The organism is Fusicatenibacter saccharivorans (assembly GCF_027667425.1).
Taxonomy (GTDB): Bacteria; Bacillota; Clostridia; order Lachnospirales; family Lachnospiraceae; genus Fusicatenibacter; species Fusicatenibacter saccharivorans.
The window spans coordinates 1-230,686 of sequence record NZ_JAQEGR010000002.1 but is presented as its reverse complement, the minus strand read 5'-3'; the positions used below and the strand labels follow the sequence as shown (position 1 = coordinate 230,686).

184 protein-coding genes, 1 tRNA gene, 5 pseudogenes, 1 riboswitch and 1 other annotated feature (1 of these 192 cut by a window edge) are annotated in these 230,686 nt (G+C 46.1%); of the genes and pseudogenes, 33 read left to right on the top strand and 157 right to left on the bottom strand.

What is annotated here, in order from left to right:
• From PGS38_RS03115 to PGS38_RS17745, 12 genes are all read right to left on the bottom strand, one after another.
• Window positions 1-662 carry the start of a carboxylesterase/lipase family protein gene (locus PGS38_RS03115; protein WP_117761434.1) on the bottom strand. It extends 889 nt beyond the left edge of the window, so 662 of the gene's 1,551 nt are visible here — the first part of the coding sequence; it begins with the start codon at window positions 660-662; its stop codon lies beyond the left edge, outside the window.
• A gap of 165 nt (window positions 663-827) precedes the next feature.
• Window positions 828-3,326 (bottom strand): GH39 family glycosyl hydrolase, encoded by a 2,499-nt coding sequence (locus PGS38_RS03110; protein WP_158568555.1) that lies wholly within the window; start codon window positions 3,324-3,326, stop codon window positions 828-830.
• A gap of 100 nt (window positions 3,327-3,426) precedes the next feature.
• The gene (locus PGS38_RS03105) at window positions 3,427-4,821 is read right to left on the bottom strand and encodes an MFS transporter (RefSeq protein ID WP_119197886.1); all 1,395 of its coding nucleotides are present in this window, start codon (window positions 4,819-4,821) and stop codon (window positions 3,427-3,429) included.
• 368 nt (window positions 4,822-5,189) lie between these two features.
• Window positions 5,190-6,032, bottom strand: coding sequence for a helix-turn-helix transcriptional regulator (locus PGS38_RS03100; protein WP_119197884.1), 843 nt, complete (start codon window positions 6,030-6,032; stop codon window positions 5,190-5,192).
• Window positions 6,033-6,268: 236 nt separating this feature from the next.
• On the bottom strand, window positions 6,269-7,942 hold the full coding sequence (locus PGS38_RS03095; RefSeq protein WP_119197883.1) for an alpha-glucosidase: 1,674 nt from the start codon (window positions 7,940-7,942) through the stop codon (window positions 6,269-6,271).
• A 149-nt stretch (window positions 7,943-8,091) separates the two neighbouring features.
• On the bottom strand, window positions 8,092-9,783 hold the full coding sequence (locus PGS38_RS03090; RefSeq protein WP_119197882.1) for a CocE/NonD family hydrolase: 1,692 nt from the start codon (window positions 9,781-9,783) through the stop codon (window positions 8,092-8,094).
• 3 nt (window positions 9,784-9,786) lie between these two features.
• Window positions 9,787-10,086, bottom strand: coding sequence for an AtuA-related protein (locus PGS38_RS03085; RefSeq protein ID WP_119197923.1), 300 nt, complete (start codon window positions 10,084-10,086; stop codon window positions 9,787-9,789).
• A 133-nt stretch (window positions 10,087-10,219) separates the two neighbouring features.
• A complete protein-coding gene (locus PGS38_RS03080) occupies window positions 10,220-11,572 on the bottom strand; it encodes an acyclic terpene utilization AtuA family protein (protein WP_119197881.1) in 1,353 nt (450 codons plus the stop codon).
• Between the two features lie 190 nt (window positions 11,573-11,762).
• Complete coding sequence (locus tag PGS38_RS03075; protein ID WP_119197880.1) at window positions 11,763-12,245, bottom strand: helix-turn-helix domain-containing protein; 483 nt, start codon at window positions 12,243-12,245, stop codon at window positions 11,763-11,765.
• Between the two features lie 92 nt (window positions 12,246-12,337).
• The gene (gene rplL, locus PGS38_RS03070) at window positions 12,338-12,712 is read right to left on the bottom strand and encodes a 50S ribosomal protein L7/L12 (RefSeq protein ID WP_055266931.1); all 375 of its coding nucleotides are present in this window, start codon (window positions 12,710-12,712) and stop codon (window positions 12,338-12,340) included.
• Between the two features lie 71 nt (window positions 12,713-12,783).
• Window positions 12,784-13,293, bottom strand: coding sequence for a 50S ribosomal protein L10 (gene rplJ / locus PGS38_RS03065; RefSeq protein WP_055227784.1), 510 nt, complete (start codon window positions 13,291-13,293; stop codon window positions 12,784-12,786).
• Between the two features lie 37 nt (window positions 13,294-13,330).
• Window positions 13,331-13,475 (bottom strand) — a sequence feature (ribosomal protein L10 leader region).
• Between the two features lie 415 nt (window positions 13,476-13,890).
• Window positions 13,891-13,986 (bottom strand): DUF5605 domain-containing protein, encoded by a 96-nt coding sequence (locus PGS38_RS17745; protein ID WP_158565852.1) that lies wholly within the window; start codon window positions 13,984-13,986, stop codon window positions 13,891-13,893.
• Between PGS38_RS17745 and PGS38_RS03060 the strand changes: the two genes are divergently transcribed.
• Window positions 13,976-14,341: a hypothetical protein gene (locus PGS38_RS03060; RefSeq protein ID WP_172704695.1), complete on the top strand. Its 366-nt coding sequence runs from the start codon at window positions 13,976-13,978 to the stop codon at window positions 14,339-14,341. The genes PGS38_RS17745 and PGS38_RS03060 overlap by 11 nt on opposite strands.
• A gap of 185 nt (window positions 14,342-14,526) precedes the next feature.
• On the opposite strand, the gene PGS38_RS03055 is transcribed toward PGS38_RS03060, so the two are convergent.
• The 7 genes from PGS38_RS03055 to trkA form a co-directional block, all read right to left on the bottom strand.
• Window positions 14,527-16,314: a glycoside hydrolase family 2 protein gene (locus tag PGS38_RS03055; protein WP_270475902.1), complete on the bottom strand. Its 1,788-nt coding sequence runs from the start codon at window positions 16,312-16,314 to the stop codon at window positions 14,527-14,529.
• A 195-nt stretch (window positions 16,315-16,509) separates the two neighbouring features.
• Window positions 16,510-16,722 (bottom strand): small, acid-soluble spore protein, alpha/beta type, encoded by a 213-nt coding sequence (locus tag PGS38_RS03050; protein WP_055220834.1) that lies wholly within the window; start codon window positions 16,720-16,722, stop codon window positions 16,510-16,512.
• Between the two features lie 301 nt (window positions 16,723-17,023).
• Window positions 17,024-17,308 (bottom strand): HPr family phosphocarrier protein, encoded by a 285-nt coding sequence (locus tag PGS38_RS03045; protein ID WP_270475901.1) that lies wholly within the window; start codon window positions 17,306-17,308, stop codon window positions 17,024-17,026.
• Window positions 17,309-17,483: 175 nt separating this feature from the next.
• Window positions 17,484-18,860 (bottom strand): MATE family efflux transporter, encoded by a 1,377-nt coding sequence (locus PGS38_RS03040; protein ID WP_117801313.1) that lies wholly within the window; start codon window positions 18,858-18,860, stop codon window positions 17,484-17,486.
• A 160-nt stretch (window positions 18,861-19,020) separates the two neighbouring features.
• Window positions 19,021-20,100 (bottom strand): histidinol-phosphate transaminase, encoded by a 1,080-nt coding sequence (hisC, locus tag PGS38_RS03035; protein ID WP_118699795.1) that lies wholly within the window; start codon window positions 20,098-20,100, stop codon window positions 19,021-19,023.
• A 160-nt stretch (window positions 20,101-20,260) separates the two neighbouring features.
• Window positions 20,261-21,703, bottom strand: a complete 1,443-nt coding sequence (locus tag PGS38_RS03030; protein WP_118699794.1) for a TrkH family potassium uptake protein — start codon at window positions 21,701-21,703, stop codon at window positions 20,261-20,263.
• A 15-nt stretch (window positions 21,704-21,718) separates the two neighbouring features.
• Window positions 21,719-23,092: a Trk system potassium transporter TrkA gene (gene trkA / locus PGS38_RS03025; protein ID WP_334304477.1), complete on the bottom strand. Its 1,374-nt coding sequence runs from the start codon at window positions 23,090-23,092 to the stop codon at window positions 21,719-21,721.
• A gap of 171 nt (window positions 23,093-23,263) precedes the next feature.
• Between trkA and PGS38_RS03020 the strand changes: the two genes are divergently transcribed.
• The gene (locus PGS38_RS03020) at window positions 23,264-25,087 is read left to right on the top strand and encodes a S8 family peptidase (protein WP_270475899.1); all 1,824 of its coding nucleotides are present in this window, start codon (window positions 23,264-23,266) and stop codon (window positions 25,085-25,087) included.
• 209 nt (window positions 25,088-25,296) lie between these two features.
• Here PGS38_RS03020 and PGS38_RS03015 read toward each other — a convergent pair whose 3' ends face one another.
• From PGS38_RS03015 to PGS38_RS17635, 3 genes are all read right to left on the bottom strand, one after another.
• The gene (locus PGS38_RS03015; protein ID WP_055227801.1) at window positions 25,297-26,436 is read right to left on the bottom strand and encodes a type II toxin-antitoxin system HipA family toxin; all 1,140 of its coding nucleotides are present in this window, start codon (window positions 26,434-26,436) and stop codon (window positions 25,297-25,299) included.
• Window positions 26,423-26,701, bottom strand: a complete 279-nt coding sequence (locus PGS38_RS03010; protein ID WP_055227803.1) for a helix-turn-helix domain-containing protein — start codon at window positions 26,699-26,701, stop codon at window positions 26,423-26,425. Before PGS38_RS03010 ends, PGS38_RS03015 begins: the two co-directional genes overlap by 14 nt.
• A gap of 486 nt (window positions 26,702-27,187) precedes the next feature.
• A complete protein-coding gene (locus PGS38_RS17635; RefSeq protein ID WP_334294909.1) occupies window positions 27,188-27,280 on the bottom strand; it encodes a DUF6783 domain-containing protein in 93 nt (30 codons plus the stop codon).
• On the opposite strand from PGS38_RS17635, the pseudogene PGS38_RS17630 reads away from it, so the two are divergent.
• A pseudogene (locus PGS38_RS17630) lies at window positions 27,251-27,412 on the top strand (DUF6783 domain-containing protein); the annotation flags it as partial. The gene PGS38_RS17635 and the pseudogene PGS38_RS17630 sit on opposite strands and share 30 nt — an antisense overlap.
• A gap of 39 nt (window positions 27,413-27,451) precedes the next feature.
• On the opposite strand, the gene PGS38_RS03000 reads toward PGS38_RS17630, so the two are convergent.
• The 4 genes from PGS38_RS03000 to PGS38_RS02985 all read right to left on the bottom strand — a co-directional run bounded on the left by PGS38_RS03000 (window position 27,452) and on the right by PGS38_RS02985 (window position 34,090).
• Window positions 27,452-30,472 carry a YfhO family protein gene (locus PGS38_RS03000; RefSeq protein WP_270475897.1) on the bottom strand — a complete coding sequence of 1,007 codons (3,021 nt, stop codon included), beginning with the start codon at window positions 30,470-30,472 and terminating at the stop codon, window positions 27,452-27,454.
• A complete protein-coding gene (locus PGS38_RS02995) occupies window positions 30,469-31,560 on the bottom strand; it encodes a glycosyltransferase family 2 protein (protein ID WP_119188696.1) in 1,092 nt (363 codons plus the stop codon). Before PGS38_RS02995 ends, PGS38_RS03000 begins: the two co-directional genes overlap by 4 nt.
• A gap of 90 nt (window positions 31,561-31,650) precedes the next feature.
• Window positions 31,651-33,411: a sensor histidine kinase gene (locus PGS38_RS02990; protein WP_118699790.1), complete on the bottom strand. Its 1,761-nt coding sequence runs from the start codon at window positions 33,409-33,411 to the stop codon at window positions 31,651-31,653.
• A complete protein-coding gene (locus PGS38_RS02985) occupies window positions 33,377-34,090 on the bottom strand; it encodes a response regulator transcription factor (RefSeq protein ID WP_118640573.1) in 714 nt (237 codons plus the stop codon). The genes PGS38_RS02990 and PGS38_RS02985 overlap by 35 nt, the downstream gene beginning before the upstream one ends.
• A gap of 363 nt (window positions 34,091-34,453) precedes the next feature.
• Between PGS38_RS02985 and PGS38_RS02980 the strand changes: the two genes are divergently transcribed.
• The 5 genes from PGS38_RS02980 (at window position 34,454) to PGS38_RS02960 (ending at window position 42,306) form a co-directional block, all read left to right on the top strand.
• The gene (locus PGS38_RS02980; protein WP_226906422.1) at window positions 34,454-35,389 is read left to right on the top strand and encodes an ABC transporter permease; all 936 of its coding nucleotides are present in this window, start codon (window positions 34,454-34,456) and stop codon (window positions 35,387-35,389) included.
• A 12-nt stretch (window positions 35,390-35,401) separates the two neighbouring features.
• Entirely contained in the window at window positions 35,402-36,265 is an 864-nt protein-coding gene (locus PGS38_RS02975) for a carbohydrate ABC transporter permease (protein ID WP_117812981.1), read from the top strand.
• 102 nt (window positions 36,266-36,367) lie between these two features.
• Window positions 36,368-38,086 (top strand): extracellular solute-binding protein, encoded by a 1,719-nt coding sequence (locus PGS38_RS02970; RefSeq protein ID WP_117812980.1) that lies wholly within the window; start codon window positions 36,368-36,370, stop codon window positions 38,084-38,086.
• A gap of 195 nt (window positions 38,087-38,281) precedes the next feature.
• Complete coding sequence (locus PGS38_RS02965; protein WP_119188697.1) at window positions 38,282-41,245, top strand: beta-glucosidase; 2,964 nt, start codon at window positions 38,282-38,284, stop codon at window positions 41,243-41,245.
• A gap of 78 nt (window positions 41,246-41,323) precedes the next feature.
• Window positions 41,324-41,452: riboswitch (FMN riboswitch) on the top strand.
• A gap of 212 nt (window positions 41,453-41,664) precedes the next feature.
• Entirely contained in the window at window positions 41,665-42,306 is a 642-nt protein-coding gene (locus PGS38_RS02960; protein ID WP_022461231.1) for an ECF transporter S component, read from the top strand.
• A gap of 288 nt (window positions 42,307-42,594) precedes the next feature.
• Here PGS38_RS02960 and PGS38_RS02955 read toward each other — a convergent pair whose 3' ends face one another.
• The 15 genes from PGS38_RS02955 to PGS38_RS02880 form a co-directional block, all read right to left on the bottom strand.
• Window positions 42,595-44,316, bottom strand: coding sequence for a putative ABC transporter permease subunit (locus PGS38_RS02955; protein ID WP_270475894.1), 1,722 nt, complete (start codon window positions 44,314-44,316; stop codon window positions 42,595-42,597).
• Entirely contained in the window at window positions 44,309-45,034 is a 726-nt protein-coding gene (locus PGS38_RS02950; RefSeq protein ID WP_055221955.1) for an ABC transporter ATP-binding protein, read from the bottom strand. The genes PGS38_RS02955 and PGS38_RS02950 overlap by 8 nt, the downstream gene beginning before the upstream one ends.
• 379 nt (window positions 45,035-45,413) lie before the next feature.
• Window positions 45,414-46,721 (bottom strand): alpha-L-fucosidase, encoded by a 1,308-nt coding sequence (locus PGS38_RS02945; RefSeq protein ID WP_117801282.1) that lies wholly within the window; start codon window positions 46,719-46,721, stop codon window positions 45,414-45,416.
• A 121-nt stretch (window positions 46,722-46,842) separates the two neighbouring features.
• The gene (locus PGS38_RS02940) at window positions 46,843-48,213 is read right to left on the bottom strand and encodes an MATE family efflux transporter (RefSeq protein WP_117804651.1); all 1,371 of its coding nucleotides are present in this window, start codon (window positions 48,211-48,213) and stop codon (window positions 46,843-46,845) included.
• Between the two features lie 200 nt (window positions 48,214-48,413).
• The gene (gene bglX / locus PGS38_RS02935; RefSeq protein ID WP_118666710.1) at window positions 48,414-50,633 is read right to left on the bottom strand and encodes a beta-glucosidase BglX; all 2,220 of its coding nucleotides are present in this window, start codon (window positions 50,631-50,633) and stop codon (window positions 48,414-48,416) included.
• Window positions 50,634-50,880: 247 nt separating this feature from the next.
• On the bottom strand, window positions 50,881-52,476 hold the full coding sequence (locus PGS38_RS02930; protein WP_119188699.1) for a response regulator transcription factor: 1,596 nt from the start codon (window positions 52,474-52,476) through the stop codon (window positions 50,881-50,883).
• Window positions 52,454-54,196 carry a sensor histidine kinase gene (locus PGS38_RS02925; RefSeq protein ID WP_119188707.1) on the bottom strand — a complete coding sequence of 581 codons (1,743 nt, stop codon included), beginning with the start codon at window positions 54,194-54,196 and terminating at the stop codon, window positions 52,454-52,456. Before PGS38_RS02925 ends, PGS38_RS02930 begins: the two co-directional genes overlap by 23 nt.
• A 191-nt stretch (window positions 54,197-54,387) precedes the next feature.
• Entirely contained in the window at window positions 54,388-55,290 is a 903-nt protein-coding gene (locus tag PGS38_RS02920; protein ID WP_117804654.1) for a carbohydrate ABC transporter permease, read from the bottom strand.
• Between the two features lie 12 nt (window positions 55,291-55,302).
• The gene (locus PGS38_RS02915) at window positions 55,303-56,241 is read right to left on the bottom strand and encodes an ABC transporter permease (protein WP_117804655.1); all 939 of its coding nucleotides are present in this window, start codon (window positions 56,239-56,241) and stop codon (window positions 55,303-55,305) included.
• Between the two features lie 151 nt (window positions 56,242-56,392).
• Window positions 56,393-57,916 (bottom strand): ABC transporter substrate-binding protein, encoded by a 1,524-nt coding sequence (locus tag PGS38_RS02910; RefSeq protein WP_117804656.1) that lies wholly within the window; start codon window positions 57,914-57,916, stop codon window positions 56,393-56,395.
• Window positions 57,917-58,058: 142 nt separating this feature from the next.
• Complete coding sequence (locus PGS38_RS02905; protein ID WP_118640575.1) at window positions 58,059-59,849, bottom strand: ABC transporter ATP-binding protein; 1,791 nt, start codon at window positions 59,847-59,849, stop codon at window positions 58,059-58,061.
• On the bottom strand, window positions 59,821-61,137 hold the full coding sequence (locus PGS38_RS02900) for a nucleotidyltransferase domain-containing protein (protein ID WP_118640576.1): 1,317 nt from the start codon (window positions 61,135-61,137) through the stop codon (window positions 59,821-59,823). The genes PGS38_RS02905 and PGS38_RS02900 overlap by 29 nt, the downstream gene beginning before the upstream one ends.
• A complete protein-coding gene (locus tag PGS38_RS02895; protein ID WP_118640577.1) occupies window positions 61,134-61,625 on the bottom strand; it encodes a S24/S26 family peptidase in 492 nt (163 codons plus the stop codon). Before PGS38_RS02895 ends, PGS38_RS02900 begins: the two co-directional genes overlap by 4 nt.
• A complete protein-coding gene (locus PGS38_RS02890; protein WP_118640578.1) occupies window positions 61,622-62,545 on the bottom strand; it encodes a hypothetical protein in 924 nt (307 codons plus the stop codon). The genes PGS38_RS02895 and PGS38_RS02890 overlap by 4 nt, the downstream gene beginning before the upstream one ends.
• 277 nt (window positions 62,546-62,822) lie before the next feature.
• Window positions 62,823-63,317 (bottom strand): AAA family ATPase, encoded by a 495-nt coding sequence (locus tag PGS38_RS02880; protein WP_256372477.1) that lies wholly within the window; start codon window positions 63,315-63,317, stop codon window positions 62,823-62,825.
• Between the two features lie 205 nt (window positions 63,318-63,522).
• Here PGS38_RS02880 and PGS38_RS02875 point away from each other — a divergent pair, with 205 nt between their 5' ends.
• From PGS38_RS02875 to PGS38_RS02865, 3 genes are all read left to right on the top strand, one after another.
• Complete coding sequence (locus tag PGS38_RS02875; protein ID WP_022462364.1) at window positions 63,523-63,861, top strand: PqqD family protein; 339 nt, start codon at window positions 63,523-63,525, stop codon at window positions 63,859-63,861.
• Window positions 63,858-64,265 carry a hypothetical protein gene (locus PGS38_RS02870; protein ID WP_118640580.1) on the top strand — a complete coding sequence of 136 codons (408 nt, stop codon included), beginning with the start codon at window positions 63,858-63,860 and terminating at the stop codon, window positions 64,263-64,265. The genes PGS38_RS02875 and PGS38_RS02870 overlap by 4 nt, the downstream gene beginning before the upstream one ends.
• 120 nt (window positions 64,266-64,385) lie before the next feature.
• Window positions 64,386-65,507 carry a radical SAM protein gene (locus PGS38_RS02865; RefSeq protein ID WP_118640581.1) on the top strand — a complete coding sequence of 374 codons (1,122 nt, stop codon included), beginning with the start codon at window positions 64,386-64,388 and terminating at the stop codon, window positions 65,505-65,507.
• A gap of 63 nt (window positions 65,508-65,570) precedes the next feature.
• On the opposite strand, the gene PGS38_RS02860 is transcribed toward PGS38_RS02865, so the two are convergent.
• From PGS38_RS02860 to PGS38_RS02745, 24 genes and pseudogenes are all read right to left on the bottom strand, one after another.
• On the bottom strand, window positions 65,571-66,122 hold the full coding sequence (locus PGS38_RS02860) for a glycoside hydrolase family 95-like protein (protein ID WP_270475924.1): 552 nt from the start codon (window positions 66,120-66,122) through the stop codon (window positions 65,571-65,573).
• 97 nt (window positions 66,123-66,219) lie between these two features.
• A complete protein-coding gene (locus PGS38_RS02855) occupies window positions 66,220-68,397 on the bottom strand; it encodes a glycoside hydrolase family 3 C-terminal domain-containing protein (RefSeq protein WP_305764453.1) in 2,178 nt (725 codons plus the stop codon).
• Window positions 68,398-68,596: 199 nt separating this feature from the next.
• Window positions 68,597-69,202 (bottom strand): type IV toxin-antitoxin system AbiEi family antitoxin domain-containing protein, encoded by a 606-nt coding sequence (locus PGS38_RS02850; protein WP_022462444.1) that lies wholly within the window; start codon window positions 69,200-69,202, stop codon window positions 68,597-68,599.
• 316 nt (window positions 69,203-69,518) lie between these two features.
• On the bottom strand, window positions 69,519-70,598 hold the full coding sequence (gene hisC, locus PGS38_RS02845) for a histidinol-phosphate transaminase (RefSeq protein WP_158579800.1): 1,080 nt from the start codon (window positions 70,596-70,598) through the stop codon (window positions 69,519-69,521).
• 122 nt (window positions 70,599-70,720) lie between these two features.
• Complete coding sequence (locus tag PGS38_RS02840) at window positions 70,721-72,385, bottom strand: peptide ABC transporter substrate-binding protein (RefSeq protein ID WP_118640583.1); 1,665 nt, start codon at window positions 72,383-72,385, stop codon at window positions 70,721-70,723.
• Between the two features lie 92 nt (window positions 72,386-72,477).
• Complete coding sequence (locus PGS38_RS02835; protein WP_118640584.1) at window positions 72,478-73,503, bottom strand: ABC transporter ATP-binding protein; 1,026 nt, start codon at window positions 73,501-73,503, stop codon at window positions 72,478-72,480.
• Window positions 73,496-74,539, bottom strand: a complete 1,044-nt coding sequence (locus tag PGS38_RS02830) for an ABC transporter ATP-binding protein (RefSeq protein ID WP_118640585.1) — start codon at window positions 74,537-74,539, stop codon at window positions 73,496-73,498. Before PGS38_RS02830 ends, PGS38_RS02835 begins: the two co-directional genes overlap by 8 nt.
• A gap of 5 nt (window positions 74,540-74,544) precedes the next feature.
• On the bottom strand, window positions 74,545-75,450 hold the full coding sequence (locus PGS38_RS02825; RefSeq protein ID WP_118601125.1) for an ABC transporter permease: 906 nt from the start codon (window positions 75,448-75,450) through the stop codon (window positions 74,545-74,547).
• Between the two features lie 12 nt (window positions 75,451-75,462).
• Complete coding sequence (locus PGS38_RS02820) at window positions 75,463-76,377, bottom strand: ABC transporter permease (RefSeq protein ID WP_199695853.1); 915 nt, start codon at window positions 76,375-76,377, stop codon at window positions 75,463-75,465.
• 96 nt (window positions 76,378-76,473) lie between these two features.
• A complete protein-coding gene (locus tag PGS38_RS02815; RefSeq protein WP_118640586.1) occupies window positions 76,474-76,812 on the bottom strand; it encodes a P-II family nitrogen regulator in 339 nt (112 codons plus the stop codon).
• A 30-nt stretch (window positions 76,813-76,842) separates the two neighbouring features.
• A complete protein-coding gene (locus PGS38_RS02810; protein WP_055227847.1) occupies window positions 76,843-78,057 on the bottom strand; it encodes an ammonium transporter in 1,215 nt (404 codons plus the stop codon).
• An 87-nt stretch (window positions 78,058-78,144) separates the two neighbouring features.
• Window positions 78,145-78,483, bottom strand: coding sequence for a P-II family nitrogen regulator (locus PGS38_RS02805; protein ID WP_055221847.1), 339 nt, complete (start codon window positions 78,481-78,483; stop codon window positions 78,145-78,147).
• Window positions 78,484-78,709: 226 nt separating this feature from the next.
• On the bottom strand, window positions 78,710-79,744 hold the full coding sequence (locus PGS38_RS02800) for a 2-hydroxyacid dehydrogenase (protein WP_118640587.1): 1,035 nt from the start codon (window positions 79,742-79,744) through the stop codon (window positions 78,710-78,712).
• An 88-nt stretch (window positions 79,745-79,832) separates the two neighbouring features.
• Window positions 79,833-81,206, bottom strand: a complete 1,374-nt coding sequence (locus PGS38_RS02795; protein ID WP_118640592.1) for an MATE family efflux transporter — start codon at window positions 81,204-81,206, stop codon at window positions 79,833-79,835.
• A gap of 689 nt (window positions 81,207-81,895) precedes the next feature.
• Entirely contained in the window at window positions 81,896-82,165 is a 270-nt protein-coding gene (locus PGS38_RS02790) for an FmdB family zinc ribbon protein (RefSeq protein WP_118640588.1), read from the bottom strand.
• Window positions 82,166-83,084: 919 nt separating this feature from the next.
• A pseudogene (locus PGS38_RS02785) lies at window positions 83,085-84,239 on the bottom strand (FprA family A-type flavoprotein); the annotation flags it as partial.
• 344 nt (window positions 84,240-84,583) lie between these two features.
• Window positions 84,584-85,639, bottom strand: coding sequence for a helix-turn-helix domain-containing protein (locus tag PGS38_RS02780; protein ID WP_270475879.1), 1,056 nt, complete (start codon window positions 85,637-85,639; stop codon window positions 84,584-84,586).
• 372 nt (window positions 85,640-86,011) lie between these two features.
• Complete coding sequence (locus PGS38_RS02775) at window positions 86,012-87,283, bottom strand: hypothetical protein (protein ID WP_118640589.1); 1,272 nt, start codon at window positions 87,281-87,283, stop codon at window positions 86,012-86,014.
• Complete coding sequence (locus tag PGS38_RS02770; RefSeq protein WP_025580143.1) at window positions 87,249-88,004, bottom strand: ABC transporter ATP-binding protein; 756 nt, start codon at window positions 88,002-88,004, stop codon at window positions 87,249-87,251. Before PGS38_RS02770 ends, PGS38_RS02775 begins: the two co-directional genes overlap by 35 nt.
• Window positions 88,005-88,117: 113 nt before the next feature.
• A complete protein-coding gene (locus PGS38_RS02765) occupies window positions 88,118-88,729 on the bottom strand; it encodes a MerR family transcriptional regulator (protein ID WP_118640722.1) in 612 nt (203 codons plus the stop codon).
• 429 nt (window positions 88,730-89,158) lie between these two features.
• Complete coding sequence (locus tag PGS38_RS02760) at window positions 89,159-91,063, bottom strand: P-loop NTPase fold protein (protein ID WP_118640720.1); 1,905 nt, start codon at window positions 91,061-91,063, stop codon at window positions 89,159-89,161.
• A gap of 245 nt (window positions 91,064-91,308) precedes the next feature.
• Window positions 91,309-91,683 carry a TnpV protein gene (locus PGS38_RS02755; RefSeq protein ID WP_055201005.1) on the bottom strand — a complete coding sequence of 125 codons (375 nt, stop codon included), beginning with the start codon at window positions 91,681-91,683 and terminating at the stop codon, window positions 91,309-91,311.
• 3 nt (window positions 91,684-91,686) lie between these two features.
• Complete coding sequence (locus PGS38_RS02750) at window positions 91,687-93,129, bottom strand: plasmid recombination protein (protein ID WP_118640718.1); 1,443 nt, start codon at window positions 93,127-93,129, stop codon at window positions 91,687-91,689.
• A 14-nt stretch (window positions 93,130-93,143) separates the two neighbouring features.
• Window positions 93,144-93,320 (bottom strand): helix-turn-helix domain-containing protein, encoded by a 177-nt coding sequence (locus tag PGS38_RS02745; protein WP_118640716.1) that lies wholly within the window; start codon window positions 93,318-93,320, stop codon window positions 93,144-93,146.
• 177 nt (window positions 93,321-93,497) lie between these two features.
• On the opposite strand from PGS38_RS02745, the gene PGS38_RS02740 reads away from it, so the two are divergent.
• Entirely contained in the window at window positions 93,498-94,112 is a 615-nt protein-coding gene (locus PGS38_RS02740) for a helix-turn-helix domain-containing protein (RefSeq protein WP_243008134.1), read from the top strand.
• Between the two features lie 368 nt (window positions 94,113-94,480).
• Here PGS38_RS02740 and PGS38_RS02735 read toward each other — a convergent pair whose 3' ends face one another.
• The 7 genes from PGS38_RS02735 to PGS38_RS02705 all read right to left on the bottom strand — a co-directional run bounded on the left by PGS38_RS02735 (window position 94,481) and on the right by PGS38_RS02705 (window position 103,269).
• Window positions 94,481-96,088: a glycoside hydrolase family 43 protein gene (locus PGS38_RS02735; RefSeq protein WP_118595819.1), complete on the bottom strand. Its 1,608-nt coding sequence runs from the start codon at window positions 96,086-96,088 to the stop codon at window positions 94,481-94,483.
• A 70-nt stretch (window positions 96,089-96,158) separates the two neighbouring features.
• Window positions 96,159-97,052, bottom strand: coding sequence for a carbohydrate ABC transporter permease (locus tag PGS38_RS02730; protein WP_118595818.1), 894 nt, complete (start codon window positions 97,050-97,052; stop codon window positions 96,159-96,161).
• An 11-nt stretch (window positions 97,053-97,063) separates the two neighbouring features.
• Window positions 97,064-98,014: an ABC transporter permease gene (locus PGS38_RS02725; RefSeq protein WP_118595817.1), complete on the bottom strand. Its 951-nt coding sequence runs from the start codon at window positions 98,012-98,014 to the stop codon at window positions 97,064-97,066.
• Window positions 98,015-98,081: 67 nt separating this feature from the next.
• Window positions 98,082-99,752, bottom strand: a complete 1,671-nt coding sequence (locus PGS38_RS02720; RefSeq protein WP_118595816.1) for an extracellular solute-binding protein — start codon at window positions 99,750-99,752, stop codon at window positions 98,082-98,084.
• 142 nt (window positions 99,753-99,894) lie between these two features.
• A complete protein-coding gene (locus PGS38_RS02715; protein ID WP_270475870.1) occupies window positions 99,895-100,494 on the bottom strand; it encodes a helix-turn-helix domain-containing protein in 600 nt (199 codons plus the stop codon).
• 30 nt (window positions 100,495-100,524) lie between these two features.
• On the bottom strand, window positions 100,525-101,490 hold the full coding sequence (locus PGS38_RS02710) for a response regulator (protein WP_270475869.1): 966 nt from the start codon (window positions 101,488-101,490) through the stop codon (window positions 100,525-100,527).
• A 21-nt stretch (window positions 101,491-101,511) separates the two neighbouring features.
• Entirely contained in the window at window positions 101,512-103,269 is a 1,758-nt protein-coding gene (locus PGS38_RS02705; protein ID WP_118595814.1) for a sensor histidine kinase, read from the bottom strand.
• A 211-nt stretch (window positions 103,270-103,480) separates the two neighbouring features.
• Between PGS38_RS02705 and PGS38_RS02700 the strand changes: the two genes are divergently transcribed.
• Window positions 103,481-104,362, top strand: coding sequence for a helix-turn-helix transcriptional regulator (locus PGS38_RS02700; protein ID WP_118595813.1), 882 nt, complete (start codon window positions 103,481-103,483; stop codon window positions 104,360-104,362).
• On the opposite strand, the gene PGS38_RS02695 is transcribed toward PGS38_RS02700, so the two are convergent.
• The 10 genes from PGS38_RS02695 to thrH form a co-directional block, all read right to left on the bottom strand.
• Complete coding sequence (locus PGS38_RS02695) at window positions 104,359-105,924, bottom strand: glycoside hydrolase family 43 protein (protein WP_118595812.1); 1,566 nt, start codon at window positions 105,922-105,924, stop codon at window positions 104,359-104,361. The two genes, PGS38_RS02700 and PGS38_RS02695, sit on opposite strands and share 4 nt — an antisense overlap.
• 11 nt (window positions 105,925-105,935) lie before the next feature.
• Window positions 105,936-107,672: an SGNH/GDSL hydrolase family protein gene (locus PGS38_RS02690; protein WP_118595811.1), complete on the bottom strand. Its 1,737-nt coding sequence runs from the start codon at window positions 107,670-107,672 to the stop codon at window positions 105,936-105,938.
• Window positions 107,673-107,791: 119 nt separating this feature from the next.
• Window positions 107,792-108,937, bottom strand: a complete 1,146-nt coding sequence (locus PGS38_RS02685) for a glycosyl hydrolase family 8 (protein WP_118595810.1) — start codon at window positions 108,935-108,937, stop codon at window positions 107,792-107,794.
• A gap of 3 nt (window positions 108,938-108,940) precedes the next feature.
• Entirely contained in the window at window positions 108,941-111,838 is a 2,898-nt protein-coding gene (locus PGS38_RS02680; RefSeq protein ID WP_118595809.1) for a glycosyl hydrolase 115 family protein, read from the bottom strand.
• An 84-nt stretch (window positions 111,839-111,922) separates the two neighbouring features.
• Window positions 111,923-113,596, bottom strand: a complete 1,674-nt coding sequence (locus tag PGS38_RS02675; RefSeq protein WP_118595808.1) for a type 2 periplasmic-binding domain-containing protein — start codon at window positions 113,594-113,596, stop codon at window positions 111,923-111,925.
• Between the two features lie 547 nt (window positions 113,597-114,143).
• A complete protein-coding gene (locus tag PGS38_RS02670) occupies window positions 114,144-115,013 on the bottom strand; it encodes an aldo/keto reductase (RefSeq protein WP_118640714.1) in 870 nt (289 codons plus the stop codon).
• Window positions 115,014-115,087: 74 nt separating this feature from the next.
• Window positions 115,088-115,930, bottom strand: coding sequence for an aldo/keto reductase (locus PGS38_RS02665; RefSeq protein WP_243104903.1), 843 nt, complete (start codon window positions 115,928-115,930; stop codon window positions 115,088-115,090).
• A 229-nt stretch (window positions 115,931-116,159) separates the two neighbouring features.
• Window positions 116,160-117,746: an AAA family ATPase gene (locus PGS38_RS02660; protein ID WP_119189003.1), complete on the bottom strand. Its 1,587-nt coding sequence runs from the start codon at window positions 117,744-117,746 to the stop codon at window positions 116,160-116,162.
• Between the two features lie 168 nt (window positions 117,747-117,914).
• On the bottom strand, window positions 117,915-118,757 hold the full coding sequence (locus tag PGS38_RS02655) for an alpha/beta hydrolase (RefSeq protein ID WP_055221185.1): 843 nt from the start codon (window positions 118,755-118,757) through the stop codon (window positions 117,915-117,917).
• 72 nt (window positions 118,758-118,829) lie between these two features.
• On the bottom strand, window positions 118,830-119,438 hold the full coding sequence (gene thrH, locus PGS38_RS02650) for a bifunctional phosphoserine phosphatase/homoserine phosphotransferase ThrH (protein WP_117805025.1): 609 nt from the start codon (window positions 119,436-119,438) through the stop codon (window positions 118,830-118,832).
• 389 nt (window positions 119,439-119,827) lie between these two features.
• On the opposite strand from thrH, the gene PGS38_RS02645 reads away from it, so the two are divergent.
• The gene (locus PGS38_RS02645; protein WP_022462533.1) at window positions 119,828-120,568 is read left to right on the top strand and encodes a hypothetical protein; all 741 of its coding nucleotides are present in this window, start codon (window positions 119,828-119,830) and stop codon (window positions 120,566-120,568) included.
• 282 nt (window positions 120,569-120,850) lie between these two features.
• The gene (locus PGS38_RS02640) at window positions 120,851-121,579 is read left to right on the top strand and encodes a hypothetical protein (protein ID WP_022462534.1); all 729 of its coding nucleotides are present in this window, start codon (window positions 120,851-120,853) and stop codon (window positions 121,577-121,579) included.
• Window positions 121,580-121,655: 76 nt separating this feature from the next.
• On the opposite strand, the gene PGS38_RS02635 is transcribed toward PGS38_RS02640, so the two are convergent.
• From PGS38_RS02635 to PGS38_RS02585, 11 genes are all read right to left on the bottom strand, one after another.
• Window positions 121,656-122,840, bottom strand: coding sequence for a MalY/PatB family protein (locus PGS38_RS02635; RefSeq protein ID WP_117510972.1), 1,185 nt, complete (start codon window positions 122,838-122,840; stop codon window positions 121,656-121,658).
• Complete coding sequence (locus PGS38_RS02630; RefSeq protein WP_117510969.1) at window positions 122,821-123,999, bottom strand: trans-sulfuration enzyme family protein; 1,179 nt, start codon at window positions 123,997-123,999, stop codon at window positions 122,821-122,823. The genes PGS38_RS02635 and PGS38_RS02630 overlap by 20 nt, the downstream gene beginning before the upstream one ends.
• Before the next feature lie 200 nt (window positions 124,000-124,199).
• On the bottom strand, window positions 124,200-124,961 hold the full coding sequence (locus tag PGS38_RS02625) for an endonuclease/exonuclease/phosphatase family protein (protein WP_117762218.1): 762 nt from the start codon (window positions 124,959-124,961) through the stop codon (window positions 124,200-124,202).
• Window positions 124,962-124,996: 35 nt separating this feature from the next.
• Window positions 124,997-125,575: a hypothetical protein gene (locus PGS38_RS02620; RefSeq protein WP_147326136.1), complete on the bottom strand. Its 579-nt coding sequence runs from the start codon at window positions 125,573-125,575 to the stop codon at window positions 124,997-124,999.
• Between the two features lie 174 nt (window positions 125,576-125,749).
• Complete coding sequence (ilvD, locus tag PGS38_RS02615; RefSeq protein ID WP_117510966.1) at window positions 125,750-127,492, bottom strand: dihydroxy-acid dehydratase; 1,743 nt, start codon at window positions 127,490-127,492, stop codon at window positions 125,750-125,752.
• Between the two features lie 137 nt (window positions 127,493-127,629).
• On the bottom strand, window positions 127,630-128,523 hold the full coding sequence (locus PGS38_RS02610; RefSeq protein ID WP_117510964.1) for an ABC transporter permease: 894 nt from the start codon (window positions 128,521-128,523) through the stop codon (window positions 127,630-127,632).
• The gene (locus tag PGS38_RS02605; protein ID WP_117805026.1) at window positions 128,520-129,527 is read right to left on the bottom strand and encodes an ABC transporter permease; all 1,008 of its coding nucleotides are present in this window, start codon (window positions 129,525-129,527) and stop codon (window positions 128,520-128,522) included. The genes PGS38_RS02610 and PGS38_RS02605 overlap by 4 nt, the downstream gene beginning before the upstream one ends.
• Window positions 129,524-130,429, bottom strand: a complete 906-nt coding sequence (locus PGS38_RS02600; protein WP_119188790.1) for an ATP-binding cassette domain-containing protein — start codon at window positions 130,427-130,429, stop codon at window positions 129,524-129,526. Before PGS38_RS02600 ends, PGS38_RS02605 begins: the two co-directional genes overlap by 4 nt.
• Entirely contained in the window at window positions 130,419-131,435 is a 1,017-nt protein-coding gene (locus PGS38_RS02595) for an ABC transporter ATP-binding protein (protein ID WP_055227871.1), read from the bottom strand. The genes PGS38_RS02600 and PGS38_RS02595 overlap by 11 nt, the downstream gene beginning before the upstream one ends.
• Before the next feature lie 64 nt (window positions 131,436-131,499).
• A complete protein-coding gene (locus PGS38_RS02590; protein WP_199695873.1) occupies window positions 131,500-133,101 on the bottom strand; it encodes an ABC transporter substrate-binding protein in 1,602 nt (533 codons plus the stop codon).
• 219 nt (window positions 133,102-133,320) lie between these two features.
• The gene (locus PGS38_RS02585; protein WP_117510953.1) at window positions 133,321-133,794 is read right to left on the bottom strand and encodes a hypothetical protein; all 474 of its coding nucleotides are present in this window, start codon (window positions 133,792-133,794) and stop codon (window positions 133,321-133,323) included.
• A 226-nt stretch (window positions 133,795-134,020) separates the two neighbouring features.
• On the opposite strand from PGS38_RS02585, the gene PGS38_RS02580 reads away from it, so the two are divergent.
• The 3 genes from PGS38_RS02580 (at window position 134,021) to PGS38_RS02570 (ending at window position 135,250) form a co-directional block, all read left to right on the top strand.
• On the top strand, window positions 134,021-134,203 hold the full coding sequence (locus PGS38_RS02580; protein WP_117801888.1) for a FeoA family protein: 183 nt from the start codon (window positions 134,021-134,023) through the stop codon (window positions 134,201-134,203).
• A complete protein-coding gene (locus PGS38_RS02575) occupies window positions 134,203-134,745 on the top strand; it encodes an EAL domain-containing protein (protein WP_117801887.1) in 543 nt (180 codons plus the stop codon). Before PGS38_RS02580 ends, PGS38_RS02575 begins: the two co-directional genes overlap by 1 nt.
• A gap of 85 nt (window positions 134,746-134,830) precedes the next feature.
• Window positions 134,831-135,250 carry a MerR family transcriptional regulator gene (locus tag PGS38_RS02570; protein WP_330421837.1) on the top strand — a complete coding sequence of 140 codons (420 nt, stop codon included), beginning with the start codon at window positions 134,831-134,833 and terminating at the stop codon, window positions 135,248-135,250.
• 44 nt (window positions 135,251-135,294) lie between these two features.
• On the opposite strand, the gene PGS38_RS02565 is transcribed toward PGS38_RS02570, so the two are convergent.
• The 5 genes from PGS38_RS02565 to PGS38_RS02545 form a co-directional block, all read right to left on the bottom strand.
• Entirely contained in the window at window positions 135,295-135,558 is a 264-nt protein-coding gene (locus PGS38_RS02565) for a hypothetical protein (protein ID WP_118697306.1), read from the bottom strand.
• A 62-nt stretch (window positions 135,559-135,620) separates the two neighbouring features.
• Window positions 135,621-136,526: an SIR2 family NAD-dependent protein deacylase gene (locus tag PGS38_RS02560; RefSeq protein ID WP_243110772.1), complete on the bottom strand. Its 906-nt coding sequence runs from the start codon at window positions 136,524-136,526 to the stop codon at window positions 135,621-135,623.
• A 52-nt stretch (window positions 136,527-136,578) separates the two neighbouring features.
• Window positions 136,579-137,361 carry a protein-ADP-ribose hydrolase gene (locus PGS38_RS02555; protein ID WP_118601282.1) on the bottom strand — a complete coding sequence of 261 codons (783 nt, stop codon included), beginning with the start codon at window positions 137,359-137,361 and terminating at the stop codon, window positions 136,579-136,581.
• A gap of 79 nt (window positions 137,362-137,440) precedes the next feature.
• The gene (locus PGS38_RS02550; protein ID WP_117801883.1) at window positions 137,441-138,052 is read right to left on the bottom strand and encodes a pyridoxamine 5'-phosphate oxidase family protein; all 612 of its coding nucleotides are present in this window, start codon (window positions 138,050-138,052) and stop codon (window positions 137,441-137,443) included.
• A gap of 46 nt (window positions 138,053-138,098) precedes the next feature.
• Window positions 138,099-138,494, bottom strand: a complete 396-nt coding sequence (locus PGS38_RS02545) for a pyridoxamine 5'-phosphate oxidase family protein (protein WP_117801882.1) — start codon at window positions 138,492-138,494, stop codon at window positions 138,099-138,101.
• Between the two features lie 265 nt (window positions 138,495-138,759).
• Between PGS38_RS02545 and PGS38_RS02540 the strand changes: the two genes are divergently transcribed.
• Window positions 138,760-139,128, top strand: coding sequence for a winged helix-turn-helix transcriptional regulator (locus tag PGS38_RS02540; RefSeq protein ID WP_117801881.1), 369 nt, complete (start codon window positions 138,760-138,762; stop codon window positions 139,126-139,128).
• 67 nt (window positions 139,129-139,195) lie between these two features.
• On the opposite strand, the gene PGS38_RS02535 is transcribed toward PGS38_RS02540, so the two are convergent.
• From PGS38_RS02535 to PGS38_RS02460, 16 genes are all read right to left on the bottom strand, one after another.
• Window positions 139,196-141,241 (bottom strand): beta-galactosidase, encoded by a 2,046-nt coding sequence (locus PGS38_RS02535; protein ID WP_118595793.1) that lies wholly within the window; start codon window positions 141,239-141,241, stop codon window positions 139,196-139,198.
• A gap of 18 nt (window positions 141,242-141,259) precedes the next feature.
• The gene (gene lacZ / locus PGS38_RS02530) at window positions 141,260-144,298 is read right to left on the bottom strand and encodes a beta-galactosidase, LacZ type (protein ID WP_119188789.1); all 3,039 of its coding nucleotides are present in this window, start codon (window positions 144,296-144,298) and stop codon (window positions 141,260-141,262) included.
• A gap of 178 nt (window positions 144,299-144,476) precedes the next feature.
• On the bottom strand, window positions 144,477-145,283 hold the full coding sequence (locus PGS38_RS02525) for a carbohydrate ABC transporter permease (protein WP_243110768.1): 807 nt from the start codon (window positions 145,281-145,283) through the stop codon (window positions 144,477-144,479).
• Window positions 145,283-146,170, bottom strand: a complete 888-nt coding sequence (locus PGS38_RS02520) for a carbohydrate ABC transporter permease (RefSeq protein WP_022461293.1) — start codon at window positions 146,168-146,170, stop codon at window positions 145,283-145,285. Before PGS38_RS02520 ends, PGS38_RS02525 begins: the two co-directional genes overlap by 1 nt.
• A gap of 187 nt (window positions 146,171-146,357) precedes the next feature.
• On the bottom strand, window positions 146,358-147,734 hold the full coding sequence (locus tag PGS38_RS02515; protein WP_117801878.1) for an ABC transporter substrate-binding protein: 1,377 nt from the start codon (window positions 147,732-147,734) through the stop codon (window positions 146,358-146,360).
• Between the two features lie 203 nt (window positions 147,735-147,937).
• Window positions 147,938-148,879 carry an AraC family transcriptional regulator gene (locus tag PGS38_RS02510; protein ID WP_022461295.1) on the bottom strand — a complete coding sequence of 314 codons (942 nt, stop codon included), beginning with the start codon at window positions 148,877-148,879 and terminating at the stop codon, window positions 147,938-147,940.
• A 12-nt stretch (window positions 148,880-148,891) separates the two neighbouring features.
• The gene (locus PGS38_RS02505) at window positions 148,892-149,191 is read right to left on the bottom strand and encodes a cupin domain-containing protein (protein ID WP_022461296.1); all 300 of its coding nucleotides are present in this window, start codon (window positions 149,189-149,191) and stop codon (window positions 148,892-148,894) included.
• A gap of 153 nt (window positions 149,192-149,344) precedes the next feature.
• On the bottom strand, window positions 149,345-149,980 hold the full coding sequence (locus PGS38_RS02500; protein ID WP_173813290.1) for an ABC transporter ATP-binding protein: 636 nt from the start codon (window positions 149,978-149,980) through the stop codon (window positions 149,345-149,347).
• 4 nt (window positions 149,981-149,984) lie between these two features.
• A complete protein-coding gene (locus tag PGS38_RS02495) occupies window positions 149,985-150,839 on the bottom strand; it encodes a hypothetical protein (RefSeq protein WP_119188788.1) in 855 nt (284 codons plus the stop codon).
• Complete coding sequence (locus tag PGS38_RS02490) at window positions 150,832-151,602, bottom strand: hypothetical protein (protein ID WP_118699737.1); 771 nt, start codon at window positions 151,600-151,602, stop codon at window positions 150,832-150,834. Before PGS38_RS02490 ends, PGS38_RS02495 begins: the two co-directional genes overlap by 8 nt.
• Window positions 151,603-151,774: 172 nt before the next feature.
• Window positions 151,775-152,977: a hypothetical protein gene (locus PGS38_RS02485; protein WP_147399740.1), complete on the bottom strand. Its 1,203-nt coding sequence runs from the start codon at window positions 152,975-152,977 to the stop codon at window positions 151,775-151,777.
• A gap of 206 nt (window positions 152,978-153,183) precedes the next feature.
• Entirely contained in the window at window positions 153,184-154,500 is a 1,317-nt protein-coding gene (locus PGS38_RS02480; protein ID WP_119188784.1) for an ATP-binding protein, read from the bottom strand.
• Complete coding sequence (locus PGS38_RS02475) at window positions 154,497-155,213, bottom strand: LytR/AlgR family response regulator transcription factor (protein ID WP_118660557.1); 717 nt, start codon at window positions 155,211-155,213, stop codon at window positions 154,497-154,499. Before PGS38_RS02475 ends, PGS38_RS02480 begins: the two co-directional genes overlap by 4 nt.
• Before the next feature lie 180 nt (window positions 155,214-155,393).
• Window positions 155,394-157,247, bottom strand: coding sequence for an ABC transporter ATP-binding protein (locus tag PGS38_RS02470; protein ID WP_118697295.1), 1,854 nt, complete (start codon window positions 157,245-157,247; stop codon window positions 155,394-155,396).
• On the bottom strand, window positions 157,240-159,558 hold the full coding sequence (locus PGS38_RS02465) for an ABC transporter ATP-binding protein (RefSeq protein WP_118697294.1): 2,319 nt from the start codon (window positions 159,556-159,558) through the stop codon (window positions 157,240-157,242). Before PGS38_RS02465 ends, PGS38_RS02470 begins: the two co-directional genes overlap by 8 nt.
• A 44-nt stretch (window positions 159,559-159,602) precedes the next feature.
• The gene (locus PGS38_RS02460) at window positions 159,603-160,049 is read right to left on the bottom strand and encodes a MarR family winged helix-turn-helix transcriptional regulator (protein ID WP_117804436.1); all 447 of its coding nucleotides are present in this window, start codon (window positions 160,047-160,049) and stop codon (window positions 159,603-159,605) included.
• A gap of 201 nt (window positions 160,050-160,250) precedes the next feature.
• Between PGS38_RS02460 and PGS38_RS02455 the strand changes: the two genes are divergently transcribed.
• On the top strand, window positions 160,251-160,946 hold the full coding sequence (locus PGS38_RS02455) for a hypothetical protein (RefSeq protein ID WP_270475848.1): 696 nt from the start codon (window positions 160,251-160,253) through the stop codon (window positions 160,944-160,946).
• A 74-nt stretch (window positions 160,947-161,020) separates the two neighbouring features.
• On the opposite strand, the gene PGS38_RS02450 is transcribed toward PGS38_RS02455, so the two are convergent.
• A complete protein-coding gene (locus tag PGS38_RS02450) occupies window positions 161,021-161,959 on the bottom strand; it encodes an AraC family transcriptional regulator (protein ID WP_118699729.1) in 939 nt (312 codons plus the stop codon).
• A 207-nt stretch (window positions 161,960-162,166) separates the two neighbouring features.
• On the opposite strand from PGS38_RS02450, the gene PGS38_RS02445 reads away from it, so the two are divergent.
• The gene (locus PGS38_RS02445; RefSeq protein WP_270475847.1) at window positions 162,167-163,345 is read left to right on the top strand and encodes an MFS transporter; all 1,179 of its coding nucleotides are present in this window, start codon (window positions 162,167-162,169) and stop codon (window positions 163,343-163,345) included.
• Window positions 163,346-163,413: 68 nt separating this feature from the next.
• On the opposite strand, the gene PGS38_RS02440 is transcribed toward PGS38_RS02445, so the two are convergent.
• The 9 genes from PGS38_RS02440 to PGS38_RS02400 form a co-directional block, all read right to left on the bottom strand.
• Window positions 163,414-164,868: a serpin family protein gene (locus tag PGS38_RS02440; protein ID WP_270475846.1), complete on the bottom strand. Its 1,455-nt coding sequence runs from the start codon at window positions 164,866-164,868 to the stop codon at window positions 163,414-163,416.
• The gene (locus PGS38_RS02435) at window positions 164,865-165,425 is read right to left on the bottom strand and encodes an RNA polymerase sigma factor (RefSeq protein WP_173841072.1); all 561 of its coding nucleotides are present in this window, start codon (window positions 165,423-165,425) and stop codon (window positions 164,865-164,867) included. Before PGS38_RS02435 ends, PGS38_RS02440 begins: the two co-directional genes overlap by 4 nt.
• A gap of 122 nt (window positions 165,426-165,547) precedes the next feature.
• Window positions 165,548-167,230 carry a phospho-sugar mutase gene (locus PGS38_RS02430; protein WP_118666665.1) on the bottom strand — a complete coding sequence of 561 codons (1,683 nt, stop codon included), beginning with the start codon at window positions 167,228-167,230 and terminating at the stop codon, window positions 165,548-165,550.
• Between the two features lie 569 nt (window positions 167,231-167,799).
• Window positions 167,800-168,468 (bottom strand): SGNH/GDSL hydrolase family protein, encoded by a 669-nt coding sequence (locus PGS38_RS02425; protein WP_173830065.1) that lies wholly within the window; start codon window positions 168,466-168,468, stop codon window positions 167,800-167,802.
• Between the two features lie 254 nt (window positions 168,469-168,722).
• The gene (locus PGS38_RS02420) at window positions 168,723-169,754 is read right to left on the bottom strand and encodes a TRAP transporter substrate-binding protein (protein ID WP_270475843.1); all 1,032 of its coding nucleotides are present in this window, start codon (window positions 169,752-169,754) and stop codon (window positions 168,723-168,725) included.
• A 16-nt stretch (window positions 169,755-169,770) separates the two neighbouring features.
• Complete coding sequence (locus PGS38_RS02415) at window positions 169,771-171,060, bottom strand: TRAP transporter large permease (protein ID WP_270475841.1); 1,290 nt, start codon at window positions 171,058-171,060, stop codon at window positions 169,771-169,773.
• Window positions 171,060-171,692, bottom strand: coding sequence for a TRAP transporter small permease (locus tag PGS38_RS02410; RefSeq protein WP_117510066.1), 633 nt, complete (start codon window positions 171,690-171,692; stop codon window positions 171,060-171,062). Before PGS38_RS02410 ends, PGS38_RS02415 begins: the two co-directional genes overlap by 1 nt.
• 104 nt (window positions 171,693-171,796) lie before the next feature.
• Entirely contained in the window at window positions 171,797-172,558 is a 762-nt protein-coding gene (gene aroD / locus PGS38_RS02405) for a type I 3-dehydroquinate dehydratase (RefSeq protein ID WP_117801863.1), read from the bottom strand.
• Window positions 172,559-172,668: 110 nt separating this feature from the next.
• On the bottom strand, window positions 172,669-173,883 hold the full coding sequence (locus tag PGS38_RS02400) for an MFS transporter (RefSeq protein ID WP_055226273.1): 1,215 nt from the start codon (window positions 173,881-173,883) through the stop codon (window positions 172,669-172,671).
• Between the two features lie 279 nt (window positions 173,884-174,162).
• Here PGS38_RS02400 and PGS38_RS02395 point away from each other — a divergent pair, with 279 nt between their 5' ends.
• The 4 genes from PGS38_RS02395 to aroE all read left to right on the top strand — a co-directional run bounded on the left by PGS38_RS02395 (window position 174,163) and on the right by aroE (window position 179,218).
• On the top strand, window positions 174,163-175,110 hold the full coding sequence (locus PGS38_RS02395; protein WP_270475839.1) for a LysR family transcriptional regulator: 948 nt from the start codon (window positions 174,163-174,165) through the stop codon (window positions 175,108-175,110).
• Window positions 175,111-175,181: 71 nt separating this feature from the next.
• On the top strand, window positions 175,182-177,203 hold the full coding sequence (locus tag PGS38_RS02390) for an oxidoreductase (protein ID WP_117801861.1): 2,022 nt from the start codon (window positions 175,182-175,184) through the stop codon (window positions 177,201-177,203).
• A gap of 50 nt (window positions 177,204-177,253) precedes the next feature.
• A complete protein-coding gene (locus PGS38_RS02385) occupies window positions 177,254-178,144 on the top strand; it encodes a quinate/shikimate dehydrogenase (RefSeq protein ID WP_334294737.1) in 891 nt (296 codons plus the stop codon).
• A gap of 201 nt (window positions 178,145-178,345) precedes the next feature.
• Window positions 178,346-179,218 (top strand): shikimate dehydrogenase, encoded by an 873-nt coding sequence (gene aroE, locus PGS38_RS02380; RefSeq protein WP_055218962.1) that lies wholly within the window; start codon window positions 178,346-178,348, stop codon window positions 179,216-179,218.
• A gap of 158 nt (window positions 179,219-179,376) precedes the next feature.
• Here the strand turns inward: aroE and PGS38_RS02375 are convergent, their stop codons facing one another.
• Window positions 179,377-181,164 carry an ABC transporter ATP-binding protein gene (locus PGS38_RS02375; RefSeq protein WP_055267792.1) on the bottom strand — a complete coding sequence of 596 codons (1,788 nt, stop codon included), beginning with the start codon at window positions 181,162-181,164 and terminating at the stop codon, window positions 179,377-179,379.
• 11 nt (window positions 181,165-181,175) lie between these two features.
• Complete coding sequence (locus PGS38_RS02370; protein ID WP_055267790.1) at window positions 181,176-182,963, bottom strand: ABC transporter ATP-binding protein; 1,788 nt, start codon at window positions 182,961-182,963, stop codon at window positions 181,176-181,178.
• Window positions 182,964-183,164: 201 nt separating this feature from the next.
• Here PGS38_RS02370 and PGS38_RS02365 point away from each other — a divergent pair, with 201 nt between their 5' ends.
• Both PGS38_RS02365 and PGS38_RS02360 read left to right on the top strand, forming a co-directional pair.
• Window positions 183,165-184,070 (top strand): AraC family transcriptional regulator, encoded by a 906-nt coding sequence (locus tag PGS38_RS02365; protein ID WP_055267788.1) that lies wholly within the window; start codon window positions 183,165-183,167, stop codon window positions 184,068-184,070.
• A gap of 273 nt (window positions 184,071-184,343) precedes the next feature.
• Window positions 184,344-184,847, top strand: a pseudogene (locus PGS38_RS02360) (DUF6017 domain-containing protein); the annotation flags it as partial.
• A 70-nt stretch (window positions 184,848-184,917) separates the two neighbouring features.
• Here PGS38_RS02360 and PGS38_RS17735 read toward each other — a convergent pair.
• The gene (locus PGS38_RS17735; protein ID WP_242998350.1) at window positions 184,918-185,235 is read right to left on the bottom strand and encodes a helix-turn-helix domain-containing protein; all 318 of its coding nucleotides are present in this window, start codon (window positions 185,233-185,235) and stop codon (window positions 184,918-184,920) included.
• A gap of 259 nt (window positions 185,236-185,494) precedes the next feature.
• On the opposite strand from PGS38_RS17735, the gene PGS38_RS02350 reads away from it, so the two are divergent.
• From PGS38_RS02350 to PGS38_RS02325, 6 genes are all read left to right on the top strand, one after another.
• On the top strand, window positions 185,495-186,178 hold the full coding sequence (locus PGS38_RS02350; protein ID WP_055267786.1) for a response regulator transcription factor: 684 nt from the start codon (window positions 185,495-185,497) through the stop codon (window positions 186,176-186,178).
• Between the two features lie 96 nt (window positions 186,179-186,274).
• The gene (locus tag PGS38_RS02345) at window positions 186,275-187,213 is read left to right on the top strand and encodes an ABC transporter ATP-binding protein (protein ID WP_055267784.1); all 939 of its coding nucleotides are present in this window, start codon (window positions 186,275-186,277) and stop codon (window positions 187,211-187,213) included.
• Window positions 187,191-187,877: an ABC transporter permease gene (locus PGS38_RS02340; protein WP_117510060.1), complete on the top strand. Its 687-nt coding sequence runs from the start codon at window positions 187,191-187,193 to the stop codon at window positions 187,875-187,877. Before PGS38_RS02345 ends, PGS38_RS02340 begins: the two co-directional genes overlap by 23 nt.
• A gap of 15 nt (window positions 187,878-187,892) precedes the next feature.
• Entirely contained in the window at window positions 187,893-188,630 is a 738-nt protein-coding gene (locus PGS38_RS02335) for an ABC transporter permease (protein ID WP_055267780.1), read from the top strand.
• An 11-nt stretch (window positions 188,631-188,641) separates the two neighbouring features.
• Window positions 188,642-189,544 carry a sensor histidine kinase gene (locus PGS38_RS02330; RefSeq protein WP_119188776.1) on the top strand — a complete coding sequence of 301 codons (903 nt, stop codon included), beginning with the start codon at window positions 188,642-188,644 and terminating at the stop codon, window positions 189,542-189,544.
• A 6-nt stretch (window positions 189,545-189,550) separates the two neighbouring features.
• Window positions 189,551-190,051: a DUF4368 domain-containing protein gene (locus PGS38_RS02325; protein WP_117510059.1), complete on the top strand. Its 501-nt coding sequence runs from the start codon at window positions 189,551-189,553 to the stop codon at window positions 190,049-190,051.
• Window positions 190,052-190,190: 139 nt separating this feature from the next.
• Here the strand turns inward: PGS38_RS02325 and PGS38_RS02320 are convergent, their stop codons facing one another.
• From PGS38_RS02320 to PGS38_RS02175, 30 genes and pseudogenes are all read right to left on the bottom strand, one after another.
• Window positions 190,191-191,771: a glucose-6-phosphate isomerase gene (locus PGS38_RS02320; RefSeq protein WP_022462042.1), complete on the bottom strand. Its 1,581-nt coding sequence runs from the start codon at window positions 191,769-191,771 to the stop codon at window positions 190,191-190,193.
• A 123-nt stretch (window positions 191,772-191,894) separates the two neighbouring features.
• Window positions 191,895-192,887, bottom strand: coding sequence for a 6-phosphofructokinase (pfkA, locus tag PGS38_RS02315; protein ID WP_055226266.1), 993 nt, complete (start codon window positions 192,885-192,887; stop codon window positions 191,895-191,897).
• Window positions 192,888-192,968: 81 nt separating this feature from the next.
• Window positions 192,969-196,442 carry a DNA polymerase III subunit alpha gene (locus tag PGS38_RS02310; protein WP_270475838.1) on the bottom strand — a complete coding sequence of 1,158 codons (3,474 nt, stop codon included), beginning with the start codon at window positions 196,440-196,442 and terminating at the stop codon, window positions 192,969-192,971.
• Window positions 196,443-196,453: 11 nt separating this feature from the next.
• Window positions 196,454-199,630 carry an ATP-binding protein gene (locus tag PGS38_RS02305; protein WP_270475836.1) on the bottom strand — a complete coding sequence of 1,059 codons (3,177 nt, stop codon included), beginning with the start codon at window positions 199,628-199,630 and terminating at the stop codon, window positions 196,454-196,456.
• Window positions 199,631-199,807: 177 nt separating this feature from the next.
• The gene (locus tag PGS38_RS02300) at window positions 199,808-200,659 is read right to left on the bottom strand and encodes a CvfB family protein (RefSeq protein WP_022462037.1); all 852 of its coding nucleotides are present in this window, start codon (window positions 200,657-200,659) and stop codon (window positions 199,808-199,810) included.
• Window positions 200,660-200,672: 13 nt separating this feature from the next.
• Window positions 200,673-202,142, bottom strand: a complete 1,470-nt coding sequence (locus PGS38_RS02295; protein WP_055218976.1) for a nicotinate phosphoribosyltransferase — start codon at window positions 202,140-202,142, stop codon at window positions 200,673-200,675.
• Window positions 202,143-202,208: 66 nt separating this feature from the next.
• Window positions 202,209-202,913: an acyl-[acyl-carrier-protein] thioesterase gene (locus PGS38_RS02290; RefSeq protein WP_117510057.1), complete on the bottom strand. Its 705-nt coding sequence runs from the start codon at window positions 202,911-202,913 to the stop codon at window positions 202,209-202,211.
• A 78-nt stretch (window positions 202,914-202,991) separates the two neighbouring features.
• Window positions 202,992-203,063 (bottom strand) — tRNA-Gln (locus PGS38_RS02285).
• 135 nt (window positions 203,064-203,198) lie between these two features.
• Complete coding sequence (locus PGS38_RS02280) at window positions 203,199-204,377, bottom strand: cation diffusion facilitator family transporter (protein WP_118595772.1); 1,179 nt, start codon at window positions 204,375-204,377, stop codon at window positions 203,199-203,201.
• A 219-nt stretch (window positions 204,378-204,596) separates the two neighbouring features.
• Window positions 204,597-206,186, bottom strand: a complete 1,590-nt coding sequence (locus PGS38_RS02275) for an ABC transporter substrate-binding protein (protein ID WP_118595773.1) — start codon at window positions 206,184-206,186, stop codon at window positions 204,597-204,599.
• A 237-nt stretch (window positions 206,187-206,423) separates the two neighbouring features.
• The gene (locus PGS38_RS02270; protein WP_117510053.1) at window positions 206,424-206,891 is read right to left on the bottom strand and encodes an Hsp20/alpha crystallin family protein; all 468 of its coding nucleotides are present in this window, start codon (window positions 206,889-206,891) and stop codon (window positions 206,424-206,426) included.
• 471 nt (window positions 206,892-207,362) lie between these two features.
• A complete protein-coding gene (locus tag PGS38_RS02265; RefSeq protein WP_242857239.1) occupies window positions 207,363-207,896 on the bottom strand; it encodes a tyrosine-type recombinase/integrase in 534 nt (177 codons plus the stop codon).
• A 115-nt stretch (window positions 207,897-208,011) separates the two neighbouring features.
• Window positions 208,012-209,100, bottom strand: coding sequence for a UvrD-helicase domain-containing protein (locus tag PGS38_RS02260; protein ID WP_055268227.1), 1,089 nt, complete (start codon window positions 209,098-209,100; stop codon window positions 208,012-208,014).
• On the bottom strand, window positions 209,093-210,733 hold the full coding sequence (locus PGS38_RS02255; protein WP_055268225.1) for an ATP-dependent nuclease: 1,641 nt from the start codon (window positions 210,731-210,733) through the stop codon (window positions 209,093-209,095). The genes PGS38_RS02260 and PGS38_RS02255 overlap by 8 nt, the downstream gene beginning before the upstream one ends.
• A gap of 22 nt (window positions 210,734-210,755) precedes the next feature.
• Complete coding sequence (gene brxL, locus PGS38_RS02250) at window positions 210,756-212,873, bottom strand: protease Lon-related BREX system protein BrxL (RefSeq protein WP_118601700.1); 2,118 nt, start codon at window positions 212,871-212,873, stop codon at window positions 210,756-210,758.
• A 20-nt stretch (window positions 212,874-212,893) separates the two neighbouring features.
• Window positions 212,894-215,536: a BREX-1 system phosphatase PglZ type A gene (gene pglZ, locus PGS38_RS02245; RefSeq protein WP_270475831.1), complete on the bottom strand. Its 2,643-nt coding sequence runs from the start codon at window positions 215,534-215,536 to the stop codon at window positions 212,894-212,896.
• Between the two features lie 6 nt (window positions 215,537-215,542).
• Window positions 215,543-217,048: an RNA-binding domain-containing protein gene (locus PGS38_RS02240; protein WP_118595776.1), complete on the bottom strand. Its 1,506-nt coding sequence runs from the start codon at window positions 217,046-217,048 to the stop codon at window positions 215,543-215,545.
• Window positions 217,049-217,091: 43 nt separating this feature from the next.
• Window positions 217,092-218,093, bottom strand: a complete 1,002-nt coding sequence (locus tag PGS38_RS02235) for a hypothetical protein (protein WP_118595777.1) — start codon at window positions 218,091-218,093, stop codon at window positions 217,092-217,094.
• A gap of 13 nt (window positions 218,094-218,106) precedes the next feature.
• Entirely contained in the window at window positions 218,107-218,433 is a 327-nt protein-coding gene (locus PGS38_RS02230) for a DUF4357 domain-containing protein (RefSeq protein ID WP_118595778.1), read from the bottom strand.
• A gap of 17 nt (window positions 218,434-218,450) precedes the next feature.
• A complete protein-coding gene (gene pglX, locus PGS38_RS02225; RefSeq protein WP_118595779.1) occupies window positions 218,451-221,921 on the bottom strand; it encodes a BREX-1 system adenine-specific DNA-methyltransferase PglX in 3,471 nt (1,156 codons plus the stop codon).
• A gap of 15 nt (window positions 221,922-221,936) precedes the next feature.
• Window positions 221,937-225,485, bottom strand: coding sequence for a BREX system P-loop protein BrxC (gene brxC / locus PGS38_RS02220; RefSeq protein ID WP_055219000.1), 3,549 nt, complete (start codon window positions 225,483-225,485; stop codon window positions 221,937-221,939).
• A 13-nt stretch (window positions 225,486-225,498) separates the two neighbouring features.
• Window positions 225,499-226,059: a DUF1788 domain-containing protein gene (locus tag PGS38_RS02215; protein WP_055219002.1), complete on the bottom strand. Its 561-nt coding sequence runs from the start codon at window positions 226,057-226,059 to the stop codon at window positions 225,499-225,501.
• 10 nt (window positions 226,060-226,069) lie between these two features.
• Entirely contained in the window at window positions 226,070-226,675 is a 606-nt protein-coding gene (locus tag PGS38_RS02210) for a DUF1819 family protein (protein ID WP_055219004.1), read from the bottom strand.
• Between the two features lie 14 nt (window positions 226,676-226,689).
• Window positions 226,690-226,908 (bottom strand): helix-turn-helix domain-containing protein, encoded by a 219-nt coding sequence (locus PGS38_RS02205; protein ID WP_002578407.1) that lies wholly within the window; start codon window positions 226,906-226,908, stop codon window positions 226,690-226,692.
• A 301-nt stretch (window positions 226,909-227,209) separates the two neighbouring features.
• Window positions 227,210-227,329, bottom strand: a pseudogene (locus PGS38_RS02200) (helix-turn-helix domain-containing protein); the annotation flags it as partial.
• A gap of 123 nt (window positions 227,330-227,452) precedes the next feature.
• Window positions 227,453-227,821 (bottom strand): TnpV protein, encoded by a 369-nt coding sequence (locus PGS38_RS02195; RefSeq protein WP_118595780.1) that lies wholly within the window; start codon window positions 227,819-227,821, stop codon window positions 227,453-227,455.
• Window positions 227,779-227,973: a hypothetical protein gene (locus tag PGS38_RS02190; protein WP_118247149.1), complete on the bottom strand. Its 195-nt coding sequence runs from the start codon at window positions 227,971-227,973 to the stop codon at window positions 227,779-227,781. The genes PGS38_RS02195 and PGS38_RS02190 overlap by 43 nt, the downstream gene beginning before the upstream one ends.
• 16 nt (window positions 227,974-227,989) lie before the next feature.
• On the bottom strand, window positions 227,990-228,472 hold the full coding sequence (locus PGS38_RS02185) for a cobaltochelatase CobT-related protein (RefSeq protein WP_243037621.1): 483 nt from the start codon (window positions 228,470-228,472) through the stop codon (window positions 227,990-227,992).
• A gap of 219 nt (window positions 228,473-228,691) precedes the next feature.
• A pseudogene (locus PGS38_RS17625) lies at window positions 228,692-229,623 on the bottom strand (AAA family ATPase).
• A 229-nt stretch (window positions 229,624-229,852) separates the two neighbouring features.
• Window positions 229,853-230,686 (bottom strand): hypothetical protein (locus PGS38_RS02175; protein ID WP_330670612.1); only part of this gene is annotated, 834 nt, incomplete at its 5' end.

The window sequence follows — 230,686 nt, the reverse complement described above, 5'->3', positions numbered from 1 at the left end:
CCTTTCTGGAACAGGCCGTCTGCTGATGGAATCTGCATCAGGTCAATCACCTTCATTCCGCCGCCGGACTGGCCGAAAATGGTTACATTCTCCGGATCGCCGCCGAACAGGGCAATATTGTCATGTACCCACTGCAGGGCTGCCACCATATCGGCGTGGCCTGCGTTTGCGGAGTTTTTGTATTTTTCCCCAAACGGAGACAGATCCAGATATCCTAAAATATTCAGTCTGTGGTTGACAGAAACAAGAATCGAATCACCTTTCTTTGCGATGCTGACGCCGTCATACGCAACCTGCTCGATGGAAGATCCCGCTGCGTATCCACCGCCGTGGAACCATACGAGAACCGGTTTTTTGGCTTCCGGATCAAGTTTGTTTGTCCAGATATTTAAGGACTGGCAGTGCTCATCCTGCGGCCAGTAGCGGTGCGGAACCATAAGCTCGCCGTTCGGTGTATCTTGGTTCTGAAGCGGGCATACAAAGCCGTAGTTTGTCGCATCCTTCACGCCATCCCATTTGGACGGAACCGGCATCTGGAAACGGTCTGCGTATGCATACGGAATTCCTTTGTAAATGTAAACACCGTCATAAAAATAACCTTTTAAATCGCCGGATGTGGTATGCAGCACCGGCACGCCATCGTAATCAAATATTTTCCCCATTTTGAAATACCTCTTTTCTGTAGAATTTAGCATTTATGTTGTTTTCAGTATAAACAATATTTTCGTCCTTTTCTACTCGAATTGTCGCAAGATCTTCTTATATTGTTGCTTTTTTTCCACTCTTTCTCTGTATTCTCCCACCGCGAGTGCAATTTTTTGAAGATTTTACAGAATCTGCTCCACCTCAATCAGCGCCGTCTCGTGCGGCTCCAGGCGTTCCTGCACCGTGAGGCTGCCTTCCGGGTCGGTTTCCTGCTCCCAGACACGGTATTCCGGGTCCGCACTGTGGCACAGCATCGCGCGCTCCATCCGGTTCATCCGCTCCGGAGCTCCCATCCGCACCCACGCATCGTAGCTGCTGCCGTGCTCTTTTGTCACTTTATACAGCCGCAGGCAATATTTTCCCGGTTCCAGTCCGGTCAGTTTCACTGAAAAGGTCCGGATTTCCCCCATATTGAATACGCGGTAACGGTCCGTGCGGGAAATATTCACGGCATGGCGGTAGCGGTACAGCATATCGTAGTGAACATAGTTGTACAGGTAAATCTGGCTTTGGTTTTTCTCCGGCTCCGTGCTGATAAAATAGCCGTCCCCACGCTTCACCAGACGAGATCCCATTCTGCCGAGCAGCCGCAGCGCAGTGCAGACCGCCTTTGGAATGCCGTTCATCGTGAACAGCCCAAAACCTCCATGATACGTTTCCCGCGCCGGAAATACTTCATCCAAACGGTCATTGACCGAGAAATACGCAATTCCCTGCAGCGCCTCTTCATTTTCCAGAAGATTTTTAAACAGCCATGCCGCTTTATAACAGGTATCGTTGCACAGATCCCTCTGCCAGATGTTGCTGCTGCACTCATCCACCAGAACCGGCAGTGCACCAAGCCCAGCCTTCTGCAGCAGACCTTTTACCTTCTCCCCGCGGTTCCGCAGAAAATCCGGGTCGCGGCTCACAATCATATTGACGCTCTCGTTGTTCTGGATCAGATTCATTTTCTCCTCTTCCTCTCCATAGATCACCGTGCCAAACGAGCGGAATGCAAAAATTTCCGGCACACATTCCTTTTCCTTCATAGTTTCGATAAAGGCTTTGAGATGTTCCTCCGGTCCAAGACCAAAGGAAAGACATGTTACAAGATCCGGGCTCACACGTTTCATCTCCTCGTACGATGCTTTCCACGTCTCAAAGAACTCATCTCCTCCATCAATCGTGATCACGTCTCCGCTGATCCACGGGTTGAAAATCCAGCGCCGCATCTGGTTGATTCCATACCGTTCCCTTAGATGTTCCATCAGGTTTTTGATCAGCATGCGCCACTCAGCCAGATCTCGCGGAGAGCTGCTTAGCGCCGGACGCATCGTTCTTCCCGGGTCTGTTTTTGCCAGCAGCAACGGCATATGGCCGAATTCCAGCAACGGCTTCGCTCCCGTGGAAAGGATGAAATCGATCACCTCATCAATATAGTTCCAGCAGAACTGAATCTCGCCCCACATATTCCGCCGAAGTACGCACATATCATCATCAAGAATTCCTTTTACGCGGATCAGCTCATAGCCGAGCTCCTGCACCAGCTGTTCCAGCTCATCCTGCACCTCGCGGTTCAGCACACTTGCCGCATAGCCAGCATTGATCACGCGCTTCCAGTGGCCTGCCACTCTTGGTTTCCGTCCGTTTACTGCCGCTGTCACGGAAACGGCACTCTCATTTATCGTCTCAATCTCCTGCTCCGTGACCGCTGCATACTGCAGGAGACTCTGGAAAATATCATGGTCTCCCGCCGCCTCTTCCCGCTCTTTTCCTTTCTTTTCACGCTGTTTTACTGTATATTCCATCTGCTTCCGGTATTCGCTCGGTGTCATACCGCGGTATTTGCGGAATGCGCGGATCATCGCCGTCTCATTGACAAATCCATTGTGATAGGCAATCTCCGTCAGCGTTGCGCCGCTGTGCATTTCCTGTACGGCATGCGCCAGGCGCACCTGCGTCACGTACTCCCGAAATGATACACCGAAATACTGCGGAAAGCTCCGTGAAATATAGGCACGGCTCAGATAAAGATGATCCGCCAGATCCTCCAGCGTAATCTCTTCCCGGCAATGCTGCAGAATATAGTCTGATGCCCGCTGAATGCGTTCCCTTCCGCCCCGGCCCTGTTCCACCTTTTCCCCGGATGTAAAGTAAAAAAGCAGATCCTCCAGAAGCGCCGTCACACGGCTTTTCATATAGATCGGTTGTTCCTCATTATTCTTGTACATCTCAAGAAAGATCCGTGCCATATCCCGCCGGATCAAATCAAATTTTTCCTGCTGATCTTCCATATAAAAAAACGACTGACATTTGACTTCACATTTCAGCAGCTTAATGTGAAATGAATCAATCGTCTCCGCTGAAACGCAGAGCGACAGAGCAAGTCCGTCTTCGTCCAGATCCAGGTCACAGATCTGAAACCGGTTGATCGCAAAGATAGATCCCATCGGGAGATTGTGAACTTCCCCGTCCTCGTAGCTGACTCTTCCGCTCCCACGAAGCAGAAATAAAAGTTCAAAATCCGGATTCCACAGTTCCCGTTTCTTCTCCGGCCGGAGTAGCCGAAAACGAAATCCCGGCATTTCCTGTTTTGTTCCTTTCAGCATCATGTCTTCGTCTCTGTTGTCTCTTTCCATTTCACACCTCATGATAGATTTTTTTTGTTGTATTGTACCACAAAAAAGGTCCCGCAAAAAGATCTTCTCCTTTTGTGGGACCAATTTTTCGGTTTTTGTTTTAGTATTTTTCTTTTGCTGCCTCTCTTGCCTTCAGTTCTTCCATTACCTGCGGATAAATCTTGTCAAGTTTGTAAAATACATAGAAGAGAATCATAATTGCATAAAACGGAATCGGAACCCACAGATACAGGGTTTTGATTGCAGAAAGTGCACTTGCGGTCTGAGTTGCAGCAAGTCCGTCATAGCCTGCTGCTGAGATAATCCACAGTGCAACGGCGCTCGCAAGTCCGCTTCCCACTTTTGCGCCGAAGGTTGTGGTCGAATACAGCATACCTTCCACACGAGTTCCTGTTTTCCACTCGCCATACTCAATGGTATCGGCTACCATGGCGAAGATGGTTCCTGTCAGAGTTGCAGATCCGACACCTTTGATCAAAGAGCATACCAGAAGCCATGTTCCGTTGGTCGGATTGATAACCATCAGAATCTGTCCTGCAATGCTGAAGAATGTTCCAGCCAGAGCTACATTTCGTTTTCCGTATTTCAGACTGAGCGGTACACAGAACGGCATCAGAATCAACACCGGAATAATGGAAACAGATGAGATAAATCCTGCCATGTTCTCATTCATCAGGATATATTTTGCATAGTAGGTTCCAACCGCACCGCTGGCACCCATGCCAAGGCACATGGTAATCCAGATGCCGCAGAGCAGCAGCCACTGGCTGTTTTTGAAGATCAGTTTCAGAGACTGCACAAAGTTGACTCCTTCTTTCTGCTCGGAAGATACGGTAACACGCTCTTTGGTGTTTTTGAAGCAGACCAGGAACAGAATTGCTGCAACGACTGCGTAAATAGCAGATACGATAATCCAGCTCTTCTGGTGGCTGCTTCCGCCCATTTTGTTGACCAGTGGAAGGGTAGAAGCATTGATGATAAGGGAACCAAACTGTGCCATGAACATACGGAAAACGTTGATGACCGTTCTCTGTCCCTGATCACGGCTCATCAAGGATGTCAGTGCGCCGTAAGGAATGTTGATCATCGTGTAAAGGAAAGTGGTAACGAGGTTATATGTAATCGTTACGTAAATATACTTTCCGACGGTTCCGGTGTTTGGAACGAGAAATACAAGCACACATGCTACGGCAATCGGTATTGCCAGCCATAACAGCCATGGTCTTGCCTTTCCGTATTTCGTTTTGACGCGGTCCATGACATATCCCATGAGCATGTCGGTGACACCGTCTGCAAAACGGGAAAACATCATGATGCTTCCGATGATTGCTGCGTTTAATCCCAGTGCGTCGGTGTAGAAATACGCTACAAATGTGGATGTCAGCACGAGAATCAGGTTACTGGCCAGATCTCCGCATCCGTAGCTGATCTTTTCTTTCGTGCTGATTTTTTCGGTCAGGCTCTGCCTGGCTGAAGTTTGTTCTTTTGCTGCCATTGTTTTGTCCTCCCATACCTTTTTGAGGCTACGGATGAATCTCCTTCTCTCTTCCGCCCTCTTTGCGGCCGTACCATGCGCCTACGACCTTTGTTCTGTTTCTCAGTATAGGGATTTTTGGGGCAATTTTCTACTCACTTTCCACACGCTGTTTCTCATTTTCTTGTCTTTTTCTGTTTTATTATCATGTTTTCATATTTTTTAGTGCAATTATCGATGATGATTCAGGCAAATTATCTCTATACATGCAACCTCATGTACCTTCAAATGTTCCTGAACAGAAAGAACCTGTTCCTCTCCCACCGTTTCCCGCCAGACACGGTACTCCGGATCTGCACTGTGACATATCATTTCCTTCTCTTCCGATGTCATTGCCTCCGGCGCACCCATTGCCGCCCAGCAGTCATATGGGCTGCCCTGTTCGCGCGTAATCTTATAGCATTGGAAAATCCGTTATTGTACGCGATCTCCGTGAGCGTCGCATCTCCATGCATATCAAGAATTGCATGCGCCAGACGTACCTGCGTTATGTATTCCAGAAACGAAACACCAAAATACCGCGGGAAGCTCCGCGAAATATATGTCCGAATCAGATAAATATGGTCCGCCAAATCCTCTAGCGTGACTGCTTCTTTATAATGCTGCAGAATATAATCCGACGCCATCTGAATCCGTTCACGACCGCTCCTGGAATGTTTCACCCGTTCACCGGCAGCAAAATACCTCGAAAGATCCTCAAGAAGCGCCGTTATCCGACTGCGCGCATTAACAGGCTGCATCATATCGTTTTTGTATGCTTCCTGAAAAACCCGCGCCAGATCACTGCGGATTATATCAAACACTTCCTGTTGCTCCTCCGTGAACAAAAAGGATCTGCATTCAATCTCATATTTTAAAAACTCAATATGAACGGACGCAATCGCATCTGCACTCATTTTCAGCGACAGCAGAATCCCCTGCTCATTCAGATCAATCGAACAAATCTGAAATCCATTCACAACAAAAAGATCTTTCTCCCTAATCTGATACACAACACCATCTTCGTAGCTGACTCTTCCGTCACCTTTCAGCAGAAAGAGAAGCTCAAAATCCGCATTCCATAGTGATCTTTTTTCTTCTGCCCGATAGATCTGAAACCGAAATCCCGGCAGCGTCTCCTGACCCCCTTTCAGGAATTCTTCCAGACCTGTTTTTTTCTCCTGTTTTTTCATACTCTTTTCCTTTTGCTCTCCCACACATTTTAATTCTATTTTTACGTTTTCCAGGGAGTATGTCAAGGGGAGATTTTAATTCACTATCTGTGAAAAAACTGCGGTTCCGCAAAGCATATGCTCCCGCAGAACCGCAGTTTTTGTTTTATAGCAATCCCCGAAAATAATGCAAAAAATTCAGCTCTGCAGCACTGCCTTTTTTGCATTATTTTCGGGTCTTGCTATAGTTTTTGCAACTATTCCTTCACCTTCAGCACCAGACACTGATACGGCTGCAGACGGATCGTTCCCTCGCCCGCCTCGCAGGTGTCATAGTTATTCAGAAGTACTTCTTCGATTGTATCTGCAAATGGCAGTGCCATGCCATCTGCGAGAGAAGTGGTCAGAATCAGAATGTGATTCTTCTCATCCTTTCTACGGTACGCCAGAACGCCGCTTACTGTCTCGTATTCCGGAATCAGCGTTCCATAGAGGAAGGTTTCTTCCAGATCTTCACGTCGTCTTACTGCCACCATTTTGCGGTAGAACCACAGCAGGGAATCAGGATCTTTTTCCTCGGCCTCATAGTTCAGTTCCGTATAGTTTTTATTCACCGGGAACCACGGCGTACCTGTTGTGAATCCCGCTTCGGCAGATGCATCCCACTGCATCGGAGTTCTGCTGTGCTCGCGGCTCTCACGATTGATCTGCTCGAGCGCTTGCGCATCCGTTTTTCCTTCGGCAATCAGACGGTCATAAATAGCAAACGTCGGTTTGTCGACGAATCCATGAATGGACTGTTTCGGGTCGTCGCGCATGCCGATCTCCTGTCCCTGATACAGAAATACAATACCCGGCAGGAAGAAATTGGTGACCGGAAGCATTTTTTCACTGTAACGGTTCTGGTCTTCCGGCATCAGGAACCGGTCAATACTGCGCGGTTTGTCATGATTTTCGAGGAAGTTACAGAGCATACCGCGGCCATCCACGATTTTCTGCGCCGCAAAAAGCTGATCACGATAATCGTCAAACAATGCCACGGTATTGCCCCATTTCGGGTTGCGCACATTGTCGAAGGTGTGGCAGAAATCGAAAACAGACGAAAAACTGCCGTTTTCCCCAATCACATCCTCCACATCCTCCGGTGCCATGTGATCGTACTCTCCGATCGTCAGCGCATCGGTCGGCGCAAAGGTGCGCTCCTTCATTTCACGCAAAATGTCGGCAAGACCGTCTACATTGTTGAAATACTCGAACGCCATATTGTACTCGTCCGGTCCATCCGGCGGAAGGTTGGTGTACTGATAATTCTTTTTCAGATGGCTGATCGCATCAAGACGGAATCCGCCAAGTCCCAGATCCATCCAATTTAAAATCATCTCATAAATTTCTTCCCGAAGTTCCGGATTCTCCCAATTGAGATCCGGCTGCTCTTTCGTGAAAATGTGGAGATAATACAGGTTATCATATCCCGGTACTTTCTCCCATGCGCTGCCACCGAAAATCGACCGCCAGTTGTTCGGCTCTTTGCCGTCTTTTCCTTCCCGGAACACATAATACTTTCCGTATTTTCCAAACGGATCTTTGAGTGCCGCCCGGAACCATGCGTGCTGATCCGAGGAATGGTTCACGACAAGATCCATCAGGATGCGGATGCCATGTTTTTTTGCCTCTGCGATCAGTTCCTTCATGTCCTCCATCGTTCCAAACGACGGGTCAATGTCCATGTAATCGGAAATGTCGTATCCGTTGTCCACCATCGGGGATGCAAACACCGGACAGAGCCAGATGACATTGGCTCCCAGTTTTTCTATTTTGTCAAGATGACGGATCACACCTTTCAGATCTCCGATTCCATCTCCGTTGGTATCCTGAAAACTCTTCGGATAAATCTGATATCCGACTGTTTTATGCCACCACTTTTTCTCCATAGCTTTTCTCCTGTTCTTTTGATTTCATGACGCGGTCCGCTGGTTAGGTTTACCGCAAAACCTATAGTATTTTCACTATACCACAAAAGAATGGATTGTGCTACTTTTTTCTTTTTGATTTTCCCCTATGTCCGTCTTACCGTTACAGTTCACTGTTTTTTCATCAGTGGCAGAATCACACAGGATGCGTGCACTCCGCCCGTGTGGATCGTCTGATGTGCAATTTTATTCTCTGTTTTTTCCGACCACAGCCCTTTCTGATTGCTGTGAACATGATACTGTGGAAAATCGGAAGAAGAAACATCTACACGAATGCGGGAACCCTTTAGAATCGTGTATACAATATTCCACATAGTAATCTGTACCTCTGCCACGCTGCCCGGTTCATAGGTCCCGGCCTCTGTTTTTCCCTGCTCCAGCGTTGCAATCGAGGAACGGATGTTGTAAGCTTTTCCTTCCGGCGTTACCTCCATGATTTTCGCTGTGAATGCAGTATCCTCGCAGTCACTTTCCACGAACAGGCGGACGGAGGCTTTTCCGTTCAGCGTGAAAGTTTCTTCCAGCGGTTCTGATACAAAGCTCAGGACATCCTCACGATAGTCCGGTTCCGGCTGGAGATGGCTGCCGATCTGCGGCATCGTATGCAGAAGGGCTTCTCCTCCGATGCTCTCGACGGGAGTGGCCGGGTCAAACGTGTAGTTCCTCGTTTTTTCCTGTTCCGGCGTGTCTGTCCGCAGTGTTTTCTCATCCAGATACAACGTCATGCTTCCCGCAGTTCCTTTTTCTCCCAGTCCGTCGGACACGGTATCCATCCACCGGTCTGCGCCGATTTCATAGGCACGGATCCGCTGCGTCGGGATTTCTTTTTGTTTCAGCGTCAGCTCAAACCATTCCAGCATCTTCGGAATTTCTTCATTCTGCGGGTGCATCACCTCTTTGCCCTCGAGGCAGATCTGGAAAAAGTGGTTCCAGGCGCCGATTTCGAGCCAGCTGTGCTGTTTTGTCTCCTCGTTCAGCCGCTCCCACGTTTTCATACTGCTGCCGTGGTGATGATCGTACCAACCGCTTAAAAGATAAATCGGAACCTTCGTTTTTGATGGAATTTCCCGCAACTGTTTCCACCAGCCCGTCTGCCAGAGCGCCGCATCCGGGTTCGGGCTTGTGATGTATTCGCGGTAGGACGGAACACGCTGTCCCCACAGCGCCTCGTCCACTTCAATCTGCGGCAGATAACGGCAGCTTTCGCGATAGTCAGCATTCACTGGTTTTTCCGCATTTTCCATCGACCAGGCGGTTAAGATATCGTGGCGGAAGCAGCCCTTCTCGTAGGCTGATGTAAAACGATCCGTTCCATAGTCCTCCAGAAACATTGCGGCAACTTTCCCCTCCGCAGCATCGGCGAAAGCCCAGCCGGTCATACTTGTGTAGGAATGGCCCCAGTAGCCCAAAATCTCGCACCATGGCTGTTCTACAAGGTAGTTCATGGTGTCAATGCCATCCTTCCGCTCATTGATGTTCGGTTCCCATTTTCCTTCTGAATTCTCCCGGCCGCGGCAGTACTGGTACACATATACGTAGCCTCTGCGTGCCAGTCCTTCTCCGTAGGCACGGTGAATGCGGTCATTGCCCGGATAGCAGGTACGGGTCAGAATGACAGGATATGTTTTTTCTTCTGCCGTGTCTTCTTTTGGAAAATAATAGATCGTGTGAAGCTTCACGCCGTCACGCATCTCGATCTGGTTTTCTTTTCTTTCAAATGCTGCACAGTTTTCGGAAACGCCGCTTTTTTCAAACTGTGCTTCTACGCGTTTTACCGCAGCCGTCATAAAATCTTCTGCCATTGCCTACACCTCCATCTCCAGCAGTGCCATACCGAGTGTCTTTCCATGTTTGTCCAGTGCCAGCGATCTTGTGACACCGCCACCTAACGTTTTGTCAAGCACAAAATTCAGCGCATGGATGCCGTCCAGTTCGTAGCGGGTTACCTTACCGTGACAGATTTCATGAAAATATTCTGCCACGCGCGCTTCTGTTACTTTTTCTTTCAGCATTTCATAATCATTTTCATCATACGGGATCACCGAAATATTGGAGATCTCTCCTTTGTCACCTGTTCTCGCATGTGCAATTTCTTTTAATTTCATACTGTTTCCTTTCCTGCCCTTCGTTACTCTCTGCTGATTGCGGAAAATGGTTTTCCAGACACGTTCCGGCAATCTCTTCGTTTTATAACAATCCCAGCTCTTCTGCTGCTGACCGTAATATCAGAGGCATCGATCAAACTTCAAAATACCGAATCTTCTGTGTTACGTCATCACGCGGTACAAAAATCGAGCAGACCGAGACAACCTCGGACACCCGTTTCACCGCTCCGCCGCCTCCTGCGGGGCCGTTGGTGTAGAGAGCCTCCACCTCATTTGCCAGCAGAACAGCATTTTTCCGGTCTTTCGTTCTGCCTGCGGCGCGGAGACGCACTTCACACGGAGTTCCGCTGCTGATCTCTTTGGAAATCGCGTCGCGGTACAGGGAATTGCAGCCAATGAAATCGGTGCGGTACTCCTCCAGCTCGATGCCGGTCAGCGCAATCCGTTTTTCGAGAATCTCCGCCGCCAGCTCGGCGCGTGCCATACAGTTGCTTCCGCCGTAGGAAATTTCACACTCACCGATGAAGCAGTCCTTGTAGCCGACGCTAACCTTCAAAGTTTCCGGTCTTCCATGCGTTGTCGCATGCTCGGCACGAACCTGATTTTCCCCGATCTGACGGAACGTCACCTGCGAAAAGTCTGCCGTCGCATCCGGGGTCAGATAAGCCTTTGGGTTGTGGATTTCGTAGATCATCTGCTCTTTACAGGTATCCACGCTCACCAGTCCGCCACTTCCCTCAACCTTTGTCACGGTAAATGCGCCTGTCTCGTCGATCTCAATGAGCGGGAATCCGAGTTTCCACAGCTCCGGCACATCCTTGTAACCGGGGTCAGCGAAATAGCCACCCGTCACCTGTCCCGCGCACTCCAGCAGATGGCCTGCCAGAACCGCCTGTCCCATCTGATCCGGGTTGTCGGTAATGTTCCATCCGAACTCATGCACCAGCGGTCCGATCGTCAGCGCCGGGTCGGAAACACGGCCGGTGATGACAAGATCAGCGCCTTCCTCCAGCGCTTTCGTGATGCCCTCCGCACCCATGTAGACATTCGCGGAAATCAGAACATCTTTTTTCTCTTTTAACAGCGTGCCGTCCTCCAGCACTGTTTCATTTTCATACTTATCCAGTTCGTCTGTAATATCATCGCCGGTCACACAGGCAATTTTCAATCCACCGACACCCAGTTTTCTGGCAATTTCACACGTCCGTTCTGCAGCAGATACCGGGTTTGCAGCTCCCATATTGGTAATGACTTTTACTTTGTTTTTCGCCATCAGCGGAAGAATTTTTTCCATTCGGTAGTCGAGCAGCTGGTTGTAACCCTTCGACGGATCTTTCTCTTTGTCCTGCTGTCCGATCGCAACGGTACGCTCCGCCAGACACTCGAAAATAATGTAGTCCAGGTCTCCTTTTTCCATCAGCTCCACTGCCGGCTCAATGCGGTCTCCTGCGTAGCCCGCGCCGCTTCCGATTCTGATTTTTTTCATATCCAATGGCCTCTCTTTCTTTGATCTGAGGTCATTGTAACGCAGAGCCATGGCAGGTACCACAAAAGGGAACCGAATTTCTAAAATTTTAGAAATTTGGTTCCCTTTTTATATCAACCGCTTTTCAGCCGGGTCGGAAAACATTATAGAAAGATCCAACGCAATAGAATTTCCGGCTTTCCGCTATTTTTTATTCTTTCATTTTATTGTATAACGTTGCCAGCGAAATTCCGAGTTCCTTTGCTGCTTTTCGCTTACCCTCCATATCCTGTCCATACAGCAACAGCGTATTTTGGATCTCCTGCCGTTCGAACCGCCGCACCCGCTCTTCCAGCGTCATGTGGGCTTTCGTCTCGCGCTGCTCAAACTGCACGAGACTCGTCACGATCGAGATGCTCCCGCGGATATGGTTCTCCTCCCAGATTGGATAAACACTTGCAAAATATTCCTGCGCCCCTTCTCTCCGCACCATTCCCTCGACCGGAATGCCGCTCTCAATGACCTCCGGAGCGATGGCAGATTTGCGGTACTCCGTAATTTTATGACCTTTCGCGGTTTCGAGCGGAACACCGATGAAATCGCCGTAGACCTGATTGAAAAACACAATCCGGCTATGCTGGTCGCAGATCAGGATGCCCTGCTGTAAGGATTCCAGAACGGAATGTACCTGCATTTTTCATCTCTCCCATTTTCATCATTTACGCAAAAGAAAACGCACGGCAGGAAATCCCGCCGTGCGTCCAAAGATTCTGATTTACGCTTAAATTATTTAAGAGTAACTTTAGCGCCTTCAGCCTCAAGTTTAGTTTTGAGCTCTTCAGCTTCTGCTTTGGAAGCAGCCTCTTTGAGGACTTTCGGAGCACCGTCAACTACTTCTTTAGCTTCTTTCAGGCCAAGTCCTGTAGCTTCACGTACAACTTTGATAACTTTAACTTTGTTCGGGCCAACCTCTGTCAGCTCTACGTCGAACTCGTCTTTCTCCTCAGCTGCTGCTGCATCGCCTGCTGCTGCTGCAACTACAACGCCTGCTGCTGCGGATACGCCGAACTCTTCCTCACATGCTTTTACAAGATCGTTTAACTCTAATACAGATAACTCTTTGATAGCGTCAATAAACTCTGCGGTTGTTAACTTTGCCATTTTATTTTCCTCCTTGGATATTTTCTGAATAATGTTCTCAGGCTGCGTATTTCACGCTGCCCGCTTGAGGCTTAGGCCTCTGCTGCGCCACCTTTGGACTCTGCGATCTGGTTGAGGACGCGAGCCAGGTTTGCGATCGGGGACTGGATGCTTCCAAGCAGTTTGCCAAGAAGTTCTTCTCTTGACGGAACGTTTGCCAGTGCTTCCATTCCAGCTTTGTCGTAGTAGTTTCCTTCTACAACACCAGAAACCATCTCCAGCTTCGGAGCGGTTTTTGCAAATTTAGCGATGATTCTTGCCGGAGCTGTTGCATCGTCCTTGCTGATTGCGATAGCGTTTGTGCCATCCAGGTCTTTGGTAAGAGACTCGAAAGCAGTACCAGCGAATGCACGTTTCATCATTGTATTTTTGTATACTTTGTAATGAACGCCTGCTTCTCTTAACTCTTTACGCAGCTGAGTATCCTGAGCAACGGTTAATCCGCTGTAGTTTACCAGCAGCACGCACTGTGCGCCTTCTACCTGTGCGCTGATCTCTTCCAGGACCGGCTTCTTCAGATCGATTTTTGCATTGATTGCCATGATTGCACCTCCTTGTAGTATTTCGTACCTACGCTTTGGAAGTATAAAAAAAGCTCTTCGCGAAGATTGGCGAAGAGATCTCAAAATTCCATAACATGAACCTTGTGTAACTTCTCCTCGGCAGGCGTTTGAAACTTACGCCTTGCGGCACCTGCTGTCTTCGGCGTGATACAGGTGGTATGATATCATATGTGAGGAGGGTTGTCAAGATCAAAATAGACTTTTTTCATATTTGTGCAACTTCATCAAAATATGCGTTCTATTTTTTCAAATCGTTTCTTCCTATACCATGTTATACTTACGTTGTTGTCGCCTCCCAAACTGGCAACAGGAAGGGGGTGAGCGCATGTCTATACTTATTTCTCTTATCGTTTCCGTTGTAGCAGGTGTAATCAGCTACTATATCTGCAAGTGGCTAGACGGAAAACATGGTGACAATTAGCCCAGGCGGATGCCCTTCCGTAAAATAGGGAAGAACCCCCAGCAGTTGCCGCTGCTGGGGGTTCGCTTTGTGAACACATGTCACTTATTTCTCTTATCAGCTACATATACTATATCATATGCAGAACCGAATTTCAAGATTCCTCTCCCACATTTTTATTTCACTTTCACCAGTCGCACAGCCATATACGGTCTTGACGGCATGTCGATCGTAAATTCTCCGCTGTGGCGGCCTGCCGGGGTGATGGTCATGTTCCAGGTGTCGATGATTTCCGATGAAGATATTCTGAAGCTCAAAGATCTGCCGATCTGGTTTACACACGCAAAAACCGACCCGGTTGTCGTTCCGGATGACTTTGTCGTTCCGACCTATGAGCGTCTGGCAAAGGTCAATCCGAATGCACACTTCACCTACTGGGACAAGGTACTCGATCACACCGGAACACAGAAAAATGCAGACGGCACCCCATTCGAATACATCGGCCACTGGTCCTGGATCCCGATGCTGAACGATGAGTGTGTCCTCGATTATGACGGCAAACCGGTTATGACGGACGGAAAAGAGACTCCGATTCTGGAGTGGATGGCCGCACAGAAAAAAGCATAACACAGCACTTGCCGGATTCTCCGCCTACGGCGGATTGTTGCAGTGAAAAAAACAGATGGTATGAAATCGGACTTCAAAGCTGATTTCATACCATCTGTTTTTGTCTGTTCTTGTCTTTTTTTCTCTGTTCCGTTTGATATCATCAACCGTGCAAGTCGGCTGATCTTTTTGAAAAGCTCTTGCCCCTACTGTTCTTTTCTTTTCAGCTCTTCATAAAATTTCTGCAACACATAAAATGCCGGTTTGCGGTACTTTTTGTCCTCAGAGAGCAGCCCCTTCCGGTTATAATATTTCTGGATCAGGCTTGTTCTGCGCGGGCAGCGGAAATCGTAGAGAATCCAGGGGGTCATGCCCTTGATGTAGTCAATGTTCCGCAGCGTTGCAATCTGTTTTTCGTACACATCCGCCTGGCACTCCTCGGTTCCTTTGTCCGAGATGGTTCCATGGTGATGCGGCAGCGCGTCTGCGCCGAACTCCGTTACGATAACCGGCTTGTCCGGCTGGCTGTTTTCCATCAGTGCCGGCAGCATCGCAAAATCCGGGGTGTACCAGCCGCAGTACTCGTTGATGCCGATGATGTCAAGGTATTCCATCAGACGGTCCTCAATCTTATTTTTCGCAGCATTAACCAGGCAGGCCGCAGACACCATTCGCGTCTCATCTTCCCGATGCGCGCATTCTGCCAGTGCGCTCATGAATTTCAGCCGTTCATCCGTATCGGCATTCTCATTTCCGACAGACCAGATGATCACGCTCGCGCGGTTCCAGTCACGGTTGATGAGTTCGCGGAGCTGATTCTGGGCATCCTCATATGTTTTTTCACGTTCAAAACGAATTGCCCAGTAAACCGGAATTTCCTCCCACAAAAGAAGCCCAAGCTCGTCGGCGAGTTTTGCCATTTCTTCGTTATGCGGGTAATGTGCAAGGCGCATGAAGTTGCATCCCAGTTCTTTCGCAATGCGGATATTTTCGATCCGTTCCTCTCTTGTCAGGCCTTTTCCGTTTTCCACGCTGTCTTCGTGGCAACTGATACCACGCAGGAAAACGGGCTCTCCGTTCAGCAGAATGTCTCTGCCGTTCACGCGAATTTCACGAAAGCCGACCCGGTCGCTGACGGTATCGGTTCCACAGGTTACTTTTACATCATACAGCTTCGGTTTTTCCGGTGTCCAAAGCTCCGGTTTTGCATCAAAAACAACTTCTCCGGCTCCGTTTTCCAGCTGGATTTTCCGGCTCACGCCAAGCTCCTCGATGACAAGCTCTGCCTTGGCTGTGATTTTTTCCGACAGTGTCACTTTCGCCATAACATGTCCAAATGTTCCGTCCGGCACAAGCGCAATTTTAAAAGTTTTGATATGGCATTTCGGAACACGGATCAGTGCGATATCGCGGTATACGCCGCAGTAGTTGAACCAGTCGGTATTCTCGGTCGGCACCTGCTCCGGCCGTCTCGTTCCGTCAACAGCAAGCACGATGCGGTTCTCCGCTTTCAGGTATTCTGTGATATTCCAGAACGCCGGTGTCGATCCGCCGCGATGCATACCGACGTATTTTCCGTTTAAGAAAACGCGGCACAGATAATTGGCTGCGCCCACCTTCAGAAAGACTGTTTCCTCTCTTTCTGCGATATAGGAAAATTTTCTCGTAAAGACCATGCTTCCCTCATACAGGAGATACATCGGATCGATGGTATTCCAGCTGCACGGAAGCTGCATCACCGGCCACTCGTCAAAGGAATAGTCGATTGGCACAGTGAAGCCTTTTTCGTCGCGGTATCTCTCTTTGTACCATTTCTGGCGCAGACAGGTATCGTACTGATCGACTGCATAATGCCAGCCGCCGTTCAGCAGCTCCTCTCTTCTTCCCCCTTCAAATATCATCGTGTCCACTGTGGCAAATCCCATTTCGTACTGTTCGGTATAATCCTCGAGATGGATATCCGACATATACTTTTTCTCTTTTTTTGCTTCCATAAACTTTTCCCTCACTTCTCCAAACGATCCGAAACACGCTCTGCGAGTTTCTCAGGGTATCGCGGCAGTCGCCGGGTCTCGTGCAGACACGGACTTTGGCGCGGCACCACCCATTCCTTGTTTTTATTATAACGCTTTCACAGGAAAAATCTATGGTCAAAACTGTTGAGGATATTGCAAAAATTGCGGTACCGCTTATTTTTCTTCGTTTTCGTTCTTTCCTTCCGCCGCCATCTGCCGCTTCCTCCGTGTCACAAGGCCACCGATCCGTCCCGTTTCTTTTGCCGTGAGTGATCGCCAGCCGTCATTCAGCACGCGTTCTAAAAGCCCCAGCTCACCTGCGATTTCGTATTTCATTTTCTCCTTCTCCGTCATATGTTCCAGATCAATTTTCTTCTGCCTTGCCATTTTTTCTACACTCCTTTTCTCTGCATTTTTGCTTTATCCAGAGTGTAGACACTTTTTTCCGGCCTTATACCTCCTGTTGTCAAACGGATATTCGCAATCCGCTTCGCTGCTTGCTCATAGCCGAAGAGCTGCTTCGCAGCTTATCTTTTCATCCCTGCTTTCGAAATCCCCCCCGAAGGCAGGAATCTTTTATCTGCCGCCACACAAAAACCTCGCTTTTTGAAATACGGTCCGGTTTCCCATTCCGTTTTTTCAAAAAGCGAGGTCCTTTTCTTTATTTCTATTCTATGTTCCTATCTCCTCACTCCGGCGTCTCTCCGAGCCCGCTTTTAATTGCGGCAATGGCCGCCCGAAGTGCTTCCTCTTCATCCTCTCCTCTGCTGCAGATCTCAATAGTGTCTCCCTGCCTGATTCCTGCGGCAACGATACTCAAAATACTCTTTAAATTAACCGTTCCCTGCATCCCGTTGTTTTCATAGGTAAACGACATGGAAGATTTGTACCGGCTTACACTGTTTGACAAATTTACCGCGTTTAAAAGATGCAGACCTGACGGATTGACAATCGTTACTTTTTCACTTACCATCTTACGTTCCACCTGTCTTTCCTTTGTAATCCGCTCATTTTTCTTTGAAAAATGGCTACTTACTCATTTTTTGCCGTGTCCCGAGTTCAAAAATTCTCCTGCATCGGTTTTTTGACCTTTTGACACTGATATTTTCATGATAGCACAGTTTTGTTAATACAGTTTGAACATTCTGTTAGATACTCCTCAATTCTTTCCTCTTACTCAGCTGACTGAAGAACAGGTAATAAATAAAGTATGCAATCGTTGTGATTACCCACGACAGCGGATAGCAGAAGGCAGCTCCTTTTAAGGAGTGGAAATGCGGCAGAACCGCCGTCATCCACACGATACGTACTCCACAGATTCCTATTCCGGTGATAAACATCGGAATCCATGCATCTCCGACACCACGGAGTGCACCGGAAAGGATTTCGATGGAAATGTAGGTAAAGAAGGTCGGAACCAGGAAATGGATCAGTCCGTGACAGATTTCACGCACCGCCGTATCTGTGGTAAACAGAGAAATCAGTGTATCACCGATAAGCCACATAAACACAACCATCAGACCCGTCATCAGGAATGCCATGATCATGCTGGTGCGCACACCGCGGTGTACACGATCCATCTTTTTCGCACCGTAGTTCTGACCGACAAATGTTGTCGCCGCAATACCGAGCGCATTGATCATCATCCAGAAAAGACCGTCCACCTTTCCGTAAGCCGCCCACGCAGCCACATTGTTGGTTCCCAGCGAATTGACAGCAGACTGAATGATCACGTTCGATACCGAGTACAGAATTGACTGTACGCCTGCCGGAAAACCAATGCGGACAATTCGTTTCAGCATAATCCAGTCAATGCTGATTTTCCGCAGATGAAGCCGGTAAATGTCTCTGGTCCGCATCAGAGAGCCCATAACAAGAACCGCACTGATGATCTGAGACAGAATGGTCGCAAGCGCCGCGCCCATAACACCCATCTGCAAACCGACAACAAATAAAAAGTCAAGCGCGATATTGGTCATACAGCAGATGATCAGATACAGCAGCGGACGTTTCGAATCGCCGACCGCACGCAGAATACCGGAACCCATGTTGTAAATCAGGTTTCCGATGGTTCCAAGGAAATAAACACGCATATAAATCAGCGCATGATTTACAACATCATCCGGCGTGTTCATCAGATCGAGCATCCATCTCGAACAGCCAATGCCGACTACTGTCAGCACAATACCTCCGAGAATGGAAAAGGCAATGGACGTGTGCACTGCCCACTGCACCTTGTCCTCTTTATTGGCTCCGTAATGCTGTGAAATAACAACCGTCGCACCACTCGAAAGGCCGACGAAAAATCCGACCAGCAGATTGATCAGCGTACCTGTCGTTCCGCCGACCGCCGCAAGTGCCTGTTTTCCAAGAAAGTGTCCGACAATCATGGCATCCGCCGTGTTGTAGAGCTGTTGGAAAAACGTTCCGAACAGAATCGGCAGGAAAAAGATCAGAATCTGCTGCCAGATAACACCTTCCGTAATCTGATTTACCTTTACTACTTCTTTCTTCTCTTTGTTCATACCCAAATACCTTCTAAAACTGCCGCCGGATCTCATGGCTGATTCCGACGGCAGTCCCCCTTTAAAATTTTCTTCTGCTCCTCTGCAGATACTCTTCTTCTGTTTTATATTTTCAGCTGCTTCATCCCTCTTGGCAAGCGGATATTTGCAATCCGCTTCGCTACTTGCTTGATTCGGTTAAGTAATCTTTCAAAAAATCAAACAGCGTCTGCATTTCTTCCCGCGTACCAATCGTAATACGCAGATAATTGTCAATGCGGGGTTTCTCAAAATACCGCACATAAATATGGCGTTCCCGGAGTGCCTGAAAAATCTTCCCGGCCGGTACGCTTTTGTGCGTTGCGAAAATAAAGTTCGATTTCGAATCTTCGAAAGAAAATCCCAGCTTTTTCAGCTCCTCCTTCGACCACTCTCTCGTTTCCATCACTTTTTTCACCGTCTTGCGGAAATATTCCACATCGCGGATCGCTGCGGCTCCGGCTGCGATCGTGGTCTGATTCATGGTATACGAATTGAAGGAATATTTCACATCGTTCAGATACGAAATCATCTTCTCATTTCCGATTGCATAGCCGATGCGCATGCCGGCAAGCGAACGGGATTTTGATGTTGTCTGCACAACCAGCAGATTTTCATATTTTTCCAGCAGCGGCTGCGCAGTGGCTGCTCCGAAATCGACATATGCCTCATCTACGATCACAACCACATCCGGGTTATGCTGCAATATCGATTCGATCGCAGAAAGCGAAAGCTCCACACCCGTCGGTGCATTCGGGTTCGGGAACACGATTCCGCCATTTGGATGATTCTCTGCAAAATACTGCTCCGGCACAATGCAGAAATTTTCATCGAGCGGGATCTGCTCGTACGGAATGCGGAATTCCTCCGCCCAGACATCGTAGAAGGAATACGTAATGTCCGGGAAAAGAATCGGTTTATCAGAGTTAAAATACGTCATAAAAGCCATTGCCAGAACGTCATCCGAACCGACGCCGACAAAAATCTGTTTCGGACTTACATGGTAGACATCCGCGATCGCCTGCACCAGTTCTGCCGCGGTCGGATCCGGATAGAGACGGAGAGTATCCTCTTCTGCTACCCGTTTGATCGCCTCTGCGGCTTTTGGTGACGGCGGATACGGATTCTCATTCGTATTCAGCTTAATCATGTCAGCCTCATGCGGCTGTTCACCCGGTACATACGGCACAACTTTTCTTACATTCTTTTCCCAGTTACTCATAAGTTCCTTCCTTTCTGCCTGTGATCAGGAAATGCACCCTGACTTTATTCCGTCTTTCTGTTTTTTTGGAAACCCTGTGAATCGTAACCATTTTTTCTTTTCCTTCTGCCCCGGCAGTTCCCCGCCAATGCGAAGTCCCTTTTCTTCCCGGTGAACCGCTTTATCCTCTCTTCTTCCAAGTAGACGGATAGAAAAGGATCAGCATCGGAAACAGTTCCAGACGGCCTGCCAGCATATCGAAAATCAGAATCAGCTTGGAAACCGGACTGTATCCGAAAAAGTTACTGGTCGGTCCTACCTGGTCAAGACCAGGTCCGATGTTGTTCAGTGTTGCGGCAACTGCCGTGAAGTTTGTCTCGAAGGAAAATCCATCAATACTGATGATCAGCATGGAAAAGCTGTAGATCACCAGATAAACAATCAAAAATACGTTGATCGCCCGCAGAACCTCATGCTCTACCGGGTGATCGTCGAAACGGATGCGTTTGATACTGCGCGGATGTACGATCGAACCAAGCTCTTTTTTCACGGTTTTTAAGAGGATCAGGATTCGCGAAACCTTGATTCCGCCTCCCGTTGAACCGGCACAGGCTCCGATGAACATCAGCATCACCAGAATACATTTTGACAGCTCCGGCCAGAGGTCAAAGTCCGTCGTGGAATAACCCGTTGTCGTGATAATCGATCCGACCTGGAAAAAGGCAGTCCGCACCGCTTCACCGATGGAATGGTACATCGGATAGGTATTCCAGGAAATCACGCCTCCTGCCAGAAGGATAATCAGGAAATACGCTCTTACCTCCTGGGACGAAATGGCGGCCTTTCCCTTTTTGCAAAGCATCAGATAATAAAAGTTAAAATTCACACCGAACGCAATCATGGCGATTGTCAGAATCCACTGCTGCAGTGGTGTGTACACTGCACAACCGCTGTTCAACACGGCAAAACCTCCTGTTCCGGCAGCTCCCATGGCGAGTGTGACAGAATCAAATGTCTTCATGCCGGAAAGCAGCAGGGCAGCAATGGTAAAAAGTGTCATGCCAAGATAAATCTGATACAGAATTTTAGCAGTTCCGCGCACTCTCGGAACAAATTTGGAAACGGTCGGTCCCGGGCTCTCTGCCTTCATCAGGTTCATGACGGAACCGCCCTTCATCGGAAGCAATGCAAGAATGAACACAAGAACGCCCATACCGCCAATCCAGTGGGAAAAGCTTCTCCAGAACAGGCTGGCGTGTGAAAGGGCTTCCACATCACTCAAAATGCTGGCTCCTGTCGTTGTAAAACCGGAAACGATCTCAAACAGCGCATTGATATAAAACGGAATTTCCCCCGTAATTACAAACGGCACCGCTCCGAAAACACCAAGGACAACCCAGCTTAACGAAACGCAGACAAATCCGTCGCGGGAATAGATTTCCATATTGGACGGTTTTCTGAAGCAGAGGATCAGACCGGCCGCAATGCAGAGCAGTCCCCAGATAAGATACGCAAAGCCTGTCTTTTCCTGATACATGGCTCCGACCAGCGCCGGAAACAGCATCAGCATACCTTCCACTTTCAGCACCCAGCTGATGACAAAACGAATCATTTTATAGTTCATAATCCGCTTCCCCCGTTACTCTGCCAGAATCTCATGGATATCCTGAAGACCGGTTTCCGTTGTTACGATAATGACGGAATCTCCTGCCTCAAAGGAATCCTGTCCACCCGGAATGATGACCTTTCCCTGTCTGTTAATCGCTGCTACCAGAAGGTTTGGCCGTGTTTTCATATCCTGCAGACGGATGCCGATCATACGGCAATTCTGGTTCACGATAAACTCAAGAGCCTCCACACGGTCTTCCATCAGCTTATACAGCGTCTCAACGTTGCTTCCGATGGAGTTTTTCATTGCCCGGACATACTGCAGAATGTACTCTGCGGTGATGTGTTTCGGGTAGATCAGGCTGTCCAGGTTCAGGCTGTGGATAACATCATTAAATTCCAGATGGTTGATTTTCGTTACAACCTTTGAGGATACCTTCTCTTTCGCATACAGCGACAGAATGATGTTTTCCTCATCCATATCGGTGCAGGCCACAAAGGAATCCATATTCTGGATGCGCTCCTCTTTTAAGAGCTCCTGGTCACTTCCGTCACCGTAAATAACGGTTGCATCCGGCAGTGCTTCGCTTAAAACCTCACAGCGATCCTTATTTTTCTCGATAATCTTGACTTCGACGTTCATATTTGCCAGTGATTTTGCGAGATAATACGTAATTTCACCGCCGCCGACAATCATCGTATTGTGTACCTTGTTTGTATGAACACCAATTTTCTTAAACAGGCTCTCTGCGTTCTGCGGTGTGGTAATGATGGAAAGGCTGTCTTTTGCCTGGATCACAAAATTTCCATCCGGTATGTAAACCTCGCCGTTTCGCTCAACAGCACAGACCAGCAGACTGTACTGAAGCGCTCCGGCCAGCTCACGCAGCGACATATGGACAATTTTCGATGTTTCCGGCACTTTAAAGCGCAGCATTTCGATTCTTCCGCGGGAAAAGCTGTCGATCTCAATCGCAGATGGGAACCGCAGCAGTCTTGCCATTTCCATGGCGGCCGCGTGCTCCGGGTTGATGATCATGGACAGACCCAGCTTTTTACGGATAAATTCTCTCTCCTCCCGATACATCGGATTTCGGACTCTGGCGATGGTGTGACAGTCTGCTGCCTGTTTGGCGATGACACAGCAAAGCAGGTTCATTTCATCACTTTTGGTTACGGCAATCATCAGATCCGCATGCTCAATATCCGCCTCCTGAAGCACCTGATAGCTTGCTCCGTTTCCTACAATTCCCATAACGTCGTAGGTGTTGGAGACGTTGCGGACGACAATACTGTCTGTGTCGATGACCGTCACAAGGTTGTCCTCGCGGCTCAGCTGGGCGGTCAGTGCGGCTCCGACTTTTCCGCAGCCCACAATGATAATTTTCATGTTCTCTCCCTTCAATGCAAAAGCATTTCGCGTAAAATAGTAAAGACCCGCCAGGCGGCATCGTAAAACCATTTTTCGATGCACTCCAAAAAGCAGATCTGTACCCCTATTGTACGATGGCGATTATATCATATTTCCAGGAAAAGCGGAATAGATTTTAACAACATTTTGGACGGAGTTTTTGTAATGATTGATCAAAAAAGGGAAAACCTGTTGAACCTTGCGCTGGCCGCAACGGAAGTCGAACGGCGGCGTGTGCCGGAGCTTTCGGCAGGTTATAACTCTTACAGCAAAACATGGGAAGTAATTGTACAGTATCAGGGAGACCTGGCTTTTCTGGAGGAGCAGGGAGTTCGTGTGACGCTGCTGCTGTTTTCGTATGCCATTCTTCTGGTTCCGGAGTCCCTGATGGATTACGTGACAGGACTGCCGCAGATTACCTATCTGGAGAAACCGAAATTACTTTATTTCGCAGATGCATTTGTGCGGAGCATATCCTGTATTACGCCTGTGCAGGAGGGGGTTATGGGTCTGTCTGGGAATGGGGTGCTGCTTGCATGCATTGATTCAGGCGTGGACTATGCGCATCCTGATTTCTGCGCACCGGACGGGACAAGCCGAATTGCAATTTTATGGGATCAGACGATTCCGGGGAATCCTCCGATGGGGTATGCTCTTGGGTCGGTATATACACGGCAGCAGATCAATGAGGCACTTGCATCTTCTACGCCGGAAGAACGGTTTGCCCTCGTGCCGTCCCGCGATGTAACGGGGCATGGGACAGCGGTGCTCGGAATCGCAGCGGGAAATGGGAGATCCTCGGCATATGCGGCCATGCGGGGCGTGGCACCGGAAGCAACACTCGTGGTCGTAAAGCTTGGGAATCCTGATCCGGCGGATCTGCCGCGGACATCGCAATTGCTGCAGGCGGTGGATTTCTGCGTAAGATATGCACTTCTGGTGGAGCGGCCGCTTGTGATTAATTTGAGCTTCGGGAATAATTACGGTTCGCACAGCGGGGATTCCTTACTTGAAACGTATTTGAATGCAGTGTCAAATTTAGGGCAGAACGTGATCTGTATCGGGGCAGGAAATGAAGGGGATACCGGACGCCATTATGCCGGGAACCTAAAGTCGGATCGCAAGTCGTCCGGTCAGACGCAAACAGTCCGTGCGACATCTGATCCGGCTGCGACGTCTGCGGTCTCGGCAACGGCTGACCGCGCTGTCTCCGTCGAATTTCAGGTCGGTGCTTATGAATCCTCGTTCAGTCTCCAGATCTGGAAGGTTTATGGGGATGAAATCTCGATCGAACTGATTTCCCCCGGCGGCATCCGCTCCGGCACGCTCTCTCCTGTCCTCGGCACGGCGCGTCTGACGCTTGGTCCGACAGAACTTCTCCTGTTTTATGGCATGCCATCCCCCTACAGCCAGGCGCAGGAAATTTACCTGACCTTTCAGGGCACAGGAAACCATCTGTCCGTCGAAAACGGCATCTGGACCTTGCGTCTCACCCCCGGCCGCCTGATCTCTGGTTCCTTTGACCTCTGGCTTCCCGGCGGAAATGCCATCGGTCTACAGACCCGCTTCTTCTCTCCCACTGCCGACACCACACTCACCATCCCTTCCACCGCCCGCTCCGCTATCACGGTCGGTGCCTATGATCCCCGCCTCTCCTCCTATGCCAGCTTCTCCGGCCGCGGCTATACCCGTATTCTCCACGAAATCAAACCTGATCTCGCCGCCCCGGGTGTCAATATCCCAGCTCCCCGTTCCGGCGGCGGCTATGCTTCCTTCACCGGCACCTCGTTTGCCACGCCTTTTGTATCGGGAAGCGCCGCGCTTATGATGGAATGGGGCATTCTGCGCGGAAATGACCCGTTTTTATATGGTGAAAAACTGAAAGCTTATCTCATTGCAGGTGCAAAACCCATCGCATCCGAGAGCGAATACCCGAACAGGCGGGTGGGATGGGGACGACTTTGTTTAGAAAGTAGCCTGCCAGATTAAAGTTATTGAAGGATTCGATAGAAGAAATAAAAGCGCAATGTAAAGAGTTAAACGACAAATGAGACATATTTTTATCTCTGTACTATCTTGTACTTTGCTACGAAAATAAAACTCGTAGCAAGGTACTTATAGTGTTCATTTGTCGGGCAACTCTTTTTTATTTAACTGTTAATAACTTGCTGTTTAAAATTTTTTGAATGCAAAGAGAATCACTTACCCAAAAGATATTCTTCCAACATTTCCTTTACTTTTTTCTCAATTTCGTCTATGATCTCTTCACACCTTGTCTTTTTCATCCCTGCACCAGTTCCTACCGCCAGTAACTCTTTTCTGCCTGGATTTCTTCCATTTCCATCTACTGACGTAGTATGTTCGCCATAATACGTATTACTGTAAGTAAGATCATATGCCGGACTTAAATGCCATTTATCTTCGTCTGCTTCGTACAAATACGTGAAGTTCTTCGAATGATCATCTCTGTTATGTGCAAAAACATTGAAACACATTCGGCGGAACATATTTTCAACATCTTCATCGCAATTGCGTGTCATGATTTTTGTCAGTTTCATTAATCCATGATAGTCCAGACTTGGCTGCTCAAAATCCAATTCCAGAATTGCAGCTGTCGTCAACATGTGCACTTTCTTTTTCCCTTTCAAACAGTTTCTCCTGTCAAACCTTTTAGTTCCAAAATATCCTTTACATTTTTCTGATGGAAACAATCTCGTTTCACTCATCATAATTCCGCAGGCCTTGGCACAGCAGGAATAGTCATATTCCATTTTTCCTGCATCTTTTCCGTCCACATGCGCTGGAAATTTGATAATCCATTCTTCATTATCAATGGTTGTCATGATTTTAGGTCTTGCTCCGCCGCTGGTACCTCCCAGCAGATACAATTCGTCCAGTTTATCCGAATACTCTGTATTCAGTATCTTTTGACACTCTTCCGCCAGTTTGTCCAGATCTGCACTGCTCTGCTCCTCTGGAAAATTCTTTTCCGGGTGATATGTCAACGCTCCCATCCCCGATGTGCCCACAATCGCCAGACGATCCAGTACGGTCAGTTCATCCGGATTTTGTTTATGTGCCCGTAACAGGCGATCCAACAGTAATCTGCCCCAATGATCTGGAAGACTGTCCGCAAAAACCCCAAATAATCCTTCAAAATGATCCTTAACTGGAACAAATACCTGTTTTTGCAAAGGCAATGAAAATGGGTTGATCGAAAATCCGGTTTCCAGCCATTCATCACTGTACTGAAATGCCACTTTGTGGTCTGCCGTCATAGCTAATGTTCCCACCGTTTGATCCTCATAACACACCTGCAGTACTTTATCTTGTTTCATTGATAACCTCCTGAATATCTTTATACGGTACCTGCGTGAAAATATTTCTGAGCTCATCTGCAAGATCCAGTGCGATTGCAATTTTCGTTAAAGATAACAGGGAAATTTGTCCTGTCGTTTCGAATCTTTTGATTGAGCCGTAACTCACTCCGCTTATAGATGCTAATTTTTCCTGCGTAATTGAACGTCTCTTTCTGATTTTTCTCACTCGCTGCGCAAGTTTTTGATCCAGTTCTTCCGGAGTTTCCCATATAAATTGTTCCATTTTTTCCCCTTCTTGTTACAGATTATATGTTATCTAAAATATCCTGTTTTTATTCAAAACAGATTATATATTATCTATTCTATTTTACCACTCACGTGCAGAAAGCACAATGATTTCCTGCCCTGTTTCCATAAAAACTCCACCCCGTTTTTGTAACTGCAGATAAATTTTGCATCTCCTTTACTCTATAGGGATAATTTGCGCTTTTTTGACTATCCGGTAGTATTTGTTTCAGAGTAAGTAAAAAAGCCTCTGCCGGGCAAAAATTTTGCTTTCCGGCAGAGGCTTTGCTGGTCAAACGGATATTCATGCAAGCATGATTCGCGATTTTTCTTCCATTTCGCATGGCTTGGAATCGTTACAAATACTGGCTGAATTCCACTTTTTCTTTATTTGGTCCTTCGATCGTGAAGAAACGGACGCCATTTTCCCAGAACGGAAGGAAATGTACTTCATCCTGCGTCGTATTCAGACCGGCCCCGGTAATCATTTCGTGAACTGCGAGTCCCAGTTCGTGGGAGATTTTATCCGAATAAGGGCGGCGTAGCGGGCTACGGCAACCGAATGAGGGTAAAATATACCGCAAAGTGGGGCTTGCAGATTGCGGAAATGATTTTTCAGACACGCTCTAGCACCTTTTTTCTCCACACAAAGGCTTGCAACGGCGTTTCCAAAACGGGCAAACGCTGCCAGTTCTTCCTGCGGCTGTAAAGATATGCTCCATTCCACCAAGCGTCACTACAACTATTTTTACACTCTGATGATATAATATTTCCGCTGTTTTTGCAACATTTTGCTCTCTCCTGCCCGTTCGCTGCCGTTTTGCTGTTTCTTTTTTTCACAGATCACAAGGATGAGTGCCAGCATTCCTCCCATCAGGCTGCACCAACTGCCAGCCGTCCGTCCGGGCGCATGGTACACAAGAACAATTTTGTGCTCGCCTGATGGGATTTTTGCGCCGAGAAATGCCGTGTTTGCGCGGAACAGCAGTGTTTCTTTCCCATCCACTTTCAGCACAAAATTTTCATCGTATGGAATGCTGGTGATGAGGTATCCGTCTCTTTCCGCGGAAACCACGCCTGTGATGCCGTCGCCGCCGTATGTTGCTGTTGTTCCGCCAATCAGGGTAACCGCCTGACTGTACAGCTGCTCCGTTTTTTCCAACGGCTGTGCCATACCAGTCCATGTCTCAAAATTTTTCAGGATATAATGGCCTTTTCCCATCCGAATGAATACGGTTCCATCTTCTTTCATCGTTACAAGATAGTTAAACTGTGTATTCCCATTGGCATACGTATGGTTGATGCCGGTCAGGCGGTTGGTCTGGCCGTTGATGCGGATAAACATATCATGACTCGCTTTCTGATTCTCCACCTCGAAAGAAACGGCGAGCAGCGTTGCTCCCTCTGCGGCACCCGGCAGCGTTGCTGAGACGGTCACGGATTTTTTCGTCTCAATCTCATATCCGTCCGCTGTCTTCTGAATGCGCAGATCTTCCTGATCGGTCTCTGGAATTTCAAGGTTTACTTTCTGAAAACAACTGTGAAACAGGGGTCCTACAGAACCATTCTTTGTATCTGAATCTGCAGCGGCTCTGAAATTATCCACAGATTCCGCCGATTTTTCCTGATCCGTGATTGCCGCTGTTGTCTTCCGCATTTCCTGATCCGGGATCACGGCTGCCGTCTCCAGTATTTCCTGGTTCTGCGGATAAGGTAACGATTTGTATTCCGTCTCGGAAACCACCTGGTCTGTCACGTAGGCAACCGGCGCTGCGGATATGGCACGATAAACCTGAAAGTCCCCGTAATCCCGGTACAGTTCATACCCTTCCGGCCGTGTTTCTGCCAGAATGTACTTCACGCCCATGAGCTGCCAGAACAGCGGATCATCGGAAACCGTCTGCATCATGCGGTTGCGGAAGGCTTCATTAATCCCATACGTCTCGTCCCGGAATTTCTTATATTCTGCATTGTATGCCGAGGAATAAATCGTCGAAACATTCTGCCCAATATCCCATATCCGGTTGACGTTCGCAAGGTTCTGTCCGCCGTCTCCATACTGCTCCATACGGTACCAGCCGGGATCCTCCGCACGGATCTCGCGGATTGCCGCTGCAATCTTGCTGTCCGTCAGAGCTTCATACGTTTTACGCGGGATCATCACATGCTTTTCCTGATTGATTGCTTTTCCGGCAAATGCAAGAATCACAGCACTAAAGACGAGCGGCAGAAACGGAAGCTCTCTGCCCCGCAGCCGTTTTTTTGCCGGAAACCACCGCCATGCCAGATAGCACGCAGTCACACAAATCACATCCAGTATGCCGAGATGCCAGTATGGTTCAAAGTATGTCTCTTGCTTTGCATTCCACATCAGAATCAGAACTATGAGGTACGGAAACAATTCTCGCAGCTCTGTCATGACTTTGCGCTTAAAATTCCCGGTGCTTCGATTTTTTCCACACTCCCGCTTCCGGACAAGCTGGTTTTCCACATAAAGCCCGACTTCTGCACAGAGGACCGGAAGAAACGGGATGAATACTTTATCTTTGCTGTACAGGCCACCGTTCAGCAGATAGCCGAACAGGGGAATACAAAAGAATACCAGCAAAAGGAAGGACAACAGTTTCTCACGCAACCGGCTCTTTCCGATCACTCTGCCCAAAAGCGCCACCCCCGCAAATGCGGAGAGGCCAATGCCATACGGCGTGTAGCAGAGACGCAGGATCAGAAACTGCGGTTTCCACATCGCCGGATCGGTAAAAAGTCCTGCGATGCCGCCCGCTGCGGTGCCGCGTCCGCCCTCGCCGCTGCCGCCGAACAAGGCGGCAGCCGATGGGATCAGCAGAATACCGGAAAGAAGGATTCCTGCGAGGACCGGAAGCGCAAAGCGGATTGCTGCGCCAAAAAAGCTCCGCAAACCCGCCAAAGCTTCAACTGTTCCTGAAGATTTTTCACCTGCCCTCTGCTTTTTCTCTGCCCCGGCCTTTTGATTCCGCGACACTTTTCGATTCTCCTGTTCCGCTTCATACGCAGCATTTTCTGTACCGCATTTCAAATACTCCGTCACCGCATACGCCGTGAGCGCAAGCAGCCCGCCGACCGAAAAATAAAAGCTGGTCAGAATCATCCCAAGAACGGAAAGAATCAGCAGACCGCTCTTTCTCTTCTGAAAATGGCGATCCACGCCCAGCAGAGCCAGCAGCAGAAACGGCATATAATTGACAAACATAAGCTGATTATAGGAATGATATAGAAGTGCGGTAGAACACGTAAAGAAAAGTGATGTAAAAAGACAGTTGCCGTAATGCAGACCCTTTTTGCTGATCCATCGATAAAAAAGCACTGCATCCGCCGCATACAGCAGCGCGGAGGAACCCATCACCCACAGGTCCATCGGGATGAACGGGAAAAGGTAGGATAACAGCATGGTCGGACTCAGCAGTCCGTAGTAGGCAAAATGGTAAATATTCTGACCTCCTCCCAGATTCCATGCGAAATCCGGGAAGAGGTTTCCGGTCGCGTAAAACCGCTTCCGGAAGTAATCGGCAAGGGTGCTGTGCTGGCTGATCCAGTCAATCGAGGAGCCGAATACGCCGTATTGCAGGACGAACAGCCGGCACAAAAGCAAAGAAAAGAAAAACAGACCAGCCGCCGTAAAATCCTTTCCGGTAAGACCTTCCAAGAAGCCGTTCCGCCGTCCTTTCGGCTGGCCTTTCTTTTTCCGTGATTTTCCCGGCTCTCTTATTTCCTTTAAGATTTCCTTTTTCATGCCCGGATTTCTCCTCTTTCAGACGCATGGCGTTTGTCGGCATACTCTGGAAAATACACGTTTTTCTTTTCTGCCGTATGGGTATCTTTTCTTCTCTTTGCAGCACTCTCCTGCTTCTTCACCGGCTGCACACTGTGCATCTTGACCGTCTCTTCACTCGTCTCCTTTAAGAGATAGATCGGACGGTGCTTTGTTTCAAGATATGTCTTGGAAAGATAAATGCCTACAATGCCCGTGCAGAAAAGCTGTACACCGCTCACCAGAAAAAGGATGCATGCCATCGACGGCCAGCCCGCAACGGGATCGCCAAACAGCAGCGTTCTTCCGATGATGAACACGATCAGAATTATAGAAATCAGGAAAAAAAGCACGCCCATGACAGATGCAAATGACAGCGGAGCTACGGAAAAACCTGTGATGCCGTCGATTGAGTACGCGAGGAGCTTTCGAAGCGGCCACTTCGACGTTCCGGCGCAGCGGTCCTCGTGCTCAAATTCCAGCCATTCTGTGTGAAAGCCGACCCATCCGAAAATCCCCTTGGAAAAGCGGTTGTACTCACTCATTTCCAGCACGGCATCCACCATTTTGCGGCTCATCAGACGGTAGTCCCGTGCACCGCTTACAATCTCTGTTCTGGAAAGGCGGTTGATCACACCGTAGAAGGCATTTGATAAGAAGGATTTGATTTTTCCCTCGCCCTCCCGCGAGCTCCGGCGTGCCGCCACACAGTCACAGGTACCGCTCTGCAGCATCGCGTACATTTTCGGAAGAAGGAACGGCGGATCCTGAAGGTCGACATCCATCACTGTTACGTAATCGCCTTTGGCCGCCTGCAGTCCGGCGTACATGGCTGCCTCTTTTCCGAAATTTCTCGAAAACGAGAGGTAACGGCAGCGCATATCCTTCTGCGCAAGCCGGCGCATCTCAAACAGACTGTGATCCCTTGAGCCGTCGTCAACAAAGATCAGCTCGAACTGAACCTTCTGCTGTTCTTCCATCTCATTCATCTGACGTACCATCGTCTCGTAGTAAACCGGAATTGCTTCCTCTTCGTTGTAGCATGGTATGATAATACTGATTGTCTCCATTTTTTTCCTCCTGGGGATTACATACTCTCTCAGAATCCTTCTTCAGATCCTTCCTGCTGCAATCCCGCTTCTGTCTCATTCTTATGCAAGTCAGGTTTTTGTGGCTGTTTCTCCCGCTGCAGAATCCTCGCCTGCCTCCGGGAAACGCAGGATGACTTTAAACAGATCGCCGTCTGCCGCAAGCTCCATGCGGCCGCCCATGTTGGCCGTGTAGCTTGATGCAATCGCAAGGCCAAGGCCGTGCCCCTCGCTCGTCCGTGATTCGTCGCCGCGCACAAAGCGTTCCATCATTTCCTCCGCTTCAAAATTCATCTCATAGGCGGAAATGTTTTTCATCGTCACGAAAATCTCCCCGTTTTCCTTCCCTGCGTCAATGTAAACTCTCGTTCCGCCCAGGCTGTATTTCAGGATATTTTCCACGAGATTCTGTATCACGCGGTACATTTTCCCATTATCCCCAAGGAACGGAAGCGGCTCATCTCCGAGCGCCGTGCGAAACGACAGATTGCTCTGCGCAATCGCATCGTCCATATCGGCGAGGGTCTGCTCGATCAACCGTTTCATATCCATTTTTTCCATCTGGAATTTTTCGGTTCCGCTTGTCGATTTGGAGAGCTCGAAGAGGCTTTGGATCATCTCCTTTAGCTGTTCCTGTTTCACAGAAATCACTTCGACGTAATCCTGTGCCGCCGGTGTCAGATCCTCTTTTTTCAGAAGATCTGTATAGCCGACCATCGAGGTGAGCGGTGTTTTCAGATCGTGCGATACATTGGTAATCAGGTCAATTTTGAGACGCTCCGCCTGCATCTGTTTTTCTACGCTCTTCTGCATAGCGCTCTCAATATTTTCCAGCTCTGCAAATGCCGGATACAGCAGAGATTTTTCGGATATTTCATGGATCCGGCTTTCCATGCTGCCTTCTGCCATCGTATGGATCTGTTCCATCAAAAGGCCCATCTCCCGGTTCAGGCGACTGCGGTATGTTTTCCAGGCAAACAGAATTAAAATCAGCGTGGTCAGCCCAAGAAGAATGACAAACAGTACCTCGCCATCCATTCCGTTTATCAGTCCGGTGATCATGGTAATCACGATTAGAAGTTCCGCAATCAGTGCCACACGGAACGGCCATTTACTCTGACCGGCAAGCTGCCGTTCCAGGCTGGTCCGATCTCTGTAACGCTTCCTTTCTCTGCAAAAAAAGGACATTTCTCTCAGTTGTTTCTTTTCATAGCGACAGACAAGAATGCCGGCACTGAGAAGGAAAACGCCACAGATTCCAAAAAACAGAAGACCTGTCTGCACACACTCTATTACAGTACCCCATTCGGCAACAATGCGGTATCTGGCATAGCTGTGCCGGAGCGGCTGAAGCCATCTGAAAAAAGCAAATCCTCCGACAAGAACCAGAAGCTCATTTGGCACCTTTTCGGATTTTTTCAGAAACAGCTGCTCTTTCTCTGCTTCCGCAGCGGCTCTTGCCTCAAACTGCATCTGCCGGGATTTTTCTATTTCATCTGTCTCGGACTTATCTGCGGCTGCCCCTTCGCTGCTTTTTGCTGTTTTTCCCGCTTTTTCCGGTTCGCTGCCGGCAAAAGCAGTCATTTTCGAGTTCCCGGTATTTTTTCGGAATTTCCATACCAGATACAAGGCTGCGGCTATGCCCAAAACGCCGACTACCGTCACTCCAATGCCGATACCCCATTCGATGCTGCGCCACATTCCCCATTCGAATTCACTGGCCCATTTCCGCAGAAGCTTTCCGCACAAAATCAGTACCATAGAAAGATCGAGAAGCATCCACAGCAGGATGCGTTTTTCAGTCTCCGTTAATTTTTTCAATTTTGTATCCAATTCCCCACACCACCTTTAAATATTTCGGATTTTTCGGCGTAATCTCAATTTTCTCACGAATGCGCCGGATATGAACCATGACGGTATTTTCTACACTGTAAGCATCCTCCTGCCAGACCTGACTGTAGATTTCTTCGGCCGAGAACACGTAGCCGGGATGCTCCATCAAAAGCTCCATAATTTTGTACTCGGTTGCGGTCAGGCGGACAGGTTCGCCGTCCACCAGGAGTTCTTTGGTGTTTCGGTTCAGCAGCAGACCGCCGTTTTTCAGGATATCCTGGTCTGGCATGGTTCCGTTTGCGGCGCCTAAGGAAAAGTAACGGCGGAGCTGGGATTTGACACGTGCCATGAGTTCGGCGGTATTATACGGCTTTGTCACGTAATCATCGGCGCCCATCGAAAGTCCGATGACTTTATCGCTCTCTTCGGTTTTCGCGGAAAGCATGATAATCGGGATGTTGTTTTTTTCTCTTATTTTCATCAGGGCGGAAAGGCCGTTCATTTTGGGCATCATGACATCGAGCAGGATCAGATGGATCTGTTCGGTCATGAGGATGTCGAGTGCCTCCATGCCGTTGTAGGCTTTTTTTACCCTGTAGCCTTCCAGTTCTAATAGTTTGCCGAGAGATCTTACGATTTCCCGGTCGTCGTCTACGACTAATATGTTGTATTGGCTCATCTCGTTTTTCCCCTCTTGGTTCTATGGTGTTTATCATAGCAGAGAAAACGGAGATTATTTGGATAAAAAACTGACATTTTTCTTAAAATGTAATCCCCCATTACGTTTTCCTGCTTTTTTTACAAAAAAAACACTGATTGGTAGAGTTGTAAGCTGGTGTAAAAAATAAAAACAAACGCATATAAATTAGTAAAAATGCCTGCCATAGCACCTGAAAATGTGGAAAAAGATAAAAAAAGTCAATATAAGTGGACAAAATACACAATATCAAACGGGGATTTTATTTGATATGATGTAAATATCACAAATAATCAAAGAAAATGCGTAATAAAAACGCACAAAACAACGGAAAGGATGGGGAGTATGGCGAAGGAAAAAATGAAAAAGAAAAAAGGAGAGAAAATTACCCCTGCAATCTTGTGGAAACAGCGTTGGCTGCTTGTGATGTCAGTACCATTTGTAATCTGGCTGATTATCTTCAAGTACATTCCGCTGTGGGGATGGACCATGGCATTTCAGGAGGTAAAACCTGCGACATTTGCACTTCCGATCTGGGAGAGAACCTGGGTTGGATTTCAAAATTTTACAGATGCATTCAAAGACCGTCTGTTCACACAGACATTAATCAACACATTGGGAGTAAGCTTCCTTGACATCGCGGTTGGAACGATCGCAGCAATCGCATTTGCGGTTCTTCTGAACGAGATGTTCTTTATGAAGTTCAAAAAAGTAACGCAGACCATTTCTTATCTGCCGCACTTTGTATCCTGGGTTATCATTGCAAGTATTGCAAAGAATATTTTCAACGACGGCGGTGTTGTTGACAGTATCTTCGGCAAGAACCTGCACCTGATGAGTTCCAACTCACCGCTTATCTGGGTAACCATTATCCTGATTAACTGCTGGAAAGAGGTTGGCTGGAACGCAATTATTTATCTGTCCGCCATGGCAGGTATTGATCCTGGTCTTTACGAGGCCGCTGATATGGACGGTGCAAGCCGTCTGCAGAAGATCTGGCACATCACTCTGCCGGGTATCCGACCGACCATCATTGTACTGCTGATTATGAGCATCGGTGGCGCCCTGAACGTAGGTATGGAGCGTCAGATGCTTCTTAGTAACCCGCTGGTTGAGGATCACACGATGGTACTTTCCTGGTTCTCTTATAAGAGAGGTATCGGAAACAGCAACTACGGTCTTGGTACCGCAATCGGTGTATTCCAGTCTGCAGTCAGCGTTACCCTGCTGCTGATCGCCAATAAGATTGCCGGTCTGGTAGGCGAAGATAAACTTATGTAGGAGGACGCGAATATGAACAAGAAAGCAAAAAAATTTGACTACGTACTGGCGGTAATCTTCGTATTCCTCGTCATCATCACCATTTATCCGTTCCTGAACGTACTGGCGATTTCGTTCAACGATTCTACGGATACCATTAAGAATGTAAACTTCATCATTCCGAGAAAGTTTACATTAAGCAACTATAAATATGTATTTAAAGACGGCGGCATTGCAATGCCGGCTGTGATTTCTGTAGCAAGAACCATCATCGGAACAATCGTAGGTATTGTATGTACCTCGATGGTTGCTTACACATTAAGCCGCAGAGACTTCGTACTCCGCAAACCATTTCAGCTTCTGTTCGTTGTTACCATGTATGTCGGTGGCGGAATGATTCCGGAATACCTTCTGATTATCCGTACCTTAAAGCTGGGCAATAACTTCATGGTATACATTCTGCCTGGTCTGATGTGGGTTTATAATATGATTCTGGTCCGCTCTTATATCGACGGACTGCCGATGGCTCTGCAGGAGGCAGCAAAGCTCGACGGAGCAAACGATTTTCAGATCTGGTATAAAGTCGTTATGCCGCTTTGCAAACCGGTTATCGCAACCGTAGGTCTGTACTATGCAGTAGGACAGTGGAACTCCTTCATGGATACTTACCTGTATGCGAAAAAACTCCCGACTCTGCAGTACAAACTGTATGAGATTATGAACCAGGCGACCATGAAAATGGACGTTCATGCAGGAACCAATGTACAGACGGCCGTAACACCAATGTCCGTACGTATGGCCGTAACGATTGTAGCAACTGTGCCGATCGTTATTGTATATCCGTTCCTTCAGAAATACTTTATCGGCGGTATGACACTTGGTTCTGTTAAAGACTGATAAAAAGCAGTATTAAAAAATTTTCAGAAAAAGATGATGTTTATTCCTGCCAGGCGAAAGAAAGAGTGCAGGATGACATAAACCATTTTAAGGAGGGCTTTTATGAAAAGAAAAGTAGTATCACTCATGTTAGTATCTGCTATGGTGGCCGGAATGCTCGCAGGATGCGGTTCCGACAGTGGCAGCAGCAAGGGAGGGTCCAGCACAGAGACTGGATCAGCGGCAGAGGCAAGTTCTTCAGGCGAGACAGCAGATGATGCAGATGACAAATCTCCGATTACCTTTGAGTATTTTAACGCTGATGGTAAAAACGGCAACTGGGATAACCCGGTAGCAAAAGCAATCACAGAGGCAACAGGCGTTACACTTGATGTTTCCTATCCGGTAGCATCCCAGGGTGATGCAAAAGAAGATGTTGCGCTGATGATCGCAAATGATGAGTATCCGGACATGATTTATGCAAAAGGCTCAGCAACGGATTTGTATCAGGCAGGCGCGCTGATTGATATGACAGACCTGATTGAAAAATATGGTCCAAACATCAAAAAAATGTACGGAGCAGAGATGGAAAAACTGAAATGGAGCCAGGATGATCCTGGAATCTATCAGCTTTCCTACGCAGGTGTAAACCAGAAAACCCTGACAACAGGCGGAAGCTGCCAGATTCAGTGGGCTGCATTAAAAGAGAACGATTATAAATATCCGAAGACACTGGATGAGTATGAAAAAATGATCAAGAGCTATCTTGCAGCACATCCAAAAACAGAAGATGGTCTGGATATGATCGGTATCACCATGAGTGCTTCTGACTGGCACTGGATGATTACCCTTGGAAACCCGGCAGGACTGATCGCTGATGCATCCCCGGATAATGGACAGTGGATCATTGACGACGAGTACAACGTACATTACAAACATGTAACAGATGAAGAGAAAGAATACTTCAAATGGCTGTGCCGTATGTACAACGAAGGTATCCTGGATCCGAACTTTGCAACGCAGACAGATGATGACTATATTGCAAAAGTTGCCAGCGGCCGTGTTGTTGCCATCACCGATGCTGAGTGGCATTACAGCCAGTGCGAAGCTACTCTGGTAGCAGACGGAAAAGTAGATCAGACTTATGTTGGACTTCCTGTAACCTTAAGAGAAGATCAGGTAGAAAAAGCCCTTCTGTATCAGGGAACTACCGTTGGCTGGGGTATTGGAATTACCAAGAGCTGTGAAGATCCGGTTCGTGCCATCAAATTCCTTGACTATCTGTGCTCCGATGAAGGACAGATCCTGTATCACTGGGGTATCGAAGGCGAGAACTACTTCCTTGATGATGATGGACAGCCATATCGTACTGATGAAGAAGTTGCAAAAGCTCAGTCTGATCCGGATTATGCAAAGAACACCGGTATTGACAACTACACTGGATTCCCGATCTACGGAACAGGTTCCTACTCTGAAGACGGATTCCCATACACTCCAACTACCAAAGAGTCTGTTATTGCAAACTACAATACAGCAGAAAAAGAAGGATGCGAAGCGATGGGATTTGAGATGCTGACCGACATGTTTGCACAGCCGGAAGAGTTCGATCTTCTTCCATACTCTGCACTGTGGGCATATCAGCAGCCACAGGAACTTGCTGAGAAACAGACAATTCTGGACGAAATTGCTTGGCCGGGACTTGTTAAATGCGTAACTGGTACCGAAGATGAGTTTGATGGAAACTGGGAGACCATGGTACAGGAGCTGACAGACAATGGTCTGGCAGATGCAGAAGAAGCTATGACAGAGTTCCTTGCTACCAAACTTGTTGATGTAGAGTAAGTAAAGCAAAAACATAAGGTTTTGCCGTTGAACGGAAGGCGGCATAAAAACATGGTCTGATATTATTAAATATCAGGCCATGTTTTAAAATACAGCGACAGTAATGGGAAATGTGAAACATTGTAAAAAGATAACAGTATATGGAAAATCTGCAAACAATTTCATGAGACAAAATCATAGGGAGGTTTTTGGAAAATGACAGAAAAGAAGGAGTTTCAGGTAAACAAAAACACACCGTTCTGGGATGCATCACTGACGGATCAGGAAAGAATCGACTGGCTGTTAAAAGAAATGACGGTCGAAGAAAAACTGGGATACCTCGCCAGCTCTTCCCCGGATCTGCCGCGCCTTGGCATTCCGGGCGTCTCTGTGGGCGGTGAGGCGGCACACGGCGTTGAGGGCAGAAACGATCAGAACGGTCTTGGAAAACCGGATGTGACAACATCCTTCCCACAGCCGATCGGTATGAGTGCATCCTGGGACCCGGAGCTGATCAGACAGGCCGGTGAAATAACAGGAACCGAGGCGCGCGTCGTATGGCACCGCCATCAGGGCCATGGACTCAGCAGATGGGCTCCGACCGTTGATCTTGAGCGCGATCCGAGATGGGGAAGAAACGAAGAAGGTTACGGAGAGGATCCTGTGCTGACCGGAAAAATGGCCGGTGCTTATATCCGGGGAATGCAGGGCGATGATCCGAAGTATCTGCGCTGTGCAGCGACCTTAAAGCATTTCTATGGAAACAACACGGAGGTCGGCCGCGGATGGAAAAATTCTTCCATTGACCCGCGGAACAAATATGAGCTGTATCTAGAGCCATTCCGCAGATGTATTGAGGATGGCGGCGCAGAGGGCATCATGACGGCATATAACAAGATCAACGGAACGATCGGTATCCTGAATCCGGAAGTGACCGATATTCTGAAAAAACAGTACGGTCTCCGTCACGTTGTCAGCGACGGCGGTGCGATGGGACTTGTCGTGAATCTGCATCACTATTTCGGACAGCATGCGGAGACGATCGCAACGGCGCTGAAAGCCGGTGTGGATGCCATGTCTGACGATCCGCGTATGGTAGAGCAGGCGGCACGCGAGGCATATGAGCTTGGCATTCTGAAAGAAGAGGATATGGACCGCTCTATTCGCTGTATGATGGAGACGAAGCTTCGTCTCGGCGTTTATGATCGGGAAAATCTGAATCCGTATGACCGTGTGACCGAGGACGATATCGATTCCCCGAAGGCACGTGAAATCTGTAAAGAGCTGAGCCGCGAATCGATCGTACTTCTGAAAAATGAGAACGGAGCGCTGCCACTTGACAAAGCCCTGAAAGCAGAAGATATTGCCATTGTCGGACCGCTTGGTGATACATGGTATCAGGACTGGTACGGCGGAACGGCACCATACCGCACAACCTTCCTGCAGGGGATGGAAGTACTGAAGCAGGAGAACATTACATTCGCGGATGGTCTGGATCGCGTTGTTTTCCGCTGTGATGGAAAAGGTCTTGCCGTAGCAGAAGACGGAACACTTCAGATGGCAGATGAGCCAGATGTGTTTATCAAGGAATACTGGGGTGCGGGAAGCTATACGTTCAAGAGTGTCCGTACCGGAAAATACCTCGGCGCAAGACTCTCAGAGTCGCAGGGAGAAAAGCCGAAAATGGGACAGATTGCGGCAGACCGGGAGGAAGCCTTCGACTGGTTTGTGATGGAGATTTTCCACGTGGAGCCGCAGGACGATGGCAGCGTTGTGCTGACCAACCGTTTCCATTACCCGGTTTATAAGGATGCAGAGGGATTTTTCTCCTTCGAGCAGACGGAGGGAATTCCGATTACGATGGAGGTTGTCGAAAACGGAATTGAAAAAGCAGTTGCTGCAGTCCGGGGCAAAAAGCAGGTTTTACTTGCGCTCGGCTGTAACTCCGTGATCAATGCGAAAGAGGAGATCGACCGCAACACACTGGAGCTGCCAGAGGAGCAGGAGATGCTGCTTGACCGGATCGCAGAGGTCAATCCGAATACCGTTCTGGTGCTGTTTACGAATTATCCGTACACACTTCAGAAAGCGATGGAAAAACTGCCGGCGATCATCATGTCTGCAACGGGAAGCCAGGATATGGGAAGCGCAATGGCAGAGGCTGTGCTTGGAATCTATGCACCGGCCGGCCGTCTGAATATGACCTGGTATGAGAGTATCGATCAGCTGCCGGACATTGACGATTACGACATCATCAAAGGAAAAAGAACGTACCGCTATTTCGACGGGAAGGAATTGTATCCATTCGGCTATGGCCTGACGTATACCACATTTGCGTATGAGAACTATGAGGTTTCCTTAAAAGACGACCGTCTGCTGCAGATCTCTCTCGATGTGAGAAATACGGGCGATACCGCAAGCGACGAGGTCGTCCAGATCTACGGTTCCGCTTTGGAATCCTGCGTGAAGAAACCAATCTGCCAGCTGCTTGATTTTGTCCGTGTGAAAAACATTGCCCCGGGCGAGACGAGACACATCGCACTGGAAATCCCGGTGGAGGAGCTTCGCTTCTACGATGTCATCAGCCGCAGACTGATGGTAGAAGAAGGAACGTATGAAATCTATGCGGGCGCATCCTGCAAGGATAAAGCCGTTTCCGCAGAAATCTTTATTCCGGGCGGAAAAAGGGGAGTACGCGATCTGAGTGCATTTACCGCGGCAGACCACTACGATGATTACGAGAACATGTATCTGACGGAAGGCCACTTCAATTTCAAGGCAGTCCGCGTGCAGGATGAGACGAAAGAAGGTGTTCTCGTTTACCGTGACTGTGATCTTTCCGATGCTGCTGTTCTGGCGCTTCATGTGAAGAGTGAACGCGGCGGCAGTGTGGAAGCCTTTGTGGACGGTGTTTCGATGGGAAGCTTTACCGGTGACACAAGAACCTGTGAGTTCCGCAGCGCCCCGAAACTGGACCGCTATGCGGAGGAAGAAGTAAAAGAGCGCAACCGGTACCGCGAGCCGATTTATGAGGATGTTGAAATTTCCCTCGCAGACAGACCGCAGACGGACGGCGTATCTGAGATCCGTCTTGTCCTGAAGGGAGATATGCGGATCTGCTATCTGCGTGTGCTGAAAAATAAGAGCACAGGAAAAATTCAGATGGGCGTAGCAAACTAACCAGATCATGTATTGTCTGAAAAAAGTATTGACAAATTGTGTGAATATGAATAAAATATTCCTGTAAAAACAAAATACGGAGATCTTCAGGGCAGGGTGTGATTCCCTACTGGCGGTATAGTCCGCGACCCGCTGCGATATCAAACAGCGGCTGACTCGGTGCAACTCCGGGACCAACAGTTAAAGTCTGGATGAAAGAAGACAAAATAAAGTTTATTTGCATGGAAATATTTTTGGTGCCCTGAATTCAAGAAAAGGAATTCAGGGCACTTTTTTTCGCGGGCAACGAGCCAAAGTCCGTGCTTGCACGAGACCTTGGCGACTGCCGCGAAAACGAGTTCAAATTCGTGGAGCGTATTTGGACTCGTTACTTCCGGCAGAACCGGTCAAGATCTCCAGAAAAAAGGAGAAATGCAGTTATGAATGCACAGACAACAGCAAAACAGACATCAAAGATGTCGCAAATCGGAAAAACCCGTTACATGGTACAGGTGGCAATGCTCGGCGCCGCCGCAGTCGTATTGATGTTTTTTGACATCCCGCTTCCGTTTGCCCCGAGTTTCTACAAGATTGATTTAAGCGAAGTTCCGGTGCTGATCGGAGCCTTTGCGATGGGACCTCTTGCCGGAGCTGCGATTGAGCTGATTAAGATTCTGCTGAACCTTGTCATGAAAGGAAGTACCACCGCAGGTGTTGGCGAGGTAGCAAACTTCCTGATCGGCTGCGCGTATGTTATGCCGGCCGCATGGATCTACAAAACACAGAAAACCAAGAAAAATGCCATGATCGGTATGGCAGTCGGAACCGTATTTCTGGCAGCAGCCGGCGGTCTTCTGAACGCTTTTGTACTGCTTCCGGCTTATGCAGCAGCCTTTGGAATGCCGATGGATGCCCTTGTGGGAATGGGATCTGCAGTCAACAAAGCAATTACAAGCCTTCCGACCTTTGTTCTGTTTGCCGTTGTACCGTTTAATATCATCAAAGGTGTTGTGGTATCACTGGTAACCATGCTTCTGTACAAGCACATCAGCAGACTGCTGAAGGGTGAGGCGATGAATTAGTTCATCATTTCCGAAATCATTTCCGTAAACGGAGAATCCAATAAATACGTTGTAGCGAGACGGACAAAATGCAGAGAGAAATCCTCTGTTTTTTGTCCGTCTTTTAAAATTTTCGGGGAATGGCGGCAATGGATTGCCCACACAGGTCTTTTAGTAGTACAATGAAGCATAATCGATAAAAGAAAATACGCAGCGAAATTGGAATGGAGCGCAAAAAAAAGAGATCCGCACATTGGCTGAAATCTCTTTTCTATCACATTTTAATATTGTTATTATGTCTCGAAACTGTTAAGCGCTTTCCAGATGTTCCATCACTTGAACGCCCCATTTAAAAAGGGCGGTTCGCATGGCAAAGGTCAGGACTGCGGTAAGCAGAATCATCACGCTCGTGGTGATGTGGATGTTGAGGTGAAGTTTTCCGTACAGCAGGTAGCCGGCTCCGATCAGGATTGCGCCGACGGTGAGGTCGATGAGGACGGAGATCAGGGAGCGGTTGTTGGATTTTATGGCGGCGGTTTCGTTTTCCCAGTTTAATTTCGGAAATGCAAGGTCAAAAAGGAGCTGTTCATAGTTTACGAACAGGGTAAATAAAACCGTGATCGCCGTGGTGTAAAGAAAGGTCGCCGGGTGCAGACCGAAAACGACCGCGATGATGTTGAAGACCAGAGCGTACGGCAAGGTGCCAAGGAGACTGATCAGGATGCCGCTTACCAGCATGGCACGGATCTGGTCGTGATAGCTCATCGGAATGCATTTCATATAGATGTATTCGCTGCCCTTTCGGGACATCGCTGTGGCGGAGATCACGCAGAACATGGACATCATGACGGCAATTCCGGCGGCGGTAAGGACGGCAACTGCGACAGGCAGTTCCCCTTTCAGGAGGCGGAATATGGTGCCATCGGCGACAAGCCGGGTCCAAAGGCCGGTGGTTTTAGCCATGCCAAGGCTGGAAATGACGGAAACGAGGGCAATGCCAAGCATGAAGACCGGCCAGATGAGAGGCATCAGAACACAATTCATAAACCAGGCCGGGGTTCGGTACAGTTTTTTCCATTCGATCATCGCGTAGGTGCGGACCGGATTTTTGCTTTTGACGGTTCGGGTCACTTCTTCTTTGGATAAAATGCGTTTTTCGCTGGTGGTCTCGCTCATGCCGAGGACAGCCGGGAGGTAGATTTTCCAGGCGAGGGCGAAAAAGACAGCAAGGATGACGGCTGTTGTAGCGATGTAGAGTATCATTTTGAGAAAGGATGCATCTGCAAGGCTTCCGGTCATCAGGGGCAGGTTCGGAAAAATGGTCCGGAAGGCGCGCAGAGTGCCCTTCTGGCTTTCCATCAGGTTCATGATATCCTGCATTTCAAAATTTCCGATACTGCGCGAAAATACGTTGATGCCGATCGCAAAAATCAGGGATGCGGCGAATCCGAGGTAGCTTAAGAAATCCTTGTTTCGGATATTTTTGAAAAGACGCATCACGAGCATCGTCAAAACTGCGGCGTAAACGAGCGGCACAACCGGGAAAATAAGGCAGGCGAGGATCATATTGATCCAGTAAAAAATGCCCATTTTGGCGCTGATCCCGTACCCTAACAGAAACGGAAAGAACAGCAGTACAATAAGATAGTATTCGTTCAGCAGACAGCAGAAGCCTTTCGCACCGACAATCTGCGCCGGGGTAAACGGCAGCGGCAAAAGCTTTACGAGGTCAGAGTCCATGTAATACTCGCTCAGAAACAGCGGCAGGCCATAGAAGAAAATGACCATCATGCCAATGGCACAGACGAACTCGATCAGCAGGGTTTCCAGCCCGAGCGGCTGCAGGAAGGTATAGCCGGAATATCCCAGAAGAAACAGTAAGACCGACACGGGAAGGAGGCAGACACCAAGCAGAAGGTATACAACGATACGTCCTCCGTCCGAAAATGCTTTCTTTTTTCCGCTCTTCTGATTGCTTTTTCCTGGTCCGCTTTTCAGAAGGAAACGGGTGAGAATCCATAAGTTACGCATGTTCGGTGATCTCCAGAAAGATATTTTCAAGTGTCTGATCCGGATAGGCCGCTTTTAATTCTTCCAGAGTACCCAGGTATACCTGGCGGCCGTGATGGATGATGGCGATGCGGTCGCAGAGTTTTTCCGCTACTTCCAGCACATGGGTGGAAAACAGCACGGCGTTTCCGGCATCGGCGTGTTCACGCATCATCTGTTTGAGCTCGTGCGCGGAGCGCGGGTCAAGGCCGGTCAGCGGCTCATCGAGAATCCAGACCGGCGGCTTGTGGATCAGTGCGCCCATCACCATGATTTTCTGACGCATGCCATGCGAGTAGCTCATGATACGGCTCGAAAGGTTCTCTTCCATCTCAAAGCGTTTTGCGGTTTCTTCGATAAAACGCTGACGCTCTTCCGTTCCGACACCGTAGATATCTGCCATAAAATTCAGATATTCAATTCCCCTGACGCGAAGAAACGCATCCGGGTCGTCGGGCACAAAACCGAACTGGCGCTTGGCTTCGAGCGGATCCTTCTGGATATCTTTTCCATTGATTTCAATCGTTCCCTCGGACGGTGCCAGGATGCCGGTGATCATTTTTAATGTTGTCGTTTTCCCGGCTCCGTTTGGGCCGATAAATCCGGTGATCTTTCCATCTTCGATATCCCAGGAAAGATCATCGACGGCTTTTTTGCTTCCATCGCCGTAAATTTTGCTGACGTGGTTCAGACGAATCATGTTTTATTCCCCCTCTTTTTTTCTTGTAAAACGAAACTGTGATTCTCTTGCTTCGTTTCTAAAAACAGACTGCCCTTTTCTCACTCCGAAAGCTCTTATCCTTCCCTGCGCAGGAAAAGGAGTCAGGCAGATCTTCGCAATCCGCTTCGCTACTTGCTTGATTCGGTTAAATTTCGAAGCACGGGCTGTGATCTTGTGTTTTTTTCAGTATGCATTCTTCTGCCAGAACTGTCAATCAGCGGAACGAAAAATACAGAATTTTGTAAGAACTTGTAAGACTTTTAGAGCGTGTCTGAAAAAAAGATACCGCAAAGTGAAGCCTGCAGATTGCGGAAATGCTTTTTCAGACACGCTCCAGAATCAAATCCGATTTTACCCTCTACTTTTTCAGAATCACATCGATGACTGTATCGACTCCATCCGGCAATACCGGGTCTTCGCCGAGATCGGCGAATGCCATGGTCGGATAATCGCTGTGTACCCAGCTTGTGGAAACCGGGATTTCCGCGCCGGTTGCGACGTAGCGGATCGCCTGGATTTCTTCTTTTTTCACGCCGGGCAGCGGCAGCGGCCCAACGGTATTTTCATAGACATGAAAATACAGATGGTTTCCGTGGCGCGTCACACGGCCAAAGTCCGGTTTCTCAATACCGGCTTTTCCGCAGCCGTAAATGCTCTCTCCGTTTTTCTTCATCCACTTTCCAATCTCAGCCAACCGTTCGATCGACTCCTCCGGGATATTTCCCCTGGCGTCCGGGCCGACGTTCAAAAGCAGGTTTCCACCCTTCGATACGCACTCGACCAGCTTTTTGATCAGCATCGGTGCCGGTTTGAAGAAGTGGTCGTTGGCACAATAACCCCAGTGATTGTTCATCGTGACGCAGGATTCCCAGGCGATATCGTTTCCATTTACATCCTGGATGCCATTCGGCGGAATCATCTGCTCCGGGCTCACAAAGTCGCCGTGGTACGGGGTCGGATTTCCGGCCGCCAGAGAACCGTAGCCCTCTCCGCTCACCTCGAGACGGTTGTCGATGATGACATCCGGCTGGAGCTTCCGCACCATATTGATCAGCTCCGTCGCTTTCCATGCTTCGCCGCGCAACGTATCGTAGGAAAAGTCAAACCACAGCACATCGAGCTTTCCGTAGTTTGTGCAGATCTCGCGTACCTGATTGTGCATGTAGGTCAGGTAGCGGTCGAAATCGCGGTCATCGTTTTTGTATGCCGGGTTGTTCCGCATCGGGTGGTTCCGGTCGCCGTAATGTGGGAAATCGTCGTGGAACCAGTCGAGCAGAGAGAAATACAAACCAACCTTCAGTCCTTCTGCGCGGACGGCATCAACATACTCTGCAACGAGGTCGCGGCCGCATTTCGTGTTGGTGGATTTGAAATCGGTATACTGGCTGTCGAAGAGGCAGAAACCGTCGTGATGCTTGGCAGTCAGAACCATGTATTTCATGCCGGCCTCTTTCGCCGCTTTTGCCCATTTCCGCGGCTCGAAATCAACGGGGTTGAACTCCTCGAAATATTTCATGTAATCTTCTTTTGGAATCTGCTCGGTACTCCGCACCCATTCTCCGCGCGCCGGGATGGCATAAAGTCCCCAGTGGATAAACATGCCGAAACGGGCGTCGCGGTACCACTCCATCCGCCTGTCATAAGCTTCTCTGTCAAATTTGTACATCGTTTTGCTTCCTCCTGTTTTAGTTTTATATTGGTAATGATTCAGAGTACCATTTCGCATGGCTCTGAATCGTTACGTCAAGCGGATATTCGCAATCTGCTTCGCTACTTGCTTGATTCGGTTAAATCTTAATTTTCACCCATTTTCCCTGTTTGAATCGGATCGTCGCAAAGATAAACCGTGACATCTGATCCGCCAGCACGCCGAACCAGATTCCGACGATGCCAAGCCCCAGCGTGTAACCGCCAAGATACGAAACGATCGTACGAATAAATGTAACGCTGATCATAGATGCAACTGCCGTATAGAGCGTATCTCCCGCACCGCGCAGGCATCCCATGTAAATAACCTGACAGATCTGGAAAATGACGACGAAGATAATGACATGGATGATGCTGACACCGATTTCAATGATATGCTGTTCTTCGAAAAACAGGCTGTACAGCCATCTTCCGCCGAAGAGATAAATCGCAACGAGGCATACTGCGATGCCCGCGCCGATCAGACGGCACGTTCTGCCGTACTCTTTCGCAAGATCCGGCTTTTTTGCGCCGAGGCTCCGGCCGATCAGTGCAACCGCTGCGGACTGGAGGCCATCGCCGAACGCAAACGAAAGCGACATAATATTCATGCCGACCTGGTGTGCCGCCATCGCATCGGTTCCCTGCTTGGCCGCCATGATCGCCGTCATCATAAAGCCGATCCGCATGAAAACCTGCTCGAAAAACACACTGTACCCGACCCTGACCAGGCTGATGAACGCTGCAATCGTCGGTTTAATTTTGTTCTTCAGAATATAGCCAAGATTCAGGAATCCGTCTTGCTTTGTGATGGAAAGGATGCTCATCACACATCCGACAACCGTTCCTGTGACGGTTGCCAGTGCCGCACCCTGAATGCCGAGTGCCGGGAACCCGAAATGGCCGTTGATCAGAAGATAATTCAGGATAATATTAATCGTATTTGATGTTACATTTGTGCGCATCGTGATTTTTGTATTGCCCGCACCGCGCTGTGCCGAGTTGATCCCCATCTGGATACAGTTAAAAATCATACCGCCCATGATGATACGGAAATATGTTACTGCGCCGTTATGCGTCTCCGCCGTTGAGCCGCACAGATGGATGATCGGACTTGCAAACGCCACAAATCCAACACTGAATGCAGCTGCCGCAAGGATAATAAATACAAGCGCAGTTACCAGAGTCTCATTCGCCGCACCCTGTCTTTGTTCCCCTCGCCGCCGCGCAACAAGGGCGGAAATCGACACATTCAGCGCAAAGAAAAACGCCAGGCCAAGCAGCTTCGGCTGTGTCGTCAGACCGACCGCGGCAACTGCGTAGGAGCCAAGCGAACTTACCATCAGCGAATCTACAAGACCCGCAAATGCAATGAAAAACGACTCCACGATCGCCGGCCACGCCATGTTGACGGCGGTCTGGAATGTGTCTTTGTGGTATTTCCCCTTTAACTTGTTTCCTAAGTACCCCATTTCTTTTCCTCTCTTTCGTCCCAATACCAATTTCTATTTTACTTTGTTTTAACAGAAGGGTCAATACGGTACCGGCAGAAAAAAGCCAGCCGCAAAAGCAAAATTCTTTTCGCTTTTTGTGGCTGGCTTTTCTTTTATCTTTCCGTAGCGATTCAGACCCCCATCTTGATTCCGCTTACGCTACATCCCAGTATTGCTTCTTATTTTTTCAGCACAAATTCTGCCTTATTCTCTGTCGTGCTGTCGCTTCCGATGAAGACTTCGAAAGCACCGTTTTCACTTTCTACACGCTCATTTTCTGTCAGGAAGCGAAGCTCTTCTTCTGTGATTTTGAAGATGACTTCGGTTTCTTCTCCCGGCTGAAGGGTTACCTTGCAGAAATCTTTCAGCTCTTTCACCGGGCGTACCACGGATGCGGCTACGTCGTGGATGTAAAGCTGTACGGTCTCGGTTCCCTTTGTATCGCCGGTGTTTTTCACGGTTACGGAGGCTTTAATCTCATCTTCCATGCCAAGCTCTGCCTTGTCCAGTTTCACATCTGAAATTGCAAAGCTGGTGTAGCCAAGGCCATATCCGAACGGGAACAGTGGTGCGTTCGGGATGTCGAGGTATTTGGAGCGGAAGCGGTCTTTGTCCTTGCCCGGCACATGCGGTCTTCCGGTGGAATACTCGTTGTAGTGAACCGGCACCTGGCCTACAGAGTATGGGAAGCTCATGGTCAGCTTGCCGCTTGGAGCGTATGCACCAAAAACAACGTCTGCGATTGCATTGGCACCTTCGGTACCCGGCATCCATACTTCAAGAACGGCTTTTGCTTTCGATACGACATCGCGCAGGTCGAGCGGACGACCGTTGAAGAGGACAACGACAACGTTTTCATTGACTTTTGAAACGCGCTCAAGCAGTCTCTGCTGGATTTCCGGGATGCGGATGTTCGCGTTGCTGGTTGCCTCGCCGGACTGCAGACGATCCTCGCCGATCGCAAGAACGACAACCTCGGCCTCCTTTGCTGCGTTTACAGCCTCAAGAAGCATTGCCTCCTCTTCCTCCGGTGTATGGGACTGCTCCATCGCCTCGCCGAAGCCCTCTAGGCGGATGTCGGAGCCAAGCATCGGAGAGCCTGCATGGAAGCTCATGTTTGTCGTATCTGCCTGCGCTTTTACGGCCTCTTCCAGATTTGTCACATCCTTTGCATCTCCGATAAAGGACCAGGCGCCCATCAGGTTTCTGCTGTGGACATACGGTCCGACCCAGGCAATTTTTTTCTCCTTGCCAAGCGGCAGGATTTTCTCTTCGTTTTTCAGCAGTACAAACGATTTTCTTGCGGCTTCTCTTGCCAGGGCGCGGTGCTCTTTGCAGAGAATGACCTCTTTTTCTTTCGTCTCGTCTGCGTCTTTATACGGGTTTTCAAACAGTCCCAGTTTGTTTTTCAGTTCCAAGATACGCATGCAGGACTCATCGATCAGATCCTCGGAAATCTTGCCCTCTCTTACAAGGCGGCAGAGGTTCTCGCAGTAAATACCTGTCATCATATCGATATCGACGCCTGCCTCGGCGGAGCGGACAGCTGCCTCCTCACGGTCTGCGCAGTAGCCGTGGTAAATAATCTCCTCGATTGCCGCCCAGTCGGAAATCAGAACTCCGTCAAATCCCATCTCGTCACGCAGGATGCCGCGCATCAGTTTCTTGTTTCCGGTTGCCGGAACACCGTTTACCGTATTGAAGGAAGTCATTACCATCGCTGCGCCTGCATCGATGCCGGCTTTATAGGATGGCAGATAGAAGTCACGGAAGGTATGCTCGGAAAGCTCTACGGTGTTGTAGTCTCTTCCCGCTGTCGGAGCGCCATAGCCTGCAAAATGTTTCACGCAGGAAGCAATTTTGTACGGCTCCTTCAGATCGTCTCCCTGGAATCCGCGTACCATTCCGGCACAGAACAGGCCGTTCAGATACGGATCCTCACCGGTAGACTCCATGACACGGCCCCATCTTGCATCGCGGACCAGGTCGGTCATCGGTGCGAAGGTTACGTGAAGGCCGGAAACGGCTGCCTCTTTTGCAGCAACTGCCGCACACTTTTCGGAGAGCTCCGGTTCAAACGTTGCGCCCTGTCCCAGCGGAATCGGGAAAATAGTCTTGAAGCCGTTGATGACATCCAGCATGAACAGCATCGGGATGTGATGCGGGTGCTGCTCCACAAAATCCTTCTGGATTTTCTTTAACGTTTCTGCGCCCATGCTGCCCAGGATGGAACCGGAAAGCGCTACATTTTCCGGCGTAAAGCCCTTATCTGCCATCGGTCCCATGGCTGTGATGTCCATATCTTTATTGAAGAAGGCGCCCACCACCTGGCTCATCTGGTTCACTTTTTCTTCCAGCGTCATGTCGGCCAGAAGCTCTTTTAATTTCTGCTCGGTCATTTTTTCTCCTCCATATCTCGTTTTTGCTGTATCTGCTTCTTCAGAAACCCCTAAAATGTCAGAAAAATATCGCTTTTCCGTTTTTTCTGAATCTTATACTGAAATTTTACCACATCTGACCTGAAAAAAATATCCCCTGATCCGACCTTTTTCTTTCACTATTCCGACCTGTTTTCTGCTGTTCCGGTGCGTAAGAAAGTGATAAAATCCTCTGTTATTTCCCGGACATGTGAAGGGTGGCTTTCCGCTATTTTTCACTAAAGCTTCTTCGGTATTCCAGCGGTGCGTATCCCGTATTGTCCTTAAACATCTTCGTAAAGTACGAGAAATTGCTGTACCCCACATACAGCGACACCGTATTAATTGGCAGCGAACTCTGTGTCAGAAGCTTTTTCGCCTCCTCCACCCGCTTTTGAATAATATAATTGCTGATCGAAATACCCTTTTCTTTTTTAAAAATCCGGGACAGATAATCGGTATTCAAAAAGACAAGCTCTCCAAGCTCCTCCCGGTGAATCTCCTCCCGGTAATGTGCATCGATATAAGCGCATACCTGACTCGTAACCGAATCTGATTTGTTGATGTACTGTCTGTACTGAACTGCTTTCCGAACCAGTACCCCGGCATATTCCATCATCTCTTCTCTGCCATAAAGGGAATTCCGATGCAGGTTTTCCATATCCGCATCTGCAAACAGTGCATACGCCTTGATCTCCCGTTCCGAAAGCCATGCATACACCACCTGCGTCAGATCGGTACGGAGTGCTACCAGAAGCTCCCTGGTAATCATTCCTTCCCGCTCCGTCCGGTCAAGGTATTTCTGCAGCCGCTCCAGCAGCTCCTCCGGTTTTTCCTCCGAAAGCAGAGCTTTCCATACATCCAGCTCCTTATTTTCGTAGCTGGTCTGCGGAGCCTGAAATTCGTTCAGAAACAGCACCTCGTTCCGCACGGAAAGGCTTCCCTCCCGCATTTTCTGAAGATTCTGGCTCTGCTTTTGCATCCCCAGTACAGCTTCCCACTGTCCGGCACCGCACCACAGCTCCGGATAGATTTTTTCATTCATCCACGCAACAAACTGCCGCAGAATTTCACAATCCCGCCCACCGTCCTGCGGGAATGCTTTTTCCTTTGACTGTGTAACAATCCAGTAGCTGCCCGGTTCCTGGTAAAAAACAGTATCTACCGCAATATCCGTTTTCTCATACAGTTCCGACAGCACATTTTCGATCACAAATTCCATGGTCGCGGTATCCCACATCTCCCGCTTATTGCTCTTTATTTCCGGCATCAGACAAATCAGCCGGAAATAGTGTCCCGGTCCGTATGGCAACTGGCGCTGTGCTGCCGTTTCGCAGAATTTTTTCTCGGAGAAGCCGTCTTTCAGCACATTTTTCCAGATATCCTGCTGCAGAATTTTTCTATTCTGATTCCACTTGATGCTTTCCTGCCTGAGATCCTGTATTTTCTTTTCTTTCGCAACGGATTCCGCCGCACGCTGTACGGCCTCCTTCAGCTTGCCAAAATCGATGGGCTTTAGCAGATAATCGACACTGTTCAGCTGAATCGCTCTTCTGGCATAGTCAAACTCCGCATAGCTTGTCAGGAATATGACCTGGACCTTCAGCTCCTCTTTCCTGACCCACTCCACAAAGTCGAATCCCGTTCCGCCCGGCATCACGATATCGCTGATCACGATATCAATGTCCACCATTCCCATGATGTTCTTCGCCTGCTGTACGGAAAACGCGGTATACACCTCGTTCACCCCGGTCTCTGTAAGATCGAGGTTTCTTTTGATACTTTCAATCACGTACTCTTCATCATCCACGAGCAATAGTTTCATGTTCTTCTCCCCCTGTCCTGTATGGAATATGGATATCTACAATCGCTCCGCCGAGCGGACTGTTATCGAAATGAATCTCTCCGGAATCGCCATAATAATAGCGGAATCGTTTCAGGCAGTTTTCAATCCCGATATGCTTTCCATGCTCGGAAATATCTTCCCCTGCTTTCAGCCTTTGCAGCGTCTCCTCCGGAAAGCCGTTTCCGGTGTCCGAAATATAAATGTTGACATACTTTTCGTCTCCGCGGTCCTCCGGGTAAACCGTCACGGAAATCAGCGGAACCGTCTCCAGCGTCAGGGCATGTTTTGCCGCATTCTCTACAAACACTTGAATCAGGAACGGGAAGATTACTGCGTTTTCCACCTCTTCATGAACCTCAAAATAATAGGTGAATTTTTCCGGATAGCGCAGCAGCAGAATTTTGAGGTAATTTTCACAGTGGTTCGTCTCCGCCGTTACCGGCACCATCTCGCTTGTATTCCGGAAAATATACGCAAGATAATCGGACGTAATACGGCTCATCGACTTTGCATGGTCGTACTGACCGAAGTCGATCATGCTGTAGATAAAGTTCAGACAGTTCATATAAAAATGCGGGCGAATCTGGATTTTCAGGTAGTCCATCTCGATTTTCTGTTTTTCCAGCTCCTGCTCATACAGCGTGATTTTCAGCCGGCGGATCTGGTGAATCATGTTCCGAAATTTATCGTCAATCCGCTCCAGCTCTACCAGGTTTCCTTCCGACATCTGATAGGTGAGGTCCCCATTGTCATATTTCTGAAGATTTTCCGTAAACATACCGACCGGCTTCAGGATTTTTGTTTCCAGGTGGAACAACAGCACGGAACCGGCAATCACCATCAGAAAAGCAACGCCAAGAAGGGCAAACACACTTCCCGTCATCAGATTTAAGACTCCCGTCCAAGAGATTTTAATCCGGATTTCAAACGGCGCCTGCGAAAGTTCCTGCCGGAAGGTGTAATTGTCGGTATTAATTTTCGAATTGTCCGTTACAATTCCTTTTTCCGTCAGTGTTCCGATGCTTTTCCCGTTGTGGTCAACGAGACTGACATAGCCGCTCTTTCCAAGAGACAGTTCAGAGAACGGTTCCAGAATTGTCTTCAGATTGACGTAGCAGCCGAGTCCGACGCCCTGACTCTGCGCTACCTTGAGCATATAAATATCGTCTCCCTGGCACATCACGGTCCATTTTTTCTTGACTGCATACGCCTGCTGCGACAGGCTTTTGATCCGGCGCTTCAGTGCCTCCTGCAGATACGGGTCAACGGCGTAAAGCCCGTCGGAGGAAATGCTCAGCTGATATAAGCTGTCATCCTTCTTCGTATAGAGAAAAACATTGTAATCCGTTCCAAAATCCCACGCCGCAGATACATAGTTCCTTCGCAGCTGTGTAATGACATATTCCTCATACTGATCCTTCTCCATCAGATCCATATATTTCCAGAACGCGGAATCCGGGTTGGAGCTGTCCATTACGGTCGAGAACAAGTTTCGGCTGATTCGAAAAAAACGGTTATCCAGCTCATCCGTATACAGCTTTGAAATCTCTTCCAGCTGCTCATATACCTGCCGCTGCGTCCGGTTCAGAATAAGCACGCTCCCAGCCAGAAAAAGCAGCAGCATACTCAGCAGGCAGATCAAAAGATAACGCCCCTGCTGCGCCAGTGTTGTTTTTTTCGTCTGTTTTGAAATACGCATGAAGTTTCCTCCTTTTTTCTGTTCCGGTACACTCGAAATTTTTCCGTGTTTGATTTTACGAACTGATCTTTTTTTCTGAATATAATACAGCAGAAAAACAGTACACCTCATGTTTCCATGAGTCTGTACTGTTTTTCTGATTTATGTCGGAAACACCGAAATGTTTCTCTTTTTTATTCCTGCATGGAAAATCATCCCTTTACCGCGCCAAGTGTGATACCTTCTGCGAAGTATTTCTGAAGGAACGGATAGATGATAAACAACGGCAGCATGGCGATAAATGCGATTGCCATACGGATCGAGGTTGTCGGCAGCTTTGCCACCTCGGCACCGATATTTCCGGTTACTTTTCCACTTGCCAGGTACTGAATATCGGTGATCATCTGGTTCAGCAGGTTCTGGATACTGTAAAGCTTCTGGCCTTCATTTCCTGATAAATAGTATAAACCATTTGTCCAGTCATTCCAATAGCCAAGTGCGGAAAACAGTCCCATGGTTACCAGAATCGGTTTTCCAAGCGGCAGTGTGATGCTGGTGAAAATCTTCATGTGTCCTGCGCCATCGATTTTGGCCGCCTCGAACAGCGCGTCCGGGATACTGGTGTTAAAGTAGCTTCGGATCATCAGCACGTTGTTTGCACTTAACAGGAAGCCCGGAACAATCAATGCCCAGATCGTGTTTTTGATGTGAAAATACTTTACATACATCAAGTAGGTCGGCACCAGTCCGCCGTTGAACAGCATCGTGAAGAATACGAAAAAGGTAATTGCTCTGCGGTACGGCAGCTTTTTAATCGAAAGCGGATATGCCAACAGAGCGGACATCGCAAGGTTTGCAGCGGTACCGACGATGGTTACAAAAATGGTAATTCCGTATGCTCTCAGGATTTTCTCGCCCTGGCGGATGATATAGGAGTAAGCATAGAAGCTGAATTTCTCCGGGAAGAACGAATATCCGTTGCGGATCAGTGTGTTTTCATCGGTCAGTGAGGAAATAAATACGAGTACAAACGGCAGTATAATGGATAACGTAATCAGAATGAGTACTACATTAATCCAGAACTGGAAACGTTTTGCTTTTTTTGAATTTGTCATACTTCCATCCTCCTAGAATAATGCCTGGTCTTTGTCTACTTTGCGGACAATCCAGTTGCTCAACATTACGACACAGAAGCCTACCAGAGACTGGTATACACCGGCTGCAGATGACATACTGATATTTCCTTGTTCAATCAGGGCACGGTATACGTAGGTATCGATAACGTTTGTGGTCGGGAACAGAACACCGGAGTTCATCGGCACCTGATAGAACAGACCGAAATCGGAATAGAAAATTCTTCCGATGCTGAGGAGCAGCAGGGTGATGATGGTCGGAACGAGGCTCGGCAGTGTGATTTTCGTAATCTCCTGCCATTTGCTTGCACCGTCCAGTCTTGCAGCCTCATAGAAGGAAGGATCGATACCGATCAGGGATGCGATGTAAATCAGGCATCCGTATCCTACGCCCTTCCAGCAGTTCGCGATAATCAGGATCGCCGGCCAGTATTTCGGTTTCTGGTACCACTGAATCGGGTCAATGTGGAACAACGGAAGGATGGAGTTGTTGACAAGACCATTTTCTGCACTCAGAAGCGCATATACGATGTAGCTTAAGATAACCATGGACATCAGGAACGGAAGAAGAATCGCACTCTGATATATCTTTTTGAGCTTTGTGTTTCTTATCTCCGTAATCAGAATCGCAATGGCAATTCCGACTACCATGTTTACAAGAATAAATGCAATGTTATACAACAGCGTATTTCTTGTAATAATCCATGCATCCTTGGAAGCAAACAGGAATTTGAAATTTTTAAGTCCTGCCCACGGGCTTGCCCAGATACCTTTTGCAAAGTTCAGTTTTTTAAACGCAATCACCATACCTGCCATTGGGATATAGTTGTTAATCAGCAGATACAGAAGTGCCGGAAGCATCATCAGATAAAGCGGCCAGTATTCCTTCAGCGCGTTTTTCTTTTTTCCTTTTTTAACCTCTGCTTTTTTCATAAAGCGTCTCTCCTTTTATGAGGGCTGTTTTTTTCAGGTTCTTTCACAGAGAAAGCTCCACATCTTTTCTGGTAAGAGTGGAGCCTTCGGTTACTGTATCACACCGGATTTTTTTCCGCCCCGGTCGTGCTCTTTTTACAAATTATGGTGCCTATTTCTCTGCAAGAAATGCATCCAGCTGCTCCTGCTTTGCAGCAATGACATCGTCGATTCCCGCATCGTCCAGCGCCTCAAGGAACTGTGGAAGCAGTTCTTCCGGATCTCCGGAGCCGCTGCTAAGTGCGCCGTTGTACTGGCTGATTACGTTGTTCAGGGCTGATACCTGATCCGCATATTCGCTGTTATCAAAGACAAATCCCAGTGCTTTCGACTCGATACCGGAAGCGTTGAACTCCTGCATTTTGTCCCAGAGCTGCGGGTCAGATCCATCCCATTTGTATGCGATGAACTGGTTCGGAAGCTCCCATCCACAGTTAAAGCTGTAGCCTGCATTGTCTGCTGTTACACCGTCCGGGTAGTTGATGATTCCGTTTTCTTCATCTTCTACTACATAGTCGGTTCCCTCTTCGCCCCAGTTCAGAAGGTTCATGACCTCCGGGCTGCCATAGATATAATCGAGAACCTGCATTGCTTTTTCCGGATTTTCGGAGTTCTGTGCTACAGAGAAGATAATTCCGCCGTAAGAGGATGAGTTGATGATCGGCTGATCATAGAACGGTACGATTTCAAACTCATATCCTGTGGAGCTCTGGAACTCAACCGGGGTACCTGGATGATAAGCAAAGAACAAGGAGAAGAGATTTCCTGCTTTGCATACGGTTCTCCAGTTTTCTGTGTTTGTTCCGGCATCCTTGCTGATGTAGCCTTTCTGATACCAGTCATGCAGCATAGTTGCAGTCTCCTTGTACCAGTCGCTTGCAAAGTAGTTTTCTACGGTTGTGCTGTTGGTCTGATCCATCAGAGCGCCCGTGTTGGCATCGCCAAGTCCATCAGCGCGGGACAGACGGCTCAGAGGCGTATCACTGTTGTTGCTGGAGAACAGCATTGTCATATCAGGCTCGCCTGCCTGTACGGTCTCAAATACTTTCTCCATATCCTTCGGCTCTTTGATTTCATCGGTATTGATATTATACTTTTCTACCAGGTCTTTTCTCATGAAGATGGCTGGAATGCTGCCTCGTTCGATCTGGTTCGGAACGCCATAGACAAACCCATCAATCTGATTTGTTTTTGCAATATCCTCGCCATAGATATCTTTCAGGTTTGTGCCGTATTTGTCAATCAGTTCAGACATATCCATGATCTGGCCGGAATGCATATACTGTACAGCTGTTGTTGCATTTGTGTACAGAAGATCGATTTTCTCATCGCCGGAAAGCATCAGCTGTAACTGCTGAGATGCGCTTGCCCACGGAAGAACAACGATATCGAGCTTTGCATTCAGCTCCGGCTCCAGAATCTCGTTGATTTTTTCTTCGATTCTCTCTTCATCCTGCTGCTGGCTGCCCTGCAGTACCATAGTTACAGTGTACGGCTCGCCTTTTTCCTCTGTCTTTGCTGTGCTTCCGGAAGCTGCGGAGGAACCGGAATCAGAACTGGATCCTGTGCTTCCGCATGCTGCCATGGAAAATGCCATGGTTGCCGCAAGAATGCCTGCTAACACTTTTTTCTTCATACTTTTTCTCCTTTTCACGTATCGTGTTGTGTGACCTTTGATGGTTGTATTATAGCAGGATTTTGACTTGCAACTCTATAACTGATTTGACTTTGAAGTATCACTCTTCCGACCTTTGTGTCTTTTTTGTGTCTTTTTTCTGTCAAAAATCTTCCACCATCTTTGCCCCTTCTGCCCCATCGAGTTCGGTCACGGTTCCATTCATGACACGGTAAACTCTCTGGCAGAGGCTGAGGACACTCGGACGGTGCGTCGTAACGATACAGGTTTTGTTGGGACGCTGACGGATGATGTTTCGGAGGACGTTTCGTTCCGTCGTGACATCCAGTGCCGAGGTGGCTTCATCGAGAAGCAGCACCGGGGCATCGCGGAGGACGGCACGGGCGATGGCAAGCCGCTGGGACTGGCCTTCGGAGAAACCGCGGCCACGTTCCCCGACGCGGCTGTTGATGGTATCCGGCAGATGCTGGACGAAATCCCAGGCGCAGGAGATTTTGAGTGCCTCAATGATCTCCTCGTCGGTCGCATCCTCTTTTACCATACGCATATTTTCGGCGATTGTGCCGGAAAGGATCGTATTTCCCTGCGGAACATACGCGAAGAGATGACGCGTTTCAGCGTTCATGGGAACCGTCTTTCCGTTTGAGACAATGATCACGGTTTCCCCCTCCTGCGGGCGGATGAGACCGAGAATCAGGCGGATCATCGTTGTTTTTCCCTCGCCGGACGGGCCGACCAGCGCTACGATCTCGCCGGGAGCGGCCTGAAACTCCGATTTGGTGATTACTTTATTTCCTTCTATATAAGAAAATTCTACCCCGTGCATCTGTACCCGGAAGCCATCCTTTGCCAGCGGATCAAGCGCGGCACTCTCCGGGATATGGATTTCTTTTGGCAGCTCCACGAGCTCACGGATCCGGTGCGCCGAGACGGAGCTGTTGAGGAAGGACGGAATAATCGAAATCACGTTTCCAAACGCGCCGGAAAGGTTGCTCCGCTGCTGCAGGAACAACGTCATGGTTCCATAGGTAATGTCGTGCGTCCACAGACGGAACAGACAGTATCCGAATGCCGTAAACTCCACCGCACTCCCGAGAATGGACATTACAATATTGGTTTTAATCGTAAACAGATTATATTTCAGGCTGATGTCTTTGAAAAGTCCCTGCCACCAGCGCATCTTTTTGCTGTAATACGGCGCAATGCCAAACGATTTGATGGTATCAAAATTGTAGAATGCTTCTACCTCAAAGCTCATCAGGTTGCTGCTCATCTCGCGCACTTTTTTGCTGTATTCCCGCTGACGGCGGATCATAAACCGGGACATCAGAAGCAGGAACGGTGCGCTTAAAAAAGCAATCAGTGCCATGACCCAGTCATAATGCAGGATTACGAAAAAGGTGGCAATAAACCGATACACGGCAATGATAATCGTCGGGAGCCAGCTGATTGCGTTGCCGCTGACCGTTCCAATGTCGCCGTTGAAACGGTTGAGTACGTCACCGTTTGCGTATTTGCTGATTTCCAGCCAGTCCGCATCAACGATTTTGTCAAAAATATCCGCCTGGATGTCGTTGTTGATGGCGATACCAAGCTTCGTTGAAATGCGGTTGATGACACTCTCAAACCCAAGGCTGAACACGGTGCTTCCGATCATGATGCAAAGCAGCAGCGGGAGCTTCTGTATCTGGTATCCGGTGATGATATCGATCAGGTATTTTCCTGCCACGCTGCTGACAAGGCCAAGAGAAGTGCTTAAGATGCCGAGAATCGTGTAAAAAACGATCGCACCTTTATAGCGCGCACTGTAGCCAAAAATCCATTTCCAGTCATCGATGATTTCAGAGAACGTTCCATTTTTCCATCGCTCCGACAGGATGCGGATAGACTCAAAGGGAGCGTCTTTACTTTTCTCTTTGGATTCTTCCTGCATGCGCGCCTCCTCTCTTTTTCCCGTCTGCGGTGCGGATCATATCGTATTTCTTCAACAATTCGACACGTCCCGCACCCACTTCAATGCTCAATTTCTGTCCTTTTTCTCCCTGCCCCAGCCATTTCAGGATTCGCTCCACGTATGCAGCCGGGAGCAAAAACGGATACCTCGCCGCATAGGGATACTTGTTTTTCATATAGGAAGCTTCCGGAACCAGCGATTTCCAGATTCCCCCGGCTGTGTGCTTTTCCATTCCGGTTTCTGCCGCATACAGGGTAATGTTTGCACTGTGGATCCGTCCCGCGCTCGATTTTCCGAACGAACCGGCATCGAGAATATCGATCAGAAGCGCTTCGGAATCCGAGTGAAGCTTCTTTGCGGCACGGACTGCCCCACTTGCTTCATAGGAAAAGCCCAGATACCGCTCGCCGATATCCAGCAGATTGATACAGAAGCACGTCATATGATACTCTTCGCACAGCTGCCAGAACATTTCCCAGTCTATTTTTCTTCCATATATACGAATCATCTGTACCATATCACAGATCTGACGGATCCCGACGCCGCCGTGAAGAAAGTGCTTGAAGCTGTGACAGAGAAGATAGAAAAGATGATGCGTTTCTTCTAAGGTAAAGATACTCTGACCCTGCACTTCCACCCTGGATGGATGCGCAAAAACATCGGAAAATGCACGGTTCAGATAACCATAGGCAGAGGATTCTGTGCTGAACAGCCTGGTATGTATTTCATAGAAGACCCCTGTTTTCGGATGAATGTAGCCCATCTCTTCCGGGGCATCACCGTCTTTGGCACCATTTGGCATTGCGGTTTCTTTGTCCCGCACAAAGCCCTTCCTCATAAAACAGGCATCTACTGTTGCAAAATCCTTTGCCGAAATCAGAAGATCCTCATCCCCGGACGGGCGCAGATCCGGCTTCGGATAGAGACTTCTGCACACAATTCCTTTCATCACCAGCGGCTGCACGCCCAGATGCTCCAGCTCCTTTTCATCGGAAAGAAACAGCGCTGTACGCGAAACCTGCTGCAAAACACTCTGCATTGCCTGCGTTTTTACCTGTCTGCGAAGCTCGTCCGGAAGTTCTGCAAATTCCGGTGTTTTGCCCACAACATCGTAGACCGCTGACAGCAGCGAATGCTGTGCCGCTAGGACAAACAGATGATTCCATTGTTTTTCTGTCAGCGCCTGAATTTCCGCCGGCGATGCTTTTTCTTCTGTCAAAAACGCACAAATCACCGCAAGGAATGCGGTTTCTGTTTCTGTAATCATCTTCTTTTCCTTTCATTTTCTGTGCACGCATCATTTTTCTTTTTATCCACACCGAATAACCGGGCATATCCATGCATCAGAATCGGGCGAAGCGGGATGATGCGAATCCAGACCTGTGCAAAAAACTCCCACCAGAACGTTCCCGGTACAAGTATTTTTCCTTTTCGTTCCACTTTTGTCACCCGTGCAAAGATCTGCTTCCGTTGCACATGATGCTCGATTTCCGTCTGTGCATCCCCGATTATGTCATAACCGTCTGCATGAACGCGGCAGATCCGATGCACGACAAACTGTCCGCCCGGCCGCTCATAAAATACGATATCACCTCTCCGAAGTTCCCGCTCCGGCGCTCGGAAGAAAATACTGTCGCGTCCATGAATCAGAAACGGCGCCATGCTGCTCCCGGAAATCACCATACGCATTTCTCTGCCCTGCTCTACAAGTTCTTTCAGCATTCCGACATAGGCACGTGTATCCATCATTTTCATGCATGTTTCTCCCTTTTCTGAATCATGTTTTTGTGCAGTGCAGCTGCATATGTTTCACTTTCGAACGAACCGGCCCCGATCTCCTGCTCCAGCGTTTTCACCGCATCTTCTGAAATGTCGCACGCCAGATGATACACCGGAACTTTTCCAGCAAGCTGTTCGAGAAGGTCGAGACTGTGCACCATTCCCTCCCTGTCCCAGCGGTTCATGGTGATCTGTCCGTACAGACTCGTAAATGCCTCTGCCGGACGCAGCCGCCACGCCTGATTCGTCTTTGCCTGGCTCAGCATTACAATGCATCCGACCGGGAGCTTTTTGTTTTCGCAGACTCCTGATGTTCCGCAGACCGGCCAGCCGTTTGCTGTCCACGCTGTGCCATCATATTCCAGCAATGCCTTATCCCCATTTACGGTACGGCTTCCCCGGTACTGTTCCCAGAGTTCCGCCTGCGTGGTTTTGCCCGTTCCCGATGGTGCAGAAAAGAGCATTGCTTTCCCCTGATACTCCGTGTATGCACAGTGCAGAATCAGGCACGGCTGCTCTGCCAGACGGCGCTCCAAGGCAAGGAGGGAAAGAAAAACAACTTCATACTTTTCAACTTCTGCCAGATACCACCTGCCGACGAAAACCTCCGCACGATTTTGCGCAGTCTCACGGTAGAATGCATAAGGACGCGCTTCTCCTTTCACACCGATCCGGCGGCTCTCCAATCCTTCTTTTGTATGAAACACCTGCAGATCGACCCGATCCACAATCAGCTCTCCCTCCGCTTCCGGCAATATGTCGACGGCCGTAATGATATATGTATAATCTGCAGAATCCGTTTCCACCAAAAATTTTTCCATATCCACCGGAAGTACCAGCTCTTCCGGAAACTTCAGCCGGAAGGAAAAACTCCCTGTCTGAAATGTTTTTTCCATCAAAAACTCCTCTTTCTCCCCATGATCTTCCCTTCTCTCCGCCACGTATCACGATCCCTTTTTCCGCATTTATGATAACAAAAAAAAGAGTCTCCGTCAATCTTTGTGGCTTTTTTGTAATTAAATACGTAATTTTATTTTTGACTGATCTGCAGCGTTTTATAGTCATGCCGGAAATACAGGATCTCCGCCGCACTGGTAATTCTCCACGAAAAGATATACAGCAGATACAGTGACGTAATGGTATGGAAATACGCGAAAATCGTGTACACCCAGATCACACGGAACACACAGGAACCGAGAATAATGATAAAAATATTCTTCCACAGCGAGTTTTCATCGTTGTATTGCAGAATGGAAATCTGCTGATTGCGTTGATATACTCCTGGGATACTTCGCGGTTTGGAATGGATACGTTTTCTTTTTCGTTATCGTATGTCAGATCTTTCATTACCTGTACCAGATTCTTTTCATCACGGAAGCGCACCTGACTGTACTGCTCTCTGAGATCAAAAATCAGATAGTCGTTCAGCATGCGCAGCATTTCGTCAATGCCGCTTGTTGCGCTTAAAAATTCCTGCATATTGGTTTTTATTACATCATACTGATTCCGATGTTTTTTATATGTTTCACTTCTGCCGATTTTTAAATTCTGAAATAGTGCATCGGTGTCTGTGCTTCTGTCATAATAAGCCGCCAGCATATCCGCTGCCATAGATTTTCCAAATCGTCTCGGACGGCTCACGCACAGATACCGCTGGAGTGTCCGCACACAGCGATTTGTTTTTCGTTTTTGAGCAGATTACATTCCCATCTTTTTCCAGTTTTTACTTGACTTTTCCTAGTTCTTCTTCTATAATCTTTTTGTAATGATAAATGTAATTTATTTCTGCGAACATTCTACATATTTTTCTTGCTGACTGCAGAAATACTTTCTGCCTGAAAAGGCACAGCATTTTGCAAGAGGGGAGTTTGTGATGGAACCGATTGCTTCTCCGACCCGGTCGGATTTGTTACAAAAGATAAATGAAAAAAAATATCGTGTCAATTCCGATTATCTGCTGCGTGAAATTGCAGGGGAATATGCGATTATTCCCGTTGGGACTGCCTGTCAGATTTCGAATGCAGTGATGGTTCCAAACGATACCGCTGCATTTCTCTGGAATGCTTTTCAGCAGCCACGTACCATTTCGGAAGTCGTTGCACAGGCGTTAGAGGAATATGAGGCTGCGGAAGATACGATTCAAAATTCTGCTTTAAATTTTGTGCATGATACTTTAAGGTATGCATTATTAGAGGAGGTTATATCGTTATGAAGAAAGAGTGGATGGAACCTGTTGTTGAGGTTCAGGAATTTGCTGCAAATGAATATGTGGCGGCCTGCGGGGATAGCGGGAAAGTTTATAAATTTGTCTGCGATGCTGGACAATACGGTCATAATTATAATGTTTATTATTATGATGGATCTGGGCAAAAAAAATATATCGCAAAAGAAGACTCATGGGGAGGCTGGGGCTCTCAAGCTCAATTTTCTGGATATCATCCTTGTAACAAGACTCATGAAGCGGAATCTGACAGTGGATTTATCAGTGGTTTTATAGATGACCAGTCTACCCGCAATGATGAAGCAACCCCCGTTGTCATCTGGACCGAAAATGGTACAAACGTTCATTGTACTACCAGACTAGACATCAATACTTGGGAAACCGCCAAATCCTGATTTTTCCACTAAATAATAATTTTTCAAACCACAGCAAAAGGATCGAACCCACTCGTTTCGATCCTTTACTATACCTATTAATAATTGGTTCATCAAACCACTTTTTTCGGAGGAACCTTTATGAACTACATGGACGACGCTTCCACCTTCGAGCGTTCTTTTCTCCAGAAAGCGCGCCAGCAGCACATTCCTATTACCGGCGCGCTTGAACTTCTGCCACTCTGCAATATGAACTGCGACATGTGTTATGTCCGTCTGTCCCGTTCAGAAATGGAATGTCAGGGACAACTCCGCACAGTTGATGAATGGATTCTGCTTGCACAGCAGATGCAAAAAGCCGGTACACTTTTTCTTCTTCTGACCGGCGGTGAACCACTTCTCTTTCCTGATTTCAAAACACTATATCTTGAGCTTCGAAACATGGGTATGATTCTTACCATCAACACCAATGGAACCCTGCTGGGCGAATCCTGGGCTGATTTTTTTGCTGAGTACAGGCCGCGCCGCATTAACATCACGCTCTACGGTGCCGATGCCGCTTCCTATAACCGTCTCTGCCATTACCCCCAGGGCTTTGATCAGACCGTCCGCGCCATCCGTCTGCTCCGCGAACGAAACGTTGATGTCAAAATCAGCTGTAGCGTCACTAAAAAGAACGCGCATGATTTTCCAAAAATCTTTGTTCTCGGAGAAAAGCTTGAAGTCCCCGTTCATGCCGATCACTATATGATGCCCGCCGTCCGGGAACGCTCCCTTCCTTTTGATGCTCAGGTCCGCCTGAACCCGGAAGACGCCGCTGCGCTTGCCCTGCAGACACTGAAACTGCAGCTGACCAGCGATATTTTCCGGCAGTACGTTCATGAATCCATCCACCGCGTCAACAATCCGTCTTTTCCACGGGACAATGGTCATATCTCCTGTCTTGCCGGAAACTGCTCCTTCTTCATCAACTGGCAGGGCTTTCTTTTCCCCTGTGTGATGTTATCCGAAATCTCCGCCCCTGTTTTTGATCTTGGATTTATTTCCGCCTGGGAAAAAGTTTCCGCCGCTGCACAGAAGATTTCCCTAAGTTCCCAATGCTGTCAATGCCGTTTGCAACCGATATGCCGCACCTGCGTCGCAGCCGCGTTTTTAGAAACCAGTTCTTATCGGGGAATGCCTGGTTATCTCTGCCGCTATTCCGAGCATTACTATCACCTGCTGCTGGCAGAAGAAGCTTCTTTTTCCTCCATCGCCTTATAGTCTTTACATATGCTGAAAACGCCGGACAGATTTTTCTCTGCCCGGCATTTTCTATCTTCATGTTTATGATTCAAGCAGCTGCAATACCGCATCCAGCATAACTGTCTCACCTTTTTCCAGTTTTACCGCTTGACGCATCTCTCCATACACAACTTCCCCTTCATACGCCTGATCCGCCGTAACCGCACACCGTGTCAGTTTTCCATTCTCCCACGCAAGTGCAATCGATGCATTTCCAACCAGCCGCAGGCCTTTCACTTCTCCATGATCCCACGCCTTCGGCAGCGCCGGAAGGAGAATGATTTTGTGTTCTCTGCTCTGCGCCATCGCGCGCTCCAGCTTTTCGGTAATCTTCTCTGCCTCTTCGATCACCAGAGTATGACCCATGGTATACACACGGCCGCCCGTTGCTTTTGCCGACAGGCACATGGCCAATTCCAGGGCATTTTTTCCTAGGTTTCCGCTCAGATAAATCGTGTGATCGTTGACCTTTCCTGTACGGTCAAAATATTTTGCACGGTTCAGCATCACCTCAACCGACACTTTTCCCTTCGGTGCACGAAGATGCAGCACCATACAGTCCGCCGGTCTGGAAATGAAGCAGGTTCGGCAGATTTCCAGCGATCATCGCACCAAGCCGTCCATTCTGTCACCAAAAGAGGGAGGCAGACGATTCCACCTCCCTCTTCGTTTTTCAATTTCTATCTAATACTTAATACTCGACGTTCTCTTCATTTCCTTCTTTTCTGACCGTCAGAATCTCTGTCTCACGTCCTGTCAGCGCGCGGCTTCTTTCGCCCGGCTGCTGTCCGCCGATGGAGATTTCATACTCGCCCGGCCGTACGACACATCCGCCGTCCTCTGTGATAACAGCAAAATCTCTTGCATGCAGTGTCACGGAAACCTCTTTTTCTTCTCCTGCCTGCAGTTCCACGCACGCGATGCCTTTTAACTGGAAACCTGGCTCACCCGGCTGTGCGTTTTTGTATTTCACATAAACCTCTACGCTCTCATGCAGCGGATATGCACTCTCATTCTTCACCTTCGTGCACACGGTCACATCGTCGAGCACCGCGCTCGTCTCCTGCTCCGTTTTTGCGCCGCTGTAGGAAATTGTTCCATACGTCAGTCCATATCCAAATGGATACAGAATATTTTTATCAGTATAGCGGTAGGTTCGTCCTGCCATGCTGTAATCGGTGAACTCCGGCAGATTTTCTGTTCCCTGATAGAAAGTCACCGGCAGTTTTCCGTTCGGTGCATAATCGCCGAACAGCGCCTCGGCCACGGCTTTTCCGCCGCGCGCACCCGGATACCAGCTGTCAAGGATAGCCGGTACATGCTCCTCGGCCCAGGACAGGTCGATGGCACTTCCTGCCGAGAGAACGAGGACTACCGGTTTTCCAACCGCTGTGATTGTCTCAAGCAGTTCCTCCTGTAAGCCCGGCAGATTGAGGCCCAGCTTATCGCCGCTCGCGTATTCGTTTCCGGCATCGCCTTCCTCGCCCTCAACAGTTGCATCAAGTCCAAGGCACAGAACGACAACGTCTGCGTGCTCAGCGGCAATGACAGCCTCTTTGAAACGGTCTTTGTCCTCGCCGAGTCCTTCGACTTTATTTTTATACAGATGGCAGCCCTCTGCGTATGTCACTCTCACATCATCACCGACATACTGCTGAATTCCTTCCAGCGGTGTGATGTATCTGGACGATGTTCCCTGATAGTTTCCAACCAGCGCTGCTCTCGAGTTCGCGTTCGGTCCGATCACGGCGATACTGCGGATCTTCTTCACATCGAGCGGCAGCATGTTGTTTTCATTTTTCAGCAGAACCATACTTCTTCTCGCTGCCTCGACGGACAGATCAACATGCTCTTTGCACTCGACTAGATCGTAGGACAGATCTTCGTACGGTGACGGATAGTCTTTCATCATACCGAGGCGGATGCGGATTTCCATCAGGCGCTCAACTGCCGCGGTGATTGCCTCTTCGGATACCAGGCCATCCTCGTATGCTTTCGGCAGATGCAGGAAAGCAACGCCGCAGTTCAGGTCACAGCCGTTGTTGACGGCACGCGCTGCGGACTCCTCTACATTTTTGGTCACTCTGTGGTGCTCATGGAAATCTATGATTGCCCAGCAGTCGGAGACAACATGGCCTTCAAAGCCGAACTCATCGCGCAGGATGTCCTTTAACAATGTCTTGCTTCCGCATGCCGGTTCACCGTTGACACGGTTATACGCGCCCATGACTGCCTCGACTTTTGCATCCTTGACACAGCGTTTGAAGGCATACAGATAGGTGTCATACAGATCATGTTTGCTGACTCTTGCGTCAAACTCATGGCGGATCGCCTCTGGGCCGCTGTGGACGGCGAAATGTTTGGCACACGCCGCTGCCTTCGGGTGATCCGGGTCCGGTCCCTGTAATCCGCGGATGTAGGCGCATCCGAGCTCACCAGTCAGATACGGGTCCTCACCATATGTCTCATGGCCACGGCCCCATCTCGGATCACGGAAAATGTTGACGTTCGGTGCCCAGAAGGTCAGGCCTTTGTAGATGCCGCGGTCGCCTTTTCTCGAAAACTCGTTGAATTTTGCACGTCCCTCGGTAGAAACAACATCACCGATCTCCTGCAGCAGCTCTTTATCAAACGTTGCTGCAAGGCCAATAGCCTGCGGAAATACCGTTGCCACACCAGCTCTTGCCACGCCGTGCAGCGCTTCATTCCACCAGTTGTATGCCGGAATGCCAAGACGCTCGATCGCCGGTGACTGATAGACCATCTGGCTCATTTTTTCTTCCAGCGTCATCTGGGAAACCAGCTGTTTTGCATACTCTCTCGTCTCTTTACTCATAGGTAAAATCCTCCCGAAATTTGTTGCCTCTATTATATCGCCGCGTTTCCCGTTCGGCTAGTCAAGTATTGCTCTTTGCTTCTCATTTTATGCGATTTTTGCGAACAACACAGGGGAACATACGAGGAAATCGTGTATGCGTAACCATCTGATATACACGCAGAAACTCCCGGCAGAATTTCTCGTATAAGATCTTCCGTCGGGAGTTTCCCTTATCTATTCCTGTGAAATTTTATTTCTGATACTCTTCCTCGATATTTTTTACCGCACGGAGCTTGTTCGCGTATTCCAGAATCTCTTCTTTGGAATATTTCTGTTTCCGGCACCAGGTGAGGATTTCTTCTTTTACTTCCTCCGGCATCTTGTTGTTCATGCGCAGACAGTCACAGAAGGTTCTCTTCGGAGAATAATATTTGTAGGAACCAAACTCTGTCTTTTTCTCACAGATTTCACCCGGGACATCGGCATTCTGGAAATAAAAACGTCTGATTTCAAAATTTTCCAGATCCATTTTTTTTCGGTCTGTCCGTGCTGTTGCAACTGCAATCGTAGCCGGCTCTTCTTTCAGCATTCCGGCAAGCCATGCAGCACTGTCCATGCAGATGACTGCGCGTGGGTTTACTTTCGCAATTTCAATATATTGATAGTCTTCCGGTTTTTCATAACCACAGTCCTTGCACCAGTACCAGCCGCGTGCAAATCGTTCCAGACTTCCTTCCTCTTCCATTTCTGCCAGCTGCAGTACAGTCACCTGATGATCTCTGAGGTCTGCGAAGCTCATATATCCATGATGTTCTTTAAATAACGTCGTGATCTTCTGGTATGTTTTAAAAAGCATATTTTCTTTCCCCTTTCAGGATGTGATACATGTTTTTTCATCTATAGGCGTTTGCACATATAATATTCCAATTTTCATGGAATGGCAAGCACTAATTTGCAAAAACCATGTTTTTTCTCTGTTTTTTTCTTATTAGCTGCTGCTAACATATTTCTCTTTTTATCACTTATAAGTATACCTTTTTTACCTGAAATATGCAACCTGCTGATCCGCTTTTTCTGTTCTCATACCAGCAGAAAAAGACCGGATTTTTTACTTCTCATCCGGTCTTTTTCTCTTTCATTCTATCTTTTAACGTTTACCGTAAAACCTTTTTTCACTCTGCCGCTTCCAGAATTTCTTTTAATGCTTTGATATAAAGTTTACACTCCTCCATCGTTCCCACGCTCACACGGCTCATCTCAAAAGCGCCGATACGGATGCCCTTTTCCATCAGCTGTTCCTGAATCCAGGCAGGATCTTTTCCGGTATCGAAGTAGATGAAATTCGACTGGGACGGATAAACCCTGCAGCCAAGCGCTGCCATCTCTTTTTCCAGATATTCTCTTCCCTCCACGATTTTTGCTTTCTGCTCCTGATAATATTCCTGGTCTGCCAGGCCTGCCACTGCCGCTTTCTGGGCACAGACATTCAGGTTCCAGGAAGCGGAACATTTCCGCATGATTCCAATCAGCTCTTCGGAGCCCAGCGCATAGCCGACACGAAGGCCTGCCATCGCATAATATTTGGAAAAGGTACGGAGAACCAGAATCGGTTTTTCCGGATGCGCTTTCATATAATCAACCATACTGCAGCAGTCCGGCTCGGTGGCAAACTCCATGTATGCCTCATCCATCACCAGCAGCACGTCCTCCGGAAGAGTATCTGCGAATGCTTCCAGCTCCCCGATCGGCACATACGTTCCGGTCGGGTTATTCGGATTGCAGATCACCACGATTTTTGTTTTTTCACCGATTTTTTCTTTCATGGCAGGGAGATTAAATTTCTGCTCCTCGGTTACCGGTACGGAGACCGGCACACCGCCATTTAAATACGCCATGTCGGCAAATGCCCCGTAGGTCGGCGCGGAAAACAGCACCTCATCTCCCTCGTCCAGAAAGGTCAGTCCGATCATATCGATCATCGCACTCGATCCGGCGCCTGTCAGTACATTTTCTGCTTTTAATCCGTACTGCTCCGCTACCTTCTGTTTCAGCAGTACTGCCGCAAAATCAGGATAAAAATGGCTTCCCGCCATAGAGTCCTCCAGTGCCGCCACTGCCTTCGGTGACATTCCGTAATTGTTTTCGTTTAATCCCATATGGATCAGTTTTGAGGTGTCCTTCGCAAATGCCTTCTGACGTTTGCTCGGCGGCATGCTCTGTAATGCGTGGCTGATGATTTTATTTACTTCCATATTCATTTCCTCCTGTTTTCACGGCTTCTATTGTTTTTTTTCCGGAAAATTACCGTTTTACGGCTCCCCTCGAAACAGCTGCTAAGCCATCTGCAGAGCCTTCCCGTTTTCCGATTTTTTGCTTAAGACTCAGAAGAGCTGTCTCCCAATACCAGATATTTGGTACGGATCATGTTTCTGGACGGGTCGATCTCAAAGTTTGTGATATCGGTGCTTACCAGATAAATATTGGAAGAATTCAGTACCGGTACGCCGAAGCAGTAGTCGTTTACCAGTACGCTCTCAGCCTGGTGCAGCAGCTCAAATCTGGCGGTCGGATCGCTTTCCTCATTCGACTGTGCCATCAGTTCGTCATACTCCGGGCAGTTGGTCTTGTTATCGTTGTAGCTGTCGTTGGAACGGTACATGGAAAGGAAGGTGAACGGATCTGTAAAGTCTGCAGTCCATCTCATGCGGGCAAGCTGGAAATCACCGGATCTTCTCTCTGCTACCTGTACCTGCTGCTCCTCTGCCTGAAGCTCCACCTCGATGCCAAGGTTTGTTTTCCACTGTGCCTGCAGGGCCTGTGCCATATCGCTGTCGAGCTGGAGGTTCGGGTATTTGTAGGTGATGGCCGGGAAGCCTTCTCCATCCGGGTAACCGGCCTCTGCCAGAAGCTCTTTTGCCTTGTCCGGATCAAAGCCGATCGGATCTTCCTCTACTTCCTCTGCCCAGTCCTTGCCGCTTGCGGAGGATTTCAGATGTTTTGCTACGAAGAAATCACTTGCCTCATAAGAGGAACCGCACGCGGAAGCTACCTCATCGCGGTTGACTGCCATAGAGAACGCCTGGCGGACACGGACATCGTCAAACGGTGCTTCATTTACATTAAACAATACGTAGTAGCTTGTCATGGCCGGAGAAGTAATCAGCTCATCGCTGTCTTTATACTCGTCCATAACGGTATAATCTGCTGAGATAAAGTTCAGCTCACCGGATTTATACGCATTGATGATGGACTGTGTATCGTCCATAACCATCTTTTTGATCGTATCGGTTTTGATCCGGTCTGCCTGAACGTAATTTTCATTTTTCTTATAAACGCTGTACTGGTTCGGTACATACTCTGCGAGGTAGTACGGTCCGCAGCTTACCAGCGCATCCATGTCATTTCCCATTGCCCAGTCGCCGTTGGTTTCTGTCTGAAGCTCGCGATGCGTCGGCATATAAACCGGAAGTACAAAGAGCTGTTCGAAGTAAGCGCACGGCTCCTTTAAGTTGAATACGATGGTCTTATCATCGCTGGTGTCTACGCCAAGACCGCTCTCATCGCCGGTTCCGTTGTACATCTCCTCAGCTCCCACAATCGGGTAAAGCATTGAGGAATAACCACTCTTGCAGTTCGGATCCAGTGCGCGGACAATGGTATTTTTGAAATCGGCACTTGTCACATCGTCTCCGTTGCTCCATTTTGCATCGCTGCGGAGGTGAACGGTGTACTGTGTCATATCCTCATTGACATCAACGCTTTCTGCCAGAATGTAATCCCAGGAACCGTCCTCTTTCATTTCCATGATCGGCGCCATACACACATCATCGTAGGACCACCACCATAAACCGCTCTCTCCTGCACTGTCCAGGCTTCCGGCCTCGGTATACATCGTTGTCACAATCATATCGGAAGTACTGCCGCTTTTGCCTCCTCCGGAAGAGCTGCTGCTTCCTCCGCTGCTTCCGCATCCGGCAAGGGATCCTGCCAGAAGAACAGCCGCTGCCAGTGTCGCTGTTGCTTTCCATAATTTTCTCATAATGTTCTCCTCCTTTTGCTGCTGATGCTTTTTTGAAACACAACTCCGGTCCCCGGAACCTCTGTTCCCAAACCTGCCGCACCGGAATGGTTCTATTTTGCTCCGGCCAGCAGCGGTTCGATTGCCAGACCCTCCCTCTGTCTCAAATACCGCGGGGAATATAAGAAGCAAGCCACTTTCCTGCCCTCAATATCATACGTTGCCGGGCGGGCCTGGCTGCATTCTTCCATAGCGTAGGGGCACCTCGTGTGGAACGGGCATCCTTTCGGCGGATGGATCGGACTTGGGATTTCGCCTTCCAGCAGGATTCGTTTTCTGCTTCTTGCGGTCTTCGGATCCGGGATCGGCTCTGCAGAAAGCAGTGCCTTCGAATATGGGTGAAGCGGACGGCGGTAAACATCATTGGATTCTCCGATCTCTACCATGTGTCCCAGATACATGACACCGATCCGGTGGCTGATATGCTTTACCATGCCAAGATCGTGTGCGATAAAGAGATAGCTGATGCCCTCTTTTTTCTGAATATCCTCCAAAAGGTTGATGACCTGTGCCTGGATGGAAACGTCGAGCGCCGAAATCGGTTCGTCGCAGACGATAAAGTCTGGTTCGAGTGCCAGCGTTCTCGCAATTCCGATTCGCTGTCTCTGGCCGCCGGAAAATTCATGCGGATATCTCCGGATGTGGTCCGGTTTCAATCCAACCGTTTCCAGCAGCTCCTGCACGCGTTCTTTTCGCTTTTTTTCATCGTACATGTGATGAATCACCATCGGCTCCTCAATAATCTCACCGACGGTAAAACGGGGATTTAAGGATGCATACGGATCCTGGAAGATCATTTGCAGCTTCTGCCGGTAGGGAAGCATCTTTTTCCGGGAAAGCCTGGAGATATCTTCTCCCTCGAAAACGATTTCGCCCTTTGTCGGCTCATAGATCCGTAAAATCGTGCGGCCAAGTGTACTTTTTCCACAGCCGGATTCTCCGACCAGTCCGAAGGTTTCCCCTTTTTTTACCTCGAAGGAAATACCATCTACGGCGATGACCTTCTGTGCTCCCTTCATTCCTCTGTTCACATCAAAGTATTTACACAGGTTTTTTACTTCCAGTACATTTTTACTCATTGGCAGCCGCCTCCTCCCCGGAAACTGTAATCTTTGTTTCATCCATACATTCCAGCCAGCATCTGCAGCAGTGCGTCTCGCTGTAGGTTGTCACCGGAGAAGCCTGTACCTCACAGATCTTCATAGTGTAAGGACAGCGGCTCATAAATGCGCAGCCCTTCGGAAGCTTTAAGAGGTCCGGCGGTGTTCCCGGAATCGGAACGAGCGGTTCGTCGTTATCCTTTGCCGAATTGTTGATACTGTTCAGAAGACCTTTCGTGTACGGATGATGCGGTTCGTAGAAAATCTCATCGACGGTTCCCTCTTCTACGATCTGTCCTGCGTACATAATGGCGATCCGGTCGCACATAGAAGCGACAACGCCGAGGTCGTGGGTAATCATAATAACGGAGGTTCCTTTTTCCTTTGTCAGCTTTTTCAAAAGCTCCAGAATCTGTGCCTGTACAGTCACATCCAGTGCGGTTGTCGGCTCATCTGCGATAATCAGCTTCGGGTCACACGCCAGAGCCGTCGCAATGATGATTCTCTGCCGCATACCGCCGGAAAATTCAAATGGATACTGATCGAGCCGTTTTTCCGGACTTGGAATTCCGACCTGCCGCATCAGCTCAATGGCTTTCGCTTCCGCCTCTTTTTGGGAGCAATTCTGATGCTTTCGAATTCCCTCTGTCATCTGAATTCCGATTTTCAGGATCGGATTCAGAAATGTCATCGGATCCTGGAAAATCATGCCGATGCGGTTTCCGCGGATCTGCTGCATTTTCTTTTCATAAGCCCGTTTTTCTTTCCGGTCCTTCGTGTGCGGCGGAGAAATGTTTTCTCCGTCGAAAAGGATCTCTCCTTCTTCCACTCTGCCGTTCGATGCCAGAAGCCCCATCAGGGTCAGCATGCCGACACTTTTTCCGGAACCGGACTCGCCGACGATACCAAGTACCTCGCCCTCTTCCAGATGGTAGGAAACATCGCGGACTGCGCTGACGGTTCCCTGCTGCGTTTCAAATTTTGTTGTGAGATGGCTGATTTCGAGTAAACTCATACGCTTCACCCCCTGGTTTTCTTTGGATTAAAGGCATCGCCGATTCCCTCGCCGAGGAAGTTCAGGGAGAAAATGGTGATACAGATGCAGATGGTCGGCAAAAGCAGCTGTCCCGGGTGCATGGTAAGCACCTGACGGGCATCCTGTGCCATGGAACCCCAGCTTGCCATCGGAGCGGAAATGCCGATTCCGATGAAGCTTAAGAAGGCTTCGGTGAAAATGGCGTTCGGAACAAGGAAAGTAATCTGTACGATGATCGGCCCGATGGCATTGATCAGCAGATGGCGGAACAGAATTCTCGCATCGCTTGCTCCGATGACGAGTGCTGCCATGGAAAATTCCTGCTCCTTTAAGGCGATCAGCTGGCCTCTTACCTGACGCGCCATGCCGATCCAGCCCGGAATGCAGATACCGATCAAAATGCTTCGTACATTCGATCCGAGAACCATCATGATCAGAATAACGTAGATCATAGATGGCATTGCGTAGATGATATCCACAATACGCATCACAAAGTTATCAAATTTTCCACCAATGTAGCCGCACAGTCCACCGATCACCACACCGAGTACGGTGTTGATGACGGCTGCTCCAAAACCGATCGCCAGGCTGATACGGCCTCCGTAGCAGAGTCTTGTAAATACGTCACGGCCGAATTTGTCGGTTCCGAAAATATGCTGTGCCGAAAAGCCTGCGTACTGATTGGCTGCGTCCTGTGCATCGTATGCGTAGGGGCTGATCATCGGCCCGAAAATGGAAATCACCGCCAGAAGGAGGATGACGACCAGTCCGAGAACTGCCATTGGATTTTTCTTAAATCTTCCCCATGCCGCTTTCCAGAAGCTTTTGCTCTCCACGGCAATAAACTCGCTGTTCTTTTTGGATGGATCAATCGGTGAAAACCAGTCCATAACAGTCACCTCCTAGTTTGTCAGTTTGATTCTCGGGTCAATGAGGGAACAAATGATATCCACCGCCAGGTTTGCAACGGTGATAATCACACCGATGAAAACACTGAAGCTAAGGACTACGGTGTAATCACGGTTCGTGATCGCATTCGTAAATTCACGTCCGATTCCGGGAATGGAAAAAATAGATTCTACGACGAAGCTTCCTGTGATCAGAAATGCGATGGCCGGTCCGAAATAGGTGACAACCGGGATCAGTGCATTTTTAAGGACGTGACGCGCGGTGATGTACAGATTGCTAAGTCCCTTCGCTCTTGCCATCGTTACGTAATCCATCTGGATCGCCTCGGAATACGTACTCTTGGTCAGTCTGGCAATCGAAGCGATCTGTCCGAATGACTGTGCTGCCACCGGAAGAATGTAGTTGGCCGGAGAACCAAGACCGACGATCGGGAGTACCGGCCACCAGACACCGAAAATCATCATCAGCAGGATCGCTGTGACGAATCCCGGGATACTGACCCCCAGCGTCGCAATTCCAAGCAAGGTGTTTTTCACTGCCAGCCGCTTGCTCGTCGCCATCCAGATGCCCATCAGAATACCGATGAAAGCAGATACCGCGATAGAGAGAAGTCCGATGCTTAGCGTGTACGGAAATCCTCTTGCGATCAGTGTATTAACAGAAACGTTCTTTTTATAGGAAATGCCGAGATCCCCGTGCATCAGATTTTCCATGTAAAGGATATACTGTTTCCACATGGGTTCATCCAGCCCGTAGGTCGATTCAAGCTGCTCAATGGCGCTCTTGGAAAGATTGTCTGCCTCGAACGGGCTGCCCGGCATAATCCGAATCAGGAAAAAGGTAATGGTGATCAGCGCCCAGATCGTCACCACTCCAATGAATAAACGTTTTATGATATATCTTACCATGCAGCATTCCTCCCGTTCCGGCTTTTTTAGCTCAGAAGAGGCAGCCGAACGATCTGTTCTGGCTGCCTCTTTGCACCTTTTTACTGTCTTTTGTTTTTATAATGCTTCCTCGCCGCGCTGACCGGTACGAACCCGGATGACATCTGCCACTTTCTCGACAAAAATCTTTCCGTCTCCGATATTTCCGGTACACAGCTTCTTTTCCAGGAAGCCTTTTAATACTGCAATTGTCTTATCGTCACCGACGGTCTCGAATTTGCATTTCATCAGTACATTCGGTCCGCTCATGGTTCCGCGGTACATCACCCGGTAACCCTTCTGGTTTCCATATCCGGTGATATCCGTTTCCATCACGCCGTACACGGCACACGATTCCATGATGTCGATGACATCCTCCCGGTTCGCGGGTTTGACAATAACTGTCAGCTTTTTCATATCCGCACCACCTTTTTATTGATCCTTTTTTTATTTATCATTATGGAAGTGGAAGTTTGCATAAGCGCTGCATCCGTGCTCGTGCATATCCAGTCCGTCGATCTCTTCTTTCTCGGTTACGCGAAGTCCGATGGTCTTTTTCAGGACAAAGAACAGAATGAACGCCAGGATCAGGGTATATGCCGCAACTGCTACAAAACCGATCAGCTGGGTGATAAAGCTGCATCCCTCACCAAAAATGCCGGTGAATAAGGTTCCGAGTGCTCCACAGACACCATGTACACTGATTGCACCAACCGGGTCATCGATTTTTACGACTTTATCAAAGAATTCAACTGCAAATACAACGACAACACCTGCAACTGCTCCAATGAACAGTGCCTCGTAATCATTGACTACATCACAACTTGCTGTAATAGCTACCAGTCCGGCCAGTGCGCCGTTCATTGTCATACTGATATCCGGTTTTCCATAACGTACCCAGGTAACAATCAGGGTAACAAGCGTTGCTGCTGCTGCTGCGAGGTTTGTGGTCATGGCAATGTCGCCAAGGTTATAGGTTGCTGCTGTGGTCGATCCACAGTTAAATCCGAACCAGCAGAACCAGAGGATAAAGACACCAAGTGCTCCAAGCGGAAGGTTATGACCAGGAATAGCAACCGGTTTTCCCTCTTTTGTATATTTTCCGATACGAGGTCCGACCATTTTTGCACCGGCAAGGGCACACAGACCGCCGACCATATGAACTGCAGTAGATCCTGCAAAATCATGGAACCCGATCTGGCTTAACCAGCCGCCGCCCCAGATCCAGTGTCCGGTGATCGGATAAATGAAAACGCTGATGGCTGCGGAGTAAATCAAATAAGAGATGAATTTGGTTCTCTCTGCCATAGCACCTGATACAATCGTGGCCGATGTTGCACAGAACACGGTCTGGAAAATCATAAATACGCCGATCGGCAGGCCGTTGAACATACCATCTGCATCTGCCAGCGATTTCGGATGAAAGAAACCTGCTGTTCCGATAAAGGCATTGCTTCCTCCGAACATCAGCGCAAATCCGATGATAAAGAAGAAAATAGAGCCGAGCACGAAATCCATCATATTCTTCATCAGAATGTTTCCGGAGTTTTTCGCTCTTGTAAATCCTGTCTCCACCATGGCAAATCCGGCCTGCATAAAGTACACCAGAAAGGCTCCGACCATGGTCCATACGATATTGAGTAATACCTGTGTGTTTTCCATAATAAGTTCCTCCTCATTCCCATCTTACCTGTTCCCGTCTGCAGATCTTCTGAAACGGTCATCTTGAAACGGTAGCTTTCAGATTTTTTAAAGTGCCTGTTCGCCGTGCTCACCTGTCCGGATCCGCACTGCATCTTCGACATCGTAAACGAAAATTTTTCCATCGCCGTAGTTTCCGGTTGACAGGTTTTTTACAACAAAATCAACGATTTTCGGAACCTTGTCATCCTCCACAACGGTTTCCACTTTAACCTTCGGAAGCATTTTGGCCACGATTTCCGCTCCGCGGTACATCTGACGATATCCCTTCTGGTTTCCATATCCAAGGATATTCGTGATCATCATACCGTTTGCCTTCTGTTCCTCGAGGAGTAGCTCCAGATTTTCGAGACTCTCCGGACGAATTACAATTTCCAGCTTTTTCATGATTTTCCCTCCCTTTCCGAACCGGCTCCTGTACAAGCTTCCTACCTCCATTTACCGGCTCTGCTGCTTCTATATAGAAATCTGTTTTCTGACAGATTTTCTAACCTCTTCTTTCATGCCTGGACTGTTCCGCAGCTCTGCTGTTTTTACAATTGTTTTTATAGTTGTTTTTACAGTCGTTTTTTTGCAGCTGTTTTTTTGCAGCTGTTTTCACAATCCACTGTTTTTAATTAATCACACTCGTCGGCATTCCCTCCAGGTAAGACCGGAAGTTTTTCACCGCCAGATCGACTGCGCGGAGTCTTGCTGCCTTCGGCTGCCAGGCGATATGGGAAGTAATAAAGGTGTACGGCGACTGCATCAGCGGAATCTGATACTGCGGCGGCTCATTTGCGACAACATCGAGTCCTGCCATATAAACCTTTCTCGATTCCAGCGCCTCAAGAAGCGCCTCCTCATCGATGATGATGCCCCGCGCGGTGTTGATAATGATGACACCGTCCTTCATTTTGGCAAACGCTTCACGGTTCAGCAGATTTTCTGTTTCCTTTGTATGTGGACAGTGGATCGAGATTACATCCGACCGTTCGAAGATTTCTTCCATGCTGACCTGCTCGATGCCGTCATACTGCGGCCCCGCCTTTTTGTGACGGCTGTTTGCGATGACCTTCATGCCAAAGCCCTTTGCCATTCTTGCCGTCCAGAGGCCGATTGCGCCAAGTCCGATGATTCCCATCGTTTTCTGGTAGAGCTCAATCTGCGGCACGAACAGTTGATTGTAGCTTGCCTGCGGATTCGTTTCTTTTTCTTTCCAGTACCCTGTTTTGGTGTAATCGCTCTGTACCGTCACGTTATGACAGATGTTCATGAGCAGTGCCATCGCATACTGGGCAATGGTGACATCGCCGTAAATCGTATTCGTTATGGTCACGCCCCGGCGTCTTGTCATTTCCACATCGAAGTCTTCAAATCCATGTCCCAGCGTTGCGATATATTTCAGATTCGGATGCGCTTCAAAGAGCTTTTCGTTGATCACTCCTTTGTGGACCCAGATACCAAGTGCTGCGTCGGCGTTCCCGATCTGACTGCTGTAATCTTCGAAGGTGTACCTCTTTTTCTCCTGATGGATGATACGGAACTTTCCAATCTGCGGTACGGTCTGCAGCATTTTGTTCCACTCTGCTTCTATTTCTTCGTACGTCAGATCGATGGTTCCCGGGTCTCCCTGAAAAACGACTACCTCATAGTTTTCTTCTTTCATACGCCTCGCCTCCTGTTGTACTTCTGTCTTTTTATGTTCCGATTTCAAGATGGATTTCCAGTATGCCGACAAGTTAATTCTTCTGTTTTTATTCTGTAAGAATTTCCTTTTCCTGTTGCCTTACAACGGATTTATTTTCCCATTTATGACCGAGATACCGGACAATGCAAAATCCTGCACGGACTACCCAGTCGAGGGTCTGTGCAATCCAGACACCAAGGAGTCCCACATGGAGGGAAACACCGATCAGATACGCCAGTGCAATTCGAACGAACCACATGGACAGGATGCTGACCGTCATCGTAAACTTGGCATCGCCGGCAGAACGCATCGTATTCGGAAGGGTAAAGGCCAGCGGCCAGATCATCATACAGCAGATGCTGTGGTATCGAATCACAATCACTGCCATCCGGTAAGCGCCATCGGAAAGGTTATATGCTCCGGCGAACAGTGGTGCTGCTGCCAGAAGCAGGATATTCAGAATCCAAAGGAATGCGTAGGCTCCTGTGATCAGCTTCTTTGTATAGCTTCTCGCCTGCTTATAATCTCCCGCTCCGACACACTGGCCAACCACGGTTGTCATGGCAAGTCCCATCGCCGATCCCGGCATAAAAGCAAGCTGTTCCACGGTCATTGCACAGGCATTTGCTGCAATCGATGCTGTTCCAAATCCGGCAATCATGCTCTGGGTCAACAGCTTTCCGATCTGGAACATACTGTTTTCCAGTGCCTGCGGAACACCGATGGAAAAGATCTTTTTCATCATCTCCTTGTCCCATCCGGCCAGGAACCATTTCGTACAGTGGATCTCGTATTTTTCCTGATGCAGCAGTACAAGAATCACAATACTGGCAAAGGCTCTGGAAATCAAAGTGGAAAGTGCCACGCCTGCAACTCCCATGTCAAAGCCGAAAACAAAAACAGCATTTCCGATGATGTTCAGCGCATTCATCACGATGGAAGTAACCATTGAAATATTTGAGTTTCCCATAACCCGGAAAAGCGCTGCCCCCGCATTGTAGATGCCAAGGAACGGGAACGAAAGCGATGTAATGAAGAAGTATTCCACCGCATAGGCCATAACCTGCTCTTCCACCGATCCGTAGACCACACGGAGAATCCAGCGGTTTCCGAAAAAGGAAATGCCGCAGATGACAAGTGCAATCAGTCCGCAGATCATAACGAGCTGTTCGGCTGCGTGACACGCTGTTTTCTTATCCCCGCTTCCGAGGAACTGGGCTCCGACAACGGAACCGCCGCTTGCCATCGATGTGAAAATCACGATCAGCAGTACACAGATCGTATTGACAAGTGAGATTCCGGAAACAGCCGTTTCACCGGCTCCGGATACCATCACCATGTCTGCCATACCGACGGTAACGGCCAGCACCTGTTCCACAATCAAGGGAACGATCAGCCGGACCAGACGCTTTCGGTCAAATAAGACGTTTGTGTTTTCCATCGGACTTTCTCCTTTCCGGTTCTGCATTTTTTCTGTCCTGTTTCTGACAAAATCAAATTTGGTTTTCAGAAGCAGTCCCTGATACCTTTGATAACAAAAAACGACCTGGAAGTCTTCCTTCCAGATCGCCCCGTTGCGAACTTTTTACTGCCATTTGCAGGTATCCTTTGGATGGAAAAACGCGGCACAAAGCTTTCCCTTCGTACCGCGCCTTCGCGAATCCATTACTTATATGGAGTTTATCTTGAAAAACAGACAGATCATTTTCTGGTTTCCTGAGAGTGTTTTCCGGGAGAAATTTAAACCTGGGAGAAAGGGAAGAAATAAAAAAACGGAGAGATTCTTTTTTCAGAACCGCTCCGTTGCGTTGTCTTTATTTTGTTCCATTGCTCTGCTGTTTTTCAACATAGGCACATTCTAACGGAATTCCCGCTTTTTGTCAATCCTTAAATTTTTCGATGATTTCCGGTCTTTTGCGTCAGTTCTGTCAATTTTATACAATTTTGCCGATATTTTTTCAGTCATTTCTGAACATTTTTCTCATGAACCTTTGAAATTTCTTTGTTTTCTTTTAAAATCGCGGAAAAACTCCGGCAAAATTCTGTGAAAATTCAGAGCGAACGCCAGACTTTGCTTTCATCAAATATCCGCCACCTGTCCGGCGCCTGTTTGAAAAAGACTCCGGTATATCAGATCCAGTCAAAATCTCCGCCGGTAATCGCAAGACTTAAGAGTGCATCCATCTTTTCCACTTCCTCTTCGCCCTCAATTCTTTGCAGCAGCACTGCGGTATCCAGCACATCCTCCAAAGATTCACCAGGCCCGATTTCATAATCCACCTCCGCCTCGCAGTCCGGGCATGGGATTTTTTCCATCGTCTGAAGGGATAAAAAGCGGTTGCCGCATTTCTTGCATTCATAATAACCACATGTTTTGGTTCCGTCTGGTATGTAATACATAGATTCGTTTCCTCCTATCCATTTTCCGTTTCTTATTCTACCATACTTACCTTGCCAAAACCAGACATCTGAAAAAGAATCGTTTTTGCAAAAAACAACTCGTAAACACATGCGTACAAGTATTACACTGATTCTTGAAAGAAAAAGGACGCTGTATGCTCTCGTTTCTTTCGGGGCTGTAGCGTCTTTTCTGCTTTCACGGCTCGCGCAGACCGCAGGGCAGTCAAACAGATTTTTCAGCAGACATAGTTTAAGCCCGATCGATTTATTTTTTTCTCGACCGGGCTTTTAATGAATTTCCAGTAATTTCATTTTATACACCTGCTGCTTTCATTGATTTCGGGGTATTTCGTTATGTTCCTTTTGGACCGTACCTCCTGGATTTTTTTGTTTTTATTTTTTCCCTATGGGCCTCTGCCTTTCATTGGAATCATCTCCTTTAGGTTCTATATGTAAACTCTTCAGAGATTTTTTTGATGTTCAGATTAACTATGCCATTGGACTGTACCTCTTACTTTCTTAGATTTCGTCTTGATGTTTCTTTTTCGTTTTGATGTTTCTTTCTTGTTTTTATTTTTGTTCTCTTTTCTTTTGTTGATCTTATATTAACTCATCTTCTCCGTTTTGTCAATACTTTCTTTTAATTTATTTTACATTTTATTATTTTCAGAATATTATGACATCAAAATCGAAAGATCAGAAACCTGATGCAGTCTCACTTACAAAGAGGCGGCCGCAGGCTTTCGCAAAATTCAACCCCCGGCTTTTTTTGACCCACCGCAGGGCGATCCTGCTCCCTCCGGAACTCCACAGAATCTTCTTTCCAAAAGAGGAGAACGAAAGACTCCGCTGTCTTTGCCTTTCGCAAAGTCCAGCGGAGCATTTTTCCCATATTCTTTCTTCTCTTCTTAATTTCTTATTTGCAGAGTTCTTCGGCCAGTGCCTCGATCTCTTTTACGTTCTCTTCCTTCACAGCGGACATTACTTTTACATTATTCTCTGTCCAGGTGATATTTTTGCTCTTCTCAAACATGCCCTTCATCACTTTTGCTGCGGTCGGTGCCCAGCTTCCGTTTTCGATCAGACCGATGGTGCGGTTCTGGAAGCTGCGCTCTGTCAGACGGTTGATGAAATCCTGCATGAACGGGTAAATGCCTGCATTGTAGGTCAGGGTTGCGAGAACCAGCTTACTGTAACGGAAAGCATCCGCTACGGCAGCAGACATATCGTCTCTTGCCAGATCGTAAACAACGACCTTCGGGCAGCCTTTTTCTTTCAGCTTATCTGCAAGCAATTCGGCAGCTTTTTTTGTATTGCCGTAAACAGAAGTATAGGCAACCACAACACCTTCTTCTTCCGGGCGGTAGGAAGACCAGATATCGTATTTTTCAATGTAGTGGCCAAGATTTTCCGTCAGAACCGGACCGTGCAGGGAACAGATTTTCCGGATATCCAGCGTACCTGCTACTTTCAGGAGCTTCTGTACCTGCAAACCGTATTTTCCGACAATACCGATAAAATAACGGCGTGCTTCGTCATCCCATGGTTCCTCGCGGTCGAGTGCACCGAATTTTCCAAAACCGTCTGCTGCGAACAGAACCTTGTCCGTGCTGTCGTATGTAACCATAACCTCCGGCCAGTGTACCATCGGAGCGAACACGAAGGTCAGAACGTGTTTTCCGAGCGTAAGGAACTCACCGTCCTTTACTTCCAGTTTCCTTCCGGCGAGATCCATCTTTGGGAAAAAGTTTTTCATCATGGCAAAGGTTTTTGTGTTTGCAACAACGGTTGCTTCCGGATATGCTTTTACGAAGTTTTCAATATTCGCAGAGTGATCCGGCTCCATATGCTGTACGATCAGGTAATCCGGTTTTCTGCCATCCAGTGCTTTCGCAACATTTGCCAGCCATTCATCCGCAAAGTTTGCATCTACGGTATCCATAACTGCCGTTTTTTCATCGAGAATTACGTAAGAATTATATGCCATGCCGTTCGGCACTTTGTACTGACCTTCAAACAGGTCTACCTGATGATCGTTGACTCCCGCGTAGATAATATCCTCTGTAATTTTCATAAAAATCCATATCCTTTCCATCTTGTTTTTTCCTGCCCGGAACCTGCTCCGAACCGTATATTTTTATATTATCCTATGATGGAGGAAAAAGCAAGTAAAAATAGTAAAGATTACTATTTTTACTTGCTTTTCTCCGTTCACACACACGATATCCCTTTTCCACAGCTTGCAAATCATCACAATACTTCTATTTTACAGGCATGTTCTTTTGTTTCTTTATCATAACTGATTCCAACCGCCAGTCGCAAAAGCAAGTGCAGAAAGATTCCGAGCGTACATGCTGATACTATGAGTATAGTCTTTTTCTGTGGGAGGCGCAAGAATGGAATCCCGTTTCTCACTTCTTATTTATTTTCCGGGAAAACAATCTCTTTCTCTGGTACGCCTTCTGATTTGATGACGTAGCCGTCAACATCATCAAAATGAATCTTGTACTGATATTCGCTTTCACGTCCCTCTTTTGCGTCATCGGCATCAGCGTAATAGGTAAGGCGAATTTCGAAAGTATTTTTGTTTCCTTCGCGCCAGGACTCATCGCCGATCAGCCAGTCGTTTTCGAGGTTTTTGTTTCTTTTCAGCAGCACCTCGGCGTACTGCTGTGCGCCGCTCCAGATTCCTGTGTTTTTGTACCGGTTCTGCATGGTGTTCTGATACTGCCACAGTGTTACAAACATGATCGTCGCCATAATTGCCGTGAAAAGAACGGTTTTGTATTTCTTTTCTTTTTTCTGTCTCTGCCGGCGGATACATCGAATGGTTCCGATCATCATCATTACCAGAACAAACAGATACCACAGGGTCCAGAAGATCTGCTCTTTTCGTTCCAGACCGCCGGGAATGAATTCTGCCAGCTGATCGCCCCAGACGAAATTTACCAGGGATGCCAGAATGCCCATAGACAGAATGGATGCTGCCCCATAGACTTTCCGGCTTTCTTCATCATCGAGGTTCTGGAAGAAATACCACAGCGATACAAACGCTGCTGCCACCAGACCGCCTAGAATCAGGCCGCCGCCCACGTTTACGATCTTTGCCGCCCACGCTGCCGCTGCCACACCGATCACCAGAAATCCCGCGATCACGTTTGCGTTCCGGTCCTGTTTTTTCTGCTGCCTTGAAATGTCACCTGCGTTCTGCAGCATTTCGGCCACCTCCTTCTGAGTATACTGAATTTCCGGCACCGCCTTCTCCTGCCGTTCGGAGCGCATCAGTTCCAGCACAGAAATCCCAAGTGCCTGAGCCAGCGGCTCAATCGTCTGGATATCGGGAAAGCCAAGTCCCCGCTCCCACCGGCTGACGGCTTTATCCGTCACATGAATCTTTTCCGCAAGCTCTGCCTGCGTCATCTTTTTCTCTTTTCGCATTCCGGCAATAAACCGCCCGAACTCTTTCGCTTCCACGTCGTGTCCCTTCCTCCTGCTGTTCCCGCACCGTCTCATGTTGCCCAGCGGAGCGTTTTTACAGTCTCAGAATAGGCGAAAATAGGCTGTTTTGTCAATCTACGAATCCTTTACCTGCATTTTTACGCCAAAAAATCCCCGATTCAGCACAAAAGTGCCAAATCGGGGATCTTGTATTTTCCTGTATTTACAGCCCGATCATATTTGCAAACAATACGTTTGTGAGGTTCTTAAAATTTCATTATTTTCTGTGATTTCCGTGTCCATATTTTCTTGTGTTGTGGATTTTCCAGGCTATATTTCTATTCTCTGCATTTTTTAGTATCAAAATGGTATCACAGCGACTTCATTTCTCACTATAATATCTCTTATCTATTTGGTAAGTATCAATGCTCCTAAGAAAACAGCAATACTTAAAATAAAATCCTTTTTCACCAGAAAATTTTTATATTTCACTTCTAGCCAGAGATTCAGGACTGTCGCACATATAAGTATTGCACACCCTAACAGTATTTGCGCTATATTGCTGTTTACAACAAAAGCCATTATAATTCCTTCGCCACAAACAATTGTAATTGGTATCACCATAAACTGTTTCACAATTCGATTTTCCGATATAGGAATAAATAGACCATCTGTGGCTTTTTCAAGAATACTATCCAACTGTTGAACCATACTCCGTAAAGTCAATCGAAAAACGGCAAATATACTGCCTAACAACAACATATAACGTATTTCTTCTTGCTGTAAAAATGGCAGCGTCCAATAAAAAGGCATTTTATAAATTCCTAGACATATCGTAAACAAAATCATTCCCATTATTATCCAATTTCTGCCTAATCTATAAATAGATATTTGAGCTTTCCATATCAATGGAAAGTAGTATAAAAAATTGGATACTTTATTTTTTCTCTGTAAATATCTCACCATTTTTTCTTTTGCATATTGATCTAACAATACAGTATTATTAAAATTTTGAGCAATACGTACTTTTTCCAAAAATTGCATCTCATCTTCATACTTTAAAGCATTTATTTCCAAAACACCAAAATCATAAACTAGCATATACATCCATATTCCTATATCTATAATAATACACATAAAAAAATATTTAAGCGATATTACCAAGATTATACTAAATAACAGCCATATTCCAATATCTCTTCTTTGATTTGCATGATATATTTTCCATCTCATTAAATTAGTTGTATTTAATAACAAAAATATTATGAGTAATATAAATAGAAAATTTCTATTCAAATGGATTCCATTAATACAAGCTGAAAGAATGATTGAAAATATAATGTCCTTTAAGGTTAACCCTATATATTTTATTGATATCATTTGTCTTATCCTTTTCTCTTGAATGAAAAACAATGATGCCGGTTTTATTATAATTGCCGGTTTAACATTAATAAAACAAACGCCAAACGAGTATAATATCAAAAATCCAAATACCAGATAACATATTCGAAGATTACATGCATTTATTTTCCAAATTATTGGAAAAAAATTAATCACAATTTGATATCCAACAACAGCTGCCGCAACTACCAAAGACAATATAGGTATCAGCATATTTTCTATTAATCTTTTAGTTTCTCTAATCTTATTCACACATAACAGTTTTCTGTACTCCTGCATAATGCTCTCCCTCACCAATTAAGGACATATATATTTGTTCCAACGAAGTTTCCTTATTCATCTGCTGCTTTTGTAATATTTCTGTCTTTGTTCCTTGTTCGACTATTCTTCCATCATATAAAAAAATATATCTGTCACAAAAATCTTCAGCCAAACTTAGTAAATGTGTAGATATGAGTATCGTTTTATCTTGTTTCTTCAAATTTTTTAAAGTATTTTTGAATTTATATGTTTGTGCTGGATCCAACCCATTAAACGGTTCATCTGCCAGCAGCACATCGTATTGCCGCAACAATGCAAGTGCAATCATAAGTTTCTGCAACGTTCCTTTTGAAAGTGCTGATGGAATTTTGTTAAGGTGCTGATTAAGATTAAATTCTCGAATTAATGAATCAACTGTCACTGAGTTCTCAGGGTACAGTGCTTTAATAAACTGAAGATGCTCCCAAACAGTCAACTCTTCATAGTACACTGGAATATCTGGAATGAACGTCACAGGATTATTCTCTCTTTTAATAGAAAATATATCATTATCACCAATAATAATTTTACCATTATTGGGTTTCATTTTTTTTATCATGAGTTTTAGCATTGTTGATTTTCCTGCGCCATTAGGACCAATTAAACCTGTTATCTCTCCCTTATTCATTCCAAAATTAATATCATGTAATATTGGCTTCTTATCATAAGCAAAATTTACATTTTCTACATTTACATACATATCTCTCGCCTCCCTGTTTTTCTTATATATACACCTTAGAGGAAGTTTAAGGTCAAGAAAAAAAGAGAACATTTTCTATTTGTCCTCTTTTTCTCAAAAACATCTTCGCATTCTTATTTTGTTTCATTACACACTATAATCCGTAATATTGAAACAACCAAAATCAAACCCAAAACAAAAGTTATTACTTTAAACGGAACACTCATATATGTATTACATAATTCCAAATATAATTGCACGCACATAATGACAGCAATTACTCCCCCTACAATACAAACAATTAATTTAGAAATATCGAAAATTTTTTGTATCCTGTCCTGCCGTTTTATTCTCTCCAATTGGTAAATATATTCCTCTTTTCCTGATATCATTTTATCTAACATCTCTTCTGATAAATCAGTCACACTCATATCCATTTTTATCAACTCTTCGCATAAAAAATAATTCTGCCTAAGTCTATTTTCTTCTTCTTTAATTTTAAGCAAATGTGTATTTAAAACGCTGGTTAATGCTTCCTTTTCATATAATATTTTTCTAATATCTGAAACCGGAATATCTAACATCCTTAACATTTTTATACGATTTAACAAAAGAATATCTTCCTCTGTATATTCACGATATCCATTTACAGGATTTCTTTTCGGAATTAATAAATTTTCTTTCTCATAAAATCTGATATTATAACTTGTAATTCCAGTTCGTTTTTCAACATCTTTTATCTTCATTACAGCCTCTTTTATGTTTCGTATTTTTTTATTGCATACAATGTCCCTGACTGCTATAATTTACATCATGGGTGCTATCATAACGGTAGGCGGTTAGTCCTTCAGCAGAGGGACTGTGACCCTCTGATTACATAGAAACTCGAAAGAGAATCCACTGGAAAGGAGGGCTAAGCCATGAGTATTGTTGATTTTATAGCAGTAGTGAGCTTCGGCTTAACCTGCTTTGGTCTTGGATATACCTTTGGCAAGGATAATAATAAACCACAAAAATAGCCGCCCTGGTCTGGTAAACTAAGCGGCAATTTTTGTCAAAACATATATCGGACTAACCGTCTATCGGTAGCACTCTTTATCTATAATCATATTAGCACGCATGTGTGAAAATGTCAAAAATTTTTTATTCTATATAGCCCAAAACAAGCTAGCCCGTTACTGTTCGACTGTTGTATCTTCACTTTCCGTTTTTATAATGGCCTCTAGTTTTTTTATAAAATTTTGTGTATGCCCAGCCGCAATGTTCTTGCCTTTTTCTTTATATTCCTGCATTACAGAATTCAAATCATCTCTTAACTTTTTGAGTGATACCGTTGTGCCTTGCCCCTCAATCTCTGGTGAATTACTGTACTGTCCCCAAATCCCAACAAACCACCCTGAAAAATGATTTTTATCCATATTATCAGCATTCTTAAATGCATTAATTGTTGCTGCTTCCATCTCAAGAGAAAATTTATTGTATCTTTTATTACTCAGCTCTCTAAATGCAACATTCAAGTCTGAACTAATCAAATCAATATAGAGCTTTTGATTTTTTTCATAAATCCACACATTATTATCTCTAAATTCTTTTATAATCTGGTATGCTGACCATTCATCTTCTGTGAAATGTTCTTTACTGTCATCCCCAATCATTCTGTGAGAATGGCTGTCTTTTTCATCAGATTCAACTAAATATTTTATTTGCTTTCTAATACCCTCTCTCACTTTTTCCCAATCGATCGTAGGTAAATCAAAGTCATACATTCTAGAATAGCAACAATTATAAAGGAAAAGGATATACTCATCTAAAGATAAATTTCCTGCATATACTTCTATTAATAAATCTTTAAATCCTTCATCAATTATTTCTTCATCAACTTCAGGTAAATTATATGTTCTAAGAATTTCAAGTGGGGTAGCCGCTTTCTCTTTTTTCAAAAACAACTGTATCTCTTTCGAAATAACATCCTCATTCCACTCCCCTTGAATAACCCACTTTGAGAATCCATCCACTATAAAATTATCGTCAAACAATTCGGGATAAAGTTTTTCTACATTAAGATACCAAAACAAATGTCCGTATCTTGTAATTTCCTGAAGCAATCCTGCTTTATTCGTCATCATAAGACATGTAAAGGAAAGAAGCCAATTACTACAGTCTTGAATGTCCTCTTTGACCAACTTATTATATACACGTTCAAAGTCTTGAATAGCACATTTAAAACTTCGTATATTATGTGGTCTTTGTGCTAACAGTTTTCGAAGTTCTTCCTCTTCTTTTTGACATTCTTCTCTTTCCTTGTTACTACCAAGTTTGTAATTTTTAGCCTTATACTGTTCAATGATTGCGTTATCATTAAAATCACCTGACAAAATTTTAACTAATAATTTCTCATTTTTTCTGAGAAGCCCTTTATATTCTATACCACAAGACATTAATTCTATAGAATTAGAAACTACTTCTTCATAGTCAGGAACAAATGGAATAACTCTTTGCACTATTTTTTCTTTAATTTCACGATATGATAATTCATTATCTGATCTATCTTTTATTTTTTCTTCATTTGCAACAATAATCGTATTAAAGCCCTGATTTTCACAATAATCATTAATGCATCCCAGAAGATCTGTACAAGAAATATTAGTTCTCTCTAAATCATCAAAAACAAGTATAACTTTTTTTTCAAACATTCTATTACTTATAGGCATAAAATTAATCAAGTCCATAATAGAAGAAACTACTTCTCCTTTTTTTTGCCAATTTTCAGGCAACCTATCCTTGATTGTGTCAAATATTCTTCTACAAGAATCTGCTACTCTTGAAACCTTTGTTCCATTCAGACTATCAAATTCGCTTGCTTTCTCCAACCATTTTTTCTTTACCTCAACTCTTAATTTATCTAAAGAGTCTATACCAAATAAACTAATACATACAAAAACATATGTATCTTTCACTGATGGGATAAATTTGGTTTTAATAAGATATGTTTTACCACATCCCCACTCTCCAGACAACATTAGTGCACCAACCGGATTATTTATATCACAATAATTTTTTAATTCTTCAATAAGATTCATTCTTTCCTCCGAATACCAAAATGTTTCTTAATTATCATATTATCTAAACAAATTCATTCTATTGAAAATTTTTCATCCCCACATTGTTAATAAATATTACCCTATACCAAACTCTTTAATTTTATCAGTCTATATCCCAAATTTCGAACTTGCCTTCACCTTATTTTACCATAGTGCTTTCTAAAGTGCTATTCTAATAGATACAAAAGTGTAAATGAGCGATCTTATCGACCGCCCTTCACAACTTACACATATACCATATTTTTCAATACAATTTCTTCTGCACTGGCTTTTATATTATTCATTAACCTAACCCACTTCATCTGATCCTGTACCTTTAATTCCTCAGTTACACCTTGTCTTTCTACCATCTGTCCCATAAGCATTTCCATCTGTTTTCTGGATTCTTGATCAATCTGATTCAGATGTTCATTCAGCTTTCCAGTCAATAACAAATACTGATACCTTGCTGATCTGTGTTCTTTTAAGAACTGCTTTCGTAACATTCCATATTTTCCATATGTCGGTTCTTCTTCTCTTAAAACCAGATCCGGCAAATAGTAATCTCCATGCAACGTATAGCTCATTCCATTTTTCTCATCATAAATTTGTTTTTTCATAGTCTAAATCTCCAATCCTTTGTATTTTGTTTTATTTTTCTTACGTTGTTGGTTTTCAATCTGACTCTTTTGAGTCGCCCATTCCAACTGTTTCAGAACGCTTCCCTTTGGCATTTGCTCCATTCGCCGTTTTTCTTCCAGTGCCCTTTGTTCTTTAATGTCCTGCTGCACCACATCCTCTACAGTTTCCATTCCCAGAATACGCACCACTCTGTCATATCTGTCCGAAGTCTCTTGTAAACGTTGATTATCATTTGATAATTTTCCATTTTCCTTACGTACATCGTCTAACTGTTTCTGGATATTATCACATTCCTCAACAGATTTTTGATATTTATTTTTCCAGCTTTCTACCATTTTGTTAAGTTCTACAACCTTTCCAGCTAATGCAGCAATCTGATTCTTCATCTTGATAAACAATGGCTTGATTTTATTCTCCCTGTAAGGTACTGCACGTTCAAATGTTCCTGCCTCCGGTAAAAACGTCTTAATCATTCCATATTCTTTTATTTCCTTACTGGCATTATCCATGATTGGTTGTAGCACATTCCGACGATCTTCCAGACTTTTTAGTTCTTTTTCTGCGTCCTCTGCCCTTTGTTCTGCTTCTTGCTTCTCCCTAATTGCCTGTTCCTTATCGTCTTTTAAAATCTGAATATCTGCTCTGGATTCCGCAATTTGTGCTGTCAGTTCTTCGTTTTCTGCAGTTAGATACTCTTTCTCCTGCTCTAATTTCTGTACTTCCTTTTTCCGTTCTTTTTTCTTGAAGTTATAGACATCCAGATGTTCCTCATGACTGCCTTTCTGTTCCCATTCAATACCATGCTCTTTTGCAATCCCTGCCAGAACTTCTTTTTCATGGTTCATCCACTGGTTTAACTCAGTATCATGCTTATTCCCACCTTGAAATCCAAGACTTTTTAATGCCTGTTTCAGCGAAACTCTGGTGTCCATTCCTTTTCCTTTCCAATCAGTTACATAAGGAATAAAATCAATATGTAGATGTGGCGTAGCTTCATCCTGATGTAGATAACAACCAAATACCCGTAGCGTTGGATTCCGTTTCTGGAAGTCCTTTACATACTCATCCAGTACTTTTACAGCCTGACCTCCTTCTGCTGTTCCGACAGCCATATCTTCTCGATTTCCAATCTGGAAAATCACTTCATGGAACAATTTTTCCTGTTTGCCCTGCCGGATTTTTTCATAGTAATTTGTAATCTGTCGATCTTTTCTTTTCCCGATATTATATCGTTCTACAGCTTCATCAAACAGTTCTTTATCCATGTCTGCTTTCGCTGTTCTTTTATACTCCGCTTCAAAATTTAATGCTTCTTTCTTAGTGCGGAATCCTCTTTTTACTTTTCGCTTTTTGGCTCCTGTCCAGTCCTCATAATAAAATGAAACATACCAGGTTCCTCTTTCTTCATCTTTGTATGCTGCCATACTTTCTCACCCCCTTACATTGCAATCTGGGAATATCCATAAAATTTCTTTTCCCAGAATGCCCTCGGTATCTTGCCCGAAACGGTTACATATCCCTGATCTGCAAGCTCTTTGTTCAGTTTGCGAAGCAGTTTGTAAGCATATCCAAGTGAAATCCCCATGCTCTCTGCAACTTCTTCCGCTGTAATCATATAGTTCTGTCTCTACATATCATTTTCTCCTTATCTATAATTATCATTTTCACTGATACTATATCATTTTAAATAATCATTGTCAATAATTTTTATCTGTATGAATGATATTTTTCTATATTGTTGATTTTTATCATTTGTGATATACTAATCATAGCTTTTAAGGAGGTGGATAATATGCAGGAATCATCTATTTCAGAAAAAATAAAAGAGCTGCGAACTGATCTGAAGATGAATCAGAAAAACTTTTCCGCAGCTATCGGTATACGTCAGTCAACTTTATCCAGTTATGAAAATGGTGTGGTTACTCCCTCCAATGATGTGTTATTGACTATTGCTCAGAAATTTCATGTCTCACTGGACTGGTTATTTGGATTATCTGAAAATAAAGTACAGATTTCTACTCTCAGCGATATTATTTGGGTTTTATTGCAGATGAATGAATCCAATGAACTCCGGTATGAACTGGATATAAATAATAAATTTCCCGGTGATATAGAAACAGAAACACAGAAATGGTATGCCGGACTTCGCTTTTATGGAAATGATCCGGAACACTCTTTAAATGCAGATATGTGTAATTTTCTTGCCGATCTGCAGGAGAACAGAGAAAGCCTGGAATCTTATTTCACAGGTAAAGATATGTTTGATATGTGGAAGAAACAGACGTTGGAATACTACACTTCCAAACCCGTCACCCATAAAGAAATTGAAGAACTGGATTTTGAAACCCGAATCCGTAAACGAGATGAACTTTTAGCACAGAAATTTTCCAATAACGAACAGAAATAGTATCATAACAGTATCACAGGCATATATGCGAAGATTTTCAGTTTCTTCCCATACCTGCCTGTTTTTAATATATTCGCTATTCTTTACAGCCTTATTTTAAACTTTTTACTCAACAGAAAAACCCCGGAAACCTTACGGTTCCGGGGTATCTTACGTTTGGACACAATGTACCTTGCGGTACTCAATATATATAATTAAGATGTTATGCTATAATTATTCGATAACTGTAGCAACACGTCCTGATCCTACAGTACGTCCACCTTCACGATCAGCGGAATGGCAATGATGGTTCTCTCCAGAAAGATCACCAGCAGTTTCCAGAAATTCAACGGAATTTCACTTATAAATGCCGGGGCGGGAACTTTTTGTTAAAAATATCGGAATCTGCCGAATTCTGCGATTCCCCCTGCTTCTTTCGTTGCATAGGCAAACAGTCCAACTCTGCATCCTGTGAAATGATCCATTTTGAAATAGAGCTGATGCCATGGTCCGATCTGTTTCCATTTTTCATCGCTCCAATATAAAAACCGGACTTTATCGTGCTGGTTCTGGAAATCCGCTTCCATCCGGATTCTTATTTTCGATGATTCAACCGCCACTGCTTCCCATTCGTTTTCTTCACTGTTGCCCTGATTTCCTTCCAGGCTGTCATTTTCCGCTTCGAGAGATCTCATAACCAGAAACATCCGTCCATCACGCTTTGTAACTGCCGCCATGCCGTAACATCCCTGTAATGCACACATACCTGCATAATCTCCGTCCTTCAGTCTTTCCGCATCAACGGTTACTTCTGTTATGCACATCGGAAACTTCATCCTCTGGGTGATCGTATTTACTGCCTGCGTGACATTTTTGCACTGCTTTTTACAGCTCATTCGGAGGCACCCTTTTTCTGCATCATTCTCAATCCAGGAAAGTTCCGGTTCGTGATTGAACTGCCAGCAGCTCTTCCATCCAAACGTTCCAAACAGCCGTTTCTGGTCCGGATTCCATTCTGAAAAATCATCACTCTCCACAAGCGAATGATACTGTTCCTCCGGTCTTGTGCTTTTTGTTTCCACTTCACAGAGTGCCCTTCCCGAATCACCCAATACCGGATAATTTTCTTTTATGATCTGCTCTTTTTGTTCGCCCGGCGCCGGCATATAGGTAACTCTGACATTTTTCTCCCATTTTACTGGCACAAGAACCGGGATTCTGCCGACAGCACCTCTGTCCTGGAAAAGTACGGCGTACCATTTATGATCCGGCGTATCCACAATTCCTCCCTGCGCAACGCCCTGGCCGCAATACCCCATGGTATCACACAACACATCTCCGCCTCTAAATTCTCCCGTCAGGCTGTCTGATACATAGCATGCCTGCGTCCGCATCCACCTGTCCGGAAGGGAATGAATCAGGAATAAATAATACATTCCATTGATTTTATAAAAATGACTTCCTTCAAAACCAAGCCCCGGATTCCGACTATCACTGACCAGAATCCGATCCAGTCCGCCTTCCTTTGGACCGCCCAGATCTTTTTTCAATTCCTGCAGACGAACATTTCTATTGCCGGAAACAATATAAACATGATCATCCTCAAACAAAAGTGAGCAGTCATGATAAAAGCCTTCTATGATGCGTTTTTCCCATGGTCCTTCGATATCATCAGCAGTATAAAGGTATGTTTTTCCGGTATCATTCGCCACAAAGCAAATATAATACATCCCTTTATGGTATCGGAGCGATGCGGCCCACATGCCTTTTCCATAGCAGTTTTTCTCACCAACAAGCCTCTGTTCCTCTGTGCTGTCCAGTCTTTCATACACATAGCTCAGATGTTCCCAGTGAATGAGGTCATACGACCGCAGAATCTCACACCCCGGCATAAAGTGCATTGTAGTGCTTACCATGTAATACGTATCATCTACCCGGATGACATCTGGATCCGGATAATCCAGTTCTGTAATTGGATTTTTTCCTGCTATCTTCATATGCTCTCTCCTCATATAATATTTCAGGGTCATGCCAAAACAGCATGACCCTGGATAAAATGCAGTATCTTTATTCTTTTACTCCGCCAAGAGTAAGCCCGGCAACAAAGTATTTCTGTAAAAATGGATAAATACAAATAATTGGAAGCATGGTAATAATGGTTGCTGCTGCACGGACCGACGTCGGTGTGACCGAACCGGCTGCATTTTTCATTGCTTCCACAGAGGTTCCCTGATTCGTAACCGATGATAAGAGTTTCATAAGCTCATACTGAAGGGTCGTCAGATTGCTGTTCATTCTGTTGTACAGCATCGCATCAAACCAGGAGTTCCACTGTCCTACCGCCACAAATAATGCTACGGTTGCATATACCGGCTTACAGAGCGGTGAATAAATCTTCAGAAAAATCGTGGTATATCCTGCACCGTCAAGCTGCGCGGACTCTTCCAGACTGTCGGAAATTCCGTTCATATAGGTACGGATTACCAGCATATTGAACGCACTGACCATTCCAGGAATTACATATACCCCGAAACTGTTTGTCAGGCCAAGTTGTTTGTACAGCAGGAATGTAGGAATCATTCCACCGTTGACATACATGGTGATAACCCAGAATAAGGATAATTCTTTTTTAAACAGAAAGCGTTTTCTGCTTACAATAAACGCCAGGATTGCATTTGCTACCAGTGCCAGCAGCGTTCCGATGATGGTTCGCGCCACTGTGATATATGCGCCCGTGATCAGGTTATCCTTCTGAAGAACGGTGATATAGTTTTTCCATGTGAATTTTCTTGGCAGCAGATAAATTCCTCCGCGAAGGGCATCTGTACCATCGTTTAATGATATTGCCAGTGTATTTAATACCGGATACAGTGTAATGACTATAAACAGTACCATGATAATACCATTTATTATCGGAAACAGATCCAATTTTCCGGTCTTTTTTCCAGTTTTTTTTGCCATGATGAACCTCCTTAGAACAATCGCTCTTCGCCATTGCGTTTTGCAATCTGGTTTGCGATCATAATCAGTATAATGCTGACTGCACTCTTGAAAATACCTGCTGCCGTACCGATTGCATAATCGCCCTGGCTGATACCCCATTTCAATACGTAGATATCAATGGTCTGTGATACTCTCTGTACCAGGCCGTTTCCTAAAAGATACTGAATTTCAAATCCGGCATTCAAAACGTTGCCTACGTTCATCAGGAGAAGAATCATAATGGTCGGTTTGATTCCAGGAAGTGTCACGTACTTAATTTTATTCCACCTTCCGGCGCCGTCTATGGATGCCGCCTCATATAAAGATGGATCAATTGCTGTGATTGCTGCCAGATAAATAATGGCATTCCAGCCGGTTTCCTTCCACACATTTGCAAAAGCAACAATAGGCCAGAAGTAGCTCGTATGTGCAAAAAAGTTAATTGGCTGTTTGATGATATGCAGATTCACCAGAACTTCATTTACAATACCAGTTCCGGAAAGCATATCATGCAGAATACCGGTTACAATAATCCACGAAAGGAAATGCGGCAGATAGGAAATGGTCTGAACCACTTTTTTTCCTATATGGCTTCTGATTTCATTTAATAAAATTGCAAACGCAATTGCCGTTACGAAAGTTACAACAAGATTGATAACTCCCATTGCCAGAGTATTCCGGATAACACGGATAAACGTCATATCTGAGAACAGTGTCCGGAATTTTTCTAATCCTACAAACTCTGAATGCAGGATTCCTAGTTTCGGTTTGTAGTTCTGAAATGCCATTGCCCAGCCAGCAAGCGGAAGGTAATAGAAAATCACACCATATGCTACGATAATTGCTGCCCAGAAAAGCAGGACTTTCTGTCTTTTGATTTCTTTCCATGTGATTTTTGTTCTGGGCTCTTTTGTTTTTGATTTTGTTCTCGCTAAAGACATGACCTCACTCCTTAAAAAAACGGGCAGATGAAATTTTTCACATCTGCCCGCTTCAAAATTTCATTTTTTATTTGAACTTCGCTGCCTGCTCCATTCTTGTGTCTAATTCAGTCTGCAGTTCACTGATAAAGTCTTCCGGGTGGCATGCATTGTAAGCATCCATGTAGGTATCCCATGCCGCGTCAAAATCTTTTGCCATAACAACCTGCGGAAGCTGCTCATGTTTTACATCTGCAATTTTGTTCCATGCAACTCCGCCAGGTGTATCTGTTGTGAAATTGTTAGAGAAGGACCACATCGGATACCAGTCTCCAGGTGCCTCATTTGTTCCAAGCATCTCAACATAAGTCTCAACACCATAAGCCTCAAAGGTTTCTTTTACATCCTGATTTAATCCATCAAAGAACTCACTTGCCTGTCCATCCGGTTTATTGGCGTTAATTCCATCATCACTGGTTCCAGTGTACTGTGGGAAGTAGGAATATGGGCAGGTATGAGATGCTTTGTACGCGGTATCAGACTGTTTCGTCCGCTCTTCCTCTGTTCGGTAGAATTCTCCGTTTTCATCCACCTCATAATCGGTACCCTCTACACCCCAAAATCTGAGATTGTGAATATCCTGATCCAGAAGATCATTTACAAACTGTAATGCTCCTTCCACATCTTCACAGCTTGTTGTAATTGCAAGACCGCTCGACTCATTAAATGCCCCGCCTGAATTGTGCCACTGATTGTCACGGCCATCAATCGTAACCGGAACAGGAATATAATCGCAGCCCTGCTCATCCAGTCCAGCCTGTTTGATTGCATCATTTGCATTCGAGAAATCCCACCACTGATCAATCATTCCAAGTACACGTCCGGTAGAAAGTTTGGAAATATATTCATCGTAACTCTGTGTAAAGGATTCCGGATCTACAATTCCCTTCTGATACTCTTCATTCAGTTTTCGGAAGTAGGCAACCGCTGTATCCGAAGTGTTATAATCTAAAACGGTCAGTGTATCCGGATCTACCATACAGGATCCATCATTTGGATATCCGTCGAGGAACTGCGGGGCATTCTCCAGACAGAAATATCTCCAGTCGTCACAGAGGATGGTGTATGGAATATTTTCCGTTCCGTCTTCCATAGTCGGATTCGCTTCGTTGTAGGATTCAATCAGATTAAAGTAATCATCCATTGTTTTAATTTCCGGATAACCCGCCCATTTTAAGACTCTGGCCTGAATCCAGAATGCTTCATCATTATGTGTACATACTTTTTCTTCATTTTTAATGCAGCTAAACTGTGGAATCCAGTAAATATGGCCATCATCCTGTCTTAATTTTTCCCACTCAAGATCAGAGAACAGATTTTTAATATTAGGATAATCATCCAGATAGTCATCCAGTGCAACCAGTGCATCGGCATCATATAACTGCATCTGTCCGTTTCCGCCCTCAATAAAGTCCGGATACTCTCCTCCTGCGATCATGGTGCCAATAGCCTCAACATCCGTCTGACCCGTCAGCCAGGTTTCTTTTACCTTTGCGCCTGTTTTTTCTGCAATGATCTGCTGAACCTCATTATCATCATTGATTTCGGATCCCGGGACTGCAAAAAATGCGGTAAATTCTTTTATCTCTCCGTCAGAATCTCCCTTAGAGGAACTCTTTCCTCCTGCTCCACATCCTGCGAGCAGGGTTGCTGCCATTGCCGAGGCAAGCAGCATGCTTACAATTTTTTTTCTCTTCATCTTGTAATACCTCCCTTTGATAGTATTTATTTTATCAGTTTGCAGGTTTGAAACAATCGGATGAACTATAGTAAGAAACAGGGTAAATTATAGATCGTAGATACGCACTATAATTTACCCTGTTTCTTACTTCCTGTTTTCTTTAACTTCCCTGCTGCATCTGTTTTCGGAATCTGGCCGGTGTGCACCCTTTCACCTGAATAAAACGGTTTACAAAATAATCCAGATCATGATATCCTACTTCTTCTGCAATCTGCACAATTTTTTTATCCGTGCGGATCAGAAGGCCTGCGGCCTGCTCCATCCGGAAATTGTTCAGATAGTCCTTGAAGGAAAGACCATATTTTTTCCGAAACAGCTGCCCGAGATAGGCACTGTTGACATAGTATTTTTCACTGAGACCCTTCAGCGTGAGGTTGGCGGCATAATTCTCTTTGATTTCTTTTTCTACCATGCCGAGAACGCCCCTGGAAACGTTTTTTCGAAGCTGAGAAAGATAATCGCCGTATTCACATGCAAAGCGCGCCATATGCGCCTTACTGCCACGCAGGATACCATTCTCAAAGCTGCTTTCACTGATCAGCCGCAGGATTTCTTCCTGGTTTACGTCATTATCCTGCTCACTCGCCAGATGGATCAGTTGGAAAAGCAGATAATTGATATTCAGATTCATGCTCTCAGCATTCATTCCCATCTGACTCATTTCTTCATAAAACTGTTCTACTGCTTTCCGGATCTCCATGTGGTTATTCTGTTCAATGGTGGTAAGAAGCTAATCCAGCCCCTGTTTGCATAAGACCATTCCAGCCGCTGTAACCTGCACTTCATCCTCATAATAATAGATTTCTTTTCGTGCCCGGAACCCCTGAAAAGAGCGGAGCATACAGGCATTACCATACGATCTTGCCACATTGCTGATATCTGGTACTTTTTTCCCAACCAGCATAATAACCGGCTGTTTCGTATTATTGACAAGATATTGCCGGAATGCAGAAAGGTATGTTTTATCATCCATTCCCAGACGCTCCGCAAGGTTTTCAGAATATACAAAACCAATATCATATATTTTTTCATCCGCAGAAACATCAAATACACAGTGCTTGGCATCTTCTTTCAAAAATTCTCTGCAGCAGTCATACAGCTCTCTTTGAAAATTCCGCAGGTCTTTATCGCTCTGTTCTTCCAGATTGTTCGGCTGTTCTTTCTGAATCTCCACATAACGGATTCCCTGCGTATCTTTCATGTGTTTTTTTACGTAATTAAGATTGACATCATCGTATTTTCCATGGATTAAAGAGATCAGATGTCTCGAAAAATAGGCATGTTCCATTTCCTCATGTGCCTTTGATTCCTGTCTCTCCCGGTCTGATAATGCACGAACCTTATGCAACAGTTTTAACAGGGTTTCCCGGTCAACAGGTTTTAACAGATATTCCGTACATTTATTCTGCATGGCACGCCTTGCGTAATCAAACTCCGCATAACCGCTCAGAATAACAAAATACGCATCCGATATTTCTTCCCTTCGTATCTGCTCCAGTAATTCCAGACCTGTCATACCAGGCATCCGGATATCTGCTATGATAAGATCCACTTTTTCTTTTTTCAAATATTCCAGTGCTTCCAGACCGTTTTCTGCCGTCGCAGCAATTTCAAATCCTTCTTTTTCCCAGTCTATGATGACCTTAATTCCCTGCAGGATAAAGGGTTCATCATCAACCAACAGTACTTTTAACATTTTTCTCCTCCCTGCTCTACACTACATATACTCCAGGGGCATCCAGATTGTTATCAGTGTACCCACCCCTTCTTCTCCATCCAGATCGATCTTCACTTTATTTTCCGATACCATTTTCAATCTTAAACATGCATTGACAATTCCTACCCTTCCTTTCTTTTTCAGCATCTCAATGTCTGCGTTTCTCATGTTTTCCAGAAGTTCCTGCCTTTTGCCTTCTTCCATTCCGTTCCCAGTATCTTCTATTTCCATGCAGATCAGCTCGTTTTGTTCATATACTCTTACAAAAATCCAGCCTGGAGACGCTTTACTTTCAATTCCATGCACACATGCATTTTCTACGAATGTTACCAGCGTAAGTTTTGGAACCTTTCTTTTTCTGCATTCTTCATCAATCTCAATCTGATAACTCAGTCTTTCTCCGAAACGATATTTCTGGAGTGCCAGATACGCCTTTACAAATTCCACTTCCTGTTCAATCGTCACAGAGTCCTCGCCCCATTCGACATACTGTCTTTGCATGACAGCCAGTTTTTCAACCATATCCGCTGTTTCATTCTCATTTTTCAAAATGCTGTGCATGCGGATGCTCTCAAGTGCATTAAACAGAAAATGAGGATTAATCTGGCTGTGAAGGGCAAGAAGTTCTGCATTTTTGCGGCTGACAAGCATCTCCTGCTCTACGAGTTTGTTTTTATAAACTGTCTGAATCAGCTCATTTGTCCTGGCCGCCATTCGATTGTAGCTTCGAATCATACTTCCGATTTCATCTTTTCCGCCTTCATGACGCATCGGTACAAGCTGTTCGGAATCCACGCTTTTAAACACTTCATTCAGCTCCGTAATACGTTTTGTGAACGAATGATTCAGGATATGTACAAAAAAGAATGGCAGAATCGCATTAATCAGGATCAGAAGCAGAATACTCGGTAAATCATGAGCAATATTCGCAATCGCGTTCTCCCCCGTACGTCTGACATACACCTCAAGTTCCGTACCATACAGATTGACCGTCTGATGATATCCCTTCTTTATTTTATCATCCAGTTCTTCAAAGTCTGAACCTGTGCTTCCATGTTTCGTATTGGAAAGTACAATCTGATTCTCCTCACAGATCAAAACTTCGTTGTCAAAATTCATTTTCTGAAGCGTACGCATCATGTTCCCATAGTCAAATTCCAACTGCAGCATTTTTTCCTGATCTCCTGAAAAAAAATCGAGTTTTTGAAGAAATACCACCTTGCGTTCCTCTGCCGTTCCGGATCTGTTTTTGTCATAGACAAAGAAAAAACCTTTTGTTTCCCCACTCTGGTTCAGTTTCTGATACGCCTGCGTTTCTTTCAGATCCTCTATATTACCTACTTTTCCTCCCTTCACAATGGTGTCATTGTTCGTATACATCGTAAATACAATCTGATTCATTCCCAGCAGATTTTCTAACAAAGTATCCTTGAAAAACTCCTGGTATTCCATGATATACTGAGCAGAGGTATCATATTTTCTGGATAGAAAATCATCAATATATCTGCTGGTATAGATCGTTTTTGCCATTTCTCCTGCATTATTTACCACGCTGCTGATGTTGTAGCTTACCGCATTTGCAATGTTGGTCATATCATGTTTCTGCTTTTCCATCTCGGAATTTCTTATGATTAAAAAAACCACGCTGTCCGTAATGATCAGCGGAAGCAGTACGCAAAAAATATATAAAATGTATAATTTCTTTTTGACCGTAAAGTCATCCATCCGTTTTTCAATTTTTTGAAGCAACTCTTTCATTCTCAGAACCTCTCACGTGAATCAGGGAGCAGACACTGCCTGCTCCCTTCTGGATTTTCCAATGTCATCTTTCACACAGTTATCTTATCATATCCAGATTTAGATTGGAATTCTGTTTTCAGTTCTCTTCTTTCAATTTTTTCTCTTGTGATCTCTGTTTTACTGTATTATGATAATATCAAATTTACAGCAGTCCTCCGGAGGCAATATTATGATTGAACATTTAGACGGGATTCACGAAACCGTAACGTATAAAGAGAACAGCAGTCTGCGGCTTTTTGTAAACACAGACTGCGAGGACTATCCCATTCACTGGCATACTCCCATGGAAATCATTATGCCTCTGGAAGGGACTTATACGGTTTTCCTCGGGGATAAACCTGTTCTTCTTCAGGAGGGCGACATTATTTTCATCTGCCCTGGGATCCTTCACTCTCTTGTGGCACCGGAAAACGGAAAACGAATTATTCTGCAGATTGAATGGTCGGTTGTGTCAAAAATCCGCGATCTCAATTCCATCCTCGCGCTGATTTCCCCGGTTCTCACTCTTACTCCTCAGACCGCTCCTGACATCTATTCCGATATTTATCATCTTATCTGCCAGATTCTTTCGGAATATGAAGAGGATTCCTTTCTTTCGGAAGCTGTTATCTATGCGCGCATGCTTGATATTCTTTCTCTGATCGGCAGATACCAGGCCTTTGCATCCTGCCGTTTTGATGCCGGACCGCAAAAGCAGAAAGAATATCTGGATCGTTTTCTTTCCATCTGCAATTATATTGATGAACACTGCACGGAAGATCTTTCTCTTGACCAGGTTGCAAAAACAGCAGGCTTCAGCAAATACCACTTTACCAGACTGTTTAAGCAGTTTACAAATACCACCTATTACAAATACCTTAATCGCAAAAGAATTGATCATGCCATGCTGCTCTTATCCGATCCCGATATTCCTGTCACGGAGGCAGCACTTCAGTCTGGTTTCTCCAGTCTTTCCACCTTTCTTCGCGTCTTCCGTTCTGTCAAACAATGTACGCCTACGGAATTCCGCGATATGTATATTCATCCGGAAAAGCAGCAGAAAAATCCCTAATTCCTGCTGCTGCAGGTAAACCATGCAAAGTCTGCATGGTTTTTGCTTTCCATTCCATTAGAAGAAGCATACATGCCGATGGTACATCCGACAAAACCACCTGCCTCTTCTGTTGTGTACGGAAGAAGACTGATTTCCTCTGCCGCACATTCCCAGCCATTTTCTGACGCAATCCATACTTTTGCCGTCTGATCATGGCATTGCAGGCGTATTTTCAGCAGTTGTTCCGTCTCTCCTGGCAGTAAAACTTCTGCTGCTTTCGTTTCTGTTCCTTTGATACACGTTACAACACGAAAAACTTTCTGTTCCTGCTTTTTTGCGATTTCCATCCTCAGATGATTCTCATAATTCTGGTAAAGAACCAGACCTGCCGTTTCCTTCTCGTTTTCCGGCACAAAGAAAACTCCTGTTTCCGCTTCAAAGCGATAGCTTTTCTGCCGTAATCCAAGATAGGAGCAATAGGCTGCTTCTGCAATACTTTCTTTTCGGGGATACAACCGCAGCATTCCCTCTTTTTCTTTCAGCGAATAAATGGTTTCATCACACCCGCCAATTCCAATCAGTCTCTGATCCAACTCTTTATCCCAGAAATGAATCTGATCACATTTTGTAACTTCCTGTGCAAAGCGATATTCTTCCATTGGGATTTCCACCTGCTCTTCCAGATGTCCCACTCCAGGCGCAATGACCGGCCATCCATTTTCCCATATCACTTTAGCAAGAAATGTCTCTCTGCCCATACTGCTGTGTTTTCTGCACGGCCGTGAAGCAAGCATTACTACATACCAGTTTCCATGTCCATCATCTACAAGATCTCCATGGCCTGCATAAATCACCGGATAATCCATTCCCAGATTGCGATGTGTAAAAATGGGGTTCCTCGGGCATCCTTCAAACCACTGAAACAGTTTTCTGCTTCTGGCAACTGAGATACTGTGTTCCGGACCTGTACCGCCCTCTGCATGCATCAGGTAATAATATTCTCCGATTTTGTAAATATGCGGCCCTTCCGGCCAGATGCAGTCTTTTACCGCACCTTTCCAGATTGTCATGCTTTCTCCTGTCAGTTTCATGGTGTTCAGATCAAGTTCCTGTACCCAGATTTCCCAGTCCCCATTATATCGCACACCTTCCGGGTTTGGTCTTGTTCCGCAGTAATAGCATTTTCCATCCTCATCAAAAAACAGGCTTGGATCAATTCCTGCTGCTTCTTCACCAAGATAATACGGATCTGACCAGGGACCCTCCGGCTTTTTCGCTGTAACAATAAAATTTCCGCCGTAGCTTACGTTTGTTGTTATCATATAAAATAATCCTTCATGATAACGAATCGTCGGTGCAAAAATACCTCTTGAGATTTCACTTCCCTCTACTGGAAGCTGCTCCTTCCGGTTCAGAATATTTCCGATCTGTTCCCAGTGTGCCAGATCTCTGCTGTGAAAAATCGGAACTCCCGGGGCATAAACAAAACTTGAATTTACAATATAGTAATCATCCCCCGCCCTGCAAATCGACGGATCCGGATAAAAACCGGATAAAATTGGATTATTTGCCGTTACCATAACTTTCTCCTTTACTGTACATACCCGAATCCAAGAATCGTAAACTGTTTATTCCTGTCTTCTTCTGGTATTGTAATTCTCACGATATGTTTCTTACTCTCTTCCTCCTGGAAAAGAATGACCGCATTGCAATGCAGCCAGTTATTGATATGCGGATCCGCTGTCATACAGTATCCTCCATCTACGGAAATCTCTGCTTTTCCCGTATAAATTTCACCGGAATCTTTAAAAACAAGAAGCAGACTTCTGCAGGTTATCGTCATTTCGAAATAGTTTTTATCGGAATTGGTGCCATCATACATCCAGTTATACGGGAACTGCGGCACAGGTGTAAGTTCTGCGTCCATTTCGACGCTCTGCAGTTCCCTGTCCACGGCTGTAAATCCACCTTCATCAATTTCGGCTCCTCTGTATCTGTCTTTTCGATCCAGCAGACGAACTGTTTCAAAACTCTTTCCGATTGCGGGTGGCTCGCTCATGCATTCTTTCAGTCGTTCTTCCGCCTTCATCTGTCTTTCCAGTGTTTCACCCCCACATTGATTCCTGAGATCGCATTGTTCAAACAAATACTGCAGACAGTCCGCCATAATCGTGTGCCCCATATTGTTTGGATGAAACATATCATAAAAGAACTGATTTTTTGTCAGAACCCGTCCCTGTCCTTTTGGCATCTGAAACTGCGGGCTTACGGCATCCCGTATACTGACCATCGGAAGATCATAGCAGTATCCCACCGGTTTCAGGCGTTCCTGAAGATTCCAGTCATTTGCAAAAACAGAAAACAGAAGCACTACAGCAGGCTTCCAGGGAAGATTCAGCACTTTACGTACAAGGCTTTCATAGCAGTCCCCCTTTGTTTCATCCCCTTCATCATTAACAGCAAATTCGATCACTACAAGATCCGGCTGTTCCTCTCCGCGCAGAACATCTCTGTCAAAGCGGATCATCCCCAACTCAGAAGGGGTGCCTCCCACTCCTGCTTTTATCAATCTGACATTATCCTGTGCTGCAAAGCGCTTCTGAAATAATTGGCAGGACTGATAGGCGTAACATTTTGTATGGATCGGAATTGCTCCCGCCCCCTGCGTGATAGATCCGCCGATATATGCAAGCGTAACTTCTTTTCCGTCTCTGGCTTTTTCAATTACTCTCTGTATCCGGCAGGTATTTCCGAAATTCATCAGAGATCTTTGTATCATTTCCCTGTATTCTTCCGAACGAATATCTATTTTTTCTTCTGCGGTTTCTTTCGGTGCATCATATCCATCATTCAAATAAAGTCTTACACTTGCTTTTCCCAGCAATTCCGGTGTCTGAAAGATAAATTTTATCTGCCCCGGAATATCATCATCTTCTGTCCATGTATAATCGGACAGATCTATTTTTCTCTCCATTCCATCTCCGGGCAGTTTGGTTTTCAGATTCGTTCCCCCTCCATAGAGATCCTTTTTTCCATACATCTGAAACACAAATTCAACAGACTCTCTGGGATCATCCAGTTCCACAGAGATTCCGATGCTGTGTACCAGTTTTCGAAATCCTTCTACGTTCTCCAGTAAAGCCAGTTCCTCCTGATCTGTGATATTTCCGGCAATCTGTGCACTGTTGATCAGTCTTCCGTCACTCTCATACACGAACTGGATTCCGGTTCCATCTTCCTGTTTTGATCCAAAAATTTCTTTGTCCTTTAAAATATAAAAATAGGGTCTCATTTTTTCCGGATCTCTTGGCGCCTTCGGTCCTTCCATCCTTATTATTCCTCCTGCTTTTCCTGTGTTAACTCAAGATAACTCCATTGTAACAGAACTCCCGGTGCTGTACACCGGGAGAAACTATAGGAAACCTTCCTGCAAAATATATGATTTTATTACCGATAGATCCGGTAATTTCCTGACAAAGCAAGCATTGCAAAAAGATACAGAAAATTATCATAATACCGTCTCTCGCCTGTCCGAAGCGGTGTATTCCAGAAACGTCTTACACATTCCTCTGCATACGGTCCGTCTGCGGCAAGTGAGGCCTGTGCATTTACCGCAATAATTGCCGTCGGATGAAGTGCTTTTTCTTCCAGCCTGGTGCCGTCAGTCAGAAATACCCCATCCCAGTGTTCCGCCTGTTCTTCACAGTAAAATTGCTGCAGCTTATTGGCATTTTCCGTCTGCCAGGGATCCGCGTCAAACCAGAGATGATCCATTCCGATATTGGCAATCGTACGATATGCATCGCTGTAGTACCAGTCATGACGGCCGAAAATCTCCTGATGCTGTGCATGCGGTGTTCCGTCATAATCTGCATATTCCGCAGATAATCCAGTTCGGAAGTGACATGCCGTGTGAAGATATTTTCGGCTTGCGTCCGCTGCCTTTTTCCAGAATTCATGATCGCAGGGATCTGCCCACAACGCAAACAGCTCATAAAAGTGCGGCAGATGATAGGATGGATCACTGAACTCAAAAGAGGTAACAAATTTGATCAGATGATTTTCCGGATTCCACATCGGCTCTCCCGGATGCCCTGGCTCTCCCTTATGAACACATTCCCGTAAAATCGCTCTTGCCTCGCTGCTGTAATTGAAAATGCCTTCTCCATCTCCCCATCTCTTTGAAGCAAAAAAGAGCGCCATTGCAAAATATTCTTCTCCGTCCGGCGCCGGTCCGTCCGCGTTTCTTGTACCATCGACAGCACACGACCAGACAAAATAATTCTTCCCCGGACCATCCTCGATATACATATACGTCCGTACCCATTTCCATAAACGGTCAAATTCCTGTTTCCGGTTCATCTGGACGCACACCATCATTCCATATGACATGCCCTCCGTTCTGACATCATGATTTCCGGTGTCCTCCATGTATCCCATGTCCGCACCTGCTTCATGATAGAAACGCTCTTCTTCACTTCCATAAAAGATTGTTTCAAATGTTTCTTTCACTCTTTTTTCAATTTCCTCTTCGGAATATCCACACTCTTTAAAAATATTGCGGTATACTCCTGTTTCATATGCTCCTGCCATATTTTATTTTTCCTCCTGTCTGCCGTGATACGTTTCTGCCGGTCCAAGATAACTTTCTTCCGGCTTTTCCCCCATCGGATAAATCACGATTTTTTCGAGAACGAAGCCGGGTGTCACATGATAGACCCGAAGTGTATTGAACCCTGCTCTGCATTTTATCGAAACTGTTTGTCTTCGAATCTGACTCAGAACACCTTCTGCCCATTTCTCTGCCTGATCACCGACCTGATAATCTTTCTCCACTGCGTTTACGGTTTCTGTCATCTCTTCATTTATCCTGACCGCATAAAGAAGTTGATTCTCTCTGGTAACCGGATTGGATGGCTGCATATAGAATTCTGCTTCATATGTTCCGCTTTCTTCCAAAACAAATTGATACTCCAGATACGGCGCATCCTGTCCCGGAACTGTGCAGGCATCGGATGGAAATGCCTTCATCGCTGAATTCGTCTTTCCATATCCCTGCAGATTTTCAAATTTTACCTGTCTGTCTTTGTAATTTCCAGGAACAGAATTTACATAATGTGCCGCTTCGATGCTGAGATACCCCATTGTATCCACAAATACATTTTTCTTATCCTGTAGATTTCCTGTATAAACCGGCACTGTAATCTCACATTTTCCTTCCGGTGTTGCAATCTCGAGCGAATCCTGAATAGTATCCTGGTTCGTTTCCGGTAATCTCTGTTTTATCAAGGTAAGATTCAGCCGCACTTTCTTCTGGCTCACGCCATCCAGCCATCCTTCCATCGGCTCCACAGACAGCCAGCCCGGTTTTTTCAGAACTTTGTACTCTGCCTTTAAATCACTCCGGCTATATAGGGTGACGGATGCTCTGGTACAGTCCGGATTTAAGAAATCCTTTAATTTCATCGTGTTATCCAGCCACGGGCTTCCTTCCGCATGCTGCGCCGTGCCGTCTGCTGCCACAAGGATGGATCTTTTCTTTAATGGTATGACCCGCATAACGACTGGATTCCTGCATTCATCTTCATTCCAGTGTGTAAATCCAATATGCTGTGACATTCCCATTCCATACCATCTTCCCTGATCCATCTGATGATACATTTCCACAGCTTTTCGATCCTGTTCCATGCATCTTTCCACTTCATCCCCATAATCATTGGCACAGACCGCACCAAGATTAGCATAATAATGATTCCAGCCTGCAAGAATCTGCATCTTCACAAGATTCATTGTCCCAAATGCCGGATAATATACAAGCGCGATAAATGCGGACAGATTCTGCGGATTCGTTTTTTCAATTGTTTCATATACGTCCTGCAGTTTTTTCAAAAGCTGCTCTTCTTCTTCGAAGATCCTGCTGCTTTCCTTTTCCTGCACCGGATGATACGTCTCCGGGTTCAGTGCTTCCGGCCTTCTTCTGTGGATGATTTTTGTGTACTGCTCTAAAATGTCTGCAATAGTGTCCTGTGTCTCTTCTTCCACAGAACCGAATTGCTGTCTCACCCACTTTCTGGTGTACTCCTGCGTGCAGTTAAGCGCCCTGCTTCCCCAGCGATCAAAGTCATACGCCATGTCCAGAAAAAAGCTCAGTGGAAATTCCTGTGTGGCGATGTCTCCGACATTTACCATCCAGAGTTCCCGCACACCAAAATCGTATGCCATACTCATCTGCTCCCAGATTTTCGGCAGATAAGAACTGTTGATCCACTCATAGGAAACCGGCCATCCGTGGTAGTCCAGATGATAATACATACCATAGCCGCCCGCATGTTTTCGCATCTCTTCTGTTGGAAGTGTCCGGAGATTTCCATAGTTATCATCACAGAGCATCAGAATCACATCCTCTAACTCCTCTGCTCCCATTAGTCCCTTTGTTTTTTCATTTCCATAGAAAAATTCTTCTACTTCTTTGTATAAGGCTATCATGCGCGGAACCTTGGTCAGATCAGGATTTACACGTTCCTGAATCAGTTTTTTCTGCGTTTTCAGTACATCCCGCAGCAACTGAATATTATCTTCCAGTGTTGCATTCTTTCCCATGATCGCAGTATCCGCTTCTCCACGCATGCCGACGGTGATTACATTTTCAAACTTTCCGCTTCTTTTCAGTCCATCTTCCCAGAATTTTGTAATTCCCTCTCTGTTTGTTCTGAAATTCCAGGCATCTCCGTAAACAGAATTCTTACCTCTGAGATATTTGTATTCTTCCCCCTGCCTTAAGCACGGCTCATGATGTGACATTCCCATAATAATTCCGTATTCATCTGCAAGCTCCGCATTTAAGAGGTCCGGTCCATCATCTGCAAATCTTGCGCTCCACATAGCCGGCCAGAGATAATTTCCTTTTAATCTGAGTAAAAGTTCAAATACATGATCATAAGCTTTTGCATTAAAGCCGCCAAAATTATGATTGCACCAGTTTCCAAATGCCGGCCATTCATCATTAATAAAAAATCCCCGGTATCTGACGGATGGCTCTTTGCTGATACAGGCCATGTCTTCCCTCAGTTCTATCTTTTCCTGCTTTGGCGGCATCAGTCCGCACCAGTCGACAAACGGTGAGACTCCCAGCATTTCCGATAAATGAAAAAGGCCATAAATCGTTCCTCTTTTGTCGCTCCCGGCAATTACAAGAAGGTTCGATTTTGTCCTGTTTTTTATTTCAGGAAAAATCCATGCATAGCATTCTCTCTTTTGTTCCAGCTCTTTTAATTCCGCACTCCCGGCTTCTTCCAGCTTTTTCAGGAAGCTGCTTTTTCCTTTCGTCGCGGCAATGATCGTCCAGTCCTCCCCGCTGCTTTCCAGTGTTTCCGGTATCTCTTTTTCTACCAGAATCTGCGGTTTCTTTCCCGATACAAGTTCCACATCGTGTGCTACCTTTTCCGTAACTCTGATTACGCCCGGAAAGGCACTTTGCTCCAGACAAATTCTCATAGGATTCCCTCCCGTATTTTATAAAAAGCCCCCATCTGTTTACTGGTTATCACCATTGTAAACAAATAGGGGCCTTCGGACTATTTAGTTCTTGTCATTCAATATGCAAAAATTGCTATTCTTTTTGTTCATTCGTTGATCGAGCTCTTTCTGTAAATCCTCAAAATAGCTCTGTGGATCGCATGCGTTGTATGCTTCCATATAGGAATTCCATGTTTCTTCAAAATTCTGTGCCAGAATCACCTGCGGAAGCCACCGGTGTTTTACTTCATCCATCCGTTCCAGTGTCTGTCCTGCCTGTGTATTTGATGTCAGTGAATTGGTATACGAATACATGGGATACCACACTCCCGGCGCATCATTTCTCCCAAGCATATCTACATAGTTTGTTACTCCATACGCCTCAAAACATTCCTGTATATCCCGGGGCTGGCTTTTCCAGAATTCTACCGGTTGATTTTCCGGCGAAAATGCATTGATTCCATCTGACAGCATTCCTTCACTCCTTGGAAAATAGGAATATGTACAAAAATGCGTCTTTTTCAGTTTCCGATCATTTACCCTTACGCCCTGCTCCTCATTCAGATAAAATATTCCGTTTTCGTCTATCGAATAATCCAGATTTTCTTCTCCCCAGAAACGTAATTTCGTAATCTCCGGATCAAGGAGGTTATTTACAAACTGCATTGCCCCTTCCGGGTCTTCACAGGAAATGGTAATAGAAAGTCCTGACGCGGTATCCAGCTCTGCTGATCTTGCCGTATGCCACTGATTCTTTACTTTTTTGTCTATTGTTATCGGAAGTGGCACATAATCACATCCATAACTGCGCAGATTTCCGGAATCATACGCTGTCTGTATGGCATAATAAAACTGCCATCTTTGATCCACCATACCAAGAACAGCACCTGTGGACAGCTTATCCAGATATTCTTCATAAGTATCCAGAAATGTTTCCGGGCTGATCATTCCTTTTTTGTATTCTTCATTTAATTTCTGATAGTATCTTTTGGCTGTCGGTGTTGTATTATAGTCAATGACCTGCAGTGTATCTGGATCTACGATGCAGCTCCCATCATTCGGATATCCATCCAGAAATTGAGGAACATTCTCCAGACAAAAGTATCTCCAGTCATCGCATAAAATAGCAAACGGAATATTCGGTGTTCCATTTTCCAGACAGGGATTTGCTTCCTGATACCGTTCCAGAAGATCAAAATATTCATCCACCGTCGTGATTTCCGGATAGTCTGCCCATTTCAAAACTCTTGTCTGAATCCAGAAAGCTTCTCCGCTGTGGATTACTTCCGTGTCCTGTCCCTGTGAAACTCCGAATTGTGGAATCCAGTAGATATGTCCGTCTGCCTGCCGAAACAGGTCCCACTGTTCCTCTGTCAGATAATTTTTTATATTGGGATAATTGTCCCAGTATTCGTCAATGGGAATCAGTGCTCCTGCATCATATAATTTACTTTCGCCGGAAATAAAATCCGGATACTCGCCGGCTGCAATATAAGCATTCAGTGCATTATCCTTTGTCTGTCCTTTCAGCCATGTTTCTTCACAATCGGCTCCGATCTGTTCAGCGATCTTCTTTTTCATATCATTATCCGAAGTGATCTCTTCCCCTGTTGTTGAAAAAAAGGCCGTATAATGACGGATCTGATTTCTGCTGTTCTGGCTCTGGTACAGGAGAGCAGCTATTCCAGCTATCATCAGACTCCCTGCCAGTAATAATATTGTTGTTTTTTTCTTCATTCTTTTCCCCTGTCTCATTTCCTCTTTCTATTTGTTATAATAAGCACCTGATATTCTGCAATAATACTTGCTAAAAATAACACCTAGGCCTCTGGCTTAGATATTGTCATTATTGTTTTTATTTTATTGCTTTCTACTTCTTGCACACCAAGGGCAGCCCCATGTTAGCCACTTCAATTAAATAAGCAAGCTAAAACCTGTAATAAAAAGAGCCTGACGCATCAGGCTCTTTCAAGGTGTTGTCCGAAGACGGCCACCGCAATTCATAACTATAATGTACCACACAGGGTGAAATCCTGCAAGAAATTTTAAGAGTTATATGTTTTTCCTTTCAGCAGTTCTGCCGCAAGTGCCTCATTGATATCATCGGACAGATTGTTTTCCTCCGGTTTGCCGAAATATGTTTCCATTGCATAGCTTAAGGTATCAAACGCACCGGAAATGACCTACTGGAATGGTACAGACATCGAATATTCTGGATCCAGGAACGCAACGTCTGCCTGTGCAAAAATGATCTTACAGCAGTTGGAAACCAAACCGCCCTGTTTTATTCGTGGATCTTTCTGGTATTGCACATTTTAACAAATTCCGGATCAAAATGCTTGACCGCAGTTCCCTGATAGCCAAGATCCAGTGAACTGATTTTCTGCATCTCCTCTTCAGTCAGTGTAAAATCCCATATCTGGAAATTCTCTTCGATTCTCGCTTTGTGAACCGATTTCGGAATGACTACAACGCCGCGCTGTACATTCCAGCGCAGAACTACCTGTCCTACGGTCTTTCTGTGTGCGGCAGCGATTTCTTTTACCATCTCGTTGTCAAACGGATTGTGGCGTCCTCCGCCGAGCGGTGCCCATGCCTCCGGCACGATCTGGTACTCTTCCATGACTTTTAATGCAGACTCCTGTGCGAAGTACGGATGCATTTCAATCTGGTTTACCATCGGACGGATCGCTACCGTTTCGCAGAAGTTGGTCAGCACATGCGGATAAAAATTGGAAACACCGATGGCTCTTAACTTTCCTTCTTTGTATGCATCTTCCATGGCACGCCATGCGCTGAAATAATCTTTCATTGCCTGGTGCAGAAGATAAAGATCAAGATATTCCACGCCCAGTGTCTCAATTGAATGGTCGATGGCTTTCTTTGCCATTTCATAATTCTGCATATCCTGCACCCACATCTTGGATGTGATGAACAGCTCTTCGCGGGTACAGATTCCTTCCGCAATCGCCTCACAGACAGCTTCCCCAACGGCGTCTTCATTCGTGTAGGAAGCCGCTGTGTCGATCAGACGATAGCCCGCCCGGATGGCATTTAAAACAGATTCTTTACACTCTTCTTTATCTCTTACCTGAAAAACTCCAAAACCCTCCATCGGCATTTTTACACTATTTGTCAATACTTTATATTCCATTTTTTGTTTCCCCTTTCTTATTGAATAAATGCAGTAAACACATGCTCTTCCATCTTCGGCAGACCGTATTTATTTTATTTCTGGCTGTCCAGATCAATCTTCATATTCGCGTATGCTGCCAGTTTCTCTTCATCCGGGTAATAGTAGCGCACGTTTTTGTTCAGGCCTGCCATTTGTTTCATCTCTTCTTCCGTCAGTTCGAAATCAAAGATATCGAGGTTTACCTTGATGTGCTCCGGATTGGTCGATCCCGGGATGACGATGTTTCCAACCTGTGTATGCCATCTTAAGATGACCTGTGCGGTGCTCTTTCCATATTTTTCCGCAAGCTCTTTGACAACCGGCTCCTCAAGCAGTGCATGATCGCCGTGTCCTAACGGATACCATGCCATCACGCAGCAGCCGCACGGTGCAAGTGCTGCGATGGTTTCTTCATCGCGGTAATACGGATGTGCTTCCATCTGGATCACATGCGGTTTGATCTCGCACTCATCCAGCAGCTTTTTCAACTTTTCGCCCTGGAAATTGGAAATACCGATCGATTTGATTTTGCCCTCTTTGTATGCCTTTTCCAGTTTACGGTATCCTGCCATGAAATCGCCTGCAGGCTGATGGATAAACATCAGATCGATGTAGTCGGTTCCAAGCAGTTCCAGACTCTTTTCTACGGTTCCTTCTGTCAGATACTGGCTTACCCAGATTTTGGTGGAGATGAAAATGTCCTCTCTTGCCACACCGGATCTTTTGATTCCGCGTCCGACCGCGCGCTCATTCATGTAAGCCTGTGCCGTGTCGATCATGCGGTATCCGCAGGCTAATGCGTCCACAACCGCCTGCTCTGCCTGGTCTGGTGTCATCATAAAAGTTCCGATTCCCACTGCCGGGATCTGTACCTGATTGCTTAATGTAAAGTTCATCATCATAACCTCCCTGTTTTATTTTGATGTGTGATATTTTGTTATTTCCCTGTCTTTGTAGCTTTAGCTTATCACCCGGGAGTTGCTACCGATCAAGGACTTTTTTTAAAAAATTTCTAAAATCTAATCGTTCATTCCTATTTCGTATCGACTGAAATATTTACAAAAACGTCATATCATGAATTCCGTTGTCCATGATATGACGTTTTTCCTCTCAGCATTCGGTTTTCTATCTTTTTATCTTTTCAATCCTGCACTCATGTTCTTTCGTCTTTTTATTGTAGTTAATTCCCACCAGAAGAATATTTCCTGTATATTCCAGAATAGAATCCGGATATTTTTTATCCCAGATCTGCTCTATGGCGGTATCTGTGCTTTTGTTCCACTTAAGTTCTACCAGCAGCGCCGGATAACTTGTTCTGTATTCCGGTTTCGGAAGATAAACAAAATCTGCAAAACCGCGTCCGGTCGGCAGCTCTCTTACGGGTTGGAAATAATACTGCATAGAGCTTAAATATGCTATCGTAAGCACGCTGCTCAGGGAATTTTCATCATTATATTGGATCACCGAACTGTACTCCTGATGAATTCGCTCTATCCCATCTGCTACCGCTTTTTCATCCATATCCAGGGTTGCATCCAGCAAATCTGCGGATTCCTTCTGAAAAGTAATCATTTCATTCCATTTATTGCGTTTCACCGCATTGTTTAATTCATGTCTGATTTCCTCATTTGGAATAAAAACCTGCTCCCTGTCCTGATCGTAAGCCAGATATCCCAAGTGGATCAGATACGTCAGTACATCATCCCGGTTGGCGAAGCTTACGGTATCATTCTGGAAAGATGTCACATCCACATCCACGGCGGCCCCCGACATCATTTCTATAATTGCCGCCCGCAGTCCGTCGAAATTCATGTTAATCAGTGGCACGATTGCTTCATAGCTGCCGGTATTGGACCAGTAGCTTTTATATTTTCCGTTCAGCATCAGGCTGACAACGGCTTTGGGATTATATACCTGATACCCTTCCAGAGAATATCCATCATACCATGATTTCACCTGTTCATAGTTCTGTCCGTACCGGTCGCATAAATCATGCACTTCCGCTTCTGTAAAGCCAACATACGGTGCCATTCTTCCTGCATCCAGCATGGTGAATTCTTCGAAATTGTTGAGGGCGGACTGTGTCTTTAATTTCTTGATCGGCAGAATTCCTGTCAGATACGCCAGTGCAATATATTTTGACGGTTCCGATCCTTTGAACATGCCTCTTAAAAAATCAATATATTCTTCCTGCACTTTATGGTTCTGCGCTTCATCTCGGATCAGTACATCCCATTCATCGATGATGACAACAAATTTGTTTCCCGCAGCAGCCTTAATATAGGACATCGCCCCATAAACCGTCTTCACAGTATCCGGAATCAGTTCTCCGTATTTTTCCTTCAGTTCCTGCAGAATTCCGTTATTGATATATTCCACAACGCAATCCGCATTTCCGGCATCCATCATGCACCACTGGACATCAAAATGAATCACATCATACTGGTTCAGATGTTTTTCAAAGGACTCCGCCTTATGAATCGCATAGTCCGCAAACAGTTCTCTGGAATCACTGCCTTTGCTGTAATATGCCGACAGCATCTCCGCTGTGATTGACTTTCCGAAACGCCTCGGACGGCTGCTGCAGATAAATTTTGATGTAGTACTGATCACTCTGTTGGTATATTCCAGAAGCGGTGTTTTATCTACATAGATTTCTGAATGAATGACTTCCGAAAATGCTTCATTTCCCGGATTTAAAAATCTTCCCATGGCGGCCTCCTTCCTGTTCACATTGTGATCTTTCCTGTATTCATTATACACGGAAAGAACTCCGATGGGTAGACTTTATCCTGCAAAAAATGCTGCACCACAGATTCTCCCAAACAATCAAAAAACAGAGCGAAAATCTCCTGGACTTTCACTCTGCCTTTGCTTCTTTTACAGTTTTGCGCGGAAGAACGCACAGATTTCGTCCCACACTTCCTTCTGGAAGAAACGAAGATCTGCGTGGTCGGCATCCTCGATCGAAAGCAGTGTGACGTCACATCCCGCTTTTTCCAGTTCGTCGTGCAGTTCCTCTCCCTGTCCGAACGGAACGGTATGGTCATCCTCTCCGTGGATGATCAGAAACGGCGGTGCGGCTTTTGTCACGAAGCTGACCGGACAGCACGCGAGCGCTTCTTCCGGATGGCGCATCACGTTTTTGCCCATCAGAAGGGATTCCGGAGATGCCGCACACTGCTCCGGATCACTGTACGGGAATCCGCGGAAATCGGTCGGCGGGTACCACGGGCAGGCGGCCTGTACGGCACTGGAATATTCCAGATTTTCTCCCACATCATAAACGGGATCTGTCGCAAGCGCTGCCATGCAGGTCAGATAACCGCCCGCAGATTCTCCCATCACACCGATGCGGTCCGGATCAATGTTGAAGCGATCGGCATGTGCACGCAGATAACGGATTCCTGCTTTCACATCCTGCAGCGGCGCCGGAAATTTTGCCTCATTGCTTGTGCGGTATTCTACCGATGCAACAACGAATCCCTGCTGTGCCAGTACGGACAGATAGGCAAGATGTGCTGAGCGGTCCATCTGGATCCAGGCCCCTCCGCAAATCCATACCACACACGGATATTTTCTGGTGTTATCCCGCGGGTAAATCAAATCCAGCTTCAAATCCTGCACCGTATTTCCAAACCAGGCATCCGCCTGTGCAAATGTAATTCCTGTTGTGACGCAGAATTGTGGTTTTTCTGCTTCTACCTGAATTCTTCTTCTCATGTAATAAAACCCCCATATTTCTGTTTTCCTGACCGTTCGTCGCAGCCTCCGGCCGGAAATCACCTTTTTTGTTTACTTCTCCTCCATTGCCTTTTTGATCGCACCAAGCAGCTCCTCATACGTCTCATACGCCGGAATCTGCGGATAGTCGGCTTTGATTTTGTCAGTCGAGCGGAACAGAAATCCTGCTTTGCTTGCCTGAATCATGCCAAGGTCGTTGTAGGAATCACCGCTTGCGATCGTCTCAAATCCGATGGACTGCAGTGCTTTTACAGTCGTAAGCTTCGACTGCTCAACTCTCATCTTAAATCCTGTGATCTCTCCGTCGTCTGCGACTTCCAGAGAATTGCAGAACAGGGTCGGATAGCCGAGCTTTTTCATCAGCGGTGCGGCAAACTCCGTGAAGGTGTCGCTGATCAGGATCACCTGGGAGAAGGTGCGCAGCTCGTCGAGGAACTCTCTTGCGCCCGGCAGCGGGTCGATCTTTTCAATCGTAGCCTGAATTTCTTTCAGTCCAAGGCCATGCTCTTTTAAGATTCCAAGTCTCCATCTCATCAGTTTATCGTAATCCGGCTCGTCGCGTGTCGTTTTTTTAAGTTCCGGGATTCCGCTTGCCTCCGCAAACGCGATCCAGATTTCCGGTACCAGTACTCCTTCTACATCCAGACATGTAATATACATTGTTATGATCCCCTTTCCTGCGCTGCCCGCCTTGTTTGCCGACGGGGTTTTGTTTTTTTTCACAGCATCACTTTACCACACTATATCATAGAATCCATATCACTGCAAATTAAAATCACGTTTTATTTTTTTATACGTATATATCTCTCTAAAATTACATTCTTTTTACAAAATCGTTGTTTTTTACAAATTCATATATTTATTTATATGTTTTTTGACTATTGATTTATTTTTCATATATTTATATAATAATTACAAGCATTTTTATTAATTTTCTATTTTATCATCCATATTAACGAACGAATTTACTTTTCAGATAGTGCACTAATCTAAGGATAAATAAAAAACTAAAACCATCCAACAATACTTATGAAAGGAGACCACTCATCATGAAAAAATTAAAAACATGTCTTGCATTTTTTATTTGTTGTATTCTGTCCTTAAATATGGTAATTTGCAATGTAAAGGCAGATAATAATGTTGTTCTATCTAACAAAGCATATCTATTAAAAACCGGAATGCCACAAAAGGAAATAGAAAAGCTGGATGATGACGTCATGCAGTTCATTGTGGATGACTTAAAAAGTGGAGGTAAACATTTTGAATATATTAATTCAAATATCGAAAATCAAATATCGATACTCAGTAGCGAAACTTTAACCGGTATTTCCTTTACTGCATCAGCTTTTAAAAATGCATCAACCATTTATATCTATCCAACATACGAGTTTACTTCTAATAAACAACCTCGCGGAAAAGACAGTTTTTCTTTTCAATTAGGCGCTGCTATGAGACCGTATGAATATGGTGGAAAATTATGGTACAAAGATAATACTATGAACGATTGGAAAGTCGGTGGAACTCTTACTGCAAATAATCAGCAATTATCTGGTGCTGAATTTTCAGGGAGTCAACTAGGAACACCCGACTATGCCATGAAGCTTAAAGGTGTTACATACTGTCACGCTACTGCAGGTAATAGCAGTGATAAAAGAATTGTAATGGGATACTTATATAATCCCCAGAAAACCGGCTACAGTATCTCTTTTTCCTACAACGGTGGTGGAATTAGCTACTCTCCATCAGGAACAGCCTATACTGCATATAAAACAATGAACCTAAGTTATTAAACTTTCATTCACCACATACAAGTACATTTAATTTCTAATTACTCTTTCAAAGTAACAATTTGCCTATCCAGAAGCACAAATTTCTCTGATAGGCAAATTGTGTTTAAGGTATTTTCAAGTAATTTAAGTAAAATCATGAGCAAGTCGCCATTACTCGTAGAAAAACGGGCAGATTATGAATGTTTTAGGAATTGCAGGAACAAAAAGTACAGAACAACCATTCAAAAAAACTTTTAAATCCGGCATCAACTGAATAAAGCCATAAATAAGAGGTAACTCATTATGAAAAAAATCAAATTTTTATTTTTCACCCTGTTATTCTGTTTTTCTGTTCCAGTCAAAGCAGACACTGCATTCGAAAATGACGATACGGTATTGTGCTCTTTTTTAAAAGAAAACGTACCAGAAAATGCTTCGCCAATAGAATCCAGTTTAGAAAACGAGTATCGAAAAACTTCTTCCAAACCTATCGATTTCTATTTTTTTAAACGATCTGAAAAGACAAAAAGTTTCCAAGATCTGTATGCCGCAAATGTACTCACCTATCAGGAAAAATCAGATCGTTCTTTGTTATATCAGACAGTTTTCGATTTTCAAAATATAACCCAGGTAAGAACTGCGAAAGAAGACTTTATCCGTCTGGAGACAGATCCACTGATGTATCTTTTTGAATTAGAAAAAGCAGAATTGTGGACTCGGAACAGCACGGAAGAACCCTGGACGCTGGAACGGAAAATCACAACGCCTGGAAACCCAGATTTTTATCTTCCTTATAGCCAGTTTTCTTCTGATAAAAAATATTTTCGAATTCTGGCATCTTTTTCCTGGAGCCCGAGCCCTGCTGAGGAAAGCGAAGTTTCTTCGCCAGAATATCATTGCATTTATACCTCTGTGTATCCGGTATATCAGATTCCGGTGAAAGTACTCGTTTTGATATGCGGAGGCGCAGCTTTCTTCTTTCTCTACCGGAGACACAAAAAAAATCATATCTCCCAAAAAGATGTTCCGTAAGCTGCGCCTTTTCAACATGTTTTCGTCACTGTTCAGAGCCAACTTCCAAAATGCTACGCATCTCATCGGTGTGGCTTTATCTGCTTTTCATTGCATCCCGAATCCGCTCCAGTGCCTCGGTCAGGGTTGCGCGCGGGCAGGCAATGTTGATCCGCTGGAAACCGCGTCCGCAGTCTCCGAAGATTTTGCCACTGTCAAGCCACAGCTTCGCCTTGTTGATAATCAGGTCTTCCAGTTCATCAACGGATAGCCCCGTCTCGCGAAAATCGAGCCATACGAGATATGTTCCCTCCAGGTCGATCATCTTCACGCCCGGAAGCTGCTCCTCCACATACTGCTTTGTAAATTCTGCATTTGCCTTCACATAGGAAAGCATTGCCTCATACCACTCCTCGCCCTTGTTATATGCCGTCTCGCATGCCACCAGCCCCATCACGCCAAGCTGGCTCGTTCCGGCTGCGTCAAGCTGTTTCCGGAATTTTGCACGGAGTTCCGGGTTGGCGATAAAGATATTCGACATCATCATACTTGCCAGATTGAACGTCTTGCTCGGTGCCGTGCAGGTGATCGTGATATCCTCGTATTCTTTTTTGATTGCGGCAAACACCTGATGCTCGCCTTTGAAGATGAAATCTCCGTGGATCTCATCACTTACAACCGTCACGCCATACTTTATGCAGAGATCTCCGATTGCCGTCAGCTCCTCTTTCGTCCAGACTCTTCCGACCGGGTTGTGCGGATTGCAGAGGAAAAAGAGCTTCACGTTTTCAGCTTTCAGCTTCTCCTCGAAATCCGCCACATCCATGTGATAGCGGTTATCATCGCCGAGCACCAGCGTGCTGCTGACAACTCTTCTGCCGTTATCCGCAATGACTTCCGAAAATGGATAGTAAACCGGTGACTGGATCAGCACGGCATCCCCAGGCGCGGTGTAAGCTTTGACTGCCATCGCAAGTGCAAACACAACGCCTGGCGTTTTGATCAGCCATTCTTCTTTCGGCTCCCAGTTGTGATGGCGTTTCATCCACCCCGCAACTGCCTCAAAATATGGAGTCTGCGCATCGCTGTAGCCGTAAATGCCCATTTTTACACGCTCCACCAGCGCATCCTCGATGTAGGAGGATGTCTCAAAGTCCATGTCCGCCACCCACAGCGGCAGCACGTCAGCTGGCATACCGCGTTTTACTGCGAAGTCATATTTTAAACAGTCTGTATTTTTTCGGTTGATGATTCTGTCAAAATCAAGATTTCTTTCCGTCATTTTTCTCTTCCTCAATTTCTGCAAAAACCTTCTCAAGCTCGCCGATCAGGTCCTCGATATTTTCAATTCCGACGGAGAAGCGAAGGGTGCTCTCCGTAATTCCGTTCCGCTCACGGATTTCCTTCGGCACATCGGCATGTGTCTGCGTCGTCGGATACGTAACGAGTGTCTCCACGCCGCCGAGGCTCTCTGCGAAACGGATCATTCTTACCTTCTCCAGAATGGCAAGGGCAAACTCTTTGCTCTCGAGCTGGATTGTCAGCATAGCACCGAAGCCTCTTGCCTGTTTTTTCATAATCTCATGGCCCGGGTGATCCGGCAGTCCCGGATAGATCACTCTTGTGACTGCTTTCTGCTTCTGCAGCCATGCAGCGATCTGCTCTGCATTCTCCTGGGAACGCTCCATGCGGATGCCTAAAGTTTTCATGCCGCGCAGCACCAGCCAGCAGTCAAACGGAGCAAGACCTGCACCTGTTGTCTTAATCAGGAAACGCAGTTTTTCCTGAATGTCTTCACGGTTTGTCACGATAAAGCCTGCCAGCGTATCATTGTGGCCGCTTAAGTATTTCGTGCCGCTGTGGATGACAACATCCGCGCCGAGATCGAGCGGGTTCTGGAAGTACGGAGACATGAAGGTGTTGTCCACGATCAGAATCAGGTTGTGGCGTTTTGCAATATCCGCCATCTTTCGGATGTCGGTTACGTTCATCATCGGGTTCGTCGGGGTCTCGATGTAGATGGCTTTTGTATTTTCTTTCACATAGCTTTCCACGTCATCACGGCAGCAGTCGATGCCGGAAAATTCGACGCCGTTTTTCTCGTTCACATGGTGGAACAGACGAATGCTTCCGCCGTACAAATCGGAATCCGCAATGATGTGGTCTCCCGGGCGGAACAGCTCCATCAGAAGTGAGATCGCTGCCATGCCGGAGCTTAATGCAAACGCATCAATTCCGTTTTCCAGCACAGCCACCATCTTCTCCAGATGCTCTCTGGTCGGGTTCTGCAGTCTGCTGTAATCAAATCCGGTGCTCTGTCCTACGCCCGGATGCGCATACGTTGCGGTCTGATAAATCGGGTAGCTGAGTGCGCCGTAGTGGCTACACTGTCCCTCGTCCTCTTCTAAATGGATACATTTTGTGTCAATTCCTCTTGCCATATGAATAATCTCCTGTTATTTCGTAATTTTTCTTTCTATACTAATCTGATAGGTTTTGTAACGTAACCTATCATAACAGAAAATGCGGCGTTTGTATATTCCCTTTTTTCTTTGACTTGTTATAAGTTTTTCCTATAACTATCGTAAAAAAACGCCGCCAGAAGATTTTTCTCCCGGCGGCCGCCTCTTGCATCCATATTTTAAATAAGTTCCGCACAGATCGGATAATGATCAGAAAGGCACACACCGTCCTTCTGCTCCGTCCATTTTTCCACCTTTTTCAGTTCCCAGTCCCCTTTGAGAATGATGTAGTCAATCGAGCACTGCGGATCGTTCGGATCATCGCGATGATAGTTGTGGAAGGTAATGCCGATTCCTTCCGTCGCATTCACAAGACCGGCAGTTTCCCTCAGCGGTTTCATCTCTTCGCTGTCCGGCTCGGCATTGAAGTCGCCGCTAAGAATCACCGGCACATCGGCAAATGCTTTCTCTGCTCTCAGATGTGCGAGAATCTGCTCCAGGCCAAGCTTTCTCGCCCCGGCGCACTCGTGATCCAGATGGGTGTTGATGACGCGGAACACTTTTCCGGTCTCCATATCCTCAAATACCACATCCGTCGCAGTACGCGGGCACATACTCTGTACCGGATAGCGGGATCCCGGCACGTACGGTGTCGGTGACAGCCAGAAGGTTTCCAGGCTCACACTCTGAAAACGTTCTTTCCGATAGGCAATGATCATTGCCTCACCGGTCAGATCCTTTTCTCTTCCACATCCGGCAATGTAATATTCTGTCAGATTTTCCTTCAGCCAGGCAGCCACATGCGGCAGTACCTCCTGAAAACCGATGATATCCGGCTTTTCCTGTCTGATTTTTTCCAGAATCAGCGGTCTGCGGTAGATAAAATTATTGGCTCCATCCTGGCCAAAATCACAGCGAATATTAAATGTTACATATTTCATCGTAAAACCCCTCTTTTCATTTGTTTTCCTAACCCTTATTTTTGCTGGAAAGCGCTGTGCTTTCTCTTCTTTTTCTTCGTATTCACACGGCGCAGACACGCATAGCGCAGCTTCAGCCGCATTTTCCAGCTGCAGCCCGGTACCGGCTCCATCAGCTTTTCCAGAAAATGGTTCAGCGTACGTTCCTCATAAGGAGACAGCAGAATCTCACCGTAGATATGTTTCTCGATCAGATGGCAGACACGCGTATATTCGCCTGGCTCGATCGCCGGAAATCTGCGGGCGAGTTCTGCATCGGTTGCTGCTGTTTTCCAGCCAAGACCGGCATCTATGCCCCACAGACAAAGATACTGGTAAATTCTTGCTTCCGTTCTCCGGATCCGCCTGCCCGGCCGCTCCTTCTGCTGTTTCTTTGCCGCCGGTCCAAGGCAGATGATCCGCGCCGCCTCCGCCGCAATCACAAGCAGCGTCAGCAGAATCAGAAGCACGCCAAGCAGCCCGAGAAGAAACAGCGAAACACTGCGCAGTACCGGAAGAACGGCTTCGCCTGCCTTGCTCTTTCGGTTTTCCACACCGGTAATCTGCTCCGCCGACAGCGAATTGTTCTCCAGCACCACATTCTTCTGTACAGAATCTGGACTTCCGACCATTTTCTGAAGAGATGCAACATTATACAGGAACCGTTTGTTTTTTAGGTATTTTCTTTCACTTGTTTTTCTGTTGCTCCTTCCTCCATTTTTTGCTCTGCCTTAAATTCTAAAGACCATCCCAGAAAAACGCAAGTATTTTTAGTACTCCAGATACGCCCCTTTCATCGGGCTTGCTGCGTGGAGGCTGAAAAGACGGAGTACGCCTTTTTTGTATTTCGGCTCGCGCGGTTTCCAGTTTTGGCGGCGTTCTTTTAAGATCGCATCGATTTCTTCCATGGACTTGCGCTCACCGGCGATTCCGATGATGTTAAGTTTTCGTTCCTTCACATCAATCTCAATCAAATCCCCTTCCTCGACGAGTGCGATCGGGCCGCCGTCTACAGCTTCGGGACTGCAGTGGCCGATAACCGGGCCGGTGGAGGCGCCGGAAAAACGGCCGTCGGTGATAAGCGCGATGCTCTTTCCAAGCTCTTTGTCGCTGCTGATTGCCTCGGAAGTATAGAACATCTCCGGCATACCGCTGCCTTTCGGGCCTTCGTAGCGGATGAAGACGGCGTCGCCTTTCTGAACCTTATGTTTCAGCACGGCATCGAGGCACTCCTCCTCGCTGTCGAACGGTCGGGCACGGAGGACGGCGTGGAACATTTCTTTTGGGCAGGCCGTGTGCTTGATGACGGCTCCCTCCGGCGCAAGGTTTCCGCGCAGAACAGCGATGCTGCCGTCCGTTCCGATCGCCTTGTCATACGGGCGGATAATATCTTCTTTTGTAATTGAAGTTCCATACCGCTCATTAAATTTTGCGAGCCATCCGCTGCACTTCTCATAAAATCCATTTTCACGAAGCTCCGCCAGATTTTCACCCAGTGTCTTTCCGGTCACTGTCATCACATCGAGATGCAGATGATCTTTGATTTCTTCCATAATCGCCGGAACGCCGCCCGCATAATAGAAGCACTCTGCCGGCCATCTTCCTGCCGGGCGGACATCGAGCAGATACCGCGCGTTGCGGTGCAGACGATCGAATGTGTCGCCGGTGATCTCGATGCCGAACTCATGCGCAATGGCCGGGATGTGCAGCAGGCAGTTTGTGCTTCCCGAAATTGCCGCGTGGACAAGAATCGCATTCTCAAAACTCTCTTTCGTCACAAGATCGCTTGGCCGCATATGCTCCATCTGTGCCAGTTTTACCGCCTGGCGGCCTGCCTCCCGTGCATATGCCAGAAGATCCGGGCTTGTCGCCGGCATCAGAGCGCTTCCAGGCAGGGCGAGGCCGAGTGCCTCCGCCATGATCTGCATCGTGGATGCCGTTCCGATAAACGAACAGGCACCGCAGCTCGGGCAGGCATTGCATTTCGCCCAGTCGAGCTTCTCCTCGTCGATCTCACTGCGCTCAAATTTTGCGCTGTACATGCCAAGCTGCTCCAGTGTCAGCATCTCCGGTCCCGCATTCATCGTTCCGCCCGGCACAACAACCGCCGGAATATTGACACGCGCAAGGCCGATCAGATTGCCCGGCATACCCTTGTCGCAGCTCGACAGATAGACGCCGCCGTCAAACGGTGTCGCATTCGCGTGGATCTCGATCATATTGGCGATCATCTCGCGGCTCGCAAGACTGTAGTTGATGCCGTCCGTTCCCTGGCTCTCGCCGTCACAGATGTCGGTGCAGAAATACCGCGCCCCGAAGCCCCCCGCTTCCGCAACGCCTTTCCGCACTTCCTCGACCAGCAGATTCAAGTGGCCGCTTCCCGGGTGGCTGTCCCCGTACGTACTCTCCACCATAATCTGCGGTTTTTCAAGATCCTCTTTTTTCCATCCTGTTCCAATCCGGAGCGGATCCATCTCCGGTGCAAGTTTCCGCATTTCCTGACTCTTCAGCATTTCCTTCTCCTCCCGCTGTTTTTAGGTATTAAAATACTCTTTCTGCTTTTCACTATAGCAATCCCTGTATTTGATTGCAAGACAAAAAAGCTGCAGTCTGCAGGGATTCCCCACAGACCGCAGCCTCTCTGAACAGCTCACAGATTTCTCTGTTTTCTGTTTGCCTGCTTTCGCAGATAATTTCCAATGCTTGTAAAACTAAGCAGCGTCACAATCAGAAAAACACCCGGGATCAGAATGATCCACCATGCCTTTGTCATCAGCGCTTTTTCCGAAAGTGACAGCATGCTGCCCCAGGAAATCACCTCCAGCGGAAGACCGATTCCCATAAAACTCAGTGTGGATTCTGCTACAATCGCACTTCGGATGTTCATAACCACCATAAACATAATAGACGAAAAAAAGTTCGGTGCCAGATGGTGCCATAAAATATAGAAAAAACTGCCTCCCATACAGCGCGACGCAATCACGTATTCACTGTTCCGGATCTGCCGTACTTCGGTCCGCACAACCTTTGTAATGCTTGTCCAGCTTGTCATTCCGATCACGGCAGAAATCGTAATCACATTGGATTTTCCCGCAGCGGCCAGAAGAAAAATGACAAGAAGAAGATTCGGCACCGACAAAAAGATCTCGGTCAGCCGCATCAGAAGTGCGTCCAGCCACGCCGGTGCACATCCGCTGACTGCGCCGAAGAGAACGGCAATCACAGTGGAAATCAGCGTAGAAAGCAGACCGATCGCCAGCGATATTCTGCCGCCGTACCAGATCATCGAGAAAATATCTCTTCCCATCGTATCGGTTCCAAACAGAAATTCCCGGCACGGCATGACGGAACAGTTTTTCAGATCCATATATGAGGGATCCTTCGTCATGATCTGCCGACAGAAAAGGCAGCCCAGCACAAGAAGACCCAGAAAAAGCCCTGCTGCCACCGGCCGGTCCTGATACCATTTTTTCTTTTTTTCTGCTTCTGTTTTTTCTGCAGGCCTCTCTCCTGCAAATTGAAATAATTGTGTTTTTTCTGTCACAGCATCATTACCTCCGATGTTTCTGCCGCTTCTTTCTCCCGCATCCGCGGATCAATTCTCTCGTTGATGATCTGTGCCGCCATATTGCATAGAATCACAACGATTCCGGACATCAGGCAAAGCAGCATCAGAAGATTGTAATCTTTGTACCGTGCGCTCTCATACGCCAGCGTTCCGATACCGGGATACGAGAAAACCGTTTCTACAATATAGGTTCCCCCCAGCACATGCGGAACAGAAATGGCCATGATGCCAAGATACGACGGAATCGTATTCCGCAGGCAATGCCGGAACAGAACCGTCTTTCGTTTCAGCCCCTTGGCTCTTGCCAGAAGCACATACTCTTCCCGCACTTCATCCAGAATTTTATTGCGGATCATGTATGCGTAATACCACAAATGACTCAGCACTACGACCGTCATCGGCAGGATCAGATGACAGACACGGTCAGAAAAATCTGCCTGTTTTCCAACAGAGTAGGCACCGGAACTCGGCAGCCATTTGAGCTGCATGGAAAAAACAAGAATCAGAAGCAGCGACAGCCAGAATTCCGGAATACATCCCGTGATGGTTCCCACCTTACAGATGATGCGGTCCAGCCATGTATCTTCCTTCCATGCACAGAGAATTCCAAGAAGCAGCGCGAGGGTGAAAATCAGCAGAAACCCAATGCCGCCAAGCACCAGCGTATTTCCAATTCTTCCCTCGATCACGCGCGTTACATCCATTTTATATTTGTACGAAATTCCGAAATCCCCCTGCAGCGCATTGCCTGCCCAGCGGATATACTGTACGGAAATGGGATCCTTCAGTCCCAATTTTTCTTCGGCCCACACTCTTTCTTCGGGCGTCATTTTTTCCACGCGGTCTCCGTAATATGATACCAGCGGATCTCCCGGCGCAAGCCTTGAAATATAAAATACGAGCACAGACAGCAGCAGAACACTTGCCAGAAATGCCGCTGCTTTTTTTCCATAGTAAAGCACTCTGTTCCGGCTTTTCATCCTGCATCGCCTCCCTCCATCAGCACAAAATGATCTTTTTCCACTTCCCGCAGTGTTCCCGTCCGGGGAAATTCTGTATTGGAAAAATCCGGTACAGCTCGCGCTCTTTCCCTTCGCGGATCCGGAATCGGAATGACCGCGATCAGTGCTTTCGTATACGGATGCAGCGGATTTTCAAACACGGCTCGCGCCGGGCCGGTCTCCACCAGTTTTCCATGGTACATCACACCTACTCTGTCACACAGAAATTCGACCATATCCAGATCATGCGCAATAAACAGGAACGAAAAACCGTGCTCCTTCTGCAGATGACGGAACAGATTCACAATCTGTGCCTGTATCGACGCGTCCAGCGATGCAATCGGTTCATCCGCCACCAGAAGCTCCGGCTCCATCGTCAGTGCCCGTGCAATCGCAACGCGCTGCCGCTGTCCGCCGGACAATTCTCCCGGATATTTTTTCAGATATTCCGGATCCAGCCCCACGTATTTCATCTGGAATCTGGCTTCCTCCTCATAGCTTCCCCGCAGCGGCCGGATTTTCTGCACGCGCATCGGCTCCTCAATAATGTCGCGGACCTTCATCCTCTGATTCAGACTGGAACCGGAATCCTGAAAAATCATCTGGCGTGTCGTCTGCAGCATTTTTTTATTTTTCCGGAACTGGCCTCTGTCGCAGGTATCAATCCCTTTATAATAAATCTGGCCGGCATATGGCTGATAAATATTCATCACACAGCGTGCAGCGGTAGATTTTCCGGAACCGGATTCTCCTACCAGTCCAAAAATTTCTCCTCTTCGAATCTGAAACGATACATCATCGACTGCCTTGACTGCTGTTTTCCGGGACAGTGGAAAAATATGGGTAAGATGACGCACATCCAGCAAAATCTCATGTTCCATCTGTATTTCCTCCTATCGGCGGCACAACCTTCGGTGCTCTCTCATCCAGCAGCCATGTTGCCGCATAATGGCTGTCTGTGACCCGGAACATCGGCGGCTCCTCCTCAAAATCAATTTCCAGCGCATAAGCATTGCGGCTGGCAAAGGCATCGCCCTTCGGCGGATGGAGAAGAGACGGCGGCATTCCCGGGATAGACGGCAGGCTTTCTTTTCCCCTCGAAAACGCCGGTATGGAACGCAGCAGTCCCCACGTATACGGATGACGGGGATCATAGAAAATCTCATCCACGGTTCCAATCTCTACTATTTTTCCCGCATACATGACCGCTACCCGGTCTGCGATCCGCGCTACAACGCCAAGGTCATGTGTGACAAAGACCGTCGCCGTTCCCAGTTTTTTCTGAATTTCCCGAAGCAGGTCCAGAATCTGTGCTTGAATCGTCACATCCAGCGCTGTCGTCGGCTCATCAGCAAACAGAATTTCCGGATTGCCCGCCAGCGCAATCGCCAGTACGATCCGCTGCCGCATTCCGCCGGAAAAGTGATACGGATATGCCTTTTTCCGCTCTTCTGCCTGCTCGATTCCCACCAGCTGCATCAGTTCTGTCACTCTCTGTTCCACTTCTTCTTTTCCCATGTCTTTCTGATGCGCCCGCACTGCCTCTGCAATCTGCGCTCCGACTGTCATCGTCGGATTTAAGGAAGTCATCGGATTCTGGAAAACCATCGAGAACAGTTTTCCCCGCAGTTCCCGCATTCTTCGCTCCCCGTATCCTGCAATTTCTTCTCCATTGACCAGAATTTTTCCGTTTTTGATCTTTGCATTCTCCGGCAGCAGCTTCATAATGCTTTTGCAGAGCACACTTTTTCCGCAGCCTGACTCGCCTACAACAGCGAGCACCTCACCTGCATTCAGGGAAAAGCTGACATCGCGGACCGCCTGTACTTCCCCCTCATCCGTAAAAAAGCTGACGGAAAGATGTTCCACTTTTAATCGTTCCTTCATTCCGTTTTTCTCCTGTACAGACAAAAAGGAGGTAACCATACCTCCTTCGTCTGCTTTTTTGTTTTTATTCTTCGATTGTCCAGTCCTGAATATTCCAGAAAATACCAACGCCGTGGTGGCCCAGCACCGTGTCTTTGGAAATTCCCTGAATACCGGAATCTGCCACATAATTTGCATCAATATAACAGATGAATGCATAGGCCGGATCTTCTGCCAGTTCTTCCTGGAATTTTCCGTAATATTCTTTCCGCACTTCCGGATCGTCACTCTGGCGGGCAAGAGACAGATACTCATCTACTTTTTCATTGGAATAGCTCGAATAATTCGCCCCTTTGTCCGTGCCGAAAACCTTATATGTATGATCGTCCGCATCGAACGGGCTTCCCCAGCCGATCAGACAGGCCATCTGTCCGCCCCAGTCCATCTGTGCCGGAATTTCTACGGTACAGTTGATTCCGGTTTCCCGGAGCTGCTGTGCTGCTGCCTGGGCAATATCAATGCGGTCCTGCTCACCGGACATCACGCTGATGACAAAACCGATTTCTTCGCCGTCCCGCTCATAGAAACCATCGCTGTTTCTGGTGCATCCGGCCGCTTCCAGAATTTCCTGTGCTTTTTCCGGATTGTAATCATAGTGTTCTACATTTTCGTTATTATAAATGTTACGCTGCAGAGGACTGTATGCCGGCATTCCCTCGCCAAGAAGTACAGAATCAATGATCGCCTGACGGTCAATAGAATAGCATACCGCCGGAATGATGTCTCTGTTTTTCGTCCAGTAATCATTTGCAAAGTTAAATAAAATTCCGCGGTAATCTGCCGTTGTCATATCGTAGCAGGTAAAACCGTCTTTTTCTTTGAAATTCTGTGCATTTTTCGGGTCAAGCAGCGCCAGATCCAGTTCGCCGGATTCCAGCTGCATTGCCTGTGCATTATCATCCGGTACAATTTTGAAAATGACCTTGTCAATCTTTGGTGCACCGAGGTAATAATTTTCATTTTTTGTCAGAACGATCGACTGGCCTTCATCCCAGCTTTCCAGCTTGTACGGACCTGTTCCGACCGGTGCTCGGAAGAAATCCGACTCCTGCATATTTTCACCTTCCAGCAGGTGCTTCGGCAGGATGGCCATCGTCATGTATTCCAGGAAAGCCACGTTCGGCTCGGAAAGGCGGAAGGAAACGGTGCTGTCATCTATAACTGTAATCTCTTCTACATCCTCATAATTTGGTGCATTTTCAGATCCGTTTTCCGGATCCATGATCGCTTCGATGGTGAATTTCACATCATCCGCCGTAAATTTTTCTCCATCATGCCATTGGATGCCATCCCGGATATGAAAGGTGTAGGTGCAGGTTTCTGCATCGTACTCCCATTTTTCTGCCAGACCCGGAACAATGTTGTCATCCGCATCGTGTGCGGTCAGTCCGTTGAACAGCAGTAGATTAATTTCACCGTGCTCATCCATCGCCGGATTAATCCTGGTATAATCAGCAGAACCGTAAACCAGGGTCGTCTCTTCCTCCCCTGTCTGGCCGGAAGAAGCTTCCGTCTCTGTTTTCGACAAATCTGTACTGTTGCTGTTTTTCCCTCTGTCCTGACCGCATGCCGCAAGGGATGCTGCAAGAGACACCATCAGCATCAAAGATAATATTTTCTTTTTCATCCTTTTCCTCCCATTTTCAGACCGTTTTTACCCGGACTGACCGCTTTTTTGCTTTGTACTCCCATGATCTGCGCGCCTGATCCATGTACTGTTCGTTCATTATATTTGATATTTCAGGCTCTCACAAGCCGGGTGGGGGGATATTTTTTTCTTTTCTTGTAAAGTTAATCGTCTCATGCAGAGGGAGTTGCCCGTTTCTTTTTTGTTATCCTATTTTCTTTACCCTATCACATCCGTAACCGCATTCACCGCTTTCGCCACAAAGCTGATCGTCTTTTCATTGAACACTTCCCCGTCTTTTGAGATCGAAACGTGTGCGAGTCCGATCTCATCTTTCTCGCTCGCTTCGGTGCTGCCCATGAGGGTTGTCCATTTGATATGGACATCGTCGGCAGTGATGGCGTGGTCGCATATTACGATGTACTGTGCTTCATCGAACAGCGGCGAATTGGATTCCGCATAGACGATGATGTCGTTGTTTTTTTCCTGATAGACGCGCACGGTATAATTTACCAGGTCTTTTTCATCCGTAATATAGTCCTTGTTCGGCGATACGGTTTCTTCGCAGATCAGGCTTGCATCTTTTGGAATGGTATTCTTCTCTTTCGTTTTGGTCATCCCGATCATCAGCATACAGTTGCAGAGCGCTGCGATCAGAACTGCAAGCAGCAGGATTTTTATTCTATGTTTCATTGTTTTCTCTTCCTTTTCCCATGTCATAGTTTGTCACTGATGTTTCATTTCCATTATACATGATTCCCCCAAAATAAGAAACGTTAAAATACGTCCGTCCCCATAAAAGCTTTTTTGAAAAAATTTCTCAAAGAAAAAGTTTTCCATTTTGTTCCAAATATGTTATGCTATACTATCCGTTAGGCAATTCTAACTTGATGCACTCTCGCAATAAAGGAGGTCCTGCATGCCTTTAAATTTAACCGTTTTCAATCAGTTTTACGCCATCAATAAAATCTGCGGCCAGGAAAAGCAGCGCCATTATCTGGAGTCGCTGGGGTTTGTTCCCGGGGCCAGGATTTCGATTCTAAAGAAAAAATTTTTACGCTTCTCAATAACAGAAGCGAAGAAAAACAGTACGCCTTTCTGATGACGGATGTCGACAATTTTCATCTGCTCAACGATTACTGGGGTTATGAGACGGGTACGAACATTCTGAATTTCATCCTGAAAAAGCTGGAACTCTTTCCGCAGACACTCTTTGTGAACCGCTATCACTCCGATATCTTTGTCGGCATTATCGATATCACCTGGCAGGATCCGGCCGTGGTGCGGGAAAAGATTTCCGCCTATCACAAGCAGGCGATCCGCTTCTTCCACGACCGGAATATCCGCATTTCCATGGACGATTTTGGGTCTGGATATTCGTCCTTAAATTCGCTGAAGGATATTCTGTTTGATGAAGTTAAAATTGACAAACATTTCCTCTCGGCGGGCCTCTCCGAAAAAGGAAAAATTGTGCTGGAAGAGATGTTCCATCTTTTAAAACGCACAGACAAATGGATTGTCTGCGAGGGTGTGGAGACGAAAGAGATGGTAGATTTTCTGATCGCCGAAGGATGCGACGAGCTGCAGGGATTCTATTATTATAAACCGATGGAACAGAAAAAATTTGAAGAGCTGATCGCTTGACAAAGTTCGAATTCTATACTATGGTTATCTTACCCGGTAGTTACTACCGATTCAATTCTGTTATGAACTTTGTTGGGAGGTATGCATGATGTATTCCATGAAAGAAGCCTGCGTTCAGACAGGCATGTCGTATGAAACCCTGAAATTTTACTGCAAAGAAGGCCTCGTCCCGAACGTAAAACGTGACAGCCACAATTACCGCGTTTTCGACGACCGCGACATCAAATGGATCCAGAGCCTCGGCTGCCTGAAGCGCTGCGGCATGACGCTGGCGGAAATGAAAGAATATCTCGCCTACTGCCTCGAAGGTCCATCCTCCATTCCGGAGCGTAAAGAAATTCTCGCGGTAAAAAAAGAAGCGCTGCTCGCATCGATGGAAAAACTGCAGAAAGCCATCGATTATATCGACTGGAAACAGAATTTTTACGATGATGTCCTGTCGGGAAAAATCGAATATCACAGCAATCTGATTTCCGATGAAGAGATTGCACAGAAGGCACAGTAGTCCTTCCTATCCTATGCAAAAAACGGCGCCGATCTTTTTACAGATCAGTGCCGTTTTCTCATTTTTTCTCTTCTTTCCTCCACCGTCTCCATGCGTCGTCTGCGGAGCTGTTCATTTACTTCGGCTGCGGTCCGCATACTCTGTCCGAAATCGACGATGTGCCACAGGATTTTTGCTCCCAGGATAAAGGATCCGTAGATGGCTGCATCCAGCGGGCCGTACCAGAAATGCCAGTAATGTGCCAGCGGCAGCAATGTGATTTCCAGCAGGCAGGTATGCAACTCTGTTGAATTTATCTCGTCAATCATGTCATCATCTCGTCACGTAAGTGACGTGATTAATTTTCTCGAATATTATATGTTTTTCCGTCTCAGATCCGATCCAGCACTTCCCCAATATCCCCTTTAATGCACACCGCTCTGTCACGGATCAGATCCGGGACACGCATATCGCTGATGTTGATGCAGACATAAAGATTATCTTTATCTTCTGCTGTCATGCTGAAAAATGGATATTTGATGATTCCCGGCGTGTTGTATCCCACGCCGAGTTCCAGATACAGGATATGGCCTCTGTTGTGACGAAGCAGGAAATCGATGCGTCGGCTGGATGCCTCATGCCAGCCTTTATCTTCCACAAACGTGTCATCCGCGCGCAGATTCATGCTCATCGGTTTTCCGCAGTGTGGGCAGTACGGCACCAGTTCGGATGGGATCCGCATGCTCAGGTTTCCGTTCTCCGGCGGAACAAGGCTTCCGTCTTCCAGGATCTGATACCCCTGGGCAAGCAGCATCTTTCGAATGATTTCTTCATTGTCATACTTTTCCTTGCAGCACGGCTCAGAGCACTGAAACAGGCCGTAATCTCCCTGCGTGTAAAACAAACGGTTTTTATCAAATCCGGCTTTCTGGAAGCAGTGGTCTACATTTGTGGTGATGACAAAATAGCTCTTATTTTTCATCAGGCTGAGCAGTTTCTGGTAAACCGGTTTTGGCGCGTCCTGATAACGGTTGATGTAAATGTATCTGCTCCAGTACGCCCAGTATTCTTCCAGCGTATCGTAAGGGTAGAAGCCGCCAGAATACATATCGTGGAAACCGTATTTCTGTTCAAAATCTGCAAAATATTTCCGGAACCGCTCACCGCTGTAGGTAAATCCGGCCGATGTCGAAAGCCCAGCCCCGGCTCCTATTAAAATCGTGTTTTTTTCCTGCAGTGCGGTGCGAAAACGCTCCATCTTTTTTTCAAATTCTCTTTCTTTCCAACTTTCAAACATCACAAATTCACCTCTTCTTTTCTTTCTGCTTTTGTTCCCCATTCTTCAGCGATTACTTTTCTCCCAGCAGCTCCTCATAAATCTCCCGGTCGCGGTCCTTGAACACGTTGAAAATGACCTTCTCCACGCTCGTCTCTTTCTGCGCCAGAAACTCTTTCACCGTCGCAACGGCAATCTCCGCTGCTTTCTCGTTCGGAAAATGAAATTCTCCAGTGGAAATGCAGCAGAACGCCACGCTTTTCAGTCCGTTCTCCGCCGCAAGTGACAGGCACGACCGATAGCAGTCCGCCAGCTGCCGGCAGTGTGTTTCCGTCAGATGGCCGCCCACAATCGGTCCAACCGTGTGGAGCACATAGCGGCACGGCAGATTATACGCCGGCGTGATTTTCGCCTGCCCCGTCGGCTCCGCATGGCCCTGCGCTTCCATCATCTCCTCGCAGTACAGCCGAAGCTGCACACCCGCAAACGTATGGATGCAGTTGTCAATGCACCGGTGATTCGGCACGTAACAGCCGGTCATCCCGCTGTTCGCCGCATTCACAATCGCATCGCACCGGAGCGCGGTGATATCGCCCTGCCAGAGATACAGCCCCTGCTGCACCGGCGTAAGGTCGTCGACATTCGTCACGCCCTTTTTTGCCGTCTCCTCCTGCAGATACGCATCCTGAATGTTCAGAAATTCTGCACTGCTCTTTTTCACCATGCGCACATTCATCAGCCCCCGCAGAAGCTGTCTCTGCCCGGTGCTGTCAGACGGAATCTGCATTCCGCGGTACTCCCGGCTCTCTTCCAGCAATGACTGGATCAGAAAATTTCTTCGTTCACTCTGGTTCATGTTATTCCCTCATTTCCATCGTTTCTATAGACTTTATCTTATCACTATTCCCATAAAATCTGTAGCTAAAATAAGGGGACTACTGCCCTCTTTTGCGAATCGTTCCTCTCGGACACGTCTCCGCGCATCGGCCGCAGTGCAGGCACTGGTGCTGGTCGATGACGGCCGGGATGCGGGTGATGTCGATGCATTTCTGCGGACAGACTGAAAAACAGAGCTTGCAGCCAATGCATTCGTTTCCCACCTCGTACCCAGCCATCGACTGCTCTGCGCCGCCGATCAGGATCGTGTCCCGCACGATATGCGACGGATCGCTGATGTCGAAGTATTCTCCCTCGGCCTCGTACACGCGGAACACCTCAAGTGCCGCGCGTGTATCGCCGGGATAAATTTTCTGCATGTATGGATTTTTTCCGAAAATTTCATCCAGCTTTTCACTGTGGATGTTCTGGATTCTGCCGCGGAGAGAGACTGCTTTTTTATCTTTCGTCGCAGAAATTGCCACATAGCCCTGCTCCATGAGCTGTGCATAAAAGGCTTTTCCTTTTGCCGTCAGAAAATACACTCCTTTCTTGTCCCACAGCATCATATCGATCACACGGGTCTGTGGATGACCGTCTGCACCGATCGTCGCCATCGTGGTTGAGTGCATCTCCTCTACTAACATCTTCAGATAATCATTTCTCTCCATAGCGGCAGATTCCTTTCTCTTTTTACTTCAAATTCATAGCGACAGATTAAAACTCGTACGGCGGGTTTCCGGAAAAGTCTGCGATTACACCGTGTGCATTGTTCAGATAGAATACCTCGAAAATCGGGTTGTCAGCGGTTTGGTACTGGCCTTTTACAATCGGATTTCCCATGCACATTTCTTTTGCAGCCATATTGTTTTCAAATACAGCTTTTCCGTTCAGACGGATCCATGCATAGGATGGGCTGGAAGTGGAAATTTCAATTTCCGGATTTGCCAGCATATCTTTATAAACATCTTTTGTGTTGTTGGTACAAAACCACAGTTTTCCTTCCATTTCGCCAATAAACATAAACGGACGGCATTTTGCTTTTCCATCGCGTCCTACAGTTGCTAAATACTGTACTGGGTTTTCTTTTAAGAATTCTACTACTTTACTCATGATGATGTCCTCCATTTTCGTTTTTTGATTTTGTTTTTGAGCTTGTTTCTTATGATTTGGTTTCGGCCTTTTTCGAATGCGCTCCAGACCTTTTTTCTCGAAAGGATTGCTTTTTTCTTTCGATGGCTTTATAATAAGCCCAAAGCGTCTTAACGTAAAGTAAGCACAATATTATGCTGTAGTTACCAAAAGGAAACTATTGTGTAAATACAAGGTTTTCCGTGCTTACTTTTACAAGAAAATCTTTATGAAATGGAGGTTTTTTATGTCAGTTTCTGAAAAAAACGCAATATCTTTAGCCGATCTCCCGGCCTGCCCGGTAGAGACTACCTTAACCTTAATCAGTGATAAATGGAAAGTCCTGATTCTCCGTGATCTGATGCCGGGCACCAAACGTTTTGGCGAACTAAAAAAATCCATCGGTCACGTTTCCCAGAAGGTTCTGACGAGCCAGCTCCGTCAGATGGAACAGAGCGGGCTCGTCAGCCGTAAAGTTTATGCAGAAGTTCCGCCGCGGGTAGAATATACCCTCACCGACCTGGGCTACAGCCTACAGCCAATCATGGATGCCATGTGGAGCTGGGGAGAAAATTATAAGAAAAAACTCTCCGCCGAAGAATCCGAAACCGCCTGATATTCGTTTGTTTTTTGCAAAAAAAATGTCTCAAAACCAGTCTTTTGTTTTGAGACATTTTTATTTTCTATTTTTCCCGGAAATTCGGACTGTTTTCTTTCAGCACCACTGTTTCCCAGCTTCCGATTGTTCCATCATACTGTCCGTTCCACACCGGATACTGTTCGACCGGAAGTTTGATTTCCACGGCATTCCGATTAAAGTTCTGTACGAACACATACCGGATTCCATTCTTTTCGCGCGTTGTAACCTCCACGCCATCCGGAATCTCTTTCACCACCGATGTGACACCTGCTTCTTCTGCCAGTTTTCCGCAGAGCTCATCGTACAGACCCTGTTCAAAACCGGCACAGATCTGATATGCTTTTCCTGCGCCATACTGGTTTTCTGTCAGTGCAGGCATTCCTGCATAAAAATCTTTTCCATAAGTCATCAGCACTTCTGCTGTCGATGGTTTCACCAGTTCACAGAGATTGCTGCACCGGTACGTCCGGGTCAGATGCAGACGGTTTTGCGGGACCGGAACTCCTTCGTTCCATTCCCCATCGTACAGGCCGTCAATCTCCATGCTCCGAAGTCCCATTACATCCAGCAGTCCGTGCGGCGTTCCGCCAAGGAAACAAAGATCCGTCTCATCTACAATTCCGGACCAGTACGTTGCCAGGAAAGTGCCGCCTCCGGCCACAAACTGCCGTACTTTTTCCACCCATCCTTCCCGCTGCAGATAAACCACAGGCGCTGCCACGATCTGATAGTCCGAAAGACCCTGCGTTTCATCGATGACATCAACATCCAGGCCGAGTCTGCGGAAGGCGCGGTATGATTTTTCCACGGTTTCTTTGTAAAACAGGCCCTGATTCCGTGGCCCTGCCGCATCTTCCAGTGCCCACCGGTTTTCGGTGTCATAAATCACAGCCACTTTCGGACTGCAGATGGCACCGGAAAGTTCCTGCATCTGCGCCAGGGTTTCTCCTACCTTTGTCACTTCCCGGAATACACGGGTGTCATCTCCTCCATAATGGTCTATCACCGCTCCATGAAACTTTTCGGAAGCTCCACGGCTCTGGCGCATCTGGAAATACAGGACGCTGTCTGATCCGTGCGCCACGGCCTGCATGGATGCGGCGTGCAGCATGCCCGGCTTTTTCAGTTTGCTGACCGGCTGCCAGTTTGTTGCGGACGGACAGCTCTCCATCAGATAAAACGGCTTTTTCTGGATACTGCGCATGATATCATGCTGCATCGCCGTATCTGCTGCCGTAACTGCTTCCGCTTCTTTGTGCCAGGTCGGATAATTGTCCCAGGAAACAAAATCAACAATGTCGGCAAACTTGTGATAATCCAGTCCCTTGAAATCATACATCATATTGATGGTCGTAGGCTGTTTGGCACCGGCATCCCGCAGCGCGCTGATCTCCCATTTCACAAAATCGGCTGTCTGATCTGTTACAAATCGTTTCCAGTCCAGATTCAGTCCGTGCAGCGATGCGTCTCCTTTTGGCGACGGACTCTCCACCTGATCAAAACTCTGGTATGTATGACTCCAGAACGCCGTGTTCCATGCATGGTTTAAGGCCTGTAAACTGCCATATTTTTGTTTTACCCAGTTCCGAAATGCCTCCTGGCAGAGCGGACAATGGCACTCTCCGCCTAGTTCATTCGAAATATGCCATGCAATGACGCCTGGATGATCCCTGAACGCTTCTGCCAGTTTTGTATTGATCTTTCTCGTTTTTTCCCGGTACACCGGCGAGGTATAGCAATGGTTATGACGCTCTCCGTACAGATTTCTCTGCCGCATCGCATCCATGCGGAGTACTTCCGGATATTTCTGTGCCATCCAGCGCGGTCTTGCCGCTGTCGGTGTAGCCATCATGACAGAAATTCCATTTTCATACAGGCGGTCTACCATTTTTTTGAGCCATTCCAGATCAAACACGCCTTCTTCCGGCTCCAGGAATGCCCAGGAAAAGATGCCGAGGGAAACTTCATTTATTTTCGCTTTTTTGAAATACGCAAGATCCTGTTCCAGAATTTCCGGATATTCCAGCCATTGTTCCGGATTGTAATCTCCGCCATGCAGAAGTTTTCCAAAATTTATATTCTGTCTCATGAAAATCTCCTTTTATTCTCAAATGCCTCGGAATGTAAAGGTAAATTCCAGTTTCTGGTCAACCGGAATCAGGTATTCCGGATGGGTCTGTGCACCCCAGCTGTCGTCTCCTCCGACACCCATCTGCTGTTTTGCCACGCGCACAACGGTGTAATGTACCTGCGGCAGTTCATACGGATGCATCGCATTTTCCAGCTCGTGCGGTGTGTACGGCAGTGCGGAAAATTCCATCTTGTCGCCGCTGAACATCATACCACGGCCCTTGCGGTTCGTCACGGTTGCCCAGCGTACACCAACCTTGTTGCCGCACTCCTGCGGAACGAGATATTTCGCCATATTGTCTTCGACTTTATTCTTATAAACGCCAAGCTTTGCTCCGGCGCAGCGGTCCACATACGTCTCCTCCGGTCCCATGCCATACCAGGTAACGTGGTCGTAATCGGCATCCAGCTTGAACATCACGCCGAATTCCGGCATATCGCCGAGCTCTTTCACCGGATCATACGTCAGCGTCGTCTGAATGCTTCCATCGCCGAAGACACGGTAGGTCAGACGGCACTCACTCGCCGGTGTGGTCGGCATCACATAGCGGTAGCTGACTTCCGCGCAGTCCTCGTGCACCTGGATTTCCGGCGCATACAGGCCCGGGTAGTGACCGCCGTTCGGATATTTGTGGGACAGATACATGGAAGCAATCTTCCACTGACTGTAGCGCATCGGCATCAGACTTCCGCAGTCATTGTCGATCGGCGCACGCCAGAAGTTCGGCTTCGGAATCATTTTAATCATCTCGACACCGCCATAACGGTATGATACGAGTCCGCCGTTCAGATCCGAGAACATCACATCGAAGTTTTCTCCGCGTACCCCAAAATCATGGTTGGAACGGATCACTTCAAATTTTGCCGGTTTTTCTGCTTTTGCAGATGCTTCCACTTCATAAACGCCCTGTCCGAATGCTACTTCGTGGCCGCGTTTTCCCCATACGGTATCTTCCTTCAAGCGGAAGGAAACGGTCACCACATACTCTCCCGGAAGTGTCTGTACCGCGATCGGCAGCTCCACCATTTTTTCCGAAAGCGGCTCCACCGAAACTTCCATCGGCACTTCTTTCAGTTTCTTTCCTTCTTTTTCGAGAAGTACTACGCATGCAAATGTATCGGTATTCACAAACAGGTTTTTATTTTTTACAACCGCCTTGTCTTTCTGCACGTCAATGGAAATATTCTGATAGCAGAATTTTACTTCCTGCATCTTCGGAGACGCGTCGCGCTCGCCGCCGTATACGATACCATTTCCACTGAAGTTATAATCACACGGATGGTCGTCAAAATCACCGCCGTACGCCTGGAACTCTTTTCCGTAGCGGTCTTTCTTATAAATCGACTGATCGATATAGTCCCAGATAAAGCCGCCCTGGAACATTGGCTCTTCCTCGGTCAGATCCATATATTTCTTCATCGCGCCGCAGGAATTTCCCATGGCATGGGCATACTCACAGCAGACATATGGCTTTCTGCGGTCTTTCGCTAAAAATTCCCGGATCTCGTTGACCGTGGTGTACATCCGGCTTTCCATATCGCTGGTGTCGTTGTATCTGCGGTCATCGTTCACTCCCTCATAATGGACAAGGCGGGTCGGATCCATCTTCCGGTATAACTGAGACATTTCAAAAATAACCTTTCCGCCGAACGATTCATTTCCGCAGGACCAGATCAGAATCGCCGGATGGTTTTTGTCTCTCTGATACATCGAGTTGACACGGTCCAGCATGCAGTCCATCCACTCCGGACGGTCGCACGGTACGACACCGGAGAAATCCCCGTTCCGTACGGCATCCGTATCTCTCGTTCCATGAGATTCCATGTTGCACTCTGCAATCATGTAAATACCGTATTCATCGCAGAGATCGTAAATGCCGACCGCATCCGGGTAATGGCAGGTACGGATGGCATTGATATTATTCTGCTTCATCGTCGTCAGATCTTTGATCAGCTCTTCCCTTGATACGACACGGCCGGATACCGAGCTGAACTCGTGGCGGTTGACGCCTTTAAAAACAACCCGCTTCCCATTCAGTGTCATGATGTGGTCTTTCATTTCAAAGCGGCGGAATCCAACTCTCTGTGGAATCAGTTCCTGCACCGTTCTATCCTCTGCGGTCACTTCCAGCAGAAGATCATACAGCACCGGTGCTTCCGCAGACCACAGTTCTGGATGATCCACCTTCAGAACAAACTGTGTTTCACCATGCAGCACACCTTCCGTACTCTGCAGTACAGTTCCATCCTTCGCCAGCGTAAGCTTTACGTTTCCTTTTCCGATCGTTTTTGTATCAACGACAAGATCTGCCCTGGTAAACGTATCATCCAGCAGAGTCTGTACTTTCAGGTCAGAAATATGTACATCTGGAATCGTATACAGATAGACATCCCGGTAAATACCGGAAAAGCGGAAGAAGTCCTGATCTTCGCACCAGCTGCCGCTTGTCCACTTGAATACCTGCGCCGCCAGTTTGTTTTCTCCCTCTTTCAGGTACGATGTCAGTTCAAACTCGGACGGCGTAAAGGTATCCTCGCTATAACCGATAAAAGCTCCGTTCAGCCATACGGCAATGCCGCTCTCTGCTCCCTGGAAAGAAACAAAAAGTCGTTTCCCCTTCATCTGTTCCGGCACTTCAAAATATTTCACATAGGAAGCCGTCGGGTTGAAGCGTTCCGGAATCTCGCCCGGCTGGATTTCTTCTCTTCCCTCCCATGGGTACTGCACGTTAGCATACTGCGGTGCGTCGTAACCCTCCATCTGGATATGCGCCGGCACACGGATATCATCCCATGTTCTGCAGTCATATTCCGCTGTTTCAAATCCCGGAATCGTGCTCTCATAGTTTTTTGCATAGTGAAATTTCCACAATCCATTCAGACTGTACCGGAAGTTTTCCACCTTCTGCTCCATTTCTTCCACAGAACCATAGTATCTGTGGTCCGAATGTGCCGGCACACGGTTTTCTCCAAAGTATGTCGGATTCTTGACTTTTTCATACTGAAACACACCCATTTTTATTGTCCTCCTTTTTTGCTTCTCTTATTTTAACATTTTTTAAAGCTTTTATCGTAAAAAAAAGGCAGATATTCATCCAGAAAATAAATATCCACCTTTTCTTTTTTGTGTACCCTCAAAATTTTCCGTACGATTACAGCCCAATCTAATCTGTTCTGTCCATGTGGGAAAATTTTTACTTTACAGCACCTGTGATACCTTCCGTAAAGCTCTTCTGGAAACAGAAGAAAATGACTGCGGTCGGAATCGTACAGATAAATACACCGAGCATCAGTACACCATAGTCTACCGTGTAGCCACCGAGCAGGTTCGCTACCAGCATCGGCATGGTAATGGAATCATTGTTCTGTAAAATAACCTTTGGCCACAGATAGTTGTTCCATGCATTCATGAAGGTGATGATCGTTGCTGCCGCATAGGTCGATTTCATGGTCGGCATATACATGCGGAAGAAAATTCCTGTCTCGCTTAAACCATCCAGTCTTGCCGCTTCGATGATATCGTGCGGGAAAGAACGGGAAGCCTGACGGAACATCATAATCATAAACGGAGTGGAAATCGAAGGAAGCATAAATGCTGCCATCGTGTTGACCATTTTTAACTGTGAAAACATACGGAACATCGGGATCATGATTGCTGCGAACGGGATCATCATCGCAGTCAGAAGCACGGTAAATACCGCATCTTTCGCTTTGTCATGATAAATTTCAAATCCATAACCTGCGATTGAGCAGACCAGAAGACAAAGGACCGTCAGTACCGTTGCATTCCGGAACGAGTTCCACAGTGCAAGACGCAGGTTCTGCTGCGCAATCAGTGACTTGAAGTTTTCCATCAGATAAGTACCCGGAATCAGTTTTCCGGCAATAACATCAATACTTCTGTTCGTAGACGCGCAGAACATATAGTACAGCGGAAATACAGAAAGGAGGGATGCTACCGTTAAAACCAGATACATGAAGAATTTCTTTGTTTTTCCCATTATCGCTCGTCACCTACTTTCATCTGAAGCAGTGCCAGAATGGCTACCATGATCAGGATCAGGATGGACATTGCTGCCGCATAGCCAAAGTTCGGGCTCTGTACAAAGGACATATTGTAAATATAATGAGACATGGTCATGGTTGATTTTCCAGGACCTCCGTTTGTCAGGTTCAGGGACTCATCGAACAGCTGCAGAGTACCGTTGGTAGAAGTAATTGTGGTCAGCAAAATCATCGGTTTTAACAGTGGAACGGTGATCTTGAAGAAAGTCTGCAGCGGGCTTGCGCCGTCGATTTTGGCTGCTTCGTAGATCGAATATTCAATGTTCTGCATACCGGAGAGATAGAAGACCATGTTGTATCCGGTCCATCTCCAGATCAGGGCGATGATGATAACCGCACGGGCTGTCCACGCATTGGAGAACCACATGATCGGGTTCATGCCGAGGCCGCGGAGAACGGTGTTGATAAAACCGTCATTTGCAAACAGGGAACGGAAGATCATCGCGTAAGATACGAGAGATGTTGCGCACGGCAGGAAAATGCAGGTACGGAACAGTCCCTTAAAACGCAGATCTTTGTTGTTCAGCATGGAAGCAAACATCAGGCCGAGGATCAGCATGATCGGCACCTGAATAATCAGATAAAAGAAGGTGTTGCTTAAGGTCTGTTTAAAGGTCGGGTCTTTTAAAATACGGGCATAGTTTGCAAATCCGTTGAATTTCAGGTTGATGCCCATACCTGTCTGTAAAGACAGGATGAATGCCTGAATCATCGGATAAAAGCTCATCCATGCGATCAGGATCGTTGCCGGCATCAGGAAAGCCCAGCCGGTAAGATTCTGTTTTCTTTCCAAGTTCATTCCTTTTTTCTTCTGACTGCTCATGGAATCTTCCTTTCTTTTTTTACCTGGCGTGTGTTTGAAAAAATCTTTTTGCAGACAACATTTCATGTTCTCCTGCAGAAATCATTTTTCAAACACACACCGCATAGATACAGAACGGGCCTGCTTCTGTCTGTCCAGGAAGCAGACCCGTTTCTTATCGTCCTACTTTTTTATGTATTGCAGGATATCAGCCACCCATGTTGAACTCTACAGTTTCCTGTGCGGTCTGAAGTTCGCTGTCCATATCTGCTCCTGTCTGGATGATATTGGAAAGTGCGGTTCCGACAGCATCACGTGCATCGTAGTAGAATGCTCCAGTGATGTTGGATGGAGTCTTGGTTGCGAAATCAACGATTTTTGCATAAACCGGGTCATCACTGAAGAATGCAACTGGCTGTGCATATGCTTCGGAATCTCCTGCCGGTGCCCAGGTTGCCAGAGCGCCTTTTGCGATGATGTCATCGTAAAGAGCTGTGCTGCCTGCGAAGGTAGATTTCATAAAGTCAATGGCAAGATCGGTTTTCTTGCAGTTGGAAGAAATTGCCCAGGAAGAACCACCGTTGTTGGAGTAGTTGGTTGCTCCGTCGATGCCGTCCAGTTTTGGCATATTGGTGAGCGCCCATTTACCGGACTGATCTTCGTTTGCTGTGATGGAAGCCATAATCCAGCATCCGTTGATAACGCCTGCTGTGGTTCCGTTGTTGATGGATGCAATGTACTGATCCCAGTCAGTAACCTCTACAAGAGTGCCATCTTTTACCATCTGGCTGTAAATCTCAAGGATTGGTTTCAGTGCTTTGTTGTCTACGATGTTGACAGATCCATCTTCGTTGAAAAGGGACTCACCGCAAGACTGCAGCATTTCCATAACAAGGTCCGGAGATCCGGCCTGAGATGTCAGGATCGGCTGGCCTGTTTTCTCTTTGACAACTTTTGCTTTCTCCATAAAGTCATTCCAGGTGATATCTGTGAAATCATCTACGGTGAAGCCTGCCTGCTCCAGCATATCAGTACGCAGGCACTCGATAACGGCACCATTGTCGAACGGAATTCCGTAGTTCTTCCCATCCAGAGTAGAGTAAGCAACTTTTGCGGATGAGAATTCGCTGAAATCAATTCCGGAATCGGTCAGATCGGTGAAGATGTCCGGATAGTTGGTTGCATATTTCTGGAAGGAGTTATCCTGCATCAGGAAGATATCCGGCAGAGTGCTTAAGTCTCCTGCGGAAACTGCTGTGGTCAGACGGGTTTCAATGTCGTCGGACTGTACTTCGCTGACTTCTACTTTGAATCCTTCGTGATCCTGTGCATAAATTTCAGCTGCTTTCTTGATCGCGTAAACGTTGAAGTTCGGGTCCCAGGTCCATACGGTTAAGGTGTTGTCATCATCAGAGCCGCCCTCTACTACGTCGCTGCTCTCTGATTTTGCAGTGGTTTCACTTGCTGCTGATGCATCGTTTCCGCCGTTGCTGGAACTTGTTGTAGTTCCTCCGCTGGAACCACATGCAGCCAGTCCAAATACCATTGCTGATGCCATTACGATTGATACAATTTTTCTTTTCATATTGCACATCCTCCTTAAGATGTTATTTTACAACCGGAACCTCCGCACTTTTTACAGCACAGAAATTTTTTGGTTGTTTTGTACATTTTTTATGTTTTTATTCCCTCAACATGTACAAAGTATAACATATTTTCCCGTCGTTTGTGCGCATTTTTAACTCTATGTTATGCATTTTCAACCATTTATAGGCATTTTGACGGACATCACCATCCTTCCTGTGTTTTTATATCAAAATTCAACAATTTTCGTTCATAATGTTCCGGTGCACTTCGCCACTGCTGTGGAGATACACCAAGAATCCGGCGGAAATTACGGTTAAATGTAGAAATTGTTGTGAATCCGCTTCGCATTGCAATCTCATTTACAGAAATATTTGTTTTCCGCAGTTCCTTACATGCCGCCCGGATCCGGACCCAGTTAATGTACTCAACCGGCGTCATCCGCATGGATTCCTGAAAAATACGGCGCAGATGTGTTTCGCTGATATGACATACCTCTGCCAGCTCCTCAATTCGAAGAATCTCTTTATAATTTTCTCCAATATAATCCAGCGCAGGCAGAATCAGAGCGATACTGGCATCATCTACAATAGAATTCTTTTCCTGCTCCTCGTCCCTTTCATTCCATCTGGCAATCTGCATCAGAAGCGCTCTGGTCAGTCCTTTCACTTCCTCGAGATAAAATTCCCGTTTTTCACCCATGCATTTAATGATCAGTTTGATCATCTCCGCGACCTCCGGCCTTTCCTCATTTTTCACAAAATGGGCCTTCTGGTTAATACGCGCAATCAGCTTTTGTGCCATGCGCATATTGCCCTTATACAGCTCTGTAATAAATCCTTCCACATCCACAAACACCCATGCCCAGGAACATACACTGTTTTCTTTTGAGTTTGTTGTATGCGGAAAGTTTTTCGGCACCACCGTAAACATACCGCCATGATACGGCAGTTCCTCATCTTCCAAAACAATCGTTCCCTCACCGTAATAGCAGAAACCGATCTCCATCAGGTTATGAAAATGCAGATAATCAATCTGGTACCCATAATTCTGCAACCATTTTTCTCCCTGCAGCACCAGCACCGGGCATTTTTCCGGCACTTCGTAATAGCGGTATTCCATTCTGGGCTTTTTCTTTCTGCTCATATCCGTACCTGCTTATTCTACTTTTTTCTGAATCATCGCCAGAAACACGAGCGGTTCTTCCCCTGCGCAGGAAACCGCATGGCCGCTGCCGTCCTCGCAGAACGTCGTCATGCCCGCCTGCACCGGGTAGGTTTTGTCGTTATCCTGATACATACCCGCACCGGACAGGATGTGATACGCTTCTGTCTCCCCATGATGCTCATGATACGGAAGCTCATCACCCGGTAAAATCGTTACTTTTGCAAAGAGTGTCACCTTTCCGGAAAGGCGTTCGCCCTCCAGCAATTTTTCTGTTGTGTGTCTGTCTGCCATTGTTCATGTCCTCGTTTTCGTAATCTTTTTTTGTTTTCCCTGTCTCCATCCTACACCAAATAGCGTAAGATTCGATCTTCTCTGTGTTTTTATTATATTCTCTGCTTCACCGGAAGACAATGAGATTCACCAAAAACGAGCAACTTTTTTCCGTCAGCCTACAATCTTTCCTCTGTCAATCTCCACCGTCGTATCGCACAGTGCTGCGATGTCTTCCCGGTTGTGGCTGGCCAGAAGAATCGTTTTTCCTTCGTCTTTCAGTTTCAAAAACAGCTGCCGCATCTCCTGCACGCCCTGGTTGTCGAGACCGTTCATCGGTTCGTCTAGGATCAGAAGAGAAGGTTCTTCCATAATCGCCTGTGCAATGCCGAGGCGCTGGCGCATACCGAGAGAATATTTACCGACATGCTTCTTCGCTTCCGGATCCAGCCCGACTTTTCGGATAGCCTCATCGATCTCTTTTTTTCCGGTCTTCCTGCGGATGCCGGCAAGAAACTGCAGATTCTGTCTGGCGCTGTAGCCCGGAAGAAAACCCGGCGTCTCGATGATGGCGCCAATACTCTCCGGCGCTTCGATCTCTTTCCCGATCTGCTTTCCATCCACAAAAACCGCGCCATCGTCCACCCGGAGAAATCCGCAGATGCATTTGAACAGAACCGTCTTGCCGCTTCCGTTTCTTCCGATCATTCCGTGAATTTTTCCTTTTTCAAAGCTCAGGCTGATCCCGTCCAGCGCCGCGTAGCTGCCAAACTTTTTTGTCACGTTTTCTATTCTTATCTTTTCTTCCATTCTTTCAGATTTCCTCCACAAAGTTCAGATCCTTTTTCCGGATCCCGAGATACGAAAGGATCGTGCATGCGCCGATGACAATTGCAAAGACACTGTAAACATATGCTATCGACGGCCCGTTTCCATACCCCTGCCACTTGTAGCTTGCAATATTCATCCAAAGCGGCGGCGCGCAGTAATAGCCGATTGTGATGCTGGAAAATTTGCTCAGCAGAAGCGCGGTGAGTGCGATGCCGCAGTTGATGACGATTCCAAATCCTCTGTGTACCAGAAAATTTCCTGCATAACTCACAACGCCTGTCATAACCGACAGGCACCAGATCGCAAGCATTGTGAGCCCCATGGCCTCCTGCGGCGAAAATCTCGAAAGGATCAGGTAATCCAACGGTTCCTGGTCAAAGGTATATGCCGCATTCGTCTGAGCCAGCGTACTGATCACCTTCCCCCATCCGGTTTCCCACCCTACATTCGGAAACACAAGCAGTACCGGAATCATACTTAAGCATATGGTGTAAAAAAAGGAAACAACCACAATGTACAGCATGTTTCCCCAAAACCAGCTTTTCCGCCCGGCCCGCAGAATCTGCCACCCGCTGTTCGGTTCCAGAAACGGAGCATCACAGAAAAGCAACAGAGCCCCAAAAGCGATGATAATCTGGTCTCCATTATATCTGGTCATAAACGGCAGCATCCAAAAAGTCACATCAACTCCGGTCTGCTCGCAGAAGCCTCGAATACCCGCCGTCATTACATGAAAAAGGATCGCAATCCACAACAGCGCAACATAAAACCGTGGTGTTGTGAATGTTTTCCGCAAACGTATCTGACATACCCGAAGGCTCATCCGTATTCTATCCATTCTGCGCCCTCCTCTTTACCACTTGTACGAAAATTACACCTTCCATCCCTGTAAGAATAAGGAAATAACCAGCTATCACAAAAAAGTCTTTAAAATTCCGTATACTTCCCCCATGGAGCTGGTACCACCTCATCTGACCCGGCAGCTGCAGCGCTTCTGCTACAAGCTGGCTTGCATAATAAAAAAGAGCCGGTGTGCTGACCAGCACGAACAGATTTTTTATTTTCCCCGATATCATAAGCGCAAAAACTGCCATAAATGCATATTTGACAGCCTCAACTCCAAATCTTGCGGCAAGGTAAAACGGCAGAACGAGTCCATTTCCATAGCTTAAACCGCCTGTTAATGTTTCAAGCTCTTCTTTTTTTATCCACGGTATTTTTAATGCCAAAACGCCATAAACAACTGCCATTCCCAGAAAAATGCTGATCACAGAGCCGAAAAAGGCAACCACCAGATGCGACCAGCAATATGCTGTTCTCCCTATGCGTGTCTCAATGCATCTAAGATAGCCATTTCTGCTGTCTTCCCAATAGCTCAGCGCAAACGGCAGCACAGCCAGCACAGAAAACACTTCAAAAAATGCACCCACACCATGGCTGCTGACAACCAGGTAATATACCGATACATTCCACCGGCTCTGCATTGCTTCCTGACTGATGTTCAACACAGTAACCAGTATCGCACCTGCGATGGCAAAATAAAATTTTCCTGATAAAAACATTCTTTTAAAATCCATTTTTATCATTCGAAAAAAATTCATGAAAGATCACCTTCTTTCTGTTTTGATTTTCGAGATGGTTTTATCGGTTGATATATTCCATCCCTTGAAACTTCTCTTCGCCTCTATAAAAGATGTGACCCCGCTTAGCCCGGAGCCACATCTTTCACAAAAGTAATTTATTCTTTGAGTAAATCATAAAGCTCAGACAAACTCACCCCGCAATTTCCCGTCCATCCAGTGCATTGATGTAAACATACTGTTCGATCTCATCTTCTATAAATCGAAACTGCCACGCAGGAATCATATCACACATCCAATGCCCCGTTTCATTTCTTCCCGTTGTCATTGGGTAATAAATCAGTTTCATCTGATCCAGCGTAATCGGCTCGGCAATTGCCAAATCATACTTATTTCTCAGCGTTTCCAAAATAATATCTTTTTCCGCAAGAGATACCGGTTCCTTTTCCCGAATAGCATAGTGATTAACTGCTTGAAGATATTGAATTCCGCCCTCCGTTATAACAGCCTGTATTTTAGATGACGGAATATAAAGATCATCCTGCCGGTTAATTTCATTGCATAATACAGGAACCCCATTCAGATATCCCTGAAAAAACAACAGGAAGCAATCATCTGCTTTTGACCACTCATATTTCTGAATCTTCTGAGGCTTTAGCAATTCTCCATTCTCGATTGCCTGTTCCATTAATTCCTGCTGTTTTTCCATCTGTTTATACGAAAAACTGTATTTACTGGTCAATTCAACTTTTTCCCAGTCTCCAATCCATCTAACAAACTCTTTTCCTTCCTCTATCAGCTTTTCTTCGTCTTCCAATGAAATTTCCTGCTCATTGTCTCTGACCAAAATCCCTTCACCATAGGCTGATGTAATATATTCAACAGGTAAATTATAATAAACTTTTTTCCCTTCTTCCGTTTCCACTCCTAATATATTACTGACAGACACCGTTCCATTTTGATTTTTTAATTGTTCACCAAGTGTTCCCTCATACGAATAACAAACATCCGGCTCTCCCATGTCTCCTTTTCTTGTTTCCAATCCACTTTCCGGAATTTTCCCAAGTATTTTATTGAACACACTTTCTCCTTGAAATCCATCCACTTCTATCACACATTTTTCAAACTCGTTCCATTTTTTGTCCGGCATGTCAACAACCGCATCAATTTTTGCCTGGCTGCCAAGCTGAAAACGGATGTGCTCACCATTGCTTAATTCCTGATCCTTTTCATGTGTCACATTTGTTTCCGTTTCATCATTGCTGATAGAACTATTCCGTTCTTCTCCATTTTCCTGTTTTTCTACTTGCTGCAAATTTTCTGCCTCATTCCACATATTCTGACAACCCGTAAGAATCAACAATATCGTCAGAACTCCCAACACTTTCTTTCCCATATATCCCCTCTTTTCAAAATTTCGTTCTTTCTCTTCTGTTACTCGAAGCATAACGAAAATTTTCTCCATCGTCAACGGATCTGGGATATCATGCTCTATCTGGGATAATCGGTACAGATAGCAAAAAACATAAGACTTTGTTCTTTGAAATCCGCATTTTTTTTGCTTCCTTCATACAAACAAAGTCTTTTTTATTACGTTTTATCTTATTTTATCGGAAATACTGCCTCTGCGCAAAACAAATCTCCTGCCTCATAATACTTTAACGCGCCACCTACCTTTTGCATCGTCCGTTTTACACTTTTATGCCCAATCCCGTGGCTGCTTGTATCTTTCTTCGTCGTATTCAAACTTGAATTTTCATTTAAAACAGATTTCTCTATTTTGTTTTGAATCTCCAACCGAAGATATCCCATTTTTTCCTCTACAAAAATTATAATTTCTTTCTTCTCTGTAACTTTCCGCTCTGCTTCAATCGCATTATCCATAAGATTTCCAAACACAGAGCAAAACTCCAAATCATCAATTCCTTCCATTTTGCTCAGAATCGTACATTTCACATCTACTTTTTCACTTCTCGCAAGAGTAATTTTTGTATTAATCATAGAATCCACATAACTGTTTCCGGTCTGAATCAGTGTCTGCACATCTTCAATTTTCTGATTAATTTTTTCCCATACCTTTACCATTTCCGACTGCGGCATGGTCTCCATTGCCTCTTGCAGAGGTAAAAGATAATTTTTCAAATCATGTTTAAATTCTCGTAATTCTTCATTACTTCTCTTAATAATTTCCATACTTTCCTTTGAATATTTCTCTTTTTCTTTCATCAGTTCATATTCTAGCTTTGTTTGATTATCCTTGCTCATTTGCTGTACTATAAAGTACATAATCAGGCACATCAGCCAGATACAGCATACGCACAGCAAAATCCATTTCTGTTCCTGCATCTGCACACTTGGCAGATCTCTTACTACCAAAATCATAGTATCTCCCGCAATAATTGAGAAAACAAGGTTGCATCCCATGACAATCCATTGCCAGCTTATCAGATTCTCTCGTTCAAACAAAAGACTATTTAGTAATTTACCAACAAAAAAATAAGAAATTTTTGATAATAGCACGAGCGCAATTCTTACTGTATCCTGATCTTGAATAAACGATGCAACACTTTCTTGAAGGATAAAACTGCCGCCGAAAAGGATCGCTGTGTTTACCATCATCAATACTGCTCTCGCAACTACCGCTGCAGTAACCTTTCTCAGAACACTTCCCTGTGTACCCACCATCAAATAGACAAAAAGCCAAATCAATGTGATCCACATTTCCCACCTGTCATATAACGCAGGATACTTTTCCAACGCAGGAAAGATTAGCCCAAATAGCACTGCAATTCCCCACAAAACTTTACCTTTTTTCCCTCTGGGTTTCTGCTGCATAAAATCCATGCAGAATTCCAACAAAAGTATGTTTTCCCAAACAGAAATTGCAAGTTCAAAGACCTTCCAAAATGCTGCACTCATTCCATCACCACTCCCATAATTTTCATTCGAACCTGATTCAGATAATTTCTGCTGACAGGAATGCTTTTCCCGTTCAATAGCAGAAGTTCTTTTTCGCGCAACCGATATACATAGTTCATGTTAACCAAATATCCTTTATGGGTCCTTACAAATTTATGCGCTTCTAGTTTTTTCTCCGCTTCTGACATTTTCATCCTTACGCGAATCGCCTCATCCCTCGTATCTTTTTCCCGATAAAAAAGCAGATAGTTCTTCTCGCTCTCCACAAACCAGATATCACGCAATGCAAGTTTTACACTCTGACGCCCTGTCTGCAGTTCTATTTGGGGAACTTTCTTTCCTGCCTTTTTCTGCAGTTCCAGCAGCTGCGGCTCCAGTTCCTCATCCAGATGTGCCTTGCGGATAAAAAAGAATGGATGATACACCAATGACTGAAACACCAGATCATCCTTATTCGATACAAACACAATGCAACATTCCCTGTTCCACTTTTTCAGATACGATGCAACCTCAAATCCATTCACTTCCGGCATATCGATATCAATAAAAAAAACAGAAATCTCATCAAGATTTTTGATTCCTTCCAGCATCTCCTTCGCAGATACGTAGCACTCCATTTCCACTGCAATCTTATGTTTCTGACATAAACCTCGAATTCTGATTTCCAGTTTATCTAAAAATGCTTTATCATCATCGCATAAAATTAAATTCATTATTTTCCCCCATACTCTTCTTATCGAAGATTCTACTTCTCAACAGCATACCAAATTTTTTCTTTTACCTCAAGCAATCTGGGATAACCCGCAGTATTTGGGATAAGCCGCAACGTAAAACAGCACCCGAATCATTTTGACTGATGCAGGTGCTGAAATGTATGGATTCTTTTTTCTGTGTTACGCCACGACATCCTCGAACTGCGAATTGTAAAGGTTTGCATAGAACCCATTCTTCGCGAGCAGCTCTTCATGGTTGCCCTGCTCGATGATATCTCCGTCCTTCATGACAAGAATCAGATCCGCATCGCGAATCGTAGACAGCCGATGGGCAATGACAAAGCTTGTTCTGCCCTTCATCAGGTTATCCATTGCTTTCTGGATCTCGATCTCTGTTCTGGTGTCAACGGATGAGGTCGCCTCATCGAGAATCAGGATCTTATTGTCTGCAAGAATTGCTCTTGCGATCGTCAGAAGCTGTTTCTGTCCCTGGGATACATTACTTGCATCCTCATTCAGCTCCATCTGGTAGCCGCCCGGCAGGGTCTGAATGAAATGGTGTGCCCGCGCAGCCTTCGCCGCTGCAATAACTTCCTCATCCGTGGCATCTGGCCGGCCGTAGCGGATATTTTCCATGATACTGCCTTTGAACAGCCACGTATCCTGCAGCACCATACCAAAAGCATCGCGAAGCTCTCTGCGGTTGAAATCCCTGATATTGTGGTCATCCAGAAGAATTGCTCCGCTGTTTACATCATAATAACGCATCAGCAGCTTAACCATCGTCGTTTTTCCTGCTCCGGTCGGGCCGACAATGGCAATTTTCTGACCCGGTTTTACCTGCGCGCAGAAATCATGAATGATGATCTGATCCGGATTGTATCCGAACTGTACATGATCAAAGGTTACCGCTCCTGTTACCGTCCCAATATCAGCCGGATTTTCCGTGGTCTGATCCTCTTCCTCTTCGTTCAGGAATTCAAAGACACGCTCGGATGCCGCCGACATCGACTGTACCATGTTGATCACCTGCGCAATCTGCTGGATTGGCTGGGTAAAGTTTTTTACATACTGGATGAATGCCTGGATGTCACCGATTGTAACCACGTTTCGAATTGCCAGCAGGCCTCCGGTCAGCGCCACACAGGCGTAGCCCAAATTCCCGACAAACATCATAATTGGCTGCATCATACCGGATAAGAACTGCGATTTCCATGCGGAATCATAGAGAATGCTGTTGGTTTTCTCGAACTCTGCAATGGTATCCTTTTCACGGTTAAATGCCTTAATTACAAGATGGCCGCCGTAAACCTCCTCAACCTGTCCATTAATATGACCCAGATATTCCTGCTGGTCACGGAAGAATTTCTGGGATTTCTTCGTCACCAGTCCGATCAGCCCCATGGAAATCGGCAGGATCACAAGTGCGATCAGCGTCATCAGCGGAGAGATACTCAGCATCATGATCAGAACGCCGACCAGCGTTGCCACAGACGTGATAATTGTAGTAATACTCTGGTTCAGTCCCTGACCCAGTGTGTCGACATCGTTGGTAATACGTGAGAGCACTTCGCCATAGGTACGGCTCTCAAAATATTTCATCGGCATGCGGTTGATTTTCTCCGAAATTTCCTTTCGAAGCCGATAACATACCTTCTGGGTAACACCGGTCATGATCCAGCCCTGGATGAAACTGAACAGGGCGCTCATCAGATACAGGCCAAGGGTAAACAGCAGAATTTTTCCGATTTTCGTAAAGTCAATGCTGCCTGTCCCTCTGATTTTTTCCATCAGTCCCTCGGACAATGCCGTTGTTGCTTTTCCGAGGATTTTTGGTCCCGCAACGTTGAACACGGTCGAACATGCGGCACAGAGCATAACGACAAAAATCGCAATTTTATATTTTCCGATGTACTGTGCAAGCTGTTTGATCGATTTTTTCAGATTTTTCGGCTTCTCGCCCGGCTGCATACCGCGGCCCATGCCTCCCATCGGTCCTCTTTTGCGCGGCTGCTGATTTCTCTTGTCACTCATGGTCAGCCACCTCACTTTCTATTCCAAGCTCCTTTGCCGAAAGCTGGGATTTTGCAATCTCCTGATAAACCTTACAGTTCTTCAGCAGTTCCTCATGCGTACCTTTTCCGACTACCTTTCCGTCATCGAGCACCAGAATCTGCTCCGCATGGAGAATCGTGCTGATCCGCTGTGCCACGATGATCACGGTGCTGTCTTTGACATTCTCCGCCAGTGCTTTTCGAAGCGCCGCATCTGTTTTCAGGTCAAGTGCAGAAAAGCTGTCATCGAAAATAAAGATTTTCGGATCCTTTGCAATCGCACGCGCAATCGCCAGACGCTGCTTCTGTCCGCCGGACACATTCGTTCCGCCCTGGGAAATCGCGGTCTCATATTTATCATCTTTTGCTTCAATAAACTCTGTTGCCTGTGCAATCGCGGCTGCTTTTTCGATCTCGGCATCGGTTGCATTTTCTTTTCCGAAGCGCAGGTTCGATGCGATCGTTCCCGAGAACAGCACGCCTTTCTGCGGCACAAAGCCAATCTCGTCGCGCAGATCCTTCATGGTAATGTTTCGGATATCTTTCCCATCCAGGGTAATCTGTCCGCCCGTCACATCGTAAAGACGCGGAATCAGGTTTACCAGCGTTGATTTTCCGCAGCCGGTACTTCCGATAATTGCCGTTGTCTTTCCCGGCTCCGCCACGAAATCAATATCATGCAATACATCCTCTTCTGCTCCCGGATACCGGAAATTGACATGGCAAAAGCGAACAACACCATTGTGTACGTCTAATTTTTCCGGCGTTTTAGCATCCTGAATCGAAAGCTCTGTCCGGATAACCTCATCGATACGACCTGCGGCAACCGCAGCACGCGGCAGCATGATAGACATCATCGTCAGCATCAGGAAGGACATAACAATCATCATGGCATAGGTAATGAACGCTGTCATTGCGCCGACCTGCATCGTACCCTCATTGATTCTGTGTGCACCAAACCAGACAATTCCTACGGTCAGTACATTCATAATCATCATCATACCGGGCATCATAAAGGTCATGACACGATTGGTAAACAGTGTCGTCCCGGTCAGCTCCCGGTTTGCCGTATCAAAGCGTTCTTCTTCTTTATCCTCTCTTCCGAATGCACGGATAACGGAAAGTCCGGTCAGGATCTCACGGGAGACCAGATTGATGTTATCTACCAGCTTCTGCATCTGTTTGAATTTCGGCATTGTAATAGATACAAGCAGCATGACATAGCTGATAATCACAATAATTGCCAGTACGATAATCCAGCCCATGCCGGCCCCTGTTTTTACCACCTTGACCACACCGCCAATACCAAGAATCGGCGCATACGCAATCATGCGCAGCAGCAGCACCGATACCATCTGGATCTGCTGGATGTCATTGGTACTTCGCGTAATCAGAGATGCGGTGGAGAATTGATCCATTTCCGCATTGGAAAACCCAACAACCTTTTTGAACACCTGATCTCTCAGATCACGACCGATTCCGGCAGCGACACGGGATGCAAACAGTCCGACAAAAACCGTTACCACACCCATCAGAAGTGCCATGCCGACCATCTTAAGACCCGCCGTCAGAAGATACGACTTCTGAATCCGGTCGATATCAAGTCCCGCCGCTTTATCTGCGGAAACCGCATAGGCAATTCCCATCGATTTTACCAGGGAGCTTCCCATCGTATCGAGCGTTTTTTCCATGCTATCGCGCATCGAAAGCACGTCATCCTTCTCCATCTGTCCACTCTCGAGCATAGACGCAAAAATCGGACGGACATCTACGCAGGTCACTTCCACCTTGTTTCCATCCTCATCTTCTTTTTCCTGCCGGAAGCTCTTCAGCTCCACATGCATCATCTCTCCGATCTGCTCTATCGTCATGTTTTCAAACACGGACGCATCCTGACCGGTCTGCTGTGCCACGAGCTGTTTGAAGGCAGTTTCCTCCATCGCACCCATCTGGTAATTCATAAGGAGTGCAACGGTCAGCGTTTCATCCGCTGTATCTAGTTCTTTTTCGGAAGCTTTGTTCCGTTCGTAATAGCCGTCCTTTTTCGTATAAAGGCTTTCCCACAAGTCTGCCTCATCATCCGTCATGATGAACTTTGCTGTCTGAAATTCTTCCTCTGTGATTCGTTTCGGTGTAACGTGCTCAACACCGCTGTTCTGAATGCCCACATCGATGATGTCGGATGTATACGACGGGAGCGACAGGTCGCACCACGCCTGGACAAACAGAAGCACAAGAATCACGAGAATCGATTTCCAGTACGGGATCATGTTCTTGAAAATCTTACTCATTTTTCCCCTTTCTGTCTTTTTTTGTGTACCAGCTTGCCGGCACACTAATTCTGTCGTTTTCGGGTGTCAATTTCTTTTTCTGCGATCTCATAGATACGATCCAGATAATCAACCAGCTGATCTATATCCTCTTCCTTTAACTGTGACATCACAGAGCAGCCAAAGTCCTGCATTCTGTCCCGTACCTCTTCCCCCTTTTTCCAGCCCTTCTCTGTCAGACTGATATACGTATTTCTGCGGTCTTTTTTGTCAACGCTCCGCTCTACATATCCTTTTTCTTCCAGCCCGCGCAGTGTGCGCGACACAGCCGGCGGAAGTGTTTTGGTCTTCGCCGCCAGCTCTGAGCTTGTAATTTTTCCGTTTTCTCCCATTTGCAAAATCGCACCCATAACGGAAAATTCGGAACTGCTGAGTCCCGGAATCAGGTCTGATACGTTCAGTTTTTTAAACTGGTGCACCGCACGAAACAGTTTTTCAAATGCATCTTTCATATTATCCCCCTCCTTTTTGCGCAAATACTTAACAGTGTTATTTATTTACGCATGTTAAATAATAACACCGGCAAATTTCCATGTCAAGAAATTTGCCGGTGTTTATGTTTTTTTTAGAATTTACGCTACTCAAATAGAATTTGACAAACGCTGCCATTTTGTTTAGATTAGAAGCAAATACGAAAGGACATCTTCATTCCCATGCCAGGTTTTATTTTACATCTCACCGCAGCCCAAATGCTGTTAAAGCACCTCCCGTCCCACCCGGATTTTCCATATCCGATTTCATCGGTAAATGATTTTCTAATCGGAAATCTTCTGCCGGATGCGACGCAGCAGAAAGAATCCTCCCATTTCCGCGATCCGCTTTACCGCGAAAAAATGATGGTATTCCCGGATCTTACACGGTTTACAGCGAAATACCGTTCACTTCTGCCAGATTCGAGCGCACTGGGATATTATTTTCATCTTTATATTGACCGGAAATTTTTTAAGGATTTCATTCCTCAGATTGTGGAATTTTATAATGCGGATGGGGAAATTACAGATATGAGAGATGAGATTACAACGGTTTATATCAAAAAATCGCGGACATCCATTCCTTTTTCCAGATATCTCACGGAGGAGTATTATTACGGGGACTATACACGAATGAATACATATCTTGTCAACCGCTATTGCATCCCGCTCGATCTCAATCCTAACGTCACGAACCCTGGAATCACAGAAATTCCGTATGAGAACGTCCAACAGGTACTTGACCTCCTCCATCACTTCCTCTCCGTCCCGCCGGAAGCCGCGCAGGATCTGAAGGTCTTTCCGCTTGAAGAGCTGCTTGCGGCACTGGAGCAATATGTAGAAGAGTTTTTGGCTGTGCCGAATAAGTATATTCCATAATTTTCCATTTAAAAAGGAGCAGAATCCACACCGGATTCCGCTCCTTTTTCAGAATGTAATTTTTCCGTTTTCTCTTACACTACCTCTTGAACGATCCCTTCTCTGTCATCCGTATCCATTTGTTTTTTTCTTCGATATTCCGTCGGTGTCCTCCCATAATATTTCTTAAATGTTTTGCAAAAATAATCCATATTTTCAAATCCCGTCTCGCCGGAAATTACAGTTATCTTTTTCTCCGTCGTGGCCAGAAGCTTTGCAGCCTCCTGCAGACGATACTTCACCAGATAATGCACCGGCGTATCGTGAAGATATCTTCGGAACAGATTCAATGCCGTACTTTTGCTCACCATAGCCTGCCCGGCGATATCCTCCAAGGTAAGATTTTGTCGGAAATTTTGATGAATATATTGCATCATCAGCTGTGTTCTTCCCTGTGAGGATGCCGTATTTTCTCTTTTTTTCTGCAGCACTTCCGAATCCATGTGCAAATAAAGCAAGTGCCACAATTCCTGCGTCAGAAATAAAGTAACCAGTTCCCGGTCTTTGTCTGATTCCTGCGCTTTGAGAATTTTCTGCATGAGCTCCAGTGCTTCTGCCTGCCATTTTATTTCCCTGCAAAAGACAATGCAGTCCACCTTACATGCCTGTATCGGTGCAATGTATTTTTTGTAAATCAGGCTGTCTGCCGGAGCGAGAAATGTCGGTTTCAGAACGAAATTTGGCACAATCGCATGGCCTTCAGAAAAATAGCGATGCAAAATCTTTGAGTTAATAAAAATGCCCGTTCCCTGTCCCAGTGAAAACTGCTTTTCGCCAACCCAGAAGGTTGCTGTTCCCTCCTGTACAAAAACAAACTCAAACTCCACATGCCAGTGCCATTCTACACAATGAAAATCAAACAACGCAAGATCGTCGTAATACAATTGAAACGGATACTCACTGTTTCCATGCTGTATCGTTTCCATCATGGTTTCATCCGTTTGGATCTTGTTATAAAATGTATTAAATTCCATCTTTCCCCGCCTCCGTTTTTCAGGCACGCCCCTCTCTATTTTACGATATTATACAATAAACAGACGATATATTCCAGTGAAAGCGACACTATTTTACGTTATTATACAAAAAGAATCGTTGTCGCTCCATGGAACACGGTGAACGGCAACGAAACGAACACTACGGCCGCAGCAGTTCTGCCATTTTAAAAAACGGAGTATATCATCATGAAAAAGAACTACCACAAAACCTTAATTGCCTGTTATCTTGGATTTATCACGCAGGCAATTTCTGCAAATTTTGCACCTTTACTATTTCTTACCTTTCACAGAACTTACCATATTTCTCTTGGAAAAATTGCGTTTATCTCGACAATATTCTTTTTCACACAACTTCTTGTCGATTTGTTCTGTGCCAGATATGTCGATAAAATCGGTTATCGCAGGTGTGTCGTTGCTTCTGAGATTCTTTCCGCCTGCGGCCTGATTGGACTTGCCTTTCTGCCCAATATTCTGCCAAATGCCTATGCAGGAATTTTGCTCAGTGCCATGATCTATGCCGCCGGAAGCGGACTGATTGAGGTTCTTGTCAGCCCAATCGTAGAGGCTTGTCCGTTTGACAATAAGGACAGCGTTATGAGTCTGCTTCACTCCTTTTACTGCTGGGGGTCTGTAGGTGTCATCTTACTCTCCACTGCTTTTCTGGCAGTTTTTGGTATGGAACGCTGGCCGATCCTCGCATGTATCTGGGCTGTACTTCCACTGTACAATACGTTTAATTTCCTTTCCTGCCCGATTGAATCACTCACCGGAAGCGAAGAAGGACTTACCATTCGTCAGCTGTGCCGTCTTCCCATTTTCTGGATTTCCCTTGTTCTTATGGTCTGCGCCGGAGCAAGCGAGATTTCGATGGCGCAATGGGCTTCCGCTTATGCCGAGTCTGCATTAGGTCTCTCAAAAAGCATTGGAGACATTGCAGGACCGTGCCTGTTTGCTGTGATGATGGGCATCAGCAGGACCTTCTATGGTAAATACGGGGAAAAAATTGACTTAACAAAATTTATGATCGCATCCGGTACACTTTGCCTGATCTGTTATCTGGCTGCAGCTCTCGCACCATATCCTCTTTTAAATCTTACAGGCTGCGTTGTGTGTGGTTTCTCCGTAGGAATTATGTGGCCGGGAACCATCAGTATTTCATCCTCTAAAATTCCACTCGGCGGAACTGCACTGTTCGCACTTCTCGCCATGGCCGGAGATATGGGCGGTTCCATTGGCCCATTTGTTATTGGATTTGTCACACAAAACACCGGCGACGATCTGAAGGCAGGTATGCTGGCCGGCTGCATTTTCCCTGCTGTACTGATTTTGTCTGTTTTTCTGCTCCGACAAAGGAACGCAGAGTAAAAATAAGCACCGAAGAGATACTGTAACGTGTCTCAGACACAGGAGCCGGACAGTCCGACTCCTTTTTTTCATGTCTCTGCAATATTTCTCACAACTCCCGAAAACAGAATCGATCCGTCCTGCCCCGTGACAAGAAACAGGAATGGACGATCCAGTACGAAGTCGATTTCGTCGTCCGGTATTTCTGCTGCGGTTTCTGAAACGCCGAGTTCTGTATACGCTGCTCCGGTTACTCCGTTTTCGTCGATTTCAAGCATGGCGGCGTGGTCTGCTTTGCTCAGGTATAAATTCTCTTTGTCCCCTGTTAATGGGCTGAAATCTGCCAGATCCGCATCCAGCGCATCCGTTACACCTAGTGCGCGCACCGTTTCGATCAGGTCTGTTTTTTCCGATACTTTAAATTTAGGAACAGACAGGTTCACCATAGGGGAATACCAGTTATCACTGCTTTCATCCCGCCGTATAACCTTCATCAGATCCGGATCCGATACCAGTTCATTGACATCGGTATTTTCATCCGGAAGCAGGAAATACATGGAGCCGCTGTCCTGAAGGCTAAGGCTGACTGCACGGAAATGTTCGCCCTGGTAGACATCCATCCGTTCCGTTTTTTTCATCATATCCACATCGGTGTCTCCCGCAGTTCCGTGGAACGTTTCCTTCTCTGTATTCACTTCCCAGAAATTTTCCCTCCACATCGCCTTATAATAGATGGTAGATACAAGCTCAAACACGGTATCCGGTGCGATCGCCATGTCTTTCGTATATTCCTTCAAAAGCCCGCCGGTATTATTATCCGTCCAGGTCTGCAATGCCTGATCCATTTCTTTTGATCCTGGCGTTCCTCTGAATGTCGATGCATAGTACTGCTCCGCCAGCCGCTGCAGCGTTGCGTCATTGTATGATTCCTCACTATCGAGCCACAGCGAATTTGCCAGCACACTTTTCAGCGCGGGCGTGTCTGCATAATTGCTTTCCCAGAGTGAAGAAACATTTTCCCGTAAGGTGTCCATGTCCTGCGCACCAAGCATATCCAGAATCTGCTGCCGCGTATTTCCATCCGAAGTTTCCGCCAGCATCGCAAACGCGATATACAGATTGATCGGCGAGCAGACGGTATTTTCATCTTCTGAAACCAGCATTTGTTTCATCAGGTTCTGATAATATGCATCCATTCCCGACTGCAGTTCTGCTGATTTTGCTGTCAACTCCCGGTACGAATCCCACCAGTCCCAGTGTGCATCGCTTTCCATGAATTTCTGTGCATCCATTGTCCGCTCCACAGATGCCGGATAAGCCGCCAGAACCGTCGTTACCCCCGACGGATAACGGACTGCAGAACCCTCCCGACCGTTTCTCCATGTCGCAACCCCCAGCACAGCTCCGCCGATGATCACCGCGCAGGCTGCGGCGGCCGTCCATTTTTTCCATACGCCTCTCCGCGGGTGGCGATCACTCCGTGCTTTTTCCACCATACCAGGCTCCAGATTTCCCAGCACTTCAAACAATTCTTCTTTCTTCATAATTCGAACCCCCTTTCCGTCAAGTGTGTATGCAATTTTCCACGGATCCGGTTTAATGAAACTGAAATATAATTTTCACTTCTTCCCAGCCGCTCCGCGATTTCACCGATACTGTCTACATACCAGTACCGCAGGACAAACATGCATCGTTTCTCCTCCGGCAGCTTCTGCAGAAACTGATTGATCTCCGCGATCAGTTCTTTCATCTCCCACTGCCGCTCAATATCATCTTTCCCCGAAACACATTCTTCCAGCTCGTCCAATACTGTATCCATCTGACTTCCTCCGCGTTTTTTGCGATGCATTTTTCTATACAGATCAAACGAAAGATTTCTCGTTATTTTTCCAAGAAATGTGGATAACAGAGACGGCCGGTGCGGCGGCATAGCGTTCCACGCGTGAAGCCAGGTGTCGTTGACACATTCTTCTGCATCCGCCGGATTCTGCAGAATATTCTGTGCAATGGACGTACAGTATGTACCATATTTCATCGCAGACTCGCTGATCGCTGTTTCGTTCCTGTCCCAGTACATTTGGACAATATGAGTATCCTCCATATGGAAATCCCCCTTTCATCTATCATCACGCCATTTTGCAGAAAATCTTACACTTTTCAAAAGAAATTTCAGTTCAAAAAAGGGCGTGACCAAAGCCACGCCCTTCTATTCTTTTATTTTCTTTATGCCAGAATCGGTTTCAAAGCCTCTGCGAGTTTTTCTTTCTCCGCTTCTGCCTCTGCCAGATCCTTACCAAGTGTTGTGTAGTATACTTTGATTTTCGGCTCTGTTCCGGACGGGCGGACGATGACGGTTTCACCGTTTGCCAGTTTGTAGATCAGAACGTTTGCGGATGGGAGTCCGGTTTCTTCCGGTTTCTCGTAATCGGTTACTTTGACAACAGCGGAACCTGCGATCTCGGTCAGCGGCTCTTTTCGAAGGCCATCCATAATACCGGCCATCTTGTCCATTCCGCTCAGACCCGGGAATTCGAAGCTGTCTACTTTGTTCAGATAACGGCCATACTCGGCATAGATCTCTTCCAGTCTCTGTTTCAGGGAGCTTCCGATGCTTCTGTAATAAGCTGCCATCTCGCAGATCAGCATGGAGCCGATGACTGCGTCTTTATCTCTTACATACGGACCGGCCAGGTATCCGTAGCTCTCCTCGAATCCGAAGATGAAGCGGTCTACTTCGCCGTCTGCCTCAAGGTTTGCAATCTGATCGCCGATCCATTTGAATCCGGTCAGAACGCTGCGGAGCTCAACGCCGTAGTGCTCGGCAACAGCATCTGCCAGTGGTGTGGATACGATGGATTTTACAGCAACCGGTTTCTCCGGCATGGTGCCTTTCTCGATGCGGCCTGCGCAGATGTAGTCGAGAAGCAGAACGCCGACTTCGTTTCCGGTTACCAGCTCATAGCTTCCATCCGGGCACTTCATGGCAATACCAACACGGTCTGCATCCGGGTCGGTAGCCAGCATCAGATCTGCGCCGGTTTCTTTTGCAAGATCCAGGCCCTTTTCCAGTGCTGCAAAGATTTCCGGGTTCGGATAGCTGCAGGTGGTGAAGTATCCGTTCGGGTACTCCTGCTCCGGAACGATGGTAATATCGGTGATGCCGATGTCTTTTAATACGCGCGTAACCGGTACAAGACCAGATCCGTTCAGCGGGCTGTAAACGAGTTTCAGTCCGGCGGTTTTACACAGACCCGGACGAACCTGACGGGATTCGATTGCTTCATACAGGGCATTCTTGCAGTCTTCTCCGACAAAACGGATCAGTCCTTCTTCCACGCCCTCTGCGAACGGCATATATTTTACGCCGGTCAGGATATCGGTTTTCTGAATCTCTGCGTATACGATTGCTGCAGCATCATCGGTCATCTGGCATCCGTCCGGGCCGTAGGCTTTGTAGCCGTTGTATTTTGCCGGGTTGTGGGATGCAGTTACCATGATACCTGCGTTGCAGTTGTAGTAACGGGTTGCAAAGGAAAGTGCCGGTACCGGCATCAGTGCGTCGTAAATTCTGACTTTGATTCCGTTTGCTGCCAGAACGCCTGCTGCTGTTTTTGCGAATACATCGCTCTTGATACGGCTGTCATAGCTGATGGCTACCGTCTGGTTTCCGCCCTGTGTTTTTACCCAGTTTGCAAGACCCTGTGTTGCCTGACGTACTACATAGATATTCATACGGTTTGTTCCTGCGCCAAGCACTCCACGAAGTCCTGCGGTTCCGAATTTCAGAGATACTGCAAAACGATCCTTGATCTCCTCATCGTTTCCTTCAATCCGTGCCAGCTCCGGGTTCAGGTCTGCGTCTTCCAGGTCAGCTTCCAGCCATCTCTTATACTCTTCCAGATACATATCTTTTTTTCTCCTGTTCTATTCTTTATTTGTAACTATTCAACGCCATGCGAAAGAGAAGAAAATCGTGAATCACGCTTGCATGAATGCGCGGCTTTCTGGAATTTCATATGGCGAGAAGCAACATCGAGATGCAGCGCAAGCGGAATCGAGATGGGGTTCTGAATAGTTACCTTTCTTTTATGTCTCACTCTTATGTCCCCATGTAGCGCCACATAAATGTATGTATAGTCATAATATACCATAACTGTCCCAAAACAGCAATTATTTTTGGTAATTTAAGCAAAATTTTACCGATTCTTTTTCTCTTTTTTCGACTCTGTCAGCTGTTTTCAGACAGAATTAGCTAAAACTCTTTTCGTCCAGCCATATCTTTTTGTCATTCGAAATAATATTATTGTTCCAACTAATTTCTCGCACCAGTGGTGCGAGTTTCTATCATTCCGGCAACTTTCCATTCCGACAAGCTCTGGTAATTATGATATATCTTAGTGGGTTACAAAAGCAGAAATCTGCACTTCTCGCGAAAACGCAAATTTCTGCTTTTGTTATGGTATTTATATTAGTTTTTATTCTTCTCCCGGTCTGTGATTGTAGTCAAATCCACATTTTTCCAAAAATGCCCGCGCGATCACGGTTGCCCCGATCTGATTTGGATGGATTCTGTCCCAGGCAATGTAGGAAGAATGGCGGTATTGGAAGTAATCATTAAAAACAGCCTGCAGATCGATGAAACAGCAGCCATATTTTTCAGCCAGCTCACGGCAGATTGCCCCATATGTATCCATACGTTTTCTCATCCAATCCTCTGCATTTGGTTCCATGTAATATGGGGTCATGAGAAAAACACCTTTTACGTTATCTTTTACGGAAAGAATCATCTTCTCGACGTTGGAACGGTACTCCTCCGGCGATACCTGCTCGTCCGGGATAGCCGGGCTGTCGAACTGTCTCCAGACGTCGTTGATGCCGATGCAGATGGATACCCAGTCCGGTTTTAAGGATACGACATCACGGTCGAAGCGCTGCAGCAGGTCGCGGCTTGTGTTTCCGCTGATACCGGAGTTTGTCACGCGAAGATATATCTCCGGGTAGAATGCTGCGAGCATGTTCTCGACAATTCGAACGTAGCTCTTTCCGACATTTTCAAATAAACCTTCCCCCACCGGCTGTGCACTTTCCATATCTGTTACGGAATCTCCTGCAAATACAATCCGGTCCATGTGTTCAAAAATCATTTTTTTGCCTCCCTTGTTCATCAGTAATAGCTCAAAAACCTTCCAAACATCATTATAATCTTGTAATTTCGACGGTGCAAGGCAGATTTTATAAATTCAAAGCGATTTTAAAGCGATCCGGACAGAAAAAAAAATGGCTGCGAAGCACCGTTTTTCAGCACCCCGCAGCCGGGAAATTTCTTTTTTTTGCAGTTGTTCAGAGTCATGCAAAACGGGAGAAACATCGAGACAGGGCTCTGAATCGTCACCATTTTCTATTCAATCCCATCCATATAAGCATTGTAAATCGCCGGGTCAATGTTCTCTTTAATCGACGCATACACGCTCTTCGATGCCTCTCGGATCTCCTCTCTTGTCTGGTCATCGAGTGTCAGAATCTTCGTTCCGCTCTCCTCAATTGTCGCGATCTTGTCGGCGATACGGGCATCGGACTGCTCTCTTGCGTACTCGGTCGCAATCTTTGCGGCCTCTGTCATGATCTCCTGCTCGTCTTCCGGCAGATCCTTGAAGAAATCGTCGTTGACGATCAGGGAAATCAGATGCGGCAGATGGTTCGTCTCCACTACGTAATCCTGCTGCTCATACAGATTATTCGAAACGATGACCTCATACGGGTTCTCCTGCGCATCAATCGTGTGCTGCTGCAGGCCGATGTAAACCTCACTGAAGCTCATCGGCGTCGGGTTGGCACCGATGGCTTTCCAGAATGCCAGATGGTAGCTGTTCTCCATGGTACGGATCTTCTGGCCCTTGAAATCCGAAAAGCTGTAAACCGGCTTATTCGTACTCATGACACGAAATCCCTGATCCGCCATACCGAGCAGGTGATAGCCGCCCTCTGTGTAAACATTGCTGATCAGCTCGTAAAACTCCGGATTATCAATCTTCTCACGGCATTCATCGAGAGAATCAAACACACACGGCAGATCAAACACGGCAAGATCCCCCATAAAGGAAACCTGCGGTGCCGTATTCTGTACGACAAACGGAATATCGCCGTCAGCACACGTTTCCAGCAGATCGCGGTCGCCGCCAAGCGTTGAGTTTGCGTAAACCTGAATTTTCATCCTTCCATCGCTCAGCTCTGAAATCTCTTCCGCAAACTTCTCAGCGAAGATCTGCGTTACCGTGTCCTCCGGGCTCGCCGTTGCCAGCGGCCAGGAATAGCGCTGTGTCGTCTCTCCATCGGAAGAACCGCAGCCGGCAAGCGATGCGCCAAGTGCAACGACAGTAGCAAGTACCGTTGCTGTTCGGAAAAGCTTTTTCTTTTTTGTCATCTTTTTCATTGTTCTTCGCTCCTCCCTATAAAATTCCAATCGAAATCGCCGGAATAAACGTAATCAGCAGCAGTGCCACGAGGAAGAAACCGATCATCGGCATAGCCTTCTTTGCGATCTGCATGACCGGAACCTCGGTCAGGGAGCTTGCCACAAACAGGTTGACCCCGATCGGCGGTGTTACGAAGCCGATTGCCAGATTGACAACCATGATCACACCAAACTGAATCGGATCCATACCGATTGCCTGTACGATCGGCAGAAGGATCGGCGTCAGAATCAGGATCGCCGGAGTCGTATCCATAACCATTCCGACAATCAGCAGGAATACATTGATAATCAGAAGGATCGCAACTGGGCTGTGGAAGTTGTTCAGGATAAACTCGCTGACGGTCTGCGGTACCTGCATCAGCGTCAGCACACGCGAGAATGCCGTAGATGCTGCCAGGATGAACAGGATCGGGGTGAAGGTACGAATTGCCTCAACCAGAATGGACCAGATGTCGCGGATGCGGATACTCCTGTACACAAAAAGGCTGATGATCAATGCATAGAATACGGAGATAACAGCCGCCTCAGTCGGGGAAGCGACACCGCTGTAGATACAGCCAAGGATGATCACCGGACTGAGCAGTGCAAAAAAGCTCTCTTTTAAAACGCGAAGCAGGCCTTTGTCATGCAGCACTTTGACTTCTGCATGGATCTTCTCTTTGTCCTCCCCATACCGTTTGCAGTGATAAACGGCATAAACCATCAGCAGCAGACCGATCATCAGACCCGGTACAATTCCGGCAAGGAACAGGTCACTGACCGAAGCGCCGGAAGCCATACCGTACATGATGAACGGAATACTCGGGGGAATGATAACGCCAAGGCCGCCGGCAACTGCCACAATCGCTGTGGAGAATGTCAGATCATAACCAAGGGTAGTCAGAATCGGGATTGTCATGCTTCCGACAGCGGCAACGGTCGCCGGAGCGGAACCGGAAATCGCACCGTAAAAAAGGCAGGTGACGATAACGGCGCACGGCATACCTGCGGTGAATTTTCCGAGAAAATAGGCAAAGACATCAAACAGTTTTTTGGAGATGCCTCCCTTAGCCATGATGATACCGGAGAGGACGAACATCGGAACTGCCAGCAGAGGGAAGGAATCGAGTCCTCCGAACATGGCACGGATCAGATATTTGGCTCCTACCGTAAAAGACGGGTCAAACACCGACGGAAGCACAGATGTGATTCCAAGTGTAATCGATACCGGAACAGCGATGACCAGCAATGCAACAAAAATCAGAAATAATACTACGACTGGCATTAGCGTTCCTCCTCATTCGAATTTTTAATCGTATGGATGCGGTTGTCGATACCCGCGTTCAGGGCATTTTCTGTGGCGTTATCTGCTCCGGCATTTGCCTCGATGAAGGACTCCGGCGTATTTCGCTCCGGATGCGCCGGGTCGAAAACATTCTCACCGCGTGCCACACGGAACTCGATCATCCACCGCTGCAAAACACGGAAGGCAACCAGTACAAAGGAGACAAGCGGTGCTGCCTGGATAAAATACATCGGGATTTTGCAGGCCGGGGAAAGCTGGCCGCTTTTAACTGACGACATCATATAAGAAAAAGCAAACGGAATCATATAGATGAAAAAAATCAGTTCAAACGTATGATTCACAATTTTGAAGATGGCTTTTCCTCTCCGCGGGAAAATCGCAACAAACTGCTCGATCTTGATGGAAAGGCATTTTTTGCTGCAGTAGCTGACGCTTAAAAAACCGCACCAGATAAAAATATATCTGGTCAGCTCTTCCGACCACGACAGCGACATGCCAAGGACGTAGCGGCAGAAAACCTGAATTCCCATGATCAGCGTCATGGCGATCAGACCGATCACAAGAAGAAATTCTTCCAAGTTTTCATCCAGCCAGTGAAATACTCTCTTCATAAAAGGCATACCTCCGTTAAATTTATAACAGAACAATAATACAAAAGGGACATCGGCATCAACAGCAAAGCTAAAAATACCGGTGTCCCCTAAAGAAAAAACGGTTACATGGCTTTGTGAAGCAGATCCAGAACGGTGCTCAGATCATTCACACCCATCTGACCCGGTGCGGATGCTTTCTTTGCCGCGCCGAAGGTCATGGAAGAGCCAAACACCTCACCGCAAAGACGGCTGATCACGCCGGTGCCTGCCATCGACATGGTGATGATCGGTCTGTCCGCATAATTGGTGGTCATTTCCTCTGTTGCCGCAAGCAGGGTCAGAACGTCTTTCTTATTCTGCGGCATAACAGCGATCTTCGGAATATCTGCGTTCATATCCTGCATTTTGCGCAGTCTGTAGATGATGTCTGCTTTTGCAGGAGTTTTGAAGAAATCATGGTTGGAAGCAACAACCTTTACGCCTGCTGCGTGTGCACCGTCGATGATCTTCTTTACAATGTCATCTCCGGTAAAGATCTCAACATCCACCAGATCCACATATCCGGTCTGTGCTGCTTTGATGTTCAGCTCCGCATAGGCTGTCGGCTCAATCGCTTTTTCACCGCCCTCTTTGGAGGTACGGAATGTCATCAGAAGCGGAATATTGCCGAGTGCTTCGCGGAGGTCTTTTAACACGTCCTCTACCTGTGCAAAGTCGAATACACCCTCGAACCAGTCTACACGCCATTCTACAACGTCAACCGGAATCGAATGGAAAGTTTTTGCTTCTTCGATGATATCGTTTTTGGTAACGCCTACGATCGGAACGATGATCTTCGGTGCACCGGCACCGATTTCAATATCACGAACTTTTACTGTATTCATGTGTTTTTCCTTCTTTCTTCAATATTAACCCTGACTTTTCTTTTGCAGGCTTTTCTTTTTCACGCCCGGATTCCCTGGTACTTCGTACTCCCGCAATCCTTAACCTCATTTTAGTTGTCCTGCTGTGCAAGTTCAACCATTTTTTTATAGCGAATGTTTACAAACAGTCCAAGCGCAACACCAACTGCGGTCAGAACGATGTTCATGGTCATAACGCCGGACGGCTGCATTTTAGATGCTGCGGTCAGGATGGTGTAGTTGCAAAGAGAAGATGCAATCATAACCAGTGCGGTTACGGTTCCTTTGATTTTCGGGAACAGCATATTGCAAACGGAAGTTGCGATCTGAAGCAGTCCGCCTGCGCCTGCCCATCCGATAATGAAAGCACCGGCAATCATCAGCGGTTTGCTCTGTCCCATCAGGACAGCAATCATAGTTACAAGGCAAATGGCCGGGTAAACAACGATGAAACGAACATCTTTGATTTTTCTGGTCAGGAACGCTGTTACGATCAGTGCCAGCATGGTTCCTGCAGAATAATAGGTCTGCATGATGGACGGATCAGCCCAGCCTACATTCTCTTTTGCAAAGTTCTGTGCACAGTTCAGCCACAGCTGGAAGGTACCGGTGCAGGTGAATCCGATCAGGATCATGGCGATGGATTCGAAGGAGAAATGTGTATGTTTCAGACTGTCGATCAGGCCCTCTTTTTTGCCGGATGCTTTCTGGTCAGCGTCTGGCAGCGGGAACAGGAATACCAGTACAAAAAGTACGATATAAGCGATTCCGCATCCGTAGAATAACGGATTGTAGGAGGTAAGGCCTGCTGCTGTAGAAGTAACAGCTACACCAAGAACAAATGGAAGCAGCATCTGAGCAATTGCGATGAAGAATTTGATTCCCATGGTAGCAACGCCAGGAGCTTTGTAAATAATCTCGGATACTGCCGGGTAAATACCGGTATCCAGGAAGGAGTTTGCGATACCGCCGATGATGGCGCATACGTAAGCGATGGTGTAACCGCCGTGTGTTCCTGCATTAAATGCAAGAGCAAGGCCGATCAGGTAAATTGCATAGGAAGCACTTCCGATTGCAGTGGAAATGCGGCGTCCGAGTTTGTCGGACAGAGGACCTGCAAATGGCAGTGCGATCAGACGGCCAAGACCGAGTGCTGCGGAAATTGCGGTAATTGCCATTGCTTCCACTCCCCAAGCTGCTGCCAGAGCCTCTTTGATGACTGCCTGGCCCAGGATGGAGCATCCAACACCGTGGATAAAGTAGTTCAAGTACAGAATTAATGCACTTGGCAGGTATTTCTTGTTCATGGTTTCTCTCCTTTTTAAATAGATTATGTTGAGGTCAAATTGTCTTTTTCCTCTGTTCGGTTCATCCTTTTGTTTTGTCACAAACAACAGATTACCAGTTTCGTGAATGTTAAAAAAATAACATTTGCCTTTATTTTAACAGTGAAAACGTGTACGGTCTAATGCTTTTAAAGGAAAAAACCAATGCATTGAATGCATTGATGTGGTATACTTGAGTTATCATAATAAGAGGAAGCAAAGACTTTCTTACGGAACCATTTTTTCAGGAGGAAAATCCACATGACACTGAATCAGATTCTCTATTTCCGAAAGGTTGCCCGGCTGGAAAATTATCACCAGGCAGCAGAGGAACTTTATATTTCCCAGCCATCCCTGAGCCGTTCGATGGCCGCCCTTGAAAGCGAGCTTGGAATCACGCTGTTTGAAAAGAAAGGGCGCGGTGTTGTCCTTACCAATGCCGGCCGCCTTTTTCTGGAGCATGCAGACCGGATCGCGGGCGACTGTGACATTGCGACAGGTAAAATGAAAGAGCTCGCCTCCGGTGGCGGCAAAATCAATATCGGTTATATTTTTCCACTTGCCGGACATTATATTCCGCACAATGTCCGCACCTTTCTGGACAAAGAAGAAAATAAAAACGTTGCCTTTAGTTTCTGGCAGAACCATACCCCTGCCATTGCACAGAAGATGAAATCCGGTGAACTCGATCTTGGGTTTGGCGGCTTTTTAAAGCGCGATGACATGGAGTTTTTTCCGTTGATCCAGCAGCCGCTTGTCATCGTATCCCCGGAACAGCATCCGATTGCCGATGAACCGGAGGTTCCGCTTGTAAAGCTTACCCGTTATCCGGTGATCGGCTACGACCGCGCCTCCTGGATGGGAGCTTATACCGGTCATCTCTACCGAAAATATCAGCTTCATCCGAATATTATCATGGAATGCCCGGATGAATATTCGATTGTGGCACTGGTGCGCGAAAATTTCGGTATCGCGCTTATGCCGCGAACCGATATTCTGGAACAGGCAGACGGCATCCGTATCCATACGCTGAACGGTCTCGAGATTTATCATCAGACCTTTATGTTCTGGATGAAGAACCGCTACCGGCTTCCGGCTGTCGAACGGTTTACCGAATATATGAAACAGCACGCTGACATTATCGAAGAAACCGGAAATGATAGCGAAAACGTATCGAAAGTTTATCTGAAAGATATTGTTAATTTTTAGTCGAAAGCGTTATGATGAAATTGTCACAAACAGAGGATTACCGCTCATGTAATGAATAAGGAGAAATTTTCATGAAGAGTGCTTACCCCAAAATTTTTGAGCCAATTACAATCAAACGAACAACGATTAAAAACCGTATTGCAATGACCCCGATGGGAACCAACTACGGTGAGACAAGCGGTGAAATGAGTAACCGTCATATGAACTACTACTCTCTCCGCGCAAAAGGCGGCGTTGGTCTTATTATTCTGGAGAACGCCAACATCGAGTACCCGGTCGGTTCCAACGGAACCAGCCAGATCCGTATCGACCACGACAGCTTTATGCCGCGCTACTATCAGTTAGTCGAAAACCTTCATAAAAACGGTGCTACCGTAGCGATCCAGATCAACCACGCCGGAGCTTCCGCATCTTCCGCAAGAACCGGTATGGAAACCGTTTCTTCTTCCAACATCCCGACAAAAGCCGGCGGAGAAACCCCTCGCCCGATGACAAAAGAAGAAATCATGACAACCGTGAAAAAATACGGCGAAGCTGCAAAACGTGTGCAGGCCATCGGCTTTGATGCCATTGAAATCCACTGCGGCCACTCCTACCTGATGAGCCAGTTTATCTCCCCGTATTACAATAAAAGAACCGATGAATTCGGTGGTTCCGTAGAAAACCGTCTGCGCTTCCCGCGTATGGTTCTCGAAGAAGTACGCAAAAACGTCGGACCGTGGTTCCCGATCATCGTTCGTATCTCTGCCGAGGAGCGTGTTCCGGGCGGAAACACCCTGGAAGATACCCTGAAATACCTGGAGTACCTGGATGAATTCGTAGATATGTACGACGTATCCTGCGGCCTCAACCCATCCCTGCAGTATCAGATCGATTCCAACTTTCTGCCGGACGGATGGCGTTCCTACATGGCAAGAGCCGTAAAAGATAAATTCAAAAAGCCTGTGATCAATGCCGGTAACTACCGCGACCCGAAGGTCGTTGAAAAAGTTCTCGAAAGCGGCGATGTAGATATCGTCGGTATGGGACGCGGCCTGATCGCTGAGCCGAACTGGGTAAAGAAGGTGGAAAACGGCGAGGAAGATATCCTTCGGAAATGCATCTCCTGTAACGTCGGATGTGCCGGAAATCGTATCGGTGTCAACCGCCCGATCCGCTGTACCGTAAACCCGGCTGTTCCGGAAGGCGATGTTTACAAATCACTGAAAGTGAACAAAAACTGTAACGTTGTTGTTGTCGGCGCCGGTACTGCCGGTATGGAAGCAGCCTGCACCGCAGCAGAAGTCGGATGCAACGTTTTCGTACTTGAGAAAAACGATCACATCGGCGGTCTTTCCACTTTCATCTCCGATCTTCCAAGCAAGACCCGTATGAAAGACTTCCCGAAATACCTTGAGGCAAGAGCCGCCAGACTGAAAAACCTGTATATTTTCCTCAACACCGAAGCTACGGTGGATAAGATCAAACAGTTCAAACCGGACATCATTGTAAACTCCACCGGTTCCGTTCCGCTTGTTCCGCCGATCAAAGGCCTGAAAGAGAACATCGATGCCGGAAACGTAAATACCATCTTTGGTATGATCAACAATGTAAACGCCGGAAAATATCCGGAAGAAGCCTGTCAGGGCAAGAAAGTCGTTGTAGTCGGCGGCGGTTCCGTAGGACTTGACGTTATTGAATACTTTGCACCGAGAGGCGCCGAGTGTACCATCATCGATATGCTGCCGCAGATCGGTATGCTTGCAGACCCGATCACCAAATGCTCCATGCGTGAGACACACGACAAATACGGTGTAAAAGAATATGTCAACACTGCTCTTCAGGAAGTAAAAGAAAACGCATTCACTGTAAAGCTTCCAGACGGAACCATCCAGGATCTCACCTTCGATTATGGATTCAACTGCCTTGGAATGCGCTCCAACAACCCGGTTCTGCCGGAGCTTCAGGAAGCATTCGCCGATACCCATACTCATATTTATACCATCGGCGATTCCGTCCGCGCACGCCGCATCATGGAAGGTACCATGGAAGGCCGCGCGATCCTGAATGTACTGGAGTCCCAGGGCTACCTGCATCTGGAGCCGCTTGAGTAATCACTGAATCACTTTCTTACACAATATAAAAAAACAGAAAAGAGGAAAATATCATGCCAAATATTACAGGACATACCGAATTAGTTGGATTAATGGCTTACCCGATCCGTCACACCCAGTCTCCGACAACCCACAACCTTGCATACGACAAAAACGGAGATGACGTCATTCAGCTTGCTTTCGAAGTTGATAACGATTCTTTAAAAGATGCTGTGCAGAGTATCCGCGCGCTGAAAATGCTCGGTTCCAATATTTCCATGCCAAACAAAACTGTTGTCCACAAATATCTGGACGAAGTAGATGAAGCAGCTAAGTTATGCGGCGCTATCAATACCGTAGTCAACCTCCGCGACGAAAACGGTCAGGTAACCGGAAAACTGAAAGGCTACAACACCGATGGTATGGGATACTGGCAGGCACTGACCGAAGAGGGCATCGATTTCAAGGGAATGAAGATGGTCCTGATCGGAACCGGCGGTGCTGCTACTGCAATTGCAGTGCGCGGTGCTCTGGATGGAGTTGCAGAAATTGAAATCTTCAACATCAAAGACAAATTCTACAGCCGTGGAGAGGAAATTGTTGATCTGATCAATAAGAACACCAACTGCAAGGCTACCATGAACGATCTGGCAGACAAAGACCTCCTGAAAGAAAAAATGTACGCAGCTGACCTGTTCTGCGATGCTACCGGCGTAGGAATGCATCCACTCGAAGACCTTTCCAACATTCCTGATCCTTCCTTCTTTAAAAAAGATCTCATCGTAACGGATACCGTTTACGCTCCGCGCGAAACCGTTATGATGAAACAGGCAAAAGAAGCAGGATGTGAGAAAGTATTCAACGGCATGGGCATGATGCTGTTCCAGGCACTCATCGCAATCAAGCTGTACACCGGAAAAGATACTCCGGTTGACTACATGAAAGAGAAACTTGGAATCTGATTTCCGGGCGAATCTTTTCCATCTTAAACCTTAATCAAAAACCAACACGAAAAGAGGAAATGAACTTTGCGTCATTTCCTCTTTTTTTCTTGCTTTCTTTCGGCATCTGGAGTATAATTCACTTCATATAGTAGCAGTTTAAAGTGCTACAGCACGATTTATCATCATGCGGAAATACGAGGAGAGAGAGGATTTCAAACTATGTCAAAACACATCACAGGACACACCGGATTATTATGTTTACTCGGAAGCCCGGTTGCACACAGTGTTTCTCCGGAAATGCACAACGAAGCATGCGACCAGCTCGGCCTTGATTATAGCTACCTTGCCTTTGATGTACCGGAAGACAAAATGCCGCAGGCAGTCGAAGGACTCCGCACCATGGGTGCAAGAGGCTGGAACATCACCATGCCTGGCAAAAATATCATGTGCAAATTGGCAGACAAGGTTTCTCCTGCTTCGGAGATCTCCGGCGCATGTAATACCATCGTCAACGACAACGGCGTTCTCACCGCTTACACCACCGACGGCGTCGGCTTCATGAGAGCAGTTGCAGAAAACGGCGTAGACATCATCGGCAAAAAGATGACTCTGCTCGGTGCCGGCGGCGCTGCTACTGCAATCCTGGTACAGGCAGCCCTCGACGGCGTGGCTGAGATCAATGTATTCAACGTCAGAGACAATTTCTTCGGAAGAGCCGAGGAAATCGTTGCAAAACTCAATGAGCGTACTTCCTGCAAGGTTACCCTGCACGACTTCTCCGATCCGGAAGTCCTTCGCGCATCCATCGCAGACAGCGCCATTCTTGTCAATGGAACTTCCGTCGGAATGGCTCCAAAAACCGAGAACACCATCATCACCGACACAACGATGTTCCACAAAGACCTCTTCGTTTTCGATGTGATCTACAATCCGCAGGAAACCCGCCTGCTGCGTGAGGCAAAAGAGGCTGGATGCAAGACCGGAAACGGTATGTACATGCTGTTATACCAGGGAGCTGCTTCCTTCAAACTGTGGACTGGCGAGGATATGCCGGTTGAGATCATCAAAGAGAAATACTTCTCCGGAAAATAAGAAGAACTCCTGCTTTGCCGAATTTTCCGCCTGCGGCGGGTCGCTTCGGCGACACGCGCAAAAAGCGACACGAACAAGAAACGGCAAAAGGCTTCTGCCACGGATTTTTATCCGCTGGCAGAAGCCTTTTTTATAATCTTTTTTATGATCTTTTTTGATCAGCCCGCTTTCTGTACTTCATCAAGCTGTGCTGTATACAGTTTATAATAATGGCCTTTCTTTGCCATCAGCTCATCATGTGTTCCGCTCTCCATAATACCGCCGTTATCGATATACATAATCTTATCGCAGTTGCGGATCGTAGACAGACGATGCGCAATGATAAATGAGGTTCTGCCCTTCAGCATGGCATTGAGTCCCGTCTGCAGTGCTTTTTCGGTCTGTACGTCAATGCTTGAGGTCGCCTCATCGAGAATCAGAATGGCCGGATCGGAAAGCAGGGTACGCGCAAACGAAATGAGCTGCTTTTGTCCCTGGCTCAGCATGGAACCACGCTCCCTTACCTCCGTCTGATAGCGATCCGGCATTTTGCTGATAAACTCGTCCGCACAGACAGTTCTGCTCGCCTTCACAATCTCCTCATGCGTTGCGTCAAGCTTTCCGTAACGGATATTATCCTCAATATCTCCCGAGAAAATAAAGCTGTCCTGCATCATAATACCCATCTGCTCACGCAGGGAATGAATGGTCACCTGCGAGATATCCTGTCCATCGATCAGGACGCGACCGCCATTGACATTGTAAAACCGTGAAATCAGATTGACAATCGTACTCTTTCCGGCTCCGGTCGGTCCGACAAGCGCCACACTCTCACCCGGTTTTACCGTAAACGAAACATCGTTTAAGATCTGTTTTGACGCATCGTACGAGAAATTTACGTGATCGAAGGTCACCTCACCGCGGATTTTTGGCATTTCAACGGCATCTTTTGCATCCTTTACCGTCACCGGCTCATCCATCGTCTCAAAGATACGTTCCAGATACGCAATGTTGTTGATAAAGTTATTGAAGATGTTTCCAAGGTTCATGATCGGCTGCCAGAAATACGATGCATAGCTCGAAATCGCTACAATCGTACCAACCGACTTATTTCCCTGCCCGAAAAGGATCAGACCGGACAGAAAAATGGCAGCACGCACGCAGACGGAAATTGAATCGATACCCGGCCATACCAGGTTGGAATAGCGAACTGCTGTATTCCATGTTCTGCGGCAATCCTTGGAAAGATCTTTGAAAATCTCCGCATTCTCATCCTCTCGTGCAAAGATCTGCGTAATGCGGGCTCCGACAATATTCTCCTGCAGATAGGCATTCAGGTTTGAGTTCTTGTTCGAAACTGCCTGCCATGCACGTCTCTGTTTATTCTTGATCCAGACCATGAAAACGCACAGCACCGGCACGCCGCAGAGCACGACAAATGCCATCTGCACATCAACCAGAAACATGAAAATCACGATAAACAGAAGGTTGAAGCTCTCCAGAACGATGTTGATCAGACCATTTGACAGCATATCCGACACCGAGTTGACGTAATTGACAACCCGAATCAGGATCTTGCCGTGCGGGCGGTCATCGTAATACTGGAACGGCAGCTCCTGCAGATGTGCAAACAAATCTTTTCGGATATCATAGATGATACTCTGACTGACATCCACCATAATGCGGCTTCGGATTGTTGTGAAGATCACGCTCACCAGATAGATGCCGACCAGCATTCCCACAAGAGAAAATAAAAGCCTCTCGTTTTTCTCCGGAATTGCAAGGTCCAGCGCCCGCTGGATAATCATCGGCGCCACATAGCCGGACGCACCGCCGATGCCACTCAAAAGGATCGCAAAAACCATCCGTTTTGCATATTTTTTGATATAGGATGAAGCTCTGAGCAGATGCTTGATGTCAAACGGCTCTTCGAGCACTTCATCCTGCTTGTATGTATTTTTTGCCATTGCTTCCCCTCCTACAGTTCATCCACACCGGTCTGCAGCTTCACCAGTTCATAATAGTAACCCTTCTTCTCCATCAGTTCCTCATGTGTTCCCATTTCTTCAATATAGCCATTTTGCAGAACAATAATCTTGTCCGCTGTTTTCGTTGTCGAAATTCGCTGTGCAATCACAATCTTGGTACATGGAAAATCAAGCTCCCGTAAGGACTGCTGAATCTGTTTCTCTGTTTCCATATCAACCGCCGATGTTGTATCGTCAAGAATCAGAACCGATGGACGGATCGCCAGTGCTCTTGCCAGAGAAATTCTCTGCTTCTGGCCTCCGGAAAGACCAACACCGCGCTCTCCAACCAGGGTATCGTAGCCCTCCGGCATCTTTGAAATGAAATCTGCCGCAGCGGAATACCTTGCAAACTTGACAACCTCGTTCATCTTGATCGAATCATCGCCGTAGGCAATGTTTCCCTCGATCGTGTCAGAATACAGCAGAACATCCTGCGTGGCAAGTCCGATCTGTTTTCGGAGATCATACAGCTTCAGCTGTTCTACAGGAATTCCGTCAATCCGGATCTGTCCTTCTGTCGGCTCATAAAACCGCGGGATCAGATTGATCAGCGATGTCTTGCCGCAGCCGGTCTCGCCCATGATCGCAACCGTCTCGTTCGGATGGGCCGTGAAGGAAATATTGTGCAGAACCGGCAAATCACCATCCTCGTATTGGAAGGAAACGTTATCAAACTCGATTTTGCCTTCAAACCGCTCCGGATGGGAAACGGCATTTTCTTCGTCCCTGATTTTCGGTTCGGAGTAATACAGCTCCATGACCTTTTTCGACGCTGCTGAGAACCGCTGAAATTCGTTCATGATATTTCCCATCTGACGCATCGGATTGGCGATTGCCCAGATGAGGCCTGAAAATGCCACATAGTCTCCCATAGTAAGCTGTCCTCTGATCATAAAAACACCGCCGACTGCGAGCAGGACAACCGGCATCAGGTTCGCAATACTCTCGACAATCGGGAAAAATTTCAGCCATACCATTCCGGTTGCCTTATTCGTCTCCGCATAGTCGGTATTGGCACGGTCGAATTTCTCGATTTCGTAATCTTCTCTTGCAAACGCTTTGACAACGCGGTTTCCGGAAATATTCTCCTGTGCGCATGTATTCATCTGTGCCAGTTTTTCACGCAGCGCCGCATGCATCGGGGCAACGCGGTTCCGGAACAGATAGATAATCCAGAATACAAACGGTGAAATCACAAGAACGCACAGTGCCAGCTTCCAGTTCGTATACAGGAAGAAAACGGCCGCTGCAGCAAACAGAGAAAATGACTCAACCACCATTCGTACAACCCATGCAACCATGTGACGCACCGCATCCAGGTCTCCTGTCTGCCGTGTCATCAGATCTCCTGTCCGATAGGTACTGTAAAACGTCATATCCTGACGCTGAAGCTTGTCGTACAGATAATTCCGCACCCGGTACAGAACACTCTGCGACACCGTCTCATAGATCATACAGCTGCCATAAACAACGATAACACGCAGGAACGTAAAGCCGACCATCGCAAACAGCAAGCGGTAAAGCAGGTCACGGTGTACCTGAAGATTTGTCGCCGCGTTCTCCCCAGTTAAAAACAGATCCACAATTTTTCCCGAAAAATAGGGAATCGTAAGCTGCAGAATATTGTACAAAACGGTTCCGAGAATACCGACAAAGTACAGCGCCCGTTTTCCCTCCATGTTTTCCCACAGCCACGCAATTTTGTTTTTCGGGAATTGTTTCGTGTTGCTTTTCATGTTTTCATATCCCCCCTTATCTTAGGAAATTGAGTTACCAAATTCAGCATTAATTTTCTTTCAAATGCTTTCGCCATTGTATCAATTTTCATTTGGATATGATATAATGCGACTGTACAAAAATAGAATGTTTCTATTTTTCCGAAACTGATATTCCCAGAAAAATACTGAATATTTTTTACCTGAAGGGGGACTTTTCCGTTGAAGAATCTTTTTGAATACAGTGACATCCTGCACTCGCCGATTGAAGCCTTTTCCTGCTGCTCCGACAGTTTTTCCATGCCGGTCAAATCCCACTGGCACTATTTTACGGAGGTTCTTTATCTGCAGGAAGGTTCTCTTCTCGTGAGCTGCAACGATTCCGTCTACCACATAAAACCGGGCTCTTTCATCCTGTTTCCTCCACAGACGGTCCACGCACTTGCCGCAGACCAGGATCGGCCATTCCGCTATTTCTGTATCAAATTCAACCTGAACCGCATCCAGCTCACCGGAAGCTACCTTCCGAACCTGAGCTTTGCTTTCCATAAAATCGCCACAATGACCTATCCTTCGCTTTTGTTTACGCAGGAAGATCTCTCAGAGCTGAATCTCCATGATTTTTTTGTAACCCTTGAGAGGGAGGCTCTTGAAAAGAAATACGGTTATGATGCCTATATCTATTCTCTCTTTTCCACACTGTTTCTCCGGCTTCTGCGTATCTGGCACTGCCAGGGAATCTGTTTCAATCCCGAATCGATTTCCGAGAGTGAGGAACAGAGTATGCAGGATATCCTCGTCTATCTCGACCGCCATTCCCAGGAAAACATCAATATCGAGGCACTGGCACATAAATACAACATGAGCTACTCCTATTTTGCCAAACTTTTTCTGAAGCATTACGGGCAGAGCTGTAAGCAGTATATCGAGTTTATCCGCCTGAACAAGGTTGAAAACCTGCTTCTTTTTACCGACTATGACCTGAACTATATTGCAGCCGAGACCGGCTTTGCGGACTGCAGTCATCTGATCCGCACCTTTAAAAAGCGGTACCAGATCACCCCGCGGCAATTCCGTCAAAAGCACCAGACCACGGTTTCCTCGTCTCTCCCGGCGAAGCTGGGATAATCTGAAAATGAAAAAACCCTGCAAAAAAGAGCGTTGCCATAAGAAAACATGAAAAAAACCAGTAAAATCAATGTTTTTTAGGGCAGCGGAAAACGGGGCAGGTCAAAACAACTGAATAATCAGACAGAAACAGGGTGTTGTCAAGCATGACAGCGCCCTTTTCTGTTCCCCGGCTAAGCCGCAGATTTTGAAAAAGTCTGCGGCTTTTCTTTTTGCCCAAACGCAGAAAGAAGGCGACGGCCTATGTACTTCACTTCCGGCAGCGACCGGGCCTTTGAACAGCCCCAGCCCCGGCCAGAGCAGCCGGACGAGGCGGCACCGGGATTGGAAAACTCGGTGTTGGAAAATCCAACATCGGATAATCCGACACCGGGAAACCCGACATTGGAAAATCCAATGCAATTAAATAAAGATATATCAAGTAAAGAAAAAACAACTACGGATGTATCAATTACCGATTCCATTCCTATCCTTTCCCGACCCTTCCCCTCGGAGGACGAAGCGGCACAGCCGCCGGAACGGAAAGGAACGGGAGCGAAATCACAGAGCGCCATAGAGATTTATCGTGAGATCATCATGGACAACATCGAGTACGAACACCTTTGCCAGCACGCCAAGGGCATTGACCGGGAAACGCTGGACGAGATCGTGGACTTGCTGGTGGAAACCGTGTGCAGCGTCCGCAAGACCATCCGTATTGCCGGGGACGATTACCCGGCAGAGCTGGTGAAATCCAAGTTTATGAAGCTGGACAGCTCTCACATCGAGTTTGCTATGACATAATCGGCAATTATCCAAAACGCCGGGCGCGGAGGTGTCAAAGCCTCTGCGTCCGGCGCTCTTTTTCTTATGCCTGCCCCATTGGGAAGTTAGGCAGTTCTTCCAACAGTTTCAGAATAAGGTGCTGCTTCATATCTTCGTCAACGGCCAACTCGTCGATCATGGGGGTGTAGTGTTCGATCACTTTTTGTTTAGCCCATAGCTCACCGGCGACGGCGGCCCTGATGGTAGCTGTGTCCAGTAACATTTCCTGTTCGGCCATCGTGTCAACTCCTGTCGTTTTTTGTCTTATTCCAGCATACCACAGAACCGGCGGGAAAACCAGCGCCGGAAAGATTTTCCTACGCATTTCAAAGCCCGTTCCGACGGGTATTTGATAAATCATTCTGCCACCCCATCGACCACCGCCGAAAAGCCTTGATTTCCGTGGGCTTTTTGCCCCCTAAATGCGTAGACAGGAGGGGCTTTTGCTGGCTTTTGGTTTCATATTTCCAGTGTACCCAGCAATAGAAATGTGTTCTTCTAACATCTAATAATTCATATTTTATGCCTTGTATTCTCTCCTGAAAGGAAATATAATTAAATCTATTAGAGATAAAAAGTGTAGTACAATGCTGACATAAGACAGGTGAACATAGAACAACATGAAAATTTTGATTGTTGAGGATGATTTAGAGATCAGCAAATTGCTGGCTGATTTTTTACAGGGAAATGGATATGAGGTGCTTTGTCAGTATGATGGGCTTCATGTGTTAGACTGCATACAAGAACATCAGATTGATCTTATTCTGCTTGATATAATGCTGCCTTATCGGAGTGGTGATACTATACTTGCGGATATTCGTAAATTCTCAACGGTTCCTGTCATAGTAATTTCAGCAAAGGAAACAACACAGAACAAGATTGATTTGTTGCGGCTTGGTGCGGATGATTACATTACAAAACCTTTCGATATGGAAGAAGTTCTCGCCAGAATTGAAAGCAACTTACGCCGGATTCAATTTCAAAACAGCACGCCGTCATCTTTGAAGTGCAATGATTTGGTTTTAGATTTAGACGGCAACAGAGCTATGCTACAAGGGGCGGAGTTACCTTTAACTGCGAAAGAATTTGCTATACTGGAATTGCTTATGAAATACCCGGACAAGATCTTCTCAAAGGCGAATTTGTTTCAAAGTGTTTGGAATACAGAGTATATCAGCGAGGACAACACCTTGAATGTCCATATTAGCAACTTGCGAAACAAGATGAAAGCCATTTGCCCGGATAAAGAGTTTATAGATACTGTGTGGGGCATTGGATACCGTTTGCATAAAGCCGAGGGGTAAGCTCTTGGCTTTATGCTTTTTTTATGGTTTCCAAATAGAAATTAAGAAATTCTTTATGATTTCCCCTTACACTAAAATGTAAAGGAGGATGACAACATGAGTTCTGTTATTTTGGAAGCACATGACTTAACAAAAGAATACCGGCACACAGTTGCCTTAGATCATATTGATTTGAAAATTGAAAAAGGGAAAATTTATGGCTTCATAGGCCAAAATGGAGCAGGAAAGACCACCTTTTTGAGATTGGTTACAGGATTAGCGTTTCCGACAAGCGGCACCTTATCGTTGTGGGGGAAAACCGTCGAAAAGGAATTGCAGGAACAGAGAAAGCGGATCGGTTGCATGATCGAAACACCTGCGCTTTTTCCGACAATGACCGCTTATCAAAATATGGAGATACAGCGTATCCAACGTGGTATCCCTGACAAAGCAGTTATCCAAAAAACTTTAGACATGGTAGGTCTGAAAGATACCGGGAAAAAAGCTGTCCGTAATTTTTCGCTGGGGATGCGACAGCGATTGGGTATTGCAATCGCACTATTAAATACACCAGAATTTCTTATTTTGGATGAACCGATCAATGGGCTTGATCCTGCTGGAATTGTGGAAATTCGTAATTTGCTAAAGTCCTTGAATAAGGAATACGGAATGACGATATTGGTATCCAGCCATATCTTAGAGGAACTGTATCAGACAGCATCAGAGTTTATTTTAATAGACAAAGGCAAAATTATCGAAGAAATATCAGATCGAGAACTAAATGATCGTTGCAAACGGCATATCGCAATAAAGGCAACTGATCCACAAAAAGCTCTGATCGTTTTGGAAGAAACGCTACACACAGATAGTTTTAAGCTGATGCCAGATGGCATAATTCGCCTATATGATTATCTCGATGATATGGAAAAAGTGGCTGCTGCTTTGTCAGATGCACATATTCTCGTTACAGGTCTTTCTGTGGCCGGTGATACATTAGAAGATTACTTTTTAAGCAAAATAGGAGGGACAGGAAATGTCAAATCTCCTAAAAGCTGAATTTTATAAGCTGTTCCATAGCTGGTATTTTTGGGGGATAGGATTGTTTAATCTCCTTTTAAGTAGTGTGTTGTTACTGGATAGCGTTGGGGAAACATCCAACCTTTTCTTTGCTTCGATATACAATATGCCAATCCTATATTTCCTCACAATCATCTTTTCTGCCCTGTTTGTTGGAAATGATTTTGGCAGAAGAACATTACAATCATATATCAATGCCGGACATCGACGCGGAAAGATACTATTTGCGAAGCTGGTAGTTCATCAAATCGCCTGCATGGTTATCCTGTCTTTTCCACTGTTGTTACATAGCATAATTGGTACGTTTGTCACTAAAGGAGCATTGGCAAGCATCGGCATAGTTGTAATGGTGATTGCTTCGCAATTTGCAATGTGCCTATTACCTTTTTTCTTTGCCTTCATTTTCCGTGATATAGGAAAGAGTATGGCTGTGCCGATGGTACTCTTTTTCTTAATGGTCTTTTTGATGAATGGAGATCAAGTGCAGCTTATCTCACAAATATTGCCTATGGGCCAGCTTCGGCTTATGGCATTGCAACAATCCAACATATCCGGCGGGCAATTCATGTTTTCAGATTTTTTATGGGTACTGGCATTATGCTTAGGTACTTATCTGTGGTTCCGACGCTCGGATTTGAAATAACAAGGAGGTGTGGGAATGAACAACTTACTGAAAATGGAAAAATATCAATTATCACATAATATCTTTTATTGGTGCGGTTTAATAGGGATATTTTTGATTGGTTTTTTTACCGCAGATACTTATGTCCCGGAAGCTATGGGGCCTATGGGTGGGGCTGCTACATCCCTCGCAGATATTTTTAATGGAATGGTTTACGATTCAACCTTTCTCCTGATTATTATATCCAGTATTTTAGCTCTGATTTTAGGACAGGAATTTTCCAGTCGGACGATTGATCTTGAGGTCAATGCAGGACATTCGAGAAAAACCATTTTCTTTGCTAAAGTAATCTCATACTTAATTGCATTTAATATCATGGCTCTTGTTTATCCTGTGGCTGGTTGTATAAGAGAAAGTGTCCGCTTTGGTATTACCGAAGCAGGCAACCTTTGTTATCAGGTCAGTAAGGCGATTTTATATTCTCTGCTTTTGAACAGTGCGACTTTTCTTATTGCAATCTGGATTGTTTTTTGGTTAAGAAGCTCTGCAAGAGCAATAGCTGTTACCGCTTTAGTCACTTTTGTTCTTAGCCTTTATCTTGGGTATGGAATGATGTTTGATCTTCCTGTTGCATTTTTGGCAACCTATCAGATACGGGAAGCGGTTTTTTCTGTGACCTATTTTTTGCCATGGGCCATTTTAGTTGGCGTTGTTTGGATAGTTGCTTTGATAACCTTTTCATGGATTAGCTTTCGCAAATGTGAACTCAAATAACAAGGAGGGAGGTGTCTGGAATAAAGCTGTTGTTAATTTTAGTTATCGCAGTCTTGATAGTAGTGCTTTTCAAATATGTGCAAATCAAAAGACAAATCCGTAATCTATCGAAACAAATGACCGATCTTACAACTGGAAAATCGGAAAAGATGCTGGACATCTCTCTTGTTGATAAAGATATAGAACAACTGGCCGCAGTATTAAACCAGTATAATGAAAAGCAAAGACAGTCCATTGCAAGCACATTACGGCACGAAATGTATTTGAAAGAGTCCATTGCTAATATTTCACATGACTTGCGTACCCCTCTGACGGTAATACTTGGCCATTTACAATTATTAAAAAAGGAGAATTTATCAGCAGGTCAAACACAGCGTATAGAAACCATTTATAATAAAGCAGAAAGAATGAAAGCGCTGATACAAACCTTTTACGATGTTTCTGTAATAGACGCAAAAGAAGTAACTCCTGTGCGTGAAGATTTCAACTTAACAAATTTGCTGATAAATCTTATCACAGAGAACGCCCCAGCATTGGAAGCAAAAGGCATATCTCCTGTAATTGGTCTGCCAAATCATTCCGTTTATCTCCATTCGGACTATGGTATGGTAGAACGTATTTTTCAAAATCTTATTATAAATGCTATTCGATATTCCTCTGGCTCGATTAAAATTGACTTGAAGCAAGGCAAAGAAAAGAGTGCTATTTTTATCATTGAAAATCCCATTGATAGTAAGGTGGAAATAGACCCAAACCGACTATTTGAAAGATTTTATACCGGGGACAAATCAAGGCATAATAGCGGTACAGGAGTGGGGCTTGCTGTGGTAAAACTATTAACTGACAAGCTCGGCGGCAATGTGTTCGCTAAAATTGAAAATGATACACTAACCATTTCATTGGAAATCAAATAAACAGTATTGTTTCAACTGCCGGGCGACGGCAAAGAAAAAAAGCCGTCGTACAACAGCCCTTTTGACACGCCCATAAAACCAGCGGCGGCTTTGAGAAATCAAGGCCGCCGCTTCTCTTTGCCCAGCGCAGGATCGGCGGCCCACGGAGGGAGCCGCCATGCTGATATACTGTCCCGTGACTATGAATTGGAACAGACTAACCTTACAAACCTTGTCGAATATCTTCGGCAAGAAGTCAAGGAACAGGAAAAGCAGAAAGTCAATGTCAGACAGTTTATTGCAGCGGTCAGGAAGTACACTGATATGCAGCAGCTTGACGCCTCTGTTCTCCGAGAGTTTGTGGAGAAAATTTATATCTCCGAGGTTTATACGCCGGACGAGAATGAGCCGCGCATCAAGGTCAGAGAAATCGAGATCGTCTATAACTTCATTGGTGCATTTGATTTTGAGGACGCAAGGGAGCAATCCCAAGCAGCCCAAAAAGAAAAGAAAACCGGCGTAGCCTAAACTACGCCGATTCTCTCACATAAATATTTTCTTACGTCACCGCCCCTAAGCAGGGCTTTGTCTATAGTCTGAAATCTCCCGGAGTTTTTCCGGGAGATTTTTTTCACAGGACGCCTTTTCTGATCAGAAAATAACGCTTTTAGATATTGAGCAGATCACTGAATACCTTCAGTGCTCCGTCTGTCTCATGAGCCAGAACGCGTTTTGCAAGGACTTTACCAAGCTGTACACCCTCCTGGTCGAAGCTGTTTACGTTCCACAGGAATCCCTGGAACATGATCTTATTCTCGAAGTGTGCAAGCAGTGCTCCCAGCGTCTTCGGATTTACCTGATCTCCGATAATGATGCTGGACGGACGGCCGCCTTCGAAGTTTTTGTTTTTATTCTCATCTGCTTTACCGCAGGCAAATGCAACGATCTGAGCTGCTACGTTTGCGCAGAGTTTCTGCTGGCTGGTGCTGCCCTGGATGTCGACATCGGTCTCCATCTGGTTATTGCGGAATCCTACAAACTGCAGCGGAACGATATCAGTTCCCTGATGCAGCAGCTGATAGAAGGAATGCTGTCCATTGGTACCTGGCTCGCCGAAGAGAACCGGACCGGTCGGGTAATTGACCGGCTCGCCGAAGCGGTTGACCGATTTACCGTTGGACTCCATATCTACCTGCTGTAAGTGAGCCGGGAAACGGTTCAGTGCCTGGGAGTACGGAAGAACTGCAGTGCTTGGATAGCCAAGAACGTTTCTCTCGTAAACACCGATCAGCGCATCGAGCATCTCCGGGTTCTGTAATACGTCTTTGTTTGCAGAAAGTTTATCTTCTGCTGCAGCGCCCTCGAGGAATGCTGCGAATACTTCCGGTCCGAAAGCCAGGGACAGAACAGCGCCGCCGACTGCGGATGTGGAAGAATAACGGCCTCCGATATAGTCATCCATGAAGAATGCTGCCAGATAGTCGTCGCTCTTTGCCAGCGGAGAAGTCTCACTGGTAACGGCGATCATATGCTTGGATGCATCCAGGCCTGCATTTTTCAGAGCGTCTTTTACGAAGGACTCATTGGTCAGAGTCTCCAGTGTGGTTCCGGATTTGGATACCAGAACGAAGATGGAATGTGCTACGTCGATCGAATTCAGAACAGCTGCTGCGTCATCCGGGTCAACGTTGCTGATGAATTTTGCTTCCATTTTGAAGCAGCCGTTTTTCTTTGCCCAGTTTTCCAGAGCCAGATACATCGCACGCGGGCCAAGGTCGCTTCCGCCGATACCGATCTGCACAACGGTGGTGAATTTTTCACCTGCTGCGTTGGTGATCTCACCTGCATGTACTTTGTTCGCAAACTCTGCGATGCGGTTCTGCTGCTCTACGTAGAAAGCACGTTTGTCTACGCCGTCTGCCGTAACGGTGTTTCCGAGCTGGCCGCGGGTCAGCTGATGAAGCACGAGACGGTTCTCTCCGGTGTTGATGACAGCACCGTTGTAAAGCTCCTCAAATTTTTCAGAAAGCTGTGCCTCTTCTGCCAGTTTTACGAGTGCGGCAAGGACATCCTCATTCACCTGTTTTGCTGCGTAGTTATACGCAAGTCCTTCTGCCATCGGAACGCTGTAAGATTTTACGCGCTCTGCTCCGTTTTCGCCGGACATCACCTCGGCAAGATTGACACGCTCCACTTTTTTCAGCTCCTCAAAAGAAGCCAGTTTATCAAGATTGTTCCAGGTAACCATTGTTAAGTTCCTCCTGTTTTTTTATTTTGTCTCTCTATTCCGTCCGCGGAAACATTTTTATTCCCGCTATTATACCAATGAAACAGACTGCTTGCTAAAAACAGTCTGTTTCGTGATACTTTTTTATTTCGTATAGTTATAAGAAAGAGCTCTTGCGATCTCCCACTGATATTCCGGCAGAGTCTTTGTCATGGACAGTGCCTCATCGATATCGTAATCTACATACTCACCGTTCTTGTATGCAACAACGCGGTCTGTTTTGCCTTCCAGAAGAAGGTCAACTGCGTAAGCACCCATGATGGACGCATATACACGGTCTTTACATGTCGGGCTTCCTCCACGCTGCATATGTCCAAGGATCGTTGCACGGGTCTCGATGCCGGTTGCAGCTTCGATTCTGCGCGCCATGCTGGTGGAATGGCCGATGCCCTCAGCATTTACGATGATATGATGTTTTTTGCCTTTTCTACGGTTCTCGATGATGTTGTTGATGATCTTCTGCTCATCGTAATCGTATTTCTCCGGAAGAAGAATATCCTCTGCGCCGTTTGCGATACCGCACCAAAGAGCGATATATCCGGCATTACGTCCCATAACCTCGATGATCGAGCATCTCTCATGGGAAGTGGAAGTATCTCTTACTTTATCAATGGCTTCCATTGCAGTGTTTACCGCGGTATCAAAACCGATGGTATATTCTGTGCAGGCGATATCCAGGTCGATGGTTCCCGGTACACCTACGGTGTTAATTCCAAGAGCTGCCAGTTTCTGCGCTCCTGCAAAAGATCCGTCTCCGCCGATAACTACCAGTCCGTCGATGCCGTGTTTTCTGCAGACATCTGCAGCACGTTTCTGGCCTTCCAGTGTACGCATCTCTGCGCAGCGGGCGGTATAAAGGATGGTACCTCCGCGCTCGATGGTGTCGGATACATCGCGGGCTGTCATGTCGATGATTTCTTCGTTCATCAGTCCGTCGTAGCCTTTCAGGATACCTTTCATCTGAACGCCCTTCTGCAGACCTCTTCTTACGGCTGCACGGATCGCTGCGTTCATACCTGGTGCATCACCACCGCTGGTAAGCACTCCGATTGTCTTTACCTTGTTAGTCGTTGCCATATGAATTCCTCCATCTCATCACACACATTAATAAACGAGTAGTTTTATTTATTAATCACACACAGTTTTATTTTAAAGCATTCAGGCCCTTTTTTCAATACTCTTTTCTACAACTTTCACGTTTCCGGTACCGAATTTTGCCTGAAGTGACGCCACCAGACGGGCATCTGCCTGCACATTGCGGCTCGGCGGCAGTTTTTTCATCGCTTTGATCGATTTGATGTAGAGAATCACGCTGTCCTTGCCGTCGGATTCATGCAGCATCTGGTACAGATCCGCCACTTCTCTCTCGTACGTTTCCTTGTCCGGGAACTGGATCCAGAGCTCTTTCGGGATGCCAGCAAACGGGAAAATTTTCTCGCAGATCAGCTTGCTCGGCTTATCATCCTCCGCGGAAACACGGCCCTGGATGAAGACACGCGCATCGGTCTGCATCATCGGTGCGTTTTTCTCGTAATCGCGCGGGAATACGACGATTTCCATACTGCCGACGAGGTCCTCGAGTGTGAGAAATGCCATTGTCTTGTTATTCTTTGTATATTTGATTTTTTTATCCGTGATAATGCCGCCGACAATCTCTTTCGCGCCGTCGGTGACGGATGGGAAACCCGTCTCCTCATCCGGCTGGAAGTCTGTCGTTACCGCGGAAATGTTCTTCCGCCAGCACTCCTCCTGCTCCTCGAGCGGATGACCGCTGACGTAGATGCCGAGCACCTCTTTTTCGAGCGCCAAAAGATCACTCTTTTCGTATTCTCCGACATCCGGGTACACCGTTTCATACGACCGTTTGGTCGTCTCATCTACGAAGTCAAACAGACTCATCTGGCCGCTTAACGAATCTTTTTTCTCGCGCGCCACATCATCGAGCACATTGGCGTAGACGAACATGAGCTGCTTTCTCGTCACGCCGAAGCAGTCGAATGCGCCCGCCTTGATAAAGTTCTCGACGGTCCGCTTGTTGACTTCTTTTCCGCTCAGGCGCTCCGCGAAATCCTTTAACGAGCGGAACGGTCCGTTTGCACTCCGCTCCTCCACGATCGCCTCCATGACCGGCTTTCCGATGCCTTTGACCGCCGCCATGCCATAGCGGATCGCCTGGCCGTCTACCGTGAATTTTCCTTCGCTTCGGTTGATGTCCGGCGGCAGAATGGAAATGCCCATCTGCCGGGAACTCAAGATATACTCTGCGACTTTTCCCGGGTTATCGATGCAGGAGGTCATCAGAGCCGCCATGAACTCAACCGGGTAATAGTATTTCAGCCATGCCGTCTGGTACGATACGAACGCGTACGCCGCCGCATGGGATTTGTTGAAGGCGTATTTCGCGAAGTCGATCATCTCGTCGTAGATCTTGTTCGCTGTCTTCTCATCAATGCCGTTTTTGATACAGCCCGGCACGCCCTCGGCCTCGTTTCCATAAACGAAATTCTGGCGCTCTTTTTCCATGACAGATGCCTTTTTCTTCGACATCGCACGGCGCACCAGATCGGCCCGTCCAAGCGAATAGCCCGCCAGTGCCTGTACGATCTGCATAACCTGTTCCTGGTAGACGATACAGCCGTACGTCGGCTCCAGAATCGGTTTTAAGAGCGGTGTATCGTACGTAACGGATTCCGGGTTGTTTTTTCCTTTGATGTACTGCGGAATAAAATCCATCGGGCCCGGACGGTACAGGGAAATTCCGGCGATGATATCCTCGAGGCTCTGCGGTTTTAACTCCTTCATGAAGTTTTTCATTCCCGCACTCTCGAGCTGGAACACACCGACCGTTTTCGATGCGCCGATCATACCGAGCACTTTCGGATCGTTGTAATCGATGTGAAGCAGATCAATTTTCTTATTGCTGTAACGCTCTGCGAGCTTTGTCGCATTCTGAATGACGGTCAGGGTCCGAAGTCCTAAGAAGTCCATTTTCAGAAGTCCCAGTTCCTCGAGCGTCGTCATCGTGAACTGCGTGACGATCGTTCCGTCGCTTCCTCGCGAGAGCGGCACAAATTCCACCAGCGGACGCGAGCCGATGACAACACCGGCGGCGTGCATCGACGTGTGGCGCGGCAGACCTTCAAGTCTCCGTGACATGTCGATCAGATGTGCAACCTCTTCATTGCCCTGATACAGCTCCCGCAGCTCGTGGTTCATCTGCAGTGCCTTGTCGATCGTGATATTCAGCTCATTCGGAATCATCTTCGCAATCGAATCGACCTGTGCATACGGCATATCCAGCACACGGCCGACATCGCGGATGACACCGCGCGCCGCCAGTGTACCGAATGTGACGATCTGTACAACGCGGTCCTTGCCGTATTTTCTCGTTACATAGTCGATGACCTCCGGGCGGCGTTCGAAACAGAAATCCACGTCGATATCAGGCATGGTAACTCGTTCCGGGTTCAGGAAACGCTCGAACAGGAGCTGGTACCGCATCGGGTCCAGCTGTGTGATGCCAAGGGTGTAGGAAACAATACTTCCGGCCGCCGATCCTCGTCCCGGTCCGACCATGATGTCGTGGTCGCGCGCAAATTTGATGAAATCCCACACGATCAGGAAGTAATCGACGTAACCCATCGTTTTGATCGTATCAAGCTCGTATTCCAGCCGCGCTTTCAGTTCATCTGTCGCCGGGTGATACCGTTCCTCGAGGCCGTCGTAGCAGAGCTTATTTAAGTATTCCCAGGAAGTGTATCCCTCCGGCACATCGAATTTCGGAAGTTTTGTGACACCAAATTCGATCTCCACATTACACCGGTCTGCAATTTTCTGTGTATTTTCGATTGCCTGCGGTGCATACGGGAAGAGCGATGCCATCTCCGCCTCGGATTTCACGAAATACTGTCCGCCCTCGTAGCGCATGCGGTCCTCATCCGTGATCTTCTTTCCGGTCTGCAGGCACAGAAGAATATCATGGGAATCCGCATCTTCTGCGTACGTGTAGTGAATATCATTCGTCGCCACCAGCTCGATGCCGGTTTCTGCCGAGAGGCGCATCAGCTGCTGATTGACCATCCGCTGCTCCGAGATGCCGTGATCCTGCAGTTCCAGGAAGAAATTGCCTTTTCCGAAAATCTTCTCATACCGCAGTGCGGCCTCTTTTCCCATCTCGTACTGGTTCCGCACCATCGCACGCGCCACCTCACCTGCAAGGCAGGCGGAAAGCGCGATAATGCCCTCGTGATACTTTTCCAGAATCTCCATGTCGACACGCGGCTTATAGTAAAATCCATCGATAAAGCCCGCCGAAACAATCTTCATCAGATTGGAATAGCCCGTATTATTTTCCGCCAGCAGAACCAGATGGTAGTACCGGTCCTCTCCGCGGCTGGTTTCGCGGTCGAAACGGGAACCCGGCGCCACGTAAACCTCACAGCCGAGGATCGGCTTGATGCCCTGCGCGCGGGCTTCTTTATAAAAATCGATACAGCCGAACATGACGCCGTGATCGGTGATCGCGGCGCTGTTCATGCCAAGCTCCTTGACTCTGGCAACGTACTCTTTGATCTTGTTCGATCCGTCCAGAAGGCTGTATTCGGTATGTACATGTAAATGCGTAAAACTCATCGTTTTCTCCTCTATTTTCCAAAGGCATGTTCCGTTGTCTCCAAGATCGTCTGCACCAGGCTGTCCGGCTCGATCGGCTTGGTCAGATGGCTGTTCATGCCCGCTGCGCGGCATCCCTCTTTACTCTCTTCGGAGGACTGCGCCGTCATCGGGATGATCGGGACTTGTTTTGCTTCCGGAAGCCCCATGGTGCGGATCTGCCGCGCTGCCTCAAGACCGCCCATCACAGGCATCATCAGATCCATTAAAATCACATCAAATTTCTGCGGATTCGCCGCATACTTTTCGACCGCCTCGCGGCCGTTCCATGCCTCTTCCACCGTCGCACCGTGATCGGTCAGGTAAAACTCGGCGATTTCCATGTTGATCTCATTATCCTCGACAAGCAGAACGTGGAAACGGACAAGCTCTTTTCCTGCGATCCGTGTCTTTACTTCCTGAATCCGCTGTCCCTCGCAGTCAATGTAAAACGGAAGCCGGAATACATACGTCGTTCCGACGCCCTGCTGGCTCGTTACCTCGATCGTGCCCTGCATTTTTTCGATCAGTTCTTTGACGATCGACATGCCAAGGCCCGTTCCCTTGTACTGCGTTCTCGCACCGGACTTCTCCTGTGTGAACGGATGGAACAGCTCTTTTTCGATAAATTCGCTGCTCATTCCGATGCCGCTGTCCATGATGCGGAACTCGTAGACGACCCGGGTTCCGTCGCAGGAGACTTCGCCCGCATACGTATCGATCGTTCCGCCCGGCTTGTTGTACTTGATTGCATTGCTGAAGAGATTCAGCATAATCTGCCGCAGGCGCAGCGGACTGCCGATCAGTCTCGTGTGCGTCAGCTCACCGCGGTGCATACGGTGGGTAATGCCCATCTCCGTAATCTGCGCATTGACAAGGGATGCCACATCATCCATCAGATGCGTCAGATCAAAAGAAGCGCTCTCGATCGTCTCTTTTCCGGACTCCAGCTTATTCATATCGAGCACATCGTTGACGAGTGCCAGCAGATGGCTTGCGGAAAGATTGATTTTATCGAGGCAGTCGTCCACTTTTGCCTCATCCTGCCGGTTTTTGCGGATGATATCCAGCATGCCCATAATGCCATTGATCGGCGTGCGCACATCGTGGCTCATGCGGTTCATAAATTCTGTTTTTGCACGACTTGCACTGTCTGCAGCTCTAAAGGCATCCTGAAGCTGTATCTTCTCCCTCTCTTCCCGGCTGTGGAACTCTGACGTATCACGGAAAAGGATCATGCCGTGTACCACAACGCTCTCCCGCTTTGTCTTTCGGTCGTAGACGGTATCCTGTGACATAAGAACCGTCTTCTGCAACCATATTCTTCTGCCGGACTCATCTGTTTCCTGATACTCCACGACTACCTGCTTATCTCCGTTTTCAAAGCGCTGCAGCAGTTTCTTCGAGGAATCCACAATGCGGTATGATTCCAATGTCTCCTCCGCGACAAACGCACTGCATTCCCCGCAGTATTTCTCGTAGGAACACGGCAGATCTATATTGAGGTCAAATTTCTTCTGCCCGCTGTGGTAAAAAATCTGCTCCAGCGAATCATTCGTCAGATCAACGGCGAACACGGCCTCGGCCGTCTCGAGAAGTGCCTCGGCGTAGTGGCTGTTTTCAATGATCGACTGTTTCATCTGTTCATAGTATTGGTCGAGCTGTTCTTTTTCATTCCGAGCAGCTTCCCCATTGGAGCGGAACCGCTCAAAGCCCATCAGAAAATGGTGCAGTCCGCCATCCTCGGCCGCGTCGTAGAACAGAATGGTGACTTTTCCCCGGCAGAGCGCTTCCCCTTCGCTGCCCTCCTGATACTCGTACAGAATTTCTACGCTCTCTTCTCCCTTCTGATAGCACTCCTTCAGATGGGTAAGATCCAGCATTCTACGCATTTCCTTTCTCTTTTCCTCATCCGTGATGCCCTGCACAATATGCTCGGCCGCACCGGTATAGCTGCCGTCCTCGGCAAGGAAAAAGCCCGAAACGGCACGCAGAATCCGGTACTGGTCCTGTCTTGCATTGCAGTAAATACAGTTGGAAAAATGGTATCCCTTTTTCTTTACGACGTCCAGCGCTTCCAGGCTGATCTTCCGCTCTGCGGCGGCTTCTTCCATCTTCGCGCGGTTTTTGTCGATATACATGTTCTGGTCCGCATGGCGGAACAGTTCCCGGATATCACAGTCTTCAAATTCCGTGGACAGTGCATAGCCTCCGGCGTAGCTGATCGGCATCTCCGGGTGCTGGCGGGAATATTCTGCCGTCTGCGTGCGGATGTGATTCATGCACGCTTCCACTTCTTCGCGGTTCAGTCCGCGCAGAATGGCAAGAAACTCATCTCCGCCGTTTCTTCCGACGAAATACTCCTCCGGGACTGCTTTTCGAAGCTGAACGGCAAAGGAACGGATATATTCGTCTCCCTTGTCGTGACCCAGACTGTTGTTGATCGTGCGCAGATTGTTGAGGTCAAACACGCAGACCGCATACGCGCCGGAAATTTCTTCTCCTCCGTCGCTTTCCTCCAGAATCTCTTCGCATTTATTTTTATTTGGCAGGCCCGTCGCCTCATCGAGATAGACTTTCTTCTGCAGAATACGGTTCATCGCCGCATAGCGGACGGCCTTGATCAGCTCCATGCCGATGACAAACACCAGACCGATGATATCTCCTACTACCACCTGCTCCAGCTTCTTCAGCGAAGACGCCATTCTCTGCGAATACGCTTCCGCAAGGCCCGTCGCCTCGTCACAGATTTTGAAAAAGGTCTCACTCTTTTCGATAATCGCGGTATTCTCATATCCTTTTTCACGCACCAGAAGAATCTCTGCCTTCAGCTCTTCAAAATACGATGCCAGCTCAGTCATCTTATCCTGAAAATCCCGGTCATCCAGGCGCACCAGATCCAGCTCGCTGCTTCCGTTCTGCAGACCGTCGATATAAGCGTTGATGTCTGCAATCATCGTATCCTGCGGTTCTCCCGCATCCTCCAGCTTGATAATCCGCTGCGTTTTTCCGCGCACCAGACCGGCATAGTTGACAACGCGGGCCGTTCCCTGTATTTTCTCGACCATCGACATAATGCAGAAAAACAGAATAATCAGAATGATCGTCAAAACCGTCATTGCGGTTTTGGAAATAAAAGATGTTTTTTTCTTACTTTTCTTTTTCTTCATCGCTCTCCATCAGATCCTGTGTCATTTTTTGTCATATAGATCATATTATAAGCGCAATCCTCTCTTCGCGCAACCGCAAACCGGGCGCAGAAAAAATTTCAAAATTTTATCTGCTGTCTGACACAAAAAAACGGACACCGGAGAGGATGTGCTTCCTGTCCAGTGCCCGATTTTTTCTTATTTTGCTTTTTCTGCCGTCCAGATTTTACCGTCGCGGATGACAACCTGTTTTTCTTTCATCAGATGGCCGACCGCGCGCTTAAATGCTGCTTTGCTGAGGCCGAATTCTCTCTGAATCACTTCCGGTGATGCTTTGTCATCAAATGGAAGGACACCTGCAAATTCCTCGATCACAGAAAGAACGCTCTCTGCATCGATTGCGATCTGCTCGTACGCTTTTCCGCGTGCGGACAGGGAGAGTTTTCCGTCCTCTTTGACTTCTGTAACGCGGCACTCAAGTTCCTGGCCGACATGATAGTCTGCCTGTGCTTCTCTCTTTGGAATCAGGCCGGAGTAGCGGTCATCAACAGCAACGAAAACGCCGAAGTTTCCGCTGATCTCGTAGATTCTTCCCTTTACGATATCGCCTACGACGTACGGAGAATTGGTTTTCAGGAAATGGTAAACCTTCATCGTTGCGCAGAGACGGTCGCTCTTGTCGATGTAGAGGGAAACCAGAACCTCATCACCTGGATGGAGGCGGCGGGTCTGCTGTTTAAACGGAAGAAACAGATCTTTTTCCAGACCCCAGTCCAGAAATGCTCCGATCTTTCCGGTAGCAGCTACGTTTAAGACAGCCAGCTCTCCAAGCACCAGCTTCGGCTCTCTGGTTGTCGCAATCAGACGGTCGCTGGAATCGCGGTACAGAAATACTTCCAGCTCATCTCCCTCTTTTGTTCCTTCCGGCACCTGTTTGATCGGCAGAAGAACACGTTCCTTCTCGCCTGCTTCCCGGGTCTCCCCAAGATAAATACCGAATTCTACTTTCTTTACTACTACCAGCTTTTGCTTTCTTCCTATATTTAACATTTGACTTCCTTTCTTACTGCTCGCCGAGAGCCTTCATGCTCATCTCCTCGAGCAGGTCGCTCTTGATGTGGTACAGCTTGTCGGACAGATCCACGTAAACCTCATGCGGATTGACCAGACGTTTGGACTCCTCCCAGAGGGTATCTTTCTCTCTGGTGCAGATGTCGCGGATCTCCATGACGGATGGAGAAGTGTAGACGCATGCGCCCTTCTGGAAAATCGGAACGAGGAGCTCGCGTAAGGTGTAGGTTCCGCCTTTGATCTTCGTCTTTTTCCAGGTCTCGATCGGGTCGAAGATGATCATATCTTTGCTCTCGTCGAAGGTCTCGTCTGCGAGGCAGATCAGGTCGGCACGGATCTTTCCGGTTTCTTTATCATAAATACGATAAATCGTCTTATTGCCCGGGTTTGTTACTTTCTCGGAGTTCTCGGACAGCTTGATCTTCGGTGTGAATTCTGCGTCATCTTTATCTTTTGCTGCTGCCAGCTTGTAAACGCCGCCGAATGCCGGCCAGTCACCGGATGTGATCAGGTTGGTGCCGACGCCCCAGGAATTGATCTTCGCACCCTGGGTTTTCAGGCTGTCGATCAGGTACTCATCGAGGTCACTGGATGCGGAAATGATGGCATCACCGAAACCTTCTGCCTCGAGCATCTGATATGCTTTTTTCGACAGGTAAGCCAGGTCACCGCTGTCGATGCGGATGCCGTAGCCCTTCATCGGTAAGCCCTCTGCTCTCATCTCTTTGAAGACGCGGATCGCATTCGGAACACCGGATTCGAGAACATCGTAGGTGTCTACGAGAAGAATGCATGCTTCCGGATACATTTTCGCATACGTTTTGAATGCGGTGTACTCATCCGGGAAGCTCATGATCCAGCTGTGTGCGTGGGTTCCCTTGACTGGAACGTCAAACATCTGTCCGGTCAGGACATTGGAGGTTCCGATGCAGCCGCCGATCATGGCAGCACGCGCGCCGTAGATACCGGCATCCGGTCCCTGTGCACGGCGGAGTCCAAACTCCATGATGCCGTCGCCCTTTGCCGCGTAAACAACGCGGGATGCTTTCGTCGCGATCAGGCTCTGATGGTTGATCATGTTCAGAATCGCGGTCTCTACAAGCTGTGCCTCCATGATCGGAGCGACAACTTTTAAGAGCGGTTCTCTTGGAAATACGACGGTTCCTTCCGGGATCGCATAGATATCTCCGGTGAAATGGAAGCCTCTTAAATACTCCAGGAAATCATCGTTGAAAATATGGAGGGAACGGAGATAGTCGATGTCATCCGGTGAAAAGTGAAGATCGCGGACATACTCGATTACCTGCTCAAGTCCTGCACATACGGCGTATGCGCCGCCGCATGGATTCTTTCTGTAAAATGCATCAAATACCACGATCTGATCGGACGGGTTCTCGTAGTAGCCCTGCATCATGGTAAGTTCATATAAATCGGTTAACAGTGTAAGGTTCTGCGCTCTCATGGCAAATTCCCCTTTCCTCATTGTGTTTATTACGTTCGTATCTTATTCTTTCCGATTGTACCACAATCATTGAAATTCCACAACTACGTATGGCTGTCCTTTTTCATCGTTCAGCGAGATAAAACAGCCGTTTTCCGTCTCGGCGCGCAGCGGATGCAGGACATCGCCGAGGTGCGCCTGCTGTTTGTATTCGGCGCGCATCCGGCGCACGGTGAAGTTCTTCGGAAGGCATTCACCGGCAAGGGAAATGAACTGTGCGTTATTGACGTGGTGGTTCGTATCGAGGTTGTGCGGCTGCACCGGGAACGGTTCGCCGATGAAATCTGCTTCCGGCATTTTCACTTTGCGCTCGCCGAAATCCTCGTCGATCGGATCGTCAATGCCATAGGCGTCTGTCGTCTCTTTCGGTGCGCGGACGGGATGACCCGTTTCCATATTGACGTAAGACCAGATGGAGTTGGCACAGGCGAGCATTTCGCCGTCTTCTGTTTCCATCGTGAAGTTACGCATGCCAAGAAATCCTTTGAAGCCGCTCGCCCATGTAGTGATTTTTACCGCTTCACCAAGGGATGGATAGCGGCGCACATGAATCTGCCACGCGGACAGCACCCAGGCGCAGCCTCGTTTTTTGAGCTCCGCAACGCCCTCGCCGATCGCTTCCGACTGGAAGGTACTGCAGTCCTGAAAGTAATTGATCAGCCCCGGCAGGGTGAGATTTCCGTCCTCACCGATTTCGCTGTAGCGGATTCTGCTCGTAAAGGAATACTTCATCGTTTCGTTCCTCCTGCTGTATTTGTTTTTGAGCATCGAAAAAGGCCTCAGGTACGAGACCTGAGACCTTTTAATGAGCTGGGCTACCTGGATTCGAACCAGGAACTGACGGAGTCAGAGTCCGTTGCCTTACCGTTTGGCGATAGCCCATTGCCTTGCGACAAAATGTATAATACACTATCGCAAGAGAAAAGTCAACACCTTTTTTGAAATTTTTTTATTTTTTTCAAAAAACTGACTTTTGGAACATTTTGGAAGGGATTTGACGGCTCAACCCGGCCGTTGTCACTCTCCCGCCACGTATTTTTTGTCGATGTTGACGACGCATTCATACTTCTCATCCATTTCCTTCATCAGCGCCCCGATCTGCCCGATCACGCGATCACAGTCTTTCTTCTTATAAGAATACGGGATTTCAAGATCAAAAATCAGCTTCTTTTTCTCCGCCCCGTTGATCATACGGAAATCGTGGAAGGAAAGCTCCGGATCGAGAATGGAAATTACGTTTCTTACCTTCTCCTTTGTCGCAAGAACCGTCGCATCGTGGATCTCCACCGGATCCATGTGGATGACCAGCAGAATCCCCAATTTTTTGCCGACCTCATGTTCAATGCGGTCGATAATATCATGCGATACCTCGATATCGACATCTCGCGGCACCTCCGCATGGATCGATGCCATACTTCTGCCAGGCCCGTAGTTGTGGACAATCAGATCATGGGTTCCTACAATTCCTTCATAGGAAGCAACCTCTTTCATGATCCGTGCATACAGATCCGGATCCGCGCCCTGCCCGATCAGCGGTTCCAATGTATCTTTTGCAATGGAAATACCGGACCACATAACGAGTACCGCCACAACAAGTCCTGCGATTGCGTCGATATTAACCGAAAGGAAATGGCAGATCAATATAGAAGCGATCGTTGCGCTCGTCGTGATCACGTCGCCCATGGAATCCGCCGACGTTGCCAGCATCACCTTCGACTGAATGCGGTTTCCCAGTTTTCGGTTGAAAAGCGCCATCCACAGCTTTACACCAACCGAGAGCACCAGAATCAAAAACGGAACCATCTGAAATGTGATCTCTTCCGGATTGCGAATTTTCTCCAGGGAGCTCTTTAAAAACGTAAAGCCGACTTCAATAACCAGAAACGAAACGATCAGCGCTGCAATATACTCGATCCGTCCATGCCCGAACGGATGCTCTTTGTCGGCCGGTTTGTTTGCCATCTTGACACCGACGAAGCTGATCACAGACGATGCCGCGTCCGAGAGGTTGTTGAACGCATCCGCCATAATCGCCAGAGAGTTCATTCCGGCACCGATCAGCAGCTTTGCCGTAAACAGCAGAATGTTGCAGCAGATTCCCACGATGCTTGACAAAATGCCGTAGCTCGTGCGCACATCCGCGTTGTCGGTTTTCTCATAATCTTTTACAAAACGTCTTACCAGAAAATCTGTCATGGTTCCCCCTTCTTTTAAAAAAAGGCCTCCTGCATTGCCGCGGAGCCCTTACGTTTTCTCTGTCTTTTTCTATAGTAGGCAGTGTCGGAAAAAAAGTCAAGCCTAACATATTTTCGGGATTTCTACTAATAATTACAGGGGACTCTTCCGGCAGCATTTGACAATTGAATGAGAGTTTTTCTTTTCCCTCTGCCTTTCGAGTCCCCTATAATTTGATTTTTATTTTACTTTATAAATTTTCGCCATATCCTGTACATACAGCGGATAGAACTGGTAGCCCGCAAAATCGCTCCGAAGTGCAACCTCGCATGCCATATCCTCGATATACAGGTTTGCCGCATCGTCACAGAGCAGTGTTTCCATTTTTTTGTAAAGCTCAACCTGCTCCTCTTCATCCGTGCTGGTCTTAACCTGCTGATACAGTTTATCATACTCTTCGTTGCTGTAGTTGATAAAGTTCTTGGATGATGTTGAGGTAAACCGTTCCAGCAACGCGCGTCCGCTCAGATATGCCGCGTCAACGCCGACAACCGTGGACTGGAACTTCCGGTCTGCATATACATCCGACAGCCAGCTGTCCCACTCGACCTGCTGAATTTTGGCAGTAACACCGATCGCTTTAAGCTGCTCTACAAGAACCTGGGCTGTATCGATATGCTGCTGATAATTGTTCGGCACTGTAATCGTAAGCTCAAATCCATCTGGGTATCCGGCTTCTTTTAACAGTTCTTTTGCCTTCTCAATATCCTGATTATATCGCTCTGACAGTTCCGGCACATAATATTTTCCAAATGCCGGGAACATGCTGCTTCCGATGATCGTTCCTTTTCCGTCCGCAATCATATCCAGCACTTCCTGACGGTTTGCCGCATAGCAGAGCGCCTGGCGCACCTTCACATTGTTGAGCGGTTCCACGGCATTGTTCAGATACAGCGCCTGTACCAGGTTCATACCGCCGTCATAAATCGTAAAATCGGAATCTTCGGCAAGCTGCGCTGTCTGTGTGGAACTAAGACGTGCATACATGTCCAGTGTTCCGGATTTTAGGTTTGTTACGACTGCATTGCTGTCCTTGACAATTCGAAATGTTACCTTGTCCAGATACGCCTGATTTTCCGTATCCCAGTAATCGCTGAATTTTTCAAGGACAATGTTTTCCTGCGGGGACCGTGATACATAGTGGAACGGGCCTGTTCCGACCGGATCTGCTTCCAGATCTTCCACATGCTCAGGTACAATCGCCACCGTCAGATAGGCAAGAAACTCGGTGTCTGGCTCTTTTAAATAGATGTCGATCGTGCTCTCGTCCGGAATTTCAACCTTGTCTACATTGGAAAATGCCTCTACCAGAGGCGTTCCGTCTCCGTTGATACCCGCACAGCGTTCGATTGAATATTTTACATCCTCTGCAGTGACGGTCGTTCCATCGTGGAACTTGACACCATTCCGGAGCTTGAAGGTATAAACCTTTCCATCCTCCGAGATCGAATGGCTCTCTGCCACCGCATCGTTCAGATTTCCTTCTTCATCGGGCTTTACAAGGCCCTCATAAATATTGAATAGGATTTCTTTCGTTCCTGCCGCAACAGATTTGTGTGGGTCAAGACTATCCTCAATGTCCTGAGGAATTCCTACCGTGATGGAACCTCCCATAACAGGTTCCCCTGTCGGGGTTGATTCCATTGATACCTGAGAACTTGTGGTATCGGAAGAATCTGCTTTCCCATCCTTGCCATCCTGGCATCCGCCAAGTACAACAGTAAGAGCTGCAACTAAAAGCAGCGCAAGTACGCTTCTTCTTTTCTTCATGATTTCTCCTTTTGATACGAGTTCTCTCATTTTGTAATTGTCACGCCTATTGTATCCGACCTGTTCCCAAATAGCAAGTACATTATTGTATACAATTTATTTTCCGAATCTGAAAATCACGTATATCCGCCCGCATATTCCGGATTCTTTCCCTCGGGATGTACCGGAAAAGATAAAAATTTTGCCGCCCGGGAATTTTAACATTCCCGGGCGGCAAACGCTTTTGCTTTTTTTCTTTTATCCTTCAATGGAGATTGTCTTTTTCTGCTCCACAGCCGGTTTTGCTTCCTTCTTCGGTACGAAGAGTTTCAGCAGACCGTGTTTAAATTCAGCCTTGATGTCCTCTTCGGTAATATCCTCACCTACATAGAAGCTTCTGCTGCATGCACCTGCGTAACGCTCTTTGCGGATGTAACGGCCGCTCTCTTTTTCTTTCTCGTCTTTGTCGAGACCTTTCTCGGCACTGATGGTCAGATAACCATTTTCCAGTGTGGCCTGAACTTCATCTTTTGTGAATCCCGGAAGGTCAACCACTACCTCGTAGCCATTGTCCAGCTCGCGGATATCTGTTTTCATCACATGGCTGGCTTTGCGGCCATACAGTTTCTTTTCTGTATTCTTCATCTCTTTGTCATAATCATAGAACGGAAAATCGTTGAAAAAGTCATCAAATAAATTTTCTCCAAAAATACTAGGCATTAACATAAGTCATCGCTCCTTCTTATTCTTCTCATGGAACCTGATCCATGCTTTTTCTCCGGTTTTTCTTTTCACCGGATCTTTTTGTTTACCTGTTTCTTTGGAACGGAAAGGCTTCCGGATACCGGAGGTTTTCTTCTTTTCCTCTCTTTGTATCCCTCTTCCTTTGTTCTAGCTGTAATATAACACTTATTATTAGCACTGTCAAGAGGTGAGTGCTAATTATTTTGTGAAGATTTTGTGAAGCCTTGATTTTACGGGCTTCACAGGGATTTTTCACTTACTTTCGCACTCGATTTTCTTGATTTGACCACATTTTGACCACAAATTCTTGGAAAAATATATTCGTCTGATTTTCTTACCACATTTTACGACAACGACTTCTGGTTTATACCACAGCAGGTACGGTTTCTGGCAGATTCATTTTAGACATCTCGTTCTCCACATGAGACTTCTCTGCAATATGATTGTAGACATTCATTGTGATCTGTGCATCTGAATGTTCTTCGCTCCGCTACGGTCGGTGCTAAACGGATGTCCCCCGGACATCCAGCACCCCATCACATACTGCATAACTTTGGGATTGACATTATTCTCACCCAGTCTGGTACATCCCGTATGACGAAGGGTATGCGATGAAATAGGAGGCATCAGCTCCGGCTCTCGCTTCTCTCCTTCTGCCAGTTTGCTTTCTTTCTTATTATAGGCATTAACAATGTTTTTCAGAAAGCTGTTCACTCCCGCTGGCATAATCGGACGTCCATACTTTGTATTGAAGATGAATCCACTGCGTCCACCAATCTCTACATTACTCTGCAAACCAAGCATCAGGTTCAGCTCTCTCTGTTTACGGAACGCATCATATACCATCTGTGTCATAGGAATGTCTCTGATTCCTGCATCCGTTTTGGTTTCTGAATCATGGAAACAATATCCTTCTTCACCTTCATAATATACAAGCTGTCCACCTACATGGATCTCCCGACAAACGGTTTTCAGTGCTTTTTTCATGTTTTTCCTATTAAATTTTCCTCAGACACCTACATAAGTGAAACTTAGATTATGCCCAATACACAGTATTATTACTTATAACAACTAAATTACTTCTTGTCGTGCAATCTATTATTTATTCCAATACATCAGGTGTCCACCTTGTTCCAATATCGTTAGTTGGAAGTCGTTTTGTCTTGTATACAAAAGCCACACTATACCGTGCTCTCGTCACTGCAACATAAAACTTAGAAAGACTTTCATCCTTCATGTCTTTGGACTTTCCTGACAACCAATCCAGCATTGGTTTCGTCGGGTATATCAAGACTCTATTAAAAGTAAGTCCCTTGGACAATCCAAAATTCATCGTTTTTGGGATGGGATTTACCTTGGTTCTTTTATCATACCGCAACTGAACAGGATTATATATATCTACATATTTATCAATATCATTCTCGTGAACCCAAAATATTCCATCATGTCCCGTTTTTTCATTCATGGCAGAATCGCATGGCTTCATATCAGGATACATCTGATTTGCAAGATCACATATAATCTGATTATTTCTATGAGATGTCGATAATGTTGTGGTATCAATATTCATTCCGGCAATATTATCCTGCACAAAAATCACTATTTTCCCACCTGCATATTTTTTATATTTTGCTTCATAATGAGTTCGATACGTCGTCTGACGAGGATCTCCTACTAAAGTCATGTTGCAACCAACCTCATGCAACTTTTTTATAACTTCTAAATCATATCCAACAAAATCTTGTATTTCATCTACAAAAACATAAGAAAAAATTTTTCGTATTCTGCGAAATACACATCCATTCGATAATTCGTCCAAAACACAGGGCAATTTTGAAATCATATTTGAATATACATTACCGGAAGCCGTGACATATTTTTTCTCATTTGTATCCTTTAGTCTCAACAAATTTTTATCTGCCTTATTCACTAATAACACACCGGATACCCTATTATTTATAAGATAGCTTTGGTAAGGTCGTATACCATGCTTGATTAGCAGCAAAAACCACGGCATAATAGTTACATTAGATGGAATACAACCATTTATTTCGTAAAATTTGTCTCTAATGCTTTGTTCATTAGCATCGGTATAAGTTGTTATCAAAACATTTTCAGAAATCTCCAATGCCTTTTTTACAAGAAATGTTGTTTTTCCTGCCCCTGCCGCCGCAATAATTAGACTACTCATTTTTTATCGCCCTCATTATATACTCAGGATATTTAATTTTCGTAGCCGATTCAAAAATTGCTATGGCACAATCCGTCTTATGAGCGTGCATATATTTGTGCATCTCATCATCCGTATCGTAGTTAGTTCCAAAAATATTGTTCATTGCTTCTCGTCCATTTTCTTTTAATATTTTCGGCTCTAAGGTATTATAATTAAAATCCTTATCTGACAGTTTCAAATCACCTGTATCCACTACCTCATCAACACATATATGAATACATTGTATTTCTTCATATTCTTTGTACTTTTTCTTAACAGCTTCAATATTTCCATCATTATCCGTAACAACAGCTGTTTCTTTGTTTAGTGTCTGTGCAATTTCAAGATACCGCTTAAATGTCACCCCACCTACGGTCATTACATCTATTCCATCTTGGATAGGAAGCCGCCCCTCATGAGTATCCATATATGCCCGCTGAACAACCAGCTCATCTGAATCGCCCTCTACTAAGATTGATTTTTTACAAAGAATCAATCGCAGTGTATCATAACCTGCCACTTTTTTGAAAAATTCAAAAGTTTCCTTTTTGAGCGATTGCATCGAGCAACAATTATCGCCTGAAAGCAAAATTAAATTTTCCAGTCCGAGTTTATTAGCGACAAAGCTACTATGCGTTGATGCTATAATTTGTCTACCAGATGCAGCCTTTTCAATAACTCCCATTAGTTCGCTTAATCGGGAAAAAGACAAATGACTTTCAGGTTCTTCAATCAAAATAATACTTGCTTTTTCTGCCTGTTTATGACTTAAAGCTAATTGTGTTTTTATGATACATTGTGCACCTTTTCCAGCATGAGCAAACGGGATTCCATCCACCTGCGTAACCAAACTTGACTCCCAAGAATTTTGAACTCCCTGATCGGCACTCAATGATAATTTTCCATTCATAACAGTAGACGCTGCACTAATTTTCTCATTGATTGACTGAATTGCTTCATTTTGTGCAAACTCATCTATCATATTTCTATGGGCTTGTGTTATTGCTGTTATGTCCTCTGGTTCAAGGAAATCCTTTACTACTCTGGAAATATATACATCAGACCCATTTTGGTATCTGTAATTTGACGAATCAATCATTACAGACTTTATTGGTATGAATCTGGGCATTTTTTCATCTCGGCTAAAAGAAAACCATTTAGCTTCATAAAATTCAATAGGCAAACTTATAATTTTTTCTGTTTTCAGCAAACTTTCATATTCTGAATTAAATTTATCAGAAAAACTAATTGTGAATCTGATTCCCTCTATACCATCACTTTTTTCGGAATTACCATTTCCTTCATATTCAGGCAATGTTCCACTTTTGAAATATAACTCAATCATTATTTCTGGAGGTGCAATCGGCTGTCCATTTTCCACTGATGCCAGGTATTCCTCAACTGCTTCTCTATTAAATAAATATGTTGATAGCTGATTTCTAATATTTCGACCAGCATACATACCCGTTAAAGCCACATGAATGGCTTCAAGAATAGTAGATTTTCCAGATTCATTATCACCAACCAGAAGATTGATATTTTCATTAAATTTTACTTCAAACGGATTTTTAAACTTCTTAAAATTTTGAATGATTACCTTCTCAATAGCCATTCGTAGCCTCCTATCTTCGATTTTACTCTACCCCTAACGCCTTAAACACTGCATCTTCCGCACTCTGATACGGAATCAGCTGAAATGCACTCATCAGATCAGCTGGAACACTTGCAAAATCAACAAACGATGTACTTGGAATCAGCACCTTCTTTGCGCCGCTATCCAGACACACCTGAAGTGTATTGGCAAGTTCATCCACCTTTATCATTGTGCCACTAATTGTTATATCTCCCAACACTGCCAAGTTGCTGACAACAGGCTTTCCAAGAGCAATCGAACAAAGTGCTATCAATGTTGGAAGTGCCAATTTGTCTGTCATACCGATACCCTGCAAATCCTGATAATTGATGATGTAATCCTTGGTCGAGGTGCTGATAGAGCCACTGATCCGATTGCCGTTGGCTTTCAGATAATTAAATGCCGTGTTCACCGCTTCCTTGCATTTAGAATCACTGCCTAAGCCAGTCCGTTCAATTTTGCCATTGCCTGGAAGCATCTGACTTTCCAAACGGAATACACCAATCATGCCACTTTTTCCTCTGGATACGGTATAAACCTGTCCCGGATTACACATTCCATCCGGTATCAGCTTACCACCACCCTGTTCTGGTACGGAAACATAATGTTCTGACATATCTTCTAGATCTATATAAGAGAAGTTCACATCATAAAACTCCATACCACCCAGCTTCTTCAATTGCTCCTTGACACGGCGACGCATTTCCAATGCAATCTGAATAATTTCTTCCAGTTCTTCTTTGGTAAACTCACCATTTGGGTACATCAACTTCAGATAACCGTCTATCATACGACGAACCGCAATTGTATCACGCTGATTCAGATTTCTCCCCAGACGGAAGTAGTGATCAAGTGCATCTCCATACTGCTCCTTGCGAAGCTCTCGGATGAACTCTGCCAAATAGTCACTGATAAAACCATAATCATTAGTAAAATGCTCCGGTCTGAACTTCGGTATCTCCCATCCTGGAAGATAACAGTGCATACGATCAAGAAATGCTGTATCTGTTCCCATTTCCTGCGGGAAAGGTGCAAACAGACTGGATGTTTTCAACAGCACGTCCACACTCTGATTGATATTTCCCACAAATACCATGGACGCAGTAGCAGCTTTTTCTTCTTTGCCACGGGCAAAAGAGCCGGATGCCATGTAATCCTTCATAATCTGAATGCCATCTTTATCTTTAAACTTGATACCTGCCACTTCATCAAAGGCTACACAGTCCCATAAGCCGACCAGTCCGACCGTTTTGCGTCCCATATTGTAAAACAGGTTTGCAACCGTCGTCTGTCCACCGGAAATCAAAATACTGTTTGGTGAAATCTCTTTGTAAAGATGAGATTTACCGGTGCTTCTCGGTCCAAGCTCACAAAGATTAAAGTTATTCTCAACTAATGGAATCATACGGGTCAAGAGCAACCATTTCTCACGGTATGTAAATTCATCCGGTTCCATTCCGATAGAACGAAGAAGGATATCCAACCATTCATCTTTCGTAAAAGCTTTTCGTCCCTGCTTCAGTTCATCAATATCAATGTGCGGCATCTGGATCGGTGTCAGCTTACGGATACTGATTGGTGAAATATCTTTCTGCTTTTTCTGTTTGGAACGAAGTGGATTTCCATCAATATCCTCAATGCCAAAATTATTGTCGCCTTCAACCTCATAATCCAGCTGAACAATACACCAGATACCGCCGCAGAGCAGGCGATCAAATTTTTCTGGATATTCATCGGCAATCGGTACATTACCAATGCCCAAATTAGAAAACTCTGCAAAAAAGCAATCCTTTTTCATATCCAGTCGAACAGTCACCATATCAATGATTGTGTAACTGCCTTTTTTACGCAGCTGAGACAGAATTTTCTGTGATTCATCCGGGCGTACAAAGTTGTCAGCAAGAATACGCTTCACATTCTGTACGCCTTTCTCTATAACCGTCTCATCATCTGAACTGCAATACTGTCCCAACAAGAACTCAAGAACATACACTGGGACATTCGCCCCTTCTTTAATTTTCTTTGTCAGGTCTTTCCGAACAATCTTACCGTCAAAGTTCTGACGGAGCTTGTTCTTTATTTCTTCACGGGTACTTTCACCCTCTGCAAATTGCTCCATCTTTCTCTCCTCCTGCGGCATTAACTAAAAAAATCAAACTCGTCCACCGCAAAGGCGATGTCAATCTGGAATGGCTCCCGCTGTGGCAGCTGTAATCCCTGTTCATCTGCAATTACCAGATAATAAGTAGCGGTATTGCTGTATTTTAAAGATTTTAGATTAAACTGACAACGGAAAGTTCTTTCTGCACCGTTATCGCTGGTCTTATCTGCAATAATCTTCTGAATATCACTAATCTGTTTGCCGTCCTCATCTGTAAAATAAACTTGATAGGTTGCTGCTTCACGATTTGTACTGACCGCATCTTTTTGATAGAAGTTCAACGAAAAAATCATATTGCTGATCTTACGGTTTGCGGACAGTAAATTAACCGTTACCGGCTTAGTATCATATTTCTGCTTATTTCGCTTATATTCCATAGAATCGTTGCGGAGATAATGATACTCAATCACTGGAACAACCATTTCCTGCAAACTGATACCACCATGCACAAAATTCATACCGCCGCCATTCATTTTGATACGAATACTTTCTCTCGGTGCAAATCCATCAAATTCCGTATTTCCGCCCAGGAATTTTACAGGCATCAAGTAATCTGGTTGCACACCTTTCTGCATAATTGCATATCTTCTGCCATATTCTACACATCGCTTGATACTTTCTTTTTTTGTAATGTCAGAGTTTGTTACATCCACATCAAAAAATCCTCTTTTATCTACTTTGTCCTCTTCCTTCAAAGGACTGTATGTATAAAGAAATCCATGATCTGCCGTAATTAAAATATTCGTTCCACCAAATTCATTTACGATAATACGCACAAGATTCTTCAATTCTGAAATCGCCTTGTCACAGGCAGCAAAAACAGCAGTATCCGAAGTGTGGCTGGCTTCATCTATGGTATCGTGGTAAATATAGACCACATCCATCCCTTTCACCAAAGCACTTCTTTCCGCTCGTTTCATAGCAATGATGTCATTATACTTTAAAGCCACGCTTGCCGAATCTTCTGTTTTCAGAACCTTATCCCTATAAGTACTTGCCGTAGACTGTCCATCTGCCAAAACCGTCAAAATATCGTTCCGAACCTCTACTGTCAGTTCTTTGTGCGGCAACAAAGCTGCCATACCAAACTTTGTAGTAGAAGGAAAGATGCTCTGCATACTGCTGATAGAAACCTTACTTTGCGTTTCTCGCTGAAGCTGATCTGCCATCGTAGCCGCCACTTCATAACGCATGGCATCTGAGATAATTACAAATGCTTTCGTATCTGAGGTTTGGATACGGGAACGGTAAAAATCCTCCTGTTGCGGTACTTCCAGAACTTTACCGTAAGTTGCCAGTTCATCCGCACATACATCCGACCAGTTGTTGCCCAACTCACCTAAGAACCAGTGTGTATAAAGTCCTTCCACCTTATCGACAACATGCTTGAACAAATCATCCAGCAGAATATTGGAAGTCTCCAAACTCTTTTGAAAACTAAGATGGAACAAACGGTAATAAGTGTCCATCTGATAGTAGCTCTCAGTATATTCTTTCCAGATACTTTTCGCTTCTGCGGTATGGAATCCGGCAGAATGTTCCTTAAAGAAACTTTGCATATTCGCCACTTGTAAGATACCGTCATAAAAATTCTCAAATGGCTCATACCATACACAAGTTCTCCGTTTTTCAACGGTATTCGTAATGGTATCCACATCAATAATATGGTCACTGATCTCTGTCATTATCTTTGTCAGAATCACTTCATTAATACACGGAAAGCACTCTGTTCCTACCAAATCTTCTACTGTCAGCTTTTCAAAACGCTGATACAGACAAGCTTCATCCTCAACATAACGTGCCACATCATATAATTGCGGAATGTTGTCACTATGAAGCCATTCAGAAATAAAATCATAGCAATATGCCTGATGTGGTATGGAAATAAAACTGTCTAGTCCGGCAAGATATTCCTGCCGCATGGTACGGGTCGCCGCGGTTAAAAGTAGATGAATTGCTAACCGCTCAAGGTCTGGTTCCTCCTCCACAAATCCGCATCCCTGACGAACCATCGCCCAAAATGCTGCGTCTGCATGATATTTTACAAAATCCTGATAAACCGTATTATTATTCAAATCCAGTCCCGCCTGGAACACACTACGGAGAATCATATTAGGCTGTGCATCTTTCAATCCACAGATTGCCGCCATGACAGCCATGTGTAACTGTGCCGGTGTTTCCGGAACTTTATTCTGTGTGCTGACTTTCAAACGACGATCTTTCGCATTGAAATAAGCACGATAATTTTTAACCTGTTTCCTCATTGCCGGATTTGATATAAGTCCCATCTCATCCATCCAAATAGAAATCAGATCCGCCCGAAACTCTTCGCTGTAAAGCTCCACATCCAGAAGCCAGTTATCATCTGGGCGGTTATAGACACACGGACTGTAAACCAGATAATTTGTGGTCAAATCATCTACTGAAAGCAGTTTTTTTACAGAAAACGCATTATTTCCTGTCAGCGCAATCACCTTTGCATTTTCCAAAACCACTTCATCCAATTTATCCTCAAATTCCTTATCTTCATCGTACCAGAAAATGATACGACGCTGATAAAACTCAGGAAGAGGTGCAGCAAACCTGCGATTTAAATCTTGTATTATTTTGTCTGTATCCATGCTGCATTATCTCCCTTCCGTATTTTTTACATAAATAGTGCTTCGTGCCGCACCCTCTTTTCTCAAATAACCATCCTTAACCATATTCAGCAAGACAGCTCTGGCTCTACGATGTTTTACATCTAAAATCTCTACTGTTTCAGCAGTAGTAATAGAGCCATTTTCCAATACATATTTATAGATTTGTTGTTCCTGTTCACTATCCGGCATTTTCTTTGTCGTATCTGGCACTGTTTCTGTTTTATCCGGCACTTCATTGCCACTATCTGGCATTTTATCAATAGTATCCGGCACTTTAATGGCGTTATTGAGGTCATTGAGGTCAACAGTGCCGTCAACCTGACCTCGATAAATATTGATACGCAAATCCACTTCGCCACCAATAAACTCCGGCTCCCGAAGTCCGGCAGCTTTCACTTTATCAATAATTCTCGGAATACCGCTTCCCCAATGCTCGATCAGATTCATGTAAGCAAACGCATGGGCAAGGGCTTCATTTCTGATTTTGGAATAACCTTCTTTCATACGCTCCATCGTTTGTCCCATTGGCAGCTTCCCAGGAGAAGTGATTTCCAATCGGTTGTCATATACCGCTACCTGTATCGTACCATGATCCAGATAACTACGATGTACCATAGCATTGATAATCAACTCACGAATGGCATCCGGTGGAATCTCATAAACATCCTGGCGATAAATTCCCACAATAGTAGCACCCAGATGAATATTTCTTAAGACAAACTGAAATGCTTCGTCTATCTGTTCCCAAAGCGGTCCGGTATATTCTCTACGATCAACAAATACCGCTTTCGTTGTACCTTTGAACACACCACATTGCGTTGCAACATGAAGGCCTCCGTTGCCTGTCAAAATTGCAAACGCATTGGATGGAAAATCTTTTCCATCACGCTCGATTAAAATTCCCCAGGAACGCAACTGCTGTCTGCCTACATCTTTAATCGATGCTTTCTGTTCCTCTGTCCGAGCATTTCTGACAGCCTGCTCTTTCATAGCTTTGCAAAGGGTATCAATATCTTCATCTGTAACATTTAACCCAGTACATAAAGCCTGATCATAGTAGCGGTTACTGCCCTCAAACAACAACTCCTTTACCATATACTCATCGGCAAGGCGGGTAGTTCCGGCAACACGGACATATACACCGCCATCTCTACCAAGGGCTTTGATATAATACGGGCGCTGTCTGCCCTCAAAAACCTCTACCACAATGACAGTCTTACCATCAACCGTCTGTAAAGTGATATCTGGGATAATTGCCGGTTCACAGCTGTCTGATACGGCATTGGCAATGGCATCCATTTTCTTGAACACATCTTCCTTGTCAAAGCCAACAACCTCTCTGGTTTTATCGGCAATTCCGAAAATGATTTTTCCGCCGGTTCCATTGGCAAAGGCAACCACAGATTTCATATATTTGAGGCTTTTCTCCGGCAGGTTCTCTTTGAACTCCACATCCTTCGATTCTCCTGCAAGAATTTCTTCTATAGTCATTGTAACACCTCGCTCTCTTTGGCAGCTATTGCCACCATTCATATTATAAAATACCCGCAGTTTTCTTATTTACCACTTTGGAAATCAGCTCATTCATCAAGTCGTTCTTAATATCAATCCACGTTTTCGTATTGTCGATAGCGAGCTGACATTTAGATTTCTGCATAATTGCAGTAATAGTCTGACGAACATAATTTTCCATTTCAATGAGTTCTTGCTTTGAGATATTGCTTCCATCACCTTCATGTAAGGATTCTGAGCGATAACGATAAAAGTCCAGCATCTTATCATGTATTCCTACAACTTCTGCATCATTCTTTCCAAGCAAAACTGCAATGCGATTGGATAACATTTGTTTTTTACCTGGTTGATTTACCGGCAAAAGTGCCATTTCTAATGCTGTCGTATACTGTTCAAATCCAGTTGGAGCATCTGTCTGCTCCAATCCCCACACAAACTCATCAATAATAGGTTTCATCATGGAATAAATTTGTAATTTATAATCTCTTAAAAACTGATTACAGCGTTCAACATCTTCTGTTGCAAGTATATATTTTCGTTCATCATAAGCATTTCTGGTACTATTCTTGCTCGTATGGTTCTGAGTATTATTTATAAAACCCAACACCTTAAATCTGTAATTGAAAAATGTTTGATATAATCCAATGTTCCCGTTTTTATATAAACGCAACAACGAAAATATTTTATGCAAATATTGTACCTCTTGCTCTTGGTAAGCTCCAATTTCATCTTCACATTGGCAAGTCTTATTCGTGATTACAGCACCCGGAACAATCTGAGGACCATCTATCAAAAATACATCTTCTTTTTTTAGGCAGATAAAGTATGAACCATTTTCATCATGTAAACGTGAGCCTATATACTCAATACATAGTTGATTTTTTCCATTTTCAATTTCTGATTTGAATGGGAAATCATCATAATAGCACTTCTCGATAGTATAACCATTTCCCAATTCAAGATTAAGTATACTTTCATCGCAATACATTATAATCGCTGTAATTTTCACAGTAACATCAATCAAAATACCACCCCCATTAACGCAAGCCCTTATCCTTCAAATATTGACCAAGACTAAGTTTCTTTTCAACTTTCCAAGCCTTATACCCATTTGTACTTCGCCCCGTCACAAACTGAGCCGCTGTTGAAGAGCTGGTAAACTCACAGTTTTTAAGAATATTACCATTCTTATCCACATACTCTGGATTGTCTCGATATGCTTTAGCGGTTTTCCCACCTCTGATATGATTTGCAAAATCCGGACTTATTTTGCCACCTGCCAGAACAGTAATTATCTTTCCATCATATTCTGCCGTTGCATATGCAACTCCTGTACGCTGTGTAAGTGTAACCATAATTTTCATGATTCTTCGTCTCCTATTTATAATTTTTTTAATACTGTATCAAATATTGCATAATTCTTCTTCACACCATCATCCAGATCAATGGAAATCATCTGGTCGGCAAGGTGATGAATCTTTTCCTCGTAAATTCTGATTTCAGTATCCTGCGCCTGCAAGGTATTCAACTTTTTGTTCAGCTTCACACGCTCGCCAGTGGAAGCATTGACCATACGCTGTTCCAAATCCGCAATAGCAGTACGATAACGAGCCTGCTGTTCATGCACATAATCGGTACGGATACGGGCAATGGTGTCCGGCTGATAGCGGTGCATATAAATCAGAGCCTTAAATCCATTCTTCTTGCCGCTGTCAAATAGCCAGTAAATCGGGCGTTTCTGATAAATCTTACAATGATCTTTATAAAAATCATTCAGAAAATAATTCCGAATCACATCTTTCGGCTGACCTTTTCCCCCCAGTGCATCGGCAATGAATTTCAGGTTTTCGTCTAAGGTATCTACACCGTAAACAGTTTTTACGAACTCCACGAATAGACCGACAATATCATCCTCAAAATATTCATCGTCGCAAATCGGGATAATGTTATCCTTATCCGCAGCAAAAGAACTATATTTGCTGTTATCCCATTCTCCACCTGCATAGACAAGACCATCCGCATCCAGAGAGTGGCGACCGAACATACAGCCAACCGCATAGGAAATGAACGAGCGAATATCTCTGCCAAGATCAGCTTTGCGGACAGTAACGTCCTTGTCCTCAACCTCTGGTGTCAGCTCATCCTGTAAACCGTAAATGTCGATGAAAATACGGTTCAATTTTTCCTCATTGGCTTTCAGCTGGTTAAAACGGTCATTGCATTCAGTCTGCCACTGGTCAAAGGCTTCCGCAATGGTAGAAACTTTGCGAAGCAGTGGATGCTTTTGAAAATCCCATGAGGTTTCAAAAGCATCCCAATCCTGCTTTGAAATACTAATATTATATTGGACTAAGGATTTAACCTGCGGATAAAAATTCATATCTTTGATAAATGGCATATTGAGTATATCTTTGATATTATTATTCATTGTCGGGTTTATAATTCTTAAAAGTGCTTGTGACACCTTGGAATTTAAAAATCCTAACACATAATCTATAATAGTTTCATCATTAAACAATATTGTTGCTGCCGCTTTATTAAATGTCAAATTTTTACCAAGTTCTCTTACGCCAAACAAAGGATTCATCGAAACAAGGGTCCATGTGATTCCTCTCCTAAAAAGGATTTCATCTTTGGGGAATCGTGCAATTTTATCTCTTTTATAATGCTGAATCGTGATTGGATCAAACTTTACTACGGTATCAATATTGCCATACCATCGCCTAAATTCACCTCCTTTAGCGTGTAACGCCCACTTCCTTGCTTCAATATCATGAGCATTCACTTCCCACAACAATTTCAAATACTTGTCATTATTACCAGTTAAAATTTGTCCATCAGAAAATGCAACTTTCTCCAATAACTCATTATCATAACAATTAGCAAACTGTTCACTAATCCAATAAGCTATCGGTTCACCTGGTATCTTTTGAAATCGTAGTTGATTAGATATATACCGTTCTTTTCCTTTAATGAAGAGTTCCTCTTTTCCAGTTTGTGTCGTCGGATCAACAAGTCTGCAATATGTACCAAGATAATTGTTCAAAAATGTGTTTCCTATTACAAAGCTGGTTGTTTGTACAATTTCTCCACCAATTTCTTCAAAGGCACGAGCTCCCAAATGCGCCATATTTATAATAGCTTTTTTAGAAATTTTCTTTCTAATATTCTCATAACTTGCAAGGAACATCCAAGCGTGTTGTGTAATCATTGCCTGACAGCCATTTTTCTTTGTCATTTGTCCGCAACGTTCAATAAACACAGCAAACAAATCACTTTTACTATCTGGGTAATCACTTTTAACATAATCAGAGAGCTTTATACTCATACCAGAGCTACCCATATACGGCGGATTTGTCACTACCACATCATACTTCTGCGCCAGTGCTTCTGCCACCTGCACCAACGGCAACAATTCTCTCAGTGCCGTCTCACGGGACATATTTATATCTTCCGTAATCTCTGCAAAACGGTCATACAGTGTAGACCAATCCTGCGGTGTTACGGTCAGAATCGAGCCGTATTCTTTTGCATCATGCAATTCTTTAATGATGGTATCCATAGCTGTCGTGAGCTTTGCATCCCCATTGCAGAAATAGTCCACGGCAAATTCATCTACATGATTGCTCTCTACAATAGCATACACATGGGGCTGAATGCCACGGCTGAAGAAGCGTCGGTCATACTGACGGGCTTTCATCATTACCGCAAAGTAAGCCAGCTGTGTTGCACGGTCATCAATATCCAGACCATAAATATTGTTCTCTACAATGCTTGCCACTGCTTCACGGGTGGTATAACCGTAAGATTCATATATCTTCATCAGCACATCAAACATATACGCAAGAATATGACCGGAACCGGAACATGGATCAATAACTTTCAGCTGATCCGGTGTCAGCGCGGCGTATTCCTTGCGAATCTCGGCAAGCTGTGCCTGCACTTCCGGCTCCTGCTCAGCTTCTTCCAGATAGTAGTGCCATTTGGTATCTTCCGGATCACGGTTTCCGGCAGCATAGGCAGACTGTTCTTCCTCGGTAGGAAGAAGCTGCTCTTTCACATCCGGATGTCCCTCCAGCCATAAACGACCAAGACTGTTCTCTACCATGTAGCGAACAATCCAGTCTGGTGTGAAAAGCTGAGTTGCTGCGGGGATGTTTTCTTTTGTGATTTTCACATTCTTTTTCAGTGCTGCGAAAACGTCATCCTTTTTCTCACTGTTATAATACTGATACAGCCAGCCGATGATCTGGACAGCATCCTTCCAGTCATCCTCCGGTATCAACTCGATCATCTGCTGAATGACACTGCCTTCACGGAGCAGATTGTCCGGCAGAAGAAGCTCGGTGTAGTCCGCAATCTTCTGGAACATTCCCGGCAGAATCTTATTCAAGGCGTTACACTGCACGATCAGCAGATATTTATACAGTTCTTCGGTCTTTTCGGCATCTTTCAGTTCATAGACCTTTTCCATATCCAATCCATCCAAATCCAGATGAATGGCTTCGGTTATAATCTGCGGCTTAAAGTTGTTTTCCTCGTCCGTGAATACACGCACATGGGAAGGAATGTAACCGTTGACTTCCATAAATCGTAGAGCAGAGAAGCGGTTGAACCAAGTGTAGGCAACCTCCTCCATGACCTGCTTATAGCCTTTATCGTTAATCTCGGCAATCAAAGCCTGACGTTGTTTCTTTTCATCAGCAGTGAGGACTTTGCCGCCAACGCTGTCCGCATTGGCGGCCTCGATATTATCCTCTGTGATACCGTATTCCACGCCTTTTAGGGAAACACGGGCGATCAGCTCTGTTCTTGCCCAGACAGCAAATTTTTTAATCGCATTCTTATCCATACTCGTCTCTCCTCGTTAGTTCAGCTTGATCTCATCGCAATTTTTCAAGAGTTGCTTCAGCTGAGAACGAATCTTCTCTACATAATCATCAATGTCTTCATCCGTTTGTAAGGTCTTTGCCTGGAATACAACCTGTCGGTTATAAGCACGGACAACCTTTTTCTTTGCCGGAGCAGTTTCTTTTCCTGGCTGTGTCGGCTGTACCTGCGGCTTCGGTGCAGGCGGAGCCAGAACTGACTCGATATTGCTGATAGTATCATCCTTGTACTGGCACATCGGCAAGAACATAGCATCCAGAAGGGCAAGGCTCTTTAATTCTGCGATTTTCTCCTTGCACTGACTGAAATACCGATCCGATTTTTCAATCAGATGGGATGCCTTGGAATCGCCGTTTGCAGCAGTATGGGTCGCTTCCATACACTGACGAACCGTTTCCAGAACCTCAGCACGTTTTTCTTCCAGCATCTTGTCATGGGCGGTGCGAACCGTATCCATCAACGGATTCAGTTCACGAATCCGGTTATAGTTGAACTTGCTTCCGGTCTGAACCATCGTAATCAATCGAATAGTATTCAGTGCCTTATGTGCTTCCTCATTTTCTGCAATCCGGTCAAGGTCATCATGCAGAGATTTTTCAAACTGCACTGCCTGGTCGAATACTGTTACCTGGGTTTTGAAGAAGTTTTCAATGCCGTTGCTCATGGCTTCTTTATTGTTGAAAAGAGCATCCTCTTTTTTCAGCACACGCTCAATCAGGGCAATATTGTCTTTCTTCTGAGAAAGAACATCATCCATCAGATGAATAGCTTCCTGCACTAATGCACGATCCGGGTATTTATGTCCGTCATAACAAGCATCCAAAGAAGCATAGTAATCACGCTGCTCGGTAAACTTCTCCGTCACAAAGCGAATCAGACCATCTTCATCATCCGGCACATCCATAATGTCGAAATACTCTCGGAGCATCGCTTTTACATCACGCATCATCGTAGCAGAAATGTTTTTACGCTTGCTGATGGAAGTCTTGCCGATCTCACTCTTTTTGCGGAGCATATCCGGCAACTTCGGGTCATCCGGCTGAATGGTATTGCCTGCATACTTGATGGTTACTTTCTGGGAATAAATCAGTTGTGCCGCAACCGCAGCAATATCGATTTCTTTCCATCCATACGGAATCGCACTGTATTTGCTTTGCACATCTGCCATAGAAGTCGGCAACTTTTTCACATCCTGCATTTCCAGATATTCTTCCATAGCAGAAGCAGCATCACGGTTCGGTTCCATGCCCGGAAGTGCCGTTACCGCACCTGTCAGAATCGCAATAATATCTACATCACTGCCTGCATTATCTGTAATCAGGTCGAGCTTGCTATATACATGGGCAACCAGATATTCAAGCGACTGGTCAATCTTGCTCTTAGCATTTCCAGCTCTGATTTCCAGATGCTCACCGTCTACATAGAACTGCGCCCCTTCAATAGCATTTTGCAATTCGCTCATGGCACTCAGCTCATATTTTCCGGCTTCGTCTTGCTGGTCACTGATAATTTTCTGCACAGTTTTTGGAAGCTGGCTTACATTTCTCTGCTTTACGTACTTACGAATCTTCATAGCAGATTCCAGAGATTCATAGTAAGGCGTATCAGCCAGAACCACGATTGCTTCATTACCTTTGGACTCCGCCATCAGACGGTAATCTGTTTTTTCAATAGCATCGGTAGCAACGGTCAGGAAACGCAGACGCATACCACCTGTTGCCACTCCAACTGTAATGCCGTCCACCATCTGATCGAAAGCAAAGTCATATTTTCCATAACGGAACTTCTTGGTTGTGAAAATATCACCGTAAATCATCTGAGCGATACGCTCTACGATAGAAGCGGTATCTACATTGGTATCCCGGATTTCACGCTGAATATCCTGTTCTTCATCCGTCAGGAAGTTATAAGTGTCTCCGGTTCTGCCGATATAGTTCTGGCTCATCAGACGGTCAAGGCATCCACGGACAGCTTCACGCATGATAATCTTATCCACACGAATATCATCTGCCATAAGGATAACGATATTGTCCAGATTGGAAGGAATATCATCAATATACCGAATCAGATACAGGAGTTTCAGTACATCTACATCCTGCTGTTCGATGCCATCACCGTTGTCGGCAGCTTTTTGGCAACGTTCAATTACACGACGAATTGAACCATCCAGAAAAGTATGTACGGTATCATAAAAACGGAAGAACGGAACAAGTGCATACTCATCCTTCTCCTGAATTTTCTGTGCAGCTTCCTGGAAACCGGACAGCATGGAACGCTCACCACCGGAAAGGTGCTTGCCGGAATTTCCGTGCTTGCGGATTTCAGCAAATACCTTCTGCATAATAATAAACTGATACGGCACGAACGGGAAGTTCTCAGTAAATTCCCTCGGACCGGAATAGCCTTTAATATCCAGAATAGAGCCATTGAAGCTGAACAGGTTACGCAGGACAGAATCATTCTGCTCATAAACGGTTTCCAAATCCATTGTTGCTTCCGGTTTCTTTTTCAGAATACGCTTCTGGATGACTTCATCCACGGAGGAAGAAGATAAGCTCAGTCTTGTTTTGAAACGAGCCTGGATACGGGAGAACTCATCGGCACGAACTTTGATGATTTCATCAATGGCTTCCTGTCCGGTGCAGATCACCCAAATCTTTCCTTCACACTCACTTCCGATTTTTTCTGTCAAAGACTGGAGGTTCAAAAGCATATCGGTGTCTGTGCCGACATACTGACCAACTTCGTCGATCATAAACAGCAGACGGAAGTTCGCTGGTTTAGTATCCACATAGGCTTTCATATCTTCCACAAGCTGAGCAATAGATATTTCTGTTGCCGTTTTATCATTGAACCATGCCTTGGCATCGTCCTCACTCATATCCAGAACTTCCATTAAAGTCGGAATAATAAACTTTCCATTGAATGCAAAGGCACGGCGCATTTCCATCCAGGACTTGCCTTTCTTTTCTTCAAAAACTCTGCGAAACTCCTCAGTTTTTCCCTGCTGGTCAATATAACGCTCCATCATGGCAACTTTCAGATTCTCACCGTAAAATCCCAGATGGTTGTAGAACATTTTGGCAAATACACGAAGAACCGCAGTCTTATCTTTATTGCTGAATCCCTCAATATCAATATTGAACAGAATTGTCTCGGTCTGTCCCTTTGTGGCACGATCAATCAGCATAAAGGTTGCCGGGTCGTCCTCAAACTTTTTACGGAAACGCTCCACACTGCGAATGCCTTTTACCTCTTTATTTTCCAAAAGGTAGGAAAGCATTTTCAGGAAGTGAGATTTACCACTTCCAAAGAAACCGGAAATCCAAACACCCATATCGGCTGTCGGCTGGTCAAAAGCATCACCGTAATAATTGAAGAACGTAATGAAATGTTTCTTCAATTCTCTGGTAATGACATATTCATTTAACTCCTGCTCGATTACATCATCAGCAGCCTGATCTACTTTAATTACACCATTGATTTTGCGGTTAATGTCATCCGCAAACATATCTCGAATCATCATGGCTTTATCCCCCTTAATCTATGACATTGAATGCCCGGTAATAATCATTTGGTGTCAGACGATTAAACAGTTTTACATGACGACCATCAAACTCACCCGGATACATAACCAAAATCGGAACATCCGAAAAATACGGTTGCAAGGCTTCCAATAACGTATGGATTCTCATAAACGGGAACACCTCGCCCACACCTGTCAGCATCAGCACATCACCCGGTTCGTGTGGCTCATACTGGATTTTATCAATGAACTCTCCATTGCCGATTGCGGAGTTAAGCTGCTCCAGAAGATAAGCACTTCCGTCAGCTTCTTCCATATCGGGAATTGCATCTGTGATGTCCATATCATCGCAGATAGAGAGAAATGTTTTATATAAATTACAAACGATCAAATGGCAATCTAAGGACTGATCAGTTTCCAGCTGATTCACAAAATGACGGACAACCATTTCATTCTCCGGTTCATAACAGAAGATTCTGATATTCACCTCATTGCTGAGTCCTTTGCCTTCCAGGAACTCCGGTTCCTGAATCAATGCCCGAACTTTGTCCAGGCGTTCTTTTATGTCACTCATTGGCTACCTCCTAAGAAAAGCAATTAAACGCCGGCAGTATCGCCATATCACCATTGCTTCTGATGGCATTCTCCAAAACAGGATGCAGCCATACTGGATTCAAATGATCTGCCCCCCGGTTGTCGAGATATTCTGTTTCAACAAGCACTCTGGCAATTATCTGTTTTAACTTTGTTATTGTAGTATCGCTCCAGGAAGCCACGGTATCATTCTGCTCCTGCAAGCGCATAAAAAATGTATTCAAATCTATCTTACCAAAAGACGTGTCCCTTAATCTGTACTTCTCGCCAATGACGGTCAGCATAAATTCCCAGACCAGTCGGCTCTGCTTCATCAACGCATACAAACAAATCTGTTTTGCCACATCCGTCGGCTGTGAAGCAATCGCAGAAACCAGAGAATCATCTTCCAGTGCCTGAAGCCGTTTGATGCAGGCTTTCGCCATGCGTGTAATAGATTTTTCCGTTGGATACTGAAAAAGATTCTGCTCTACAATTTCTTTAACAATTGCATCATCGGAATTTCCTTCTGCCATTAGCTTTGCGGTAGAACGCATTTCGTAGAAAAGGAACGGCTCTCTGGTCAAAGACGCAATATAAGGATAAGAATGATCCATGTTCCCGTACCTCCTTACTGCTCCTCTTTTTTATCAGGAACAAATTCCATGATATCTCCCACATCACAATTCAAAGCAGAACATATCTTTGACAGAATCTCTGTACTTACATTTTCATCTTTTGATAATCGAGACATCGTTGTTGTACTAACTCCTGTCATTGCACGCAAATCTTTCTTCATCATTTCTTTATCAATTAACAATTTCCACAATTTCTTGTAACTAACTGCCATTTTTTCACCTCAATCTTATTTGCTTGAAATATCTGTTCACATGGTATTTATCATCATATCATAAAAATGCGTTTCAAACAATCTAATCTACCAAAAATCGTAATTCAATTCTGAAATATCGCATTTAAAATCACAAGAAACACATCTTAATAAGACAAGCTGAAAGTACAAGTGCCACTATATATCCGATTCCACAGAAAAATTTTATCTCGTTTATTTTCTCTGATTGCAATCTTATCCTTTTTTTCAATTTTTGCACTTCGTTCTCAGCTGTCTTTCTATTCTGTTCCGCCTGATACTTTAAACTTAACATCAGCGATAATAGACCTTTCGCTTTCAATGTCAGATTCTTATTCTTGAAATGATGATTACTCATTACCGTAAAATTCTTAGTTCTCTCTACACGAAAAATCTGTGCCATGCTCCCATCCTTCTTTCCAGTTCAAAAGGAAAAGACGCAAGCCATATCTTATGACTCACGCCTTACTTCGCTCACAATATTCTATTTTTATCAGTTACCTGCCAGATTAGTTACTGGCAATCCTTATACATAAATCAATTCTTTCAGGATAATCTCTTCTGCAATCGCTCTGTGCTGATTGGCAGCTCTTACCCATGCCATCTGATCTTTCTCCTTATCCGGCAGTGGTTCTTTTTCTTCCAACTGTTTCAGAATCACTTCTTCCCGTTCCCTGGCTGCCTTGTCCACTTCCAGAAGATGCTCTCCTATCGTATCCTGCAGAAGCATCACCTGATAGGTTGAATTTCGATGGTTTTTCAGATAATCTCTGCGAAGAAAACCATACTTGCCAAGTTGCTCCATCTGTTCACCGGATTTATAGGTGAGATTCGGGATTACTTCAAACTGTTTTACTCCACTTCCTCCAGTTCTGTTCCTTCTGGAAGAATATATCCGCAGTTATCACATACTCCATCCTCTGCAAGTATCCCGTCTTTCACAAAGGCTTCAATGCCTCCCGGTTCATGACAGTGTGGACAATCTAATTCCTGTATCTTTTTCTGATTTCTTACATCCTGGCAATTGGCAAATTCAATTTTACCCATAGTGATTCCTCCATTTTCATTCCATATCAATTTGTCTTCGCAAAAAAGTTCCTACTATACGGGAAAAATTGCTGATATTACGAATATAGGCAAAGTCTTTTCCATAGATTCTCTTTTCCACGGAGAGCTCTTCTTCATTCCCTACAAAAATACCAATTACGAAAATTCCCTGATTTCTGGCCCGACGTACCTCATATGCAGTATCTTTCACAGCTTTTTCTCCGTCATAGATCTTGGGCTGGCGGGTTCCTGGTCGTTGTATGCTCATATCACAGGGTTTTCCATCACTTAATACGATTAAAATCTTATTTTTTTCCGGTCGCTCCATGAGAGAGGAACCGACTGTTTTCAGTGCAAGCCCATCTCTGTTATTGGCATATGCACGAAATTGAAAGATTCTTTCATTTGTTTCCCTTGGTTCTTCATAATTCCGAAATCTCTGAAGAGGCAAAAGCATATCTTCTCCAGCAGAAAAATGTAATTTTTTCATCAAATACATGCCAAGTTTCTTCTGATCAAAATATCGTGCAAAGGCACCCTGCTTCACTGCCTCATACAGAACCGTTTGTTTTGAATAAACATATTTTTCTGTATCCGGTTCAAATTCCGTATCATAATCACCACTGACTGTCCAAAAAAGATTTCTGATACGATTGCTGATCTCCAGATGATGTTCTTCCAGTTGTTCCGCCGGCCATCTGACATCCTCCATACAAGTTTACCCCCATATGTCTTTTCCGGTCCAGGAAGATGGGATTCTGGTAGAAACCACATCTTCTACGATCTCTTTTTCAAATACATCAAAACTTTTATTTATGATTCCCATCTGGATTGCATCAATTGGAGAAAGTCCGCTTCTTGTTGCTTTTACAGCAGAAACCAATCCTCTCAGGTCAAGAGATTTTGTTGAGATTTCTCCATGGTAAGCTTTGATCTGCAAATCCAGAAACAGTCCTGCAAAAGCTTTCAGTGCACTTTTTTCCCCATCTGGAAAATGTTGCCTTAATACAAAAAGAACACTATCCTCATCCATTTCAGGCATATCGATTACCATAAACCTTGAAACCAATGCTTCATTTAGCTCTCTGGTACCTGCGTAACCATAATTCATCGTGCCGATAAATCGTGTTGCCGGATGAAGTAAAATCCTGTTATATCCTGGAATATTGATTCTGCGCCGATGATCCAGTGTGGCATGCAGTACAGAAACCGCATCATTTTTTGCCATATTGATTTCGTCCAGGATTCCAAATCCTCCAAATTCCGCGCATTGGTAGATGGAGCCTTTCCGAAGGCGAACCTCATTATTTATAAAGGTGTCCGTTCCAATCAGATCGGCACTGTCTGTATTTACATGAAAAGAAATATCGTATTCCGGTCTTCCGAATATCCATGCCAATGTCTCACATAGTACATTTTTCCTGTAGCTTTTGCACCGGAAAGTAACAGATTATCTCCCTGAAGAAGCGCTGCTGTTGACATTTCCAGAATCTTTTTCCCATAAAATAGGATATCCGGTTTTTCTACTCGTTCCTTTACCTGATCCTCTACCTCATAACGCATGTGAAAATCTCTCAGTTCTCCAATCAGTTCCTGCGCTACCTTCTGGTCTTCTAAATATTTTTCTATTTCTGTCCAATGACTTCTCATGAAGATTTTCCCTTCTTTGCAATTGGTTATATCAAATCAGATAATATTTCTGTTTACTCAATCGTGAACCTCACATGACTAAAGTCACGTGCTTCCGGCCGCTTTAAGCGGCAGACCAAATATCGGCGGATACGCCTGTTACTTAGATTTTGCACAGATATGTGCTTCTTCCATGCCGGATACGGCGGGTTTCCACATAACAGGTAATCCACTGCATATCTGCCTGTGTTTATGCTGCTTTACGCAGTTCCATTTCTGAAATCAGTTCTCTCAGATCTGCATAAACACATGAGGTTCTACGCTTTACTGCAGGAACTTTTGCCTCCAGCAAAGACCTTTCCGTTTCCGGCAAGGGTTTTAAAATTTCACGGATAAAATATCTTGCTCCGATATTATACGATGCCGACAAATCACAGTTGTATCTTTTTCCAGTCTGAAACGTACACAGACGATGATCCCGTGTATCACGGGCAATCTCTCCTGATCCATCAAAGGCAAGCCTGCTCGTGTTCCAGGCACAGATTCGGGAAATTCGGATTCCCTTTCTGTGTGCCTGCTGTCCGCACCGTTTCTGGATATCACGTTTTCTCCACATCTGCAGTTTCTGCTTTTTCTTCCCGGAAAGTTTTCCTTTCATTTCCAGATATTCGAAAACAATCACATCTGCCTTCTTTTCTGATGCATAAAAAACGATTTCCTTTGCAATTTTTCTGCCAAGCTCTGTATTCAGACGTTTTGCATATGCCCATCTTCCCTGCGCCTGACGCGATCCATGTTCCCGCTGAAATCTTCGGATCCGTCCCAGCGCACGGTACATCCGGTCTTTGTCACTGGAAAAGTTAATAAACTTTCTTCCCAGGATAGTTCCGTCTGGACGCATGATGGTACAGACTGCATCCGTATTGATGCCGAGATCCACACTGCAGATCGTTTGTTCTTTGACAGGTGTCCGGTTTAAAGATACCTCTTCCGCATACGTAAAACGCAGGAAATATTTGTCGTGCTTTTTCTCCAACGTTGGCGCCGAAGCTTTTTTGCCCGACCAGTGTTTTCTTAAATATTC

Coding starts and splice junctions, on each gene's coding strand:
- PGS38_RS02470 (WP_118697295.1), bottom strand. CDS start 157,247: ATGAGTGACAAGAGAAATCAGCAGCCGCGCAAAAGAGGACCGATGGGA.
- PGS38_RS02930 (WP_119188699.1), bottom strand. CDS start 52,476: ATGAAACTATTGCTCGTGGATGATGAAGAGTACGTGATTGAAAGTATC.
- PGS38_RS02350 (WP_055267786.1), top strand. CDS start 185,495: ATGAAAATTTTGATTGTTGAGGATGATTTAGAGATCAGCAAATTGCTG.
- PGS38_RS02740 (WP_243008134.1), top strand. CDS start 93,498: ATGCAGGAATCATCTATTTCAGAAAAAATAAAAGAGCTGCGAACTGAT.
- PGS38_RS02825 (WP_118601125.1), bottom strand. CDS start 75,450: ATGGACTGGTTTTCACCGATTGATCCATCCAAAAAGAACAGCGAGTTT.
- PGS38_RS02215 (WP_055219002.1), bottom strand. CDS start 226,059: ATGAGTGACATAAAAGAACGCCTGGACAAAGTTCGGGCATTGATTCAG.
- PGS38_RS02320 (WP_022462042.1), bottom strand. CDS start 191,771: ATGGTTACCTGGAACAATCTTGATAAACTGGCTTCTTTTGAGGAGCTG.
- PGS38_RS02305 (WP_270475836.1), bottom strand. CDS start 199,630: ATGAAGAAAAAGAAAAGTAAGAAAAAAACATCTTTTATTTCCAAAACC.
- thrH (WP_117805025.1), bottom strand. CDS start 119,438: ATGTATATTACATGTCTGGATGTAGAAGGAGTACTGGTACCGGAAATC.
- PGS38_RS17745 (WP_158565852.1), bottom strand. CDS start 13,986: ATGACCATCACCCCGGCAGGCCGCCACAGCGGAGAATTTACGATCGAC.
- PGS38_RS02730 (WP_118595818.1), bottom strand. CDS start 97,052: ATGGCAAAAAAAACTGGAAAAAAGACCGGAAAATTGGATCTGTTTCCG.
- PGS38_RS02775 (WP_118640589.1), bottom strand. CDS start 87,283: ATGCAGGAGTACAGAAAACTGTTATGTGTGAATAAGATTAGAGAAACT.
- PGS38_RS02800 (WP_118640587.1), bottom strand. CDS start 79,744: ATGAAAGAAGAAAACTATGAGGTAGTCGTTTTTCAGGGAGACCCGGGA.
- PGS38_RS02480 (WP_119188784.1), bottom strand. CDS start 154,500: ATGAGTGCAGCATTTTGGAAGGTCTTTGAACTTGCAATTTCTGTTTGG.
- hisC (WP_118699795.1), bottom strand. CDS start 20,100: ATGAGTAACTGGGAAAAGAATGTAAGAAAAGTTGTGCCGTATGTACCG.
- PGS38_RS02690 (WP_118595811.1), bottom strand. CDS start 107,672: ATGGAAGGACCGAAGGCGCCAAGAGATCCGGAAAAAATGAGACCCTAT.
- PGS38_RS02605 (WP_117805026.1), bottom strand. CDS start 129,527: ATGAAAAGCCGGAACAGAGTGCTTTACTATGGAAAAAAAGCAGCGGCA.
- PGS38_RS02265 (WP_242857239.1), bottom strand. CDS start 207,896: ATGAAAAAAGCACTGAAAACCGTTTGTCGGGAGATCCATGTAGGTGGA.
- PGS38_RS02705 (WP_118595814.1), bottom strand. CDS start 103,269: ATGAAAGAGTTGCTTCAAAAAATTGAAAAACGGATGGATGACTTTACG.
- PGS38_RS02945 (WP_117801282.1), bottom strand. CDS start 46,721: ATGTACAAATTTGACAGAGAAGCTTATGACAGGCGGATGGAGTGGTAC.
- PGS38_RS02205 (WP_002578407.1), bottom strand. CDS start 226,908: ATGGCAGTTAGTTACAAGAAATTGTGGAAATTGTTAATTGATAAAGAA.
- PGS38_RS03055 (WP_270475902.1), bottom strand. CDS start 16,314: ATGGAAGCAAAAAAAGAGAAAAAGTATATGTCGGATATCCATCTCGAG.
- PGS38_RS03085 (WP_119197923.1), bottom strand. CDS start 10,086: ATGAAATTAAAAGAAATTGCACATGCGAGAACAGGTGACAAAGGAGAG.
- PGS38_RS02435 (WP_173841072.1), bottom strand. CDS start 165,425: ATGGAGGATACTCATATTGTCCAAATGTACTGGGACAGGAACGAAACA.
- PGS38_RS03095 (WP_119197883.1), bottom strand. CDS start 7,942: ATGGAGAAAAAGTGGTGGCATAAAACAGTCGGATATCAGATTTATCCG.
- PGS38_RS02745 (WP_118640716.1), bottom strand. CDS start 93,320: ATGATTACAGCGGAAGAAGTTGCAGAGAGCATGGGGATTTCACTTGGA.
- PGS38_RS02290 (WP_117510057.1), bottom strand. CDS start 202,913: ATGAAGTATTCCTTTACGAGCAGAATCCGCTACAGCGAAATCGGTGAG.
- PGS38_RS02560 (WP_243110772.1), bottom strand. CDS start 136,526: ATGTTTGAAAGTTGGAAAGAAAGAGAATTTGAAAAAAAGATGGAGCGT.
- PGS38_RS02185 (WP_243037621.1), bottom strand. CDS start 228,472: ATGTATTTGATGAAAAAATTACATTTTTCTGCTGGAGAAGATATGCTT.
- PGS38_RS02815 (WP_118640586.1), bottom strand. CDS start 76,812: ATGAAAAAGCTGACAGTTATTGTCAAACCCGCGAACCGGGAGGATGTC.
- PGS38_RS02575 (WP_117801887.1), top strand. CDS start 134,203: ATGACGGATGTCGACAATTTTCATCTGCTCAACGATTACTGGGGTTAT.
- PGS38_RS02720 (WP_118595816.1), bottom strand. CDS start 99,752: ATGAAGAGAAAAAAAATTGTAAGCATGCTGCTTGCCTCGGCAATGGCA.
- PGS38_RS02345 (WP_055267784.1), top strand. CDS start 186,275: ATGAGTTCTGTTATTTTGGAAGCACATGACTTAACAAAAGAATACCGG.
- PGS38_RS02475 (WP_118660557.1), bottom strand. CDS start 155,213: ATGAATTTAATTTTATGCGATGATGATAAAGCATTTTTAGATAAACTG.
- PGS38_RS02970 (WP_117812980.1), top strand. CDS start 36,368: ATGAAAAGAAAAGTAGTATCACTCATGTTAGTATCTGCTATGGTGGCC.
- brxC (WP_055219000.1), bottom strand. CDS start 225,485: ATGATGATTCGAGATATGTTTGCGGATGACATTAACCGCAAAATCAAT.
- PGS38_RS02890 (WP_118640578.1), bottom strand. CDS start 62,545: ATGGAAAAAACATTTCAGACAGGGAGTTTTTCCTTCCGGCTGAAGTTT.
- PGS38_RS02400 (WP_055226273.1), bottom strand. CDS start 173,883: ATGAACAAGAAATACCTGCCAAGTGCATTAATTCTGTACTTGAACTAC.
- PGS38_RS02415 (WP_270475841.1), bottom strand. CDS start 171,060: ATGCCAGTCGTAGTATTATTTCTGATTTTTGTTGCATTGCTGGTCATC.
- PGS38_RS02440 (WP_270475846.1), bottom strand. CDS start 164,868: ATGAAGAAAGAAGAATTGTTTGAAGTGCTGGGAAATCTGGAGCCTGGT.
- PGS38_RS02725 (WP_118595817.1), bottom strand. CDS start 98,014: ATGTCTTTAGCGAGAACAAAATCAAAAACAAAAGAGCCCAGAACAAAA.
- PGS38_RS02270 (WP_117510053.1), bottom strand. CDS start 206,891: ATGTTAATGCCTAGTATTTTTGGAGAAAATTTATTTGATGACTTTTTC.
- PGS38_RS02525 (WP_243110768.1), bottom strand. CDS start 145,283: ATGGGAAAAACAAAGAAATTCTTCATGTATCTGGTTTTAACGGTAGCA.
- PGS38_RS02425 (WP_173830065.1), bottom strand. CDS start 168,468: ATGATTTTTGAACACATGGACCGGATTGTATTTGCAGGAGATTCCGTA.
- PGS38_RS02645 (WP_022462533.1), top strand. CDS start 119,828: ATGAAAAAATTAAAAACATGTCTTGCATTTTTTATTTGTTGTATTCTG.
- PGS38_RS02370 (WP_055267790.1), bottom strand. CDS start 182,963: ATGAAAAGCAACACGAAACAATTCCCGAAAAACAAAATTGCGTGGCTG.
- PGS38_RS02595 (WP_055227871.1), bottom strand. CDS start 131,435: ATGAAGGAACGATTAAAAGTGGAACATCTTTCCGTCAGCTTTTTTACG.
- PGS38_RS02495 (WP_119188788.1), bottom strand. CDS start 150,839: ATGGATAGAATACGGATGAGCCTTCGGGTATGTCAGATACGTTTGCGG.
- PGS38_RS02510 (WP_022461295.1), bottom strand. CDS start 148,879: ATGAGCAGAAAGAAAAAGCCCAGAATGGAATACCGCTATTACGAAGTG.
- PGS38_RS02975 (WP_117812981.1), top strand. CDS start 35,402: ATGAACAAGAAAGCAAAAAAATTTGACTACGTACTGGCGGTAATCTTC.
- PGS38_RS02750 (WP_118640718.1), bottom strand. CDS start 93,129: ATGGCAGCATACAAAGATGAAGAAAGAGGAACCTGGTATGTTTCATTT.
- PGS38_RS02635 (WP_117510972.1), bottom strand. CDS start 122,840: ATGACGGAAAGAAATCTTGATTTTGACAGAATCATCAACCGAAAAAAT.
- PGS38_RS03105 (WP_119197886.1), bottom strand. CDS start 4,821: ATGGCAGCAAAAGAACAAACTTCAGCCAGGCAGAGCCTGACCGAAAAA.
- PGS38_RS02875 (WP_022462364.1), top strand. CDS start 63,523: ATGGAACCGATTGCTTCTCCGACCCGGTCGGATTTGTTACAAAAGATA.
- PGS38_RS02230 (WP_118595778.1), bottom strand. CDS start 218,433: ATGAAAATTATGGTTACACTTACACAGCGTACAGGAGTTGCATATGCA.
- PGS38_RS02940 (WP_117804651.1), bottom strand. CDS start 48,213: ATGGGGTACTTAGGAAACAAGTTAAAGGGGAAATACCACAAAGACACA.
- PGS38_RS03000 (WP_270475897.1), bottom strand. CDS start 30,472: ATGAAAAAGGAAATCTTAAAGGAAATAAGAGAGCCGGGAAAATCACGG.
- PGS38_RS02395 (WP_270475839.1), top strand. CDS start 174,163: ATGACACTGAATCAGATTCTCTATTTCCGAAAGGTTGCCCGGCTGGAA.
- PGS38_RS02850 (WP_022462444.1), bottom strand. CDS start 69,202: ATGCTTTTTAAAACATACCAGAAGATCACGACGTTATTTAAAGAACAT.
- PGS38_RS02865 (WP_118640581.1), top strand. CDS start 64,386: ATGAACTACATGGACGACGCTTCCACCTTCGAGCGTTCTTTTCTCCAG.
- pfkA (WP_055226266.1), bottom strand. CDS start 192,887: ATGGCAACGACTAACAAGGTAAAGACAATCGGAGTGCTTACCAGCGGT.
- PGS38_RS02735 (WP_118595819.1), bottom strand. CDS start 96,088: ATGAAGATAGCAGGAAAAAATCCAATTACAGAACTGGATTATCCGGAT.
- PGS38_RS02985 (WP_118640573.1), bottom strand. CDS start 34,090: ATGAGCCAATACAACATATTAGTCGTAGACGACGACCGGGAAATCGTA.
- PGS38_RS03090 (WP_119197882.1), bottom strand. CDS start 9,783: ATGGCAGAAGATTTTATGACGGCTGCGGTAAAACGCGTAGAAGCACAG.
- PGS38_RS02920 (WP_117804654.1), bottom strand. CDS start 55,290: ATGACAAATTCAAAAAAAGCAAAACGTTTCCAGTTCTGGATTAATGTA.
- PGS38_RS03080 (WP_119197881.1), bottom strand. CDS start 11,572: ATGAAAAAAATCAGAATCGGAAGCGGCGCGGGCTACGCAGGAGACCGC.
- PGS38_RS02955 (WP_270475894.1), bottom strand. CDS start 44,316: ATGCGTAACTTATGGATTCTCACCCGTTTCCTTCTGAAAAGCGGACCA.
- PGS38_RS02630 (WP_117510969.1), bottom strand. CDS start 123,999: ATGGCAAGAGGAATTGACACAAAATGTATCCATTTAGAAGAGGACGAG.
- PGS38_RS02430 (WP_118666665.1), bottom strand. CDS start 167,230: ATGTATCTGGAAGAGTATAAGAGATGGCTGGAAGCTGACCTGGAAGAC.
- PGS38_RS02765 (WP_118640722.1), bottom strand. CDS start 88,729: ATGAAGATAAAAGATGTTGAAAAACGAACTGGAATTACAAGTTATAAT.
- ilvD (WP_117510966.1), bottom strand. CDS start 127,492: ATGCTGAAGAGTCAGGAAATGCGGAAACTTGCACCGGAGATGGATCCG.
- PGS38_RS02960 (WP_022461231.1), top strand. CDS start 41,665: ATGAATGCACAGACAACAGCAAAACAGACATCAAAGATGTCGCAAATC.
- lacZ (WP_119188789.1), bottom strand. CDS start 144,298: ATGGGTGTGTTTCAGTATGAAAAAGTCAAGAATCCGACATACTTTGGA.
- PGS38_RS02210 (WP_055219004.1), bottom strand. CDS start 226,675: ATGGATCATTCTTATCCTTATATTGCGTCTTTGACCAGAGAGCCGTTC.
- PGS38_RS03100 (WP_119197884.1), bottom strand. CDS start 6,032: ATGAAAAAACAGGAGAAAAAAACAGGTCTGGAAGAATTCCTGAAAGGG.
- PGS38_RS02905 (WP_118640575.1), bottom strand. CDS start 59,849: ATGCAGGAAGAATCCAAAGAGAAAAGTAAAGACGCTCCCTTTGAGTCT.
- PGS38_RS02830 (WP_118640585.1), bottom strand. CDS start 74,539: ATGAGTTTACTCGAAATCAGCCATCTCACAACAAAATTTGAAACGCAG.
- PGS38_RS03010 (WP_055227803.1), bottom strand. CDS start 26,701: ATGGAACAATTTATATGGGAAACTCCGGAAGAACTGGATCAAAAACTT.
- PGS38_RS03040 (WP_117801313.1), bottom strand. CDS start 18,860: ATGAACAAAGAGAAGAAAGAAGTAGTAAAGGTAAATCAGATTACGGAA.
- PGS38_RS02670 (WP_118640714.1), bottom strand. CDS start 115,013: ATGGAATATAAAGTATTGACAAATAGTGTAAAAATGCCGATGGAGGGT.
- PGS38_RS02410 (WP_117510066.1), bottom strand. CDS start 171,692: ATGAAGAGAGTATTTCACTGGCTGGATGAAAACTTGGAAGAATTTCTT.
- PGS38_RS02835 (WP_118640584.1), bottom strand. CDS start 73,503: ATGAGTAAAAATGTACTGGAAGTAAAAAACCTGTGTAAATACTTTGAT.
- PGS38_RS02445 (WP_270475847.1), top strand. CDS start 162,167: ATGAAAAAGAACTACCACAAAACCTTAATTGCCTGTTATCTTGGATTT.
- PGS38_RS02520 (WP_022461293.1), bottom strand. CDS start 146,170: ATGAGCAGTCAGAAGAAAAAAGGAATGAACTTGGAAAGAAAACAGAAT.
- PGS38_RS02795 (WP_118640592.1), bottom strand. CDS start 81,206: ATGGAAAACACAAACGTCTTATTTGACCGAAAGCGTCTGGTCCGGCTG.
- PGS38_RS03110 (WP_158568555.1), bottom strand. CDS start 3,326: ATGGAAAGAGACAACAGAGACGAAGACATGATGCTGAAAGGAACAAAA.
- PGS38_RS02760 (WP_118640720.1), bottom strand. CDS start 91,063: ATGAATCTTATTGAAGAATTAAAAAATTATTGTGATATAAATAATCCG.
- PGS38_RS02255 (WP_055268225.1), bottom strand. CDS start 210,733: ATGGCTATTGAGAAGGTAATCATTCAAAATTTTAAGAAGTTTAAAAAT.
- PGS38_RS02310 (WP_270475838.1), bottom strand. CDS start 196,442: ATGAGTTTTACGCATTTACATGTACATACCGAATACAGCCTTCTGGAC.
- PGS38_RS02375 (WP_055267792.1), bottom strand. CDS start 181,164: ATGGCAAAAAATACATACAAGCAGGATGAAGTGCTCGAAGAGCCGTTT.
- PGS38_RS02490 (WP_118699737.1), bottom strand. CDS start 151,602: ATGAATTTTTTTCGAATGATAAAAATGGATTTTAAAAGAATGTTTTTA.
- PGS38_RS02820 (WP_199695853.1), bottom strand. CDS start 76,377: ATGGTAAGATATATCATAAAACGTTTATTCATTGGAGTGGTGACGATC.
- PGS38_RS02240 (WP_118595776.1), bottom strand. CDS start 217,048: ATGACTATAGAAGAAATTCTTGCAGGAGAATCGAAGGATGTGGAGTTC.
- PGS38_RS02900 (WP_118640576.1), bottom strand. CDS start 61,137: ATGATTACAGAAACAGAAACCGCATTCCTTGCGGTGATTTGTGCGTTT.
- PGS38_RS02555 (WP_118601282.1), bottom strand. CDS start 137,361: ATGAACCAGAGTGAACGAAGAAATTTTCTGATCCAGTCATTGCTGGAA.
- PGS38_RS02965 (WP_119188697.1), top strand. CDS start 38,282: ATGACAGAAAAGAAGGAGTTTCAGGTAAACAAAAACACACCGTTCTGG.
- PGS38_RS02515 (WP_117801878.1), bottom strand. CDS start 147,734: ATGAAAAGAAAAATTGTATCAATCGTAATGGCATCAGCAATGGTATTT.
- aroE (WP_055218962.1), top strand. CDS start 178,346: ATGTCAAAACACATCACAGGACACACCGGATTATTATGTTTACTCGGA.
- PGS38_RS03050 (WP_055220834.1), bottom strand. CDS start 16,722: ATGGCAAGGCAGAAGAAAATTGATCTGGAACATATGACGGAGAAGGAG.
- PGS38_RS02810 (WP_055227847.1), bottom strand. CDS start 78,057: ATGGAAAACACACAGGTATTACTCAATATCGTATGGACCATGGTCGGA.
- PGS38_RS02640 (WP_022462534.1), top strand. CDS start 120,851: ATGAAAAAAATCAAATTTTTATTTTTCACCCTGTTATTCTGTTTTTCT.
- PGS38_RS02895 (WP_118640577.1), bottom strand. CDS start 61,625: ATGAAAATGATGGATACACGTGCCTATGTCGGAATGCTGAAAGAACTT.
- PGS38_RS02840 (WP_118640583.1), bottom strand. CDS start 72,385: ATGAGAAAATTATGGAAAGCAACAGCGACACTGGCAGCGGCTGTTCTT.
- PGS38_RS02390 (WP_117801861.1), top strand. CDS start 175,182: ATGAAGAGTGCTTACCCCAAAATTTTTGAGCCAATTACAATCAAACGA.
- PGS38_RS02295 (WP_055218976.1), bottom strand. CDS start 202,142: ATGAGAGCGCAGAACCTTACACTGTTAACCGATTTATATGAACTTACC.
- PGS38_RS02770 (WP_025580143.1), bottom strand. CDS start 88,004: ATGTATGTAAATGTAGAAAATGTAAATTTTGCTTATGATAAGAAGCCA.
- PGS38_RS02450 (WP_118699729.1), bottom strand. CDS start 161,959: ATGGAATTTAATACATTTTATAACAAGATCCAAACGGATGAAACCATG.
- PGS38_RS03045 (WP_270475901.1), bottom strand. CDS start 17,308: ATGGTAAGTGAAAAAGTAACGATTGTCAATCCGTCAGGTCTGCATCTT.
- rplL (WP_055266931.1), bottom strand. CDS start 12,712: ATGGCAAAGTTAACAACCGCAGAGTTTATTGACGCTATCAAAGAGTTA.
- rplJ (WP_055227784.1), bottom strand. CDS start 13,293: ATGGCAATCAATGCAAAAATCGATCTGAAGAAGCCGGTCCTGGAAGAG.
- PGS38_RS03020 (WP_270475899.1), top strand. CDS start 23,264: ATGATTGATCAAAAAAGGGAAAACCTGTTGAACCTTGCGCTGGCCGCA.
- PGS38_RS02190 (WP_118247149.1), bottom strand. CDS start 227,973: ATGGGTAAAATTGAATTTGCCAATTGCCAGGATGTAAGAAATCAGAAA.
- PGS38_RS02580 (WP_117801888.1), top strand. CDS start 134,021: ATGCCTTTAAATTTAACCGTTTTCAATCAGTTTTACGCCATCAATAAA.
- PGS38_RS02755 (WP_055201005.1), bottom strand. CDS start 91,683: ATGAAAAAACAAATTTATGATGAGAAAAATGGAATGAGCTATACGTTG.
- PGS38_RS02275 (WP_118595773.1), bottom strand. CDS start 206,186: ATGAAGAAAAGAAGAAGCGTACTTGCGCTGCTTTTAGTTGCAGCTCTT.
- PGS38_RS17735 (WP_242998350.1), bottom strand. CDS start 185,235: ATGATTTATCAAATACCCGTCGGAACGGGCTTTGAAATGCGTAGGAAA.
- PGS38_RS02535 (WP_118595793.1), bottom strand. CDS start 141,241: ATGAGACAGAATATAAATTTTGGAAAACTTCTGCATGGCGGAGATTAC.
- PGS38_RS02570 (WP_330421837.1), top strand. CDS start 134,831: ATGATGTATTCCATGAAAGAAGCCTGCGTTCAGACAGGCATGTCGTAT.
- PGS38_RS02485 (WP_147399740.1), bottom strand. CDS start 152,977: ATGGGAAAGAAAGTGTTGGGAGTTCTGACGATATTGTTGATTCTTACG.
- PGS38_RS02280 (WP_118595772.1), bottom strand. CDS start 204,377: ATGACAGATTTTCTGGTAAGACGTTTTGTAAAAGATTATGAGAAAACC.
- PGS38_RS02950 (WP_055221955.1), bottom strand. CDS start 45,034: ATGATTCGTCTGAACCACGTCAGCAAAATTTACGGCGATGGAAGCAAA.
- pglX (WP_118595779.1), bottom strand. CDS start 221,921: ATGGATAAGAATGCGATTAAAAAATTTGCTGTCTGGGCAAGAACAGAG.
- PGS38_RS02455 (WP_270475848.1), top strand. CDS start 160,251: ATGCCAGGTTTTATTTTACATCTCACCGCAGCCCAAATGCTGTTAAAG.
- PGS38_RS02680 (WP_118595809.1), bottom strand. CDS start 111,838: ATGAGAATTTGTCTGGAGCAAAGTGCCTTTCCGGGCGTAATCAGAGTT.
- PGS38_RS02340 (WP_117510060.1), top strand. CDS start 187,191: ATGTCAAATCTCCTAAAAGCTGAATTTTATAAGCTGTTCCATAGCTGG.
- PGS38_RS02710 (WP_270475869.1), bottom strand. CDS start 101,490: ATGTTAAAAGTACTGTTGGTTGATGATGAACCCTTTATCCTGCAGGGA.
- PGS38_RS02625 (WP_117762218.1), bottom strand. CDS start 124,961: ATGAAATATGTAACATTTAATATTCGCTGTGATTTTGGCCAGGATGGA.
- PGS38_RS02915 (WP_117804655.1), bottom strand. CDS start 56,241: ATGAAAAAAGCAGAGGTTAAAAAAGGAAAAAAGAAAAACGCGCTGAAG.
- PGS38_RS02590 (WP_199695873.1), bottom strand. CDS start 133,101: ATGAAAAAGAAAATATTATCTTTGATGCTGATGGTGTCTCTTGCAGCA.
- PGS38_RS02585 (WP_117510953.1), bottom strand. CDS start 133,794: ATGAAACATAGAATAAAAATCCTGCTGCTTGCAGTTCTGATCGCAGCG.
- PGS38_RS02665 (WP_243104903.1), bottom strand. CDS start 115,930: ATGAACTTTACATTAAGCAATCAGGTACAGATCCCGGCAGTGGGAATC.
- PGS38_RS03075 (WP_119197880.1), bottom strand. CDS start 12,245: ATGCAGGTACATTCCGTTCTGGAATCCTTACAGCAGGGCATCCTGATC.
- PGS38_RS02925 (WP_119188707.1), bottom strand. CDS start 54,196: ATGCGTATTTCAAAACAGACGAAAAAAACAACACTGGCGCAGCAGGGG.
- PGS38_RS02910 (WP_117804656.1), bottom strand. CDS start 57,916: ATGAAGAAAAAAGTGTTAGCAGGCATTCTTGCGGCAACCATGGCATTT.
- PGS38_RS02420 (WP_270475843.1), bottom strand. CDS start 169,754: ATGAAAAAGATGACAAAAAAGAAAAAGCTTTTCCGAACAGCAACGGTA.
- PGS38_RS02805 (WP_055221847.1), bottom strand. CDS start 78,483: ATGAAAAAGCTGGAAATTGTAATTCGTCCGGAGAGTCTCGAAAATCTG.
- PGS38_RS02660 (WP_119189003.1), bottom strand. CDS start 117,746: ATGGGAAGATTTTTAAATCCGGGAAATGAAGCATTTTCGGAAGTCATT.
- PGS38_RS03015 (WP_055227801.1), bottom strand. CDS start 26,436: ATGAAACAAGATAAAGTACTGCAGGTGTGTTATGAGGATCAAACGGTG.
- PGS38_RS02715 (WP_270475870.1), bottom strand. CDS start 100,494: ATGGAGATCCGGAAAGCAGTAGAACAGTTTTATGAAGAAATGAGTCAG.
- pglZ (WP_270475831.1), bottom strand. CDS start 215,536: ATGGATACAGACAAAATAATACAAGATTTAAATCGCAGGTTTGCTGCA.
- PGS38_RS02995 (WP_119188696.1), bottom strand. CDS start 31,560: ATGGAGACAATCAGTATTATCATACCATGCTACAACGAAGAGGAAGCA.
- PGS38_RS03030 (WP_118699794.1), bottom strand. CDS start 21,703: ATGAACTATAAAATGATTCGTTTTGTCATCAGCTGGGTGCTGAAAGTG.
- PGS38_RS02545 (WP_117801882.1), bottom strand. CDS start 138,494: ATGAGTAAAGTAGTAGAATTCTTAAAAGAAAACCCAGTACAGTATTTA.
- PGS38_RS02980 (WP_226906422.1), top strand. CDS start 34,454: ATGGCGAAGGAAAAAATGAAAAAGAAAAAAGGAGAGAAAATTACCCCT.
- brxL (WP_118601700.1), bottom strand. CDS start 212,873: ATGGAGCAATTTGCAGAGGGTGAAAGTACCCGTGAAGAAATAAAGAAC.
- PGS38_RS02500 (WP_173813290.1), bottom strand. CDS start 149,980: ATGGAAGAAAAGATAAGAATAGAAAACGTGACAAAAAAGTTTGGCAGC.
- aroD (WP_117801863.1), bottom strand. CDS start 172,558: ATGAATACAGTAAAAGTTCGTGATATTGAAATCGGTGCCGGTGCACCG.
- PGS38_RS02505 (WP_022461296.1), bottom strand. CDS start 149,191: ATGGCAGACAGACACACAACAGAAAAATTGCTGGAGGGCGAACGCCTT.
- PGS38_RS02465 (WP_118697294.1), bottom strand. CDS start 159,558: ATGAGTAAGATTTTCAAGAACATGATCCCGTACTGGAAATCGATTCTC.
- PGS38_RS02335 (WP_055267780.1), top strand. CDS start 187,893: ATGAACAACTTACTGAAAATGGAAAAATATCAATTATCACATAATATC.
- PGS38_RS02460 (WP_117804436.1), bottom strand. CDS start 160,049: ATGAAAGATGCATTTGAAAAACTGTTTCGTGCGGTGCACCAGTTTAAA.
- PGS38_RS02540 (WP_117801881.1), top strand. CDS start 138,760: ATGTCAGTTTCTGAAAAAAACGCAATATCTTTAGCCGATCTCCCGGCC.
- bglX (WP_118666710.1), bottom strand. CDS start 50,633: ATGACCGAGCAGAAATTAAAAGAGCTTCTGGCCGACATGACGCTGGAA.
- PGS38_RS02695 (WP_118595812.1), bottom strand. CDS start 105,924: ATGGTAACGGCAAATAATCCAATTTTATCCGGTTTTTATCCGGATCCG.
- PGS38_RS02870 (WP_118640580.1), top strand. CDS start 63,858: ATGAAGAAAGAGTGGATGGAACCTGTTGTTGAGGTTCAGGAATTTGCT.
- PGS38_RS02685 (WP_118595810.1), bottom strand. CDS start 108,937: ATGGCAGGAGCATATGAAACAGGAGTATACCGCAATATTTTTAAAGAG.
- hisC (WP_158579800.1), bottom strand. CDS start 70,598: ATGGAAGTAAATAAAATCATCAGCCACGCATTACAGAGCATGCCGCCG.
- PGS38_RS02655 (WP_055221185.1), bottom strand. CDS start 118,757: ATGAGAAGAAGAATTCAGGTAGAAGCAGAAAAACCACAATTCTGCGTC.
- PGS38_RS02600 (WP_119188790.1), bottom strand. CDS start 130,429: ATGGAACATGAGATTTTGCTGGATGTGCGTCATCTTACCCATATTTTT.
- PGS38_RS02300 (WP_022462037.1), bottom strand. CDS start 200,659: ATGTTAAATATAGGAAGAAAGCAAAAGCTGGTAGTAGTAAAGAAAGTA.
- PGS38_RS02700 (WP_118595813.1), top strand. CDS start 103,481: ATGATTGAACATTTAGACGGGATTCACGAAACCGTAACGTATAAAGAG.
- PGS38_RS02675 (WP_118595808.1), bottom strand. CDS start 113,596: ATGAAGAAAAAAACAACAATATTATTACTGGCAGGGAGTCTGATGATA.
- PGS38_RS02260 (WP_055268227.1), bottom strand. CDS start 209,100: ATGAGTAGTCTAATTATTGCGGCGGCAGGGGCAGGAAAAACAACATTT.
- PGS38_RS02790 (WP_118640588.1), bottom strand. CDS start 82,165: ATGTATTACATACCAGACGGAACCAAAACATGTGGTTATTATGAATGC.
- PGS38_RS02565 (WP_118697306.1), bottom strand. CDS start 135,558: ATGATTGACGAGATAAATTCAACAGAGTTGCATACCTGCCTGCTGGAA.
- PGS38_RS02550 (WP_117801883.1), bottom strand. CDS start 138,052: ATGGAGAGAAATGATTATCTGAAGATGTTAGTAGAGGAGATGCACTCA.